A 224,741-nucleotide genomic window follows, 5' to 3' on the forward strand; every position below is an offset into this window, starting at 1 on the left:
CAACACCTTGGTGAGCGCCGTCCGGGCCTGACCCGGTCTTCGATGAGTTCTCCCTGAATCGGTCGCCCACCGGAACTTCTCTGGGCCGCCGCGCGACTACTACAGGGCTCATCCTTGCGCCGCCGACAGCCCGGCGGTTGCTGACATCGCCCGGCGAGGAGTCTCTGGCATGGCGCCATGCGTTTTTGCTCATCGCCCGGTCGCGCCGCCACGCCCGGTGGCGGGTGAGCCGGCATGACCGCGCCGGTCTGGATGGCGCTGGCCCCGGAGGTCCACTCCACGCTGCTGAGCAGCGGACCGGGCCCGGCCGGCCTGTTGGCGTCGGCCGCATCGTGGAGTTCGTTGAGCGAGACGTATGCGTCGGCCGCCGACGAGCTCAGCGCGACGCTGGCGGCGGCCCAGACGGGGGCGTGGCAGGGCCCCACCGCCGAGCGGTACGTGGCCGCCCACCTGCCCTACCTGGCGTGGCTGGAGCGGGCCAGCGCCAACAGCGCGGCCATGGCCGCCGAGCAGGAGACCGCGGCCACCGCCTACACGACGGCGCTGGCCGCGATGCCGACCCTGCCGGAACTGGCCGGCAACCACGCCACGCACGCGGCGCTGATGGCGACCAACTTCTTCGGGGTCAACACCGTGCCCATCGCGGTCAACGAGGCCGACTATGCGCGGATGTGGGTCCAGGCGGCCACCACCATGTCGACCTATCAAGCGGTGGCCGGCACGGCCGTAGCGGCGGCTCCGCAGACCGATCCGGCGCCACCGATCGTGACCGCCAGCGACAGCACCGGCGAAGACAGCGACGATACCGGCATCGTCGACAATGACGGCGGCAACCCGTACCAGCTGAGCTGGTGGGTAAACCGCTTCCTCGAGATTTTCCAGACCCTGGGAAAAGATTTGGCGGAATTTCCCGAGGACCCGGCCGACGCGCTAGAGGATTTACTAGAAGACATCTTCGGGCCCGCCGGACTCATTGCAGACGAGTTCACCCACCTCGGGGAGGCCCTTCAGGCGTTCCCCCAGCTTGCTGCCATTCCGTTCATCGTGCCGGGTGGAGTTGCGGGAGGCATAGCGGGCTTGAGTCTGCTGGCAGGGATCCAGCCAGCCCCAATTCCGGCACCCGCCGCTGTGCCCGCACCGATGCCGGAGGCGCCTAGTGCGCCGGCTGTCAGCAGCGTTCCGGTCGTGAGCGCTGCCCCGGCCGCGGCGCCCGCGCCGTCGTCTACCCCGACGTCGGCCCCGTCACCCGCGCCGGCCTCGGCCCCTGCGCCCGCAACGCCGCCGCCGCCCGTGACCGGTGGCGAGGCCGTCACCTTCCCCTATTTGGTCGGTGGCCCCGGCATCGGCACCGGCGCCGGCCTGGGCAGCGGCGCGCAGCGCAAGGCGCCGGAGCCCGATCGCGCCGCGGCCGCGGCGTCGGCTGCGGCGTCGGCGGCCGAAAGGCAGCGGGCGCGGCGTCGTCGTCGCGCCGCGATGAAAGACCACTACCGCGGCTACGAGTTCATGGATCTGGAACCCGATGCCGCGCCGGAACCCGATCCGGCCTCGCCGGTGGCATCGGATCGGGGCGCGGGGTCGCTCGGCTTTGCCGGAACCACGCCCGTTCAGACCTCCGAGGCCGCGGGGCTAGCCACATTGGCCGGTGACGAGTTCGGCAACGGACCTTCGATGCCGATGTTGCCGGGCAGCTGGGACAGCGCCTAGCGGTGGAACTTTTGCGGCCCGCTGGCCGACTACTGGCTGCGTGATCGTTCCGGCGGCCACGTTCGCGGCGGATATTCCGGGGCGCGCGAGCCGAGTTGATAATGAAAATGATTTTCATTAAGGTGGGGCCTTGCTGTGAGACCGCCCGACGTGGGGTTGTGAGTATGCCGGAAATGCGGATAATCCCTACCGGAAACATCCTCAGCAGCGGTAAAAGAGGGACAGTGCAGTGGTGAGTCGGACAGGCCCAAACGCCTCGACAGTTAGCTTATGCAATGCTAACTTCAGGCAGTTAGGTTAGGGGAGACTACATACATGAAAAGTCGCGGCCGTGGAACTCGGTGACACCGGCATGCTCACAGCTCAGCCCGTCAATTCGCGGGCGGACGCGCGGGTTGACGAGGACGTCGTCAGCCGGTTCGCCACGTGCTGCCGCGCGCTGGGCATCGTCGTGTACCAACGTCAGCGCCCCGCCGATCTGGCCGCCGCGCGCTCCGGTTTCACCGCGCTGACCCGGGTCGCCCACGACCAGTGCGACGCATGGACGGGTCTGGCGGCCGCGGGCGATGTGTCCCTGCGCGTGCTCGAGGCAGTGTCGCGCAACGTCGCCACCGCGGGCACGCTGCAGCGCCTGGTCGACCTGGCGCCCGGCGCGCTGGGCTTCCGCTACGACACCGGGCTGTATTTGCAGTTTCGCGCCGCGACGCCCGACGACTTCCACCTCGCCTACGCGGCCGCGCTGGCAACGGCGGGACGATTTGCTGACGCCGCCGAAATCGTCGCCGGCCTGACCGCCGCCCGCCCGAACTGGCGCGAGGCCCGGTGGGTGTCCGTCGTCATCAACTACCGCGCCGAGCGCTGGTCGGACGTCGTCAAGCTGCTGACCCCGATCGTGAACGACGCGGATCTCGACGAGGCGTTCTCGCACGCCGCCAAGATCGCGCTGGGCACCGCGCTGGCCCGACTGGGCATGTTCGCCCCGTCGCTGTCGTATCTCGAGGAGCCCGACGGTCCCGTCGCGGTGGCCGCCATCGACGGCGCGCTGGCCAAGGCGCTGGTGTTGCGCGCGCATGTCGACGAGGACTCGGCGAGCGAAGTGCTGCAGGATCTGTATGCCGCGCATCCCGAAAACGAACAAGTCGAACAGGCTTTGACCGACACCAGTTTCGGCATCGTGACCACCACGGCGGGCCGCATCGAGGCCCGCACCGATCCCTGGGACCCCGAAACCGAGCCCAGCGCCGAAGATTTCGTCGACCCCGCCGCGCACGAACGCAAGGCAGTGCTGCTGCACGAGGCCGAGCGCCAGCTCGCCGAATTCATCGGACTCGATGAGGTCAAGAACCAGGTGTCGCGGCTGAAGAGTTCGGTCGCCATGGAACTGGTCCGCAAGCAACGCGGCCTGGCGGTCGCGCAGCGCGCCCATCACCTGGTCTTCGCCGGCCCGCCCGGAACCGGTAAGACCACCATCGCCCGCGTGGTCGCCAAGATCTATTGCGGCCTAGGGCTTTTGAAGCGGGAAAACATTCGAGAGGTTCACCGCGCCGACCTCATCGGCCAGCACATCGGCGAGACCGAGGCCAAGACCAACGCGATCATCGACAGCGCGCTCGACGGTGTGCTGTTCCTCGACGAGGCCTACGCGCTGGTTGCCACGGGCGCCAAGAACGACTTCGGCCTGGTGGCCATCGACACCCTGCTGGCACGGATGGAGAACGACCGCGACCGCCTGGTGGTCATCATCGCCGGATACCGCGCCGACCTGGACAAGTTCCTGGATACCAACGAGGGCTTGCGTTCTCGGTTCACCCGCAACATCGACTTTCCTTCCTACGCGCCGGCGGAGCTGGTCGAGATCGCCAACACGATGGCCGAGCAGCGCGACAGCATCTTCGAGCCGGCCGCGCTCGAACACATGGAGGCGTTGTTCACCAAGCTGGCAACCGAGTCGACCCCGGATGCCAACGGAATCTCGCGACGCAACTTGGACATCGCCGGTAACGGTCGATTCGTCCGAAACATCGTCGAACGCTCCGAAGAAGAACGAGAGTTCCGGCTCGACCATTCGGAACACGCCGGAACCGGCGAATTCAGTGACGAGGAGCTGATGACGATCACCGACGACGACGTCGCACGGTCGGTAGAGCCGCTGCTGCGCGGCCTTGGCCTGTCGGTGCCGGCATGACCTCCAACAACGAGTCCGACGAACGCCGTTCGTTCACCTCTCGCACGCCGGTCAACGACAACCCTGACCAGGTCGAGTACCGGCGCGGTTTCGTCACCCGCCACCAGGTCACCGGCTGGCGGTTCGTGATGCGCCGGATCGCCTCCGGTATCGCCTTGCACGACACAAGGATGCTGGTCGACCCGCTGCGCACGCAGTCGCGCGCGGTGGCCATGGGCGCGGTCCTGCTGGTCACCGGCCTGGCGGGTTGCTTCGTGTTCTCGCTGATCCGGCCCAGCGGCACGGCGGGAACCAACGCCGTGCTGGCCGACCGCTCGACGGCCGCGCTGTACGTCCGTGTCGGTGACGACCTGCACCCGGTGCTCAACTTGACCTCAGCCCGGCTGATCACCGGCCACGCTGTCGACCCCACCATGGTGAAAAGCAGTGAGCTGGACCGCTTTCCGCGGGGCAACCTGATCGGCATCCCGGGTGCGCCGGAACGCATGGTGCAAAACCCCTCGCACGACGCGAACTGGACGGTGTGCGACGCCGTCAGCGAGCCGGCCCAGGGTGGGCACGCCGCCCACAGCACCGGCGTCACGGTGATCGCCGGCCGGCCGGACAGCAGCGGTGCGCGCGCGGCGTCGCTCGCGTCGCAGCAGGCGGTCCTCGTCGACCGGGACGGCAGCGCCTGGCTGTTGTGGGATGGCAGGCGTTCGCAGATCAACCTGACCGACCATGCGATCACCAACGCACTCGGCTTGGGGCAGAACAACTCCGAGGTGCCCGCGCCCCGGCCCATCGCGCTGGGCCTGTTCAACGCGATCCCGGAGGGACCGCCGCTGACGGCGCCCGGCATCCCGAACGCCGGCGCCCCGGCCCCGTTCAGCGTGCCCGCTCCGATCGGCGCGGTGGTGGTCTCCTACGCCCTGGAGCAGAGTTCCTCGGGTACGCCGCGCTACTACGCGGTGATGCCCGACGGCCTGCAGCAGATCTCGCCGGTGCTCGCCGCGATCCTGCGCAACACCAATTCCTACGGGCTGGACCAACCGCCGCGGCTCGGTGCTGACGCGGTGGCCAAGCTGCCCGTGTCGCGGATGCTGGACACCGCGCGGTATCCGGACCAGCAGGTCACCCTGGTTGATGCGGCCAAATCGCCTGTCACGTGCGCCTATTGGAGCAAGCCCGAGGGGGCCGCGACCAGCTCGCTGCACCTGATGTCGGGCTCCGCGCTTCCGATCGCCGAATCGATCCGCACCGTCGACCTGGTGGGCGGCGCGACGAATGGTTTAGTGGCCACCCGCGTCGCCCTGGCGCCGGGCACCGGCTACTTCACCCAGACCGTCGGCGGCGGCCCGGACTCGCCGGGCACCGGGTCGTTGTTCTGGGTCTCGGACACCGGTGTGCGCTACGGCATCGACAACGAGGCCGAGCACTCGGCGGCCGGCCACGGTAAAACGGTTGAGGCCCTTGGTCTTAACGGGTCGCCAGTCCCCGTTCCGTGGTCGGTGCTGTCGCTGTTCGCCAATGGTCCGACGTTATCGCGCGCCGACGCGCTGCTGGCACATGACGGGCTGACGCCCGATCAGAAGCCCGGCCGTGTGGCATCTGCCGAGGGAGCCCCCCGATGAGCCGATTGATCTTCGAAGCGCGCCGCCGGCTGGCGCCGCCGGTGACCCGCAAGGGCACCATCGCCATCGAGGCGCCGCCCGAACTGCCCCGGGTGATTCCGCCGTCGTTCCTGCGCCGGGCGATGCCCTACGTGCTGGTGATCCTGATCGTCGGCATGATCGTCGCCCTGTTCGCCACCGGGATGCGGCTGATCTCTCCGCAGACGCTGTTCTTCCCGTTCGTGCTGTTGCTCGCCGCGACCGCCATGTATCGCGGCAACGACAGCAAGACACGCACCGAGGAGGTCGACGCCGAACGCGCCGACTACCTGCGCTACCTGTCGGTGGTCCGGGACAACATCCGCACCCAGGCCACCGCGCAGCGCGCCGCGGCGCAGTGGTCCCACCCGGAGCCGTCCGCGCTGGCGACCGTGCCGGGATCGCGCCGCCAGTGGGAGCGTGACCCGCACGACCCCGACTTCCTGGTGCTGCGGGCCGGTCGCCACCAAGTGCCCTTGGCCACCGCCCTGCGGGTCAACGACACCGCGGACGAAATCGACCTGGAGCCGGTGTCGCACAGCGCGTTACGCAGCCTGCTCGACACCCATCGCATGGTGCGCGACGTGCCGACCGGCATCGACCTGACCAAGGTCTCCCGGATCACCGTGCTGGGCGCGGAAGACCAGGTGCGGGCGGCGCTGCGCGCCTGGGTCGCTCAGGCAGTCACCTGGCACGACCCGACCGTGCTCGGGGTCGCGCTGGTGACCCCGAATCTGGAGAGCCCGGACTGGTCCTGGCTGAAGTGGTTGCCGCACATCGACGTTCCGGGTGAGCTTGACGGGGTCGGGCCGGCGCGCTTCATGTCGACCAACGCCGACGATCTGGTCGCCCGCCTGGGTTCGGCACTCGTCGACCGTCCGGCGTTCACTGGCGAGCCCGCCGATGCGTTGCGCCATCTGCTGATCGTCATCGATGACCCCGACTACGACCTCAACGCGTCGGCCCTGGCGCTGGGCCGGGCGGGGGTCACCGTGGTGCAGCGCAGCGCCACGGCGCCGAACCGTGAACAGTATTCGGATCCGGAAAAGCCGATCCTGCGCGTGTCCGGGCGGGACGGCGCGGGCGGCCGAGCGGTCGCGATCGAGCGCTGGCAGACCGGCGGCTGGCAGCCCTACATCGACAACGCCGACCAATTCGGCGCCGACGAGGCCGCACACCTGGCGCGCCAGTTGTCGCGCTGGGACTCCAACCCGACCCACACCGGGCTGCGCTCCGCGGCCACCCGCGGTGCCACATTCACCACGATGCTGGGCATTTCGGATGCCTCCCAACTGGACGTGCCCACGCTGTGGGCGCCGCGCCGCCGCGAGGACGAGCTGCGCGTTCCGATCGGCGTCACCGCGACCGGTGAGCCGCTGATGTTCGACCTCAAGGACGAAGCCGAGGGCGGCATGGGCCCGCACGGGCTGATGATCGGTATGACGGGTTCGGGTAAGTCCCAGACCCTGATGTCGATCCTGTTGTCGCTGTTGACGACTCATTCGGCCGATCGCCTGATCGTCATCTACGCCGACTTCAAGGGTGAGGCGGGCGCCGACAGCTTCCGTAACTTCCCGCAAGTCGTCGCCGTCATCTCCAACATGGCCGAGAAGAAGTCGCTGGCCGACCGCTTCGCCGACACGCTGCGCGGCGAGGTGGCCCGCCGGGAGACGCTGCTGCGGGAAGCGGGCCGCCAGGTCCAGGGCAGCGCGTTCAACTCGGTGGTGGAGTACGAGGCCGCCATCGCCGCCGGACACGACCTGCCGCCGATCCCGACGCTGTTCGTGGTCGCCGACGAGTTCACCCTGATGCTGGCCGACTACCCGGAATACGCGGAGCTGTTCGATTACGTTGCGCGTAAGGGCCGCTCGTTCCGTATCCACATCCTGTTCGCGTCGCAGACGCTGGACGTCGGCAAGATCAAGGACATCGACAAGAACACCTCCTACCGCATCGGTCTGAAGGTGGCCAGCCCCAGCGTTTCCCGGCAGATCATCGGTGTGGAGGACGCCTACCACATCGAGTCCGGCAAGGAGCACAAGGGCGTGGGCTTCTTGGTGCCCGCCCCGGGTGCGGCGCCGATCAAGTTCCGCAGCACCTACGTCGACGGCATCTACGATCCGCCGCAAAAGGCCAAATCCTTTGTCGTGCCCTCTATCCCGGAGCCGAAGCTGTTCACCGCCGGGCGCGTCGAACCGGATCAGGACACCGTGGTCACCGCCCCCGAGGAAGACGAATTCGCCGGGCCGCCGCGCAAGCTGATCGCCACCATCGGCGACCAGCTGGCCGGCTATGGTCCGCGGGCGCCGCAGCTTTGGCTGCCGCCGCTGGACGAACCGATCCCGTTGACCGCCATGCTGGCCCGCGCCGGCGTGCCGCCCCGGCAGTGGCAGTGGCCGCTCGGTGAGATCGACAAGCCGTTCGAGATGCGCCGCGATCCGCTGGTGTTTGACGCCGCCTCGTCGGCTGGAAACGTGGTCATCCACGGTGGCCCGAAATCGGGCAAGTCGACGGCGTTGCAGACGTTCATCCTGTCCGCGGCCAACCTGCACTCGCCGCGCGAGGTCACCTTCTATTGCCTGGACTACGGCGGTGGCAAGCTGCGGGCGCTCGAAGACCTGGCGCACGTCGGCAGTGTGGCCTCGGCGCTCGAGCCCGAACGCATCCGGCGCACCTTCGGCGAACTCGAACAGCTGCTGCTGTCGCGGCAGCGCCGAGAGGCGTTCCGGGACAAGCATGGCGCGGCCCCCGACGACGGGTTCGGCGAGGTGTTCCTGGTCATCGACAACCTCTACGCGTTCGGCCGGGATAACACCGACCAGTTCAACACCCGTAACCCGTTGCTGGCCAGGGTCAGCGAGCTGGTCAACATCGGTCTTGCGTACGGCATCCACGTCGTCATCACCACCCCCAGCTGGCTGGAGGTTCCGTTGGCCATGCGCGACGGCCTCGGATTGCGGCTCGAGCTCAAGCTGCACGACCCGCGGGACAGCAACGTCCGGGCGGTCGGCGCCTTGCGTCGCCCCGCCGAAGCGGTGCCGCACGACCAGCCGGGACGCGGATTGACCATGGCGGCAGAGCATTTCCTGTTCGCAGCCCCCGAGCTGGACCAGGTCGCCGCGCTCAATGCCCGCTACCCGGGCGTCACCGCACCGCCGGTGCGGCTGCTGCCGGCCAACCTGGTGCCGGAAGCGATCGGATCGCTGTATCGCGGGCCGGAGCAGGTCGTCATCGGCCAGCGCGAGGAGGACCTGGCACCGGTGGTGGTCAACTTCGCCGAGAACCCGCTGCTGATGGTGTTCGGCGACAGCAAGTCCGGGAAGACCACGCTGCTGCGCCATCTCATCCGCACGGTGCGGGAACACTCCACGCCCGATCAAGTGGCCTTCACGGTGCTGGATCGGCGGCTGCACCTCGTCGACGAGCCGCTGTTCGCGGACAACGAGTACACCGCCAACATCGACCGCGTCATCCCGGCGATGCTGGGACTGGCCAATCTCATCGAATCGCGCCGGCCGCCGGCCGGCCTGTCACCCGGCGAGCTGGCCCACTGGCGTTACGCGGGCCACACGCACTATCTGATCATCGACGACGTCGACCAGATACCGGATTCGCCGGCGATGAGCGGCCCCTACGTGGGGCAGCGGCCGTGGACCGCGCTGATCGGATTGCTCTCGCAGGCAGCCGATCTGGGCCTGCGGGTGATCGTCACCGCGCGCGCCACCGGGTCCGGGCACGCCCTGATGACCAACCCGCTGCTGCGCCGGTTCAACGATCTGCAGGCGACCACGCTGATGCTGGCGGGTAACCCGCAGGACAGCGGCAAGATCCGCGGTCAGCGCTTCGGCCGGTTGCCTGCCGGGCGGGCGATCCTGCTGGGCGACAGCGACGCCCCGACGTACGTGCAGTTGGTCAACCCGTTGGTCGGGGAGTCCGTGATCGAGGGCGCTACCGACGGTTTCGCCCACTGATGTTTATCCAAGTCCGAAGAGAAGGACCAGGAAAGGAGTAACCATGACCCTACGAGTGGTTCCCGAAGGTCTGGCCGCGACCAGTGCGGCGGTGGAGGCCCTGACGGCACGGCTGGCGGCCGCGCATGCGGCGGCGGCTCCGGCGATCACCGCGGTGGTGCCGCCGGCGGTCGATCCGGTATCGCTGCAAACCGCCGTCGGATTCAGCGCTCAGGGCCAGGAGCACTCCGCCATGGCCGCACAGGGCGTCGAAGAGCTCGGCCGCGCCGGCGTCGGCGTCGGGCAGGCCGGCGCAAGCTATCTCGCGGGCGACACCGCGGCCGCGGCGACGTTCGGAATCGCGGGCGCCTGACGATGACAGCCCCCCTCGGCCCCATCTGGATGGCTTCGCCACCCGAGGTGCATTCGGCGTTGCTCAGCGCCGGTCCAGGCCCCGGGCCGCTGTTGGCGGCCGCCGGGGCGTGGACCTCGTTGAGCACCCAATATGCCTCGGCGGCAGCCGAACTCAGCGGGCTGTTGGGGGAGACCCAGGCTGGGGCGTGGGAGGGGCCAAGCGCCGAGCAGTACGTGGCGGCCCACCTGCCGTACCTGGCGTGGCTGCAGCAGGCCAGTGTCGACAGCGCGGCTGCCGCCGCGCAGCAGGAGGTCGCGGCGACGGCGTACGCGGCCGCACTGGCGGCCATGCCGACGCTGGCTGAACTGGCCACCAACCACACCGTGCACGCGGTGTTGGTGGGGACGAATTTCTTTGGCATCAATACCATTCCGATCGCGGTCAACGAGGCCGACTACGCGCGGATGTGGGTCCAGGCCGCCACCACCATGGGCACCTACCAGGCCGTGTCGGGCTCGGCCCTGGCCGCGGCGCCGCGCACCATGGCGGCGCCCGCCATCGTGAATCCCGGCGGCCAGATCAACAATCTCGCGTCCAACGCCACGCAGAACAACCCTGGGGATTGGTGGCAGAACTTCATCCAGCAGCTGTCCAAGTTCTTCCAGGACTTCTTCCAGAACATCCAGCAGATGATGCAGAACTTCTTCTCGAATCTGCCGGCATTTCTGGCCGCCAACGGGCCGCTGCTGTTCTTCGTTGCCTACCAGGTGTTCTTCAACGCCGTCGGCTGGCCGACCTGGGGTGCGCTCCTGACCGCACCGCTCCTGATTCCGCTGCTACTGGGCATCGGGCTCAGTTCCCTGCTCACCCCGCCCGTCGAGGCCGCGCCGGACGCCGCCCCCGCCGTCGTGGCTCCCGTGCTGACGTCGAACAAGCCGCCGTCCATGCTGCCGGCGGTCGCGCTGGCCCCCACGGTGGCGACTCCGGCCGGGGCCCCGGCCAGCACGGTCGCCGCAGGTTCCAGTGCGCCCGCCGCGCCGGCGCCGGCGGCAGCGGCCGGCAACTTCGCCTACCTGATCGCCGTGGGCGGTGACCCGGACGCAGGCGTCGGACCCACGCTGGGCGGCCGCGGCGGGGCAAAGGCTCCCGCGGCGACCATTCCGGCGGCCGGTGCCGCGGCGGCGAGCCGGGCCGAGTCCCGGGCCCGGCGCCGACGGCGGGCCGCACTGCACGACCACGCCGACGAGTTCGCGGACATGGACTCCGATTTCGGTGTCCCCCCGGCCGCGGCCGTCGCGTCCGGCCAGGGCGCCGGGCCGCTGGGGTTCGCCGGAACCGCGCAGCGACAGAAGACATTTCAGGCGGCCGGATTGACCAAGCTGGCCGACGACGACTTCGGCGGCGGTCCACGCATGCCAATGGTGCCCGGCACGTGGGAGCACGAAGCCGATAACGAAACGGGCCCAACGGAGCCGGGGAAAGGGGGGTAAGGCACTCAGCCAAATGACCGTGAATTACCGAAACCCCAACGGACGCAACAGAAAGGAATCAACATGAGTATGTTGGACGCTCACATTCCGCAGTTGGTAGCCGCACAGTCGGCCTTCAGCGCCAAGGCGGCGTTGATGCGCAGCACGATCAGTCAGGCCGAGCAGGAAGCGATGTCGGCGCAGGCGTTCCACCAGGGCGAGTCCTCGGCCGCCTTCCAGGCCGCGCACGCACGGTTCGTCGAGGTCGCCGCACGGGTCAACACCCTGCTGGACATCGCCCAGGCCAACCTCGGGGACGCCGCCGGGACCTACGTGGCCGCGGACGCCGCCGCCGCATCCGGCTACACCGCGTTCTGATCTCACCGCTAGCAACCGCGAAAGGACTTGTCATGTCGCAGATCATGTACAACTACCCGGCGATGTTGAGCCACGCCGCCGACATGTCCGGCTACGCCGGCACCATGCAGGGGCTGGGTTCCGATATCGCCAGCGAGCAGGCCACGTTGTCCAACGCCTGGCAGGGTGACACCGGTATGACCTACCAGGTGTGGCAGGCCCAGTGGAACCAGGCGATGGAAAGCCTGGTGCGCGCCTACCAGTCGATGGCCAGCACCCACGAGGCGAACACCATGTCGATGCTGGCGCGCGACCAGGCCGAAGCCGCCAAATGGGGCGGTTAGTTCTCAGCTGAATGAACGCATCACCCAACGCCGTCGAACTGACGGTCGATCACGCTTGGTTCATCGCGGAAACGACTGGGGCGGGGAGCTTTCCCTGGGTATTGGCGATCACCTCGCCCTATCGTGATGCCGCGGAACGCAACGCGTTCCTCGACCGTCAGAAGGCTGAGCTGACCGAACTGGGTCTGGTCTCAGAAGGCGGACTCGTCAACCCCGCGGTCGCCGAGTGGATCAAAGTGGTGTGTTTCCCCCATCGGTGGCTGGACCTGCGCTATGTCGGCCCCGCCAAGGACACCGGTGAGGGCGGCGGCGCCGAGTTGCTGCGCGGCGTCGTCGCGCAGCGCACCGGTGTGGCCGGCAAGCCGTCGCTCACGGTCGTCGCGTTGCGCAGCGCGCAGCTGATCACGTTCACCGCGATGGACATCGACGATCCACGTGCGCTGGTCCCGGTGCTCACCGTCGGCCTGGCGCAGCGCCCGCCCGCCCGGTTCGACGAGTTCAGCCTGCCGACCCGGGTCGGTGCACGAGCCGACGAACGATTGCGTTCGGGCGCTCCGCTCGCCGAAGTCCTTGACTACCTAGGCATTCCGCAATCGGCACGAAGGGTGGTGGAATCGGTGTTCACCGGACCGCGCAGCTACGTCGAGATCGTCGCCGGCTGCCACCGCGACGGCCGGCACTCCACCAGCGAGGTGGGGATGAGCATCGTCGACGCACGCGAGGGTCGGGTACTGGTCAGTCCGTCCCGCGCCTTCGACGGCGAGTGGGTGTCGACCTTCGCGCCCGGAACACCATTCGCGATCGCCGTCGCGATTGAACGACTCACCGCCTTACTGCCAGACGCCGGGTGGTTCTCCGAACACCGGTTAGCCCGAGACTTTTCCCCTTCAACACCGTCCGTCCAACATAGTAAAAGAGAAGAGAGCACGATGTTCGAGCAACGGCCACAACACTTTTCGAGGGTCCGGTGACGTCCGGAACCGTCATGCCTATCGTCCGCGTGGCAATTCTCGCAGACAGCAGGTTGACGGAAATGGCCTTGCCCGCGGAGCTGCCGCTGCGCGAAATCCTGCCCGCCGTCCAGCGTCTGGTGGTTCCCGCCGCGACCAACGGTGACTCGGAGGACGGCGCAGCCGGACGCGGTTCCGCCGAGATCGGCGCGGCGACCCGGCTGAGCCTGGCCCCCATCGGTGGTGCGCCGTTCAGCCTGGACGCCAGCCTGGACACGGTCGGAGTCGTCGACGGCGACCTGCTCGCGCTGCAAGCGCTACCGGTCGGCCCGGCCGCGCCAGGCATCGTCGAGGACATCGCCGACGCGGCCATGATCTTCTCGACCTCCCGGCTCAAGCCTTGGGGCACAACGCATATCCAGCGTGGCGCCCTGGCCGCGGTCATCGCGGTGGCGTTCCTGGCCACCGGTCTGTCGGTCACCTACCGGGTGGCCTCCGGCGCACTGCTGGGTCTGGTCGCCGTCAGCGCGGTCGCGGCGTTGACCGCGACCGTCGGCCTGTTGGTCACCGCGCGTTCGGCGCGCACCGGAATGGCGCTCTCGATCGCCGCGCTGGCTCCCATCGCCGCCGCACTCGCGCTGGCCGTTCCGGGCGAATTCGGCCCTGCACAGTTGACGCTGGCCGCCGCCGGTGTCACCGCATGGTCGCTGATCGCCTTGATGGCGCCCAGCGCCGAACGTGAACGCATCGCCGGCTTCTTCACCACGACCGCGGTGGTGGGTGCCGGCGTGTTGCTGGCCGCCGGCGCGGAATTACTCTGGCACCTCAAGCCGGTCGCCATCGGCTGCGGGCTGATCGTGGCGGCGCTGCTGGTCACCATCGAGGCGGCCCAACTGTCGGCACTGTGGGCGCGCTTCCCGTTGCCGGTCATCCCGGCGCCCGGGGACCCCACCCCGTCGGCGCCGTCACTGCAAGTGCTCGAAGACCTGCCGCGCCGGGTCCGGATCAGCGACGCGCATCAGAGCGGATTCATCGCCGCCGCGGTGCTACTCAGCGTCCTGGGGTCGGTCGCGATCGCGCTGCGGCCCGAGCCGCTCAGCGGTGCGGGCTGGTACGTGGTGGCGGCCACCGCCGCGACCTCCGTGCTGCGCGCCCGGGTGTGGGACTCGGCCGCGTGCAAGGCGTGGCTGCTCGCCCAGCCCTTCCTGGCCGCCGGCGTGCTGCTCGTGCTCTACACCTCGACCGGACGCTACGCCGCTGCCCTGGGCGCGGTGCTGGTGCTGCTGGTGCTCGTGGCGGTGTGGATCGTGGTGGCGCTGAACCCGGGTATCGCTGCGCCGGAGAGCTATTCGCTGCCGGTTCGCCGGCTGGTCGGCTTCGTCGGGACCGGACTCGACGCGTCGCTGATCCCCGTCATGGCGTTCGTGGTCGGCCTTTTCAGCTGGGTGCTCAATCGATGATTCGGCCGGCATCAGCCTGCTGCGCGGCGGTATTGGCCTTGCTGCCCGCCGCCGCGACGTGGACGAGTCCGCCGGCATCCGCGATCAACCCGCCGACGGTCGATCCCGGCGCCGCACCCCCCAGCGGGGCGCCGGGGCCCGGGCAGCCGATGGAGCAGCGCGGACCCTGTAGCACGTCCGGCGTCGTTCCCGGCAGCGATCCGGGGGCCATCACGCCCAGCCAGTCGATGCTGAATCTGCCTGCGGCGTGGCAATTCTCGCGGGGTGAGGGCCAGCTGGTGGCGGTGCTCGACACCGGGGTACGGCCGGGCCCGCGGCTGCCCAACGTCGAACCGGGCGGTGATTTCGTCGAGACCACCGACGGGCTGACCGACTGCGACGGGCACGGAACGCTGCTGGCCGGTGTCATCGCCGGCCAGCCCTCGCCCGACGACGGGTTCTCCGGCGTGGCGCCCGCGGCGCGGGTGGTGTCGGTCAGGACGGCGTCGGCCAAGTTCTCACCGCGGACGCCGGGTGGCGATCCGCTGATGGCGCGGGTGTCGGCCGAGGTGTCGACGCTCGCCCGGGCGATCGTGCACGCCGCCGACCTGGGTGCCCGGGTGATCGACATCGGCTCGGCCACCTGCATGCCCGTGGACCGGCCCGTCGACCAGGCCGCCCTCGGCGCCGCCGTCCGTTATGCGGCGGTGGACAAGGACGCGGTGATCGTGGCCGGCGCCGGGAACAGCGGGCCGACCGGAGCGGGCGGCGGCGGAACCTCGTGTGAGTCCAATCCGCTCACCGACCTGAGCCGCCCGAACGATCCACGGAATTGGGCCGGCGTCACCTCGGTGTCCATCCCGTCTTGGTGGCAGCCGTACGTGTTGTCGGTCGCATCGCTGACCCCGGACGGCCAGCCGTCGAAATTCACCGTGGCGGGCCCGTGGGTGGAAGTCGCGGCGCCCGGCGAACGCATCGTGTCGATCGGCAACGCCGACGGCGGCGGGCTGGCCAATGGCCTGCCCGACGAGCACCAGCAGCTCGCCGCCCTCAGCGGAACAGGTTACGCGGCCGGCTACGTCGCCGGTGTCGCGGCGCTGGTCCGCAGCAAGTATCCCGAACTGAACGCCACCGCGGTGCTGCATCGCATCACCGCAACCGCGCACAACGGCGCCCGCGAACCGTCGAACGTGGTCGGCACCGGCAGCGTGGATCCGGTGGCGGCCCTGACCTGGCAACTGCCCGCCGGTAACCAGCCCGGCGCGGCATCGGTGAAGCCGGTGGCAGTGCCGCCGGCCCCGGCGCCCAAGGACACCAAACCGCGCACCGTCGCGGTGGCCGGCACCGCCGCCCTGGCCGTGCTGGTCGCGGTGGCCGGAGCCGTCACCGCAATCGCCGCACGCCGACGAAAGGACCCCAACCCGTGAGCAAGCATCGGATACCGACTCCCGGGAGCGGTCGAATCGCGTTGGCGCTGCTGGCCATTGTGCCCGCGGTGATGGCCTACCCATGGCGAACGTCCCGCGACTACTGGCTGCTGGGGATCGCGGCTGCCGTCGTGATCGCGTTGTTCGGCTGGTGGGGCGGTCTGTACCTGACCACCGTCCTGCGCCGCCGCCTGGCGATGATCGGTCGCGGCAACGCCGTCCCCGCGGCCACCTCTGATGCGGCGGCAACCGCCCTGATTCGTCTCGGCGCACCGGAGGACGACTCCGATGTGCTGCCGCTCCCGCTGATCGCGAGCTACCTGGACCGCTACGGCATCCGCGCGGACAAGATCCGAATCACCAGCCGCGACAACGCCGCCGACGCGTCACGCCGCGAAACCTGGATCGGGCTCACCGTATCGGCGCCCGACAATCTGGCTGCGCTGCAGGCCCGCTCGCCGCGAATCCCGTTGCACGAGACGGCTCAGGTGGCGGCCCGCCGGTTGGCCGACCATCTGCGGGAGATCGGTTGGGAAGCCACCACCGTCGCAGCCGACGATGTTCCCCGGCTGCTGACGTCCAACCCCCGCGAGAGGTGGCGGGGAGTGCAGCGTGGTGCCTCGGATTACCTTGCGGCATACCAGATTCAGGTGGACGATGCGCTGCCGGAGACCTTGGCGGCGATCCGGGCGTATACCGCGCGCGAAACCTGCACCGCGCTGGAGGTTGCCGGTGACAAAGGCCGGCCCACCGTCGCGGTGGCCTGTGCGTTCCAGACCGAGACCGCCCCCGACGGCAAGTCACCGGTGGACGGGCTGACCCCGCAACGCGGAAACCACCTGCCCGCCTTGACCGCACTGGACCTGTTGTCCACGTATCGATTGGACGGACACACCGCCGCGCCGGAGGACCTGCTCTCGCAGCTGCACTGGCCCACCCTGGCCGGCGCGGCCCATCGGGCTCCGCTTGGCGAAACCGGCTACGGCGCCGAGAGCGCCGGCACCGTCGAGGTGCTCAGAACATGACCTCCTGCAGGAACGCGGTCATCCGGCGCAGGTAGTCCAGCTGGCTCACGTGCAGCACGTGGCTGCCCGGAAACCAGTGCAGCGCACAGCGATCCCAGTGCTCCCATAGCTTGACGGCATGGTCGGGCGGCGCCATCCGGTCGCCGAGCCCGGTGATGATCATCCGGCGGTCCAGGGGCACTAGCGGCCGGTAGTTCAGCGGGCAGTGGTATGCCAGCCCGGCCGCCAAGTCGTCGTGGCTGATGTCGGAGAGGCGCAGGCCCAGCCGCACCAGCTTGTTGGCCGGGAACCATTCGTCGAACAACGTCGACGGGGTGACCACCGGGCAATTGGGGATCACGGCCTCCAGCCGATCGTCGGCCGAGGCCACCAGCGCCGCGGTGTAACCGCCAAGCGAGATGCCGGTGAGCGCGATGCGGTCGACCCCGGTGTGGCGCAAATAGTCGATGATGGAACGAAAGTCGTGCACGGCCTGGGCCATGGCCTCGGCGAAACCGCTGAGCCCGCCGGCGAAGTAGCCGAAACCGCTGAACGGCGAATACTTTTCGGCCCGCTTGCCGTGAAAGGGCAGTGTGTACATCAGCACGTCGTAGCCGGCCCGGTAGTACCAGGGCAACGAAAAGAACCGCCCGTTGGCCAGGTACGACGATCCCATGAAGCCGTGGATCACGCACAGCGTGGGGCGGGGCCCGTCGTCGTGGCGCCAGTGCTGCGCGCGCACGGTGTTGTTGAATCCCCAGGCGCCCCACCGCGTGCGCATGGCGGGGTTGATGGCGGTGAAGCTGCTCGGGAACGCGATGTTGTCGACCGTGCCGCGCGCGATCCACTCCGCCAGCGGGCTGGCCCGCCGCGACGCCACCCGGGGCAGCTCGGTGGGTTGCGGAAAGGACCGCGCCGGGTCTTGCGCCGCCCCCAGCTCCGCGTAGAAGTCGAGGTTGCCGCGCTCGGTGGCGGAATCGGATTGCCGCAGTGTGCCGGCTACCACGAACGGCGCCACCGTGGTGGTGAGCAGCGAGGCCACCCAGGTGCGCAGGGCCAGATCGCCGAGGGCCGATGCCTCGACTACCATTCGCTGGCGGGGCGACAACGCCGAGTGGGGGGGCAATCCGCCGGCGCCGGCCGGTAGATCGGCGCCGGGCACGTCCGGGACGGGGATGGGCGGGTCGATCGGATCTGAGTCGGGCGCCACGAACGCCGATGGTAGCCCGCCGGGCGCGCGTCTCCTGGGCGTTTCGACCGGTTTGGATCGTCGCGGCGTTATCCCGGGTCCCTCCGGGCCGCGTCGGCGCACCATAGGAGTTATACGGTTTGCTATCGACGGGCTAGCGGCGGCGCGAGGAACGGGAGGATCGACATGTGGGATCCGGACGTCTACCTGGCCTTCGCCGACCATCGCGGCCGCCCCTTCTACGACCTGCTGTCGCGGGTGGGTGCCGATCGGGCTCGTCGCGTCGTCGACCTCGGTTGCGGCCCCGGTCACCTGACGAAATACCTGGCCCGGCGCTGGCCCGACGCGGTGATCGAGGCGTTGGACAGCTCGCCGGAGATGGTGGCCGCCGCCAAGGAGCGCGGCATCGACGCCGCCACCGGCGACCTGCGCGACTGGAAGCCTAAACCCGACACCGACGTGGTGGTCAGCAACGCGGCCCTGCACTGGGTGCCCGAGCATGCCGACCTACTGCTCCGGTGGGCGGGGCAGCTGGCGCCCGGATCGTGGATCGGCGTCCAGATGCCGGGCAACTTCGAATCGCCGTCCTACGCCGCCGTGCGGGCCCTGGCCCGCCGGGAGCCGTACGCAAAGTTGCTGCGCGACATACCGTTTCGGGTCGGCGCGGTGGTTCAGCCGCCGGCACACTATGCCAACCTGCTGCTCGACGCGGGATGCAAGGTCGACGTCTGGGAGACCACCTATCTGCACCAGCTGGCCGGCGAGCATCCGGTGCTGGAATGGATCACCGGCACGGCGCTGGTGCCGGTGCGCGAACGGCTCGACGACGAGACGTGGGAGCAGTTCCGCGAGGAGCTGATCCCGCTGCTGCAGGACGCCTACCCGCCCCGGTCCGACGGCACGACGATCTTCCCGTTCCGCCGGGTGTTCGTCGTCGCCGAGGTGGGGGGCGCGAGCCGCTCAGCTGGGTAGCCGCGCTCCCGATCGCCACTAGCGTTGCGTGGGCTTGCCTTCTTCGATGCCGCGGTCGGCGGCGATGGCCGAGCGGGGGGTCGGCTTGGCCCGATGGATCTGCAGATACGTTTCGGTGTACCGCGCGGAGATGCGGGTACCGGCGAACTCCGATGGGATGACGTCGCCGGTGCGCTGACGCCAATCATGCAGTCGCACAGCAAGGTTGGCCGCGACCTCGTCCGCATCGGTCCCGTCCCCGGCCAGCAGGTTGGTGGTCTCGGTGGGGTCGGTGCGCAGATCGTAGAGTTCGCGCTCGGGGCGCGGCGACTTGACGAACGGCGCGACGGCCGCCCCGGACGGGCTTTCCTCGATGTCCAGCGGCAGATCCAGCAGCGGCCGTGGCACGTAATTCTCGATGTAGCTGTAGTCCTTGGTGCGAATCGCGCGGATCGGATCGAACGAGTCGTGGTAGGTCTTCATGGTGTAGACGTGATCGCGCACCGGCGCGGTCGGCGGATCGGGCTCCAGCAGAGCGGGTGCGTGGGAGAGACCGTCGACGTCGGCCGGGGTGTCAATTCCCAACAGCCCCAACAATGTCGGGACCAGGTCGACGGCGCTGAACAGCTCGTCGTACACCCGGGGGGCCACGGCCCGGTTGGCGGGCGGCCGGATGATCAAGCCGATGCCCGTACCGGCGTCGTACAGCGTGGATTTCGCCCGCGGGAACGCCGGGCCGTGGTCGGTGAAGAACACCACCCAGGTGTCGTCGTCCAAACCGGTGTCGGCCAGCGCGTCCAGCAGCCGCCCCACCGCGGCATCGGCGGTGCTGATGGCCCCGTAGAAGTCGGCGAGGTCGCCGCGCACCTCGGGGGTGTCGGGCAGGTAATCGGGCGGGTCCACCTCGGCGGTGTCGGCCGGCGTGTAGCGGTCCCGCGGATAGGGCCGGTGGGTCTCGAAGAAGCCGGCAGTCAACAAAAACGGCTGTCCGACAAGTCCTTCGGCGCTTTGCCGCAGCCACTCGTCGGTCCTCTCGGCCACGTAGTCGCAGTAGGAGTTCGACACGTCGAACTCGTCGAAGCCCAACCGCTTGGGGTATGAGGTCTCGTGCTGCATGCCGAACAGCGCCGAGTACCAGCCCGATTCGGACAATATTTGGGGCAGCGTGCGGATCCCGTCACGGTATTCCCAGCCGTGGTGGGCCAGGCCGATGAGGCCGTTGTTCTGCGGGTAGCGGCCGGTGAACAGCGATCCGCGCGACGGCGAGCACAGCGGCGCGGTGGCGTGCGCGCGGGTGAACAGGATGCCCTCGGCCGCAAGGCGGTCCAGTCGCGGGCTTGACACGTCGGTGTGGCCGTAGGCGCCGAGATAGCGGCCCAGGTCGTGCCAATGCACGATCAGCACGTTGTCTTTGTGGCCCGGTTTCCGTTGTCGGTCCGCTATGTCGCCCGGCGTCAATGGCGTCACCTCTCACATTTCCTTGCGACCGGCGACGTTACCGCAACTAACCCTGGTGTTTCCTGAGTGCCGACGCGTCAGGGCGCCGGCAGTTGACCCCATCGGTTCTCGCAGACAAACTCCGACAACGGGCGCGCAACCGCCCACCCGTCCAGTTCCAGTGCCGGGCGGTCGGGGAATTCGGGCACCGGGCCAAGGCACAGGATCGCCACCGGTTCGGCGCCGTTCGGCATCTCCAGCAGCGCCGCCAGCCGGTCAGGATCGAACAGCGACACCCAGCCCATGCCGAGGCCCTCGGACCGGGCCGCCAGCCACAGGTTCTGGATCGCGCAGGACACCGACGCCAGGTCCATGTGCGGGAGGGTCCGCCGGCCGAACACGTGCGCGTCGCGGCCGTCGCCCAGCGCCACCACGAACAGCTCCGCGCACTCGAGAATGCCCTCGACCTTGAGCGCCAGGAATTCGTCGGCCCGCTCGCCCAGGGCTGCCGCGGTGCGCGGACGTTCCTCGTCGACCAGGGCATGAATGCGCCGCCGCAGCGCGGCGTCGGTGATGCGGATGAAGCGCCACGGTTGCATCAACCCGACGCTGGGCGCCGCGTGCGCGGCCTGCAGCAAGCGCGCCAGCACGGCCTCGTCTACCACCGCGCCGGGAACGAACCTGCGCATGTCACGGCGTTCGTAGATGACGCGATAGACGGCCCGCCGCTCTTGCGGGCTGAATGCCTCACCGGTCACGTCAGCCATCGTAGGAAATCCGCGTTAGCGTGGAGCCTGCCAAGGCCTGAGCGCCTGGTGAACCCCAGGAAGGGAGTGGTTTTCCGTGAAGCCTTCCGATGTACTCGATCAGCTGGGCGTCGATGCCGCCGTGGGCCGCGGTTACGGCGAGCCCTATCAGACCCCGGACGGCACCACCGTCATCGTGGTCACCAAACCGCTGGGCGTGTTCACCATCCGCGACGGGCAGGCCTCCTGGACGCCCGCCGTGGACCAGGGCCGGATCGCGCTGATCGGGGTGACCACCGGCCTGCTGGCCGCGGTGATCGGCACCCTGGCGGTGCTGCGGCAGCCGCCCTGGCCGCGCATCACGATCAGGGACTATAGGTAACTCCGACCGCGCGGAACACGAAGTCCGGCGGCATGTCGAACGCCAACGACCGCCGGGGCAGGCCGTTGAGCACATCGTCGGGAATGGCGACCTTGTAGTGCAGCGACAGCTCACCGCTGAACTTCTCGTCGACCCTGGATACGTCGACGTCGACCTGCAGTCCGGCCGGCGAGATCTCCACCTGCGCCGCGCCGGTCTGCGGCGCGTTCCACCGCACGTTGACGGTCGGGCCGGCCAGCCGGGGCAGCATCGACAGCGTCGCGAGCACCCGCTCCGAGGTGAACACCAGCGAACCGGTGTAGCTGGCGACGCTGTGCGGCAACCGGACGCCGGGGATGGTGCCGCTGAATCGCCGGGTCACGGCGACGTAGTCGGCGAGGTAGGTGAGGCCCTCCGACTCGAGCTGCGCGTGCAGCTCGTCGGGCAGCTTGCCGATGCCGAACAACCTACGGACGAAGACGGCCATATCGACAGTATGACCGCGCGAGCGCCTCCGTGTGCGGGTCGCCCGCATGACACCTGCGGCACCGCTGGTATCGATTGGTTATGACTCGCCCGAGGATGCCGGTGGCCGCGTGGATCGCAGTACTGGCCGCGACGATGTACGCGGTGCTGTGGGTGGGTTACTGCCGGCACTGGGCTTGGCTGCACCGGATGGATTGGTGGTTGCTGAACGCGGCCCGCGACATCGCGCTCAAACACCCGCTGTGGCTGCGGTTTTGGGAGGGTGTGTCGTATGCGCTGGGTCCGATCCCGATGTCCGCGCTCGGCATCGCGATGACGGTATTGGCCCTGGTGATGCGTAATCTGCGGGCCGCGCTGGTGCTGGTCCTGGCGTGTGGGCCGCTCAATGAATTTGTGACCGCCGCGGCCAAGGCCCTGGTCAACCGGCCGCGTCCGGCGACCATGCTGGTCGCCGCGCCGTCCACCTCGTTCCCGTCCGGGCATGCGCTGGAGGCGATGGCGGCCCTGCTCGCCGTGTTGTGCTTTTTCTTTCCGATGATGAACCGGTTGATCCGTCGCATCGCGGTCGCGGTGGTAGCGGCCTCGCTGCTGACCGTCGGCGTCTCCCGGGTGGCGCTGAACGTGCACTACCCGTCGGACGTGCTGGCCGGCTGGTCGCTGGGCTACCTGTATTTCCTGTTGTGCCTCTTGGTTTTTCGCCCCTCGATCAGGCCATCCGCCAGTCCGCGGGGCGCATCCGAAACCGTCACTGTGCCCTAACAATGCTGTCCCGGTGGACATTTGGTCACGGCGTGGTGACCGAACCGGAGCTAAAGCTTTACTTGACCCGGAAGATGTGCCCGTTCGACGATGGAGGGCATGCACCGACTGCTCACTTCGCTGTGCGCCGCGGCGTGCGTAATTTTCGCCTCGGTGGTGCTGGCGCCGATCGGTGCCGCAGCCGGCGCGCCCTGGTTCGCGAACGCGGTTGGCAATGCGACCCAGGTGGTTTCGGTGGTGAGCACCGGCGGTTCCAACGCCACCATGGAGATCTTCCAGCACACCGGCACCGGCTGGCAGTCGCTGCGGTCCAACATTCCCACCCACGTCGGTTCGGCGGGCATGGCGCCGCAGGCCAAGAGCGGCGTCCCGGCCACCCCGATGGGCGTGTACAGCCTGGACTCCGCGTTCGGTACCGCGCCGAACCCGGGTACCGGGCTGCCCTACACCCAGGTCTCCGGTGCCAACTACTGGTGGAGCGGCGACGACCACAGTCCCACGTTCAACTCCATGCAGGTGTGCCAGAAGGCGCAGTGCCCGTTCAACACCGGCGACAGCGAGAACCTGCAGATCCCCCAGTACAAGCACGCCGTGGTGATGGGCGTCAACAAGAACAAGACCCCGGGCGGGGGAGCCGCGTTCTTCTTCCACACCACCGACGGGAAACCCACCGAGGGCTGCGTGGCGGTGGACGACGCTCAGCTGGTTTCGATCATGAAATGGCTGCGGCCCGGCGCGGTCATCGCCATCACCAAGTAGCGCCTCAGTCGGCGGCGATGGCGCGGCCGGGTTTGAGGGTGAAGTTCAGGCCCTCCAAAGACATTGTGGCGTCGTAGGTTCGGTCGTATCCGGTGCCGCTGATCTTCCAGCCTGCATCGGTGCGACGATAGGTGTCACGGTAGAAGGCCGCGCCGATCAACATGAAGTTGAAGTCGGCGACCATGACCCGGTCCTGCAGATACCAACTGCCGGTGGCGGTGTCGCCGTCGACGGTGATATCCGGATGCGTCACCCGGTGTTCGGTGATGACGTTCGCGGGCAGCGACGTCCGCATGTACTCCACCAGGTCGGCCCGATTGGTGAAGTGCAGCTCGTTGCCGATCGACGGCCCGTAGTCGGCCTTGATGTCCTCGGCCAGGGTGTTGGTGAAGTCGTCCCAATGCTTGGTGTCCAGCGCGCGCAGATACCGGTATTTGACTTGCTTGATCGCTTCGATATCGGCGAGATCGTCGAGGGTCATCAGGTCATTGCAGCACACGGGTGACCATGTCGACGAGGGCACGTCGTTCCAGGCTCCAATCGATGGCGGCACCGGTGACCATCTGCGCCAGCACCACACCGCGCAGCGTGGCCCAAATGACCTCGGCCACACCGGCATGCGCGGGGTCGGTGGTGATCAGTCGCCCCAGCTGGCCGACCGCGGCGTTCATGTCGAGCAGGTGTCGCCGCGAGGACGGGTCCTGGCCGCCGCGGGTCTCGCGCAGGATTTCGAAGGCGGCCATCGACGTCGGGCTGCTGTAGCAACTCCAGGCGGTGTCGACGACGACCTCGATGCGCTCGCGCAGCGGCAGTTCGCTGACGTCGGCCGACGACAGGCTGTCCACCAGCCGGGCCACCCCGTCGTCCACCACGGCCATCAGCAGGCCGTTGCGATCCCCGAAGTGGTACTGGATGACCCCCCAGGTGACGCCGGCGCGTTCGGCCACGTGCTTGGCGGTGGCGGCGGAGAATCCCTCTTCCACGATGCAGCGGACCGTCTCGTCGATGATTTTCACCCGGGTGTCATCGCCGCGCTTGCGTGGCGCGGTGGTTCGCCGGGTTGGGCCAACCGGGCGATCGGGGGTCTGGCCAGCGACGATGGACATTATTGACTTTATAACATAGTCGAGTCTATTTTTGGGGCGTGAGCAGCCCTTCGCGATACGCGCAATTGTCCCGTGACGAACTCGTGGTCCTGGTTCCCGAACTGCTGCTGATCGGGCAGCTGATCGACCGATCCGGGATGGCTTGGTGCATCTCCTCTTTCGGCCGCGACGAGATGGTGCAGATCGCCATCGAGGAGTGGGCGGGCTCCAGCCCGATCTACACCCGGCGCATGCAGAAAGCGCTGAACTATCAGGGCAACGACGTGGTGACGATCTTCAAGGGCCTGCAGCTCGACATCGGTGCCCCACCGCAATTCATGGATTTCCGGTACACCGTGCACGACCGCTGGCACGGCGAATTCCGCCTCGATCATTGCGGCGCCCTGCTCGACGTCGAGCCGATGGGCGAGCAGTACGTGTTCGGCATGTGCCACACCATCGAGGACCCGACCTTCGACGCCACCGCGATCGCGACCAACCCGCGCGCCCAGGTGCGCCCCATTCATCGCCCGCCGCGGACGCCGGCGGACCGGCATCCGCACTGTGCGTGGACCGTCATCATCGACGAGTCCTATCCCGAGGCGCAGAGCATTCCTGCCCTGGACATCGTGAGTCGAACTCGTGCTGCGACATGGGAACTCGACCCCATCGACCCCTCGGATGAGGGGCAGGCGGATTACTCCGGCCCGTTGCTGTCCGATTTCGACTTCGCCGCCTTCTCGCATTCGGCTCTGGTCCGGATGGCCGACGAGGTGTGTCTGCAGATGCACCTGCTGTACCTGTCGTTCGCGATCGCGGTAGCCGCGCGTGCCGCCAACGACGATGAGGCGGTCGGCGTGTGCACCCGCGGCCTGATCGGCATCGCAGGCATGGCCGCCGAGCGCATTCACCGCGCACTGAAACTGCCGGGCGGCACCGAAGGGGTGCTGCGGGTCCTCGAGCTGCACCCGCTGCTCAACCCGGCGGGCTACGTTGTGGCCGAGACGGAATCGAACCGGCTGCACGTACACCCGTCGCCGGCCCACGACGACAAATCCTGGATCTCGCTGTGCTCGCCGGAATCCGTGCAGCCGCTCCAGGCCATCGCCACCGCGGTGGAACCGCGCATCGAGGTTCGAGTTAGCGGTACGGCGGCCGACTGGACGGCCGAACTTGTCGAAACCGACACTGCGACCGAGGAACTGCCAGAGGTTTCGGTGGTCAGAGTCAGTGGGGGAGCGACCTTCCAGTTCGAGCCCAGGCGTTCGCTACCGCTGACGGTGTTGTAACACAAGGCTTTTGTCAAGGGGTTTTCGGTACCGCTTCGGTGACGCAAGCGCATCGAGCGAATACCAATGACATTGCGAAGCATCGGCTTTCCGCGTGTCCGCGGCTATCGTTAACGCTGGCCACCGACCCCTATGGACGAAGGTTTTCGCTCTATGTACGACCCACTCGGGTTGTCGATCGGGACCACGAACCTGGTCGCTGCGCGCAATGGAAGCCCACCGGTTAGCCGCCGGTCCGTGCTTACCCTTTATCCGCACTGTGCACCGAAAATCGGTGCACCCGAAGAGAACCCGCCTCTAGCCGAGCCTGGCGTACCGATGAAGGGCTTTATCGAGCGCATCGGTGATTCCGTCGCGCTGGTGTCACCCGACGGTTCCGCGCACGATCCGGAACTGCTGACGGTGGAGGCGCTGGACGCGATGGTGCTTGCCGCCGGTGCGGATGCGGCGTGCTCGGAGATTTCCATCGCCGTGCCGGCGCACTGGAAACCCGCGACGGTGCAGGCGTTGCGGGACGCCCTGCGAACGCATGTGGGCTTCGTGCGTAGCGGGATGGCGCCGCGGCTGGTCAGCGACGCGATCGCGTCGCTGACCGCGGTACGCGCCGAGCTCGGTCTGCCCGACGAGGGCGTGGTGGGGTTGCTCGACTTCGGCGGCAGCGGCACGTCGGCCACCTTGGTCAATGTCGCGGGGGACTTTGAACTGGTCAGCGCGACATTGCGTTACGCGGCGCTGTCCGGTGACGAGATCGACCAGGAGTTGCAGCTGCGCGCCTTCGACGAGCTGGGCCACGGCAGCGGCCTCGACCCGGCCAGCACCGCCGGTGTCGGACAGCTCGTCGAACTCAGGGAGCAATGCCGCGCGGGCAAGGAGCGGCTCTCGACCGACATGGCCACCGACATCACCGCTGTGCTGGGCGGGCGCAGTTGCAGCCTGACGTTGACCCAGGACGACCTCGAAGAGCTGATCCAGGACCGGCTGACCGGTTTCATCTACGCCTTCGACGACATGCTGGTGCGCTACCGCAAGAGCTGGTCGGACCTTGCCGCCGTGGTCACGGTCGGTGGGGGCGCGCGCATTCCGCTTGTCACCGAACGGCTTTCGATGCACGGTCGCGCGCCGATCCTGACTCCGTCGCAACCGGCCCTGGCCGCGGCCAGTGGGGCGCTGATCCTGGCTTCGCGTGGCGACGAGCTGGATCTGCGCACGCGGACGTCGATAGGGCTGCTCGCTTCGGCCGACGCGAGCGGTGATGTCGTCGACCTGGGCGCCGGCGATGTGCTGGTGATCGACGACGAGGCGCTGACCGATCGCGAATTGGCTTGGTCGCAGACCGAATACCCCGGCGACCTGCGGATGCGGTTCGGTGGGGAGACCTACGACGAGGACGGTCCGGCCGGATGGTCGATGCGGCTCAACGTCATCCAACCGCCGCGGGAACGCCAGCCCTGGCTGCGCCTTCGGTTCTCCCAGTTGATCATCGGCATGTCGGCCGTGGTCGCGATGACGGCGATCGGCGGGGTGGCCTACACGTTGACCGGGATTGAAAACCGTCCGGCCCCGCCACCGCCCTCCGTCGCGCCGCTGCCGGCGCCGCCGGCCAACTCCGTGGCGCCGCGTCCGGTGGCCCCGCCTCCGCCCACCGCGGTACCGCCGCCGCCCCCGCCCCCCAGCGCGCAACCCGTCCCCAGCCCGGCGCCGCCACCGCCACCGCCACCCCCGCCGTCGCCGCCACCACCGCCGCCCCCGGTGGTGGTCACCACCGCACCGCCGGCGCCCGTCTACACCCCAAGGCACACGGCGCCGCCGACAACCGCGCCGCCGCAACCGACGATCACCACAACGGTTCCGCCGCCACCGATGGAAACCACCACGCCACCACCACCACCGCCGCCGCCGACCACCACCAGCACGACGGTGCCGATGACGACGGAGTGGATCCGCGTTCCGCTGCTGCCGATACCGATTCCGGTGCCGGTTCCCCAGCAGCAGGCCCCTGCGACCCCGCAATACCCGCAATATCAGCCGTATCCGGGGAATCAGTATCCGCAGTATCCGCAGTATCCGGGCAACTCGCAGAATCCGTTCCTCGGGCCGGGTTATTAGCGTCGTTCCTGCGTACGCACACCGCCTGCGCGCCTAGCCGCACGCGCGTAACGTTTATGTCACCAAGTTCCGGCGGGTTCATCCCGTCATGCCCTCGCGAAGGGCGTTGAAAAGACCTTGGAGGCGTTACGTGGACATCGTGCTTGGGGTGTCGATGGCTCCCAGGACAGTCCGCCTGGTAGCGATCGAAGGCCAAAATGCTGACGGCGTGACCGTCGAACAAGAAGAGTTCGCGGTCGGGGCCGCAGGGAATTCGGGCGCCGGCGCGGTCGATCAGGTGATCGACGCGATCATCGGCAGCCGCGAAGGCGTGTTAGAGGGCGGCCACCGGTTGACCTCGACAGGGGTCACCTGGAGTGACCCCGCCGGTGTCGGCGCGCTACGGGAGGCTATCGCCACCCACGAGCTGGGCGGCGTGATGTTGGTCGCACCGTTGCTCGCCGCGGCCGCGCTGGCACAGACCGTCGGCTACGCGCTGGGCTACGAGCGCCTCGCGATGCTGTTCGTCGAGCCGGTGAACGCGACGCTGGCCGTGGTCGACGTCGCGGACGGCTCCATCGTCGACCTGCACCGGCGCCAGACCGGCGACGGCCGCGCGGGAGGCCTGGCCGCGGAACTGGCGACGATGGTCTCCGGTCTGGACGCGCGCGGGTCCCGGGCCGACGGTGTGTTCCTGATCGGCTGCGGAACCGACATCGTGGCGCTGAAGCCCACGCTCGAGGCGGCAACCACACTTCCGGTCACCGGTCCCGAGGAGCCGGACATGGCTCTGGCCCGCGGAGCGGCGCTGGCGTCGGCGAACGCCCCGCTGTTCGCGTCGTCGACGGCGGCCCTGGCCTACGCGCTGGACCCGGGCACCGGCGAGCTGAGCCCGCCCGCGATCAGCCCGACCTACCTGGACGTGTGGGACAACGCCGACTTCGGCACCGGCGCCCGGGCCTATAGCGCCGTTCCGGACGAGGACGAGAACCCCCCGCGCCGGCCCTGGTTCATGCTGCTGGCCGGTAGCGCCCTGGCCGCCATCGTCGCCGCGATCGCCGGGGTGGTGCTGGTGACGTTGGCGTCGGATCGCCCAGGGTCGGACGTCCGGCACCATTCGGGCGTCAGCGTCGCCACGCCGAGAGTCCAGCTGCCCGCGCCGCCGCCGAGCAACCCGCCGCAGGCCGAGCTGCCGGCTCCGAGCCCCGCGCCGCCACCCGCACCCAGCCCGTCCGAGGTGGCCGCCCCGGCCCCCGCCCCGTCGCCGGTGCAGCAGCCCGCTCCGCAGACCCCGGTCACTCCGCCGCCCGCGGCCCCGGTGTATCGCGCCCCGACCCGGCAGGCGCCGCAATACGTGCCGCCGCCGGTCCGACAGGCGCCCCCACCGGTCCAAGAGGCGGCGCCCCCGCCGGCCGCGGCACCCGCGCCGCCGCCGGCCGCACCTGCGCCCGCGCCCCCGCCGGCCGCACCGCAGCTGCCGCAGCAACCACCGGTGACGATGTACCTGCACTTCCCGTTCGTCACGGTGCCGATCCCGATCAACCCGCCACCACCGCCCGGCCCGTAAGCACGTGGCAAACGCTGCCGACTGAGCGCACACTGGCGGTTACGGCACGAGCGCCAAGGAGGTCGCGTGGGCGAGCACAGTGGATTCGGGTTCGACCCCGACGAGTTCGATCGAATGATCCGGGAGGGCAGCGAAGGGCTGCGCGACGTGTTCGAGCGGGTCAGCAAGTTCGTGGCCGCTCCCGGTGGCCGGGCGGGCTGGTCCGCCGTTTTCGAAGACCTGTCGCGACGCCCGCGCAGTGCTCCGGAAACCGCCGGCGAAGCCGGTGAGGGTGTATGGGCCATCTATACGGTGGACGCCAGCGGTAGCGCGCGCGTCGAACAGGTCTATGCGACCGAACTCGACGCACTGCGGGCGAACAAGGCGAACGTCGATCCCAAACGCAAGGTGCGTTTCCTGCCCTATGGCATTGCCGTCAGCGTCCTCGACGACGACGCCGAAGAGCCCGCGTAGCAAACGTTTTCGGCTCAGCCCTGCTGCACCACGTTCGAGCCGCCGGAGTTGCTGATCTTCGGCGCGCCGGAGTGGTAGGTGACCTTGTTGTCGAAGCCGGAGGCCTCGATGGTGTCGACGGCCTCGACGGTGATCGAATTGTGCACGCCGGACACCGACAGGCTGGTGCAATACCCGGTGATCGTCACGGTGTTGGAAACCCCACTGACGCTGACGATGTTCTCGTCGCACGCGATGGTCCGGTTCTCGTTGATGCCGGCCACGCTGAGCTCCGTGCCCGGCGGTGCGGCGGGTGAGGTCGACGGCGAGGGTGACCTCCTGCGCGAGGTGGACGGGCCGGGGTTCGTCGAAATGCTCGGTGGGCTGAACGTTTTGGAGATGGTCGGCGGCGAGGCGATGATCGACTTCACGCCGGAAAGTTGGTGTGCGGCAAAGGCCGCGATGCCACCCGCGAGGGCCAATATGCCGATCACGACGAGCGTGCCGAGGATCCACCAGACGCGGTTACCCGACGGGCGTTGCTGGGGTGGCCCGGGGGTGGGGCCGCCGTAGGTCCACGGAGCGGGGAGCGGGGCCGGGGCGCCAACCGGGCCGGGCGGATAATTTTGGCCGGCGGGCTGCGAGCTGCCCTGTTCTGACGCCCGTGCCGTCTCGGCGAGTGGGCGCTCGAGTTCCCGGATCCGGTCTTCCGGGTCTTCGTTTGCTGCCATGCACTGAATATGCCATTCGCTTCTGCGTTTCCGGCCCGTTCGGTAGTTTTTAGGGTCGTGCCCGACTTGCCGAATCGCCAGGTCCTCCTTCGCCGCCGCCCGTCGGGGCTTGTCGAGCCGGATGACACGGAAATGGTCACCACGCCCGCGCCCGAACCCGCCGACGGTGAGGCGCTGTTGCGGACCACGTACGTCGGCATCGACGCCGCCGCCCGCACCTGGCTGGACGACCAGCCCAGCTATCTCCCGCCGGTGCAGCTGGGGGAGGTTATCCGGGCGGCCGGGATCGGCGAGGTGGTCGCGTCGCGGTGCGGCGCCTATGCCGTCGGCGACGTCGTCACCACGCTGACCGGATTCCAGGAATACGCGCTCATCCGCGACGACCTGTTCAGCACGCCGATCCCTGGCGAGGACGACCAGCTGGCCATCATGTCCGTCTACGGGCCGACCGGCGCCACCGCCTATTTCGGGATGACCGACATCGGCCGGCCGCAGCCCGGGGAGACGGTGGTGGTGTCGGCGGCAGCGGGTGCCACCGGCTCGGTCGCCGGGCAGATCGCCAAGATCGCCGGCGCCCGGGTGGTGGGCATCGCGGGCGGTCCGGAGAAATGCCGGGCGGTGGTGGAGGACTTCGGGTTCGACGCCTGCATCGACTACAAGAACGAGGACATCGCGGCGGCGCTGAAAAAGCATTGCCCGCAACGGGTCGACGTCTATTTCGACAACGTCGGCGGCCCCATCCTCAACGCCGTGCTGGGCCGCCTGGCCGCCCGCGCGCGCGTCGTCCTGTGCGGCGTCATCTCGAGCTACCTCACCGGGGAGCACCCCGGGCCGGCCAACTACGTGAACCTGCTGTCCAAGACCGCACTGATGCAGGGGTTCAACGCGCTCGATCAGTGGGGGCGCTTCGACGAAGCCTTCGCCGCGCTACGCCAGTGGGAGGCCGAAGGCCGACTTCACCACCGGCAGACCATCTTTGAGGGCATCGAGTCCTGTGTCGATGCCCTCAACGGCCTATTCACCGGCGTCAACGTCGGCAAGACCCTGGTCAGGCTCAGCGAGCCCAGCCCCCGCTAGGCCTCGCCGAGAACCCGGTGCAGCGCCTTGCGCGCATCGGTCAGCGCCTCGAGCACCTTGATCCGGGTCTCGGCGAGCTGCTGCTTCTGCTCGTCGGTGCCCGTCCATGCGATGGTGCGGGCCAACCCGGCGATCTCGAAGAACTCCTTGCGGATCTTGAGAACGTCGCCGAACTTGGCCGCCCGGCCCAGGAAGGCGTGCGCGGTCTCGCTGCTGATTCCGCGCCAGGCCAACAGGTTTCGGCCGAGCTCGGTCAGCGTCGCCACCCCGCCGTCGACGGTGACCACGCCGCGGCCGGCGAGAATGCCGATCGCCAGCTCGGCCACGTCCTGCGGAGGGGTGAACGCGCCGCCGGTCGCGTCGGACACCCGCTGCACCACCTGCGCGGCGTCGGCCGGCCCGTCCAGCAGCAATGCCGCGGTAACGAACGCCGCGCGCTTGAGGCCGTGACGACCCTTCTTGCCGAAGGGTGCGAAGCCGGGACCGCCCGCCCCCGGGCCGCCGAAGCCCGGACCACCAAAGCCCGGACCACCAAAGCCCGGACCACCAAAGCCCGGACCGCCGAAGCCAGGACCACCAAAGCCGGGACCGCCGAAGCCGGGACCGCCGAAGCCAGGACCACCAAAGCCGGGTCCACCGAAGAATCCATGAGACATGGTTGTTTTTCCTTTCTCAAACCATCAATCTCCTTGATACCAGCGAAGCGCGGGATGTCAACGTGGTTGATGGTTGGTGCGGGAAATCCCAGGAAGTTGGCGCCGCGGCTGCTATCGTCGCTTACTTATGCCAGGGGGATGGCTGCGACGGACCGGCGCGCGGGTGGCGACCGGGTATGCCGCGCGCGGATCGCGGCGGCAGGATGCGGGCCACCCCACCGCGTGGTTTCATAACACCGTTTGCGAGAGTTGCCTGGGGAGATCGCGCCGAGCTTGACCAGCCGGCTTTGAACGATTGGTGGTTTAGATGGATCGTCGCAGCATGATGCTGATGTCGGGCCTCGGCATGATCGGGGCTGCGATGCGCTTGCCGGGTGCTTGGGCCACCCCGTCGGCGCCCGAAGCGCCGCCGTCGGCCGGGGGCGGGCCCTTCATCTTCGCCGACGAGTTCGACGGCCCGGCGGGTTCGGCTCCCGATCCTGGGAAATGGACCGTCCAGACCTGGCAGGACGACGTGTTCCCGCCGGTCGCCGGGATATACCGCGACGACCGCCGAAACGTGTTCCAGGACGGCAATTCCAACCTCGTCTTGCGCGCCACCCGAGAAGGGGACACCTACTACGGCGCCAAACTGCGGGGCAACTTCCGCAGCATGATCAACCAGACTTGGGAAGCGCGGATCAAGCTGGACTGCTTGGAGCCGGGCCTCTGGTCGGCGTTCTGGGGTGTCAACGAGGATCCGCTGCCGGATGGCGAGGTTGACCTTTTCGAGTGGTACGGCAACGGCTCGTGGCCTCCGGGAACGACGGTGCACGCCGCGTCGAACGGCAAAACCTGGGAGGGCAAGTCCATCCCCGGCATGGTCGACGGCAACTGGCACACCTGGCGAATGCATTGGGGCGAGGAAGGATTTCAATTCGCCCGCGACGGGGCGCAGTACTTCAGCGTTCCGAACAAACCCATCCACGTCCACGGGGGTGCCCCCGACGACTTCCGCTGGCCGTTCAACAATCCCGGCTACTGGATGACACCCATGTTCACCCTGGCGGTCGGTGGGGTCGGCGCCGGAGATCCCGCCGCTGCCGGCCTGCCGGCGGACATGCTCGTCGACTGGATCCACATCTGGTGACTATCGCTGCGCTTTGAGCACCTGGACCAGGTTGAACTGCCAGCGCTCCACCAAACGGAAACCCAGGTCGTGCGGCACCGCGAAGGCAGTGCTCGCCCAATAGACAGGGCCGGGCGGCAGCGCCGGACCCTGCTCGTGCGACGGCTGCGACGGGTCGGCCTGGGTGATGATCCAGACGACGCCGCACTGGCTCAACGGCCGGGCCACCACCTCGGGGATGAGATTAGTGTCGAACACGTCGTTGCGGTCGGTCGCCTTCTGCCACAGCGTGAGATCGATCAGCTTGCGGTAGGCAGCCGGGCGGGCCGCCAGCAGCGGGCGCATCGGCGCCGGCATGAACGTCACCGTGTCGTTGACCAGTAGGCAATCGCCCGGCGCGGCCTTCGCGGTGATCAGGTCGGCGACCTGACTGTAGTCCATGCCGTACTTGGCATATGGGTTACGTTGTACCCGAACATAATTGGGCGCGGCGGCCACGGCGAACAGGCCGACGACCGCCGTCGTCACCCATGGTTTGGCGGCCACCGCGCCGCAGCAGACACCCAGGATCAGCGCCAGTGCCGGGGCGGTGAAACACAGGTAGCGCGGCGTGTAGATCGGATGAACCAGCGCCGAATACGTCACGATCGCCGCCGTCGGCGCCACGAGCCACCCCGCCGCGAGCACCAGCAGCTGGCGCTGCGACTCCGCCAGGCGCGCTGACCCGCTGAGCCACAACACGATTGCCGCGCCGATCAGCAACGCCGACAGCACGGCGAACGGCGGGCACCGTTCGAAATACTGCTGCATCAGTACGTCTTCGATGGTGCGGTGGCCGATGGGTGCGACCCAGCTGATCTGGTGCGCCTGCCCGGCGACCGTCATCAGGAACGGCACCAGCGCGCCCACGGCCACGGCCGATGCAATCACGAAGCCCGGCAACGCCGTTCGGCTCCGGTGGAAGACGCCGACGAACACGGCGTACGCCGCCAGCAGCAGCGCGAGGTAGGCGTCCAGCACGATCGAGCAGGCCAACGCGACGGCATAGGACAGCCATAGCCAACCGGTGTCCCGGCGCGCGGCATAGACCAGCAGGACGGTCAGCCACACGGCGGCCATCATCGACATTGCGTAGGGGCGGGCCTCGATGCCCGCCCACGTGGTCCGCGGCAGGATCGCGCAGAACGCTCCGGAGGCCACCGCGACGGTGCGGGACGAGAACTGCTTGCCCAGCACGACGACGCCCGCGGCGGCGCCGCCCACCGCCAAGGTGCTGGGCGCGCGCGACCAGAACTCGGTGGGCGGGAAAACCTGGAACCAGCCGCGCATGAGCAGGTAGTACAAGCCGTGGACGGCGTCGACGTTGCCCAGCATGTGCCACATCTGGGCCAGCGACCGGCTGTAGGCGGCCGAGATGGTCGCGGCCTCGTCGTACCAGAAGGAGGGCCGGGCGGCGCCGGCCATGCTCACCGCGGCGGCCACGATCGCGACGATCAGCGGGTCCAGCGCGGCCGGTACCGCCGGTCGGCGACCGCCCAGCACGCCGCGCCGACGCCGCGCCGCCTCGGTGGTTCCGACGCTCACCGAACCGCCCGGGACGTCGCGGTTTGGCTGAACACACCGCTATGTTGCCAGAAGCAAACCGGGCCGATCCGGGGGCTCAACCGGCCACCCATTCGAACGTATGATCGATCAATGGGTCCGCTCGCGTCGATCGGGTACAACGGCCAGCCGGTCCGCAGCCCGTTTCGGGTGGTGCGTCCCGCGGTCGCGGTGCTGGTCGACCTGACCGTGCTCTTCCCGCGCGAGCCGCACCGCTCGGGGCGGTATCAGCCCAACGGCCTGCAGCTGCACAAGGTCGTCGAGGGGTGGCTGAGCTGCTGGGCCCTGTGCGAGCAGGGCGACTGGTGGGGGCTGGTGACCTATCCCGTCGCGTACGGGTCCAAGCGCAAAACCGTCACGCACTGGGTGCCCGCGTGGACCCTGCGCCGCAAAGGCTGACCGGAGCGATCGACCCGCTGCGTGGAGTGCCCCGCCAATGCGATGATTGCTGCCCGTGGACGCAAGTTGGGCCTCGGTGCTGAGCAAACTCATCGCGTTGGCGGCGGTCATCGCGCTGTCACCGATCACGGTCATCCCCGCCGTGCTGGTGCTGCACGCGCCCCGGCCGCGCCCGGCCAGCCTCTCCTTTCTGGGCGGCTGGCTGCTGGGCCTCGTCGCCCTCACCGCCGTCTTCGTCAGCGGCTCGGAGTTGCTCAGTGGCTTCCACGCGACCCCACCGAAATGGGCGGGCTGGGTGCGGCTCGCGTTCGGCGTGGCGCTCCTCGCGCTGGCGGCCTACCACTGGTTCACCCGGCATCGGCAGCGCAGCATGCCGCGCTGGATGCGCTCGTTCTCCACCCTCTCGCCGGTGCGCGCCGGGGTGATGGGGGCCGTGCTGGTGCCAGTGCGGCCCGAGGTGCTGATCCTGTGCGCCGCCGCCGGCCTGGCCGTCGGCAACAGCACCCTTGGCGCCGGCAGTCAGGTGATCGCGGCCGCGATCTTCGTCGTGCTCGCCGCGTCGACGGTCGCGATCCCGATCTTGGCCTACGTCGGCGCCGGGGACCGCCTCGACGACGCCCTGGAACGTCTCAAGGCCTGGATGGAGGCGAACCACGACGCGATGATGGCCGTCATCCTGTTCCTGATCGGGTTGATAGTGCTCTACAACGGAATTCGCACGCTGGCCTGACCCGGTTCGGCGCGTATCGGCATCGCAACGCCCGCGGCAATGGAAGGATGCCGCCCATGGCAGGAAGCTGGGGGACGGTGCTGACCGGGCTCGTTCCGCTTGGACTGGTCATCTCCCTCTCACCGCTCACCGTTATCCCGGCGGTGCTGGTGCTACAGGCGCCGCGCCCGCGGCCGAGCAGCCTCGCGTTTCTGGGCGGCTGGCTGCTGAGCCTGGCCGCGCTGACGGCGATCGCCGTCGCGGCCTCCGGCCTGCTGGGCGGCCTGGACAAGGCGCCCCCGCGGTGGTCGTCGTGGCTGCGGGTGGTGCTGGGATCGGCGCTGATCGTGTACGGCATCTACCGCTGGCTCAACCGGCACGGCGAGGCCGAATCCCCGGCTTGGATGCGCTCGTTCGCCAGCATCACCCCCGCGCGGGCGGGGGTCACCGGGGCCGCGCTGGCCGTGGTGCGGCCGGACGTGGCACTCATCTGCGTCCCCGCGGGACTGGGCATCGGCACCAGCGGACTCGGCCTCGCCGGCGACTGGGTGGCGGCCGCATTCTTCGTGGCCATCGCCGCCTCCAGCGTCGCGATCCCGATATTGGCCTACGTGGCGGCCGGTAGCCGCCTCGACGACACCCTGGCCAGACTCAAGGACTGGATGGACCGCAACAACGGCGCCCTGCTCGCGGCGGTCTTCGTGGTGATCGGTGCGATGGTGCTCTACCACGGGATTCACGCTCTATAGCCGCCGTCGGCGAGGCCCGCGTCCTCTTCGAGCCTGTTCACCGCACCAAAGACCAACTCGCGGAACAACTCCCGGCCGTAGCCCGCCAGCATGCCCCAATAGCCCCGATCTGCCCATTGCGCGGCGTGCCGCTCTTCGTGGTGCAACACCCGGTCCAGGTCGAGCCGGCTCGCACGGGGCGTGCCGCTGCCGTCGAGAAACCAGGCATGCCCGGACGAGACGATCTGGTGAAGCTGCTCGCCGGGGTCGGCGGCCCGGCCCGTGTTAACCATGAAGAGGTCACCCCAGGTGGTGCCGCCGCGCTGGCTGAACAGCCGTTGGACCCAGTTGCCGCCCAGGCCCATGAGCATGCCGTTGGGGGTGGTGACCAGCCGCCCCCCGTTGCGGTGCACGAAGGCGACGCCACGGGCGTAGCTCCAGCGGTTTGCGTTCTGGCGGGCCATGATTCGCGTGACCTCGGCGGCGCCGTACGGGGTGACCGGAAAGTCGGTGGCCCGTCTGCCCGGCTTGCCGTAGCCGGTGCCCGCGTTGAAGACGTAGGTCATCAGCGCGGCGGCCCGGGCCCGCGTGCCGTCGGCGTAGGGCGGGATCAGGAAGAACGATTTGCCGTGCGGGTCCTTGAGCTCGGCCATGTCGGCGAGGACCCCGAAGCGTGCGGCGGTGACGTCGTGCCGGCGCGTGATCTCGGCGACGACGCGCGCGGGCACGCCGCGGCGTTCGGCGTTCTCCCGCCACCTCATGCAATAGCCCTGTGCGTCCATGTCTTCGGACCAATTTAGGGTGTAGCGAATGAGCAGGGGGCCCTGGCAACGCGCGCGCGGCATCAAACAGATCACCCGGGGACTGGGCACGCTGGATCGAGAACTGTTCGATGCCATCGCCGAGACGGACACCCCACTACTGGACACGGTGATGCCGCCGCTGACCCGGGCGGCCGACCATTCCAAGCTGTGGGTGGGCATCTGCGCGGCGCTGCTGGCCACGGGCCGGCAGAGCGCGCAGCGCGGCGCGACGCGCGGGCTGGTGACGCTGGCCGTCACCAGCCTGGTCACCAATCAGGTCGCCAAGCGGATCCGCCGGCGGCCGCGCCCCGGCTACGACCTGGTGCCGTTGGTCCGCCAGGTCCGCCGCCGCCCGACGTCGAACTCGCTGCCGTCGGGACACTCCGCCAGCGCGGCCGCGTTCGCCGTCGGGGTGGGGCTGGAGAACCCGTCCCTGGGTTTCGGGCTGGCGCTACTGGCCGGGCTGGTGGGTCTGTCGCGGGTGGCGACAGGCGCGCACTACCCCGGCGACGTCATCGCGGGATTCGGCATCGGCTCGGGGCTGGCGGTGCTGGGCGGCCGGCTCGTCCCGCCGATCGTCGAAACCGCCCTTCCGCGAGCGGAACAGCTCCGCGTCGCGGCGCCGCAGCGTCCCGACGGCGCCGGCGTGGTGCTGGTCATCAACCCGGAGTCGGGCAGCGGCACCGGCGCCCGGGTCGTCGATGAGGTGCGCGCCGAGCTGCCGAGGGTGGACATCCGCGAACTGGGCCCCGACGACGACCCGGTGCAGGTGCTGCGCGGCGCGGCCGAACGCGCCGAGGTGCTGGCCGTGGGCGGCGGTGACGGCACGGTCGCGGCCGCCGCGGGGGTGGCCATCGACGCCGGGCTGCCCCTGGCGGTCTTTCCCGCCGGGACGTTCAACCATTTCGCCAAGGACATCGGGTGTGACACCGTGGCCAAAACGGTCGACGCGATCCGGCGCGGCCACGTCGCATGCGTGGACCTGGTGTGCCTCAACGATTCTCAGATGGTCCTCAACACCGCCAGCATCGGCGCCTACCCGGCGTTCGTGCGGCGGCGCGAAAAGCTGGAGAAACGCATCGGCAAGCCGCTGGCCGGCCTGTACGCCATGCTGCGCACGCTGCGCAAGGAGCAGCCCGTGCGCATCCGTTACGACAACAAGACGCTGCTGACATCGCTGTTCTTCCTGGGCAATTCGGTGTACCTGCCGTCCGGTTTCGCGCCCGCGCGGCGGTTCCGGATGGACGATGGCCTGATCGATGTGCGCATCCTCGAGGCCGGCCGCCCCTGGGCGAGGACCAGGATCCTGGTTGCGCTCGCTTTAGGGCGCCTGGAGCGCAGCCCGCTCTATCACGAGCTGCAGGTGCCCGAATTCAGTTTCAGCGCCGTCGACGGACCCACGGTGGTCGCCTGCGACGGCGAGGTCGGCGGCAAACACGACAAGGCCAGCTTCAGCGCGAAATACCGGATACTGCCGGTGTTTCGGCCGCTTCCCGGTGACTAAGTGGCTCCCTCGGTGAGGTCGCGTACCCGCGCGTAGCGCGCCGGCACCTCGGGTGCGGGGTCGGCGGTGTATTCGTCTGTCGGCGGCGGATTCCACGCGGGCGGTCGGGGCGATCCACTCAACGCCCACGCCGCCTGCCGCGCCGCGCCCAGCGCGACGTACTGCGCCGGCGTGGGCGCCAGCACCGGCACGCCGAATACCGTGGGCGCGATCGCTCGCAGCGCCCGGGATTGCGCGCCGCCGCCGACCAGCAGGATGCGCCGCGCGACGACGCCGTGCGCGGCCAGGTGCGCGACACCGTCGGCGAGCGAGCACAGCAGTCCCTCCACGGCGGCGCGGGCCAGGTTGGCCGGGGTCGCATTGGCGACGTGCAGGCCGTGCAGCGCACCGGTTGCGTTGGGCCGGTTGGGAGTTCGTTCACCCTCCAGGTAGGGAACCAGCACCAGCCCCGCGCTGCCCGCCGGCGCCGACAGCGCGAGCCGGGACAGCTCGTCCTGGTCGACTTGCAGCATCGCGGCGGCCGCCTCCAGCACCCGCGCACCGTTGAGCGTGCACACCAGCGGGAGATAGCGGCCGGTGCCATCGGCGAATCCGGCGACGAATCCCGCGTCGTCGCGGACCGGATCCGCGGTGACGGCGGCGACCACCCCTGAGGTGCCGATCGAGACGATCACGTCGCCTTCTTCGGCGCCCAGGCCCAGCGCCGCGGCGGCGTTGTCCCCGAGCCCAGCACCGAAAGCTGTTGTACCACTCTCGGTTCGGTCGGACGGGCCCAGCACGGTCGGCAGTCGAGGACGACGGCCGCGCAGCGCCAGCTCCAGCAGATCGACACGGTAGGCGCCCGTCGCGGCGTCGTAGTAGCCGGTGCCGCTGGCGTCGCTGCGGTCGGTGGTCAGCGCCGTGACGTCCGACTCGCCGCGCAGCCGCCACGTCAGCCAATCGTGCGGCAGGCCGACCGCCGCGGTGCGGTCGGCGTGCCGTGGCTCGTGGTCGGCCAGCCACCGCAACTTCGCCACCGTGATCGCCGCCAGCGGCACCACGCCGACGCCCCGGGCCCAGGCCCGCGCGCCACCCAGCTCGTCGACGAGTTCGCGCGCCGCGTCGGCCGATCGCACGTCGTTCCACAGCAACGCGGGGCGCACCACCTGTCCGGCCGCGTCCAGGCACACCATGCCGTGCTGCTGTGCGCCGACGGCGATCGCGTCGACACCGTCCAGCCCACCCGCCTTCGAGATCGCTTCTCGGGCGGCGGTTTCCCATGCCGCCGGGTCGATTTCGGTGCCTGCCGGGTGACCGGCATGGCCCCGGCGGACCACCCGGCCGGTGGCGGCATCGCACACCAGCACCTTGCAGGACTGCGTCGACGAGTCGATGCCGGCGACCAGGGTCATCGTCCGTCGGCCCCGAGCAACGCCCGCAGCGTGGCGCGCGCGCCGTGCCGGTGCAGCGAGTCCAGCGCGCACAGGTAGGCCTCGCGGAAACGCTCGTGGTCGACGAGGTCGCCGAATACCGAACGGTTGGCCAGGAATGCGACCGGGTCGTCGCGTTGCGAGCGGGCGATCGGGACCAGGGTGTCGGCGAGCCGGTCCACCACCTGGATCGGTTGGCCCTCCTCGTCGGCGCCCTCGGCGTAGCGTGCCCAGCTCGCGACGATCGCCGCGGAGAGCCGCACCGGGCCGCCGGAGCGCAGGTTGTCGCGCACCACGGGCAGCAACCACTTCGGGATGCGGTCCGAGGATTCGGCGCACAACCTGGCCACGGTGTCGCGGATGTAGGAGTTGGCGAAGCGGGGCAGCAGTCCGCCCTTGAATTCGTCCAGTCCCGGGACGCGCTCCAGCGTTGGCGTGGCCTCCGAATCCATATAGCGGGCAAGGAAATCGGCAATCATCGGATCGCGGGCGGCGTCGTGCACCAGCCGGTACCCGCAGAGGTATGCGAAATAGCACAGGCCCTGATGCCCGGCGTTGAGCAACCGCAACTTCATCGCTTCGTATGGCGCCACGTCGTCGACGAGTTGCACCCCGGCTTGCTCCAGCGGTGGTCGCCCGTCGGCGAAGTCGTCCTCGAGCACCCACATGGCGAAGGGTTCCGCGATGACGGGCCAGGCGTCGTCCACCCCGAATTCGGCATCCAGCCGAGTAAGCACGTCGGGCGTGGTGACCGGTGTGATCCGGTCGACCATCGAATTGGGAAAGGTGGTCTTCTCGCGCATCCATTGCGCGAGTTCGGGATTGAGGCGCTCGGCGTACGACGTGAAGACGCGTCGTGCCACGTCTCCGTTCCCGGCGATGTTGTCGCAGGAGACGATCGTGGGGGAGGGCAGGGCGCGCTCGCGCCGCCGGTCGCACGCCTGGGCCACCAACCCGAACACCGGGCTCAGCGGTGGCTGATAACCGCCCTCGGTGATGGTGAGCGAGATGATCCGGGTGGCCGGATCGGCCAGCAGCTCGATCACCGATTCGGGATCCTCAGGCGCATAACGGTAGTCGACGATGGAGCCGATCACTCGCGGTTGCCGGGTGCCGTCGGGGTGTTCGAGGATCAGCGTGTACAGGTGGTCCTGCCCGCGCAGCGCGTCGCGCATGCGCTCATCGTCGGGCAGCACACCGATCCCGCAGATACCGAAGTCGCGGGCGAGCCCGTCGCTGAGCAGCCGGTCGATGTACATGGCCTGATGCGATCGGTGGAAGCCACCGACGCCGAAATGCGCTATGCCGATGCCGATTTGGCTGCGGTCATACGTCGGGACCGGGATCTTGAGGCCGGCCAGGGTCCGTGCGTTCAGCTTCACTCGAGTGTCACCTTAGCGCGGACCGTGCAGCGCGGGGGTGAATCCGCCGTCAGGCGTTGGGGCACAGATCGCGCAGGGCGAAGATCACCACATCGGCGGCTTGCCGGCCGTTGATCCCGCCGGTGCCCTGGTCGGCGTCCGAGCGTTGCAGCGCCAAACCCTCGAGCTGTTGCGGTGAAGCGCCCCACGAAAGCTGCTGACACAGATCCGCGCCCATCTGCAACAGCTCCGGGTCGCCGCCGTTGACGGCGTGGATCCCGGCGTTGTGCAGGTCGTTGATGAAGGCGGCCTGGTCGGCCCGCGCCGGGCCGGCGCAGAGGACCCCGGCGAGCAGAAGTGGGCCGCTCGCCAGCGCCGCGCCTATGAACCGGCCATATAGCCTGCGTGCCGCCATCCAACCTTCTCCTTATGTCTATGCCCGATGCGGATGATGCACTTTTACACAAAAGTGCGGCGACCCGCTGCGCAAACAATTCCGGAGAGTGAATAGTCGGCGAAGAACGGTCGGCGGACGGGCCGTCACCTGCGTACCGGCGCGCGGCCAACCCGGACCGCGCTGTCAGAGCCGCGAACTACGAAGGGTCAGATTGTCGCTAGGCGCCCGGGCAGAGATCACGCTCGGCATAGCCGACGATGTCGTTCGCCTGCTGGGGAGAGAGCCCACCGGCACCCTGCCTGTCGTCGGAGCGTTGCAGCGCCAAACCCTCGAGCTGGGATTCGGGAGCGCCCCACGACAGTTGCTGGCAGACGTTCAGTCCGGCCTGAAGCAGCGCCGCATCGCCACCGGTGACGGCGTGGACCCCGTCCCTGTGCATGTCGTTGAGGAAACCGGCCGCGTCGGCCTGCGCCGGGCCGGCCCAGACAAGGCTGGCGAGAAGCGGGCCGCCGAGCAGAGCAGAACCGATGAATCCGGCGGCGAGACGACGTGGTGACATAGCCCCTTCTCCCCTTGACGTCAACAGTTCTAATCTCGATGTTAACTTCCGCGTAACCTTGAGAACAGTAGCTGTTCACCAACAGATTCCTGTGAACGACCTGCGGAAAAATAAAGTCCGTGAGAGCGAAAGTCGGTTCCGGTGACGGTGGGCGCGCTACCCGTAGTGGCATCGTGGGCGCCGGCGTCACGATCGACGACGGCATGGTCCCCACGCTGTAATCGGCCTTCGCCCGCGTGGCCTCGCGCACAAATCGCTCAGTAAGCCCTCGGGCGCAAGCGCATTCGTGCAGGTCGATCGGTATCCGCCGGCCGCATTCTGATTCGTGACACCGTTGTGACGTCACCATTTGGAAACGGCGCGGTGCGGCGTGGCGCGTGTCGCGCGTCGCCTGCTGAACAATTGGCGCGGTCGTGAAAGCGGCTCGGTACGGCTAGGCGGGCCTGCTGCACCAATGGGAAATAGCTGAGCGTGAATAAAGGAGAGTTGGCGCTGATGGCGATCGTCGATCGGTTCAACATCAAAGTAGTTGCCGGCGCCGGGTTGTGCGGAGCTGCTATCGCGTTGAGCCCCGACGCGGCGGCCGCCCCGCTGATTACCGGCGGCCACGCGTGCATCGAGGGGCAGTCGGGCGAGGTGGCGCCCGCCGCGGGCGGACCGGGTGCTGCCGCAGGCACGGTTGCCGCGGGCGCGCCGGCCGCCGGGGGCATGTGCGCGGCGCCCATGACTGATATGTCCGGTGTGCCGATGGCTGTGCCGGGGCCGCTGCCGATCGGTGCGCCGCTGCCGATCGTGCCGCCGTTGCCCCTCGCGCCACCGGTGCCGATAGTGCCTCCGGTGCCGGTGGTTCCCGCGGGTGCGCCGCTGATCGCGCTCGGCGGGCCGGCGGCTGCCGGTGCGCCCTTGGAGGCGGCCGCTCCGATCATCGACATGTCCGGAGTGAAGGACGCGCCGACCGGTCCGGCGCCCACTGGTGGGCCGGTGGCCGGTCAGCCGGTTCGCCCCGGTCCCTCGGGCGCCAGCTGAGGCCGAATCGGTCTTCGGAGTGAACGGGCCGGGCCCGCTGGTTTATCACCAGCGGGCCCGTTCCGTTGTTAACCGGCGCCCGGTCAACCGCTGGGCATCGGCGCAAACCTGCGGCGCCGGGTCGCTGAGAGATCCACGTCGACAAGACAATTGAAGCTCCGCACCCGGCTTGCGCCTGGGTGCGGAGCTTCGTGGAATGCTGGACTATTCCTGGACGATCACCGGGTCGCCGACGTGGACGTGGTCGTAATACCACTCGGCGTCATCGGGGCTCAGGCTGATGCAGCCGTGGCTGACGTTCTCCAGCCCCAGGGAGGGGACGGCCCACGGGGCCGAATGCACGAACAGCCCGCGGCTGGTGATACGGACGGCGTGATTGACGGTCAGCAGGTAACCGTTGGGGTCGTCGACCGGGATACCGACGCTGCTCGAATCCATGGTCACCGCTTCCTCTTTGGACAGGACGGTGTACGAGCCGACGGGCGTCGGGTATTCCGGCCTACCCATCGACGCGGGCATCACGCCCTGCTCGCCGAAGTGCGGCCGGTGGTGCGGTGCCGGCAGTGAGGTCGGCGGTCCCGCTTCCGCGCCGTCGATGCTCACGGTGAAGGTGTGTTCGGAGATGCTTGCCACACCGATCACGGCAGGACCCGTTTTGATCTCCGCGGACGCGCCGCCCACCGTCAACGCAATTGTGCTGTGCGCCGGCCAGTATCGGTCCGGAACCCACTGGACAACCTTGTTGTCGAGCCATTCGAACTTGCCGGTCATCGCGGGTGTCGATTTGACGTCGACCGCCCGCTCGGCCGCCCGCCGGTCGGCCGGGTTGGTAATGGGCGCAGTGAATTTCACCTGGATGGGGTGCGCCACCCCGACCACCTCGTCGCGGCCCGGCGAAATCGCCGCTATCGCGAATCCATGCGACTGGTTCGCCGCCGCCAGGCTCACGCCGGGCGGCGTCACGACAACACTCGCAGCGGCTCCGATCACCGCAAGAACACACCGAACATCCGTCCGCATGGCTTCAATTCCTTTTAACTGACATAGTTGTAATACGGATGATAAATGTGCGCTGACCTGCGGAAGCGTAAGGGCGCGTTGATATTTGGCCACGCGGCGGTAACGGTTTGATCAAGGGAGGTATAGTCCGCGGTCCCGATGGTGGCGCCGTGACCAGGCGCGCAGCACCCCCGATGAATGCACCAGTGTGACGGGCCGGCTGCAGTGAATCGCGATCGTGTTGTGACCGTGCCGTGACGCGCGCGCCGGCGTCGAACCCCGCTCTGACGCACACGCAATCGCCCAGCAAATGCGATCGCGGGCGGCGGACCAATATGGCGAAACCGCTGGAGTTTGCTGACGCCGGGTCGAATACTGAGTGGATGAGCAGGCCCGCACCGCCCGTGCTGACAGTCCAATCCAACTGGTCACGGCGCAGTTTTGCCGCCGGCAACGACGTCGTCGTGGGCAGTGACCTGCGTGCCGACATGCGCGTAGCCCATCCGCTGATCTCCCGCTCGCACCTGCTGCTGCGTTTCGACCGGGGCAAATGGATGGCGATCGACAACGGATCGCCGACGGGGATATTCGTCAACGGCGGCCGGGTCGGCGTCGTCGACATCCGCGACGGCCAGAGCATCAACGTCGGCAGCCCCGACGGGCCGCGGTTGAGCTTCCTGATCGGACGTGACGACCGGGCGGTCGGCCAGCTACCGCCGACGGTCGAGGGGATGCAGGCCATCGCTCGCCCCGGCGCACAGCGGCCGTCGCGTCCGGAGCACCCACAGCAGGGCGGCTCGCCGCCCCGCATCGCGCGACCGCAACCCACGCCGCTGCATTACACCCACGCCGGCCCGCCGCCGCCACCGCAGCAGGTCGGCGGCCCGCGCCGCGCCGTCGGCTATCCGAGCCCATCGGCGCCGCCCCGCCGTCCCCAACCGTCGCCGCCGCCCGAAATGCCCGCCAGGTCGGCGGCAAAAGGCCAGCTGACCGAGATCGGCGCCGAGGCACTCGAAGCCGCGCAGTTCGACAGCACCAACCTGCGGCGCGCGGTGCAGCAGTCTCGGTCGAAGCTCGCGGCGCCACCCACGGGAGCCGCCGTGATCGGTCGCGCCGAGGACAGCGACGTCGTCATCTCCGACGTCTTGGCCTCGCGCCATCACGCCTACCTGGTTCCCGGCCCGACCGGCATGGAGATCCACGACGCGCACAGCATCAACGGGACTTTCGTCAACGGCACGCGAATCTTGTCGGCGCCGCTGAACGAGGGTGACGTGGTCACGATCGGCAACGTCGACCTGGTGTTCAACGGGGAAATCCTGCTTCGCCGTGCCGAAGCCGCAACCCGCACCGGCGGCCTGGAGGTGCGCGAGGTCGACTTCGAAATCGACAGCAAACGGCTGATCCAGAAGGTCTCGCTGACCGCCAGACCGGGCACGCTGACCGCTCTGATCGGTGGGTCCGGCGCCGGGAAAAGCACGCTGTCCCGCTTGATCGCCGGGGCGACCTGTCCCACCACCGGCTCAATCACCTTCGAGGGACATGACATTCACGCCAGCTTCGCCTCGCTGCGTAGCCGGATCGGGATGGTGCCACAGGACGACGTCGTGCACCGCCAGCTGACGGTGAGCCAGGCGCTGAGCTATGCCGCCGAGCTGCGGCTGCCGCCCGATACCAGCAAACAAGACCGCGCGCAGGTCGTCGCGCAGGTGATCGAGGAACTCGGGTTGACCAAGCACGCCGACACCCGGGTGGACAAGCTGTCCGGTGGGCAGCGCAAGCGTGCGTCGGTGGCGCTCGAGTTGCTCACCGGACCATCGCTGCTGATCCTCGACGAGCCGACTTCGGGCCTGGATCCGGCGCTGGACCTACAGGTCATGACGATGCTGCGGCAGCTGGCCGACGCCGGGCGCGTGGTGCTGGTGGTAACGCACTCGCTGAGCTACCTCGATCTCTGCGACCAGGTGCTGCTGATGGCACCCGGCGGCAAGACGGCCTACTGCGGCCCGCCCGGTGAAATCGAAGCGACCATGGGAACCACCAACTGGGCCAAGATCTTTGGCATGGTGGGTGCGGACCCCGACGAAGCCAACCGCCGGTTCCTGGCCCAGCTCAAACCACCGCCGGCCGGACCCGAGGCGGAGAAACCGGCCGATCTGGGCGCTCCGGCGCGCTCCAGCACGCGACGCCAGTTCGCCACGATCGCGCGCCGCCAGGTTCGGCTGATCGTGGCCGACCGTGCCTACTTCATCTTCCTGGCGCTGCTGCCGTTCGTGATGGGCGCGCTGTCGCTGACCGTGCCCGGCTCGACGGGATTCCATGTCGCCGATCCCGGCGGCGACGGCTCTGACGAACCCGGCTCGGTCTTGATGTTGCTTACCATGGCCGCCGTCTTCATGGGTACCGCGCTGACGATCCGCGACCTCATCGGCGAGCGCCCGATCTTCCGCCGGGAACAGGCGGTCGGCCTGTCCACCAAGGCGTATCTACTCGCGAAGATGGCGGTGTTCTTCGTCTTCGCCGTCGTTCAGTCGGCGATCGCGACGACCATCACGATTCTGGGGAAGGGAGCGCCGACGCGGCCGCCGCTGCTGCTGGGCAGCGCCACGCTCGAGCTGTACGTGGCCACCGCCGCGATGTGCGTCGCCGCGGCGATGGTCGGCCTGGTGCTGTCCTCCCTCGCCCGCTCCAACGAGCAGATCATGCCGTTGCTGGTGGTTTCCCTCATGCTGCAGTTGGTGCTCTGCGGCGGAATGGTCCCCGTCACCAACCGGATCGGTCTCGATCAGATGTCGTGGCTGGTGCCCTCGCGCTGGGGTTATGCGGCGCAGGCCTCGACGGTCGACCTGTGGGCGATCGAGCCCGGGCCGCTGGCCCCGAAGGACAGCCACTTCAAGCACACGGCGGGAACCTGGTTGTTCGATGTGGGCATGCTGGCGTTGTTGACGGTCGTGTACGCGGGATTCGTGGGCTGGCGCAGCCGGCTCAAGCGCCATTGATCCGCTAGATGAAGTCCAAGGCCTCCACCGTGGCGACGGGGCCTTCGTGGGTGGGGCGGTTCGCGCCGCCGATGCAGTAGACGGTGTTGCCCACCGCCGCGACCACCTCGGCGTGGCGCGGGGTTGGCATGGGACGCAACGTGGTCCAGGTTCCGTCGGCGATGTCGTACATCTCGGCCACTCCCACCACCTGCGTCGGTTCCTCGCCGCCGACCGCCACGATTCGGCCGTCGATGAACGCGGCGCCGTAGCTGCCGCGAGGGGTCGGCATGTCGACCAACTTCGTCCACGTCCCGGACTGTGGGTCGAACCGTTCGAACGCCGCGGAGTTCTTGTCGGCCGACAGGAATCTCCCGCCGAGCGCGTACACGTAGCGGCCGTCGGACACCGCGGCCAGATGTTCACGCGGAGTTGGCATGTCGGCCGCGTCGTGCCAGGAGTTGCCGTCGAACACCTCGGTCTGGCCGACGAGCTGCTTAGCGTTCTGCCCGCCGACGACGACGAGTTTGTCACCGACCACCGCGGCCGCCAGCGCCGCGCGGGCGTGGGTGAGGATGGGCAACTCGACCCACTTGCCGCCGCGCAACGCGAACACCTTGGCCGACGCCTGAGTGAGGTCGCCGCTGGTGCCGCCGAGCACCACCACCTCGCCGCGATAGGTCGCCGCCGCGGCGTGGTGCAGCGGGATCGGCAAGGCGGGTTGCGCTTGCCAGGCGCCGGTGCGCGGGTCATAGCTTTCGACCGTCTGCAGCGCGGCTCCGTCGCGCAGGCCGCCCATGATCCAGATCTTGTCGTCGAGCACGGTCCACGCCGTCATCAACCGCGCCGTCGGCGCGTCCGGCAGGGAACGCCACTGTGCGGCCGGCTGCATTCGGCGCGGCGGTAGTTGCAGCGCCTCCGCCGACGCGGTCGCCTGGCCGTCGCCGATATCGCTCGACCCGCCTATCGAGTACACGGCCTGGCCTACCGCGTCGACCGCCATGCCGTGTCGCGCTATCGCCATGTCCGGCAAGCCCGCCCACGTGTTCGTCGTCAGATCGAGCACCGACACGCTCTTGAGGACCTGTCCCGCCGACTGCCCCCCGACGGCGACCAGGCGACGGTCGGCCAGTGCCACGCCGAGGTCGCCGCGCGGTTGGGGAAGGTCGGGCAATCGCGTCCAGCTTTTCGCGGCCGGGTCATACGCCTCGACCGTCGCCAGGTCGGCGGTCCCGTTGTTGCCGCCCACCGTGTACATCACCTTCTCGTCCGACGCCGCGGCCAGCATCTGCCGGGGGGTCGGTATCGGGGTGCCGAGGGTCCAGGAATTGCCGTCGAAGATCTCGACGGTGTTCAGCAGCGCGCCGTTCGAGTCGACGCCGCCCGCGACGATGATGCGGCCGCCCACCACTGCCGCCGACGCCGCCGCGCGGGGCTGCAGCAGATGGGGCAGCTCGACCCAGTGGCTGTTGACTACGCGCCAAACCTGGTCGCTGGCAACCTTTTGCGGGCCCGCGGCGCGCCAGCCCCCGAGCACGATCGGGTTCCCCTGCCACGTCACCGCCATCGCGTGCTGAACCGGAACCGGGAGGTCGTCGCCGCTTTTCCAACTGTCGATGATCGGGTCGTAACCCTCGTGGTTTGCCACGAGTGCGCGGTTGCTTCCCATCCCGCCGAAGATCCAGATGGTGCCGTCGGCTTGCGTGGTTGCCGCCGCTTGGCGGGCGATGCGCGCGTTGGTGATCGGCTGCCACCTCACCGTTGCCTGGCCGTTGGTTTGATTCGCGGAGGCGCTGCGGTGCCTGCTGCCCTGCGTCAGCAGTACGTAGACACCGCTGCCCAACACCAGCACGGCCACCACGATCGCCACCGCGATCAACGCCGCCGTGACGCGGTTGCGCTTCTTCCCCGACGAGCCCAACCAGGCCACCGCTCCGGTGGCCGGCCCGCGGCGCGCGGCAGCAGGCGAGTCGGGAGGGCCCGACGGTGCGATCGCGTCCGTGAGGCTGGTGTGCTCGGCGATCGCCGCTGTCGGCTCAGATGTGTTGGGGGCGGCTGGAATTGGGCCGCGTTGGCCGGAGTTTCGTGAACCGGCGGGCCGGGACGGCGGCGGCATCGTTCGGCGATCGTTCAGCGGATTGATCAGCGAGGTGGCGCTGTCCGAGTCGGCGCCGCGTGGGACCGGTTTGGCGATCCTGGGTGGTCTCGGAGTCGCTGCGCCCATCGTGCCGCCACGTGCGCCCGGCGACAGGGTCCGCGCCTTCGACAAGCCCGCCGAATTGCCCACCGGGCGACCCGAACCGGCCCCGACGGCGGTGATCGCCATCGCGTCCGCTTTCAAACCGTTGCGGCGCTGACTTTCCTGCAACCCGCGACCGAAATCCGCAGCGGACGCCGGCCGTTCACTCGCGTCGGGTGCCATCGCCATCTCGATCGCCGAGCACACCGCGTCCGGGATGCCGCTCTGGCGCAAGTCGGGGACCCGCGTGCTGTTAATCCGCTTGTAGTGCGCCAGCAGGTCGTCGCTGCCACGGCGCTCATACGCGGCGTTACCGGCGATGAGCGCGTAGATCGTGGCGCCTAGCGAATAGACGTCGCTGGCGACCGTCGCGGGATCGCCGGCCATCACCTCCGGTGCCAGGTAATCGATTGTGCCGGAGAACAATCCGGCTGCCGTCTCGTACCCGCCGGCAACGTGCGCGGTCCCGAAATCGGTCAGTTGCGGTTCGCCGTAGTCGTTGACGAGCACATTCGCGGGCTTGATGTCGCGGTGCAGGGTGCCACTCAGGTGGGCGGTTTCCAGGGCCCCGCACAACTTCACGCCGATCCGCACGGCTTCCGGCCAGGCGATCGGGCCCTCGCGCTGCACCCGTAGCCCCAGCGAACCCGCCGGGCAGTACGACATGGCGATGTACGGCCGGCCGCCCGCGGTCAGGCCGACCCGCAGGATGTTGACGATGTTCGGATGCCCCGACAGGCCGCCCATCGCGTAGCCCTCGCGGAGAAAGCGTTCCCGGCCCGCGTCGTCGATGAAGGTCGGCAGCACCTTGATCGCCACGTTTCGTCCCAAGGCGGTCTCGCGACAGCAATAAACCACCCCGGCGCCGCCGCGAGCGATCTGGCGCGCGTTATCGAATCCGGCAGCGGCTAACTCCGCCACGATCTCGCTCGGTCCCGGCGCCCCGCCGCGAGCCTTGGGTCTTTCAGCCATTACCTGGCCCCAACTTCCCAGGCGACGTATCAATCGGGGTCAAGCGTAGCGAACATCGGCTCGCCGTCAGTACGGTTCAGAACACCTCATTTAATGGCGCGACGTGCCGCCCGCGGGCGCCGCTTCTCGGCCAGCGTCAATGGATGCGCGCGCTGCCGCCGAGGCCGATCTCGAGCACGCTTCCGGTGATGACCCCGGGGTCGGTGACCAGATACAGCACCCCGCGGCTGACGTCCTCGGGCTGCAGCCAGGGCTGGGGTATCGGGTTGGCCTTCGTCATCCGCCGCACCAGGTCGTCGGGGATGTCGTCGTCGCCGGTGGGCTGCACCATCGGTGTCTGGGTTGTCGTCGGGCAGACGACGTTGATCGTGATGCCCTCCTTGGCGACTTCCAGGGCGGCCGACTTCGCCAGGCCGATGACACCCCACTTGGTGGCGTTGTACGCGGCCAGCTCGGGGATGCCCATTCGGCCGCCCATCGAGGAGGTCACCACGATCCTGCCGAACCGCTGTTGCCGCATCACCGGTATGGCGGCCCGCAGGACGTGAAACGCGCCGGTCAGGTTGGTGTCGATCAGCTGCTGCCACACCACGTCGCTGACGTCTTGCAGCAGTCCGGTGCTGACGATTCCGGCGTTTGCCACCACGATGTCGAGGCTGCCCATGTCGGCGACGGTCTGCTCGATCGCGGCGTTGACCGCGGCGGAATCACGCACGTCCAGGGTGAGCGGTAGGCAACGCCGGCCCAGCTCTTCGACCAGCTTGGTCGTTTCCCGTAGGTCGTCCTCGGTGCCCAGCGGATAGGTCAGGTCGGTCATCGGTTGCGGCGCATCGGCGGCGACGATGTCGGCTCCTTCGCCCGCCAGCGCCAGCGCGTGCGCGCGGCCCTGCCCTCGAGCCCCGCCGGTGATAAAGGCCACGCGTCCATCCAAGGCACCCATGGGGTAAAGCTACCAGCGGACACCGCGTTTGCAGGTGACCGGGTGCTGCAGTGAAATCGATTGCTGTGGGCGAGGTTTCGGCGCTACGCCCGCGTGAGTCGTGCAGCCGATGACGGGAATCGAACCCGCGTATTCAGCTTGGGAAGCCCGTGCGGACGCGCCTGTGTGAGAGGAACCGAGGACTAGAAGTTACCGGGCATCCGTTGTCGACAGCGGTTGTCGTTCGACGGGGCGCCCGAGGACGACCTTCGCTGTGATGACGCCCAACTTGAGCATGCCCAAGTACGTCGACGGGTTGAACATCGTCGGCCAAACCGTGCGGGTTTTGTGCTTGTTTACCGGCCGGTCCCCGAATCGATCGCGCAGCCACCTCAGCGTCATGGGCGCCGACAGCGGATGCAACAGCAGATGACCACAGAACCGGTCGCGGTGATAGGTGACCGCGGCACCAATGCGTTCGTACTCGGCGACCAATGCATCGACATCGTCGACGCTGATGATTCCGTCGTGCACCGCCTGTATGACCAGCACGGGAGGCTTGGGCTTGGACTTGCCGAGCTTGGTCTCGTCGAAGATGTGGCGCACTTGTGGGAGGTCCCACAGCTCGTCGGCCGTCATGTCGACGTAGGACCCGATGTCGACGTTGCGGAACTGCCATACCGCCTGGGCCGTGGTCATCGTCTGCAATTCGTCGAGCAGCGCCTTGCCCTCGTCAGTCGCGTGCTCGTCGACGACGTTCTGCGCGCCGGGGAAAACTTGCGTCAACGCGGAAATCATCAGCGCGGCGAGACCGGCGAAGAAGCTGCCGTTGAGGCGGCGTGCCACACTCCCCGGGTCGCCGACGGGCGAGCCCAAAGCGGCGCCAACGATATTGAGCTCCGGTGCATATCGCTCACACAGTTCGGCCGCCCACGCCGACGCCAAGCCTCCCCCTGAGTAGCCCCACAGACCTAACGGTGCAGATGGCGACAATTTCAAGCGCTCGCACCGCATCGCGGCCCGCAGCCCGTCCAGAATCCGGTAGCCGGGCTCGACGGGAGCGCCCCACATGCCGTGGCAGCCTTCGTGGTCGGGTACGCAAACCGCCCAGCCTTCGGCCAGCGCGGCGGTCACCAACAAGTACTCGGCTTGGACGAATGCACCGATCGGTCGCGCGCCGCGCCGCATAGCGAACGAGGGGAAACAGCGCGACGCCACGGCATCGATCGCGCATTGATAAGAAAGGACCGGATAAGCGACGTCTGACTCGCGCTGCGCCGGGATGAGCACAGTGGTCACGGCGACTTCCGGGTCTTCGTGCAGATTAGTGGTGCGGTACAGCAACTGAGTGGCTTGCACCCGTTGGCTGATAAGACCGAGAAATCCGATCTCCACGTCGCGCGAGCGCAACACCGTGCCCGGTTCCGCGTGCTCATAGCCTTGTGGCGCTCGATAGAAGGGGTCGTCGTCGGGTGAGATCGGCCGTTCGACGCGGCGCAGTTCGTCGTGCGGGACGCTTGCGACTGTCACTGGCGTGGCGGAATAGCTATCCATTGGTGTGGCAACCCCCTGGGCGTAACGCGGACGGGGCGCGCTCACGGCGCCCAGGCTTTGCATTACCCGCGGTACCGGTTTTCAACCCTGCGTCACCTTGCGCGATGACGGAATCGAACCCGGGTATTCAGCTTGGAAATGCGGTTCGGTCGCGTTAGGGGTACCGACGGGGTATTTGCTGAGCAATAAATTCGTCGGGCCGAGCAAGCCGAACACCGGATTGGACAACACATTGTCAGTAAATCCGTAATATCGCGTCATGAGGCTTGCCGCGTTGACACCAGGCGCGCACCGTGTCCTCAGCATGGCCGCCGCCGCCCTGCTTGCCGCGGTGTTGGTGGTTGCGCCGGCAGCGATGCCGTTTCCGATAGCGTCGCTGATTCCGCAGGCATCGGCGGATTGCCCCGGTGTCGAAGTTTCCTTCGCTCGCGGCCGGGAGGAACCACCAGGCTTGGGCGCGGTCGGCGACGCGCTGGTCAATTCGCTGCGCGGCAAGACGCGCATGTCGGTCGGCGCCTATGGGGTCAACTACCCCGCCAACATAACCACCATCAGCGGCGCTAACGATATGAGCGGCCACGCGCAATTTATGGCCAAAAATTGCCCCAACACCCGCCAGGTGCTCGGCGGCTATTCGCTGGGCGCCGAGGTCGTCGACCGGGTGAGCTACGGCGGACTGCCTCCGGGTGTGGATCAGCACGTCGCGGCCGTCGCAGTGTTCGGTAATGGCACCGGGGTAGGCCCCGCCTTCGCCGGTAAGACGATCGAGCAGTGCGCTGCCGGCGACCCCATCTGCGGGAGAGGCAGGAATTGGCCGTCGCATCTGCAGCCCTCGTACATCGATTCCGGACTGGTGGATCAGGCCGGCGGCTTCGTCGCCGGCAAGCTCTAGGTGCGAAGGAGATCGTGCGTGATTCAGAAAGTGTGGTCACGAGCGGCGCGACCTTGTGCTGACCGGGGCTAGGGTCGGCTGCGTGCGCAGGACCATCGACTGGGACGGCGACGCGGTCACAATCATTGACCAGACCGCGTTGCCGACTGAGTACCGCGTCGTCAGTTTGCGCACCGTCGACGATCTGATCGACGCGATCCGCCGCCTGGCCGTGCGCGGCGCCCCGGCGCTCGGCGCGGCGGGGGCTCTTGGCGTTGTGCTGGCAACCCACGAAGGTGGCGACGTCCGGGCATCGGCCGAACGGGTCGCGAAGGCACGACCGACCGCTGTCAACCTCAGCTGGGGGGTCGCGCGCGCTCTCGAGAAACTCGATGGGGGCGCCGAGGCCGTGCTCGCCGAAGCATTGGAAATCCTCGACGAGGACGAACGCCTGAACCGCGTCGCGTCCGCCCACGCCGCCGAGATCGTGCTCGCACTATGCGATCGTCGCCCGCTGCGGCTGCTCAGCCATTGCAACGCCGGTCACCTCGCCACCGTGGCGTGGGGCAGTGCGCTCGGCGTGGTCTGGCACCTTCATCAGCGCGGACTGGTCGAGTCGGTGCTGGTCGATGAGACACGTCCACTGCTGCAGGGTGCCCGGCTCACGGCGTGGGAGCTGGCGCAGGCGGGCGTGCGCTACCGGGTGCAGCCGGACGGCGCCGCGGCGGCGGCGATGGCACGCGGCCTCGTCGACTGTGTACTCGTAGGTGCCGATCGCATCGCGGCTAACGGCGACGTTGCCAACAAGATCGGCACCTACGGCCTGGCCATCGCGGCGCATCATCACAATGTGCCGCTCGTCGTGGTCGCGCCTTCGTCCACAATCGATAGGTCGCTTGCCACCGGCGCCGAGATCGCCATCGAGGAACGCGCGCCCGACGAAATCAGGACTTTCAGCGGCACCGCGATCACCCCGCCGGACGCGGACGTTTTCAACCCCGCCTTCGACGTGACCCCGGCCGAGCTGATCACCGCCGTCGTCACCGAGCACGGCCGCTTCTGAGTGGGAGCCGATGACGGGAATCGAACCCGCGTATTCAGCTTGGGAAGCTGATGTTCTGCCATTGAACTACATCGGCACTGTCGCCAAGGAAGGCTAGCACCCGACAGCAGCCGTACAGGTCAGGACGGCTCGTCGACCGGGGTGCTGCGGCGGCTGTGCGCCGTCGCGCCGACTCAGAGTTATTCCTTTCACAAATTGACATACTCATGTTTATTATTTCGTTATTGCACCGTAATGTGCACCGGGTGGGTCGACACGAATTAGCCAGGAAGCGACGTAAACCGTCGGCGGCCCTGGCAGCGGTACTCGCCCCCGCGGCGGTGTTCTTCGCGGCGTCCGCCGACGTCCACCCTGCTGCGCCCCGCACCGAAGCCAAACCCGTTATCAGCGACATCGCTCCGTGCTGCGTTCAAATCGTGACCGCGGCGTCGCACCGGCTCATTAAGGGATCCCCTGACGTCGAGCCCGCCGCGGCGTCGCGGTATCACACCCGGGCCCGATTCCTGACCGCCGACGTCGCCCCGGAACGGGGCATGCAGATCCGGACGGTCCTGGTCGCGCGCAGCATCACCGCCGACTTCCCGCAGATCCACGAGATGGGGGGAGTGCGCCCGGATCCGTTGCCGTGGCACCCGCTCGGTCTCGCGGTCGACGTGATGATTCCCGACCCGGAGTCCGACGAGGGCATCGCGCTGGGCAATGCGATCGTCGCGTACGTGCTGCAGAACGCCAACCGGTTCGGCATCCAGGACGCGATCTGGCGGGGCGTCTACTACACGCCCAACGGAGCCCAGGCGAGCCGGCTGGGCCATTACGACCACGTGCACGTCACGACCACCGGGGGCGGCTATCCCAGCGGCAGCGAGGTCTACCTCCGCTGAACATGTAGAGCAGCCAGCTAGGCTCGTCGCGTGCTGCTCTCCGATCGCGACCTGAGGTCCGAAATCACCGCCGGGCGGCTGGGCATCGAGCCCTTCGAAGCCGGCTTGGTGCAGCCGTCCAGCATCGACGTGCGGCTTGACTGCATGTTCAGGGTGTTCAACAACACCCGTTACACCCACATCGACCCGGCCAAGCAACAGGACGAGCTGACCACCCTGGTCGAACCGGATGCCGGCGAGCCGTTCGTGCTGCATCCCGGCGAGTTCGTGCTCGGTTCGACGCTGGAACTCATCACCCTGCCCGACGACCTCGCCGGGCGCCTGGAGGGCAAGTCGTCGCTGGGCCGGCTCGGCCTGCTGACGCACTCCACCGCCGGGTTCATCGATCCCGGCTTCAGCGGTCACATCACGCTGGAGCTGTCCAACGTCGCCAACCTGCCGATCACCCTGTGGCCGGGCATGAAGATCGGTCAGCTGTGCATTCTGCGGCTGACCAGTCCCGCCGAACACCCTTACGGCAGTACGCAAGTAGGTTCGAAGTATCAGGGCCAGCGAGGACCGACCCCGTCGCGCTCCTATCAGAACTTCATACGGACTACATAGGTTCTGAGGGGCTCTGACGCTCCCCTTGTGCGCGATACTTAGTTAGCCGTGGTTTTTCCTCCGCCTGGCCATGGTTCATCGTGCAATACCTTTGGAGGGGTTTGTATTGGATATCGTGCTCGGGGTGTCGATGGCACCGTCATCGATCCAAATGGTCGTCCTGGAAGGCGAATACGCCGACGGCGCCACGGTTGAAGAGGACACGTTCGACGTCGCCGACGTCGACGACGCGGCCACCGCGACCGGGCCCGACCAGGTGATCTCGGCCATCCTGGGCACCCGCGAGGGCGCCGCCGACGCGGGTCTCGAGCTGTCATCGATCGGCGTGACGTGGACGGATCAGCTCGAAGCCGCGGCGCTGCGCGACGCGCTGACCGCCCACCGGATCGACAACGTGATGCTGGTCTCGGCCTTCTTGGCCGCGGCGGCGCTGGCGCAAAATGTCGGCGGGGCAATGGGTTACGAGCGCACCGCGGTGCTGCTGGTCGAGCCCGACACCGCGACGCTGGCGGTCGTCGAGACCTCCGACGGTTCCATCCCGGACGTCTACAAACAACAGATTCACGCCGAGTCCTACGGCGATGCCGCCGAGCAGCTCAGCGCGATGGTCGCCGGGATGGAGAAGCTGGAACTCGTGCCGGGCGGCCTGTTGTTGGTCGGCTCGGGCATCGACGTCGCTCCGCTGAAGTCGGTGTTGCAGGCGACAACGGTCCTCGACGTGAGTGTGGCCGAGGAGCCGGAGACGGCGCTGGCCCGCGGGGCTGCACTGGCGTCGGCGAATGCGCCGCTGTTTGCCTCGTCGACCGCTGCGCTGGCCTATGCGCAAGACCCGGGCACCGGCGCGGTCGATCAGTACTCCCTTCCCGAATACCTCTATGTCCCGTTCGGGCAGGAACCCGTCGACGACGAACTCGCCTACAGCGCGGTGGGTGACGACGACGCCGAATCACCGACCGTCGTCATCGAGAAGCTGTTCCTCCCCGAAGAGAGCCAGCCCAAGCGGCACCCGGTCCTGCTGGTCGGCAGCGGGCTGGCGGTGGTCGGCATCAGCGCGGTGCTGGCGCTCGAGATCGCGTTGGCGATCGGCATCCGCACCACGGGAACCGTTGCCTTGCAGCCCACCCCGGGCCAGCACCTCATCGTCCCCGAACAGGCCCCGGCGCCGGCGCCGGTGCAGGCGTCCGAACCGCTGTCGAAGATCAGCCTGCCCGCCCCCGCGTCCGCACCCCAGCCGCTGAGCCCGCCGGTCGCTGCGCCGCTGCCCGCGGTTCCGGCGCCGCCGGCTGCGCCTCCGCCGCTGCCCGCCGCGCCGATTGTTCCGGTGCCCGTCGTGGTTCCCCCGGTACCGGTTCCGGTGCCCGTGCGTATTCCGGTTCCCGACCCGGTGGACCCCCCGATGCTGGCGGTCCCGCCGCATCTCTCCATCCCGCAACCGGTGCAGCCGCAACCTCCGGTGCACCTGCCCCAGCCCCCGCAGGTCACCGTGCCGCAGTCACCGCCGCACCAGACGCCCCCCGGCGAAGGCACCCAGCCCAAGCCGAGTGGCCCCGGTAACTACGGCGGCGGCCACTCTCCAACGCCCGGTGAGAACGGCCCGGGCGGTCCCGGCGGGCACATTCCGACGCCGGGTTCGGGTAGTCCGGGTGGACACGTTCCCACGCCTGGGTCGGGCGGCACGGGTGGCTCGGGTGGCGGCCACGTCCCCACGCCGGGATCCGGTGGTCCCGGCGGTCACGTTCCGACGCCTGGGTCGGGCGGCACGGGTGGCTCGGGTGGCGGCCACGTCCCCACGCCGGGATCCGGTGGTCCCGGCGGGCACGTCCCGACGCCGGGTTCGGGCGGGCCGGGCGGCCTGGGCGGCGGCCACGTTCCCACACCCCCCGCGGGCGGCCCCGGCGGCGGTGGTCTCGGCGGCTTCGGTGGCGGTCACGCCCCGGCTCCTAGTGGCGGTGGCGGCGGTTTCGGCGGCGGTCACGCGCCAGCTCCCGGCGGCGGCGGTGGTCTCGGCGGCTTCGGCGGCGGTCACAGCGGCGGCGGGGGCGGTTTCGGCGGCGGGCACCACTAAACCGGTTTGCCACAACCCACAGCAATTCACGCTCACTCCCTGCGAAATCACACGGGTAGGGTCGGGGTATTGAGGCTGGCCAGAAGACGCCGCCTCACCCGCCAGAATTTCATCAGCCCAGCAACATAAGCGGGCACGCGGCCCTTCCTCTGCTGTGGCAGGAAATTCCTGGTGATCGATAAATAGTGGCGTTGCCGACGGGGGCGTCGAGCAACGCAGCAAATTGGGCAGGGGGAACGTAAGCGGTGGTGGGCATCGTGCTTGGCGTCTCGATGACGCCGACGAAAGTGCGCATGGTGCTGGTCGAAGGCGAGAGTGCCGACGGGGTCACCGTCGACGAGGACGACTTTGACGTCGACACCCAGCGCACCGCCAGGCCCGGCGGCGCCCCCCATGAAGTGATCTCGGCGATCCTCGGCACCCGGGAAGGCGCCACCGATGGCGGCTACCAACTGCTGTCGACGGGTGTGACGTGGACCGATCACGTCGAAGCGGCGATGCTGCGCGATGCCCTGATTTCCCACAAGGTCGAAAACGTCATGCTTGTCTCGGCCTTCATGGCCGCGGCCGCGCTGACGCAGGCCGTCGGCGACGCCACCAAGTACGCACGCACCGCGCTGCTCTTCGTCGAGCCCTACAGCGCAACCTTGGCCGTCGTCGACACCGCTGACGGCTCGGTCTCGGAGGTGCGCCGCAAAGTCCTTCCGGACGACGAGGACCAAGCGGTGGCCGAACTCGTCGACATGGCCTCCGGTGCCGAGGCGCTCGAAACGCACCCCGAAGGACTGGTTCTGGTCGGTTCCGGCGTCGACATCCCGCTGATCAAGCCGGTGTTGGCCGCCGCGACCTCGCTCGAGTTGTCCGTGCCCGACGAGCCGGAGATGGCCCTGGCGCGAGGGGCCGCGCTGGCGTCGGCGAATGCGCCGCTGTTCGCGTCGTCGACGGCCGCGCTGGCCTACGCGCTGGATCCGGGCACCGGCGAGGTCGACCCGCTCGTCCTGGCCGGACAGCATCCCGGGCTGGTGCCCGCTTATCAGCCCGAATACCGCAGCCACATCGCGGCCCTGGCCGCTGATGCCGACAAGGGCAAGACCAACGTCGCCTACAGCGCCGTGGCGGACGATGACGCCGACGCCAAAACCCTCATCGGTCTCGACGAACGCGCGCGTCGGCGCAAGTCTTTCCTGCTGGTCAGCAGCTCGCTGGCGGTGATCTTCATCGCCGCGGTGGTGGCGCTGGAAATCGCGCTTGCCATCAGCATTCGCCCGACCGTGGCGTTGCGGCCCAGTCCCAACGAAAACATCGTCGCCCCGGCTCCCACGCCGGCCCCGCCGAGTCCCGGGCCGACGGTGCAGGCTCAGCCAAAGATCGCGCCGCCGCAGCCGCTGGCCGCGCCGCGCCCCGTCGCGCCGCCGCCTCCGGCCGCCCCGGCCCTACCGGTCCTGCCGCCGCCCGTGTTCGTTCCGCCGCCCCGGCTGCCGGTGCCCGGGCTGGGCGGTGGCCACGGGCCCTTAGGCGGCCACGGGCCCTTAGGTGGCCGCGGTCCATTCGGTGGCGGACACGGGCCGTTTGGCGGGGGCCATGGTTTTGGCGGCGGCCACGGCTTCGGTGGGGGCCATGGTTTTGGCGGCGGCCATGGGTTCGGCGGGCACGGCTTCGGCGGTGGACACGGCCACCGGTAGCGTGTCGCGCCTCACACGCCTGTCTGACCGGGCGCGCTAGTCTGGCGGATTGGGGATGTCGCCGAGGCCAGAACTCTTCGTACGTCCGGCTGACTCTCGAATCGCGAGCCCCCGAGGTGGTGGCTCCGCAGCTGTCCTGGCATGGCGCAGCAACCAATTGGACAATTTGGAGGAGCGATGGACGTCGTACTCGGCGTGTCTATGGCACCTGCGACGGTCCGCATGGTGCTTATCGAAGGTGAGGCGGCCGGCGGGGTGACTGTCGATCAGGACGGTTTCGACGTCGCCGGCGACGAAACCCCCACCGCCGCAGCGAATCACGTGGTCGCAGCCATCCTCGGCACCCGCGACAGCGCAGCCCAGGGCGGCTATCGGCTCCGATCCAGCGGAGTGAGCTGGACCGACCCCGTCAAGGCGGCGGCGCTGCGAGACGCGTTGGCGGCCCGCAAGATCGAGAACGTGATGCTGGTCTCGGCGGTCATGGCCGCCGCGGCGCTGGCGCAGGCCATGGGCAGCGCCACCAACTGGGCGCGCACCGCGTTGCTGCTCGTCGAGCCGGGCAGCGCAACCCTGGCGGTCGTCGACACCTCGAACGGGACTGTCACCGACGTACGCCGGCACCCGCTGCCCGGGAGCGACGACGCCGCACTGGCGAAGCTGACGTCGATGGTGTCGGGCGCCGAGTCGATGAGCGCGCGGCCCGACGGGGTGTTTCTGGTGGGCTCGGAGGTGGACATCCCGTCGATCAAGCCGACGCTCGAGGCCGCGACCGCGCTGTCGGTGACCACGCCCGAGGAACCCGAGATGGCGCTGGCGCGGGGCGCTTCGTTAGCCGCGGCGAACGCGACGTTGGGGGCGCCCCGCACTGTCTCGATGCCGCCCGCACAGACTTCGTCGGCCGCTGCGATCGACCTCGCCTACAGCGCCCTGGACGACCCAGCCTCCGACGCCCACCCGGCTGCCGACGTGCGGCAGCGGCGCAGCCGCAAGTCGATCGTGACGATCGCCGCGGTGACCGCGGTCTTCGTCGGCGGCATCGTGGCATTGGCGCTGGCACTGACGTTCGGCATCGGCCCGCACCCAGACCAGCAGCCCGACGTCAGCACCAACGTCGTCGCCCCGCAGAATCCCGCGCCGGGCCCGCCCCCGGCGTCGGAGGCGCCGGCGGCCCCGCCGCAGGCCCCGGCGTCGGAAGCGCCTGCCGCCCCGCCGCCGTCGCCGCAGCCCTCGCCGCATTCCGGCGACCATCAACACTGGGATGACTGGCTGCACCGCCACCTGGGCCCACAAATTCCGTCCCCGTAGCCCGGTCGCAGGCCCGTCCCGGGCCACCACCCGAGCGCCGAACGAGCGTAAAATCGGGTCGTTAGGGGAATACCGGTGGGGACTCAGCGATGTCTCGTGCCACCACTTCGTGTGACGAGCCCGCCCCCGCCGTGATTGGCTAGCAACCGACTATTGGAGGAGCTTTGGACACCGTACTTGGTGTGTCGATGGCCCCGACGGCAGTCCGGATGGTGCTGGTCGAGGGGGAAAACGGCGACGGCGCGACCGTCGATGAGGACAATTTCGACGTCGCCGCGGCCGCTGATGCAGCAACGGTAACCGCCTCGGACCAGGTAGTTTCGGCCATCTTGGGGACGCGTCAGGGCGCAGCAGAGGGCGGCTACCAACTAGCGTCGACCGGGGTCACGTTCACCGACCCCCTCGAGGCTGCCGCACTGCGGGACAAGCTGGCCGCCCACAAAGTCGAAAATGTGATGCTCGTCTCGGCCTTCCTGGCCGCGGCGGCGCTGGCCCAGGCGGTCGGCCACCAGACCAACTACGCGCAGACCGCGCTGCTCTACATCGAGCCCGACACCGCGACGCTGGCGGTGGTCGACAGCGCGGACGGATCCATTGCCGACGTTCAGCGGCAGGCCCTGCCCGACGATGACGAGGCGGCGGTCGCCCAGCTGGCCGCGATGGTGTCCAACGCCGAGAACCTGCAGACGCGCCCGGACGCCGTGTTCGTCGTCGGCTCCGGCGTCGACATCCCACTGATCAAGCCCGCCCTCGAGGCGGCGACCACCCTGCCGCTGACCGCGCCCGAGGAACCGGACACGGCCCTGGCCCGCGGCGCGGCCCTGGCGTCGGCACACGCACCGCTGTTCTCGTCGTCCACCGCGGCCCTGGCCTACGCGCAGGATCCCGGCACCGGCGCGATCAACCCGCTGGCCGTGGCGCCGGGCTATTTCGACAGCCCGGGTGAGGTCGGCGCGGACGGACTCGCGTACAGCGCCGTGCCCGACGACCCAGACGAGTTCTTCACCGGTTCGCAGACCGCCGCGACGGCGCTGGTCGGCGCGGACTACCACGAGCGCGGCTCCTTCCGGCTGGTGGGAAGCGTGGTGGCGGGAATCTTCGTCATCGGCGTCGTGGCACTGGTGGTGTCGTTGGCCATCGCCATCCGGCCGACGGCCAACGTCCGGCCGAGCCCGAACCAGAACGTCGTTGTCGCGCCCACCCGGCCGGCTCCTGCTCCCGCGGCGCCCGCCCCCGTGCAGGCACCCGCTCCGGCGGCGCCCGCCCCGGCTCCCGAGGCGCCGGCTCCCGAGGCCGCTCCGCAGGCACCCGCTCCGGCGCCCGCGGCTCCCGCCCCGATTCAGGTGCCGGAGGCCCCCGCACCGGCGCCGGTGGCTCCGCCGCCGCCTCCGCCGGCGGTGGCGCCGATCCCGGTGCCCATTCCGCTGCCGATCCCGGGCCTTGGTGGGCCGGGCTTCGGTGGACCCCCGGGAGGCGGGCACGGTGGCGGTGACGGAGGGCCGCACGGTGGCGGTGGCGGTGGCGGCTTCCCCGGCTTCCCCGGCGGCGGTGGTGGCCATGGCGGTGGCGGCTTCCCCGGCTTCGGCGGAGGGCACGGCGGCTTCGGTCGCCACTAGCAGGTAATTCCGTCGCACTGGCCGGCAACGCGGTGACCTGTCATCTTCCGTTTGCCTCCCGCTCAACCCTGCGATGCAATTAGCTCATGGCGACCACCTACACCGGTTGTATGCGATGCACGGTGTTTGGCACGGGTTACCTCGGCGCCACCCATGCGGTTGGGATGGCAGAACTCGGACACGACGTGCTCGGGGTCGATATCGATCCGGGTAAGGTCGCCAAGCTCGCCGGGGGCGACATCCCCTTCTACGAGCCCGGCCTGCGAAAGCTGTTGAGGGAGAACCTGGCTGCCGGTCGGCTGCGGTTCACCACCGATTACGACATGGCGGCCGACTTTGCCGACGTCCATTTCCTCGGGGTGGGCACACCGCAGAAGAAGGGCGAGTACGGTGCGGATCTGCGCCATGTCTACGCCGTCATCGACGCGCTGGTGCCGCGGCTGACGACGTCGGCTGTGCTGGTTGGCAAGTCGACCGTGCCGGTGGGCACCGCGGCCGAGTTGAACCAACGAGCGGCCGCGCTGGCGCCGGCTGGCGTGGACGTCGAAATCGCCTGGAACCCAGAGTTTCTGCGCGAGGGCTACGCCGTGCAGGACACCCTCCACCCGGACCGGATCGTGCTGGGGGTCAAACAGGATTCGGTGCGTGCCGAGGCCGCCGTGCGCGAGCTGTACGGACCGCTGCTCGACGCCGGGGTGCCGTTCCTGGTGACGGATCTGCAGACCGCGGAACTGGCCAAGGTGTCCGCCAATGCCTTTCTGGCGACCAAGATTTCATTCATCAACGCCATTTCCGAGGTATGCGAGGCCGCGGGCGCCGACGTCAGCCTGCTGGCCGACGCGCTCGGCTACGACCCCCGGATCGGACGCCAATTCCTCAATGCCGGTTTGGGTTTCGGCGGCGGCTGCCTGCCCAAGGACATCCGCGCCTTTATGGCGCGCGCCGGCGAGCTGGGCGCCGACCAGGCGCTGACGTTTTTGCGCGAGGTGGACAGCATCAACATGCGCCGCCGCACCCGGATGGTGGAACTGGCCAGCGCCGCCTGCGGTGGATCGCTGCTTGGCGCCAACATCGCCGTGCTCGGTGCGGCGTTCAAGCCCGAATCCGACGATGTGCGTGACTCACCCGCGCTCAACGTCGCGGGCCAGCTGCAGCTCAACGGTGCCGCGGTCAACGTTTATGACCCCAAGGCCCTGGACAACGCGCAGCGGCTGTTCCCGACGCTGAACTACGCCGTCTCGGTCGAAGAGGCCTGCGAACGAGCGGATGCGGTGCTGGTGCTCACCGAGTGGCGCCAGTTCGTCGACATGGACCCCGACGACCTGGCCGACCGGGTGCGCGCCCGCGTCATCGTGGACGGCCGCAATTGCCTGGACGTCGCCCGCTGGCAGCAGGCGGGCTGGCGGGTCTACCGCCTGGGTGCGCCGCGACCCTAGCGTCAAGCCTAAAACCGCTCGCAATCAACAGCATTCGGCATCATCGAAGCGGGTTACCCACCCGGGCGCACAGCACGGCGCGCTGGTACTCGCCGCCGTCGTCGGAAACCTGGACGTCAACGTCGTCGAATCCGGCTGACCGCAGCGAGTCGACAACCGGTGCGGGGTCGGGGATCTCGCGGAAGGGCAGGCTGGCCGCCACGTCCTCGGCGTAGTGATGTCCCGCCACATGTGGGTTCAGCGAAACGTCGGCGATCAACAGCCCACCCGGGGCCAGCACCCTGCGCCATTCCGCGAAGGCCCGCTCCGGTTCGAGCACTGTCCAGATGAAATGCCGGGCCGTCACGGCGTCGAAACTTGCGTCGGCGAACGGCAGCTGCTCGGTGACGCCCTCCACGAACGTGACGGCCACCCCGCCCTCGGCGGCCTTGGCGCGCGCACGCGCCAGCATCGCCTCGGACGCGTCGACGCCGGTCACCTGGTGGCCGAGCTCAGTCAGCAACAGCGCCACAAAGCCGGTACCCGTGGCGACATCGAGCACCCGCGACGCCGGGGGGATCGGGCTCAGGGCGTCCGCCCACCGTCGGCGTTCGGGCTCCGAGGAGATGCCGTGCGCGGTGCGCTGGTCGTACTCGGACCCCTCACGCTCCCAGAACTCGCGGATCGCCGTGCGGGCGACCGGAAGGTTCGCATTGTCATCGGGCATGAGCACCTTTCGGGGACAAGGGCATTCGGCGACCAGGGCGGCCGGCGTGCCTCGACGCGCCTGGCGTCGACGACAAGTCTGCAGTGCGCGCAATCGTCATCGCAAGGCACACGGGAGCGGAGGTCAAGCGTCCCGGCGGGTAACCTGACCCGGGTGGACTATGCCGGAGCATTCCTCGACGAGAACCGGGCCTTCGCGGAGCTTTTTCAGGATGCCGACGAGGCCACGCCGGTACCCACCTGCCCGGGCTGGACTCTGCGGCAACTGTTCCGCCACGTCGGGCGAGGCGACCGCTGGGCGGCACAGATAGTGCGCGACAAACTCGACCGCTACCTCGACCCCCGCACGGTGGAGGGCGGCAAGCCGCCGCCCGACCCAGCCGGCGCGATCGCCTGGCTGCACGGCGGCGCCCAGCGGCTGATCGACGCCGTCGAGCTGACCGGGGTGGAGACGCCGGTCTGGACGTTCCTCGGGCCCCGCCCGGCGAACTGGTGGGTCCGGCGCCGGTTGCACGAGGTCGCGGTGCATCGGGCCGACGCGGCGATCGCGCTGGGCAGCGAGTTCACCCTGGAACCGGGCGTGGCGGCCGACGGCATCACCGAATGGCTGGAGCGGATCGCGATTCAGGCGGGCGACCAGGGCGCGCCCCTTCCGCTCGAGGAGGGCGACACCCTGCACCTGCACGCCACCGATCCCGGCCTGGGTGAAGCCGGCGAATGGACGATCGCCGTCGAGGAGGGCCGGATCGCCTGGTCACACCAGCACGGCAAGGGCAGCGCCGCGCTGCGCGGCGGTGCGACCGAGCTGCTGCTGGCGATCCTGCGCCGGCGGCCGCTGGCCGACACGGGCGTCGAGCTGTTCGGCGAGGACGCCGTGTGGGAGCGCTGGTTGGACCGTACGCCTCTCTAGCCGCGGGCCCGCACGGTAACTTGCACACCATGACCACATCGGAGATCGCCACCGTTCTGGCATGGCACGACGCCCTCGACACCGGCGACATCGACACATTGACGGCGTTATCCAGCGACGACATCGAGATCGGCGACGCGCACGGCGCCGCGCAGGGCCACGAGGCGCTGCGCAACTGGGCCTCGTCGCACCGGGCGGCCACGCAGCTCGGTCAGATGTACGTGCACGACGGCGTCGTCGTCGTCGAACAAAAACTGGGCAGCACCGACGGGCCGGGGGAGGCCACCAACGCGCTGGCATTCCGTGTTGTCCGTGACCACGTCACCTCGGTGTTCCGGCACGACAGCTTGGCGTGGGCGCTGGCGGCCACCGAGCTCACCGAGTCCGACGCCGTCGAATAGGGTCATCAAGGCATTAGGAGCTGTCCATGCGCGGAATCATCCTGGCCGGCGGGTCGGGCACCCGCCTGCATCCGATCACCACGGGCATCAGTAAGCAGCTGCTGCCGGTCTACGACAAACCGATGGTCTACTACCCGCTGTCCACCCTGATGATGGCCGGAATCCGCGACATCCTGGTGATCACCACCCCGCACGACGCGGCCGGATTCCAGCGGCTGCTGGCCGACGGCTCGCAGTTCGGCGTCAACATCACCTACGTGACGCAGGAAAAGCCCGACGGTCTGGCCCAGGCCTTCGTGCTTGGCGCCGACCACATCGGCAACGAGCCGGTGGCTTTGGTGTTGGGAGACAACATCTTCTACGGCCCGGGGCTGGGCACCAGCCTGAGCCGCTTCCAATCCATCAGCGGGGGAGCGGTTTTCGCGTACTGGGTGGCCAACCCGTCGGACTACGGTGTCGTCGAGTTCAGCGACGACGGTAGGGCGCTGTCGCTGGAGGAGAAGCCCAAGACGCCGAAATCCAATTACGCGGTGCCGGGTTTGTACTTCTACGACAACGATGTGATCGAAATCGCCAAGGGCCTCAAGAAGTCGGCGCGCGGCGAGTACGAGATCACCGAGGTCAACCAGATCTACCTGAACCGGGGTCGGCTCTCGGTCGAGGTGATGGCCCGCGGCACGGCCTGGCTGGACACCGGGACGTTCGACTCGCTGCTGGACGCCAGCGATTTCGTGCGCACCCTGGAACGGCGCCAAGGCCTGAAGGTCAGCGTCCCCGAGGAAGTGGCGTGGCGGCGGGGCTGGATCACCGACGATGAGTTGGCCGAGCGCGCACACAACCTGCTCAAGTCCGGCTACGGCGGCTATCTGCTGGATCTGTTGGAGCGCAGCCGATTTCACTAGGTTTGGCCAGCACCGCGGCGATCGCCGTCGTCAGCGGCACCGACAGCGCCAACGCCATGCCGCCCACCGCCGAGCGGGCGATCTCGATGGCCACGCTCTCGCTGGTCAACACGTCGGTCAACGAGCGGTTGGCGACGCTGAACAGCAACAGCAACGGCAGCGAACTACCGGCGTAAGCCAGTACCAGCGTGTAGACCGTGCTGGCGATGTGATCGCGGCCCACCCGGATGGCGCCCAGAAAGATCGCCCGCCGCGAGCCGCCGAGGTGGGCGAGCTCGAACACCGTCGAGGCCTGCGTCACCGTCACGTCGTTGAGCACACCCAGCGACCCGATGATGAACCCGGCGAGCAGCAGGCCGCCGATCGACACATTGCCCAGATAGGCGCTGACGGTGCTGTTCTGTTCGTCCGACAGCCCGGTCAGCTGCGCCAGCTGTATTGCCGCCCAGGACAATCCGGCGGCCAGCAGCAGCGCCGACAGGGTGCCCAGCAGCGCGGCGCTGGTCCGCAGGTTGACCCCGTGCGCGAGGTAGATGACCGCGTACAGGATGGCCGCCGACGCCACCAGCGCCACCGGAATCGCGGGTGCGCCGTCGCGCAGCGCCGGCAGCAGGAACATCACCAGCACCAAGAACGCGACCACGATGCCCACCAGCGCGAGCAGCCCGCGCCACCGTGCCACCGCCACGATGACCACCGCGAACGCGATCGCCAAACCGGTTAGCGCCCAGCCACGTTCGAAGTCGTAGAACGCGTAGCTGGTGGCGCCCTGGTCGTCGACTTGGCGGACGAGCCGAATGTGGTCGCCCACCGCGAATTTCGGCTGGCCGGGGCCGGGGGAGGACTCCAGCAGCGTCTGGGCCCCGGCGTTGGGGCCGGAATCGATCGAGACCTGGGTCAACACGCAGCGTCCCGCGCCGGGCGTGGCCTGCTGCGGCGCGCCGGTGAGCACCTGACTGACCGACGGGCTGCCGCAGTCGCCCGTCCCGCTGGACAGCACGTGCCCGGCCTGCGTGCTCACCGCACCGCCGGCCGCGTTCTGCAGCGGCATCGGGATGTCGACGTGCTGTCGGCTGGGCCAGAGCACGATGGCGCCGACGGCCACCGCCACGCCGATCGCGACCAGTAACCCGACGACGATCCTTGCGGGCAACGGATCAACGGCGGACGGGCCCGACGGCAAGCTGTGCGAGTGGGAGTGCGTCACCCGCTCCACCGTAGAGGCGGCCGCGCGGGTGCCTACGGTCGATAGCCGACGAGGAAGTTGCCCAACCGCTCGATCGCGGCCGCCAGGTCGCGGGCCCACGGCAACGTCACGATGCGCAGGTGATCCGGCGCCGGCCAATTGAAGCCGGTGCCCTGGGTGACCAGGATCTTCTCCTGCAGCAGCAGGTCGAGGACGAGCTGTTCGTCGTCTTCGATGTCGTAGACCTCGGGGTCCAGCCGGGGGAACGCGTACAGGGCACCGTCCGGCTTGACGCAGGACACCCCCGGGATCTCGTTGAGTTTGGTCCACGCGACGTCGCGCTGTTCGAGCAGCCGGCCGCCCGGCAGGACCAGGTCGTCGATGCTCTGGTGGCCGCCCAGGGCCACCTGGATCGCGTGCTGCGCCGGAACGTTGGGGCACAGCCGCATGTTCGCCAGCAGGTTGATGCCCTCGATGAAACTGCCGGCGTGATCCTTGGGCCCGGTGATCGCCAGCCAGCCGGCCCGATAGCCCGCCACCCGGTACGCCTTGGACAGGCCGTTGAAGGTCAGGCACAACATGTCCGGCGCCAGCGTGGCCAGGTTGATGTGCTTGGCGTCGTCGTAAAGGATCTTGTCGTAGATCTCGTCGGCGAGCAGCAGCAGCTCGTGCTTGCGCGCGAGATCGACGATCTGGGTGAGGACTTCGCTGGTGTAGACGGCGCCGGTCGGGTTGTTGGGGTTGATCACGACCAGCGCCTTGGTGCGGTCGGTGATCTTGGACTCCATGTCGGCGATGTCCGGCTGCCAGCCCTGGGTCTCGTCGCACAGGTAATGCACGGGCGTGCCGCCCGCCAGCGAGGTCGACGCCGTCCACAGCGGGTAGTCCGGCGACGGGATCAGCACCTCGTCGCCGTTGTCGAGCAGCGCCTGCAGCGTCATGGTGATCAGCTCGGACACCCCGTTGCCTAGATAGACGTCGTCGACGTCGAACCGGGGGAAGCCGTCGACCAGCTCGTAACGAGTCACCACTGCCCGGCGGGCGGGCAGGATGCCCTGCGAGTCGGAATATCCCTGGGCGTACGGCAGGGCCTGGATCATGTCCCGCATGATCACGTCGGGCGCCTCGAAGCCGAACGGCGCGGGGTTGCCGATGTTGAGCTTGAGGATGCGGTGCCCCTCGGCCTCCAGCCGCGCAGCCTGCGCGTGCACGGGCCCGCGGATCTCGTACAGGACGTCCTGGAGCTTCGACGACTGTGCGAAATTCCGCTGCGGCCGGTGATGAGCCGACGTGTGCAGGGGCAGGTGATGGGTGGTCACACCATTAATGGTGCCATCACTGTCCACTGAAATTTGCTGTCAAGCGTGAAAGACGCAGGTCAGCGCTTGCCCGGGGGACGCGCCCCACGGGCAATGCCCAGGCCTTTGACCGGTGGCTGCGGCGGCGCGTCGTCGCCGTCGGTCTGCTTTGCCGGCTCCGCTTTCGGCGCCGGCCCGGCTTCGGCATTGGGCGTCTCGGCCGGTTCGGCGGGCGCAGCCTCGGCCTTGGGGGCCTCGGCTTTCGGCGCCGCCTTCTTGGCGCCGGGCCGCTTGGCGCCTGCCGCGATGCCCAGTCCCTTGACCGGCGCCGCGGGTGCCTTGGCTTCTTCCTTGGCCTCGGTCTCGGCGGCGGGGGCCGCCTCCGCGGTCGCCTCGGCCTTGGGGGCCTCGGCCGCCGGTGCGGCCTTCTTGGCGCCGGGTCGCTTCGCGCCGGCGGCCAGACCCAAACCCTTCACCGGCGCGGCGGGTGCCTTGGCTTCGCCGCCGGCCTCGGCCGGTGCCTCGGCCTTGGCGGCCGCCTGCGCCGTGGCCTCCCCGGCCGGTTCGGCCGCAGCCTTCTTCGCGCCGGGCTTCTTGGCGCCGCCGGCGATGCCCAGCCCCTTGACGGGGGCGGCCGCCTGCGCCGTGGCCTCGCCGGCCGGTTCGGCCGCAGCCTTCTTCGCGCCGGGCTTCTTGGCGCCGCCGGCGATGCCCAGCCCCTTGGCCGGAGCAGCAGCGGCGGCCTCGGACTTCGGGGCCGCCTCGGCCTTGGCGGGTGCCTCCTCGGCCGGCGCCTCGGCGGGTGCGGTCGCCGTGGCGGTCGAGGCCTTGGGCGCCTCAGCCGCCCGCTTCTCGGCTTCCTTGGCGGCCGTGCCCTTCTCCGGCAGCGTGGCCTTGTCGTACTCGAGGGACCCGAGCAGGATCTGCGCGACGTCAAGCACCTCGACACCGCTGCGGCCGGCCTCTTCCTGACGGTCGTTGACACCGTCGGTGACCATCACCCGGCAGAACGGGCAGCCGGTGGCGATGGTGGCGGCCCCGGTGGCCAGCGCCTCGTCGACGCGCTCGTGGTTGATCCGCTTCCCGATGTGCTCTTCCATCCACATCCGCGCGCCGCCGGCGCCGCAGCAGAAGCTGCGTTCGGCGTGGCGCGGCATCTCGGTCAGGGTCGCCCCCGCTGCCCCGATCAGCTCGCGTGGCGCCTCGTAGACCTTGTTGTGCCGGCCCAGGTAGCAGGGGTCGTGGTAGGTGATGTCCTGCGACACCGGGGTGACCGGCACCAGCTTGTTGTCCCGGATCAGCCGGTTGAGCAGCTGGGTGTGGTGCAGCACCGAGTAGTTCGCGCCGAGCTGGCGGTACTCGCGGCCCAGGGTGTTGAAGCAGTGCGGGCAGGTGACGACGATCTTGCGGTCGACGGTCTCGGTGCCCTCGAACAGCCCGTCCAGGGTCTCGACGGCCTGGGCGGCCAGCTGCTGGAACAGGAACTCGTTGCCCGAGCGGCGCGCGGAGTCGCCGTTGCAGGACTCGCCGGTGCCGAGCACCAGGTACTTCACGCCGGCGATGGCCAGCAGTTCCGCGACGGCTTTGGTGGTCTTCTTGGCCTTGTCGTCGTATGCGCCGGCGCAACCCACCCAGAACAGGTACTCGAACCCGTCGAAGCTGTCGACGTCCTCGCCATAGACCGGCACGTCGAAGTCGACCTCGTCGATCCAGCTGGTGCGGTCCGACGCGTTCTGGCCCCACGGGTTGCCCTTGGTTTCCAGGTTCTTGAACAGCACCGACAGTTCGGAGGGGAACTCCGACTCCATCATCACCTGGTAGCGGCGCATATCGATGATGTGATCGACGTGCTCGATGTCCACCGGGCACTGCTCGACGCAGGCGCCGCAGGACACGCAGGACCACAGCACGTCGGGGTCGATGACGCCGCCCTGTTCCTCGGTGCCGACCAGCGGCCGGTTGGCCTGCTCGGGGCCGGATCCCATGACGCGGCCGAAGCCGGACTCCGGAACGTGGTGGGCCTCGGCGTGCTTCTCGCCGGACAACTCCTCGCCGACCCCGCCCTCCGGCGTGCTCTCGAGGGGGCTTTCCTTGTCGCCCAGGATGTAGGGCGCCTTGGCCATCCAGTGGTCGCGGAGGTCCATGATGACGAGCTTGGGCGAGAGCGGCTTGCCGGTGTTCCACGCCGGGCACTGCGACTGGCAGCGCCCGCACTCGGTACAGGTGGCGAAGTCCAGCATGCCCTTCCAGCTGAAGTCCTCGATCTTGCCGCGACCGAATTGGGCGTCGTCGGGCGGGTTTTCGAAGTCGATCGGCTTGCCGTCGTACTCCAGCGGCAGCAGCGGGCCGAGCCCGTCGGGCAGCCGCTTGAAGATGACGTTGATCGGCGCCGTGAAGATGTGCATGTGCTTGGAGTGCAGCACGATGATGAGGAACGCCAGCATGACCAAGATGTGCAGCAGCAGCGCAGTCGTTTCGATGATCTCGTTGGCGGGCTCACCCAGTGGTCGCAGGATGGTGCCGAACAGCTGCGACAGGAAGGCGCCGTTGCCGTAGGGCAGCGTGCCGTTGTTGACCGCGGCTCCGCGCACGAACACGTAGGTGAAGACGACGTTGAAGATCATGAACAGCACCAGCCAGGCGCCGCCGGTGTGCGAACCGTAGAACCGTGACGAGCGTCCGATCTCGCGTGGGCTGCGCATCAAACGGATGATCGCGAAGGTGACGATGCCGAGGAAGACTGCGGTCGCGAAGAAGTCCTGCAGGAAGCCCAGCACGTCCCAGCGCCCGATGATCGGGATGTGGAAGTTGTCCTGGAACAGCAGACCGTAGGCCTCGATGTAGACCGTCAGCAGGATGAAGAAGCCCCACATGGTGAAGAAGTGCGCCAGACCGGGGATGGACCACTTCAACAGCTTGCGTTGACCGAAGACCTCGGAGACCTCGGCCCAGACGCGTTTGCCGGGTTCGTCGGTGTGCCCGGGCGCCGGCCTGCCGGACGTGATCAGCTTGAACAGCCACAGGACACGCCGTGCGGCGAGTGCGGCCACGACCAGCGTCATGCCCATGCCCACGATCAGCCTGATGAGCATCTGCGTTGTCACGGAAGGTCTCCCCAATGCATAGAAATTCGGCCTGTGCTTATTTGCCTGCTAAGCCCCGCTCATAGTTACATCTTCGCGGCTTTCAGCGCGAGAAAGGCTGCCCTAAGTTGAGTTCGCCGGCGCCTCTGGCCTGCTGGTTAATACCCACTAACCGGATGTGACGTTTGTCGGAGTGATGAGCGCCACCAAATTTCGTTGAATGACCCTTTGCCGGAGCCGTTTGGCCGGGGTAATTCGACCCGTCAGCGCCCGAACGGCGGTTGAAAGATGGGCGGCAGGGGCCGCGCGCGCGTGGTCGTCGGCGCCGCGGTGGTGGTCGCCTGCGACGTCGTGGTGGGCGCCGCGGTGGTGGTCGTCGTGCTCGGCGGCGGCGCCGTCGTGGTCGTGGTCGACGGCTCCGGCGGGGGCGCCGTGGTGGTGGGGGCCGGCGCCTCGCTGGACGGTGGCGGCGGCGCGGGGATCACGGTGACGGTGGTGCTGTCGTTCGGTCCGGTGATGGTCACCGTCTGCGGCGGTTGGCTGGGCGGCGACGTGGGGCTGACCGGGGTGGACTTGGTGAGCAGCAGGTTGATCGCCAATATCAGGGCCACCAGCACCGCCGCGCCCGCCCCGGCCACGCTCAACACCAGCGCCGTGCGTTTGTACCAGGGCAGTTTCGCCTGGCCGGCGGCGTAGCGGCTGCCGGTCGCGTCGTCGAGCTCCCTTGCCTCGTCGGCGTACTCGCCGGTGGCGTCGCGGCCGGTGTAGGGCACGGGCTCGGCGTTGTCCGCGTCCTGCGACCAGGCCAGAGCGTCATCCACGTCGGTGGCCTGGGCCGCCCACGCGGCCTGGGTCATGTCGAGCCCGGTGGTGCCGACCACCTCCGTCGGTGTCTCCACGGCGGCGGCTGCGGCGGTCGGGGCTGCCCCCGACGCGTAATGCGGGCCGAGCACCGCCGCACCCAGGGCGGCGCTGAGCGCCGGCTGGGCGGTGCGGTGCACCGGCACCCCGAAGCGCTGCCCCAACCGCGCCTTGAGCAGGGGGATGTTCGCGCCACCGCCGGCGATCGCCACGGCGCTCAGCCTGGCGTTCGGAATTGCGTTGCGCCGCAACGACTCGTCCACCGACGACAGGAACCGGTCCAGCGGTGCGGAGATGAGCTGCTCGAATTCGGTGCGGGACAGCTGGGCACCATCGCCGGATGCGCCGGCGATGGTGCCTACCGTGGCCGTCGACAGCTGCTCCTTGGCGCGCCGGCAGGCGCCGAGCAGGCGGGCCTGCGACCCGACCCGTGCGGTGCCGCCGAGCATGGCGGTGCTGACCTCGGAGGCCAGCAGGTGATCCAGGACGAGCTGATCGATCGCGTCGCCGGAGAATTCGGTGTATCGCGTGGCATGCCCGACGGGCGCAAAGCCGGCCTTGGCGTCGATCAATGTGACGGTGGTGCCGCCGGCGCCGAAGTCGCACAGCGCGATAACGCCGTCGGCCCCGAATCCCGGCGTGCCGCGCAGCGCCGCGAGCGCGGCCGTGGCGTCGGACACCAGCATCGGCGCCACCCCGCCGCGCGCCAGGTCGGACTGGGCGAAAAACTCCTCGCGCAGCGCCGCGAACTGGCCGTCGGACCAATATGCGGGCACCGCGATGGTGATCGGTGAGCCATACCCGACCGCGCGGGCCATGGCCTCGATCGCCTCGACCGTCAGCGCCGCACCGGCGTACTTGGTGCCGTCGGCCGCCACCAACGGCGCGCGGTCGCCGACGCGTTCGACGAACCCGCGCAGCACCAGGCCGGGTTCGGTCAGGTTCGGATTCTCTTCTGGCAGGCCAACTTCGGTGGGCCGGTGTTCGAACAGGGTCAGCACGGAGCTGCGGGTTACCGGAGGGCTGCCCGCGCGGGCGGCAACCAGGTTGGCCACCCCGATCGATAGCCCGAGCGACTCGCTCATCTGCTACACCCCTGTGTCAGTCGTCCCGTTGCTGTCCCACGCTGATCCTCACCGTAGCGACCGTGGATTGCAGCGAGTGTAGGGCTTCGCCGGCGCCGCGCGGTGGAACCGTGATGGGGTTTGCCACCGACTCGCTAACGCAGACCCGGCGGCACCGTGACCGGATTCGGCACGCCGGGAATGGTGATCACCGACGGCAGCTGCGGCACATGGTGGTGATGCGTCGGCTGCTGCGTCTGTCCCCCGGTGGGCTGTTGCTGCGTCGGCTGCTGCGCCGGCGGCTGTTCGGCACTGGTGCTGGGCGAGGACGTGGTGGTCGTGGTGGTCGTCGGGGTCGTCGTCGTGGTGGTTGTCGTCGTGCTCGGCGTCGTCTTCGGGACGTGGCTGACGGTCTGACCGTGAATGAGCTCGATGATGCCGAACACGATCAACGCGATCAGGATGACGACGGAGACCAGCCAGGCGATGAGCATCCCGGGCTTGCGATACCACGGGGTCGGCTCGGGCTCCTGGTCGAACGGGTCGACGTCGCCGGACTGCTCGAACCCCTCGGGCGGGTTCGGCGGGAAACCAACCGGCGGAATCTCGCCGGTCGGCGGCTGTTCGCTCGCACCGAAGTCGCCGTGCTGCGTCGGCTGGTTGTGGAAGTCGTCGCGTGGGCCATTGGATGCCACGGCACTGATGGTACTGATCGCACCTGCCAATCTGCTGATGCCAACCCGGCGCGACGTGTTGGTGGTTAGGTCAAGGTCGTGGATTCCCTGGTGAAGCTGTTGCGGGATACGGCCGCGGTCCGGATATCGGTCTGCGTGGCCCTCGGAGTCGTCGTCGCTGTCGTGGTGGGCAACACGGTCGGTTGGCGTTATGCGCTGGCCGGCTGGATCGCCACCGCCGGAATGTATGCGGTGTGGACGCACCTCAGCCTGCTCCGCATGGACGCCGAGCAGACGTGTCGATGGGCAACGCGGGAGGATCCGACCCGGTGGGTCGCCGACGCGGTCATCCTGTCGGCGAGCGTGGCGAGCCTGGGCGGTGTCGGCTACGTGGTGGCCGCGGGTTCACGCGCGGGCCATGAGGCCTTGGCGGCCGCCGTCGTCGGCGTCCTGACCGTCGCGGCGTCCTGGGTGGCCGTGCACACGCTGTACTCGGTGCACTACGCGCGGCTCTACTACTCGGATGACCCGGGCGGCATCAACTTTCACGATCCGGAGCCGCCCCGCTTCCGGGATTTCGCCTATCTCGCCTTCACCGTCGGGATGACCTACCAGGTGTCGGACACCGAGATCGGCTTGGCGTCGATCAGGGCGACGGTCTTGCGCCACGCGCTGGTGTCCTACCTGCTGGGAGCGGTGGTCCTGGCGGTGACGATCAATCTGATCGCGGGGCTAGGCTCCAAGCTCTGATCGTCTCGGTCACACGCCGGCCGTTGAACGGCCTCGAAGAATCCCTTCGATCCGATCTAGCAGCTCGCTGGGGTCGTCGCGGGCGCCGTCCCTCCAGGCGACGATTGCGTTGAGGAGGTTGACCGGCGGAACGCTCAGTCGCAGGCCGAGCATCACGGTCTTGGCGGTGTCACCGCCGGCATCCAGGGGGCGGTAAGCGATTGCGACTTGCAGCGAGCGCCCGCCCCGCAGCCGCGGGATGAGCTTGGGCTCGATCGACTCGACCAGCTCACGCCGGATCTCGGTCAACTCGCTCTTGCGCTCGACCAGCCGCACGGTCAACGCCGACCGGGTAATGCAGAGAAGACAGCGACGCCACATCCGAACGATGCCGTACCCGGTCAGCGGGGTCACACCCAAGATGATGATGCCGATGAAACGAAGCCACGGTGGATTGCCGGGCGCATACCCCGCCGCAACAGAGGCGACTCCCAGCAGCGGGACCAGCACCAGCGCGATATACGCGTTGCCCTCGTACCAGGGAACGTAGCGGCAGATGATCTCGTCGCTCGTCCGGCTGACGGCGGCACGAAAAATCCGGCGCTGCCCCCCGACCAGGACGATGCCGCCGGTCGCGGCGACGCCGAGCGGCAGATACCACGCCGATCCGACCAGCACGTTGATGGCCGCCACCAGGCACAGGAAACCGCCGAAGGAGTAGCGCAGCACCCGCCCCCAACGGTCTTTCGCACCGCCACCGGCCATCAGCGACCGTCTCGCGTAGCGATTGCCGGGGCGCGGTGCCGGCCGGCGGGCGCTGGATTTGCCGCCGGGCCCGGGCGGGCGGTCAGCCAGGCAGGTGTCCGATCCACGGGCGAATCGTGCAGCGTGGTCACCGTTAGTTGCGCAATCAGAGTCTCCTGTTCGGCCGTGATGATCCTCGATCGTGACACGCTGTCGACGATGCCGAGTTCATGCGCGATCTGCATTGCGAGCAGCCCCACGATCCCGGTGCCCTCGGTGGCTGCACCGAGTTCGCGGTGCACCTCACGACAGTTCGGCACCGACTGCAACTGCTGCTCGACCAGCATCGCGAAAACCTCGCCGGGGTCCAGCGGTGCCTCGACGCGATGCATCGTCAACACCGCGTTAGCGCAGAACACGTCGATGCACGGATCGTCGCGACAGACCCACACCCGGGCCCCGACCGCCGAGTCGAAAGGTTCCCAGCCCCGCGGCACGCCCACCTCCACCACAAACCCGGCAAACCGATCGACCGGCGACACCGCGACGCCGGACTCCTGCACAACCTCATCGAATCGCACCGAACGTGCCCCCTACCCGAAACCGAAGATCGATTCCACGCCGTGCACCGCACTCCCGACCGCATCCGAGACGGGCTGCCAGGCTGCTTCGACGCCCTTGGACGCCAAGTAACTGGTAACCGCTCCGGCACCGGCGCCGACGACCAGACCAACCGCAGTCCCTGCCCCCGGAACGACCGAACCGATCGCCGCGCCGACCTCCGCGCCGGCCCACAGCCCGGCGGCGACACCCACAGTCTCCCGGGTGACGGCCTCTGGCACCGAGTTGCCGTCATGGACGTCGGACATGACGGCGGGTATCGCGCTGGCCGCGGCAACCACCCCGCCGACACGGGAGAATCCCGTGAGTTCGACGCCACCGATCTTTGGATCCTCCAGCCACTTCAGCAAGGCCGGATCAGCCCTTCCCGGACCCGTACCGGGCGACTCGGCGATCAAGTTGGTCGTCGCCTGGAGCACACCGTCGGCGGTGCCACCGGCGACCGCGCCCGCACCCGCGATCGCCGCGTCCCCGGGCGTCGGGGTCAACTTGGGGCCTCCACCGGGTTGGTTCGCCGGTGCCGGACCGGGTCCCGCCGGGGCGGGCCCCGCCTGGGGCCCGACAGTGTCATATCCGTCTGCGTGCAAGGTCCCCATCGCGTCCTGAAACGACTTCGAGTAGCCGTCGCGTGTCGCTTGCAGCTGGGTCAGGGCGGCTTTGGTATCAGCAACCGCGTCGTCTTCGCATTCGGCGATAAACGCCTCGAGCGCATCGAAGTCGGCCTGGCTGAGGTCGTCGTCGTCTTCTATCGCGTCGGCTTCGCCGATCAGAGTGTCGAGGTTCTGCAGCTTTGTTTCCAGCGACGCGATCTGCCCGGCCGCGGCTTGCTGCGCCTCGGCCAACGTGGCGGCGATGTTCTCCAGGTCCGCACCGATCTTGGGTATCTGCAAAGATTGCGCCCCAAGGGCGTTCGTCACCCGCTGCACCTCGTCGGAGCCGGTGATCGGATGATCGCCATTCTGGTGGTTCCAGGCGGCCTCGAAGCGGGTGCGGGCCTGCTCGAACGCGTCGTTGGCCTCCTTCGTGCATCGGCCGGCGCGCCGAAACGCCTCGGCCAGGTTGGAAATCTGCAACGGGCTGCCCGCCTGCAGGCTCGCATTGATCGCCCAGGGGTTGCCGCCGGCCACGCCGATCAGGGCCGGGACGCTCAGGTATTGCAGTTGCATGGACTCGTCAGCTGCTCGCCCGACTGCTGATCAACCCGGTTCGCATTGCCACCCCTCCCGAGTTCAATGCGCAAGATTACTGAAACCGGCTTGGTAATCAATTCACCTCGCACTCTCGGGTCGCAAGCCGGGCAAGCTGTCCTCATGGAGCGGGTGTTGCTGACCGTGGGGCACGGGGCGGCCCGCCGCGAGCGGCTGACGGAGTTGCTCGCCGGGGCGGGGGTTGCGCTGGTGGTGGACGTGCGGCGATACCCGTCCAGTCGGACCAATCCGGACGTGCGGCGGGAGGCGCTGGAATGCTGGCTGCCGCAATCCGGCATCGACTATCGGTGGGAGCCCCGCCTCGGCGGGCGGCGGCATATCGCGGCCGGACAGCCGGAGCCGGACAGCTGGTGGACGGTGGCCGCCTTCCGGGCGTACGCCGCATACACCCGGACACCGGAATTCGACGCGGCGCTGGACGACGTCCTGGCCGATGCGGCCCGGCGCACCACGGCGGTGATGTGCAGCGAAAGCGTCTGGTGGCGCTGCCACCGGCGGCTGATCGCCGACGTGGCGGCGCTTGGGCGCGGGGCGCCCGTGCGGCACCTCATGCCCGACGGCCGGCTCAGTCCGCACCGCCCCGCACAGGGTGCCCGCCGGCGTCCCGACGGCCACCTGGTCTGGGACGGTTGACGTTTCAGGCCCTCAGAACGTGTTGACCTTCTCGACGCTGACGAACATGCCGTGCTTGGTCTGGTCGTTCGTGAAGCGGGTGCCGTCGGCGTTGGCGATGATCGTCCAGCCCTGCGCCGCGTAGGTCTTGTAGTCGATGGTGACGGTCGGGATGGCCCCCAGGTTGCCCAGCACCCACTGCACCTTGCCGCCGCTGTTGATGCTGACGCCGTTGGCGTGCTCACCGTCCTGCAGCGGGGAGTCGGTGAACGGTGCCTCGCAGCCGACGGTCTCCTTGTTGATCTGGCAGCGCGTCACGCCGGATTTGGTCTCGATGAAGACGTAGCCGTTCTGGTCGGGCGGCAGCGGGATGGCGCCCGCCGGGTTCGTCGGGTTACTCGGCGCCGCGGACGGGCCCGGCGCCGGAGCGGCGGTGGCCGACGGCGGTGTGGACGACCTGGGGGTGGGGAAAGAAGGTTCGGTGGGTCCCGCTCCGGGGGAGGCCACCGGCCGGCCCCCGATGATTGAGCTGCAGCCGGACACCAACTCCGACCCGCCCACCAGGGCTACGAGCAGCAGCGAACCACCGGCCAGGCTCCGCCGCGCATTCTCCGAAAACCGCACCCGCCGCTCCCCAGACGATTCGAATAGCGGCACTCAGGTTACGCAACGAGAGGCGAAAGTCGCTGCCCCGGCGCAGCTATCGATACCGAGCCGATGACGCGGGTTTATCACCGCGTGACCGACCGGGCTCGGGAGCGCTACAGCCCCAACAGTTTTTCGGCGTTGCGGTGGCTGATCGCGGCCCGCTCGTCGTCGGACAGCGGCAAGCCGTCGAGGAAGGCGCGGGCCTCGACCATCGACCCGAATGGGTAATCGGCGGAGAAGGCCACTCGCTCGATCCCCACCTGCGCAACCAGGTTCGCGTACGTCGCGTGGTCGTTGAAGTTGGCGAACGTGTAGTGAAAGTTCTCCCGCAGATAGGAACTCACGGGGTACTGCAGACCGGTCAGATCCGGTTTCAGGGTGGCGTCGAATCGCGGCAGCATGAACGACGTCGCCTCGCCCATGTGCCCGATGATCATCTGCAACGACGGGTGCCGGTCGAACACGCCGCCCAGGATCATGCGCAGCGCGTGGGTGGCGGTGTTGATGTGCCACCCCCAGCCCACGGTGGCCAGCGCGAACGTGACGGGCTCGGCGAAGCCGGCGTAGCTGGATTCGATGACGCTCGCCGGCGGGATGGTCGGATGCAGGTAGATCGGTGCCCGCAGCTCGGCCGCTCGGGCCAGGACGGGCTCGAAGAACGGGTCGTCCAGGTAGCGGCCCCGGCTGTGCCCGTTGATCACCGCGCCGGGAAAGCCGAGCCCGCGCACCGCCCGCTCGAGTTCCTCGGCCGCCTGGTCGGGCGCGCTGGTGGGCAGCGTGGCGAAGCCCGCCAACCGATCCGGGTAGCGCTGCACCGCCGCGGCGAGCTGGTCGTTGCAGTCGCGGGCAAGCCGCACTGCCTCCTCAGGCTCGAGTTGCTCCACCCCGGGCGCGGCCAGCGACAGCACGGCCAGGTCCACCCCGGCCTCGTCCATCGCGGCGATGCGGCCTTCGCCGAGGTCGCTGGCCGGTTCCACGATCCCGGGCCGCGACGCCAGCCAGGTGCCCGGACCTTGTAGGAATTCCGTTGTGGCGTAATGCTCTTCGAGAGCGATGACACGCATCTGACTTATCCTTCGAGGACTCGGGTGGCCGCGTTCCAATACGGCAGCGCGTCGCGGTCGGCGGCCAGGCGGATGGTTTTGGTGTAGCCGTATTCGGCCAGCGTCTCCTGGGCGTGCTCGCGGCCGAAGCCGCTGTGGCCGACGCCGCCGAATCCGCTGCCGATGGCCACCCGGGCGTAATTGTTGACGAAGACGGCCCCGGCTCGGATCTGCCGGCTCACCCGCAGCGCCCGGTCGCCGTCGGCGGTGAACACGGCGGCGACCAGTCCGTACGGCGTGCCGTTGGCGACGCGCACCGCCTCGGCCTCGTCGCTGAACCGGATCAGGGCGACCACCGGGCCGAAGATCTCCTCCTGGGCCACCCGCATGCCCGGCGTGACGCCGGTCAGCACCGTCGGTGCGACGTAGAAGCCGTCCGCGAGCCGGGGATCCCGCGGTAGCGGCGCCTGGGCGGCGATGCGGGCGCCTTCGGCCACCCCGATGTCGAGATAGTCCAACACCTGTTTCTGCTGTGCCCGGGTGACCAGCGGCCCCACGTCGGTGGCGGGGTCGGCGCCGTCGCCCACCCGCAGCCGCCGCACCGCGGCGCACAGCTTCTCTTCGAACTCCGCATAGATGTTGTCCTGCACCAGGATTCGCGACGCGGCGGTGCACGCCTCGCCCTGATTGAAAAAGCCGCCGTCCACGGCGGCCAGCAGCGCCTCGTGCAGAACGGCATCGTCGAAAACCAGCAGCGGGTTCTTCCCGCCCAGCTCCATCAGCGCCGGCGTGAGGTTGCCGGCCGCGGTGCGCAGCACCGCCGAACCGGTGAGTGGCGATCCGGTGAAGGAGATCTTTCCCACCAGTTGGTGCTCGGCCAGCGCGGCGCCCACCTCGCCGCCGCCCGGCACGGCGTGCACCACCGGATCGGGCAGCACCGACTGGATCAGTTCGACCAGTCGCAGCACCACCGAGGGCGTCTGCTCCGGCGGTTTCAGCACGACGGCGTTGCCGACGGCAAGTGCGGGCGCGACTTTCCCGGCGGTGTGGATCGGCGGCCAGTTGAAGGGCACGATGCCGGCGATCACGCCGTAGGGCTCCAGTGTGGTCACGTCGAAGACCGGGCCGTAGTCGCGGGCCTGGCTCGGTAGCACCTCGACCATCCCGGCGAAGTATTCGAAGATCCCGATCGCGGCTTCGACATCGAAGCCGCGCGCCTGGCTGAGCGGCTTGCCCATTTCCCGCGACTCGAGAGCGGCGATCTCATCGGCGTGCGCGCGAATCACATCGGCGATCTGCCGCAGGTAGCGGCCGCGCTCGCGGGCCGGGCGTTGCTTCCAGGTCAGGTGCGCGGCGTGCGCCGCTCGCACGGCCTGGTCGACCTGCTCGGTACCGGCACCTTGCACGACGGTGACGACCTGACCGGTGGCGGGGTTTTGCACGACGAACCTGTCGTCGGCGGACGCCGACGACCAGGGGGTGCTGATGTCGGTGGGGGCATGCTGATCCATGGGCACTGTCACGCTATGCCCGGCGGTGTGATCAGCACCAACGATATCTTCTGATGGTTGCCATCTTTGGCGGTGATAATCGCAGGTGTGGAGCTTCGCCATCTCGAGTACTTTCTGACCGTTGCGGACAGCCGAAGCTTCACAGCGGCGGCCAAGCGCCTGCACGTGGTGCAGTCCGGGGTGTCGGCCACCATCAAGGCGCTCGAACGCGAACTGGGCACCGAGCTGTTCGTCCGGGGCGCGGCCGGCGTAGCACTGAGCCCCGCCGGCGAAGCGTTGCGACCCCACGCGCGGGCCACCCTCGACGCCGCCCGCGCGGCCAAGGATGCGGTCGGTGCCGCGCGGGGCACCGTGCGCGGGACCGTCACGGTCGGGACGCTGACGTCGGTCAGCGTCATTGACGTGCCGACCGTGCTCGCCGAGCTGCACGCCCGCCATCCCGAAGTCGTGGTTCACCTACGCGCGGCCAGCGCTGGGTCGGCGGGCCTGGCCGGTCAGCTGCGCGACGGCGACCTCGACGTCGCCTTCCTGGTCTTCACCGGTCCGCCGCCGGCTGATTTGCACACCCGGCTGGTCGCCTCGGTGCCCCTGCTGCTGGTCGTCCCCGCCGGGCACCCGCTGGCCCGGCGCAAGGCGGTTTCGCTGGCCGACCTGGCCGGCATGTCCTTCGTCGACGGGCCGCCGGGATACGGCAACCGCGCCGTGGTCGACAATGCGTTCGCGGCCGCGGGTGTCGAGCGGACGGTCGCGGTGGAGGTTGCCGACATCGGCACCGCGGCGACCTGCATCCGCAAGGGGCTGGGGATCGGTTTTCTGAGCTGGTCCATCCTGGAGGGAATCGACAGCTCGGGCTTGGTCAGCGTCCGGATCACCGGGCACGACCTGCAGTGGCGGCTCTACGTTGCGACCTCGGCGACCCGGCAGGCCGGCGCGGTCACCCGGGCGCTGCTCGCGCTGATCGAGGAAGTTTGCGGGCGAGGCCGCGAAAATTCAGCCACCCCGGGAACAAGGCGGGACCAACCGCCGTTAACATAATCGACAAGTTGAGCGAACCACACTCAATACTGGGTTGACAGCCCACCGGCCCAAGGGGCAGGCTTGAGCCTGGTTCACTCAGCATAGTGGCACCAATCAAGCTCTACATATTCAGGAGGAATCACTATGGCTCGTGCGGTCGGTATCGACCTCGGGACCACCAACTCCGTCGTCGCAGTCCTCGAGGGCGGTGACCCGGTCGTCGTCGCCAACTCCGAGGGTTCGCGGACCACGCCGTCCATCGTCGCGTTCGCGCGCAACGGCGAAGTGCTCGTCGGCCAGCCCGCCAAGAACCAGGCGGTCACCAACGTCGATCGCACCATCCGTTCGGTCAAGCGGCACATGGGCACGGACTGGTCCGTCGAGATCGATGACAAGAAATACACCGCTCAGGAGATCAGCGCCCGCGTGCTGATGAAGCTGAAGCGCGACGCCGAGGCATACCTGGGCGAGGACGTCACGGACGCCGTCGTCACCGTGCCGGCGTACTTCAACGACGCCCAGCGTCAGGCGACCAAGGAAGCCGGCCAGATCGCCGGCCTCAACGTGCTGCGCATCGTCAACGAGCCGACCGCGGCCGCGCTGGCCTACGGATTGGACAAGGGCGAGAAGGAACAGACCATCCTGGTCTTCGACCTCGGTGGCGGTACGTTCGACGTGTCGCTGCTCGAGATCGGCGAGGGTGTGGTCGAGGTCCGCGCCACCAGTGGTGACAACCACCTCGGTGGGGACGACTGGGATGACCGCGTCGTCGAGTGGCTGGTCGACAAGTTCAAGGGCACCAGCGGAATCGACCTGACCAAGGACAAGATGGCGATGCAGCGGCTGCGTGAGGCCGCCGAGAAGGCCAAGATCGAGCTCTCGAGTTCGCAGAGCACCTCGATCAACCTGCCCTACATCACCGTCGACGCGGACAAGAACCCGCTGTTCCTCGACGAGCAGCTGACCCGCGCCGAATTCCAGCGCATCACACAGGATCTGCTGGACCGCACGCGCAAGCCCTTCCAGTCCGTGATCAAGGACGCCGGTATCTCCGTCTCCGAAATCGACCACGTGGTTTTGGTGGGTGGTTCCACCCGCATGCCCGCGGTGACCGAACTGGTCAAGGAGCTCACCGGAGGCAAGGAGCCCAACAAGGGCGTCAACCCCGATGAAGTTGTGGCCGTCGGTGCCGCGCTGCAGGCCGGTGTCCTCAAGGGCGAGGTGAAAGATGTTCTGCTGCTTGACGTTACGCCGCTGAGCCTGGGTATCGAGACCAAGGGTGGCGTGATGACCAAGCTCATCGAGCGCAACACCACCATCCCCACCAAGCGGTCGGAGACCTTCACCACGGCCGACGACAACCAGCCGTCGGTGCAGATCCAGGTCTTCCAGGGTGAGCGCGAAATCGCTTCGCACAACAAGCTGCTCGGCTCCTTCGAGCTGACCGGCATCCCGCCGGCTCCGCGCGGCGTCCCGCAGATCGAGGTCACCTTCGACATCGACGCCAACGGCATCGTGCACGTCACGGCCAAGGACAAGGGCACCGGCAAGGAGAACACGATCAAAATCCAGGAGGGCTCCGGCCTGTCCAAGGAGGAGATCGACCGGATGATCAAGGACGCCGAGGCGCACGCCGAGGAGGACCGTCAGCGTCGCGAAGAGGCCGACGTCCGCAACCAGGCCGAATCGCTGGTCTACCAGACGGAGAAGTTCGTCGCTGAACAACGGGGCGCAGCGTCCGAGTCCGGCGGCTCGAAGGTCCCCGAGGACACGCTGTCCAAGGTCGACACCGCGATCGCCGAGGCCAAGACGGCCCTGGGCGGCACCGACATCAACGCCATCAAGGCGGCGATGGAGAAGCTGGGCCAGGAGTCCCAGGCGCTCGGACAGGCGATCTACGAGGCCACTCAGGCCGCCGGTGAGCAGGGCGGTGACGGCGCGGCCGGCGGCCCGGGTGGGTCCGCTGACGACGTCGTGGACGCGGAGGTGGTCGACGACGACCGGGAGTCCAAGTGACGGAAAGCAATCCACAGGAACAGGTGACGGTCACCGACAAGCGGCGCATCGATCCTGAGACCGGTGAAGTACGGCAGGTCCCCCCTCCCGGCGGTACGCCGGGAGGGGCGCCGGCCGGCGAGACGGCGGGCCAGCCCGAGGGCAAAGTCGCCGAGCTCACCGCCGATCTGCAACGGGTGCAGGCCGACTTCGCCAACTACCGCAAGCGGGCGCTGCGCGACCAGCAGGCCGCGGCGGACCGGGCCAAGGCCGGCGTCGTCAACCAATTGCTGGGCGTGCTCGACGATCTCGACCGGGCACGCAAGCACGGTGATCTGGAATCCGGACCGCTCAAGTCGGTGGCCGACAAGCTGGAGACCGCGCTGACCGGCCTGGGCCTGACGGCGTTCGGCGAGGAGGGCGAGGACTTCGACCCGGTGCTGCACGAAGCCGTTCAGCACGAAGGCGATGGCTCCCGACCGGTGATCGGCACCGTCATGCGGCAGGGCTACAAACTGGGTGACCAGGTGTTGCGCCACGCTCTGGTCGGCGTCGTCGACACGGTCGACGACGACGGCGACGCGGCGGCAGCCACCGGTGAGTCCGCCGCGGCGGCTGGGGAAAGAGAGCCGGCCGAATCGGACGATAACGCCGGCACATCCGGTGACTAGACCACACAATCAGCACATTGGAAGAGAGACCAAAAGAAAGTGGTGAGGGGGTGACGCGGCATGGCCCAGCGTGAATGGGTCGAAAAGGACTTCTATAAGGAGCTGGGCGTCTCCTCTGACGCCAGTCCCGAAGAGATCAAACGCGCCTACCGCAAGTTGGCGCGCGATCTGCACCCGGACGCCAACCCCGACAACCCCGCCGCCGGTGAACGATTCAAAGCGGTCTCCGAGGCGCACAACGTCTTGTCGGATCCGGCCAAGCGCAAGGAATACGACGAAACCCGAAGGCTGTTCGCCGGCGGTGGTTTTGGCGGGCGCCGGTTCGACAACGGCGGGTTCGGGGGCTTCAACGTCGGCGGTGACGGCGCCGAGTTCAACCTCAACGATTTGTTCGATGCCGCCGGCCGAAGCGGCGGCACCAACATCGGTGACCTGTTCGGCGGCTTGTTCGGGCGCGGTTCGGGCGCCCGGCCCAGCCGGCCGCGCCGCGGCAACGACCTCGAGACCGAAACCCAGCTGGATTTCGTCGAGGCCGCCAAGGGCGTGGCGATGCCGCTGCGGCTGACCAGTCCGGCGCCGTGCACCAACTGCCATGGCAGTGGCGCGCGGCCGGGCACCAGCCCGAAGGTGTGTCCAACCTGCAACGGCTCCGGCGTGATCAACCGCAACCAGGGCGCATTCGGCTTCTCCGAACCGTGCACCGATTGCCGGGGCAGCGGCTCGATCATCGAGCACCCCTGCGACGAGTGCAAGGGCACCGGCGTCACCACCCGCACCCGCACCATCAACGTGCGGATCCCGCCGGGCGTCGAGGACGGACAGCGCATCCGGCTGCCCGGCCAGGGCGAGGCTGGGTTGCGCGGTGCGCCGTCGGGTGACCTGTACGTGACGGTGCATGTGCGCCCGGACAAGGTGTTCGGGCGCGACGGAGACGACCTCACCGTGACCGTTCCGGTCAGCTTCACCGAGTTGGCCTTGGGCTCAACCATTTCGGTGCCCACGCTGGACGGCAAGGTCGGTGTGCGGGTGCCCAAGGGCACCGCCGACGGTCGCATCCTGCGGGTGCGTGGGCGTGGCGTTCCCAAGCGCAGCGGCGGCAACGGTGACCTGCTGGTGACCGTAAAGGTCGCCGTGCCACCCAATTTGGAGGGTGCGGCTCAGGAGGCGCTGGAGGCGTACGCCGCCGCCGAGCGGTCCAGCGGTTTCGACCCGCGGGCGGGATGGGCAGGTAATCGGTGATGGCCAAGGGCTCGAGCAATTCAAGAAAAGAGGATGCCCACACCTTCTTGATCTCGGTGGCCGCCGAGCTGGCCGGCATGCACGCCCAGACGCTGCGCACCTACGACCGGCTCGGCCTGGTCAGCCCGCGCCGGACCTCCGGTGGGGGACGGCGGTATTCGGAGCACGACGTCGACCTGCTGCGTGAGGTGCAACGGCTCTCGCAGGACGAGGGGGTAAACCTCGCCGGCATCAAGCGCATCATCGAGCTGACCAATCAGGTCGAGGCGCTGCAGGCCCGGGTCAAGGAGTTGACCGAGGAGCTGGCGCAGACCCGGGCCAGCCAGCGCCGCGACGTGGCGGTGGTGCCCAAGAGCACCGCGCTGGTGGTGTGGCAGCCGCGTCGGGGACGCTGATCACACCCGAAGAGAAAACCGCGTGACCGCCGGCTCGCCCGGTAGCGCGCAGCGGTAGCCGCCCCGGCGCAGGGCGTCGGTCGGTGCGGTCATAGGCTCGAAGCACACAATCGCCTTGGCGGGATCGTCGACCGGCGGGGCGAAAATCTGCGCCGCCGGATAGCCGTGTTCGAAATGCACCTCGATGCGGCGCCCGCCGCCGGACACGGCGAACACCGAACCTTCGGCCACCTGGTCGTAGGCGTCGTCGAAAGCCTTGTCGCACAACGCCTCTTCGCGCGCGGGTTGCGGCTCGGAGTCGCCCGTCGGCAGCCCCTTGTCGTCGAGGCCCAGATGCCGCAACGGCGGTGTCTCGATTACCCAGTCGGCCCGCGGCGCATCGGGCAGCTGCAGATAGGGATGGAACCCGAAGCACAGCGGCACCGCCCGGTCGCCGGTCGCGGTGACCGTGGTCCGGACCGTCAGCGTCCGGTCGGCCAGCTCCGCCGTCACCGTCAGCACGTGCGGATACGGGAAGCTGGCCAGCAATCGGGGATCGGCCCCGAAGTCCAGTTCGGCGGTCAGCTCGTTGGCGGTCTCGGCCGTCACCCGCCACCCGGGGTAGGCGGCCAGGACGCCGTGGATGGGCAGCCCGTTGGGGTCGGCGCGCACGCCGTTTTCTCCCGGCGTCAGGGTCACGGTGACGTCCTGCGCGGTATAAATGTTCTCGCCCAAGCGATTTGCCCACGGGTACAGAATCGGGATGCCCATCGTCTTGCCGTCCGAGATGTAGGCGTCCAGGCCGCGCCGCTGGCCCAGCAGCTCGACACCGGCGTCGCGCAGCGACGTGCCGATCATCCCCGCCTCCGGGACGAACTGCGCAACCACCGGCGACGACGGATCCTGCAGTGTGACGACGTGCATGGCTACCTCCATAGCGGGTCATGCTGAATGTGTTCGGGCGGAGCCCCTTTGGCGATCAGCGCGGCCTTGGTGGCGCTGACCATCGCCGGGCCGCCGCAGACCAGGATCTGCCGATCGCCCCAGCCGCCGTACTTGGTCACCACGTCGGGCAGCCGCCCGATCTGGTGCACGTGCAGGCCGCGCGGTGGGGTGACGTCGGGATAGTTTGTGGCCCAAGAGGGATCGCTGTTGTATTCCGAGACGGGCGAGACGGACAGCCACGGATTGTGGGAGGCGACCTGCCACAGGGTCGGCAGATCGTAGAGTTCGCAGCGGTAGCGGGCGCCGAAGAAAAGATGTATCCGCGGGTTCACCGCGAACCGCGACAGGTCCATGATCAGCGCCCGCAGCGGCGCCAGGCCCGTGCTGCCGGCAACCATCAGCACGTCGCCGGCCTCGCGGTCGACCCGTAGGCCGCCGTGCGGGCTGGACAGCCGCCACCGGTCGCCGGTGCGGGTTTCGTCGACGATCGCCGGGCTGACCAGGCCGCCGGGAACCAGGCGGACGTGAAACTCGATCCCGCCGCCGGGGTCGGCCGGAATCGCGGGACTCAAATACCGCCAGCGGTGCGGGCATTGGGGCACGTGCACGTTGACGTATTGGCCGGGGTGGTAGTCCATCGGCTGATCGAGCTGCAGCCGGACCACCGCCAGATCCCGCGACACCCGGAGGTGCTCGACGACGGTGCCGTCCCACCAGGCGGGCCCCTCCTCGGCGTCCGCGGCGCCGCTCATCACCCCGGTGATCAGGTTAAGCGACTGGTTGGCCGCCTCGTCGACGGCGTCGGTCCAGGCGGCACCCAGTTGAGCACGCAGCGTCGCCAACAACGCGCTCCGCAGGGTGTCGTAATGCGCCGGCAGCACACCGTATTTACGGTGATCGCGGCCGAGCTGGGCCAGGAACGCCACCGGCTCCTGCGCGCGGCGCGCGACCAGCTCGCCGTACACCCAGTGCAGCGCGCGACCGAAAGCGAGCCGCTGGGCCGCCATTTCGGGCGGGAACAGATCGCGCACCGAGCCGTCGAGGGCGAACCAATGGGTGTAGAAGCGGTGGACGAGCTCGCCGGGATCGCCGACGGAGGCCGACCCGCCCGGTGCGAAGGCATCGCGCAGCACCCGCAGCGCGTCGACGTCCTCCAGGCTCACGGGCCCCGATTGTAGGCTTGGCCGCCGGTGACTCAGCCCTGTCGGACGATGTTGGCGGTCCCGACGTTGTCGACCTTGGGCGAACCCCAGTGATAGAGAACGACGTTGCCGGTCCCCGACGCGCTGACCGCATCGGTGCTGTCGACCGCGACGTGGTTGCCGTTGCCGGAAACGCTGACGCTGGTGCAATGCCCGGTGAGGGTGATGGCGTTCTGCTTCCCGCTCACCGACAGGTAGCCGGCGTGACAGGGGATCGTCTTCGTCATACCGGTCCCGCTGACCTGCAGCGTGCCGGACTGCGGCACCGTCGTCGAGGGGTTGCCGCCGGCGAGATCGGTGTGCAACCCGACCGCGACAAGCCCGGTGAGAGCCAGTGCGGCGGCCACGGCGGCGAGCACGAGGGTCAGGGGAACGCGGCGCGGGGTTCCGGCGAACTCGGCGTCGGCCTGATCGGGGTGCTCCGTCGTCTGTGTCATCAGAACAGGGGTACCCCGTACGTCGTATTGCCCAAAACTCGATAGAGTTGAGCGGAACAGACTCAACCTTGACGGCGTTGCATAACCAGACAAGCATTTTTGCAAACCTTTTTGTACCCGAACGGAGCTCGTCGTGGACTCTTTCAACCCGACCACCAAGACCCAAGCGGCGCTGACTTCCGCGCTGCAGGCGGCCTCGGCCGCCGGTAATCCCGAGATCCGGCCCGCACACCTGCTGATGGCCCTGCTGACGCAGGCGGACGGCATCGCCGCGCCGCTGCTGGAGGCCGTCGGCGTCGACCCGGCCGCCATCCGCGCCGAAACCGAGCGGGTGCTGGAGCGGCTGCCGCAGATCAGCGGCGCCAGCTCGCAACCGCAGTTGTCGCGCGAGTCGCTGGCCGCCGTTACCACCGCCCAGCAGCTGGCCACCGAGATGAACGACGAGTACGTCTCGACGGAGCACCTGCTGGTCGGCCTGGCCACCGGCGACTCCGACGTCGCCAAGCTGTTGACCGGCCACGGCGCCTCGCCCCAGGCGCTGCGCGACGGGTTCGTCAAGGTGCGGGGCAGCGGCCGGGTCACCAGCCCGGAACCGGAGGCGACCTATCAGGCGCTGGAGAAGTACTCGACCGACCTGACCGAGCGGGCCCGCGAAGGCAAACTCGACCCGGTCATCGGGCGGGACAACGAGATTCGCCGCGTCGTGCAGGTGCTGTCTCGGCGCACCAAGAACAACCCGGTGCTGATCGGTGAGCCCGGCGTCGGCAAGACCGCGATCGTCGAGGGCCTTGCCCAGCGCATCGTGGCCGGCGACGTGCCGGAGAGCCTGCGCGACAAGACCGTCATCAGCCTGGACCTGGGATCGATGGTGGCCGGCGCGAAGTACCGCGGCGAGTTCGAGGAGCGCCTCAAGGCCGTCCTCGACGACATCAAGAACTCCGCCGGGCAGATCATCACCTTCATCGACGAGCTGCACACCATCGTCGGGGCCGGCGCGACCGGCGAGGGCGCGATGGACGCCGGCAACATGATCAAGCCGATGCTGGCCCGCGGCGAGCTGCGGCTGGTCGGCGCCACCACGCTCGACGAGTACCGCAAGTACATCGAGAAGGACGCCGCGCTGGAGCGCCGCTTCCAGCAGGTGTTCGTCGGCGAGCCGTCGGTGGAGGACACCGTCGGCATCCTGCGCGGCCTGAAGGACCGCTACGAGGTGCACCACGGGGTGCGCATCACCGACTCCGCGCTGGTCGCCGCGGCGACGCTGTCCGACCGCTACATCACCGCGCGCTTCCTGCCGGACAAGGCCATCGACCTGGTCGACGAGGCTGCCAGCCGGCTCAAGATGGAGATCGACTCGCGGCCGGTCGAGATCGACGAGGTCGAGCGCCTGGTGCGCCGCCTCGAGATCGAGGAGATGGCGCTCGAGAAGGAAGAAGACGAGGCGTCCAAGGAGCGGCTGGAGAAGCTGCGCTCGGAGCTGGCCGACCAGAAGGAGAAGCTGTCCGAGCTCACCACGCGCTGGCAGAACGAGAAGAACGCCATCGACGTCGTGCGCGAACTCAAGGAACAGCTGGAAGCGCTGCGCGGGGAGTCCGAGCGCGCCGAGCGCGACGGCGACCTGGCCAAGGCCGCCGAGCTGCGTTACGGGCGCATCCCCGAGGTGGAGAAGAAGCTCGACGCCGCGCTGCCGCAGGCCGAGGCCCGCGAGAACGTGATGCTCAAGGAGGAGGTCGGTCCCGACGACATCGCCGAGGTGGTCTCCGCGTGGACCGGAATCCCGGCCGGGCGGATGCTCGAGGGCGAGACCGCCAAGCTGCTGCGCATGGAAGACGAGCTGGGCAGGCGCGTCATCGGGCAGAGGAAGGCCGTGACGGCCGTCTCGGACGCCGTTCGGCGGTCCCGCGCCGGCGTCGCCGACCCCAACCGGCCCACCGGTTCGTTCATGTTCCTCGGGCCGACCGGCGTCGGGAAGACCGAGCTGGCCAAGGCGCTGGCCGAGTTCCTGTTCGACGACGAACGCGCGATGGTCCGCATCGACATGAGCGAATACGGCGAGAAGCACTCGGTGGCCCGGCTGGTCGGCGCCCCGCCCGGATACATCGGCTACGACCAGGGCGGGCAGCTGACCGAGGCGGTGCGGCGGCGTCCGTACACGGTGATCCTGTTCGACGAGATCGAAAAGGCGCACCCGGACGTGTTCGACGTGCTGCTGCAGGTGCTCGACGAGGGCCGGCTGACCGACGGGCAGGGCCGCACGGTCGACTTCCGCAACACCATCCTGATCCTGACGTCCAACCTGGGGTCGGGTGGCAGCGAGGAGCAGGTGATGGCCGCGGTGCGCTCGGCGTTCAAGCCGGAGTTCATCAACCGGCTCGACGACGTGATCATCTTCCACGGCCTCGAGCCCGGTGAGCTGGTGCAGATCGTCGACATCCAGCTGGCCCAGCTGCAGAAGCGGCTGGCCCAGCGCCGCCTCACGCTGGAGGTGTCGCTGCCGGCCAAGCAGTGGCTGGCCCACCGCGGGTTCGACCCGGTCTACGGGGCGCGGCCGTTGCGCCGCCTGGTGCAGCAGGCCATCGGCGACCAGCTGGCCAAGCTGTTGTTGGCCGGCGACGTGCACGACGGCGACACGGTTCCGGTGAACGTCAGCCCGGATGGCGACTCGCTGATCCTGGGCTGACCGCTGGGGGGGACCATCGGCGGTCCGGCGACACGCAGCTATCTCCAGCTGTGATTGGGTTGTGACCTGGTCGCCTTCTGTGTTCCGGGCCAATAGCAGATACCCTGTTTTGGATGGTCCCCCTCTGGTTCACGCTCTCCGCGCTGTGCTTTGTCGGCGCGGGGGTGCTGCTGTACGTCGACATCGATCGGCGACGCGGGCGCAGCAGGCGCCGCAAGTCGTGGGCGCGGTCGCACGGGTTCGACTACGAGCGTGAATCAGCCGACATCCTCAAGCGCTGGAAGCGCGGGGTGATGTCGACGGTGGGCGACGTGGCCGCCCAGAACGTGGTGCTGGGTCAGATCCGCGGCGAGGCCGTGTACATCTTCGACCTGGAAGAGGTCGCCACCGTCATCGCGCTGCACCGCAAGGTGGGCACCAACGTCGTGGTCGACCTGCGGCTCAAGGGACTCAAAGAGCCACGGGAAAGCGACATTTGGCTGTTGGGCGCCATCGGGCCGCGGATGGTCTACTCCACCAATCTCGATGCCGCCCGCCGGGCCTGCGACCGCCGCATGGTCACCTTCGCGCACACCGCACCGGACAGCGCCGAGATCATGTGGAACGAGCAGAACTGGACGCTGGTTGCCCTGCCGATCACCAGTGCCCGCACCGAGTGGGACGAGGGCCTGCGCACCGTGCGCCAGTTCAACGACCTGTTGCGGGTGCTGCCGCCGCTGCCCGAAGAGACCCCGCAGGAGACCGGGGCGCCGTCGGGCCCGCGCAACGCCTCACCGAGCCGGCCGCTGGCCCCGGCGGGCCGCGCCGAGCTGCCGCCCCGGCGCGCGCAGCAGGACGTGGCTGGGCTGCTCGGCCCCGATCTTGCGCCCGGTCGTCGCGCCGCCGAACCGGTGCGCCGCGACCAGCCTCGATCCGACGGGCGTGCGGAAACCCTCCGCCGCCCACCCCCCTCCGGGCGCAACGGCCACCAGGCCAGCAACTATCAGCGCTGACGGCGGGGCGGCGGCCGGTGATGGCGCCGTCATTAGGATGTCGCTCATGCCCCGCCCCGTAGCCCTGATCACCGGAAGTGGCCGTGGCCGGACCTGACCTCAAAGAGTTGGCGGAGCTGGTGTCGCGCCTGTCGGTGGTGCACGGGCGGGTCACGCTGTCCTCCGGCAAGGAAGCCGACTACTACGTCGACCTGCGCCGGGCCACGTTGCACCACCGCGCCTCGGCGTTGATCGGCACGCTCATGCGCGAACTGACCAGCGACTGGGACTACGACCTTGTCGGCGGGCTGACCCTGGGCGCCGACCCGGTGGCCACCGCCGTCATGCACGCATCGGGGCGCCCGATCGACGCCTTCGTCGTGCGTAAATCGGCGAAAACCCATGGGCTGCAACGCCTTATCGAAGGTTCAGAGGTTTCCGGCAAGCGGGTCCTGGTCGTCGAGGACACCAGCACCACCGGCAACTCGGCGCTGACCGCGGTGCGCGCCGTCCAGGAGGCCGGCGGCGAAGTGGTGGGGGTGGCCACCGTGGTGGACCGCGCCACCGGGGCCGCCGAGGCCATCGAGGCCGAGGGGTTGCCCTACCGAAGCGTGCTCGGCCTCGCCGATCTGGGGCTGAGCTAGGCCGGCTTCACCGTGCGCACATTCCTCGCGATAGCGGCCTGCTTGGCGCTGTGTCTGGCCGGCTGCTCGTCCTCCAGCCAACCCGTGCGTCCCTACGGCGCCCAGGGGGCGCGACTCGGCGAATCGCTGGCCCTGCTGGGCTGGAACATGTCGGTGTCGAATCTGCGCTGGGACGGTGACTACGTGCTGGTCGACGTCGACGCCAGCCCGGCCTCGGCCAAGGATCCGCACGCCAAACCCGAGGACATCCGCTTCGGGCTCTACGGCGCGCTGGCGCACCCGATGGAGACCGCCGGCCTGGGCAGCTGCGACAACGCGAAGACCGGCGTGCATGACGTCCCCGCGCCGCTCTCGGCACCTCGCGACCGGCTCACCGGCACGGTTTGCCTCGGCCCGCTGAAGGATCGGAGCCAGGTGCGCGGTGTCTACGGTTACTCGCCGCGCGACCGGATCCCGGACAGCTCGTCGGCGTACCCGGTCGCCTTCCCGGTCGGGCTGCTGCCGACCAACCCCAACGACAGCGGCGGCCTGGCGGTCAAGACCGCCAGCCTGTCGGCATGGCGCGCGGACGGCACCCCGATGACCAAGATGCAGCTGGGCGACCCGGGGGCGTTCACCGGCAACGGCTACATGCTGCTGGGGCTGGAGGCCACCGCCATCGCGGCGCGCTATCGCGACGAGTCCGTCAAGCGCGGCGGCCCGATGATGCTGCTGGCATCCCCGACCCTGCCGTCGCCGGGGTTGAACCCGGCCTGCGCGACGTACGGGTCGTCGGTGCTGATCCTGCCCGACGCGTCCTTGGACGCGGTGCACGTGAACGCGTCGCTGTGCACCCAGGGCGAGATCAACGACGCGTTGCTGTACGCGACGTTGGCCATCGACGGCACGCACGCCGGTGTGTGGACGCAGCGATGAGCGAACCACCCGGGCCGACCGAATGGGCGGCGACACCGCCCGCCGGCGTCGGCCCGTGGCCGGGTGAGCCGCCCGACGACCCCCGGTATGACCCAGTCCTGTTGCGTGAGGGCGACACTCGCAACGTCGTCGACGCCTACCGGTACTGGACCCGGGAAGCGATCATCGCCGACATCGACCGGCGCCGCCATCCCCTGCACGTGGCCATCGAGAACTTCGGTCACGACGCCAACATCGGTTCGGTGGTGCGCACCGCCAACGCCTTCGCGGTGCACACCGTGCACATCGTGGGGCGACGGCGGTGGAATCGCCGCGGCGCCATGGTGACTGACCGCTATCAGCGGTTGTGTCACCACGACAGCACCGCCGAACTGCTGGCCTTCGCGGCCGATGCCGGGCTGACCGTGGTCGCGGTGGACAACGTGCCGGGCGCGGCGCGCCTGGAGGAGGCCGCCCTGCCGCGCAAGTGCCTGCTGGTGTTCGGTCAGGAGGGGCCGGGGATCACCGACGACACCCGCACGGGCGCGGGGCTGACGGTGTCGATCGCGCAGTTCGGCTCGACGCGCAGCATCAACGCCGGCGTCGCCGCCGGGATCGCCATGCACGCCTGGGTCGAGCAGCACGCCGACCTGACCCGCGCCTGGTGAGCCCCCGACGCCCTACACACCCGCTCACCGCGTGGGGCAGGATCGACAGGTATGGATCAGCTCTGGGCCAACCGCGCGGCCAGCAGCGAAGCCGCTGTCACCCAACGACACCTGAAACGGCTGTGGGGGCTGCCCGCCACCCAGCTGGGGGTGGTGGCCTGGCCGGCGGCGCGGCGCGACCGCTGGTTCGGCACCTGGCACTACTGGTGGCAGGCGCATCTGCTCGATTGCCTGGTCGACGCCCAGCAGCGCGATCCGCGGCCGCACCGGTACACCGAGATCAACCGGCAGGTCCGCTCGCACCGGTTGCGCAACAACTTCTCCTGGATCAACAGCTACTACGACGACATGGCCTGGCTGGCACTGGCGCTCGAACGCGCCGCCCGGATCGCCGGCGTCGAGCGCCGGCGGGCGCTGCCCAAGCTCGCCGGCCAGTTCGTCAAGGCGTGGGCGCCCGAGGACGGCGGCGGCATCCCGTGGCGCAAGTCCGACCAGTTCTTCAACGCCCCGGCCAACGGCCCGGCCGGAATCTTCCTCGCCCGCTACGGGGACCATCTGAAACGTGCTGAGCAGATGGGCAATTGGATTGACCAGACGCTGATCGACCCGGAGACGCACCTGGTGTTCGACGGCATCAAAGCCGGTTCGCTGGTGCGCGCGCAGTACACCTACTGCCAGGGCGTGGTGCTCGGGCTGGAGACCGAGCTGGCCGCCCGCACCGCCGTTGAGATCAGGCAGCGACACGCCGCCCGGGTGCACCGGCTGGTCGCGGCCGTGCACGAACACATGGCGCCGGCGGGCGTGCTGGCCGGCGCCGGCGGCGGCGACGGCGGCCTGTTCGCCGGGGTGACGGCCCGCTACCTGGCGCTGGTGGCCACCACGCTGCCGGGGGAGGAGGCCGACGACGTGCTGGCCCGCGACACCGCCCGGCAGATCGTGCTGGCCAGTGCGAAGTCGGCGTGGGACAACCGGCAAACGGTGGACGGATTGCCGGTGTTCGGCCCGTTCTGGGACCGCGACGCCCAGTCGCCAACGGCGGGCGGCAAACAGGCGGAGTTCGTCGAGGGCGCGGTGATGGCGTCCGAGGTGGCCGAGCGGGATCTGTCGGTGCAGCTGTCGGGGTGGATGCTCATGGAGGCCGCCTGTAACGTCTCCGCCGAGTCGAAGAACAGGAGCACCCGGTGAGCAACAAGGTCCACCACGACGCGGAGTCGGCCCTGCACGGCCTGCTGAAGGACGGCATCACCATCGCCGCGGGCGGCTTCGGTCTGTGCGGCATCCCCGAGAAGCTGATCCAGGCTCTGGTCGACAGCGGCATCAAGGACCTCACCATCGTCGGAAACAACGCCGGCGTAGACGATTTCGGCATGGGACTGCTGCTCAAGGGCCGGCAGGTGAAAAGGGTGATCGCCTCCTACGTCGGCGAGAACAAGGAGTTCGAACGCCAGGTGCTGTCCGGCGAGCTGGACCTGGTGCTGACGCCGCAGGGCACGCTCGCGGAGAAGCTGCGCGCCGGCGGCGCCGGCATCCCCGGCTTCTACACCCGCACGGCCTTCGGCACCAACCTCGCCGAGGGCAAGGACACCAGGGTCTTCGACGGCACCGAATACGTTCTGGAAGAAGGAATTCGGGCCGACGTGGCGATCGTTAAGGCGTGGAAGGGCGACACCGCCGGCAACCTCGTCTACCGCAAGACGGCGCGCAACTTCAACCCGATGATCGCCACCTGCGGCGCAATCACCGTCGCCGAGGTGGAGGAGCTGGTCGAGGTCGGCGAGCTGGACCCCGACCTGATCCACACCCCGGGCATCTACGTCGACCGCATCATCGAGGGCACCGGCTACGAGAAGCGCATCGAGTTCCGCACCACCAGCGGCGGCGCCGCGCTGAAGAACGACAGCCCCGTCCGCGAGCGGATGGCCCAGCGCGCCGCCCAGGAATTGCGCGACGGCTTCTACGTGAACCTGGGCATCGGCATTCCAACGTTGGTGGCCAACTTCATTCCCGACGGCATCAAGGTCACCCTGCAATCGGAGAACGGCCTGCTCGGCATCGGCGCCTACCCGAGCGAGGACACCGTCGACCCCGATCTCATCAACGCGGGCAAGCAGACCATCACCAGCCTGCCCGGGTCGAGCTTCTTCAGCAGCGCCGATTCCTTCGCGATGATCCGCGGCGGCCACATCGACCTGTCCATCCTGGGCGCCCTGGAGGTCGCCGAGAACGGGGACCTGGCCAACTGGATGGTGCCGGGCAAGATGGTCAAAGGCCCAGGCGGCGCAATGGATTTGGTGTCCGGCGTCAAGCGCGTGATCGTGCTGATGGATCACACCGCGAAAGACGGCAGCCCCAAGGTGCTCAGCCAGTGCTCGCTGCCACTGACCGGCAAGAACGTCGTCGACATGATCATCACCAACCTGTGCGTCTTCGACGTCGAGCCGGGACACGGGTTGGTGCTCACCGAGCTGCAGCCCGGCGTCACGGTCGAGGAAGTTCGCGCCAAGACGGGCTGCGACTTCAAAGTCGCGGTCTGAGCGCGGCCGGCTACTCGGCCGCCGGCAGCCGCTCCGATTCCCGGTCGTCGGTGCTGGGCGCGTGCTTGCGTCCCCGGTAGCTTCGCCAGGCGGCGATGAACGCCGGCATCAGCGAGACGAGCAGGATCACGAGCAGGATCTTCTGCAGGTTGTGGTGCACGAACGGCACGTTGCCCATGAAGTAGCCCGCCAGCGTCACACCGCCGCCCCAGAGGATACCGCCGACGATGTCGAAGCCCAGGAACACCGGGTAGCGCATGTAGGACACCCCGGCGACCGGCGGGACGAACGTCCGCACGAACGGCGCGAACCGGGCCAGGATGATCGCCCAGGGCCCGTACTTCTCGAAGAAGGCGTGTGACTCGGTCACGTAGTGCTTCTTGAAGAACCGGGAGTCTTCCTTCTTGAACAGCGCCGGGCCGATCCGCCGGCCGATCCAATACCCGGTCTGATCGCCCAATATCGCCACCGTGGCGACTGCGGGGGCCAGCACCCAGATGCTGGCCGGTGGGTTCGGGTGCGCGGCCAGCAGGCCGCCGGTGAACAGCAGCGACTCGCCGGGCAGCAGCGGAAACAGCAGCCCGGTTTCGATGAAGACGATCACCAGGATGCCGGGCAGCACCGCGGACCCGAAGACGCCGTCGGCGCCCAACCAATACATCGGGTCGAAGATGTGGGGCAGGGCCGTCACGGCGGTGCTCATGATCCCTCAACATACCGGCGAAACGACCCTGGCCCGCACAAAGGCTGGACTAACCCGCGCGTCGGGCCGCCGGGTAGCTGCGACCACGCATCCGTGGTTGGGTAGGAGCAGCCGTCAGGAGGTGTCTGATGCCCATCGCCACACCCGAGGTCTACGCCGAGATGCTGCGACGCGCCAAGGACGGCTCGTATGCCTTCCCGGCGATCAACTGCACCTCGTCGGAGACCGTGAACGCGGCCATCAAGGGCTTCGCCGATGCGGGCAGCGACGGGATCATCCAGTTCTCCACCGGCGGTGCCGAATTCGCGTCCGGGCTCGGCGTCAAGGACATGGTGGCCGGCGCGGTGGCGCTGGCCGAGTTCACCCGTTCGATCGCGGGCAGATACCCGATCAACGTTGCGCTGCACACCGACCATTGCCCCAAGGACAAGCTGGACACCTATGTCCGCCCGCTGCTGGCGATCTCGGCCGAACGGGTGGCCGCGGGCCACGATCCGCTGTTCGGGTCGCACATGTGGGACGGGTCGGCCGTGCCGATCGACGAGAACCTGACGATCGCGCGGGAGCTGCTCACGGAGGCCGCGGCCGCCAAGATCATCCTCGAGATCGAGATCGGCGTGGTGGGCGGCGAAGAGGACGGCGTCGCCCACGAGATCAACGACAAGCTCTACACCACGCCGGACGACTTCGAGAAAACCATCGACGCACTGGGGCACGGCGAGCACGGCACGTACCTGCTCGCCGCCACCTTCGGCAACGTCCACGGCGTCTACAAGCCCGGCAACGTCAAGCTGCGTCCCGACATCCTGTCCCTGGGCCAAAAGGTGGCGGCGGCCAAGCTGGGGCTGCCCGAGGAGGCCAAGCCGTTCGACTTCGTCTTCCACGGCGGTTCCGGCTCCCTGACGTCGGAGATCGAGGAGTCGCTGCGCTACGGCGTGGTGAAGATGAACGTGGACACCGACACCCAGTACGCGTTTACCCGCCCCATCGCCGGTCACATGTTCGCCAACTACGACGGCGTGCTGAAGGTAGACGGCGAGGTCGGCGTCAAGAAGGTCTACGACCCGCGCAGCTACCTCAAGAAGGCCGAGGCGTCGATGTCCGAGCGGGTGGTCCAGGCCTGCACCGACCTGCACTGCGCCGGAAAGTCACTCGGTGCGGGCTAGCCGCTGGCGGACTGGCAGACCTTCCACTGGTCGTCGCGGTACTGCAGATCCATGCTGCGGGTGGAGCGCAGCTGCGGGTCGTAGGCCATGAACGTGGTGACGTTCGCCTCGGCGTGCTGGCCGTTGACCACCACCTGATCGATGCTGGCGATCACCGGATACTGCTTGGCCGCCGACACCCGCCGGTAGGTCTCGTCCCAGGCATGCTCGTCGTAGTCGGCATAGCCGTCGCGGGTGGTGCCGCACGTGATGGTGCGCAGCGTGGTCAGATCACCCCGCTGGATCGCGACGTCGAAGTTCTGGATGGTGTGCCGAACCTGGTCTTCCTGCGACACGTTGGTGTGTTTGCCCCGGGTCAGCAGCACCGTGCCCAGGATCGCGATCGCCGCCAGCGCCAGCACGATCACCACCAGCGCCAGGACCCAGCCCCAGTTGATCTGCCGGGAGGTGCGCAACTTTCCGCCGAGCCGGGGCGGGATCGATTGCGGGACAGCGGGTTTCGGTGGGACTCCGAACTGTGCGGTGCCGTCCTGTCCCGGCGATGTCGCGAAGACCTCGGTGGCAGGCTCCGGCGTGGTGGAGATGATCGCGGTTTCTTTGGCGTCGAAGCCCGGCGCGGTGAAGCGACGTTCGCGCTGCGGCCCGTCCGGTGATTCCTGCGGGCCGCTGTGCGGGTCGGGTCTGTTGATCACCACGGTCTCGGTCTCGGAGTCGGTGGGGACCATGGGGACGCTCTCGGTGGCGTCCTGTCCGCTGTCGAAGCCGGACTCGGCCCCCCACTCGTCGCTCGGTTCGTTGCGAGACTCGCGTGGGTCGAACCCGGGCCGTTTCGGCGTGCCGCCGCGGTCGGGTTCGGATGGGTTGGGCATGAGTACTACTGTCCTCCCGCTTCGTGGGGTAGTTGCAGAGCTTAGCGATCGAGGACCCGCCTCGGGGCGATGGCCGAGGTGCGTCACGCGGGCAAAACGAGCGAGCTGCAGAATAGAGCCATGACGCCTATGGGAGATCTTCTAGGGCCCGACCCGATCCTGCTGCCCGGAGATACCGATGCCGAGGCGGAACTGCTGGCCGGTGAGAAGGCCGGCATCGTCGCGGCCGCGCATCCGACGGCGTCGGTGGCCTGGGCGGCGCTGGCCGAGCAGTCCCTGGCCGACGACGAGGCCATCACCGCCTACGCCTACGCCCGGACCGGCTATCACCGCGGCCTGGACAAGCTGCGCCGGAACGGCTGGAAGGGCTTCGGCCCGGTCCCGTATTCGCACGAACCCAACCGCGGCTTCCTGCGGTGTGTGGCAGCACTGGCCCGCGCCGCCGACACGATCGGCGAAGCCGACGAGTACTCGCGCTGCCTGGACCTGCTCGACGATTGCGACCCCGAGGCGCGCAAAGCGCTGGGGCTGTGACGCTAGAAGCTGTCCGAGCAATCGGTGTCGTCGGGGCAGTCGATCTGAACGGTGGCGTGCTCCAGCCCGCGCTCCGATAACACTCCGCGCGCGTCGTGCAGCACCCGCGCGGAGTCACCGGCGCTGATCAGGTGTGCGGTGCACATGTCCTTGCCTGGTGACAGGGTCCACACGTGCAGGTCGTGCACGTCGATCACCCCGTCGACGGCTCCGAGCGCGGCGCGCAGCTCCTCGACGTCGATGTGGGTCGGCGACGATTCGGACAGGATCCGCAGCGCGTCGCGGGCCAGCGCGACGGCCCGGGGCAGCACCCAGAGCGCGACCAGCACCGCCACCACCACGTCGGCGTAGGGCCAGTGCGTCGTCACGGTGACCACTCCGGCGATCAGCACGCCCAGGCTGCCCACGGTGTCGGCGACGACCTCCATGTAGGCGCCCTTGACCGCCAGGCTGCCCGACGAGTGGGAACGCAACAACAACGCGACGACGAAGTTCGCGGCCAGCCCGGCCAGCGCGACCACGATCATCGGCACGCCGGGGACGGCGGGAGCTTCCCTGAGGCGCTGGACGGCCTCGTAGAGGATGAACAGCGCCACGCCGATCAGCAGCCCGGCGTTGGCGACGGCGGTGAACACCTCGGCGCGATGCCAGCCGTAGGTCCGGGCGGGCGACGCGCTGCCGCGGCGGGCCAGCGTCACGGCGGCGAGCCCCATGAAGACCGCGACCACGTCGGTCAGCATGTGGCCGGCGTCGGCCAGCAGGGCGATCGAGTTGATCAGCAGCGAGGTGACCAGTTCCACCACGAAGAACGCCGCCAGAATCGCCGCGGCCATGATCATGCGCGGGATCAGGCGAGCGTCGTCCGTCTCGGCGGGGGTGTGGTTGTGGCCTGCGCCCATGGCGCGAAATATATGCGCAATAGCGCATATATGGCAAGGGTCAGAACCAGCGGCTCCAGAAGCGGGTCAGCGCGTTGCCCCAACCCACCAGGACGTCCGGCACGCCGGACACGTCGAACAACGACAACACGACCCCGAAGAACCATTGGTTGAGCACGGGTGCCAGGAGCAAGAACAGCAGGATGACGAATCCCCACTGCTTGGCCGGCGCCAGCGCGCGCTGGGTTTCGCGACTCAGATGCGGTTCCAGGGCGTCGTATCCGTCCAGGCCCGGAAGGGGCAGCAGGTTCAGCAACACGGCGGTGAGCTGTAGGAACGCGAGGAACGCCACCCCCGACCACAGCACCACGTGCGCCGGGTCGAAGAACAACCGCGTCGCCGCCAGCAGCAGCACCGCCAGCACCAGGTTGGCCGCCGGGCCCGCCAGGCTGACCATGGTGCGGCGGGCGGGCGTCATGAACCAGGTGCGCACGTAGACCGCCGCGCCGGGCAGGCCGATACCGCCCAGCAGGATGACCACCATCGGCAGCACCAGCGAGAGCGCGGGATGGGCGTAGCGGCGCGGGTCCAGGGTCAGGTACCCGCGCACGGCGTCATCGTGATCGCCGAACCGCCAGGCGGTCACCGCATGCCCGAATTCGTGCAGGCACAGCGACACCAGCCAGCCGGCGATCACGAAGACGAACACTCCTGCATAAGCCAGTGGCCGCGTGCTGATCCCGGCCGACCAGGCCAGCGCGGCGCCGACACCCGTCAGCGCGATCAGGCCCAGGAAGATCGGGCTGGGCCGTACTGATTTGTGCCGGGAGGAGGGGAAGCTCACCGATCGAAACTAGCCGACCAGCAGCCAGCCTTCGATGTTGCGGTAGAACGCCGAGCGGCGCGCGGCGCGCGGCACCGCCACGCCGTCACGCACCACGGCGGCGCCCGTGCTGCCCAGCTGGGCGGCGCGGCCGGTGACCCAGCGGGGCCACAGACGGCCCGCGACCGCTGCCCGCAGGCCCGGCGCCGCCGGCATCGGCTCGATCCACACGCGTTCGACGTCACCGTCGAACAACGTGGTGTCGTCGACCACCGCCTCGCCGTGGATCGACCGCGCGCCATCCGCCGGCACCCAGCCCGCCCGCCCCACGATCACCGACCCGGTCTCGTCGCGGATCAGCGTCACCCGGCGCGCCCCAGCCCGCCGGGCGCGCCGTGCCGCCCGGAATCCGGCCGGCAGGCGGTAGATCCGGGTGGCCCGGGTGCGGCGGCGCGGCACGTACGCCACCTCGATGTCGAGCCGCTCGGCACGCAGCAGCCGGGCCAGCACCGTGGCCAACTCGGCGTCGCCGCCCAGCACCACCAGCCGCCGGTATGGGCCGATCGCGGCGTCGATATCCGTTTCACCGACGACTCGGTGGGTTGGCATGCCCCGCAACGGTCGGTAGGTGCGCCGTTGGCCGAACAGAAGAACCGCGGCGGCTCGATCTCCTTGCGTCACAGTCTATCCAATCAAGAAGCATCCAATGCCTTTGTCTCCCAACATCTCTGGCCGGAAATGAGCTGCGACGTCGAAAGATCCCGCCATAACGACACAGTCACAACATGGTTTCGGACTGCGAAAGTTGTTGCAACGCTGCCGGGAAACAACCGGATACTTTACTCCTGCCACAGGGCCTACGTTGCGCGGAATCCCGCCACGAGTGGTTAAGGGAACGGAGAACTACCATTCGCCGACTTACCACCATCCTGTCAAGGGCGCGAACCGCATTGCTCGGGTCAGGTGCCGGCCCCACGCGCGTCCGGTGCTGACGAAGCCGCTGTGCCGCTTTGGCGCCGTGCTGCTTTCGATTGTCCTGCTGTGCAGTGGATCTGCGACGGCGTGGGCGGACGAATCGATCGTGATCGATTTGGTGCGACACGGGCAGTCGACAGCCAATGCGGCGAGTCTGATCGACACGGCGCCGCCCGGAGCCTCGCTCACCGCGCTCGGTCAGCAACAGGCGCAGACCGTCGCCGGCGTGCTCGCGGCCAAGGGCCCGGTCGCCGCGATCTTTGCGTCGCAGCTGATCAGGACCCAGCGGACCGCGGCGCCGCTGGCTGCCGCGTTGGGCATGAACGCGCAGGTGTTGCCGGGGCTCAACGAGATCGACGCCGGCGCTTTCAACGGCCAGCCGCAGGTCAGCCTCGGCGGACTCGCGTACCTGCTGGCCCCGATCGCGTGGATGCTCGGGCTACGGATCGTGCCGATGCTGGCTCCCGGCTCCACTGATTCCAACGGGTACGAGTTCCGCAGGCGTTTCGACGGCGCGCTGCAAACCGTGTACGGCAATGCCGCGGCCAACGTCGGACGCTTTAGCGACGTGCTCCAGACGATGTATGGCAGCGCCCTTGCCAACCCGGTCCGCGCCTCGAACGGCAGGATCACCGAGGTGGCGTTCTCCAGCGAATTCGCCATCGGCGTCGGAACGATGATGAGCGTCAAAAATCCCGATCCGTTGCTGCTGCTTTTCGACCCGCTGCCCAACACGGGCATCGTCGTGATCCAGGGCAGCCCCCACGATGGCTGGACGCTGATCAGCTGGAACGGGAAACCGGTGCATCCGGGTTGGTCTGGTCTGAAGAACGGCCGTGGCGCCAACGGCCTGTGCCTGATGTTGGACGCGTCCACCAGGACCGGCGTGTGCGCGGCCAAGCCGCCGGCGGCAAGCGCTCCGGTCGCGGCGCCCTACGGGTGAGGTCGCCGCACCCGGCGGCCGCCTTTACCGGCTCTGTCACGCCGGTCTCGCCAGGTCCTGGCTTAAGCTGATTTGCCCGGCTCCTCAGCTGGCCATCGGCGGCCCGCATGGTCGCCCGGCTAGGGTGGGTCACCGGCTGGACCACAATACGCAGGCGAGATCAGGTTGGAGCGTGTCATGCCGGCAATCGTCCTCATCGGCGCCCAATGGGGCGACGAGGGCAAAGGTAAGGCCACCGATTTGCTCGGTGGGCGCGTTCAGTGGGTGGTGCGCTACCAGGGCGGCAACAACGCCGGGCACACCGTCGTCTTGCCCAGCGGGGAGAACTTCGCGCTGCACCTGATCCCGTCGGGGGTGCTCACGCCCGGCGTCACCAATGTGATCGGCAACGGTGTGGTGGTGGACCCGGGCGTGCTGCTGGACGAGCTCAAGGGCCTCGAAGACCGCGGCGTGGACACCTCCAAGCTGCTCATCTCCGCCGATGCGCACCTGCTGTTGCCCTACCACGTGGCCATCGACAAGGTCACCGAGCGCTACATGGGGAACAAGAAGATCGGCACCACCGGCCGCGGCATCGGCCCCTGCTATCAGGACAAGATCGCGCGGATTGGCATCCGGGTCGCCGATGTGCTGGATCGGGAAGTGTTGACGCACAAGGTCGAAGCCGCGCTGGAGCTGAAGAACCAGATCCTGGTCAAGATCTACAACCGCAAGGCGCTGGATCCCCATCAGGTGGTCGAGGCCCTGCTGGAGCAGGCCGAGGGCTTCAGGCACCGCATCGCCGACTCCCGGCTGCTGCTCAACCAGGCGCTCGAGGCCGGCGAGGCCGTGCTGCTGGAGGGCTCGCAAGGCACCCTGCTCGACGTCGACCACGGCACGTATCCCTATGTGACGTCGTCGAATCCAACGGCGGGCGGCGCGGCCGTGGGTTCGGGTATCGGCCCCACCCGGATCACCGCGGTGCTGGGAATCCTCAAGGCCTACACCACCCGCGTCGGCTCGGGCCCGTTCCCCACCGAGCTGTTCGACGAGAACGGCGAATACCTGTCCAAGACGGGCGGCGAATTCGGTGTCACCACTGGCCGGCGCCGGCGCTGCGGCTGGTTCGATGCCGTCATCGCCCGCTATGCCACCCGGGTCAACGGCATCACCGACTTCTTCCTGACCAAGCTCGACGTGCTGTCCAGCCTGGACACGGTTCCGGTGTGCGTGGGCTACCAGATCGACGGCGCGCGCATCCACGAGATGCCGATGACGCAGAGCGATTTGGCGCGCGCCGAACCGATCTACGAGGAACTGCCCGGCTGGTGGGAGGACATCTCGGACGCCCGGGAATTCGACGACCTGCCCGCCAAGGCGCGCGACTACGTGCTGCGGCTGGAAGAGCTTGCCGGAGCGTATATTTCGTGCATCGGCGTGGGGCCCGGGCGTGAACAGACCATCGTGCGCCGCGATGTCTTGGCGGCCCGTCCGTGACGGATGCCGCCCAGGACCCCAAAGACCTCGACCCCGAATACGAACATCACGGCGGCTTTCCCGAATACGGGGTGGCCGACCCCGGGCCCGGCTTCGGGCGGTTCGTGGCGGCCATGCGCCGGCTGCAGGACCTCGCCGTGTCGGCCGACCCCGACGACGCCGTGTGGGACGAGGCGGCCGACCGGGTCGCGGCGCTGACGGAGCTGCTGGGCCCGTTTCAGGCCGCCGTGGAGGGCCGGGCACCGGCCGGGCGGACGCCGGGCCTGCCCGGCATGGGCAGTCTGCTGCTGCCGCCGTGGACATTGACGCGCTACGAGCCCGACGGCTGCGAAATGCAGGGCCGTTTCACCCGATTCCACGTCGGAGGCAACCACGCGGTGCACGGCGGCGTGCTTCCGCTGTTGTTCGACCACATGTTCGGGATGGTGTCGCACGCGTCGAACCGGCCCATCAGCCGCACGGCCTTCCTGCACGTCGACTACCGCAAGATCACCCCGATCGACGCGCCGTTGGCGGTGCGCGGACGGGTCACCAGCACCGAGGGGCGCAAGGCGTTCGTGTCCGCGGAACTGGTCGACGGTGACGGCGCGCTGCTGGCCGAGGCCAACGGCCTGATGGTGCAGTTACTCCCAGGCCAGCCCTGAGCGCGGCCTGGCACATGCGGATCCGACCTATCCTTGAGCCGTGACTGACGGCGTGACCGACGGACGGGACGACGAAACGACGGCGCTCGTCGTGCCCCAGCAACCTCCCGCGCGCGCCGAAGCCCAGCCGGACACCCCCGCCGACGGCAGGCCGACGGTGGTGCTGCTGGGTTCCGGCGAGATCAGCCGGGAGCTGGCGATCGACCTGGGCCGCCTCGGGGCCCGGGTGGTCGCCGTCGACGCGCACCCGCACGCACCCGCGCACGGGGTGGCCGACCAGGCCATGGTGCTCCCGCTGACCGAGGCCGCCGAGCTGTCCGCGGCGCTGCAGCGGTTGCAACCCGATTTCGTGGTGACCGCCTCGGACGCCGTCGCCGCCGGCGCCCTGGACGCCCTGGCCACCGGATCCGGCGGCAATCACACCGAGCTGGTGCCCAGCGCCCGTGCCGTGCGGCTCAGCGCCGACCGCGAGGGCCTGCGCCGGCTGGCCGCCGACGAGTTGGGGCTGCCCACCGCGCCGTTCTGGTTCGCCGGGTCGCCGGGCGAACTCGAGGCGGTGGGCGCGCACGCCGGATACCCGCTGTTGGTCAAGCCGGTGTCCGGGCCCACCGGGCCGGCGCAGTCGGTGGTCGCGCGGCGCGAAGACCTCGGGCCGGCGTGGCAACGCGCGGTCGGTGCCCACGCGGGCCCAGGGCAGCCGCGGGTGCTCGCCGAAACCGTGGTCGAGGTCGAGTTCTACGTGACGCTGCTGGCGGTGCGCAGCGACGGCCCGGCCGGTCCGGCGATCGAATTCTGTTCGCCCATCGGTCATCGCGGCTCCGCCGGGCAGGTACTGGAATCCTGGCAGCCCCAGAACATGAGCGCGGCGGCGACGGATGCCGCGAAGTCGATCGCCGCGCGGATCGTCAAGGCGCTGGGCGGGCGCGGCGTCTTCGCGGTCGAATTGATGGTCAACGGCGACGAGGTCTACTTCACCGACGTCACCTCACGCCCGACCGACAGCGCCTGGGTGACGCTGCGCAGCCAGCGGCTCTCGGCGTTCGAACTGCAGGCCCGCACCATCCTGGGCCTGCCGGTGGACACCATGATGGTGTCGCCGGCCGCCGCCCGCGCGATCGACCAGGTCGACTGCCATGACCCCGTCGCGCTGACCGGGGCGCTCAGCGTGCCCGAAAGCGACCTGCGGGTGCTCGGGCGCGGCTACCGGGCGTTGGCGACCGCACCGGAGGTGGCGGCCGCCCGCGAGCGCGCCGGCCAGGTCGCCGGCCGGCTGGCCGCGCCGGAGTCACACGGCTGAACCCGCGCCCTTTCGCGCGAATCCACCCGCCCCCAGCGGGCCCCGGCGACGGCCTCGATACGATCGCAAGTCAGGTATCGCTGCGGGTACGGGGGCAATCCGGCCGGGGCTTGACCGCTCAGGCGCGGATAGTGTGGCTGACAACGAGCAACGAGGGAATACGAGCATGAACACAGAGCGCGCACACTCCTACGCCGGGGACATCTCTCCCTTGGAGGCATGGAAGCTGCTGAGCGACAACCCCAACGCCGTGCTGGTGGACGTGCGGACCGACGCCGAATGGCGATTCGTCGGTGTGCCCGATCTGTCCAGCCTTGGCCGTGAGGTGTTGTTCCTGGAGTGGAACTCGTCCGACGGACGGCACAACGCGAACTTCGGCGAGCAGCTGCGCGAGCAGGTTGCGCCGGCCGAAGCCGGTGCGCAGCGGCCGGTGCTGTTCCTGTGCCGCTCCGGCAACCGTTCCATCGGCGCCGCCGAGGTCGCGACCGAGCTCGGCATCACGCCGGCCTACAACATCCTGGACGGCTTCGAGGGCCAGCTCGATGCCAACGGCCACCGGGGCGAGACGGGCTGGCGCGCAATCGGATTGCCCTGGAAACAGGGCTGAACCGGCGATGACTCCGGCCGACGACGACTCCGTTCGCACGCCCGCGGCGCTACCTGAGGGAATCAGCCAGGCGACCATCGGCGTGCGCGGCGGGCTGTTGCGTTCGGGATTCGACGAGACCGCCGAGGCGATGTATCTGACGTCGGGCTACGTCTACGAGTCGGCGGCGATCGCGGAGCAGTCGTTCACCGGCGAGGTGGACCACTTCGTCTACTCGCGGTACGGCAACCCGACCGTGACGATGTTCGAGGAGCGGTTGCGCCTGCTCGAAGGGGCGCCCGCGGCCTTCGCCACCGCGAGCGGCATGGCCGCGGTGTTCACCTCGCTGGGGGCGCTGCTGGGCGCGGGGGACCGGCTGGTCGCCTCGCGCAGCCTGTTCGGCTCGTGCTTCGTGGTGTGCAACGAGATCCTGCCGCGCTGGGGGGTCGAAACCGTCTTCGTCGACGGCGACGACCTGGCCCAGTGGGAGCAGGCGTTGTCGGTGCCCACCACGGCGGTCTTCTTCGAGACACCGTCGAATCCGATGCAGTCGCTGGTTGACATCGCCGCGGTGTGCGAGCTTTCCCGCAGCGCAGGCGCAAAAGTGGTGTTGGACAACGTTTTTGCTACACCGCTGCTGCAGCAGGGCATTCCGCTCGGGGTCGACGTGGTGGTGTACTCCGGCACCAAGCACATCGACGGCCAGGGCCGGGTGCTCGGCGGGGCCATCCTGGGCGACAAGGAGTACATCGACGGTCCCGTGCAGAAGCTGATGCGGCACACCGGCCCGGCGATGAGCGCGTTCAATGCCTGGGTGCTGGTGAAAGGGCTTGAGACGCTGGCGGTCCGGGTGGAGCACAGCAATTCCTCAGCCTACCGGATCGCCGAATTCCTGGAGGACCATCCGGCGGTGAGCTGGGTCCGCTATCCGTATCTGTCCTCACACCCGCAATACGACCTGGCCAAGCGCCAGATGTCCGGCGGGGGAACGGTGATCACCTTCGCGCTCGACTGCCCCGACTATAAAGCCAAGCGGCGCGCCTTCGAGGTGCTGGACAAACTGCAGCTGATCGACATCTCGAACAATCTCGGCGACGCCAAATCCCTTGTCACGCATCCGGCGACCACCACGCACCGGGCGATGGGCCCGGACGGTCGCGCGGCGATCGGGCTCGGTGACGGCGTGGTGCGCATCTCCGTCGGGCTGGAAGGCACCGACGATCTGATCGCCGACATCGATCGGGCGTTGAGCTAGCCGGCCTGTTTCTCGGCCGAGTCGACATGCTCGGCCGCCGCAAGGCTGCCGTCCTGCGCCTGCCGTTCCAGCCAGTCGACGACCGGGCGGGCGTAGATCATCTGGCTGGTGATGGCCATCTGGCCGCGGGTGCGGCCCAGGAACGAGATGCCCCAGGCGAACATGGCGGCGATGCGGTTGCGGTGGCCGACCAGGTAGTACAGGTGCAGCAGCAGCCACGCCAGCCAGGCGACGAATCCGGCGAACTCCACCTTGCCGACCTGCGCGACGGCGCTGTAGCGGGAGATCAGCGCCATGCTGCCCTTGTTGACGTACCTGAACGGTTTGCGGTCGGCCGGATTGTCGTTGCCCTTGGCGGCCCGCTTGATGATGGTGGCCGCGTATTTGGCGCCCTGGATCGCGCCCTGCGCCATGCCGGGGACGCCGGGCACCGACATCAGGTCGCCCACCACGAAGACGTACGGGTGTCCCTTGACGGTGAGGTCGGGTTCGACGATCACCCTTCCGGCGCGGTCGGTTTCGGTGCCGTCGGACTGCTCGGCGATCATCGCGCCCAGCGAGCTGGCCTGCACCCCGGCCGCCCACACCTTGCACGCGCATTCGATGCGGCGTTCGCCGCCGTCCTCCTCCTTGATCGTGATGCCCATGTAGTCGACGGCGGACACCATCGCGTTGAGCTGGACCTCGACGTCCATCTTCTCCAGCCGCCGCTGCGCCTTGAGGCCGAGCTTGGGACCCATCGGCGGTAGCACCGCGGACGCCGCGTCGAGCAGGATGACGCGGCATTCGCTCGGGGTGATCGTCCGGAATGCCCCGGCCAGCGTGCGTTCGGCCAGCTGGACGATCTCGCCCGCCAGCTCGACGCCGGTGGGCCCCGCCCCGACCACCACGAAGGTCAGGCGGCGTTTACGCTCGACCGGATCGGTGGCGACCTCGGCGGCCTCGAATGCGCCGAGGATGCGGCCCCGCAACTCCAGGGCGTCGTCGATGCTCTTCATCCCGGGCGCGAAGGCGGCGTACTCGTCGTGGCCGAAGTAAGACTGCTGGGCGCCGGCGGCAAGGATGAGGCTGTCGTAGGGCGTCACCGTCTCCATGCCCATCAGCTGTGACGTGACCGTCTTCGCGGTGAGATCGATGGCCGAGACTTCGCCCCACAGCACCCGCACGTTCTGCTGGCGGCGCAGGATCAGTCGGGTGGTCGGCGCGATGTCGCCCTCGGACAGGATTCCGGTGGCCACCTGATACAGCAGCGGCTGGAACAGGTGCGTGGTCGTTTTCGAGATCACCGTGATGTCGACGTCAGCGCGCTTGAGCGCCTTGGCCGCGGACAGTCCGCCGAAGCCGCTTCCGATGATGACGACACGATGGCGCGACATGCCTGTCCCTTCTTCACGCGTGGGCCTGGGTGTCAATCTTCCCAGCGCATGTCCACCGTACGACGCCACCCGGGAGAAAGGCGAGGCATCCTCCGAATACCGGAGCGCCGCGCGCGGCAACCACAATTGGCCGAAGGGACGTCACGGGCGAAAGCCGTTGTAAGGACTCGGGTTTCGGCACATTTCGGATGTGCACGCGCACCAAGGCACCGGACGGCCATCGACCCAGGCCTGTGCATGGGCTGACGGCCACCCGAAATGCCTTGTGTGTTGCAGGATCCCGGCCGGAGTCGCGCTGGATCAGCGATCCTTGTCGCGGCTCCGGCCGGTCACCTCTGGAACTTCGCGAAACGCGAAGGTATATCCGAACGAAAAGCCGCAAATTACTTCGCGGCCCGTTCGGTTACTGCACTGCTATCCGGTGCAGGTCAACCCGGGTCCGCAATCGATAACGAGCGGAACCGTGCAAGCCGAGGTCATTGGTGCTGCGAGAGCGAGGACCAAGGCGAGGACAATTTTGCCGGTACGACGCGACATAAAGAACCCCCTTCGTCTGGGAGACGATTGTCTGATGCCCGACGCGGGTCAGCTTACGTGCTCAATGACTCGTAGATAAGGGATTTCGCGAATATCGGCGCTCGATTCGTCGAACGGATGAGTCGAGATCGCCTGCCGGATGCGGCCGACTCGGCGCGAATGGAATTTCAGCAAAATCGACCGCCGGGAAGAAATGGAAATATCCTGCGCGGTCACATCGGCACGGCTATATTGGGACGCTAATCCCGCTGCTCGGCCGCGGTGTGCGCTAGCCGGATATGAATTCAACTCGGCAACCAAATCGGCGGCGGCCACGCCGCGGCGAAACCGTCAAGCCGGCAACCGGTTTCACCGGCCCTTCGGTGGCACCTCACCTCGGCCTAGAACGGCCACGCGTTGGCGTCGCTCTTGTACTTGGCGTTGAGGTCGCTGCAGAAGTCGGCGGCGGTGCCGGCGAGCAGGATGTAATAGGTCTCGCCACGGCGGCTTTCGTAGGAGGTGGGGGTGGTCCAGCCGTTGTCGCACATCGCGGCTTCGCCACCGGCCGCCGTCCTGCGCCAGTTGGTCTTGGCGCAGGCGACCAGGCTGTCGACGTTCGGGATAGCGCTCTTGGCGGCGACCAACATCGCGCCTCCCCACTGTCCGTCGTTGCGCCGATAGGCGCGGGCGCCGAATCCGGCGTTGTTGGTCTGGCAGGTCAACGCCCGGCGTAGCAGCGAGAACGGACCCGCGAGCTGCTGGTTGGCGGCCCCGGCCGCGGCCGTGATGAATTGCGCCGCGTCCGAGCCGTCCACCTCCTGGACCAGGTTAGGGTTGCCAAAGCTGAAGAGCTGCTGCGAGATTCCCTGCCCGGCGGTCGAGCCGCCGCCGATGATCGGCCCGGCACCGCTGGAGGTCATCGCGGGAAGTGCTCCGCTGGGATCGGCGCCCGCCGCGGGCATCCCGGCGGCGGCACCCAGGACCAGCAGCGCGAGCATGCTGCGAATCGGGCGGATGGTCATTCTCATGACCCTTATTTCAGCACGTGCGCGTAGCCGGCGCGGCGGTCGTCGGCGATCAACCCGGTCAGCAGGTGGCGGGTCTGTAGCGCGATGTACTGATCGATGTTGTAGATCGGCCCGAAGTGCCAGTGCTTGAGCGCCCAGCCGTGGGCGAGCAGCATGATGTCGAACACGGTGAGGTCGACGTCGACGCGGCGAAAGACGCCCTGGGCGATGCCCGCCTCGATCACCGCGCGCAGCGGTGCGGCGGTGGCGATTTCGAGGTCCTTGATCTGGGTGCGACCCGGCGCCCCGAGGGTGCGGCTCTCCCGGTAGGTCAGCACCACGCCGTCGAGGTTCTCGTCGACGATCTCGATATAGCGGCGCACGCCGGCTGTCAACTGGTCGACGACGTCGTCACCGGCGGCCGCGATGACCGGTGCCAGCTGATCGCGGAACACGTCCAGGATCCGCACGATCGTCGCGAGCAGCAGGTCCTCCTTGCCGCCGAAGTACTTGTAGATCAGACCGACACTGACCTTGGCCTCGGTGGCCAGATCCTGCATGGACATCTGATGAAACCCGGTGCGGCCCATCACCTTGACCGCGGCGTCGAGCACCTGCCGGCGCCGCGAGCCGGCCCGGGCCGCGCGTACCGCCTCCTCGACGGGCAGCTCGCTGTAATCGGTGACCATCACAACCTCAGATGCCGAGGTCCTTGGCGATGATCGTCTTCATGATCTCGTTGGTGCCGCCGTAGATGGTCTGAATCCGGGCGTCGACGAAGGCGCGCGCCACGCCGTATTCGCGCATGTAGCCGTACCCGCCGTGCAGCTGCAGGCAGCGGTCGGCGGTGCGCACCTGCAGGTCGGTGGTCCACCACTTCAGCCGGGCGGCGCGCGCGGCGGTCAGCTCACCCTCCAGGTGTTGGGCCAGGCAGTCGTCGAGATAGGTACGCGCGATGTCGATTTCGGTCGCCAGCTCGGCGAGCACGAATTGGCTGTTCTGAAAGCTGGCGATCGGTGAGCCGAACGCCGTGCGGTCACGCACGTAGTCGAGGGTTTCGGCCAGGATGCCTTCGGCGGCGGCCACCGCCCCAACCCCGAGCGCGAGCCGCTCCTGGGGCAGGTTTTTCATCAGCTGGTAGAAGCCCTTGCCCTCTTCCCCGAGCAGATCGGCCTTCGGCACCCGCATATCGGTGAAGGTGAGCTCGCTGGTGTCCTGGGCGTGCAGGCCGATCTTCTCCAGGTTGCGGCCGCGGGAGAATCCCGGCGTGGCGGGGTCGACGACCAGTAGCGACAGCCCGTGGTGGCGGTCCGGTGAGGTGCGCACCGCGATGACGAAGAGGTCGCCGACCTGTCCGTTGGAGATGAACGTCTTGGCGCCGTTGACGACGTAGTCGTCACCGTCCGGCACCGCCGTCGTGCGGATTCCGGCCAGATCGCTGCCGGTGCCGGGCTCGGTCATCGCGATGGCGAGCACCGTCTCGCCGGTGACCACGCCGGGCAACCAGCGCTGTTGCTGCTCCGGCGTGGTCAGATCGGTGAGATAGGGCAGTACCACGTCGTTTTGCAGCGTGAAGGCGATGGCCTCGGCGGCCGCACCCGCACGCTGCAACTCGTCGATCACGATCGCGTTGTAGCGGAAGTCGCACACGCCCGGGCCGCCGAGCTGCTCGGGCACCGAGAAGCCCAGCAGCCCGAGTTTGCCCGCCTCGACGAACAGCGAGCGATCCCACTGGCCGTCCCGTTCCCAAATCTCGTGATTAGGCACGACCGTCTGCTGTACGAAATCGCGTACCAGGTCCCGGAACTGATGATGCTCGGGCGTGTACTGCAGGCGTGCGGCCATCGATGCTCCTGTCAGCGGAAGGCGTCGCTGCCGGTGAACGCCTGGCCGAGGACGAGCTGATGCATCTCCGGCGTGCCCTCGTACGTCAGCACCGATTCGAGGTTAACCATATGCCGTATGACGGGGTATTCCAGCGATATTCCGTTGCCGCCCAGTATGGTTCGCGCGGTGCGGCAGATCTTGATCGCCTCACGGGTGTTGTTGAGCTTGCCGAAGCTGACCTGCTCGGGACGCAGCCCGACGCTGTCCTTGAGGCGGCCCAGGTGCAGCGAAAGCAGCTGACCCTTGTGCAGCTCGACCGCCATGTCCACGAGCTTGGCCTGGGTCAGCTGGAAGCCGGCGATCGGGCGGCCGAACTGGGTGCGTTGCGTGGAGTAATCCAGCGCGGCCTGCCAGGCCGAGCGGGCGGCTCCCATGGAGCCCCAGATGATTCCGTAGCGGGCCTCGGACAGGCAGGACAGCGGCCCGCGCAGCCCCTTGGCCTCGGGCAGCATCGCGTCGGCAGGCACCCGCACGTCGTCGAGCACCAGCTCACTGGTGATCGAGGCGCGCAGCGACAGCTTGTGGTGAATCGTGTTGGCGGAAAACCCCGGTGTCTTGGTGGGCACTAGGAATCCCCGAATGCCTTGGATGTCCCCGTCGTCGGTGGCGGCCCAGACCACCGCGACGTCGGCGACCGAGCCGTTGGTGATCCACAACTTGCGGCCGTTGAGCACCCAGTCCGAACCATCCTGGCGCGCGCGGGTTTTCATCGCCGCCGGATCGGAGCCGACGTCGGGTTCGGTCAGCCCGAAGCAGCCGAGCAACTCACCGGTGGCCATGCCGGGCAGCCATTCCTGCTTCTGCTCCTCGGACCCGAAATTCCAGATCGCGAACATCGCCAGCGACCCCTGCACCGAGACCATCGATCGCAGGCCGGAGTCGGCCGCCTCCAGCTCCACGCAGGCCAGCCCATAATGCACGGCGGAGGCGCCGCCGCAGCCGTACCCGTCCAGGTGCATGCCCAGCAGGCCGAGCTGACCGAATCCCTTGGCCAGTTCGCGGACCGGCAGGTCACCGATTTCGAACCACTCCGCGACGTGCGGCAGGACGTGCTCGGCGCAGAATTCCCGGACGGTGTCGCGCACCGCGAGCTCGTCGCTGGATAGCGAGGCGTCGAGGCCGAGCGGGTCGTCACGGTCGAAGGCGGGTGGCGTCTTTGTGCTCATGGGATCAGCCTGCCATCGTCGGGCCGCCGGTCACCACCGCCGGCCCGGCGGAGTGAATGGGTGTTCATTTCAGACGAATCTAGGTTCACCGCGGCTGCGCGGTCAAGGATCGCGCGGCGTCCCGGTAGTCTGCCTGCATGCTTAGGCTCCAGCGGCCGGCCTGGCTCGCGGTGGACGTCATTGGGGTGCTGGTGTTCTGCGCCGTGGGGCGCCGCAGCCACGACGAAGGCCTCAACGTCACCGGCATCGCCGTGACGGCGTGGCCGTTCCTCACCGGCACCGTGGTCGGCTGGCTGATCTCCCGCGGGTGGCGCCGGCCGACCGCCGTGGTGCCGACCGGGGTCGTCGTGTGGTTGTCCACCGTGGTGGTCGGCATGCTGTTGCGCAAGGCGAGCTCCGCGGGTGTGGCGGCGAGTTTCGTGGTGGTGGCGACGACGGTCACCGCGCTGTTGTTGCTGGGCTGGCGGGTGGCCGCCGGGCTGGCCCTGCGGCGTCGCTCCGGCGTCTGAGGCGACCATGGCGCAGACGGCCGACGTGGCGGTGACCGCAACCTTCGGGGCGGCCGCGCGGGCGGTGGCCACCGGCAAGGGGCTGCTGAACGATCCGTTCGCCGAGCCGCTGCTGTGCGCGGTCGGGATCGACTACCTCACCCGGGCGATCAAGGATCACGTGTTCGCCGAGGACGACGGCGACGACCCGGCCATGACGGCGTTGATGGACGCGCTGGCGGCCCACACCCGGTTCGTCGACGAATTCCTGGCCGAGGCCGGCCGCGCGGGCATCCGGCAGGTGGTGATCCTGGCGTCGGGTCTGGACACCCGGCCGTACCGGCTGTGGTGGCCGCGGGGGACCACGGTCTATGAGATCGATCAACCGCAGGTGCTCGACTTCAAATCCGAAGTGCTGCACGGGCTCGACGCCGAATTGGCCACCAACCGGTGTGCGATCGGCGTTGACCTGCAACAGGATTGGCCTGCGGCGCTGCGCCGGGTCGGGTTCGACGCCGCCCAGCCCACGGCCTGGGTCGCCGAGCAGCTGCTCGTCGGATATCTACCGCCCGCCGAGCACAGTCAGTTGCTGAACGGCGTCACCGCCGCGAGCGCGGCGGGCAGCCGGTTCACCGCCGATCACATGCCCACCTGGAATCCGTTGCAGCTCGGGGCCGAGCGAGCCTTCGTCGACGGCTGGCGACAGCGCGGCCTGGACGTCGACCTGGCCAGCCTGACCTATCCCGGTGAATACCATTACGTGCCGGAGTATTTGGCGTCGAATGGCTGGGAGACGGTTGGGCGCACCATTACCGAGCTGCTGGGCGCGATGGGCCTGGGCGGGCGGCGACGGACCGGCCCCGGCGACTCGGAGTTCATCCCGGAATACGTCACCGCGACACGCGTTTGAGTGTTGGTGATGCCGTATTCAACCCCGTCGCACGGCCAATTGCGGTTCGTGTCGGCCACTCACGACGACCCGCTGGCGCAACCGCTGCTGGCCGAACTGGCCGTCGAGTATGCGCAGCGATACGGCGGCACTCCGAGCACCCACCTGACCTGGCTGCCCGTGCCGCAGGCGGAGCTGGCGCCGCCGGACGGCGGCCTGCTGATCGGCGTGGTGGACGGCGTGCCGGTGACCGGCGGCGCATTTCGCCGCTACGACGCCGACACCGCGGAACTCAAGCGGATCTGGACCGACGCCGCCCACCGGCGCCGCGGCTACGCCAGGGAACTGCTGGCGGCGCTGGAGGCCGAGACCCGGGCGCGTGGGTATCGGCGGCTCTACCTGATCACCGGCAATCGGCAGCCCGAGGCCGAGGCGCTCTATGACGCGACGGGGTATACCCGGATAGCGCCGGACCCGCTGCCGTCGTGGGGTCCGTTCCTGCCGATCGCGTTCGAGAAGTGGCTCACTTGACTTGAGTGCCGCCCCAACGTCTTTCAAGGGGCACGTTTGAGAGTCACACAATAGGAACTTCGGCGGTGCCACTGCGGTCACTGAGCCAGCGCGATGGCGCGTGCGGTCGCCTCCCGGATGGGGCCGCGCCACACGTCGCCGTGCCCGGGCAACAAGACGTCGGTGTCCAGCAGGGCCAGCGCGTCCAGGCTGCGCAGCGAATTCTGTTGGCTGTGGCTGAACACCGCCGGCAGCAGCTGCGGCCCGCCGCGGCGCAGCAGCGGGTGCCCGGTGATCAGCGCGTCGCCGCTGACCAGCACGCCGTCGACCACGTACGAGCAGTGCCCGCTGGTGTGCCCGGGGGTGAACACCGCGCTGGGGTGGCCCGGCAGGCTCGCGGCCACCTCGGCGGTTAGCGGCCGGGTGGACGGGATGCCGTCGCGAATCAGGCCGCCGCTGCGCAGCACGTGCAACCCCCAGGCGGCCCAGCGTGGTCGCCAAATACGCAGGGCGACATCGAAAACCGACGCCTGTTCCAGGTACTCCCGCTTGGCGTGCCCCACCTCGTCGGCATGGCAGTACACGTCGGTGCCGTATTCGTGGGCCAGCCAGATCGCCGAACCGAGGTGGTCGATGTGGGCGTGGGTGAGCAGGACGGCGCGCACGTCACCGGGCCCATAGCTCAGCTCCCGCAGCGACGACACCACGTCCTCGCGGTCGCCGGGATATCCCGCGTCGATCAGCAGCACGCCGGTGCCGTCGACGACCAGCGTCCAGTTAACGGCCTCGCCCCGGGCGAGGTACACCGTGTCGGTCACTTGAACGAGAGTCGGCGCCGATCCCATGCCCGCGAGTGTAGGGGCGCTGCGAGGAGCGATCGCAAGCGCGGCGCAGCCGGGCGCGAGGGATCGCGACCGCCACGACAGGAGTAGAAAGAACAGGTGGCTGAACTGAAACTCGGATACAAAGCGTCCGCTGAACAATTTGCACCGCGCGAGCTCGTCGAACTCGCTGTCGCCGCCGAAGGGCACGGCATGGACAGCGCAACCGTCAGTGACCACTTCCAGCCGTGGCGGCACGAGGGCGGACACGCCCCGTTCTCGCTCGCCTGGATGACCGCCGTCGGGGAGCGCACCAAGAGGCTGGTGCTGGGCACCTCGGTGCTCACCCCGACCTTCCGCTACAACCCCGCCGTCATCGCGCAGGCGTTCGCGACGATGGGCTGCCTGTACCCGGACCGCATCTTCCTCGGTGTCGGCACCGGCGAATCGCTCAACGAGATTGCCACCGGTTACGAGGGCGAATGGCCGGAGTTCAAGGAACGCTATGCCCGGCTGCGCGAATCGGTGCGGCTGATGCGTGAACTGTGGCTCGGCGACCGGGTCGACTTCGAGGGCGAGTTCTACCACACCAAGGGCGCCTCCATCTACGACGTGCCCGAGGGCGGCATCCCGATCTACATCGCCGCGGGCGGTCCGCAGGTGGCCAAGTACGCGGGCCGCGCCGGCGACGGCTTCATCTGCACCTCCGGCAAGGGCGAGGAGCTGTACAAGGACAAGCTGATGCCCGCCATGAAGGAGGGCGCGGAGGCGGCCGGCAAGAATCCCGACGACATCGATCGGATGATCGAAATCAAGATCTCCTACGACACCGACCCGGACAAGGCGTTGGAGAACACCCGGTTCTGGGCGCCGCTGTCGCTGACGGCCGAGCAGAAGACCAGCATTCACGACCCGCTGGAGATGGAGAAGGCCGCCGACGAGCTGCCCATCGAGCAGGTCGCGAAGCGCTGGATCGTGGCGTCCGACCCCGACGAGGCGGTCGAAAAGGTCGGCCAGTACGTGAAGTGGGGCCTCAACCACCTGGTGTTCCACGCGCCCGGCCACGACCAACGCCGGTTCCTGGAGCTCTTCGAAAAGGACCTGGCGCCGCGGCTGCGGCGGCTGGCCTGAGAGGCGGGCGAATGGTCTCCGGCGCTGTATCAGTTCAGTGACCGCGATCTACATCGCCGCCCCCGAGCCGGAGACCGGCAAGTCGACCATCGCGCTCGGGCTGCTGCACCGATTGACCGCGACGGTCGCAAAAGTCGGTGTGTTCCGGCCCATTACGCGCTCCGACGGCGACGAGCGCGACTACATTCTGGAACTGCTCCTGACGCGGACCACCGCGGGTCTGTCGTACGAGCAGTGCGTCGGCGTCACCTATCAGCAGCTGCACGCCGACGGTGACGCCGCCCTCGCCGGCATCGTCGACGCCTATCACGCGGTGGCGCAGGCGTGCGACGTCGTGGTGATCGTTGGCAGCGACTACACGGACGTGGCCCGGCCCGCGGAACTCTCCACCAACGCGCGCATCGCGGTCAACCTGGGTGCGCCTTTGCTGCTGACGGTCAGCGGCCAGGGGCGCACGGCCGCCGAGATCGCCAGCGTCATCGACGTCTGCCTGGCCGAGCTGGACGCCCAGCATGCCCATACCGCGGCGGTGGTGGTCAACCGCTGTGATCCGGCCGGGCTGACCGACATCGCGGCAGCCCTGCGCAAATTCGCCCAGCGCAGCTACGTGCTGCCCGACGAGCCGCTGCTGTCGGCACCGACGGTGGCCGAACTGGAAAAGGCGGTCGGCGGTACGCCGGTCAGCGGCGAGGAGCCGCTGCGCGAACGCGAGGTCACCGGCGTACTGGTCGCCGGGATGACCGCCGACCACGTCCTGGAGCGGCTGCGTGACGGCATCGCCGTCATCACGCCCGGAGACCGCTCGGACGTGGTGCTCGCCGTCGCCAGTGCCCATGCTGCGGAAGGCTTTCCGTCGCTGTCGTGCATCGTGCTCAACGGCGGCTTCGCGCTGCATCCGTCCATCGCCGCCCTGGTCGCCGGGCTTCGGCTGCGGCTGCCGATCGTCGCGACCGCACTGGGCACCTACGACACCGCCAGCGCGGCGGCGGCGGCGCGGGGCCGGGTCACCGCGACATCGCAGCGCAAGATCGACACCGCGCTGGAGTTGATGGACAGCCACGTCGACATCACGGATCTGCTTGCACAGCTTTCCATTCCGATCCCCACCGTCACCACACCGCAGATGTTCATTCACCAGCTGACGCTGCAGGCACGTTCGGATCGCAAGCACATCGTGCTTCCCGAAGGCGATGACGACCGGATCCTGCGGTCCGCCGGACGGGTGCTGCAGCGCCGCGTCGCCGACCTGACCATCCTGGGCGACGAGGCCCGAATCCGCCAGCGTGCGGGAGAACTCGGCGTGGACCTGGGTGATGCCACGGTGATCGACCCGCGCGGTAGCCGGCTGCGCGACGAGTTCGCCGAGCAGTACGCCGAGTTGCGCAAGGCGAAGGGCGTCACCGTCGAGCAGGCCCGCGAGGCCATGCGCGACAGCACGTATTTCGGCACCATGCTGGTGCACAACTCCCATGTCGACGGCATGGTGTCCGGCGCCGCGCACACCACCGCCCACACCGTTCGGCCCGCGTTCGAGATCATCAAGACGGTCCCGGACGTCTCGACCGTGTCCAGCATCTTCCTGATGTGTCTGCCCGATCGGGTGCTGGCGTACGGCGACTGCGCGATCATCCCGAACCCGACACCCGAGCAGCTGGCCGACATCGCGATCTCGTCGGCGCGCACCGCCGCGCAGTTCGGCATCGAACCGCGGGTGGCGATGCTGTCGTACTCCACCGGCGACTCGGGTACCGGCGCGGACGTCGACAAGGTAAGGACGGCAACCGAATTGGTGCGGAAACGCAATCCCGACCTGCCGGTGGAGGGACCCATCCAGTACGACGCCGCGATCGAACCATCGGTCGCGGCCACCAAATTGCGCGACTCGCCGGTGGCCGGCCGCGCCACGGTGCTGATCTTCCCCGACCTCAACACCGGCAACAACACCTACAAGGCGGTGCAGCGCAGCGCCGGCGCACTTGCCATCGGGCCCGTGCTGCAGGGCCTCCGCAAGCCGGTGAACGACCTGTCCAGGGGTGCACTGGTCGAAGACATCGTCAACACCGTGGCCATCACGGCGATTCAGGCGCAGGGGTAGCGGTGGCGGACAGCAGCGACACGCGCCTGGTGCTGGTGATCAATTCCGGCTCGTCATCTTTGAAATACCAAGTGGTCGATCCCGATTCGGGTGCCGCCCGGGCGACGGGCCTGGTCGAGCGGATCGGAGAGGAATCGTCGTCGGTTCCCGACCACGACGCCGCGCTGCGCCGCGCGTTCGACGCGCTGGCCGACGACGGCATCGACCTGAAGGCGAGCGGCATCGTCGCGGTGGGTCATCGGGTGGTGCACGGCGGCAACACTTTTAATCAACCCACGCTGCTGGACGACGCGGTGATCGGCAGACTCGGCGAACTGTCGGAGCTGGCCCCGCTGCACAATCCGCCCGCCCTCAAGGGCATCGAGGTCGCGCGCAAACTGTTGCCCGACATCGCCCACATCGCGGTGTTCGACACCGGCTTCTTTCACGACCTGCCGCCCGCGGCGGCCACCTACGCCATCGATCGCGACCTGGCGCAGAGGTATCAGATCCGCCGGTACGGGTTTCACGGAACGTCGCACCGCTACGTCAGCGAGCAGGCCGCGGCGTTCCTGAACCGATCGGTCGGCGACCTGAAACAGATTGTGCTGCACCTGGGTAACGGCTGCTCCGCGTCGGCCATCGCCGGTACCCGGCCGCTGGACACGTCGATGGGCTTGACGCCGTTGGAAGGTCTGGTGATGGGCACCCGCAGCGGCGACATCGACCCCAGCGTCGTCGGCTACCTCTCGCACGCGGCCAAGATGGGAGTCGACGACGTCGAGTCCATGCTCAACCAGCGCTCCGGGGTGTTGGGTCTGTCCGGTGAGCGTGACTTCCGCCGGCTGCGTACGATGATCGAATCCGGCGACAACGCAGCGCAATTGGCTTACAGCGTGTTCACGCACCGGCTGCGCAAATACATCGGAGCCTACCTGGCGGTACTGGGGCACACCGATGTCATCAGCTTCACCGCGGGGATCGGCGAGAACGACCCGGCGGTGCGCCGCGACGCGGTGGCCGGGATGGAGGAGCTTGGCATCGTGCTCGATCAGCGCCGCAACCTGGGCGGCGGCCAGGGCGCGCGCCAGATCTCCGCCGACGATTCACCGGTCGCCGTCCTGGTGGTCCCGACGAACGAAGAGCTGGCCATCGCCCGTGACTGCGTGAACGTGCTAGGCGGATAGGAAGCCGAGGCTGTTGCGTCTAGAACGTGCTGGTGGGGCGCACCCGGTTCGCCATGTCGACCAGTGCGTAGCGGTGCCGCTGGGTCGGGGCGACGCGGGCCAGGTTGCGCAGCGCTGCCTCGACGCCGAGGCGCAAACCGTGCTCGGTGAACGGGAACCCCAGGATGTGGTTGGTGCTGGCCTTGTTGTCTTCCAGCCAGTCCATCGCACAGCCCAGCACCAGCGCGCGGATCTGCAACACCCGGGGTTCGGTGGGTGGCAGCGCCTCCACCCGCCGGGCCGCGTCGCGGATGTCCTCTTCGGTGATTTCGGTCTTGGTCCGGCCGGACAACAGCGTCACCGCGCTGGTCAGGCGCGCGGTAGTGAAGTGGCGAGAAGTAGCCGGCACCTCGTCCAGCGTGCGCACCGCGGCGGCCCGATCACCCGCGGTGGAAAGCCATCTGGCCAACCCGAAAGCCGCCGAGATCACTCCGTCGTTGGTCTTCCATACCGTTTGGTAGTACTTCTGCACGTCGACGTCCCCGGCCAGCTCGGCGGTGGCGGCCAACGCCAGCTTGGGCGCCAGTTCGCCCGGGAACGTGTCCAGCACTTCGGTGAAATGTGTTGTGGCCGAATCGTAGTCGCCGGTGAGCAGTTCGGCGACGGCCTTGTACCACACCAATCGCCATTGCCAGCCCACCCGCTCGGCCAGGTCGTCGAGCTTGCGGGTGGCCTTGGCGACGTCGCCGAGATCCAGTAGCGCGCGGACCTCCATCAGCGGCAGTTCCACCGACTCGGACACCTCGACACCCTCGGCGTCCAGCGTCCCGTGCCGGGCCGCGCGCAACGAGTCCAGCGTTTGCACCGGCTGGGACAACACGGTCGCCTGCAGGACGGGAGCGGCGACGTCGGCCGGATCGACCAGCGGAACCTGCAGTGCGGTAACGATTTCGCGGGCGGTCAGCTTCTCCGAGTGGACCTGACCGTCCAGGTACACGTCGGTGTGGGCGACCAGCAGGTCCACCCCGAACGTCGAGCGGCTGGGGCTGAAGATGGTCGACAGGCCGGGCCGCGGCACCCCGGTGTCGTAGGCGACCACCTCGCGCAGCACACCCATCATCTGGGCGGACATCTCCTCGGTGCTGCTGAACCGGCGCCGCGGGTCGGGGTCGGTGGCGCGGCGCAACAACCGGCGGAAGGAGTCGTAGGTGGTCAACACCGGGTCGTCTTCGGGCAGGCCGTCGACGTAGCGGCCGTTGCGGGTTTGCAGGTTCAGCGTGAGCGCGGCCAGCGTGCGGCCCACCGTGTAAATGTCGGTGGCGACCGTGGGGCCGGTCCGCACGATCTCGGGTGCCTGGAAACCCGGTGTGCCATACAGGTATCCGAACGAATTGATCCGCGACACCGCGCCCAGGTCGATCAACTTGAGCTGTTCCTCGGTGAGCATGATGTTCTCCGGCTTCAGGTCGTTGTAGACCAGGCCGATGGAGTGCAGATAGCTCAGCGCGGGCAGGATTTCCAGCAGGTAGGCGATGGCCTCGGCGACGGGGAGCTTCTCGCCCCTCCCGTGCCGCAGCGGCTGACCGCCGACGTACTCCATGACGATGAGGCCGACCGGATTCCCGTGCTGGTCGGTGTGCTCGACGAAGTTGAAGATCTGCACGATCTGCGGGTGGACCACCTCGGCCAAAAACTGTCGCTCGGCCATCGCGATCGCCTGCGCCTCCGCGTCGCCGGAGTGCACCAAGCCCTTCAGCACCACCGGCCGGTCGTTGACGTTGTGGTCGACCGCCAGATACACCCAGCCCAGCCCGCCGTGCGCGATGCAACCCTTGACCTCGTACTGGTTGGCGACGATATCGCCCGGATTAAGCTGCGGCAGAAACGAATACGGGCTGCCGCAGGACGGGCACCAGCCCTCCGACGTGCCCTTGACCTTCTTGCTGGACCGGCCGACAGGCTTTCCGCAGTTCCAGCAGAAGCGCTTGGACTCCGGCACCACCGGACTGGTCATCAGGGCCTCGCGCGGATCGATGTCCCGTCCGCGCGGGATCTCGACCAAGCCACCGCCGAGCTGTCGGACCGCCGGCAGCGATCGCGTCGCCACCGTCATGCGGTCCTGCGGATCGGTGTCCAGGGTGCCCAGCGAGATGTGCGGAAAGTCGTCGTCATCGTCGTCGTCGAAGTCGGGACGGAACAGTGCTTGGGTGGCCTGCAGCCTTCCCGTCGCCGCGGCGCCGGTCTGGACGTCGGGCGGCTGGGTGCCCGGGCCCACCTCCGCAACGTCTTCCGGGCCGGAGTCCGGCTGCTCGGATTGCTTGTCCGGCTCGGCCATCAGTCCAGATACCTCGGTATGGGCGGGGCCGGCGCGGGTCCCAGCACCGTTAACCACTTGCGGTACAACGTGTTCCACGTTCCGTCGCGGCGGATCCGTTCCAGGGTTCCGTTGACGAACCGCACCAGTCCGGTGTTGTTCAGATTGACCCCGATGCCGTACGGCTGGGTGGCCATGTTCGGCCCGACGATGTGCAGGTAGGGGTCCTCTTCGACCAGGCCTGCCAGGATCGAATCGTCCGTGCTGACCGCGTCGACTTCGCGCTGCTGCATCGCCACCAGGCAGTCGGCCCAGTTGACCACCGAGACCACCACCGGTGGCGGGTCGATCTGCTGAATGCGGTGCAGCGACGTGGTGCCCTTGGCCACGCAGACCCGCTTGCCGGACAGGTCGGCGACCTTGACGATCGGCGAGTCGCGCGGGGCGAGGATGCGCTGGTTGGCGTCGAGGTAGACGGTCGAGAAGTTCACCTGCTTGCGCCGGTCGCAGGTGATGGTCATGGTCTTGACCACGACGTCGACCTCGGAGCGCTGCAGCGCGGTGACCCGTTCGTCGGACGCGAGGATCCGGTACTCGACGTGCGACGGGGCCCCGAAGATGTCCCGCGCGATCTCGCCCGCGATGTCGACGTCGAAACCGCTGATCTCACCGGTGATCGGGTCGCGGAAGCTGAACAGGTTGCTGCCGATGTCGAGCCCGACGATCAGCCGTCCCCGGGCGCGGATGTCGGCGACCGCGGCGTCCGCCTCCGCCTTGCTGGCGAACGGCCGCAGGCTGGCCGTCAGGTCGCAGTTCTGGTTCGGGCCGTCGGGCGGCAGCGGCGGCTGCGGCGGCAACTGCTCCATGCCGACCGGTGTCGGCGGCGGCAACGTCGGCACGCTGGCCACCCGTAGCGATTCCGTGTGTCCGCAACCCGCCAGCACCACCGCGGCGGCAGCCACGGTGCACGCCCGGCGAAGCAGGGGCAGGCGGATCATTATCGATACTCTTTCAGCCTCGGCCACAGGCCCAGCGCCACCGCGATGGCGGCGCCGAGGCTGAGCACCACGCCGCCGACCTGGGCGCCGGACAGCCCGCTGCGAGCGTTGATGACGTCGTTGCGCAGGGTGATGCGGCCCTGGTCCATGGCCTTGACCAGCTCCTCGTCCAGCTTGTCGAACGCCGGGGTGGAGTCCTCTTCGCTGCTGCCCAGCGCCACCTGGGTGGCGGCCCGGTAGTTGCCCACCGAGATGTAGGAGGTGATCCGGTCGTTGGCCTGCCGCCAGCGCAGCAGCAGCTGGTCGGCCCCTTCCAGGTCCGGCTTGTCCACGGCGTCGCTGCGGGACATGTACTGGTCGAGCTGGCGGTGCATCGAATCGAGGCGCTGATAGAACGACTGCTTGCGCTTCTCCTCGTCGCCGCGACGGATCAGCGACAGCGTCTCGTCGGCGCGCGCCTGCTGGGCGGTGATCGCGACGTTGGTGACGGTCTTGAGGGATTCCGCGGCAGTGTCCTTCGCGCTACGACTGGCCGTCGTAGAAATGGTCAACGCAGTTCCAACCCAAACCACCATGACGAGAATAGCGAGCGCGCCCACCACCAGGCCGGGGTTGATTCGGCGCCGCGTGCGGCGCGCCAGCCAGCGGTGCGAGAACGCGCCGAAGACCACGGTGGCGCCGACCACCGTGATGACCGGCGCCGGGATCTGCGTCGACGCGGTGGTTTCGGCGTCCACCCGCTCCGACGTCGCCTGATACAGCTTCGCCGCGTCCGGCAGGATCGTCGTTTGCATCAGCCCCGATGCTTCCGACAGGTACGACGACCCGACGGGATTGCCCTCCCGGTTGTTCGTTCGGGCGATCTCGATCAGTCCGGTGTAGACGCCCAGCTCGGCGTTGATCCGGCCGAGCAGCTGCACCAGCGGCTCGTCGGTGAGGCCGCTCGAGGCCCGGGTCACCGCGACGGACGCGTCGGTGATGGCCTGCTCGTAGCGCTGGCGCACGGGCTGCGGCTCGGCCTCGGCGATGAACGCGGTGGCCGCCGCGGCGTCGGCCACCGACAGGGTGGTGTAGAGCCGCCCGGCGGCGAACGACAGCGGCTCGGTGTGGTTGAGCACCGTGGTGAGCACCTGTTGCCGGTGGTTGATGGTGGTCGAGGTGGCGAAGGCGCTGATCCCGCCGAGCGCGGCCAGCACGATCCCGATGGTCAAGATGCGGCCCGGCGTCGTCGAGATGAACCACCAGCGTGGATGAGCCGGTTCGGCCGGTGACCGCGATCCCTGCGGCTCGGTCGACGGGTGCGCCAGCTCAACCGTCACGTGTTATCAGCCCTCATCTCTCGGCCATTTCGTTTCGCTGCAGGGACCTCTATAAGCGAAGTCTAAGAGCATGTTCGGGTGGATGGGTGGAGGCGGACGCAATTGACGACGCCCAAACCAAGTCTGCATATCCTGAATCCGTGCAGGGCGACGGTGACGGTTGGGTGATCTCCGACAGCGGCGCCCATTACTGGGGCCGGTTCGGAGCGGCGGGTTTGCTACTGCGGGCCCCGCAACCCGACGGCACCCCCGCGGTGCTGTTGCAGCATCGCGCGGTGTGGAGCCATCAGGGCGGGACGTGGGGGCTGCCCGGCGGCGCGCGGGACAGCCACGAAACGCCGGAGGAGACCGCGGTCCGCGAAGCGAACGAGGAGGCCGGGCTGGTCGGTGAGCTGCTCGCCGTGCGCGCGACCGTGGTCACGGCCGAGGTCGCCGGCATCGCCGGCACGCACTGGAGCTACACCACCGTCGTCGCCGACGCCGATGAGTTGTTGCACACCGTGCCCAACCGGGAAAGCGCCGAGATGCGCTGGGTCGCCGAATCGGAGGTGGCCGACCTGCCGCTGCATCCGGGTTTCGCGGCCAGTTGGCAGCAGCTGCGCACCGCGCCGGCGGTGTTGCCGCTGGACCACGGCGACGAGCGACGGCGATACCTGCCGCGCACGATCGAGATCGAGGCCGGCGTCTTCGTGTGGTGCACGCCCGGTGACGCGGGCCGAGAGCCCTCGCAGCTGACCCGCCGGATCAGCTCGCTGCTGCCAGCGCCGAACTGAGCCGCTGCGCCGCGGCCCGCGGGTCGGCGGCCGCGGTGATCGCCCGCACCACCACGATGCGGCGGGCGCCGGCGTCGAGCACGTCGGGCAGCCGCTGCTCGTCGATGCCGCCGATCGCGAACCACGGCTTGTCGGTTCCGAACTCGGCGGCGGCCCGCACCAGTCCCAGGCCCGGCGCCTGGCGGCCCGGCTTGGTGGGCGTGGGCCAGCACGGTCCGACGCAGAAGTAGTCCGCTTCGCCGCGCGCCGCCGCGGCGGCCTGCTCGCGGTCGTGACTGGACAGCCCGAGCAGCACGTCCGGGCCGGCGATGTCGCGGGCGACGGCCGGCGGTAGGTCGCCCTGCCCGAGGTGTAGCACGTCGGCGCCGGCCGCGCGGGCGATGTCGGCGCGGTCGTTGACCGCGAACAAGGCGCCGTGCCGGCGGGCCGCGTCGGCCAGGACCCGGCACGCCGCCAGCTCCTCGCGCGCCTCGAGCGGGCCGAACCGTTGCTCACCGGCCGACCCCTTGTCGCGCAGCTGGATGATGTCCACCCCGCCGGCCAGGGCGGCGTCGGCGAACTCGGCCAAATCGCCGCGCTCACGGCGCGCGTCGGTGCACAGATACAACCGCGCGGCGGCCAGAACGGAAAGTCGTCTATCAAAGGGACGCTGCACACCGAGACGCTAGCGCGCTAGCGTGGAGCCGAAGAGAACCACCAGACACGGGAGTCCCGGGTAGTCGAGTGACTGCGGGGCTGAGAGTGGGCACAGCCGGATCCATCCGGACCTGCCCTTACCGTCACACCTGATCCGGGTCATGCCGGCGAAGGGAGGCTCGACAATGACCGGGATGCCCTCGGGACCCCCGCTGGGGTCGCTGGCCGTCATCGGCGGCGGCGTCATCGGGCTCGCGGTGGCGCGCCGCGCCGCGCAGGCCGGGTGGTCGGTTCGGGTGCACCGCAGCGACCACCCGGGCGCATCCTGGGTCGCCGGCGGCATGCTGGCGCCGCACAGCGAAGGCTGGCCCGGCGAAGAGCGGTTGCTGCGTCTGGGCCTGGAGTCGCTGCGGTTGTGGCGCGAGGGTGGCTTCCTGGACGGGCTGCCGGCCGAGGTGGTCACCGCGCGCGAGTCGCTGGTGGTGGCCTTCGACCGCGCCGACGTCGCGGACCTGCGCACCGTCGCGGAGTGGTTGTCCGCCCAGGGGCATCCGGTGATCTGGGAGTCGGCCGCCCGCGACGTCGAACCGCTGCTGGCGCAGGGCATCCGGCACGGCTTCCGGGCGCCCACCGAACTGGCGGTGGACAACCGCGCGGTGGTGGAGGCGCTCCGCGCGGAGTGCGAGCGCCTCGGGGTGGCGTGGGCGCCGCCGGTGCGCGACCTGTCGGGCGTCGAGGGCGACGCCGTGGTGATCGCCAACGGCATCGACGCGCCGGCGCTGTGGCCCGGCCTGCCGGTGCGGCCGGTCAAGGGCGAAGTGTTGCGCCTGCGCTGGCGCAAGGGCTGTATGCCGTTGCCGCAGCGGGTTGTTCGCGCCCGAGTGCACGGACGTCAGGTGTACCTGGTGCCACGCGCCGACGGGGTGGTGGTCGGGGCCACCCAATACGAACACGGGCGCGACACCGCTCCGGTCGTGTCGGGGGTGCGTGACCTGCTCGACGACGCGTGCGCGGTGCTGCCGGCGCTGGGTGAATACGAGCTGGCCGAGTGCGCCGCCGGGCTGCGCCCGATGACACCCGATAATCTGCCGCTGGTGCATCGCCTGGACGCGCGGACGCTGGTCGCCGCCGGCCACGGCCGGTCGGGATTCCTGTTGGCGCCCTGGACGGCAGAGCAGATCGTTTCCGAACTGGCCCCGGTGGGAGCACACCAATGATCCGCGCTGCGACGATGCTTGCGCGAAGCGATGAGGAGGAGCGGCGCTAATGGTCGTCGTGGTCAACGAACAAAAGGTCGACGTCGACGCGCACACCACGGTCGCCACGCTCCTGGATTCCCTGGGTTTTCCGGACCGCGGCGTCGCGGTCGCCATGGACGACGCGGTGATACCGCGATCCCGCTGGGCCACAGAACTTTTCGACGGTGCCAGGCTCGAGATAGTGACGGCGGTTCAAGGTGGCTGACTCAAAACTGACCATTGGCGACCGTAGCTTCGCGTCGCGGCTCATCATGGGGACCGGGGGAGCGAGCAACCTCGCGGTGCTCGAGGAGGCGCTGGTGGCCTCGGGCACCGAACTGACCACCGTCGCCATCCGCCGGGTCGACGCCGAGGGCGGCACCGGGCTGCTCGATCTGCTCAACCGGCTGGGCATCACGCCGTTGCCCAACACCGCGGGATGCCGCGGCGCGGCCGAGGCGGTGCTTACCGCCCAGTTGGCGCGAGAGGCGCTGGACACCAACTGGATCAAGCTCGAGGTGATCGCCGACGAACGCACGCTGCTGCCCGACGCCGTCGAATTGTTGCGAGCCGCAGAACAATTGGTCGATGACGGGTTCGTCGTGCTGCCTTACACCAACGATGATCCGGTGCTGGCGCGCCGGCTCGAGGACGCGGGATGCGCGGCGGTCATGCCGCTGGGGTCGCCGATCGGCACCGGCCTCGGCATCACCAATTCACACAACATCGAGATGATCGTCGCCAGGGCCGGCGTCCCGGTGGTGCTCGACGCCGGCATCGGAACCGCCAGCGATGCCGCGCTGGCGATGGAATTGGGTTGCGACGCCGTGCTGTTGGCCACCGCAGTGACCAGGGCCGCCGATCCGGCCGGGATGGCCGCCGCGATGGCCGCCGCCGTCACCGCCGGGTATCTGGCCCGGCGCGCCGGACGGATCCCGAAGCGGTTCTGGGCGCAGGCGTCGAGCCCACAACGATGAGTCGTTATGTCGCGCTGGGCAGTTCGATGGCCGCAGGTCCGGGCATCCGGCCCCGCGCGGCGGGGGCTCCGCGGTGGTCGGGCCGATCAGCACGCAATTACGCGCACCTGATCGCGCGGCGATACCAGCATGACTTGGTCGACGTCACCTTCTCCGGGGCGACGACCGCGAACGTGCTCGCCGAGCGCCAGCGCAGCGCACCGCCGCAGATCGCCGCGCTGGACGGCACCGAGAGCCTGGTCACGGTGACCATCGGCGGCAACGACGTCGGCTACGTTCCGCTGTTGGTGGCCGCGTCACTGCCGCGCCCGCTGCGTCATGTGCCGCTGCTGGGGAATCGCATCGCCGAACTGCTGGACCGCGACGCGCGAGATCGCGCCCTGGACGCGGTGTTTGAATCGCTGTGCGCGGTCGGCCGTGCGATGCGCCAGCGATCCACCCGGGCACGGATCTTCTTCGTCGACTACTTGACTATGCTGCCACCGCCGGGCGTGCCGGCGGCGCCGCTGTCGCCCGCCGATGCCGACCTGGGCCGGCACGTGGCCGCCACGCTGGAGGCGATGACGGCCGACGCCGCCGCGGTGACCGGTTGCGAAATCATCCGTGCCGGCGCGGCGGGTCGCGAACATCACGCATGGTCGGCTGAGCCCTGGACGACGCTGCCGGCCCGCTTCGGTGTCCCGCTGCCGGGACGTCCCGCCCCGTTACACCCGAACGCGGCCGGGATGCGTGCGGTAGCGGATCTGATCGCGGCTCAGCTGTAGACGTCAGCCGTTGGTGCGCCACCACTGGTAGAGCGCGCTGACGTCGGAATTGGATGCGGTCAGGTGACCCAACACGTTCTTGGCGTCGGTGGTCCACGTCAACGTCGCGTAGTTCTTATAGGTGCCACACGCGATCTGGCCGCCCGTCTGGCCGTTCTGCTTCCAGGTTCCCGGCGACGCCCCGGCGTCCCCACACGCGGCCAGGGACACGTCTTTGATGGTGGAACTGAACGCGGAGCCCAGATTGGTGCTGTTGGAGAAGAGCGCGTAGACGCCGGATCCCGGCCCGTTGGAGTCGGGGCTTTGCCCGCAAAGGAGTTCGGCCAGTTCACCGGTTTCGGTCAGCTCCTGCGGCTTGCAGTTGTTCAGGCCATAGCCCTTGGACAGCGAGGCGGCCAGCGTGTTCATGTCCGACGCGTTACCGGTGTTCGGTTCGGCGGATGCGATGGCGCTGGTCGCGAAAGCCAAACCGCCGGTGAAAGCCGCGGCACTCATGACGCGCAGCGCGGTGTTGAGATGTGACATTTTGACTCCTTGTGTGTTGATGGAAATAGAGAGGGGCGAACGTGTCTCGGTTATCGGTTCACGGAATCGGTTGCCGCACAGCGGGAGCCTCACCCGTTGGCGCGCCACCACTGGTAGAGCGCCGCAACGTCGGTGTTGGAGGCGCGCAGGTAACTCAGCGTGTTGTTGGCATCCGTGGTCCAGATGATCTCCGCGCCGTTCTGGTAAGTGCCGCAGGCCGCCTGCCCGGCGCTGGCGGGCGAACCGTCCTTGTGCCAGTTGGACGGAGACTGGCCGGCGTCCCCGCACGGGGTCAGGACGTCCTCTTTGATGGTGGCCTTGAACGAGGTGGCCAGATTGTCGGCATTGGTGAACAGGACGTACTTGGCCTGGACCGGGCCGCGCGGGTCGGGGCTCTGCCCGCAGGTGAGCACCGCGAGTTGGGTGCTGCGGTCGATGTTCTGGGCGGTGCAGTTGTTCAGGCCGTAGCCCTTCGACAGCGAGGCCGCAAGTGTGTTGATATCCGAAGCGTTCCCGGTGGTGCCCGGATCCGCGCTCGCCGGGCCACCGCCCGCTAAGGCCAAACCGCCGGTGAGCGCCGTTGCCGTCGCCGCCCTCAGCACGTTGCTGAAATCAGACATGAATGGCTCCTTAACGGCCGCTTCTAAACACGGATAGTAGGGCTAAGTCGTGGTAAAGCAATACATTCCGCAGGAAATTGTCTGTGTGGGCATCCTTCCTCGGCTCGGCTTGCAGAGACCCAGGAAAATGGTAGTGGCAAGCCGGTCGTCGCGCAGGATCACGAACTATGTTGAGGCGCCGCCATAATTCCGACTTTCGGCGAACGAGGTGGGGACACAGGCCCGTTCCTACCGGGGCGGCCAAACCACGATTTCTTCATTGCTAGTGCCGATCTGAGTCCGCTCGGGTATGGTTAGCACCGCTTTACGCCAGCTAACTTCTCTTGACTGGAGAGTCCATGACGCAACCCCCTCCGCCGCCGTCCGATTATCCGCCGCCGCCTCCGCCCGGTTATCCGCCGCAGCAGCCGGCCGGCCAAGCGCCGAATAACTATCTGGTGTGGTCGATCCTGGCGACTCTCTTCTGCTGTCTGCCCTTCGGGATCGTGGCGATCGTCAAGTCGAGCCAGGTCAATGGGTTGTGGGCGCAGGGCCGCTACGCCGAGGCGCAGGCGTCCGCCGAAAGCGCCAAGAAGTGGGTGATCTGGTCGGTGGCCATCGGCGTCGTCGTCGGCGTTATCTACGGCATCCTGATGGCGGTGGGTGCCCTGAACACGAACACCAACGCGGCGCTCGCCGCGATGTTCTAAAACCCGATCATGGTGACCCGCTGGGGGGCGGCGCACGCGAATCTGGGTGCACCACTTGTGGTGGCCGCATCCACGACGTTGATGTGCGCCGCCATCTGGGCGGGTGACCCGACCACCCCGCACGGCCCGCTTCCGGTATGCCCCACCAAGGCGTTGTTGGGGATCGACTGTCCCGGATGCGGCAGCTTACGCATGGTGTATTCGCTCATGCACGGCAATATGTTGGCGGCCGCCAGGTTCAACGCTCTGGGCCTGGCGGCTGTCGTGCTGTTGGTGTGGACGTACTTCTCCTGGACCTACGGGCGCCTGGTGGGCCGGCGGATCCGCGGCTGGCAGCACCGGCGCTGGACTGCCGTCGTGACACTGACGTTGGTGCTGGCCTGGTTCGTGATGCGCAACATCCCCGTCGCGCCCTTCACCGCGCTGTATGTCTGATACCGCCGTGTCCTGAACCGGGCCGCTCAGGCCGCGGTCTAACCTGGGGCGCGATGGTGAACAAATCCACGACGATTCCGGCGTTGGTCGCCGTGCTTGCCCTGACCGCATCCTCAACCGGGTGCTTCCATCGGTCGTCTGGCACGCAGCAAACACCCGCCGCGGGCGAATTTGCCTCGGCGTTGCGCGACAAGGTCACGACCGACGCGATGATGGCGCACCTGTCGAAGCTGCAGGACATCGCCAATGCCAACAACGGCACCCGGGCGGTGGGCACACCCGGATACGAGGCCAGCGTCGACTACGTGGTAAACGTCTTGCGCGGCAGTGGGTTTGACGTGCAAACTCCCGAATTCTCGGCGCGGGTGTTCCACGCCGAGAAGCCGGTGCTCACCGTCGGCGGGACGACGGTGGAGGCGCACGCACTGGACTTCAGCCTGGGCACCGGGCCGGACGGGGTGAGCGGGCCGCTGGTCGCCGCACCGTCGAACAACCTGGGCTGCGCGGCCTCCGACTATGCGAACCTGCCGCTGCAGGGCGCGGTGGTGCTGGTCGACCGCGGCACCTGCCCGTTCGCTCAGAAGGAAGACGCCGCGGCACAGCGCGGTGCCACGGCGATGATCATCGCCGACAACGTCGACGAACAAGAGATGGGCGGCACGCTCGGGCCGGCCACCGATGTGAAGATTCCGGTGCTGAGCGTGACCAAGTCGGTGGGCGTGCAGCTGCGCGGACAGCCGGGGCCCACCACGATCAAGCTCAACGCCAGCGCCCAAAGTTTCCGGGCCCGCAACGTGATTGCGCAGACCAAGACCGGCTCGGCGACCGACGTGGTGATGGCGGGGGCGCACCTGGACAGCGTGCCCGCCGGGCCGGGCATCAACGATAACGGCTCGGGTGTGGCTGCGGTTCTGGAAACCGCCGTGCGGCTGGGGAGTTCGCCTTCGGTGCACAACGCCCTGCGGTTCGGCTTCTGGGGCGCCGAGGAACTCGGGCTGATCGGATCGCGCAACTACGTCGAGTCGCTGGACCTGACGGCGCTGAAAAACATTGCGCTGTACCTGAACTTCGACATGCTCGCATCACCGAACCCCGGGTACTTCACCTACGACGGCGACCAGTCGCTGCCCGCGGACGCTCGCGGCCAGCCGGTGGTACCCGAGGGTTCGGCCGGCATCGAGCGGACACTGGTCGCCTACCTGAAGTCGGCCGGAAAGACCGCGCAGGACACCTCGTTCGACGGGCGGTCCGACTACGACGGATTCACCCTGGCGGGGATCCCCGCCGGCGGCCTGTTCTCGGGCGCCGAAGGCAAGATGTCCGCCGACCAGGCCAAGTTGTGGGGCGGGACCGCCGACCAACCGTTCGACCCCAACTATCACCAGAAAACCGACACGCTCGACCACGTCGACCGCACCGCGCTGGGAATCAACGGTGGCGGCGTGGCTTATGCGATCGGTGTCTACGCACAAGACATCGGCGGCCATAACGGCGTCCCCGCCATGGCCGACCGCACCCGGCACGTGCTCAACAAGTCATGATCTCCCGGCTGGGCGCGACGCTGCTGTTGATCGCCGTGGTGGCCGGTTGTTCGGCGACGCGGCCGGGGGTGCCGGCGGCGACGCCGGACCTTGGCCACAGCTTGGCCAACAAAGTGAACGTCGAGGGCATGCTGACGCACCTGCGTGCTCTGCAGAACATCGCCAACGCCAATGGCGGCAACCGTGCGGACGGGACGCCGGGTTTCAACGCCAGCGTGGATTACGTTGCTAAAGCCCTGCGCGACAAGGGTTTCGACGTACAGACACCGCAGTTCGACCGGCTCTATACCGTGTCCTTGGGTAAGCCCGCGGTGACCATCGCGGGCCGCAGCTATCCCGTCGACCAGGCCTCGCTACTGGTTCAGACACCGCCCGGCGGACTGACCGGCCAGCCGATCCGGCCGACGCGGCCGTCGGGTTGCGCCCCGAACGACTACCCGGCCGTCGTGCCCAAGGGCGCGATCGCCGTCGTCGACGACGCCCAGTGTTCGGTGGTCGACAAACAGAACAGCGCGGTGGCCAAGGGCGCGAGCGCGGTGATCGTGCTCAGTTCGCCCACCGGGCGGGGCGCCCCACCCACGCTGTTCACCACCGGCTACTTCAAGCAGCTGACCGTGCCGGTCGCCGTGCTGGGTTCCTCCGGCGCCGCCGCGCTGACGGGCTCCGCCGCGCCGATACGTCTGGTACTGGATGCGCAGAATGTCAAGATCACCTCGCGAAACGTCGTGGCGCAGACCAAGACCGGGTCGGCCCACGACGTCGTCGTGGTGGGCGCGCACCTGGACGGCTCGCGCGCCGGACCCGGGATCAACGACGACGGCTCAGGGGTGGCCGCCGTCCTGGAGGCGGCGCTGCAACTGGGCCCGCTCGCTCCGGTGAGCAACGCGGTGCGGTTCGTCTTCTGGGGCGCCGAAGAGGACGGCCGCAACGGCGTCCTGGACTACGTGTTCGGCATGGATCGCGACCAACTCAACGACATCGCGCTGTACTTGAACTTCACCATGCTGGGTTCGCCCAACGCCGGCTTCTTCACCGACGACGGCGATCAGTCCGGCCCGCCCGGGCCCGGTGTCTCGCCCGCGGATGTGCCCGAAGGCTCGGCCGGCATCGAACGCACGCTGTCCGGTTATCTGAATCTCGCCGGCAAGCGACCCGCGGACATGCCGTTGGACACCAGGGCCGACTACCACCCCTTCATGATTGCGGGCGTGCCCGTCGGCGGCATGACCACCGGATCCTCGCAGCCGAAAACCCCTGTGCAGGCCCGGCTGTGGGGCGGTCAGGCCGGCGTGCCGTTCGACCCGAACTTCCAGAGCCCACGCGACACCATCGACAACATCAACCGGGAAGCGTTGGCAGTCATGGGATCTGGCGTCGGATTCGCCGTCGGCAGCTACGCGGAATCCATCGATGGGGTCAACGGTGTGCCGCCACACAACAAGAGGCATCGCACTCGGGTTCCGTAACGTGTCGGACCCCGGTGGCATGATCGAACATATGTTCGATGCAGCGCGAAGGGTCCAGGCGATCGCTCGTCTTGAGGAGTTGTTCGAGCGGCATTATCCGTCGGCGACGCCAAAATCCGGCGCTCTGTTGGAGCGGATTGCTCTGTTCTCGCGAGTGGAGAATCGTGCGGCGGCTGAGCAGTTGGCGGCGATAGGGGAGTTGTTTGCGTATCGGTTGTCGCGCTGTTCGGAGCGCGAGGAGTGGGCGGTCGACACCGAGGCGGCGGTGAGCGCGGAGGTCGCCGCGGAGCTGCGGATCAGTCAGGGGCTGGCCGCCAGTCGAATACGGTATGCCCGCGCGGTGCGCGAACGGCTGCCCAAGGTCGGTGAGGTCTTTCGGGCCGGCTACATCGACTTCCGGCTGTTTCCACGATCGTCTATCGCACCGATCTGATTACGGACCATGACGTGCTGGCGGCGGTCGACGCCGAGCTGGCCATCAAGGTGGCGCGCTGGCCGTCGATGACGCAGGGGCGGCTTGCCGCGCAGGTGGACAAGATCGTGGCCCGCGCCGACGCCGATGCGGTGCGCCGGCGCAAGGAGCGCATGGCCGGTCGCGAGGTGTGGATCGCCGAGTGTGGAGATGGCTTGTCGCATATCGAAGGCAGCCTGTTGAGCCCGGACGCGCACGCGCTGGATCGGCGGTTGGATGCGTTGGCGGGCACGGTCTGCGAGCACGACCCGCGCAGCCGCGAGCAGCGCCGGGCCGATGCGTTGGGGGCGTTGGCGGCCGGTGCGGACCGGTTGGCATGCCGGTGCGGGCGCTGCGACTGCGCGGCCGGGGAACGGCCCGCGAACGGACCGGTGATAATCCATGTGATCGCAGAGACGGCCACGTTGCATGGCGGCCAGGTGCCGGGCGTCGAGGTGGGCGCTGACGGGTTGATCCCGCCGGAACTGATACGAGAGTTGGCTGCCTCCGCCAAACTTGCGCCGCTGGTGCACCCTCTTGACGCCGCTCCCGAGCCCGGTTACGTGCCGTCGAAGGCGCTGGCTGATTTCGTGCGCTGCCGGGATCTGACCTGCCGCTGGCCCGGCTGCGACCGCCCGGCCACCGACTGCGATCTCGACCATACGATTCCGTACAGCGAGGTGGGCCCACCCACGCGTCGAACCTCAAACGTTATTGCCGCACACACCATTTGGTGAAAACCTTTTGGAGCTGGAAGGAACAGCAGTTGCCCGACGCGACGCTGATCCTGACCTCACCAACCGGGCGTACATACGTCACCACCCCGGGCAGCGCCCTGCTGTTCCCCAGTCTCTGCGCCCCCACGGCTGATGCGCCCGCGCCCGCCCCAGCCCGACCCGAACCCTGCGCCGAGCGCACCGCCATGATGCCCAAACGCCGCAGCACCCGCGCCCACAACCGCGCCGCCCGCGTCGCCACCGAACGCCGACACAACCGCGACACACGGTTGGCCGCCCAAGTACGACACGCCGACCGGCCGCCCGAAGGTGACGGCGAGCCACCGCCTTTCTAGTACCTCGTGACCTGCGTTTGCTGGGTCCCTCGATTCCTGCTGCCGGGTAGGGTCAATGGCTCTAGACTGAGTTCCCTTGATGCTGCCCTGTAGCCGGTCGGGATGAGGTTGGTCATTGAATAGCGCTGCGCTCAGGTCAGCGATCGTCTGGGTAGCGACGGTACTTGTGGTGGCCGGTTGCACGACGTTCGTCGACGGGCGCGCACTGTCGATGCTCAACGACCCCTTTCTGGTCGGGGGACTGCCCGCGACCAACGGGCCCAGCGGAATCCGTTCGAACGCACCGAGTGCCACCGGCAAGGTGCTCAACACCGACAACGGGCCGATCGACAACCTGGCGCTGTTGTCGATCAACGACATCGAGGACTACTGGCAGTCGGTATACGACCAGTCGCTGCAGGGCAAGTTCGTTCCGCTCGGCAAGATGGTGTCCTACAACTCCAGCGACCCGCGCAGCCCGATCGTGTGCCACAACGAGACCTACAAGCTCGTGAACGCCTTCTACACCGGCAAGTGCAACCTGATCGCCTGGGACCGCGGCGTATTCATGCCGATGGCGCAGAAGTACTTCGGTGACATGTCCGTCACCGGTGTGCTGGCGCATGAATTCGGCCATGCGCTGCAGCAGATGGCGAAGCTGGTGACCAGACGGGACGCCACCATCGTTCGCGAGCAGCAGGCCGACTGCTTCGCGGGCGTCTATCTGTACTGGGTCGCCGACGGCAAGTCGCCGCGTTTCACGTTGAGCACCGCCGACGGGCTCGACCACGTGCTGGCGGGAATCATCACCACCCGTGATCCGGTGATGGACAGCGAGACCGAAAACGACGACGCGCACGGGTCGGCCATGGATCGCATCAGCGCCTTCCAGATGGGCTTCCTCAACGGCGCCTCGGCCTGTGCGGCGATCAACCGCCACGAAATCGAGCAGCGGCGCGGCGATCTGCCAAACGCCTTGCGGGTGGACAACTCCGGGGCGCCAGAGACCGGTGAGGTGCCGATCAACCAGGACACCATGTCGAATCTGATGGAGTTGCTGGGAAAGATCTTCGCCCCGGCCAACCCGCCGGCCCTGTCCTACCAGGCGGCCGATTGCCCGGACGCAAAGGCCACCCCACCGGCGTCCTACTGCCCGGCCACCAACACCATCGTGATCGACCTGCCCGGGCTCGCAGCCATGGGCGCGGTCGCCGACGAAAAGCAGCAGACCCTGCCACAAGGCGACGACACCGCGCTGTCCGTCGTCATGTCGAGATATGCGCTGGCGGTGCAGCACGACCGCGGCCTGCCTATGCAGAGCCCATGGACCGCGCTGCGGACCGCATGCCTGACCGGCGTGGCGCATCGCAAGATGGCCGAGCCGATCGACCTGCCCTCGCACAACCAATTGTTGCTGACTGCTGGTGATCTCGACGAGGCGGTGGCCGGCCTGCTCACCAACCATCTGGTGGCCAGTGACGCGGACGGCACCAGCGTGCCGGCCGGTTTCACCCGGATCGCGGCGTTCCGCGGTGGCGTGACCGGCAACGCGGACGCCTGTTACTCCCGTTATCCGTGGTAACGAATCCCCAACGAAATCAACCTATTTCGGCGAGCCGGGGAATCACCTCGTCGCCCAGGCGCCGGACGAAGCCGACGGGGTCGGGATTGCCGGGCATCGGACCGATATTGATCATGTCGACACCCAGCGCGGCGTAGCGTTCGACCGTCTTCAGGAATCCGTCGGTATCGGCGAAGGGGTCGGCGCCGGCCAGGCCGCCCGACGTCTTGCGGACCTCACCCGGGTCCCTGCCCACCGCGTCGCAGTGCCGGTTCAGCACCTCGATCTTGTGCTCGAGCTCCCCGACGCCGTTCGACATGCTGTTCCAGATGTCGGCGTACTGCGCGACCAGGCGCAGCGTCTTCTTCTCACCGTCCCCGCCGATCAGGATCGGGGGTCGCCGAATCGGTTGCGGCGCACAGATCGTCTCGTTCAGCTGGTAGTGCGTGCCGGTGTAGGGTCCGTCGTCCGCACTCCACATCTGCCGGCAGATCTGCAGCGTCTCTTCCAGCATTTCGAAGCGGGTGCTCAGTGGCGGATACGGAATGCCCAGCGCGGTGTGTTCGCGTTCGTACCAGGCCGCACCCAAGCCCAACATCGATCGGCCCTGCGACAGCACGTCCAGGGTGGTGACCGCCTTGGCCAACAAACCGGGATAGCGATAGGTGACGCCGGTTACCAGCAGGGCCAGGTCGATCGTGGTCGTCTGGGCGGCCAAGAAGCCCAGCGATGTGTAGCCTTCGAGGAACGGATTCTGCGCGGGCGCAAGCTCTTCCATCTGGAAGAGGTGGTCGGCCAGGGTGAACAGTGTGGCGCCGCCTTGCTCGGCGGCCTTGGCCGCGTCGGCCAGCGTGGGACCCAGCCTGGCCGGGTCTCCTGGTAGAAAGTCGATGAAGTGCAGTCCTACTTCCATTGTGGCACCTGTCCTTTCATTGTTCGGTCAAGCGCTCGAGCAGCGATAGCGCGTCGACGATGACCCGCCGCTCGGGCTCGGTGTAGCGCTCCTGGATGGTGCGGGCCAGCCACTCCTCGCGGGCGCGCCGGTCGCTTTCGGCACGTCGTTTGCCCGCCGGGGTCAGCGAGACCACTTGGCGCCGACCGTCATTCGGGTCCGGTGCGCGCTCGATGAGCCCGCGTTGGCCCAGAGCGGCCAGGATGGTGGCCATCGACTGGGGGCGGACCTGTTCCGCTCCGGCCAATGCACTGGCCGACGACGGCCCGTCTTTCCACAACCGGGTGAGCACCGCAGTCTGCGACGGCGTCAAACCGTCGACCGCGATGTCCTTCAGTCGGCGCCGTAGCCGGCTGAAGATCACCCGGATATCGCGGGCCGCCGCCACCGCGGAGTCGCTGATGCCATCCACGCCACCATCCTAAATTAGTCAGTTAAAGCTGTCCAGTTGTAACTGACTAATTTCGTCCGAGCAGCTGTAGAGCCGCATCGACGGCCAACGCAGGCACGTTCAACGTCTTGGACCGCAGATCGTGACGGGCACTGGCGATCTCGACGACGGCGGTCGTTCCGGTGATCAATGCGGCGGCGGCGCGCAGTTCGTCGGGCGTGCCGAACGGATCCGACGTGCCGTGCGTGAACACGGTCGGCACCGTGATGTCGGGCAGGTGTTCGGTGCGGGTGCGTTCGGGTTTGCCCGGCGGATGCACCGGATAGGAGAACAGCGTCAGCACGTCCACCGCGGCCTCCCCGGCCGCAACCACCATGGACGTCTGCCGCCCCCCATAGGAATGTCCACCGGCGATCAGCGGGCCGTCGGCAAGGCTGCGGCACAGCGTGATGGCCTCGACGATGCCGGCCCGGTCGGCGGCGGCCGAACCGGAGGGCGGACCGTTGGGCCGGCGGCGGCGGTATGGCAGGTTGTAGCGCACCGCGAGCCAGCCGCGCTGCGCCCATTCGTCGCAAACCTGTTGCAACAGAACAGCATCCCGGTTGCCACCGGCGCCGTGGGTCAGCACCACCACGCCTTCGGGTGCACCGTCCGGTTCGTGCGCGATGCCCGCGATCTGATCGAGGTTCATGCGATCATGACAGCCGAAACAGTGGGGAGACGGGGCCGTGGCCACGGCCCAGCGGGTAGGCGGCACGCAGACATTCGGTTACCCATCGCTTGCCGAATTCGACCGCCTCCGGCACGGTGAAGTCGTGCGCCAGCGCGCACGCCACCGCGCTGGCGAGCGTGTCACCACCGCCGTGGTCGTTGCCGGTGGCGACCCGCTCCGCGTCGAACTCGTGGAAATCGGCGCCGTCATAGAGCAGGTCGCAGCTGCGATCCGATGTCCGCAGGTGACCACCCTTGACCAGGACCCACTGCGGGCCGAGCGCATGCAGCGCCTTGGCCGCTGCCCGCTGCGACGCCGGGTCCACCACGTCGATGTCGACCAGCAGCCGCACCTCGTCCAGGTTCGGTGTAACCAGCGTCGCCAACGGAAACAGTTGGTCGCGAAGCGAATCCAGGGCGGCGGGCGCCATCAGCGCGTCGCCGTGCATGGATGCCGCCACCGGGTCGACGACGAGCGGAACCGTCAACCCGAGCTGGCGCCAGGTGGTGGCCACGGTGTCGATGATGCGCGGCGACGCCAGCATCCCGGTCTTGGCGGACTGGATGCCGATGTCGCCGGCCACGGCTTCGATCTGGCCGGCGACGACATCACCGGGCACCTCGTGAAAACTCTGCACGCCCAACGTGTTCTGCACGGTCACCGCGGTGACCGCGACGCACGCGTGCACCCCCAGCAGCGCCATCGTGCGCATGTCGGCTTCGATGCCCGCGCCGCCGCCGGAATCCGATCCGGCGATGGACAGCACCCGCCGCGGCGTCGTGCCCGGGGCAGGCAGCGGCAGGTAATTCACTGCGTGATCGGCAGATACACCCGGTTGCCCTGCTCCGCGAACTCGCGCGACTTCTCCGCCATGCCCTCGGACATGGCCGCCTCGATCGCTTCCTCGCTGTCCAGGCCGTGTTTGGCGGCGTAGTCGCGGACATCCTGGGTGATGCGCATCGAGCAGAACTTCGGTCCGCACATCGAGCAGAAGTGCGCAGTCTTGGCGGGTTCGGCCGGCAGCGTCTCGTCGTGATACTCCCGCGCGGTGTCCGGGTCGAGCGACAGCGCGAACTGGTCGTTCCACCGGAATTCGAACCGCGCCGTCGACAGGGCGTCGTCGCGCTCCTGAGCGTGCGGGTGTCCCTTGGCCAGATCGCCCGCGTGCGCGGCGATCTTGTAGGCGATCACCCCGTCCTTGACGTCCTTACGATCCGGCAGCCCCAGGTGTTCCTTGGGCGTCACGTAGCAGAGCATCGCGGTGCCGGCCTGGGCGATGATGGCCGCACCGATCGCCGAGGTGATGTGGTCGTAGGCCGGCGCGATGTCGGTGGCCAGCGGGCCCAACGTGTAGAACGGGGCCTCCTCGCACCACTCCTCTTCCAGCCGCACGTTCTCGACGATCTTGTGCATCGGGACGTGCCCCGGGCCCTCGATCATCACCTGCACGCCATGGGATTTCGCGATCTTGGTCAGCTCGCCCAGGGTGCGCAGCTCGGCGAACTGCGCGGCGTCGTTGGCGTCGGCGATCGAGCCCGGCCGCAGTCCGTCGCCGAGGGAGAAGGTGACGTCGTAGCGGGCGAAGATCTCGCAAAGCTCGTCAAAGTTGGTGTACAGGAACGACTCCCGGTGATGCGCCAGGCACCAGGCCGCCATGATCGAGCCGCCGCGGGACACGATGCCGGTGACCCGCTTGGCGGTCAGCGGCACGTAGCGCAGCAGCACGCCGGCGTGCACCGTCATGTAGTCCACACCCTGCTCGCACTGCTCGATCACGGTGTCGCGGTAGAGCTCCCAGGTCAGCTCTGTCGGGTCGCCCTTGGTCTTTTCCAGCGCCTGATAGATCGGTACGGTCCCGACCGGAACCGGCGAGTTGCGCAGGATCCACTCGCGGGTTTCGTGGATGTTCTTGCCGGTGGACAGGTCCATGATGGTGTCGGCGCCCCACCGGGTGGCCCACACCATCTTGTCGACCTCCTCGGCGATCGAAGACGTCACCGCCGAGTTGCCGATGTTTGCGTTCACCTTGGTCGCAAATGCCTTGCCGATGATCATCGGCTCGATCTCGGGGTGGTTGTGGTTCGCCGGGATCACCGCGCGGCCCCGCGCGACCTCGTCGCGCACCAGCTCGGCGGGCATGCCCTCGCGGGCGGCGATGTAGGCCATCTCGGCGGTGATCTCGCCGGCGCGGGCGCGCTGCAGCTGGGTGCCGCGATCGCGGACCACGCCGGGCCGCGCCGGCAGTCCGGCGCTCAGATCGATCGTCGCGCCCGGATCGGTGTAGGGCCCCGAGGTGTCGTACAGGTCGAAGTCGTCGCCGGTGGACAGGTGCACGCGCCGCAGCGGCACCCGCAGGGTCAACCCGTCCGGGCCCTCGATCTCGCGGTAGGCCTTGCTGCTGCCCGCGATCGGGCCGGTGGTGACGGCCGGCCCAACGCTGTGCGAAGCGGCGCCCGGCACAGTTCCGGAAAGGACATCAGTCATTTTTCATCTCCCTACGCCGGCATTACCCGGTCAGGTTCGTACGGTCGACGGCCCCGAGCCGTCCTCTCAGCGCACTCGGCGTGCGCTCCCGCGTCGTATGGATGGGTCCGCACGTGACGTTACCCCCACGCTCGACCGCATGGCAGGGTGACGGGCTTTTCCCCTGGGGCAGTAGCCGAGGGCGTTGTCTTAGTGGAAAATGCAAACGTGCAACAGCGCGGGCGAACAGGGGAATCGCCATCCGATCGGAATGGCGTGCGATTTTCCGAGCCGATCGAGCCGGCCCCCGGATATCTGAACATCGGCGCGTTCCGGTTCTGGTTCGTCGGGCAACGTTGGGAATGGTCCGACGAGGTGGCCAGGATGCACGGCTACGAACCGGGGGAGGTCATGCCGACGACCGAACTGCTGATCTCCCACAAACATCCCGACGACCGCGCCCATGTGCAGGAGGTGCTCGACCACGCCCTGCAGTCCGAAGAGTCGTTCTCGAGCCGGCACCGGTTCATCGACACCGCGGGTGCCGTGCACGACGCGATCGTCGTCGCCGACCGCATGCTGGACGACTCGGGCGCCGTGCTGGGCACCGAGGGTTACTACATCGACCTCACCGATACCTTCGACGAGACCCGCCAAGAGGTACTCGACGCGGCGCTGCCCGACCTGTTCGAGAGCCGCGCGGCCATCGAACAGGCCAAGGGCGTGCTGATGTACGTCTACCGCGTCAGCGCCGAGCAGGCGTTTCGGGTGCTGCAGTGGCGCTCGCAAGAGACCAATGTGAAACTGCGGGCGCTGGCCAAGCAGTTGCTCGTCGAAATGGCCGCCCTGCCGGTACCGGCGGCCGCTCTGCAGAGTCAGTTCGATCATTTGCTGCTGACTGCGCACGAGAGGATTCCGGCCGAGCCCGCCGGGTAACCGGCGAATCGGCAAACGGTCAGTTCGGGTGGCGGTTACGCTGGAATGGTCTGCGATGCGCGACCGCGCATCCGCGCCGCGTCGTCGGGCTCAGCGGCTGCAGATCGGAACCGTTGCTGCGGCGAAAGGCATGAAGTTTGTTGGCGGTCGAACAGGAGGCTCACGACGACGCAGTGATCGTGAGCGTCAAAGGCGATGTCGACTCCAGTAACGTCGGGGAGCTTTCCGCTCAACTGACCACCGCGCTCGGGCTCGCCTCGACGCAGCCGGTACGCGCGGTGGTGATCGACTTGCTGGCCGTTGAGTTCTTCGGTAGCGCGGCGTTGAACGCGGTGCTCGATTGTCATGAGGGCGCCAAAGCCGCCGGAAGCGGGGTTCGACTTGTCGCCGACCATGACCAAGTGCTCAGGCCTATCCAGGTTACCGAGTTGGACCGGGTCTTCGACATTTACCCGACCCGGTCCGCGGCATTGCAGCGAAGACGGTGATGAACTCGCGACTGCCGGCTGATCTGGCCGCTGCCGTTTCCTTGGGCGGTGAGATGGGCCGGCGGTTCGCCGAATACGACTGGGACGCTCATCCGCTGGGTCCGCCGCGGGACTGGCCGGGCGAGATGCGGGCGGCGGTCGCCACGACCCTTGCGTCGCGGTTCCCGCTCGTGCTGTGGCTGGGCACCGACGATCTGTTCGTCGTGTACAACGACGCCTACATCGAGATCCTCGGTGACAAGCATCCGCACTCCCTGGGGCAGCCCGGCCGCCAGGTGTGGTGGGACATCTGGGATTCGATCGCCCCGATGCTTTCCGGCGTCGTCGCGACCGGTGAGGCGACCTGGTCGCGGGACCTGATGCTGCCGATGGTGACCGCCGGCCGGCGCGTCGAGCGGTTCTTCACCTTCACCTACAGCCCGCTGATCGGCGCCGACGGAAAACCCATCGGAATCTTCTGTCCCTCCTACGAGACCACCGAGCGGGTGCTGAGCGAGCGCCGCCTGCATCTGCTCAACACGGTCGCCTCCGCGATAGTCGAAAGCCGCGGCATCGACGACGCGGTCGGCGTCGCGGTCAGGATCTGCGCCGGCCAGTCCGCCGACCTGTCGTTCATCGCCGTGTACGTCGCGGCCGGCGAGACTGGGGGCGTCACGCTGCGCGGGGCGACGCCCTCGGCGCTGGCGCTGCTGCCAAGCGAACTGAGGCAGTTGACGGACTGGGATGCGGCCACCCGATCCCGGGCCGAGGCGCAGGTCATCGGCGACGTGGCGGTCGCGATCCCCGGGATCGAAGAAGCGCTGGGCGCCGACTGTCCGCAGGAAGCTCTGGTCTTGCCGCTGGGGGAAGCCTCGACCGCGGGGGCGCTGGTGGTCGGCGCCAACCCGCGACGCCCGTTGGACACGCAATTCCGCGGTTTCTGCCAGCTGCTGGCCGACCAGTTGACGTCGACATTCGCCTCGATCGTCTCCTACGAGCAGCAACGGCACCGAGCCGATGCGCTAGCCGAACTGGACCGGGCTAAGACCGCATTTCTGACCAACGTGAGCCACGAGTTCCGCACCCCGCTGACCCTGCTGCTCGGACCGCTGGACGACGCACTGTCCGACGCGGCGCCGGAAAGCGTTCTCGCGGAGCGGCTTACCACCGCGGGACGCAACGCGCGGCGGTTGCAGCGCCTGGTCGACTCTCTGCTCGACTTCTCCCGCATCGAGGCCGGCCGGGCCAACGCGAAGCTGGTGTGCACTGACGTCGGCGCGCTCACCGCCCAGATCGCGTCGTCGTTCACCGAGCTGTGTCACCGTGCCGGGCTCGAGCTAGAGCTGGACTGTGCGCCGGCCCTGGCCGACGTCGACCCGGCCATGTGGGAGACGATCGTTCTCAACCTGCTGTCCAATGCGGTCAAATACACGCTGCAGGGCACGATTTCGGTGCGGGTGCGAGCCGAATCGGGGGACTGCGTGATCGCCGTGCGCGACACCGGCGTCGGGATCGGCGCCGAGGATCTGAACCTGCTGTTCGAGCGTTTCTACCGGGCCGACAACGTTCGCGGCCGCAGCGTCGAAGGCACCGGGATCGGGTTGTCGCTGGTCCGCGGGCTGGTCGACTTGCACCGGGGCACGGTGGCGATCGACAGCGAACTGGACCATGGCACAACCGTGACCATCCGGGTGCCGCGATCGGTCTCGGGCGCGGTCGTCGACTCGTCGCCCGCCGGGCCGGACGAGACCAATCCCTATGTCGCCGAGGCCAGTCAGTGGGTGATGTCGGCCGCCGAACCCGTTGCTGCCGCGCCCGAGACGGCCCGCCAGCTGGTACTGATCGCCGATGACAACGCCGACATGCGGGCACACCTGGACCGGGTCTTGTCGACCCACTGGGAGACGGTCCTGGTCGGCGACGGCGAGTCGGCGTTGGCCGCGACCCGCAACCTACGCCCCGACGCGATCGTGACCGACGTGATGATGCCCGGGCTCGACGGCTTCGGATTCGTGGCCGCCGTTCGCGCGGACCCGGACTTGGCGGCGACGCCAATCCTGATGCTGTCCGCCCGGGCCGGTGCGGAGGCGGTCAACGAGGGCTACGCCGGCGGCGCCGACGACTACCTGCCCAAGCCCTTCCGATCGCAGGAGCTGATCGACCGGGTGACATCGAGGTTGTCCGCGGTGAGCCGGGAGCGTGAGCGGCAGCGTCGCGAGGCGCAGTCTCGCCTGGCCTCGGAGCTGGTGCACCTCGACTCCGCGCTGCAGGGCACCAAGTCGGTCGCGGGAATCTTGGATGCACTGCTGGGTTCCTCGTTCGGCTCGGGCGACGCCGGCGCCGTCGCGATCGGCGAACTCGACGGGGAGCAATACCTGCGGTTCGAATACGCGGGCGATCTGCCGACGGAGTTTCGCGACCGCTATCACGTCGTTGCACTCGATGCGCCGTTGATCGGCGCAAACGTCGCGCGCACGGGCGAGTCGATGATCGTTTCCGACACGTTCGACCTGCCGCCGCGCTACGAGCACGCGGTCCAGGACAGTGCGGCGAGCATCCGCGCCTGCGTGACCCATCCGCTGCGGGACAGCTCAGGTCGCATTCTGGGGGTGCTGGCGTTGTTGTGGCCCGCACCGCGGCAATTCGACGCCGCCGACCTCGACACCTTCGGCCGCATGGCCGAGCTGACGTCGTCGGCCGTGGAACGGGTGCGTCTGATGGCCCGCGAACACGAGATCGCCATTGACTTTCAAGAGCACCTGCTCGATCTGGATCGCGGCTCCACCGCAGCGGTCGTCGCGGCCGTGTACCAGCCGGCGGGGGAGGCGATGCGAGTCGGCGGTGACTGGTATTCGGTTACCCCGCTGGACCACCCGGGCAGGATCGCGATATCGGTCGGCGACGTGGTGGGCCACGGGCTGGCCGCGGCGATCGTGATGAGCAGGCTGCGTGCCGCGGTGGCGGCGTCCGCGCTCACCGCGGGTGAGCCGGACGCGGTGCTGGGTTCGCTGGACCGGTACGGCGCCAGCGTCGACGGTGCGCGCTGCGCGACGGTGGCCTATGCGCTGATCGACACCGCAAGCCAGGGGGGCGGTGCCACCGTCAGCTACAGCTGCGCCGGGCACCCGTATCCGCTGCTGGTGCTGCCCGACGGGCAGGCCACCTATCTGGAATCGGGCCGGCGCGCCCCGGTGTCGGTGACGGGAAACGGGGCCCACGGCGCCGCGGACAAACCGACCGGCGACACCGCGACGGCGGAACTGCCGCCGGGCGGTCTGATCCTGCTCTACACCGACGGACTCATCGAACGGCCGGGCGAAACGCTCGACGACGGCTTCGCCCGCCTGCAAGAGGCGGCGGCGCAGTGCGCCGACCTGCCGGTGGAATCGGTCTGTGCGGAGCTGCTGGCCCGGCTGGCCCCGCCGTCCGGCTACCGCGATGACGTCGTGGTGCTCGCCCTGCGGCCAAGCCACCTTGCCGCCGGCAGCTTCGCGACGGTAGCGCCGGCCGCGCCCGCGCAGATTCCCGTCGCGCGCGAACAGCTGCGGGACTGGTTGAAGACCATCGGCGTCGAGCCGCCTCGCGAAACGGACATCCTGCTGGCAACCGGTGAAGCGGTCACCAACGCGATCGAACACGGCAGCGGCAATGAGCCACGCCAGACGGTGTCCATCGAGGCGTTCCTGCGTCAGGACACCGTCAGCATCACCGTCAGCGATACCGGCCAGTGGATCGGTGATTCGTCCGCCAGCCTGCGCAACCGGCGCCGCGGGCGGGGACTCACGCTGATGAGCGGACTGGCCGATGACGTCGACACGCTGCGCACCCCGGCCGGCACTCGGGTCACCCTGCGATTCGACCGCGCGATCGCGGGAAGATCAGCGACGAGCTGACCGGTCAGGCCTCCTCCATCGCCTCGCCGAGTTCCTCCAGAAGCTTGTTGTGGTGGTTGCTTGCCAGGAAGTGTCCGGCGGCGATGACCAGGGCCACCGGCCAGTCGATGAGTTCGAGTGCCGCCAGGGCCGCCAGGCCACCGAAGTAGGCCAACTGCTCTGGCCTGGGGATTTCCACCTGGCCGATCGCCGGGAGGTTCACCGCGAAGGTCTCACCCTCGCGGATCTTCTCCACCGCCTCGCGCTGGGGTGTGCCGCGCCGCGACTTCTTTTCCGCCATCATTTGCCTTTCGGTAACGAAGGGTTTCCCATCTCGCTGGGTCGCGCGTCCACCGTCGGACCTATGTCGACGATGACCGACACCGGGGGCGATCCTTTAGTTTCATCGTTTGCTTCGGTGCTGAGGGTGCCGCTACTCGAACTCTATGCGCTGTTGTGGCGCGTCGGAGTTGTCGAGATCCGGCACAGCGATCGGTCGCCTCGTCGCGGCGCGAACGCGCGGCCCCGGGTGGTTCGGGGCCCGATCTGTCCGGATCCGTCCGCCCACGCAAAAGATCCCGTGGTGCGCCGACCGTTGCCGCGACTGGCTTCGGCGGTGTACAAGCAAGCGACCGGTTGATCAGCAGCCGGTTCGCCTAATTGGTGCTGCGCAACCCCGTGGAGCCCGCCCGGCGTCCGGCCGTCTTCTTGGCCGTGGACTTGCTCGGGGTTTTCGCGGGGGCCGACTTCTGCGGCGCCGACTCCGCCGGCACCGCCGTGAGGTTCGCCTTGACCGCGCGTGGCTCGGCCTCCTGCTTGCGGCTGAGCTTCTGCAACAGCAGGGCGCTGCCGCCGACCGCCAGCAGCAGCGGCCACTCCACCAATCCGGCGACGCCCAGCGCGCCGAAGGCCAGCGCGGCCGCGGGCGTCGAGTGGCTGCCGCTGTTCATCCCGCGCTTGACGCCCTCCGCGGCGCCGGTGACGCCGCCGATGACTCCGTTGACCGCCGCGCCACCCACGGCACCGGCGGCCGCGGTCGTCGCGGTCGCCGCGCGGTTCACCGCCTGACTCACGCCTCGGACTGCTCCGCCGATGACACTCATGATGACTCCCTGCTCTTGCTACTAATTTGTAAAGCCTGCCACCAAGCCATCGCGCAGACAACGAGAAGCCGCACCAAATTTGCCTGAGCAAAATGTGACGCCCGGCCGTGACGGGCGTGGCTAGTCACGCCTTACATCGATGAGCACCGGCGCGTGATCGCTGGCCGCCTTGCCCTTGCGTTCTTCACGGACGATCTGCGCGTCGATCACGCGGCCCGCCAAAGCCGGTGAGCCCAAGATGAAATCGATGCGCATGCCTTGTCGCTTGGGGAACCTCAGCTGGGTGTAGTCCCAGTACGTGTAGACCCCGGGACCCGGCGCGAAAGGGCGCACCACGTCGGCGAATTGCGCCTCGACGATGGCCTCGAACGCGCGGCGCTCCGGCTCCGAGACATGCGTGGCGCCGGCAAAGAACTCCATACTCCAGACGTCGTCGTCTTGCGGGGCGATATTCCAGTCGCCGGCCAGCGCGATTGCGGCGGTGGGATCCTCGCGCAGCCAACCTTCCGCCGAATCACGTAGTGCGGCAAGCCATTCGAGCTTATACGTGTAGTGCGGGTCGCCCAGGGCGCGGCCGTTGGGGATGTAGAGGCTCCACATCCGGACGCCGCCGCACGTGGCGGCCAGGGCGCGCGCCTCCGCGGCGGCGGCGACTTCGGGCTTGCTGCTCCAGCTGGGCTGGCCGTCGAAGCCGATCTGCACATCGTCGAGGCCGACCCGCGACGCGATCGCCACACCGTTCCACTGATTGAAACCGACGTGGGCCACCTCGTAGCCGAGTTCGAAGAACGGCAGCGTGGGGAACTGGCCGTCGGAGCATTTGGTCTCCTGCATCGCCAATACGTCGACCTCGGCGCGGGCCAGCCAGTCGATGACGCGGGGCAGCCGGGAGCGAATCGAGTTGACGTTCCAGGTGGCCAGCCGCAGCGGCGGGTCGCCGCCATCAATCGTCCCGTCGGGCATGGCTAGACGCTATCCCAGCCGCCCGGGCGCACCGATATGTAGCGGCGGCGGTGGTGCAGCCGGAATCCGAGCGCCGCGGCAAGCGTCGTCGCGCCGGTCTCGGGCACCCGCAGGTAGCCGCGCGTCGCGCCGCGCCCGGCGCCCCACGCCAGCAACGCCTCGCACAAGTCCGCCGCCGTCCGCTCGTCGGCGGAGCGCACGCACGAGATGCCAACCCAGCGCGCGCCATCCGGTGCGCCGGTTACCGCTGCGCGCGCGACCGCTGCGTCGCCCTGCCTTGCGAACGCGAGCTCACCGCCGAGGACGGCTGTGAGCACGTCAACCGGAATGTCGCCGCCGGACATGCGCAGCCATGCGTCGTCGGGGCGCGCCGACAGGGTGGGGGACGGGCCGGCATCGCCGGCGGCCATGTCGGAAAGATCGCGCACCACAACCAGTTCCGCGCGTTCGCTGGTCAGCCCGGGCTGCGGCTGCAGCACCCGATCGGGCAGGGCCAGTCGTGGCGTCAGGCCGCGGCGTTCATACCAGTCGACGATCGCCGGCACGGTGCTCAGCTGGGCCGAAAGGTCCAGCGGCACTGCGGAGTTGGCGGCGAACCCGACGCCGTTGCCGGCCCGCAGCAGCCAGCCGTCCAGCCAGCAATTCTCCGCGCCCGGCCAGGCCGCGGCGGCGGCATGCTCGAGCGCGCGGATCTGCGAGGTGCGGATGGGGGTATCGGTGAGCACCCGCAGCGCGATCGCGTCGGAGGGTGCGAACTCGACAACCGCGCCGGTCTTCGTCTGCACCCGCACCATCGGCTCGACCGCCAGCAGGTGGCCGACCGCGTCGGTCAACGGCGGCACCGAACCGACCGGGCGGCGATAGCGAACCGTCACCCGGGTTCCCGGGTCGGGCCACGAAACCATCAGTGACCGAAGGGGTCCGGTCCCTCGCCGGGCATCCAGGAGAGGCCGGGCACACCCCAGTTGTGGGATTTGACGGCGCGTTTCGCGCTGCGGGCGTGCCGGCCGATCAGGCGGTCCAGATAGAGGAAGCCGTCCAGGTGCCCGGTCTCGTGCTGCAGCATCCGCGCGAACAGGTCCTTGCCTTCGATGGAGACCGGCTGGCCCTCGGCGTCGAGTCCGGTGACGCGGGCCCACTTGGCGCGGCCGGTCGGGAAGGATTCGCCGGGCACCGACAGGCAGCCCTCGTCGTCGTTCTCCGGATCGGGCATGGTCTCGGGTATCTCGGAGGTTTCCAGGACGGGGTTGACGACGACACCGCGGCGGCGCTCCGTGCGGCCCCGGTCGTCGGCGCAGTCGTAGACGAAGACCCGCAGGCCGACCCCGATCTGGTTGGCCGCCAGCCCCACCCCGTGCGCGGCGTCCATCGTGTCGTACAAATCCGCGACCAGCTCGGCCAGATCCGCCGGCAGTGAACCGTCGGCAGCGACCGGCACCGGCTGTGTCGGGGTATGCAGGACGGGATCTCCCACGATGCGGATCGGAACGACTGCCATGGTCGGCTAAGCTACCGCACGTCCGCGGGCCGCTCAGCCTGCGATCGGAGTCTGGGCAATCTTGGCCAATCGGCCGACTCGCGGGTCTGGATGACGGCTTGAGGGTTTGGCGCGTGTTTCAATATTCGCCGAAAGACGCCCATAGCTAAGTCAAGTCATTCGAGCAGTTCGGAATTCGCCGGAAGGGTCCAGGGGAAGCTATATGGACAGCGCCATGGCGCGGGCAAATCGATCGGGGGACGACTCTGAGATCGCAGATGGGCTGACCCGCCGCGAGCACGACATCCTGGCCTTCGAGCGACAGTGGTGGAAGTTCGCCGGTGTGAAGGAAGACGCCATCAAGGAGTTGTTCTCGATGTCGGCGACGCGTTACTACCAAGTGCTGAACGCGCTCGTCGATCGGCCTGAGGCCCTGGCCGCCGACCCGATGCTGGTGAAACGGCTGCGGCGGCTGCGCGCAAGCAGGCAGAAGGCACGTGCGGCGCGGCGCCTCGGCTTCGAGGTGACCTGACTCGTTACAGTAGGGCTCGATGAAAGAACGAGTTCCCGACTCCACCGGGCTGCCCCTGCGGGCCATGGTGATGGTGCTGTTGTTCCTCGGCGTCATTTTCCTGCTGCTCGGTTGGCAGGCCCTGGGTTCGTCCGGGAGCTCTGACGACGATTCGGCGTCCGCGGTGTCCAGCGCGAGTGCCACCAGCTCGGCGTCGGCGTCGCCCACCAACAAGCCGGCCAGCACCCAGGCCGACGTGCAGATCTACAACATCTCCGCGAAAGAGGGTGTCGGCGCGCGCACCAAGGACCAGCTGACGTCCGCCGGGTTCAAAGTCACCAAGGTGGACAACCTGGCGGTGCCCGACGTCTCGGCCACCACGGTCTACTACACCGACGCCGGCGACGAGCACGCCACCGCCGATGCGGTGGGCAAGAATCTGGGCGCGCCCGTCGAACCGCGAATTCCCGCACTCAGCGGCGAGCCGCCGGGTGTCATCGTCCTTGTCGCGGGCTAGGTAGGCGATAGGCTGCTGGCTATGCGTAAGCTGCCTCTGGTTCTGGCCGGTGGCGTCGCGCTGCTGGGTGCCTGCTCGTCGCCCGAGCACGTGTCGTCCGTTCCGGGTACCACTCCCGCGATTTGGACCGGTTCACCGTCACCCTCGGCCGCAAAAGCTGCGGAGTCCGGGCCCGCGACGGCGCCGAGCATCATCACGCACTTGAAGGCGCCGGACGGCACCCAGGTGGCCACCGCCACGTTCGAATTCAACAACGGCTACGCCACCGTCACCATCGAGACGACCGCCAACGGTGTGCTCACGCCCGGCTTCCACGATATGCACATCCACAAGGTCGGTAAGTGCGAGCCCAACTCGGTGGCCCCGACCGGCGGCGCGCCCGGCGACTTCCTGTCCGCCGGTGACCACTTCCAGGCGCCCGGGCACACCGGCGAGCCGGCCAGCGGAGCCCTGCCCTCCTTGCAGGTGCGCCAGGACGGCTCCGGAACGCTGATGACCACCACGGACGCATTCGCCATGCAGGATCTGCTCACCGGGCAGAAGACCGCGATCATCATTCACGCCGGTGCGGCCAGCTCCGCCAACGCCCCATCGGGGAGCAACAACCAGACCAATCCGGGCCCCAACGACATGACGATGAGTACCGGTGACCCCGGCAAGCGGGTGGCGTGCGGTGTCATCGGTGCCGGCTAATAGGGCCACCACTCACATCGACTTCGCCCGTTCGCCACGGCCGACCCTCGGGGTCGAGTGGGAGTTCGCCCTCGTCGACGCGCACACCCGCGACCTGAGCAACGAGGCCACCGCGGTGATCGCCGAGATCGGCGAAAACCCGCGCGTACACAAGGAATTACTGCGCAACACCGTCGAGGTGGTCACCGGAATCTGCCACTCCGCGGGCGAGGCCATGGAGGATCTGCGGCAGACCATTGCTCCAGCGCGCCGCGTCGTGCGGGAGCGGGGCATGGAGCTGTTCTGCGCCGGCGCACACCCGTTCGCGCAGTGGACTTCTCAGAAGCTGACCGACGCGCCGCGCTACGCAGAGTTGATCAAGCGCACCCAATGGTGGGGGCGGCAGATGCTGATCTGGGGTGTGCACGTGCACGTCGGCATCTCCTCGCCGAACAAGGTGATGCCGATCATGACGTCGCTGCTGAACTACTACCCGCACCTGCTGGCGCTGTCGGCGTCGTCGCCGTGGTGGACGGGTGTGGACACCGGGTACGCCAGCAACCGGGCGATGATGTTTCAGCAACTGCCCACCGCGGGGCTGCCGTTCCAATTCCAGACGTGGGCGGAATTCGAACGCTTCGTCTACGACCAGAAGAAGACCGGCATCATCGACCATGTCGACGAAGTGCGTTGGGACATCAGGCCTTCCCCGCACCTGGGCACGATCGAAATGCGGATCTGCGACGGCGTGTCCAACCTGCGCGAGCTGGGCGCGCTGGTCGCACTGACGCACTGCCTGGTGGTCGACCTGGATCGCCGGCTGGAAGCCGACGAGTCGCTGCCGAGCATGCCGCCCTGGCACAACCAGGAGAACAAGTGGCGCGCCGCCCGCTACGGCCTGGACGCGGTGATCATCCTGGACGCCGACAGCAACGAGCGCTTGGTCACCGAGGATCTCGACGACGTGCTGAACCGGCTGGAGCCGGTGGCCAGGAAGTTGAACTGCGTCGACGAGCTGGCCGCGGTGGCCGACATCCCCCGGCAGGGTGCCTCCTACCAGCGGCAGCGCCGGGTGGCCGAGGAACACGACGGCGACCTGCGTGCGGTCGTCGACGCACTGGTGGCCGAACTGGAAATCTGATGACGGAACCCCTTGAGCTGGCGATGTTTCCGCTGGAGACGGCGCTGCTGCCCGACCAGGACCTGCCGTTGCGGATCTTCGAGCCGCGCTATGGCGCGCTGGCGCGGCACTGCATGGACACCGGCGATCCGTTCGGGGTGGTACTGATCTCGCGCGGGCGTGAGGTCGGTGGCGGCGATGCGCGCTGTGACGTCGGTGTCCTGTCCCGGATCACCGAATGCGTCGACCAAGGCGCCGGGCGTTACGCGCTGAATTGCCGTACCGGGGACCGCATCCGGGTGTCGGAGTGGCTGCCCGACGACCCGTACCCCCGGGCGACGGTCACGCCGTGGCCCGACGAGCCCGGCGCTGCGGTGTCGGACGATCAGCTGCTCGACGTCGAAGACCGGGCGATGGCGCTGTTCGAGCGGATCGCGCAGGCGCGCGACATCAAGCTCCCCGGCCGCGAGGTGATCCTGGGTGACGACCGCAGCGGTCCGGCGGGAAAGCGCCTGCTCGAGTTGGCATCTCGCATCCCGATCGGCACGGCCGACCGCTATTCGGTGCTGGCGGCGCCGACGGCGGCCGACCGCCTCGTGGCGCTGCGCGAGGCCGTGGACGCGGTTGCCGAGGTGGTGGAGTTTCAGCTTTCCGAATGACCGGCGTGTTAAGGACGGGTGCATGAAGGTACAGCTTCAGGTCAGCGGTTCACCGGCGCAGGCGGCGGCGAGTGCCGCCGAGATCGTCGCGACGGGCGCGGACGGGTTGTTCACCTTCGAAGGCCAGCACGACGTGTTCTTCCCGCTGCTGATCGCCGCCGGAACGACAGGGCTGGGCCTGATGACCAATGTGGCGATCGCCCCGCCGCGCAGCCCGTTGCACATGGCGCACTCCGCCTACGACCTGCAGCTCTACAGCGGCGGCCGGTTCCGGCTCGGCCTCGGCTCCCAGATCAAGGTGCACATCGAGAAGCGTTATGGCAGCAGCTGGGACAGGCCGGCGCCGCGGATGGCCGAAGCCATCGGCGCGATCAAGGCGATCTTCGCGTCGTGGGAAGGCAAGGCCCGCTTGGACTTCCGCGGCGAGTTCTACACGCACACCATCATGGCGCCCAACTTCAACCCCGGCCCCAACCCGTTCGGACCGCCGCCGGTGCTGCTGGGTGCGCTGGGACCGGTGATGACACGCACCGCCGCCGAGGTTGCCGACGGCCTGCTGGTGATGCCGTTCAACAGTTCCCGTCACTTCGCCGAGCGCACCCTGCCCGCCATAGTTGAAGGGCTGCGCCGCTCGGGGCGGACGTTGAGCGAGTTTCAGATCATCGCCCAGGCCATGGTTGCCGTCGGCCGCGACGAGGCCGACCTGGCGTCCGCGATCAACGGGGTGGCCTCGCTCATCGCGTTTTACGGCTCCACCCCGGCGTACCTGCCCGTGCTGCAGGTCGAGGGCTGGGACGCCGTGCAGCCGGAACTCAACGCGCTGTCCAAGCGGGGCCGCTTCGCCGAGATGCGCGGGCTGATCACCGACGAGATGGTGGCCCGAATCGGCATCGTGGGAACACCCGAGCAGTGTGCTGAGCAGATCGCCACCCGGTTCGGCGAGCACGCCGACGAGGTGTGCTGTTACTTCCCGGGCTACACCCCGCGCCCGGCGGAGGTCGCCGACATGATCGGCGCCCTGCACCGCGTGCCCGCGCTGTCATGAGCACCGATCTGACCGTCGAAATCGATTCGGGCGTCGCGGTACTCACGCTCAATCGGCCCGAGCATCTCAACGCCTACACCGCCGAGATGGGTGAGCTGCTGGGCCGCGCGTACCGGGAATGCGACGCCGACGACGACGTCCGGGCCATCGTACTGACAGGCGCCGGGCGCGCCTTTTGCGCCGGGGCCGACTTCTCCGGCGACGCAAGCCCGTTCGACGCACCCGCGAACGACGGCACGTTCTCGGCCTCGCCGATCACCCCCGCGGCGTTCGAATTGCGCAAACCGGTGATCGCCGCGGTCAACGGCCACGCCGTCGGCATCGGGCTGACCATCGCACTGCAGGCCGACATCCGCATCGTCGCCGAGGACGCGAAATACGGTGTGGTGCAGGTACGCCGGGGTGTGCTGCCCGACTGCATGTCGCACTGGACACTGACCCAGCTGACCAACCTGGGGGTGGCCGCCGACATCCTGCTCACCGGGCGCACGTTCGGCGGTGCGGAGGCCGCCGCGCTCGGGGTAGCCAACCGCGCGTTGCCCGCCGAGCAGGTGCTCGACCATGCGCTGACCGTGGCCCGCGACATCGCGGTGAACGTGGCGCCGATGGCGGCGGCGCTGTGCAAACGCCTACTGTGGGACAGCGCAATCAATCGCTACACGCCGCGACAGGTCGCCGCGCTGGAAACCCTGCTGCACGAACGGGTGATGGGCGGCGCCGATGCCGCCGAGGGCGTCGCCGCGTTCCTCGATCGTCGTGCGCCGCGCTTCACCGCAGAGCTGTCCCGAGACTGGACGCCGCTTCCCGAGCCATGACTGGTCAGTTTGCGGCACAAAGCCTTTCGGAGAGGTTCCACAGTGCGTGTTCGGTCATGCCGACTAACTTATCCCCGCCAGCGCACCTCAACGGCGAGCGCTGCGCTGCATCAGCCGTGGCGCCACGACGCGATGCAGTGGGCCGATCAACGCCCAGACCGCCCGGGCGGTGACCCGGCGCCGATAGTGCAGTCTGGTGGTCAGGACGGCACGTTGACCGTCGCGTCGGCGCAGCGTCAGCTCGCCGCGCATCAGCGGACCGCCCGTCGCCAACACCAGCTCGTCGGGATCCGAACGGACGATCGGCCAGCCGATGAGGTGACCGGAGGAGCGGGCCGGGCCCAGCTTCAACCGCAGCACGTTGCGGTGGATCCACAACACGAGCTTGCCGCCCGCGCCCGGCCTGTCGCCGAGGCCGTCACGGAAGCACTGTTCGGCCGTGCGTGCGTCGCCGGCGGCGATCGGCACTTCGAAGACGTCCACGTAGTCGGCCGCGGTCTCACCCGTCCGTGCCCGCTCGTCGAGCACCGCTGCGGCAACACGTTTGAGGGTCCGCCGCACGACGATGCGGTGCCCGCCGGTGCCGATCACCAGCGCCCGATAGGCCTTGCCGTGGATACCGGGGAAGTCCGCCCAGGTGGCCGCCCGCAGCCGGGTGCCGGCGAAGTCGTCGAGCGCGTCCAGCTCGAAGACCCATCGGTAGACGGCGAACCAGTGGCGGCCCTTGAGCGCGAATCGCGCCGGTGGTCGGGCCTCGTCCAGGGCGAAGCCGAAGGGCACGGTCGACGGGTCGTGCGGGTCGCGACACATCACCCGCAGCAGCGCCGCCCACGTGTCTGCGGGGTTGGCGTCGATGGTTATGGCATGCTCATCGATATAGGGTAATCGTTCCATATAGAAGGAATGTACTAGATCGTGGCACCTCCGCGGAAGCATGAAACCGATGTGATTCTCAACGCAGCCCGGGCGCTGGTGCTCGACGGCGGGCCGCGCGCGGCCAGCGTGGCCGCCATCGCGAAAGCCAGTGGTGCGCCGGCGGGCACGTTGTATCACCGGTTCGGCAACCGCGACGGCATCCTGACGGCGGCGTGGCTGCGCGCGCTGGAGCGCTTCCAGGCGCGGGCGCTCGCGGCCGAGGGTGATACCCCTACGGCCACCGCCGTGGCGATGGCCGTGGCCGCCGTCGGCTTCGCGCGCGCCCTGCCCGACGATGCGCGGCTGTTGTTGACGATCCGGCCCGGCGACCTGCTCGACGACGAGCCCGACGCGGCATTCCAGCGGACGCTCGCCGCGATGAACGCCCCACTGACGCGGCGCGTCGCGGCGCTGGCCCGCCAACTGTATGGCAACTCCCAGGCGCGCTCCGTCGACGCCGTCGCGCGAGCGGTAGCCGACCTGCCCTACGCCGTGGTGCGGCGGCACGCGCACGACGACCCGATGCCAAGCTGGCTCGAAAAGGACGTGGCGGCCTCTGCCCTGGCCGTGCTACAGAGCTTTGGCGAACGCCCTTAGCGCCGCGACCTGCGTGGGATCCAAAGAGGGACGGACGTTTTCGTGCGCCGCCGCGAGGTCGGCGGCCGTCACATCGGTGGCGTCGATGGATCGGCGCATGGCGTTCAGCGCGGCCTCCCGCAGCAGCGCCACGCAGTCGGCGGCGCTGTAACCGTCGAGACCGGCCGCCACCTCGTCCAGATCGACGTCGTCGCTCAGCGGAATGGATTTGCCTGACGTGCGCAGGATTTCGCCGCGTGCCGCGGCGTCCGGCGGCTCGACGAAAACCAGCCGCTCCAGCCGGCCCGGGCGCAGCAGCGCGGGGTCGATGAGGTCCGGCCGGTTGGTGGCGCCCAGCACGACCACGTCGCGCAGCGGGTCGACACCGTCGAGCTCGGTCAGCAACGCGGCCACCACCCGATCGGTCACGCCCGAATCGAAGCTCTGACCGCGCCGCGGCGCCAGCGCGTCCACCTCGTCGAGAAAGACCAGCGACGGCGCCGAGTCCCGGGCGCGCCGAAATAGTTCGCGCACAGCCTTTTCCGAACTGCCGACCCATTTGTCCATCAGTTCGGAGCCCTTGACGGCGTGCACGGACAGCTGCCCGGTGCTGGCCAGCGCCCGCACGATGAAGGTCTTGCCGCAGCCGGGCGGCCCGTACAACAGCACCCCGCGCGGCGGCTCGACACCCAGCCGGGCGAACGTGTCTGGATGCTGCAACGGCCACAACACCGCCTCGGTCAGCGCCTGTCTGGCCTCGGCCATGTCGCCGACGTCGTTGAGGGTGATGTTGCCCACGCTGACTTCCTCGCTGGCCGAACGGGACAGCGGCCGGATGACGGTCAGCGCACCGACCAGGTCCTCCTGTTTAAGTTCCGGCGGCAGGCCGTCGGAACTGGCCCGCGACGCCGCCCGCAGCGCCGCCTCGCGCACCAGAGCGGCCAGGTCGGCGACAACGAAACCCGGTGTACGCGAGGCGATCTCGTCGAGGTCGAGCTCGCCGGTGGGCGCGTTGCGCAGCAGCGACTCCAACAGGGCTTTGCGAGTGCCGCCGTCGGGAAGCGGCAGGCCCAGCTCGCGGTCGCACAGGTCGGGCGCCCGCAACCGGGCGTCGAGTTGGTCGGGTCGCGCGGAGGTGGCGATCAGGGCGACGCCCTCGCTGGCCACCGCGTTACGCAGCTCGCCCAGGATCAGCGAGGCCACCGGTTCGGCGGTGGCCGGCAGCAGGGCATCGACATCGGTGATCAGCAGCACGCCGCCGCCGTCGCGGACGGTCTGCACCGCCGACGCCACGGCCTTGAGCCGGTCCTCGGCGCCCAGCGCGCCGACCTCCGGGCCGTCCAGCGTGACCAGCCTGCGGTCGCCGCACACCGCGCGCACCAGCGTCACCTTGCCCACGCCGGCCGGACCTGACACCAGCACGCCGAGGTTGGCGCCGGCGCCCAATGTCTTGAGCAGGTGCGGTTCGTCGAGTGCCAGCTTGAGCCATTCGACGAGCTTGGCCGCCTGCGGCTGAGTGCCTTTCAGTTCCTCGACGACCATCTCCGGCCTGGCGACTTCGACCGAAATCCGCGGCGCGGCCCCGGCACCGGACGGAACGCCGGTGCCCCAGGTGACCAGTGTGTTGGGCTGAACGCTCACCGGCCCCCGGGGGTCGACGCCGGTGACCGTGAGCAGCTCTGAGGTCCAGCTGATGCCGACCGCGGTGGCCAGCGCCCGGGTGGCCTCCGACGTCGAGGTGCCCGGGCCCAGGTCGCGGGGCAGCAGCGACACGGCGTCACCGACGGTGATCACCTTGCCCAGCAAGGCTTGTCGCAGCGTGACCGGCGTGACCGACTGGGTGGCCAGCGCCGAGCCGGACAGCGTCACCGACCGCGCGCCGTAGACGGTGACCGTGCCGACGACCACCGCGGTGCCCTCGCGCAGTCCCGCGTTGGACAGCGTCACGTCGTCCAGCAGCACGGTGCTGACCGGCGTGTCCGGGCCGGCGAGGCCCGCGACGGCCGCGGTGGTACGCGACCCGATCAGCGACACCGCATCCCATTCCCGAATGCCCAGTGCGGCAATGGCATTCGGATGCAGTCGAACGACGCCGCGGCGGGAGTCGACCGCGGAGGTGTTGAGCCGGGCGGTCAGCGTGAGCTGACGGGCCGAGCCGGCGCGGTGTACATCGTCGCCGGAGCGACTCACGGCAAGCGCCTGCCCGGCTTGCGCAGGCCCAGCCGCGCCACCGACCGGCGGTTGGGCTGTGCCCGGCGGATCGCCCGCCGCGTGGCGCGGCGTTGCTTGGGTTCGTCGTCCCACGCCTCGGGGTGCGCGGCCAGCCAACGCGAGTTGCGGATGGCGAACGGTATGTGGCACAGGTAGGCGACGATGATCACCCAGATCAACACGTAGGGCGCCAGCACCGCCGCGGCCGCGCAGATCGCCAGGACCGCCAGCAGGGGCGCGGCCCAACTCGGCGGCACCGCGACCGCGTGCATCTTGCGCATCGGGATCTTGCTGACCATCAGGATCGAGGTCCCGGTGATCCAGATGCACAGGAACAGCGGCGACGTCCACCAGCCGTCACCGAACTGCAGTTTGAGTCCGATCAGGCCGATCATCGAGATCGCGCCGGCCGGCGCGGGCATGCCGACGAAGAACTCGTGCGCGTAGGACGGCTGACTGCCGTCGTCCTGCAAGGCATTGAATCGTGCCAGCCGCAACACCACACAGACCGCGTAGAGCAGGATCACCACCCAGCCGGCAGGCGACGTGGTCAGCAGCGTCACGTACAGCACGATCGCCGGGGTCACGCCGAAGTTCACCGCGTCGGCCAGCGAGTCGATCTCCTCGCCCATCCGCGACTGGGCGTCCAGGATGCGGGCCACCCGCCCGTCGAGGCCGTCCAGAATGGCGGCCGCGGCGATCAGCGCCATCGCCGCCTTGGGCTGGTGTTCGAGGGCGAACCGGATCGAGGTCAGCCCCGCGCACACGGAGAGCACCGTCATCGCGCTCGGCAGGATCTGCAGGTTGACCGCCGGCCGGCTGCGAGGCTTGCTGATCATGGCAGCTCGGCCAAGACGGTCTCGCCGGCGATCGCGCGCTGGCCCACCTTCACCAACGGCTCGGAGCCCGGCGACAGATAGGTGTCCAGCCGGGAGCCGAACCGGATCAGGCCGTAGGTGTCACCGATCGACAGCTTGTCCCCGACGTGTGCGTCGCAGATGATGCGCCGGGCCAGCAGCCCGGCGACCTGGACCGCGATGACGTCCGCGCCGCTGGCGGTGCGCAGGTGCAGGCTGGTGCGTTCGTTCTCGGTGCTCGCCGCGGCCAGGTCGGCCGAGCCGAATCGGCCCGGCCGGTGCTGCACGGCGATCACCTCGCCGCTGACCGGCGCGCGCTGCACGTGGGCGTCCAGCAGCGACAGGAAGATGCTGACGCGCGGCAGCGGCGCGTCGCCCATGCCCAGTTCGGCGGGCGGGGCGGCGAAGTCGATCACGCAGATCTCGCCGTCGGCGGGCGCGACGATCACGCCGGGCCGGGTGGGGGGCACCCGCGGCGGATGACGGAAGAACCCCGCGCAGGCGCCTGCGGCCAGCAGGCCCGCCCGCCGCACCCATCGGTGCCTGCGGCCGACCAGCGCCAGCGCCAGCCCGGCGCCGATGAACGGCCGCCCAGCAGGATGCACCGGTGGGACGGCCGAGCGCACCAACTCCAGCGCGTGTTGCGGGCTGAAGCCCGGGTCCTGAGCAGAAGGGCCGATACTGCGGGGGCGTCGTGCCACGCGGCCATCTTACGGAGCGCGCCGCTGATTCGTAGACGCCCACAGAGGGAACGCCCACCTTCGATGCAATCGCACAGCACCGATCGGCGGGCGACACAGTTGCGCCGGGCGAAAGCCACGGTCACCGCCGTATTCGTCGCACACGGCCTGGTGTTCTCGTCCTGGGCCGCCCACATTCCCCACGTCAAGGCCGAGCTCGGCCTGTCCGACGCGGCGCTCGGCACGGCGCTGTTCGGCGCGCCGCTGGGATCGGTGGTGGCCACGCTGCTCAGCCACTGGGCGCTGCCCCGCTGGGGCAGCCACCGGCTGATCCCGGTCACGGTGGCCGGCTATGTCGCGGCCGGAGCGGTGGTGGGCCTGTCCAGATCCGCGGCCGCGCTGTTCGGTGCGCTGGCGTTGTGGGGGCTGTTCCAGGGGGCGCTGGACGTCGCGATGAACACCCAGGCCGGCACGGTCGAACGGGTCGCCAGGGCTCCGATCATGGCGCGGTTCCACGGCATGTGGAGCGTCGGGACGCTGGTGGGTGCCCTGATCGGTGCGGCGTGCGTCGGCGTGGGTGTCGGCCTGACCGGCCAGCTGACGGTGCTGGGGCTGGTCGTCCTGATCGTGGTGGAACCGCTGACCCGATACCTGATGCCCGACGCGGCCGATTCCGTTGCGGCGTCGCCGGATCCGGACCAGGGCAAGCGGGCCTGGATGACGTCGGCGGTGGCGATCCTGGGGGCCGTGTCGTTCGCGTCGTTTCTGTGTGAGGGCGCCGCCACCGACTGGTCGGCCAACTACCTGCGCAACGTGATCGGCGCCGGCCCGAGCGTCGCCGCGCTGAGCTACGCCGCCTACACCCTGACCATGGTGATCACCCGGTTCGGCGCGCCCCGGCTGCACGCCCGGGTGTCCAGTCGCCGGCTGCTCCCGGCGCTGGCGCTGGTGGCGGTCGCGGGCATGAGCGTGACGCTGGTGGCCGCCAGCGCCTGGGTCAGCGTGCTCGGTTTCGCCGCGCTGGGCGTCGGTGTGGCGCTGCTGGTCCCCACCGCCTTCAGCGCGGCCTACGGCGCGAGCGGCGCCGGCTCGGCGATCGCCATCGTGGCCGCGACCGGTTGGCTGGGCTACCTGCTGGGCCCGCCCCTGATCGGCCACCTGTCCAGCCGGGTGGGACTGTCGGCGGCGCTGGTCACCATTCCGGTGATGATGGCGATCGTCGGCATCGCCATCCGCTGCTCCCCGGCCTTCGACAGGGCCGACGACTTCCATCGGGAGTGGCCACGCCCGCGGCCTAGTGAGCCCGCTAACGCAGATCCCACACCTGAAGCGGGGTCCCCTCAAGCACCTCGATGACGTCCTCGGGGATGTCCAGCAGCCCGTTCGCCGACGCCAGCCAGCGCAGGTGATGCGACGCCGGCGGCCCGTAACTGGTGACCGTGCTGGCGTCGTCGCCCAGCACCGCGCGCCGGAACTGGCGCTTGCCCCGCGGCGACGTCAGTGACTCGGCGAGGACCGCGGTGCGGTGCGGGCGGTCCGGGTCCGGCAGGCCCATCGCCCTGCGCAGCGCGGGGCGGATGAACACCTCGAAGGACACCAGCGCGCTGACCGGGTTGCCGGGCAGCGTGACGATCGTCGCGCCGGCCACCCGTCCCACGCCCTGCGGCATGCCCGGCTGCATGGCGACCTTGACGAACTCCACGCCCTGGTCGCCCTCGCGTCCGAACGCGTCCTTGACCACCTCGTAGGCGCCGGCGCTGACGCCGCCGCTGGTGATGATCAGGTCGACTCGGTTTTCGGAGCCGGCGTATCGGTCGATGATCGAACTGAATTGGGCCACTTCGTCTTCCGCGGTCGCGACGGCGACCAGCTCAGCGCCCGCGTCCCGGACGGCCCCGGCAAGCATGATCGAGTTGGACTCGTAGATCTGCCCCGGCCGCAGCGCGGTGCCCGGTGTCACCAGCTCCGAGCCGGTCGAGATCACCAGCACCCGCTGGCGCGGGATCACCGGCAACTCGGGGATTCCCAGCGCCGCCGCCAGGCCGAGCACGGCCGGCGTCACGACCTGACCCCGGCGCAGCACGGTGGTGCCGGGGGAGACGTCCTCACCGGTTCGGCGGATGTGCCTGCCGGCATCCCGGGGCGCGTGGATGGACACGACGTCCACGCCGCCGTCGGTGTCCTCCACCGGAACGACGGCCGTCGCCCCGGCCGGCAGCGGCGCGCCCGTCATGATCCGGTGCGCCGTCCCGGGCCGTAGCGTCAGTTCGTCGGTGCGCCCGGCCGGAATGTCCTCGGCGACCGGCAACACCACCGGGCGTTCGGGCGTGGCGCCCGACGTGTCCTCTGCGCGCACCGCGTAGCCGTCCATCGCGGAGTTGTCGAAGACCGGCAAAGCCAGCTGCGCCACCACGTCCTCGGCCAGGACCAGGCCCTGGGCTTCGCTCAGCGGGACCGCAAGCGGCGGCCGCGCGCGAATCAACTCGGTGACGACCCGCTGATGTTCGGCGACTGAGCGCATCGGAGCCATTATCCGCGCGTCAGACTGGGAAGCTGACGCCGGTGAGCTCTTCGGAGACGGTCCAGAGCCGACGCTGCAATTCCTCATCGTGGGACTGCGCGCTGGACTTGACCAGCTTCGGGCGGCCACGCTGCTCGAGGAAGCCGGCCGGGCCGTAGTACTGCCCGCCCTGCACGGCCGGATCGGTGGCGGCCCGCAGCGTCGGCAGCGCGCCCATGGCCGGGCTCTGGAACAGCACCGGCCCCAGCACGGCCTTCACCGGCCGGAAGAGGCCGGGCAAGTTGCGGGTCAGCTCGGTGTTGGAGCCGCCTGGGTGCGCCGCAACCGCAATGGTCTTCGCGTCGGCCTTGGCGGCCAGCCGGCGCTGCAGCTCGTAGGTGAACAGCAGGTTGGCCAGCTTGGATTGTCCGTAGGCGGCGATCCGGTCGTAGCTGTGTTCCCACTGCAGGTCGTCGAAGTGGATCGCGGCCCGCAGCCGGTGGCCGAGGCTGCTGACCGTCACCACGCGCGAGTCCCGCACCATCAGCAGGCTGTCGAGTAGCAGCCCGGTCAGCGCGAAGTGGCCCAGATGATTGGTGCCGAACTGCAATTCGAAGCCGTCCGCGGTGACCTGCTTGGGCGTCCACATCACCCCGGCGTTGTTGATCAGCAGGTCGATGCGTGGGTAGGCCGCGCGCAGCGCGCCCGCGGCCGAGCGGACCGAGTCCAGGGAGGTCAGATCCAGCTGCTGCAGCGTGACATCCGCGCGCGGGCAGGCGGCGACGATGCGCGCCAGCGCCGCGTTGCCCTTCTCCAGGTTGCGCACCGCCAGCACGACGTGGGCGCCGCGGTAGGCCAGCACGGCGGCCGCCTCGTAGCCGATGCCGGTGTTGGCGCCGGTGACGACGACGACGCGGCCGCTCTGATCCGGAACGTCACCCTCCGACCAATTGCGGTTCTCTGTGTCGTTGGAAGGCATGGCCCAAAACATACTCATCCGGTTCTACCGCCGCCGGATGGGCGGGTGGGCCCCACGACGTAAGGTGAGAACGTGATCACCGGTTTGGCTCACACAGGGGTGTGCGTTCCGGATTGCGACGCTGCGGTGGCGTTCTACCGCGATGTGCTGGGCCTGCGTGTCCTCTCGCCGCCATATGTCATGTCTGGCAACGCCATTCGTGACGACATGGGTGAATTGGTGGCCGATCCCAGCATGAAAGCGGCGATCCTCGGATTCGAAGACGACGGTGACGGGGTGCTCGAGGTGATCGAATACCTCGGAGCCGAAAGCGGGCCTCCCGATGACGGCCGAACGCTGACCGACCCCGGGCTCTCGCACGTCGGACTGATCTGTGCGGACATCGACGCGACCCGCGCTGAACTGGAGTCCAAGGGGGTGCGCTTCCTGGTCAGCGGAATCGCGGACGTGGCGCGGGTTCGTACCACCTGGTTCGTCGATCCATGGGGCGTGGTGTTCATCCTGGTGGAAAAGAGCCGGCCCGGGCGACCGTACTTCGCGCAATGGGCGTAGTGGCCCTCAAGCCCTCGGTCGGAATCATCGGCGCCGGCGCGGGCGGCATCGCGATGGGGATCCAGCTCGCCGACGCGGGTTACGATTTCACGATCTTCGACCGAGCCGACGGATTCGGCGGGACCTGGCGCCACAACACTTTTCCGGGCGCGGCCTGCGACGTCCCGTCGCACCTCTACTCGTATTCCTTTGCACCCAACCCTCGTTGGAGCAAGACCTATGCCAACCAGCCCGAGATCCTCGCCTATCTCGAGAGGGTGGCGGCCGAGCACAAGCTCGCCAAGCACCTGCGGGCCAACACCGCCGTCACCACCGCTCGCTGGTCGGACTCGCGGCGCCGCTGGACGCTGACCAGTGATGACGGCCGACAGCACGACTTCGACGTGGTGGTCAGCGCTGTCGGGATGCTCGATGTGCCGTACATCCCGGACATTTTGGACGCGAAGCGGTTTCGCGGGCGCCGGTTTCATTCCTCGCGCTGGGACCACAGCAAGCCGACGGACGGAGAGCGCGTCGCTTCCATCGGCACCGGCGCCAGCGCAATCCAATATGTGCCTGCCATAGCGCGAAAGACCGCACACCTGACCGTGTTTCAGCGGACCCCGATATGGATCGCGCCACGATTCGACTTCCCGTTCACCCCCGATCAGCACGAGCTGTTCGAACGCGAACCGGCCACCGCGCAGAAGCTGCGCGACGAGGCCTTCGATGCCTACGAGTCGGCCAGCTTCGACGTCGACCACCCACAGACCCTCGAAGCGACCGAGCTTGCCCGCAGTTACCTGGCCCGCAAGGTGGCCGACCCCGAGTTGCGGGCCAAGCTGACACCGAACTATCCCGCCGGATGCAAGCGGCCGCTGATGTCGCGCGAGTGGTACCCCACGTTCACACTGCCTAACGTCAGCCTGGAAACGACTCCGATCGCCGAACTGACCGAACGCGGCGTGCGTACGGTTGACGGCGTCGAACACCGCGTCGACACCATCATTTACGGCACCGGGTTCACCGCCGCCGACTATCTGGCCAGCATCGACGTGTACGGAGCCGGCGGCCGCCACCTTCGCGATGACTGGAGTGACGGTGCGGAGGCATACCTGGGCACGTTGGTGACCGGGTATCCGAATTTCTTTGTGCTGTATGGTCCCAACACCAACGGCGTCAACTCGATCATCTATATCCACGAGGCGCAGACGACCTTCATCCGGCACATTCTCGACGTGATGGGCGGTCGCGGAGCGCGCACCGTCGAGGTGACGGCCGAGGCGCAGCGCCGCTACAACGACGAGATCCAGGCCGCGATGGCGGGCAAGGTCTGGCTGGCCTGTACCAACTACTTTCGGCATCCCAGCGGGAAGGTCGTCACCCAATTGCCCTATAGCGGCCGGACATTCTTCGAGCGCACTCGCAGCATGGTCGCCGAGGACTATCTGCTACGTCCGTAACCCGCGCCCTTAGCCGCAACGGCAGCATAACGTCGACGATGACCCGACGCGCGGGGCCGCCGCGTCATCGCGGGCGGTGCGAGGGACAGGCGGGCCCGGGCCCGATCGCGGTACCCCCGCCCGCCCCGCTGATAGCCGCTCACCCGGGCGCTGCCGCGTTCCGGCACGGCGACCGGCGCCGAAGGGCGCGGCCGAAAGTCCGGTGTGCTCCGGGGTTTTGGGCGTTTGATCCGCAGGCTGATCATCACCGGGGCGCTCATCGACCAATCGATTCTTTGCCGCATCCAGGCCGCAGCCCGCTTCGACGGCTTTCTCGTCCGCACGGGCACACCCTACGCCCACGATTCCGGCTGCCGGCGCAAACAGTAGAAACGTTACAGCGGAACAAATTTCGGGTTAATGCAAGGGTTTACTGCACCCAGAAATTATCGTGCCGGACGAACCACTCCCGCCGCTCGTCGTCGGTCATATCGGCCAGCGCCGCAAAGCCTTCGAAGTAAGCCTCGCGTGGTGCGCCGGGCGCGAACAACATCAGGATCGATGCCGGCTCGTCCGCCTCGTTGCGGAAACCGTGCACACCCCCGGGCGGCACGTAGAGGAAGTCACCCTGGTGGCCGTCCGCCCACTGCGTGCCGTCGTAGAGCTTCATCGTCCCGGACAGGACGAAGAACGCCTCGGACATGGCACGGTGGAAATGCGCCGGGGGGCCGCCGCCGGCCGGGGCGATGTCGACGCGGTAGAGGCCGTAGTCGCCGCCGGTGTCCTGTTGGTTGGCCAGGTAGTGGTACTTGACTCCGGACGTCTCATAGTCGGGCGGCTGCTCGGCCCGCTTGAGCCAGGCACTGATCTCCGGTTCGTCTTTGGTGTATCGGGCTGGCGGATAAGGCGGCACGAAGAGGGACATGGTTCCAGTGTGCGCATAGCATCGCCGGTGTGGACCGATCGACCGCCGAAGATGTTCGCGTGCAACGGCTGCTGGACGCCGAGCACAAAGCCACGCAACTGTTCGACGAGATCGAGAAGCGGGCGATGATCCGCCCCGGGCTGGCCGAGAAGGAGCTCTCCGACCAGATCCACGACCTGGCCGGCGAGATGTTCGGGGTGACGCGGCACTGGCACCGGCGGATCGTGCGGGCCGGGGAGAACACGCTGCAGCCGTTTCACGAGCGCCCGCCGGATCGAACGATCGCCGAAGACGACATCGTCTTCCTGGACCTGGGTCCCATCTTCGAGGAGTGGGAGGCCGATTTCGGGCGGACATTCGTGCTCGGCGACGACCCGCACAAGACGGCCCTTCGTGATGCGCTGCCACGGGTGTGGGAGGCCGGCCGCGACCACTTTGCCGGCCATCCCGAGATCACCGGCGCCGAGTTGTTCGACTACGTCGTCGGGGTGGCCCGTTCGGAGGGCTTCGAGTGGGGCAGCCGGATCGCGGGCCATCTGATCGGCGAGTTTCCGCACAAGAAGATCGCCGGCCCCGGCGTCGAGTGGATCATCATGCCCGGATCGAACAAACCGATGCGCCGCACAGATCCGCGCGGCCGCATCTGTCACTGGATCCTCGAGATCCACCTCGTCGATCGCCCGCGCCGCTTCGGCGGCTTTTACGAACAGCTGCTCGACCTGGGCTAGTGCCGATCGCAAGCGCGGCGCATGCGCCGGGCGCAGCGGGTCGGCACCATCGGGCTAATCGAGAGGCCTAGTCGAGGGGATAGACCACCCCGGTGAGTTCCTCGGAAATCGCCCACAGCCGGCGCTGCCGGTCGGCGTCGTGCGACTTCTTGCTGGAGCCGACGACCGTCGGATAGCCGCGCGTCTGGCCGAGGCCGTCGGGACCGTAGTACTGGCCGCCGAGCACCGCCGGGTCGGTGGCCGCGCGCAGGGTGGGTAGGGCACCCATGGCCGGGTTCTGGGCGACGAGCGGGGCGATCCGCTCGAAGGCGACGAACAGCGGGCCGGGCATGTTGCGCATCAACTCGGTGTCCGACATGCCGGGGTGCGCGGCGGCGGCGATCGTCGTGCCGTGCGGGGCTAGCCGTCGTTGGAGTTCGTAGGTGAACAGCAGGTTGGCGAGCTTGGCCTGCCCGTAAGCGGCGACCCGGTTGTAGCGGCGCTCCCACTGCAGATCGTCGAAGTGGATGTCGGCGAGGATGCGGTGGCCGACGCTGCTGACCGTGACGATCCGCGAGCCGGTGACCGGCAGCAGCCGGTCCAGCAGCAGGCCGGTGAAGGCGAAGTGGCCCAGGTGGTTCGTGCCGAACTGCAGCTCGAAGCCGTCCTTGGTGTTCGACTTCGGCGTGTACATCACCCCGGCGTTGTTGATCAGCAGGTCGATGCGGTCGTGGGTGGCGCGCAGCTGTTCCGCGGCGGCCCGCACGGACGCCAGCGACGTCAGGTCGAGCTCGGCCAACGCGACATCGGCGCGCGGGCTCTGGGCGGTGATCCGGGCCGCCGCGTCCTTGCCCTTGTCGAGGTTGCGCACCGCCAACACCACGTGGGCGCCGTGGTCGGCCAGCGCAAGGGCGGTCTCGTAGCCCAGGCCCGTGTTGGCTCCGGTGATGACGGCGACCCGGCCGGTCTGGTCGGGAATGTCCGCGGTGGTCCACTTGGCCATGAGAGGCTCCTTGAACTCGTAGAGTAACGGGGCGAGCGCTCCGGTTGAGTGTCCACTATACGGAACGCGCGCCCCGCTTTGCAATTGGGCTTGAGGAGTGACTAGATGGCGCAGCCCGAACGCCGGTTGCGCGCCGACGCGGCGCGCAACCGTGCGCGCGTGCTGGAGGTCGCCTACGAAATCTTTGCGGCCGAGGGCCTCTCGGTGCCCATCGACGAGGTCGCGCGCCGGGCCGGCGTCGGGGCCGGCACCGTCTACCGGCACTTCCCGACCAAGGAGGCGCTGTTCCAGGCGGTCATCGAGGACCGGATGCAGCGGCTGGTCGACGACGGGCGGGCCCTGCTGGAATCGGTCGGACCCGGCGAGGCGCTCTTCGCTCTGCTGCGATCGATGGTGCTGCATTGGGGCGCGGCGGATCGCGGCCTGGTCGACGCGCTGGCCGGATTCGGGATCGACATCGCCACCGCCGCGCCCGACGCCGAGGACGCGTTCCTGGCGATGCTCGACGAGCTGCTGCGTGCCGCGCAGCGGGCCGGCACCGCCCGCCGCGACATCGGGGTGCGCGAGGTGAAGGCGATCATGGTCGGGTGCCAGGCGGCGGAGGCCTACAACCCGGACCTGGCCGAGCGGGTCACCGACGTCGTCGTCGACGGTTTACGCGCTGGGCGATAGGGCTGACCTCTTCTTGCACTCGACATAGGCGAGTGCTAAGAATGACTTGGCACTCGCGACCAGCGAGTGCTAGGTCGGGACGGTGAGACCTAGCCAGAAGACAGCTGCGGTCGTCCGTCGCGGGCACTGCACCCGGCCAGAACGTGTCATCCCCAATCCGGAGGAATCACTTCGCAATGGCCAAGACAATTGCGTACGACGAAGAGGCCCGTCGCGGCCTCGAGCGGGGACTCAACGCCCTCGCCGACGCGGTAAAGGTGACGCTGGGCCCCAAGGGCCGCAACGTCGTCCTGGAGAAGAAGTGGGGTGCCCCCACGATCACCAACGATGGTGTGTCCATCGCCAAGGAGATCGAGCTGGAGGACCCCTACGAGAAGATCGGCGCCGAGCTGGTCAAGGAAGTCGCCAAGAAGACCGACGACGTTGCCGGTGACGGCACGACGACGGCCACGGTTCTGGCCCAGGCGTTGGTCCGCGAGGGCCTGCGCAACGTCGCGGCCGGCGCCAACCCGCTGGGTCTGAAGCGCGGCATCGAGAAGGCCGTCGAGAAGGTCACCGAGACCCTGCTCAAGTCGGCCAAAGAGGTCGAGACCAAGGACCAGATCGCTGCCACCGCGGCCATCTCCGCGGGCGACCAGTCGATCGGCGACCTGATCGCCGAGGCGATGGACAAGGTCGGCAACGAGGGCGTCATCACCGTCGAGGAGTCCAACACCTTCGGCCTGCAGCTCGAGCTCACCGAGGGCATGCGGTTCGACAAGGGTTACATCTCGGGCTACTTCGTCACCGACGCCGAGCGTCAGGAAGCCGTCCTCGAGGACCCCTTCATCCTGCTGGTCAGCTCCAAGGTTTCGACCGTCAAGGACCTGCTGCCCCTGCTGGAGAAGGTCATTCAGGCCGGTAAGCCGCTGCTGATCATCGCCGAGGACGTCGAGGGCGAGGCGCTGTCCACCCTGGTCGTCAACAAGATCCGTGGCACCTTCAAGTCGGTGGCCGTCAAGGCCCCCGGCTTCGGTGACCGCCGCAAGGCGATGCTGCAGGACATGGCCATCCTCACCGGTGGTCAGGTCATCAGCGAAGAGGTCGGCCTGTCGCTGGAGAGCGCCGACGTCGCCCTGCTGGGTAAGGCCCGCAAGGTCGTCGTCACCAAGGACGAGACCACCATCGTCGAGGGCGCCGGTGACTCCGACGCCATCGCCGGCCGGGTGGCCCAGATCCGCAGCGAGATCGAGAACAGCGACTCCGACTACGACCGCGAGAAGCTGCAGGAACGCCTGGCCAAGCTGGCCGGCGGTGTTGCGGTGATCAAGGCCGGGGCCGCGACCGAGGTCGAGCTCAAGGAGCGCAAGCACCGCATCGAAGATGCGGTCCGCAACGCCAAGGCCGCCGTCGAGGAGGGCATCGTCGCCGGTGGTGGCGTGGCCCTGCTGCACGCGACCCCGTCGCTGGACGAGCTGAAGCTCACCGGTGACGAGGCGACCGGTGCGAACATCGTCCGCGTTGCGCTCGAGGCTCCGCTGAAGCAGATCGCCTTCAACGGTGGTCTGGAGCCCGGCGTTGTGGCCGAGAAGGTCCGCAACTCGCCCCCCGGTACCGGCCTGAACGCCGCCACCGGTGAGTACGAGGACCTGCTCAAGGCCGGCGTTGCCGACCCGGTGAAGGTGACCCGCTCGGCGCTGCAGAACGCTGCGTCCATCGCGGGCCTGTTCCTCACCACCGAGGCCGTCGTCGCCGACAAGCCGGAGAAGGCGGCCGCACCCGCGGGCGACCCGACCGGTGGCATGGGCGGTATGGACTTCTAAGTCCACGATTCGAGTACGGGAAAGCCCGGCCCTCGCAAGGGCCGGGCTTTTTCGTATCTGCGGTGCCCGCGCATCCCAGTCGCCCGCGTCGCACCGCGGGACCCTTGTAGGTTCAACCCGTGGCCCTTCCGACTCCCGCACCCACCAGCACCGCCGTCGTGACCGGCGCATCGTCGGGCATCGGCGCCGACATCGCCCGCGAATTGGTCGACCGCGGCCACGGTGTCACGCTGGTCGCCCGCCGCGAAGAACGTCTGCGCGAGCTGGCCGACGAACTCGCCGGCCGCGTGCGCGTCGAGGTGATCGCCTGCGACGTCGCGGATCCCGCCGCCCGCGCCGGCCTTCTCGACGAGGTCGAGCGTCGCGGGCTGACCACCGACATCCTGGTCAACAACGCCGGCATCGGCACCATGGGTTCGGTGACCAAAATGCCGGTCGCCGAAGAAATCTCGCAGGTGCGGGTCAATGTCGAGGCCGTCGTCGACCTGACCACCCGCGCGGTCCAGCAGATGGTGCCGCGCGGACGCGGCGCGATCCTCAACATCGGATCCACCGCGGGCTACCAACCCTTTCCGGGGCAGGTCGGTTACGCGGCCACCAAGGCGTTCGTCAACAACTACACACAAGGGCTGCGCGGTGAACTCGCCGGCACCGGCGTCACCGTCGCGCTGCTGTGCCCGGGCCCGGTGCGTACCGAGTTCGTCAAGAGCGCGGGTATGGACGAGCGAGATTTCGCGAACGCGTTCCCGAAGTTCCTCTGGAAGCCGTCGCGTGAGGTGGCGCGCGCCGGAGTCGACGCGCTCGAACACGACCGCGGAACGGTGATACCGGGACTGCCGAGCCAGATCACCACCCGCCTGTTCCAGTTCATGCCGCGGCGGGTGCTGTTGCCGCTAGTGAAGAACCAGCATCCGGCGCTGCGCAGGGACCGCTCAGCAAGCTGACCCGGGCCAGGGCCGCATCCAGCCCTCCACCGGAAGCGCGAGCGCGTTGCACAGCGTGCAGATCGTGCGGTACCACCCCACGGCCGTGAGCAATTCGATCCGCTGCTCGTCGTCCAGGTCGCGGCCCAGCGCGACCCACGTCGCCTCCGACCACGAGCCGGTGCGCTCGAGTTCGTCCACCGCCTCGATCAGCGTCCGCTCGGCCGGGCTCCACCGCGGATCGTCGGGGCCGCCGGTGACCAGCGCGTCGCACTCGTCGTCGCTGACGCCCGCGATCGGGCCCCAGAACGCCGCCTGCCCGCCCCACTCGTATTCACAGCCGACCAGCGCGCAGATCCGAAGGATGGCGATGGTCCGTGTCCGGCCCGGCAAAAGCGCTGAGACATAAAGGGATTCGCCGAGCTTGCGCAGGCGGGAGGCCAGCGCCGGGTGGCGCTGCAGGCAACGCACCAGCAGCAGCGGCTCGTAGGTGCGGTCGGGGTGACCCCAGCTGTTGATGCCAGTGGCATCCTCTTCGCTCCACGGCGGAGCAAGCGGGGCGACGCGGCTCACGGATGTGACTGTACGACGTCAGGCCGGCAGCGAGAACACCACGCAGTCGTGCAGGCAGCCCTTCGCGGCGTCGGGGGAGTCGGCGTCGCGGTGCAACAGCGCGCGGGTGGGCATCACGGTCAGGCGGGCGGTCTCGGCGCCGGCCTCGGTCACTTCGGCGGTGCCGTCGACGATTAATGAGTAGCCGCCGGGTTCGGCCGGCGGCCACAGCAGGGTCACGTCGGCGCGCTGGGCGAGGTTGTTGCGGGTCCGCCCGCCGATCAGCCCGACGTCCAGGGCGGCCTCACGCAGCTGCGGCTCGACCGTCACGGTGTGCACCCGGTATCCGTCGTCGACCGTGATCAAGTACGCATACGGGTAGTCGGCCAGCGCGTCGGCCAGCGCCTTGAGATCGACCTTCTTCTTGGTGCGCATGATCTCCCAGGATAGGCGCGGGATCCCCGGGCTACTGCGGCGCCGAGGGCCGCAGGAACCCGGCGATGCGCGACGTGTAACCGCGGGCGACGGCGCCGGAGCTGGCCGGGCGCGTGACGGCGGTGCTGGTGTTGGAGAAGCCGAGGTTCTGCAGCACCTGGTTCCAGGGCGGCAGCTTGGCGACGGCCGCCGACGCGTCGGCGTGGTAGCCGAACATCGCCGCGACGTCCGAGGCCCACATCTGCTCGTAGGCCGCCTCGATGTCGGCGATGGCCGGGGTGTTCTGACCCAGGTGATTGTTTGCCGCCAAAGCAGACACCAGGGCGCGGTTGGCTGCCACCACGGCCGGCTGCACGGTGGCGGCAAGCGCAACCTCGAACGCGGTCGCGATGGCCGAAGCCTGGTGTGACACCTCTTCGGCTTGCGCGGCGGCCGCGCTGAGCCAGCTCACATACTGGCTGGCAACGGACATCATGGCCGCCGACGACGCGCCCTGCCAGGACCCGCTCGCGAGATCTGTCGTCACAGAGGAAAATGACGATGCCGACGATGCCAACTCTTCGGCCAGGCCGTCCCACGCCGCCGCGGCAGCAAGCAGCGGCCCGGGACCAGGACCGGAGAATATTAGTGCCGAGTTGACTTCTGGCGGCAACCACGCAAAATGCGGGTTCGTCACGGACCCAACTTAGCTGGTATACGCCACTTTTGGTGGCGTTATCGCGAGGCTGCGGGCACGGGCTGGCGACCACGCACCAACTTGCCTGGACGGGCGTCGGTGGGAACGCCGTTCTCGGCGATGACTTCCCCGGCCACGATCGTGGCGACATAGCCCTCGGCGGTCTGGTCCAGGCGCCGCCCGCCGGCCGGCAGGTCGTAGCTGATCATGGGCTTGTGCAGCCGCAACGCGGCGTGGTCGATGACGTTGAGATCGGCCTTGTAGCCGGCCGCGATCCGACCGCGATCGGCCAGCCCGGCGATGCGGGCCGGCACCGAAGTGAGTTCGCGAACCGCCTCGGACACGGTGAACCGCCCGGCCTTGCGGTCCCGCGCCCAGTGCGTCAGGAAGTAGGTCGAGTAGCTGGCGTCGCAGATCATCCCGTAGTGCGCACCGCCGTCGCCGAGGCCCAGCACCACGTCCTCGCGGTGCAACAGCTCCCCGACGGTGTCCAGCGAGTTGTTCTGCAGGTTGCTGGTCGCGACCAACAGCATGGCCCGGCCCTCGTCGTCGAGCAGCCGGTCGTAGGCCTCCTCCATCGGATTCACACCGCGGGCGCGGGCCCGGGCCCCGATGCTGGTCGACGGGTCGGGCTCGTAGTCGGGGGTGTCGCCCAGCGGGAAGATCCAGTCCCACATCTGGGCTACGTACAGGATCGGATGCCCCTGGCCGGGCTTGTCGGCCAGGATGCGGGCACGCACCTCGGGCTTGCGCATCTCGGCGACCCGCTCGGCCAGCGGCAGGTGCGCGATCTCGCGGTAGCTGGGGTAGAGCACGAACGGGTTGGCCGTCAGCTGCAGCCCGATGATCAACCCGATCGGGCGCGGCAAAAGCTGCGCGGTGACGTCACCACCGGCGGCGTTGGCCTTCTCGATCATGGTGATGGCATCCGGCCAGGACGGGTCGCCAGAGTTGGCGACGACGAGGGTGAAGGTGACCGGCAGCCCCACGTCCTCGGCGACGTCGAACACCGTCTGCAGCACCGGCTGGTAGCCGCCGGCCGGGATGTCGGGAACGAACTGCAGCAGGCCGCCACCGCCATCCACCACACCCCTGGCGATCTCCTCGATCTCCTCGCGGGCGGCCTCGTAACTCGGGATGGGCGAACCGCTTTCGGTCTTGTGGATGGTCAGCCGCGACGACGCGAAGCCGAGCGCGCCGACCTCGATCGCCTCCTTGGCCAGCTCCCGCATCTTGGCCAGGTCGTCGTCGGTGGCCGGCTCGCGGTCGGCGCCGCGCTGGCCCATCACGTACACCCGCAGCGGCGAGTGCGGCAGGTACGCGGCCACGTCGATGTCGCGCTTGCCCGACTCGAGCGCGTCCAGGTATTCGGGAAACGTCTCCCACGTCCAGGGCAGGCCGTCTGTCATCACGACGCCCGGGATGTCCTCGACCCCGGCCATGACGTCGACGAGCACATCGTGATCGGACTGGCGGCAGGGCGCGAAGCCGACTCCGCAGTTACCCATCACCACCGTCGTCACCCCGTGCGCTGACGACGGGGTCAACCGCTCCGACCAGATGGACTGGCCGTCGTAGTGGGTGTGCAGGTCGACGAAGCCCGGCGTGACCAGCAGCCCGGTGGCGTCGATCTCCCGCTCGGCGGCCGCGCCGTTGACTGCGCCGACCGCTTGGATGCGGCCGTCTTTCACGGCCACGTCACCGACGTACGGCTCACCCCCAAGCCCGTCGACGATGGTGCCATTACGGATGGTGAGGTCGTAAGTCATTCAAACAATCTACGACCGTTGCGGTGGGTCGTGCCAGGATCTTCTCCGTGAGCGACCACGTGGGAATCAACTGCGCCGACTACGCCAAATCGAAGCGGTCTTCCACGGGATCCTCCCGTAGTGTCGCGAGTATGGCCAGCACCGACGATGCCGCCGTTCTCCAGGAGCTCCTGCGCGACGCGTTCACCCGGTTGATCGAGCACGTCGACCAGATCACCGAGGGGTTGACCGACGAGGTGTCCGGTTACCGGCCGGCCCCGAACGCCAACAGCATCGCCTGGCTGCTCTGGCACAGCGCGCGGGTGCAGGACATCCAGCTGGCCGACGTCGCAGGCGTCGAGCAGGTGTGGTTCCGCGACGGCTGGGTGGACCGGTTCGGACTGGACCTGCCGCGCGACGACACCGGTTACGGGCACGGGCCCGACGACGTGGCCAAGGTGCAGGCGCCCGCGGACCTGCTGTCCGGCTACTACCACGCGGTGCACAAGCTCACCCTCGAATACGTCGCCGGGGTCACCGCCGAGGAGCTGGCCCGCGTCGTGGACACCAACTGGGATCCGCCGGTGACGGCCAGCGCACGGCTGGTGAGCATCATCGACGACTGCGCCCAGCACCTCGGGCAGGCCGCATACGTGCGGGGGATTGCGTAGATTCGCAGGCGTGCGATTCGCGGCGACCGTGCTGTTGTGGCTCATCACCACGCTCGCGCTGGCGGTCGCGATTCCCGCGGCGTGGACGCAGCTGCACGTCGTTGATGGCGACGGCTACGCCGCGCTGGCGCGGGGCGCGGCGACCGACCCGGCTCTGCAGTCGGCCATGGCATCCGAATTGACCACCCGGGCAATGACTCTCATCGCCGAGCATGGCGGCGGCCGCGATCCGGTCGACAGTTCCGAGGTGCACGACGCCGCCGGCGCCTTCACCGCCGGCCCGGCGTTTCCGCCGCTGTTCGCCCAGGCGAACCGGGCGGCGCATGGCTGGCTGTTCGGCGACCCGGGGGCCGGCGACAACGGCAACCAGTGGGCGGTCGACGTGGCGCCGATGCTCAACGACGGCGCGATTCAGCCGCTGCTCAGCCGCCACAACGTCACCGTCCCCACGAAACTCACTGTCCCGCTGACAGTTTCGGTCCCGCGATCGATGCGGCAGGGACGGCTGAGCCGGCTGTCCACCTGGGGCCCGTGGGTGAGTGTGGCCGCGGCGGCGCTGTGCGGTGTCTGCGCGCTGCTGACGGTGGCCGCCGCGCGCCGCCGTGGCAAGGCGCTGAGCAGCCTGGGCGTCTCGGCGCTGCTCGTCGGCGCGGCGGGCTGGGCGGGCATCGAGGTCGCCGGGCGCTACGTCAACGATGCGCTCAACCGCACCGCCGGCAACGTCCGCAGTGTCGCCGAGGTGATGGTCGGACACGCCGAAGCCGGTCTGCACCAATGGCTCAACGTCACGTTGCTGACCGGCGCCGGCCTGGTCGCACTCGGCGTGGTGGTCGCGATGCTGGGCAGCCTCGCGAAGAAGTCGTGAGCCGGGCGACTAGCCGAACGTGAACGAAAACACCTGCAGGCCCTTGCTTGCCTGCATGTCCAGCTGATCGCGGTGTGCGGAGTCGTCGGCGACGATCCGGTGCAATGTGGGCGCTCCGCCGATCGGCGTCGTAGTGGTCTTGCCGTCGCGGGTCACGGTGAGCGTGCCGGTGCCACCGACGACGGCGTAGACGTCCTTCGCGGTGTAGTTCAGCCGGACGACGGAGTCGTCGCCGTCGGCCGTGGCCCCCTGATCGTCCAGGGTCCAGCGGCCGCGCAGGGCGAATTTGTCGTCGGCCAGGCTCGGCGGGAAGCTCAGCGTGGCTGCGCCGTCTTTGTAATCCCCACTGCCGCCGTAGTTTCCGGACTTGCCGACGCCCAGATACGTCTCCGGCGTGAGGCGGGTCTGCGGAGTCATGTCGGCCGAGTTCGTCGGCGGGGGCAGCTGAATGCCGGGATGGGCGTCGGTCAGCAGCCTGCGGATCAGCTTTTCGGTGCCGTCGTAGTCGCCCTCGCCGAAGTTGGTATGCCGCACTTGCCCATTCGCGTCGATCAGGTACTCGGCCGGCCAGTACAGGTTCTGAAAGTTGTTCCACGTCGCGTAGTCGTTGTCCAGTGCGATGGGATAGGTGATGTGCAGGTCGGCGGCGCCGCTGGCCACATTGGTGGGCACCCGCTCGAAGGCGTACTCGGGGGTGTGCACCCCGATGACGAGAAACCCGCTGTCGCGATACCGGTTGTACCAATCGATCACGTGCGGGATCGCGCGCTGACAGTTGATGCACGAGTAGGCCCAGAAGTCGATCAGGATCACCTTGCCGCGCACCGATGTCGGGTCCAGCGGCTTGCCGTCCGGGGTGTTGAGCCACCCGGTGACACCTGTGAGGGCGGGAGCGGGTCCGCACTGTTGCAGCTCGGTGGAGCCGCTGGAGCAATCGCTGAGCGCACCGTCGACGATGGTGCCGGTCCGGCTCAGCTGCAGCCCGCTGCCCTGGTTGGGCTGCTGCGCAGGGGTCGAACCCAGGCTGCGCTCGATGTCGTTGGCCCCCAGCTTGTTCTGCATCGCCGTCGTGTAGTCGGGCACGGCGCGTTGCAGCATCGCCGGCAAGTTGAACACCAGCGCCACGGCGAGCACGATCATCGCGATACCGCCGGCGATCTGAATTACGCGCTGTCGGCGGCGGAACGCGGCCACTCGTTCGGCGACGCGCCGCCCGGCCAGTGCGAAGGCCAGCAGCGGCAACGCGTTGCCGATGGCGAACGTCGCGGTCAACACCAGCGCACCGGGCCCGATCGACGACGTCCCACCGGCCACCACGATGGCGGCCAGCACCGGACCCGCGCACGGCACATACAGGGCGCCCAGCGTCAGACCCAGGCCGAAACCATCTGTCCCAGCGCCGATTTGGCGTTGGGGAAAATACGCGAACGGCTGCTCGAGCAGGTGCTGCACCGGCGGGAAGATCAAACCCAGGCCGATCAGGATCAACACAACCAGTGCAGCCCAACGGATCGCGTCCTGCGGCAGGTGTAGCGCCGTCAGCAGCGCGGAACCGATCAACGTGGCCAGGCTGAAACTGCACACCAGGCCGGCGATCACCAGGTATGGCCGCGTCGCGGACTTCACGCTGCGGGCGCCGGCGCGGCCGCTGTCCATGCCGGACAGCAGAAGCACCGGGAGCACCGGCAAAATGCACGGCGAGATACCGGTGATCAGCCCACCGAGAAACCCGATCAGGGCGATGGTCTGCACGCGCTACTCGGAGGGACTCGACGGGCGCGGCACGATCAGCATGGTTACACCTTTACCTGTTTTGCCGCCGCCGAGTGACCCGGCCACAAATCACGCGACGTGCGTTATACAAATCACGCGACGTGCGTTACGCTCGGCCGGTGGCGCAACTCACATTTCAGCGCGCCCGCACGGAGGAAAAGAAGCGCCAACGTGCGGAGGCCCTCGTGGAAGCCGCGCGCTCGCTGGCGATGGAAACGGGCGTCGCGTCGGTCACCCTGACCGCAGTGGCCAGCCGCGCCGGAATTCACTATTCGGCGGTGCGCCGCTACTTCACCTCGCACAAGGAGGTTCTGCTGCACCTGTCCGCCGAGGGCTGGGTGCGGTGGTCGAACACGGTGTCGGACAAGCTGGCCGAGCCCGGCGCGAAGTCGCCGTCGCGCATCGCCGAGACGCTGGCCGAGGCCCTGGCCGACGACCCGCTGTTCTGCGACCTGCTGGCCAACCTGCACCTGCACCTCGAACACGAGGTGGACGCGGAACGGGTCATCGAGGTCAGGCGGATCAGCACCGCGGCCACCCTCACGCTGGCCGATGCGATCGGCAGCTCGCTGCCGGAACTCGGACGGTCGGGCTCGCTCGACATCCTGCTGGCCGCGTACTCGCTGGCGGCCACGCTGTGGCAGGTCGCCAACCCGCCGGAGCAGCTGACCGACGTCTATGCTGAGGAGCCCGAAGTCGTTCCGCCCGAGTGGAATCTGGATTTCGCGTCCGCGCTCACCCGCTTGCTGACGGCCACGTGCATCGGGCTCATCGCGGAGGCCTCATGAGCTCAGAAAGGGGGCCGGAGCGCTGTGGTTTGGCGAACTGCAACCGGTGAACACGGGGAAGGACTTGGAGCGCTCATGACGACGACTGAGCCGAGGACCGAGCCGCTGAAGAAGCAGGGCTCCGCCGGCAGGGAGGGCGAAAAGGTGGCTCCGCAGCGCGCTGGGAAAAAGGGGATTTTGGCCCGTTTCTGGCTGGTGCTCACGATCGCAGCCGTTGTCGCGCTGTCGGGATTCGTCGTGTACCGATTGCACGGCGTCTTCGGCGTTCACAAGGGTTCGTTCGGTGGTGGCACCTCGGGCGAGGTCCTCGACGAGTTCAACGCCAAGACGATCACGCTCGAGGTCTGGGGCCCACCGGGCAGCACCGCAACCATCAACTACCTCGACGAAAACTCCCATCCGCAGCAGGCGCTCAACGTGCCCTTGCCCTGGAGCAAAGTATTGAGTTCAACGAAGCCCGGCATTCCGGCAAACCTGGTGGCGCAAGGAGACGGCAGTTGGATCGCTTGCCAATTCGTCGTGAACAAGCACGACGGGAGCGGTGACGTCATCAAGACTCCGAATCGCTCAGATCCCAACCAAACCGTGAACGCCTTCGTCTACTGCCTGGACAAGTCCGCATGAGCGAGCCAGGCCAGGCTCCGCCGCGCGTCGACCAGCCGCTGATCCCGCCGTTCCTGCCGCGGATGATCCATCGGCTGGCCCTGCCGATCGTCCTGGTGTGGTTGGGCATCGTCTTCGTCACCAACACAGTGGCCCCGCAGCTGGAGGTCGTCGCCAAAACCCACTCGGTGTCGATGAGTCCTACTGACGCGGCATCCTTTCAATCGATGATGCGGGTCGGATCGACGTTCAAAGAGTTCAACTCCGACAACTCGGCCATGATCTTGCTGGAGGGCGAAAAGCCGCTCGGGGCCGAAGCGCACCGCTACTACGACGAGATCGTCAGGCGCATCGAGCAAGACAAGAAACACGTTCAGCACGTTCAGGATTTCTGGAGTGATCCGCTGACGGCGGCGGGTTCCCAGAGCCACGATCAAAAGGCCGCGTACGTCCAGGTTTATCTCGCCGGCAACATGGGCGGCGGGCTGGCGAACGAGTCTGCCGCGGCCGTCCGCAAGATCGTGGACTCGGTGCCCGCGCCGCCGGGAATCAAGGCATACGTCACCGGCGCGGGTCCGCTGTTCGCTGATCAGTCCCACGCGGGCGAGAAGGGCGTAGCGAAGGTCACGCTCGTCACTTTTGTGGTGATCATCGTGATGCTGCTGTTCGTCTACCGGTCGGTGAGCATCGTTCTGATCATGCTGGCCATGGTGTTCATCGAGCTGGCAGCGGCCCGCGGTGTCGTCGCGACGCTCGGTAATTACGGCGTCATGGGGCTTTCGACGTTTGCCAACAACATGCTGGTGCTGATGGCGATCGCCGCCGGGACGGATTACGCGATCTTCGTGGTCGGCCGCTATCACGAGGCTCGTGGTCTGGGCGAGACCCGCGAACAAGCGTTCTACACCATGTTCCACAGCACCGCGCATGTCGTGCTGGGATCGGGCCTGACCATCGCCGGCGCGATGTACTGCTTGAGCTTCTGCCGGCTGCCGTATTTCCAGTCGCTGGGGGTGCCTTGTGCGGTCGGCATGCTGGTCGCGGTGCTCGCGGCTTTGACGCTGGCTCCGGCGATACTGACGGTGGCGTCGTTCTTCAAACTCATGGATCCGAAGCGCCTTCTGCAGACCCGGGGCTGGCGTCGCATGGGCACCGCGGTCGTCCGCTGGCCCGCACCGGTTCTCGCGGTGACCATCGGGATTGCTTTGGTTGGTCTGCTCGCCCTGCCCGGTTACAAGACGGACTACGACAACCGCCACTTCCTGCCGGCGGACACCCCGGCCAATGTCGGTTATGCCGCCGCGGACCGGCACTTCGACCAGGCTCGGCTCAATCCTGAGCTGTTGATGATCGAGACCGATCACGACCTGCGTAATCCGGCCGACTTCATCGTCCTGGACAAGGTCGCCAAGGCGGTCTTCCACATCCCCGGTATCGGCCGGGTGCAGACCATCACCCGGCCGTTGGGCACCCCCCTCGACCACAGCACCCTCGGTTTCCAGATGGGTGCGCAAGCCGCAGGGCGGATTCAGACCCAGCACTATCAGGACGAGCAGGCGGCAAACCTGCTCAAGCAGGCAGACGAGCTGCACAAGACGATGGCGACCCTGCATGAGCAGATGCAGGTGACCCAGGATCTGAGCAACACGACACACGAAACCACCAGGCTGACCAAAGAAACGGTGAAGATCACCGAGGCGTTGCGCGACGACATCGCCAACTTCGACGACTTCCTCCGGCCGATCCGCAGCTACTTCTACTGGGAGAAGCACTGCTACGACATTCCGGTGTGCTGGGCACTCCGGTCGGTGTTCAATGCACTCGACGGCATCGACCAGGTGGCTGAGAACATCGTGAACCTCAGCGCGAACCTGGACAAGCTGGATCGGATCCAGCCGAAGTTGGTGGCGCTGATACCGCCGCAGATCGAGAGCCAGCAGCGCAATCTCGACACCATCATGTCGAACTACGCGACCACCATGGGTCTGAACGAACAGGCGAGAGCGCAGTCCGACAACGCCACCGCCCAGGGCGATGCCTTCGACAAAGCGAAGAACGACGACACGTTCTACCTTCCGCCGGAGGCGTTCAAGAGCCCGGATTTCGCCCGGGGTCTTAAACAGTTCATCTCGCCGAACGGGCATGCCGTCCGGCTGATCATCTCCCATGAAGGCGACCCTGCGACTCCCGAAGGCATCAACCACATCGAACCGATCAAGCAGGCCGTGCACGAGGCGATCAAGGGCACCCCCTGGGAGGGCGCCAAGGTCTACCTCGGCGGCACCGCCGCGACGTACAAGGACATGCACGACGGCTCCAACATCGACCTGATGATCGCCGGAATCGCCGCAGCCACACTCATTTTCATCATCATGCTGGTGATCACCCGAAGCGCCGTGGCGGCCGTCGTGATCGTCGGTACGGTGTTGCTGTCACTGGGCGCCTCATTCGGACTATCCGTGCTCTTATGGCAGTACATCCTGGGCATGAAGTTGCACTGGATGGTGCTGGCGATGGCGGTCATCCTGCTGCTGGCGGTCGGCTCCGACTACAACCTGCTGCTGATATCGCGGTTCAAAGAGGAAATCCACGCCGGCCTCAAAACCGGGACGATCCGCGCGATGGCCGGTTCGGGCTCGGTGGTTACCTCCGCCGGTCTGGTGTTCGCCGCCACCATGGCCACGTTCATGTTCAGCCCGCTGCTGGTGATGGCTCAGGTGGGTACGACCATCGCGCTGGGTCTGCTGTTCGACACCTTGATCGTGCGGTCGTTCATGACACCGTCGCTGGCCACCTTGCTCGGGCGCTGGTTCTGGTGGCCGCAGCACGTGCGTCCACGGCCGGCCAGCACCATGCTGCGACCGTACGGACCGCGTCCCGCCGTGCGCGAGCTGATCCTCAACGACGTCGACCAGCACCCGGCGGGCGGAGTGGTACAACCGCGCTGACCTTCATGTCACGTGAGTGTCGAAGATCCGTGCCGGCGTGAAGAGCTGCGACTCGGCCTCGGGGCGTGGTAGGAAAACTTCGCGGTGAGAAGTGAACCGCAGCCCTGGCCCACAACAGCTGCTGCGGCCCTACAAACCTAGGTCGTGGGTTCGTGCGCTGATACAGCCCCGAGGGGACGACGCGTCGGACAACGAGTTCCGGGCGCCGTCACCGCGTTACGCGACCCTAGCCTTGCGGGGGGTCGACCCTGCCCTTGACAGGCCCTGGCCACCCAGGCGGACCAGTCGGCTCGGCCCAGTCCCAGACCGACATGTCGCCGGGTGGGTACTGGTTGCAGATGTCGGTGGCCTTGGCCACGACGCCCTTGTTGTTCCAGAAGATCTTCATGTGGTTGGGCCAGGCCACCCACAGCGGATCGGACACGGGCGCATAGAAGTTCTCGGAGTAGTTCCGGCGGTCCTCCGGCGACAGCGAGTAGAACCAGTGCGCCTTGTCGATGGTCGCCTGCTGGACGTTCGGGTGGTTGTCGAAGTCGATCATGTAGCGCTGGTAGTACACCGGGCTGGTGTCCCGGGAGGCCGCCAGGATCTGCTCGGCGTCGCACGTGGTGTTGATCATCCGGCGGGGGATCGGGAAGTCCTCCGTGGAGTCGGCCACCGCGGTCGACGGAAAGATCGCAGCGGTAACACCCAGAGCAAGGAACGCGGCGCCTGCACGCAGGCCGGTACTCAGCCGAGACATAGCAAATACGGTAACACTTTTTGACCCGTCGGGGACAGTTCCCAGGTCACTGCCAGGATTTGGCTAGCGCATCTCAGTATCAGTCGCGATCAGGGACGATGATGTGCGTCGGGTCGGGTCGCAGCTCCGGCGGAGCCTGGCTGTAGTCGCCGAACGGGCCGTCGCGGCGCTCGATCGCGGCCCGCACGCCCTGGGCCTGGGCGGTCTTGATGAAGGCCAGCGCGTCGGGGGTGTTGCGCATCAGGCCGTCGAGGATTCCGCCCAGCGTCTGGGTTGAGGCCAGCCCCATGTTCTCGTAGGCCTGGTTGACGATCAGCTTCTGCGCCTGCAGCTGCGACAAGGGGATCTGCGCCAGCTCGGCCGCGATCTCGGCGACCCGCGCCTCCAGCCTCTCGAACGGCACCGCCTCGTTGATCAACTCGATGTCGGCGGCCTGCACGCCGGTCAGCGGTCGGCCGGTCAGCGAGTGCCACTTCGCCTTGGACAGGCTCAGCCGGTAGAGCCACATCCCGGTCAGATACGCCCCCCACATCCTGCTGTAGGGCGTGCCGATCACTGCGTCTTCGCTGGCGACGATGATGTCGGCGCACAGCGCGTAGTCGCTGGCCCCGCCCACGCACCAGCCGTGCACCTGCGCGATCACCGGCTTGGACGCCCGCCAGATGGCCATGAACTTACTTGTCGGCCCGGTCTCGCGGGAGCTGACCATCGCGAAGTCCTTGCCGGGATCCCATTTCCCGTCGGTCATCATGGACTCGCCCCAGTGCTGGAACCCGCCGCCGAAGTCGTACCCGCCCGAGAAGGATCGGCCCGCACCGCGCAGCACGATGACCTTGATCGCCTGGTCGCGCTCCGCCAGGCCGATGGCGGCCTCGATCTCGTCGGGCATCGGCGGCACGATGGTGTTGAGCTGCTCCGGACGGTTCAGCGTGATGGTGGCAACCGGGCCGGCCGTCCTGTACAGCAGCGTCTGGAAGTCGCTGGTCGGCATAGCTTCCTTAGGGGTCGGGCTGACGGTTCTCCGGCGAGGACGCATATATTCGCCCGCCGATCTTCAGATACGGCGTGGTGAGGTAAGCCGAGAACGCGATGATGGCGGAGAAGACCGCCGCCGCGAGGACGCCGTTCGGCCAGAGCTGGCCCGTCCCGAACGCGAAGCAGACGATGCCGATGATCGCGGTCGCCCAGTAGAACCGCCGGCCGGCGCGGCGGTGTTTGACGAAGCGATAGCGCGCCTGGGCCGCCGAGGCCAGGATGAAGATCAATCCCGTGGCGAGCAGGGTGAGTTCGATGCGTTGGATCGCGGACACGTCGACGATCCTATGGCCGCCCGAGCATCTGCCATAGGAACGAGTAGGTTAGCGCCGACTTGAACGCCACCTGCTCGTTGTCCGCCGCGCCGGCGTGCCCGCCCTCGATGTTCTCGTAATAGAAGACCGGGTGACCGGCGGCCTCGAGCGCGGCCGTCATCTTGCGGGCGTGACCCGGATGCACCCGGTCGTCGCGGGTGGAGGTGGTCATCAGCACCGGCGGGTACTGCCGTGTCGCCGAAATATTTTGGTAGGGCGAGTATTCGGAGATGAACGCCCAGTCATCGGGGTTGTCCGGGTCGCCGTATTCGGCGACCCACGAGGCGCCGGCCAGCAGCAGGTGATAGCGCTTCATGTCGAGCAGGGGAACGCTGCACACCAGCGCGCCGAACCGCTCCGGGTACCGGGTCAACATGATGCCCATCAGCAGGCCGCCGTTGCTGCCGCCCTGAGCCCCGAGCTGCTTGACCGTGGTAATGCCGCGATCCACCAGATCGGTTGCCACGGCGGCGAAGTCCTCGGCTACCTTGTGCCGCCCCTCACGCATCGCCTGGGTGTGCCAGCCGGGGCCGTATTCGCCGCCGCCGCGAATGTTGGCCAGCACGTACGTGCCGCCGCGGGCCAGCCAGAGCCGGCCCAGCACGCCGCTGTAACCCGGTGTGTTCGACGATTCGAAGCCGCCGTAGCCGTAGAGCAGGGTGGGTGCCGGCCCGTCGGAAGCCGGCGGGCCGCCGGGCCGCACCACAAAGTAGGGGATCGAGGTGCCGTCCTTCGACGCGACGAAATTCTGTGTCACCGAGATGTTTTCGGCATCGAAGAATTCGGGGGCGGACTTGATCTGTTCGAGTTGCCCGTCGTCGGTGCCGCGCATCAGCCGCGAAGGCGAGTCGAATCCGCTGGAATCGAGGAAGAACTCGTCGCCGGTGTCGTCGGCGGAAACGATCACGGTGTTGGTCGCGGCGGGAATGCCGGCCAACGGCTCGCGCCGCCAGTCACCGGGCGTGACGATCTCCACGCGGCTGGCCACATCCGCCAGTGAGACGATCAGCAGCCGATCCTTGGTCCACGCGTAGTGGTTGAGGGCGGTGTGCTCGTCGGGTTCGAAGACCACCTGCAATCGCGCTGTGCCGGCGAGGAATTCGTCGTAATTCGCGGCCAGCAGCGACCCGGCGGCGTAGGTGGCCTCGCCCAACGACCAGTCGCTGCGCAGCTCGATCAACAGCCAATCGCGGTGCAGGCTCACGCTGGCATCGGTGGGCGCGTCGATGCGGATGAGTTCCGACCCGCGCAACTCGTAGACCTCTTCGTTCCAGAAGTCCAGCGCGCGGCCGATCAGGGTGCGCTCGTAGCCGGGGATCCGGCTGGCGCTCGCCACCACGTTGACGTCGGAACGCGCCCCCTCGAACACCGTCTCCGCTTCGGCGAGGGGGGTGCCGCGTCGCCAGCGTTTGACCACCCGCGGATAGCCGGAATCGGTCAGCGAATCGGGGCCGAAGTCGGTGCCGACCAGCACGGTGTCCGGATCGGCCCAGCTGACCTGCGATTTGGCCTCCGGAAGCGCGAACCCGTCGTCGACGAATTGTCGTGTCAGCATGTCGAATTCACGCACGATGGAGGCGTCCGAGCCGCCGCGGGACAGGCTGACCAGCGCGCGGGTGTATTCGGGGTAGATGACGCCGGCGCCGGCCCACACCCATTTCTCGCCGTCGGCCCGGCCCAGCTCGTCGACGTCGATCAGCACGTCCCACTCGGGGGACTCGGTGCGGTAGCTGTCCAGCGTGGTGCGCCGCCAAAGGCCCCGCGGGTTGGCCGCGTCACGCCAGAAGTTGTAGAGGTGCTCGCCGCGGCGGACCACGTAGGGGATGCGGGCGTCGGTGTCGAGCACCTCGAGCGCCTCGGTGCGCATCCGTTCGAAGTTCTCGTCGCGAAAGCGCGCCAGCGTCGGCTCGTTCCGCGCTCGCACCCAATCCAGCGCCTCGTCACCGGTGACGTCCTCGAGCCACAGGTACGGATCTTGGTTGTCTTCGGGGGCGGCGTGAGCTTGCGACGTCATGGAAGCCATTGTGGCGCCAGCGGTAGTGTGAGGTGAATTACACAGCTGAGCGAGGGGTGAGGGCAGATGACTGTTTTCGCACGTCCAGGTTCTGCCGGGGCATTGATGTCGTATGAATCCCGCTACCAGAACTTCATCGGCGGGCAGTGGGTCGCCCCGGTGAAGGGGCGCTACTTCGAGAACCCGACACCGGTCACCGGCCAGACGTTCTGCGAGGTGGCCCGCTCCGACGAGGCCGACGTCGACAAGGCGCTCGACGCCGCGCACGCGGCGGCTCCGGCGTGGGGCAAGACGGCACCGGCCGAGCGGGCCGCGATCCTGAACAAGATCGCCGACCGCATCGAGGAGCACACCGCCGCGCTGGCGGTGGCCGAGGTCTGGGACAACGGCAAGCCGATCCGCGAGGCGCTGGCCGCCGACATTCCGTTGGCCGCCGACCACTTCCGGTATTTCGCCGGGGCGCTGCGCGCGCAGGAGGGCTCGCTGTCGCAGATCGACGAGGACACCGTGGCCTACCACTTCCACGAGCCGCTCGGCGTGGTCGGGCAGATCATCCCGTGGAACTTCCCCATCCTGATGGGCGCCTGGAAACTGGCGCCCGCGCTGGCGGCCGGCAACGCGGTGGTGCTCAAACCCGCAGAGCAGACACCGGTTTCGATCCTCTACCTGATGTCGCTGATCGGTGACCTGTTGCCGCCCGGGGTGATCAACGTCGTCAACGGCTTCGGCGCCGAGGCCGGCAAGCCGCTGGCGTCGAGCAACCGGATTGCCAAGATCGCGTTCACCGGTGAGACCACCACCGGGCGGCTGATCATGCAGTACGCCTCGCAGAACCTGATTCCGGTCACCCTGGAACTCGGAGGCAAGAGCCCCAACATCTTCTTCTCCGACGTGATGGCCAAGGCCGACGATTACCAGGACAAGGCGCTGGAGGGCTTCACCATGTTCGCCCTCAACCAGGGCGAGGTGTGCACCTGCCCGTCGCGCAGCCTGGTCCAGGCCGACATCTACGACGAGTTCCTCGAGCTGGCCGCGATCCGCACCAAGGCGGTCCGCCAGGGTGATCCGCTGGACAGCGAGACCATGCTGGGGTCGCAGGCATCCAACGATCAGCTGGAAAAGGTGTTGTCCTACATCGAGATCGGCAAGGACGAGGGTGCCAAGGTGATCACCGGCGGCGAACGCGCCGAGCTCGGCGGCGACCTGTCCGGCGGCTTCTACATGCAGCCCACCATCTTCGGCGGCAACAACAAGATGCGGGTGTTCCAGGAGGAGATCTTCGGGCCGGTGGTGACGGTGACGTCGTTCACCGATTACGACGACGCCATCTCGATCGCCAACGACACCCTTTACGGCCTGGGCGCCGGGGTGTGGAGTCGCGACGGCAACACCGCGTACCGGGCCGGTCGTGACATCCAGGCCGGCCGGGTGTGGGTGAACTGCTACCACGTCTATCCCGCCCACGCGGCGTTCGGCGGCTACAAGCAGTCCGGCATCGGCCGGGAGAATCACAAGATGATGCTCGACCACTATCAGCAGACAAAGAACATGCTGGTGTCCTACTCCGAGAAGGCGCAGGGGTTCTTCTGATGGTCCCGCCCGCTGGGGCGGCGATCACCGCCCCGGCCGCCGAGGTGCTGACGCGGCTGCAGGCAACCCATGGACCGGTGATGTTCCACCAGTCCGGCGGCTGCTGCGACGGCTCGTCGCCGATGTGTTACCCGCTCGGCGACTTCCTGGTCGGTGACCGCGACGTGCTGCTCGGCGTGCTCGACGTCGGGACGGACGGCGTGCCGGTGTGGATTTCGGGCCCGCAGTACGCGGCCCACTATCGCGACAAGCACACCCAGCTGGTCATCGACGTGGTGCCGGGCCGCGGCGGCGGGTTCAGCTTGGAGGCACCCGACGGGGTGCGGTTCCTGTCCCGCGGCCGCGTCTTCACCGACGAAGAGCAGGCGTCGCTGGCCACCGCGAAGGTGATCACCGGCGCCGACTACGAGCGCGGTGAACGCCCCGGGGCGCGGGGCCCGGTGGTGGCTGACGCGGCCGCGGCGACGTGCCCCCCGCGCCGGTAGCCGCAGTACAGTCGGGAAAGTGATCCCTCTTCCGCGCCCCTGGTTGTTGGCCAGCGCCATGCTGATCGGCAGTGCGGTCGGACTTTTGGCGGGTGTGGCGTGCACCGTGGCGGTCCACGCCAGCGCCCGCCCGGGCATCGCGATCGCGTGCGTGGTCGGCATCCTCAGCGTCGTCGGGCTGACGACGATCCTGTTTTCCGGACGCCGTTGGGTCACCATGCTGGGCGCGTTCCTGCTGTCGGTGGCGCCCGGCTGGTTCGGCGTCCTGGTCGCGTTGCGGGTGACCGCCGGTGCCTGACGAGAAGGAAGCCTCGAACCCGGGCACCGAGGCTTTCGTGCCGGACTTCTCGGATGACGAGGACGACGCCGAGCACACCGGCACCCAGTCGTGGGTCCCCGATTTCGATGACGACACCGGCGAGCACGCCGCCGTTAAAGAGCCCGAGCGTGCGTCCGTCGAAGACGCGGCGACGCCCGCGCCGGAGGCCGGCGAGCACGAGTCGGCCGAGCCGGAGTCGGCCGAACCCGTCGGCCCGGTGCAGCCGGTCAACGTGCCCGGCCGGTATCTCTACCTCAAGTGGTGGAAGCTGGCCCTGGTGTTGTTGGGCGTGTGGGCCGCGGCGGCCGTGGTCGGCCTGGCGCTGTTCTATTGGTGGTACCACTCGGCCGACAAGACCGCGGCACTGTTCGTGGTCCTGGTCTATGTGGTGGTCTGCATCGTCGGCGGGGTGATGCTGGCGATGACCCAGGGCAGGCCGCTGATCTCGGCGCTCTCGGTGGCGCTGATGTCCGGGCCGTTCGCCGCGCTGGTCGCCGCGGCGCCCCTGTACGGCTATTACCACTGCGAGCGGGTGGGGCACTGTCTCGTCGGCGTCATTCCGTTTTGACGGTTCGCCCGGGCGGCCGCCGAGGGTCGTGGCCAACTAGGGTGGGCTCGTGACTTCTCACTATGACGTCGTCGTCCTCGGGGCCGGTCCCGGCGGATATGTCGCAGCCATCCGCGCCGCACAGCTGGGCCTGTCCACCGCGGTGGTCGAACCGAAGTACTGGGGTGGAGTCTGCCTCAATGTCGGCTGCATCCCGTCCAAGGCGTTGCTGCGCAACGCCGAACTCGCCCACATCTTCACCAAAGAGGCCAAGACGTTCGGCATCAGCGGCGAGGCGACCTTCGACTACGGCGTCGCGTTCGACCGCAGCCGCAAAGTGGCCGAGGGCCGCGTCGCCGGCGTGCACTTCCTGATGAAGAAGAACAAGATCACCGAAATCCATGGCTACGGCCGCTTTACCGACGCCAACACGATCTCGGTCGAGCTCAACGAGGGCGGCACCGAGACGGTTACTTTCGACAACGCCATCATCGCCACCGGCAGTAGCACCCGCCTGGTCCCCGGCACGTCGCTGTCGGCCAACGTGGTCACCTACGAGGAACTGATCCTGTCCCGGGAGTTGCCGGAGTCGATCATCATCGCCGGTTGCGGAGCGATCGGGATGGAGTTCGGCTATGTGCTGAAGAACTACGGCGTCGACGTCACCGTCGTCGAGTTCTTGGCGCGCGCCCTGCCCAACGAGGACGCCGAGGTCTCCAAGGAGCTCGAGAGGCAGTTCAAGAAGATGGGCGTCAAGATCCTCACCGGAACGAAGGTCGAGTCCATCTCCGACAACGGCTCGGAGGTGACCGTCGCCGTCAGCAAGGACGGCAACTCCCAAGAACTCAAGGCCGCGAAGGTGTTGCAGGCCATCGGTTTTGCGCCCAACGTCGAGGGCTTCGGTCTGGAGGCGGCCGGCGTCGCGTTGACCGATAGCAAGGCCATCGGGATCACCGACTACATGCGCACCAACATCGAGCACATCTACGCAATCGGTGACGTCACCGGCAAGCTGCAGCTGGCCCACGTCGCCGAGGCCCAGGGCGTGGTGGCAGCCGAAACCATCGCCGGTGCAGAGACTTTGGCGCTCGGCGATTACCGGATGATGCCGCGCGCGACGTTCTGTCAGCCCAACGTCGCCAGCTTCGGGCTCACCGAGGAGCAGGCCCGCGACGAAGGCCACGACGTTGTGGTGGCGAAGTTCCCGTTCACCGCCAACGGAAAGGCCCACGGTGTCGGTGACCCCAGCGGGTTCGTCAAGCTGATCGCCGACGCCAAATACGGTGAGCTGCTGGGCGGACACCTGGTGGGCCACGACGTCTCCGAACTTCTTCCGGAGCTGACGCTGGCCCAGAAGTGGGATTTGACCGCCACCGAGTTGGCCCGCAACGTGCACACCCACCCGACCATGTCCGAGGCGCTGCAGGAATGCTTCCACGGCCTGACCGGGCACATGATCAATTTCTGAGCCAAGAGATGATGCGCACCGTCACCCCCCAGGCCATCGCGGGTTCCGTCGGCGGCCTGGTGACCGGATATGTCCTGTGGCTGCTGGCCATTTCGAACGGCGACAACGCGACGGCCGGCCAGTGGGCCCCGCTGGTGCTGCTGGCCTCGGTGGTGCTGGGGATCGGCGCCGCGCTGTGGGGCTTGCGGCAGCGCCGACGCGGCAAGCAGGCGTGGGCGGTGTTCGCCCTCGCGCTGCCGGTGCTTCCGGTGATATTGACGCTGGCCATCCTCGCCGACGTCTACCTGTAGCTAGCGCGGATGGTCCAGCGGGATGTCGAGCGCCGACATGGTCGCGGCAAGACCGTCGTATTGGCTTGCGAGTAAACAGAATTCGATCAGCTGGCGCCGATCCAAATGGATCGCCAGCTGCCGCCAGGTGTCGGCAGTGACGGTCCGATCTGTGACGAACTCGTCCGTGGCCGCCAGCAGCGCCTGCTGACGCACGGTCAGGCGGGCATCGACCGGGTCCAACTTCTCGGGCCACGCGAAGATGGCGGCCTGCAGGTCCGCGTCCAGCCCGGCCGCCCGCGCCATCCGGCGATGATGCTGCAGCTCGTATTCGCACGCGCGCAGATGCGCGACCCGCAGGATCACCAGTTCGGTGTCGATGGTGGGAAGCTTCCCCCGCAGCAGCCGGCCCCCGTAGGCCAGCCACGTCCAGAACAGCAACCGGCGCTGACCCAGCGTGGTGAACAGATGCATCTCGGGGGCGGCCACGGTGCGCGCACCCAGCTTCGCGATCACCCAATTGATCGGTCCCAGTTCGCGCAACCGCCCCGGCGGGATCCGGCCGTCCGGCGAGTTCACGGTTGGGTCACCAGATAGGGAGACACCGTGCTGCGGTGCTCGTCGAGATCGAGTGCGCGTCCGAGCGCCGGGAAGGCGCGCTGCGGGCAATTGTCGCGTTCGCAGACCCGGCAGCCCGCGCCGATCGGTGTGGCCACTGTCCCTGGTTCCCCCGAAACGTCGAGTCCTTCGGAGTAGACGAGCCGGTGAGCGTGGCGAAGCTCGCAGCCCAACCCGATCGCGAAGGTTTTACCCGGCTGACCATACCGGGCCGCGCGACGTTCCACGGTGCGGGCCACCCACATGTAATTGCGCCCGTCGGGCATCTGCGCGATCTGCACCAGGATCTTGCCCGGATTGGCGAACGTCTCGTAGACGTTCCACAGCGGGCAGGTGCCTCCGCTGGATGAGAAGTGAAAGCCGGTGGCGGACTGACGTTTTGACATGTTCCCGGCCCGGTCGACGCGGACGAACGAGAACGGCACGCCGCGCATCGACGGGCGCTGCAACGTCGAAAGCCGGTGCGCGATGGTTTCATAACTGATCGAGTAGAACGACGACAGCCGCTCGACGTCGTAGCGGAAGTTCTCCGCGACGTCGTGAAACTGGCGGTAGGGGAGAACGGCGGCGGCGGCGAAGTAGTTGGCCAGCCCGAGCCGGGCCAGCGTGTGCGACTCGTCGCTGGTGAACTTGCCCGCCTCGACCAAAGTGTCGATCAGATCGCCGAATTCGAGGTAGGCCAGTTCGGCGGCCATCTTGAAAACCTGCTGCCCCAACGACAGGTGATTGCTGAATTCCAGCGTCTTGGTCTTGGGGTCGTAGCGGTGCAGCACGCTGTCGCCCAGGTCGATCCGACGGTTGATGTGCACCCCGTGCACCTCGGTGAGCCGGCGGGTGAGCTCGCGCGCCAGATCGCCGTGGTGCAATCGCATCTTGATGGTGAGATCCTCGGCGGCGGTGTCCAGCTCGTGCAGGTAGTTCTGCCGTTGGTAGAAGTAGTCGCGCACTTCCTCGTGCGGCATGGTGATGGAGCCGCTGCCGCTGCCGTCGGAGAATCGCTCCTCGGTGGCCGCCGCGAGCTGCGCCGTGGTGATCCGGTAGCGCCGGTGCAGGTTGACCACCGCGCGGGCCAACCCGGGATGGGCGCTGACCATCTCGGCGACCTCGGTCGGGTCGACGTCGATGTCCAGGTCCCGGTCCATGGTGACCTCGCGCAACTCGGCGACCAGCCGGGTGTCGTCCTGTGAGGAGAAGAAGGTCGCATCCACCCCGAACACCTCGGTGATGCGCAGCAGTACCGCGACCGTCAGCGGGCGGACGTCGTGCTCGATCTGATTGAGGTAGCTCGGCGAGATCTCCAGCATCTGGGCCAGCGCGGCCTGGGAGAATCCGCGTTCGTTGCGCAGCTGGCGAACGCGGGAGCCGACGAACGTCTTGGACACTTCACCGAGGTTACCGGCCATGTGAAGATCTGGTTCGCAGACTTGGCATCGCGGACGGTCCTGTCGAAATTGGTATTCGGCGCACCTCGTTGGCATGATTCGACCGGGGCCACAGGCCTAACCTGGGGTAACCACGAGGAGGAATCGGGGAGCGACGCCGTGAGCCTGGATAAACAACTGATGCCGGTGCCCGACGGTCACCCTGACGTTTTCGATCGCCAGTGGCCGTTGCGGGTCGGCGACATCGACCGCACGGGCCGGTTGCGGCTGGATGCGTCCGCGCGCCACATCCAGGACATCGGCCAGGACCAGCTGCGCGAGATGGGCTTCGAGGAGACCCACCCGCTGTGGATCGTCCGGCGCACCATGCTCGACCTGGTCCGGCCAATCGAGTTCAACGACATGCTGCGCCTACGCAGATGGTGTTCGGGCACCTCCAACCGCTGGTGTGAGATGCGGGTTCGTATCGATGGGAAGCGCGGTGAAGGGCTCATCGAGTCAGAGGCATTCTGGATCAACATCAACCGCGAGACCCAGATGCCCTCGCGCATCGCCGACGACTTCCTGGCCGGCCTGCACAAGACGACCTCCGTCGACCGGCTGCGATGGAAGTCCTATCTGAAGCCGGGGAGTCGCGACGACGCGGTCGAGATCCACGAGTTCCCGGTCCGGGTCACCGACATCGACCTGTTCGACCACATGAACAACTCGGTGTACTGGAGCGTGATCGAGGACTACCTGGCGTCGCACCCCGAACTGATGCGGCCGCCACTGCGCATCACGATCGAGCACGAGGCGCCGGTGGCGCTGGGCGACAAGCTGGAGATCATCTCGCATGTTCACCCGGCCGGATCCACCGAACAATTCGGCCCCGAGCTGGCCGATCGCACTGTTACAACGCTCACATACGCCGTTGGCGACGAGGCGAAAGCCGTCGCCGCGATCTTTGCTCGCTAAACCGGACAAGCGTCCCGTTAACCGCCGTTGACCTGCGCATTTTTGTTACCGGCGGGTAGCTTCTGAAACGGTTAAGTTAGTTAGCAACTTAGCAAGCTTCGCAAATTAGGGCGTTCCCGTTGCTTAAATTGGCAACTGAAACGGGTGGACCGCCCCCTATGAGCTGTGTCATCTTCGAGTTAGCACACCAGTGAAGTTGAGCCGCTAGCTACCGCCGGTGAGGCGTCCAGCAACTCAGTAGTGAAGATCGTGAAGGAGCATGCCCAATGTCTGTCGTTGGCACCCCCAAGAGCGCCGAACAGATCCAGAAGGACTGGGACACCAACCCGCGGTGGAAGGATGTCACCCGGACCTACACCGCCAAGGACGTCGTCGCCCTGCAGGGCAGCGTCGTCGAGGAGGCCACCCTGGCCCGCCGCGGCGCCGAGGTGCTGTGGGAGCAGCTCCACGACCTGGAGTACATCAACGCGCTCGGCGCCCTGACCGGCAACATGGCCGTGCAGCAGGTGCGCGCCGGCCTGAAGGCCATCTACCTGTCCGGGTGGCAGGTCGCCGGTGACGCCAACCTGTCCGGTCACACCTACCCCGACCAGAGCCTGTACCCGGCCAACTCGGTGCCGCAGGTGGTGCGGCGCATCAACAACGCGTTGCTGCGGGCCGACGAGATCGCGGCGGTCGAGGGTGACACCTCGGTGAAGAACTGGCTGGCGCCGATCGTCGCCGACGGTGAGGCCGGCTTCGGTGGCGCGCTCAACGTGTACGAGCTGCAGAAGGCCATGATCGCCGCCGGCGTCGCGGGATCGCACTGGGAGGACCAGCTGGCCTCGGAGAAGAAGTGTGGTCACCTGGGTGGCAAGGTGCTGATCCCGACCCAGCAGCACATCCGCACCCTGACCTCCGCCCGCCTGGCCGCCGACGTGTGCGACGTTCCGACCGTCGTCATCGCCCGGACCGACGCCGAGGCCGCCACGCTGATCACCTCCGACGTCGACGAGCGTGACCAGCCGTTCATCACCGGTGAGCGCACCAAGGAGGGCTTCTACCGGGTCCGCAACGGCCTCGAGCCCTGTATCGCCCGCGCCAAGGCCTACGCGCCGTTCTCCGACCTGATCTGGATGGAGACCGGCACTCCGGACCTCGAGCTCGCCGCCAAGTTCGCCGAGGGTGTCAAGTCCGAGTTCCCCGACCAGATGCTGGCCTACAACTGCTCGCCGTCGTTCAACTGGCGCAAGCACCTGGACGACTCCACCATCGCGAAGTTCCAAAAGGAGCTCGCGGCAATGGGATTCAAGTTCCAGTTCATCACGCTGGCCGGCTTCCACGCGCTGAACTACTCGATGTTCGATCTGGCCTACGGCTACGCCCGCAACCAGATGAGCGCTTACGTCGAGTTGCAGGAGCGCGAGTTCGCCGCCGAGGAGCGTGGCTACACCGCCACCAAGCACCAGCGCGAGGTGGGTGCCGGTTACTTCGACCGCATCGCCACCACCGTGGACCCGACCTCGTCGACCACCGCGCTGACCGGCTCGACCGAAGAGGGCCAGTTTCACTGAGGACGAGCGGGCTTTGGCCCGCGAGGACGAGGTGAACCGAAGGCTTGAGTCACTGAGCCCGCGGCGCACGCCGCGCCCACAAATTGAGATGAAGTAGCGTAGGCCCCGCCCAGCTAAACCTGGGCGGGGCCTATTGCGGTGCAAGACGATACGACACCGGAGAGAAATCAGTGAGTGACGCAACGATCCAGCGGGTAGGAGTCGTCGGGGCCGGCCAGATGGGGTCCGGCATCGCCGAGGTCTCGGTCCGCGCCGGCGTCGACGTGACCGTGTTCGAGACCACCGAGGCCCTCATCACGGCCGGACGCAACCGCATCGTGAAGTCGCTGGAGCGCGGCGTCAGCGCCGGCAAGGTCACCGAGCGGGAACGCGACCGCGCGCTGAGCAAGCTCACCTTCACCACCGACCTGAAGGACCTCGCCGACCGCCAACTGGTCATCGAGGCGATCATCGAAGACGACGCCGTCAAGGCGCAGGTCTTCGCCGAACTCGACCGGGTCATCACCGACCCGGACGCGGTTCTCGCGTCCAACACCTCCAGCATCCCCATCATGAAGATCGCCGCGGCCACCAAGAACCCGCAACGGGTGCTGGGTCTGCACTTCTTCAACCCCGTGCCGGTGCTGCCGCTCGTCGAGCTGGTCAGCACGCTGGTCACTGACGACGCCGCCGCCGCACGCACGGAGGAATTCGCCGGCGCCGTGCTGGGCAAGCAGGTCGTGCGCTGCTCGGACCGGTCCGGTTTCGTGGTGAACGCGCTGCTGGTGCCCTACCTGCTGTCGGCCATCCGCATGGTGGAGGCCGGTTTCGCCACCGTCGAGGACGTCGACAAGGCCGTGGTCGCCGGGCTGTCGCACCCGATGGGTCCGTTGCGGCTGTCCGACCTGGTCGGTCTGGATACCTTGAAGCTGATCGCGGACAAGATGTTCGAGGAGTTCAAGGAACCGCAGTACGGCCCGCCGCCGCTGCTGCTGCGCATGGTGGAGGCCGGCCGGCTGGGTAAGAAGACGGGCCAGGGCTTTTATACCTACTGAGTAACTACTGATGACGCACCGGCCCGGATACCGGCCACTGTCGCGTCGGTTAGTATGCTCGCGTTAATAGGACGAAAGGTTTGTGCCGAAAAAATGACAAATTTGGAACCGTACTACGAGGAATCGCAGTCGATCTACGACGTCTCGGATGAATTTTTCGCACTATTTCTAGACGACACGATGGGCTACACGTGCGCGTATTTCGAGCGCGATGACATGACCCTCGAAGAGGCCCAAATTGCGAAGTTCGATCTGGCGTTGGGCAAGCTGAACTTGGAGCCCGGTATGACGCTGCTGGACATCGGCTGCGGCTGGGGCGGTGCGCTGAAGCGGGCGGTTGAAAAGTACGACGTCAACGTCATCGGAATTACGCTGAGCCGCAATCAGTTCGAGTACAGCAAGAACAAGCTGGCCGGGTTGCCGACGGACCGCAACATCGAGGTGCGCCTGCAGGGCTGGGAAGAGTTCGAAGACAAGGTCGATCGGATTGTGACAATCGGCGCCTTCGAGGCGTTCAAGATGGAGCGCTATCCCGCATTTTTCGAACGCGCCTATGAGATCCTTCCCGATGACGGCAGGATGCTTTTACACACGATTCTGATGTATCACTGGCAGGACTATCCCGCACTCGGCGTCACATTGACGATGAACGATATCCGATTCGCGCGATTTATTGGCCAGGAAATCTTCCCCGGCGGACAACTCCCGGCGCAGGAAGATATTTTCAAGTTCGGTGAGGCCGCTGGATTCTCGATCGAGCGGGTGCAGCTGCTGCAGAAGCACTACGAGCGCACCCTCAACATTTGGGCGGCCAATCTGGAAGCCAATAAGGACCGGGCGATCGCGATCCAGTCCCAAGAGGTCTACGACCGTTACATGCACTATCTGACGGGGTGCGAGAACTTCTTCCGCAAGGGCATCAGCAATGTGGGGCAATTCACGATGGTGAAGTAGGACACATCAAGTCAGCCCCGAACGGTGATTCGTTCGGGGCTGATCGCTTTTAGCGAGCCGGTTACTTCTCCAGCGTGAATTGATTGACGTCGGTGTAGCCCTGGCGGAACAGCTTCGCGCAGCCGGTGAGGTACTTCATGTACCGGTCGTAGACCTCTTGGGACTGGATGGCCAGGGCCTGCTCGCGATTGGCCTCGAGTGCCTCGGCCCACAGGTCCAGCGTCCTGGCGTAGTGCAGCTGCAGCGACTGGACGCGGGTCAACTCGAAGCCCGCCGTGACCCCGTACTCGCCGACGGTCTGGGGCGTCGGCAGCCACCCGCCGGGGAAAATCTCGGCCAGGATGAACTGCGAGAACTGGACGATTTCGTGGGTCAGCGTCATGCCCTTGGCCCGGGCATCCTTGAATGAGGGCCGAACGATGGTGTGCAGCAACATCACTCCGCCCGGCGGCAGCGCGTTGTAGGCCATCATGAAGAAGCGCCCGTAGCGCTGGCGGCCGAAGTGCTCGAACGCGCCGATCGACACGATGCGGTCCACCGGCTCGTGGAACTTTTCCCAACCCTCCAGCAGCACCCGCCTGGTGCGGGCGGTGTCCATCTGGTCGAAGGACTTCTGCACGTGCTCGGCCTGGTTCTCCGACAGCGTCAGGCCGACGACGTTGACGTCGTATTTCTCGATGGCGCGCCGCAGGGTGGCGCCCCAGCCGCAACCGATGTCCAGCAGCGTCATCCCGGGCTCGAGCTTCAGCTTGCCCAGCGCCAGGTCGATCTTGGCGATCTGCGCCTCCTCGAGGGTCATGTCATCACGCTCGAAGTAGGCGCAGCTGTAGGTCTGAGTGGGATCCAGGAACAGCCGGAAGAAGTCGTCGGACAAGTCATAATGCGCTTGCACGTTCCCGAAATGCGGCGTGAGCTGCACAGACATGACGATACGAGCCTTTCTATTTGCGGGGACAGGGGTAAACGGCCGAACGGCAACCCCGCTACATCCCCCGATACCCTAGTACTTGCGACGACTGAGTCGCCCTCCCAAGGCGCGTCCCACCCTCACACGCGGCGCGCGTAATTCCCAAAACGGCGCAGCGGGACGAGCCCGTTTTAGGCTCCGAAATCGTCCTGATCCTCGCGGGGCGGCACGATCGGTGGAGGATGCGGCTCCCCGCGGAATTTCTCCAGCGACCCGCCGACCTCAACGATTCCCTTGAGGGCATTCCAGCTCAGCATGGTCAGGTAGTCGATCAATTCATCGCGGCTCATTCGCGGGTATGACATCCAGGAGTGGGTGGCCAGCTGCACGCCGCCGACGATCAGATACGCCCACGGTTCCGCGCCACCGGTGTCCATTCCGGCGTGTTGCATGCGTCGGCGCATCAGCACCGCCAGCATGCGCGCGATGATCCGCTCGGAATCGGCGATGACTTTGCTTTTGCTGGCCGAGCTGTTGGACATCACGAACCGGTATGGCTCGGGCTCGTTTGCGACGGTCTCGACGTACACGCGGATGACCTCGCGGGTCAGGTCGAAGCCGTCGAGGTTAGAGGTAAGCGCCCCAGCCATATTGGGAATCAGGGTGGTTTGAGTGAATCGCATCATCACGGCCGTCGTCAGGTCGTTCTTGTCGACGAAATAGCGGTACAGCACCGTCTTGGAGACCCCGATCTCGGCGGCGATCTCGTCCATGCTCAGTGCGCCACCCAGTCGGCGAATCGCGTCGATTGTGCCGTCGACCAACTCGTTACGACGCTCCACTTTGTGTTGATGCCAACGCCGCTTGCGCCCATCCATTTTGACGCTCACAGCCGTGATTTGCTCTGCCACAGTCGCCGATTTCCCATTCCCTAGACGCCCTTGATCTTACGGCGTGAGGGTGTCGGATTCGTGTGCTGCCCGGGCGTGGACGAGACGGCGCGAACAGTGTCGTCGCACTAATTCGCGGGAAAGATAGATGATGGAGTGGTGGCACATCGAGCCTCGGTGAGAGGCGACGCGTCGGGCCCGCCGGGGGCGAGGCCCGATTCGGCGTCGCCAGCGGCCGCCCCCCGACCTGCTCGCACGTCTTTTGCCGAATCCTTCGCCGGCGCCGATCCCGAGGCCGACGCACAGCGCCGGGCGGCGCTGCGCCGGATGAAGATGGTGGCGCTGAGTTTTCTGATCGGTGCCACCGGCGTGTTCCTCGCCTGCCAGTGGGCCCAGGCGCACGCCAACCTGGGGGCCTGGGTGGGGTATGTCGGCGCGGCCGCGGAGGCCGGGATGGTGGGCGCACTGGCGGACTGGTTCGCCGTGACCGCCCTCTTCAGGCATCCGCTCGGCATTCCCATCCCGCACACCGCGATCATCAAGCGCAAGAAAGACCAGCTGGGCGAGGGTCTGGGCACGTTCGTCCGGGAGAACTTCCTGTCGCCGGAGGTCGTCGAAACCAAGCTGCGCGACGCCCAGGTGTCCGGCCGGCTCGGCAAGTGGCTGTCGGAGACCGTCCATGCCGAGCGGGTGGCGAGCGAGACGGCCACGGTGTTGCGGGTGCTGGTCGAACTCCTGCGCGACGAGGACGTCCAGCAGGTCATCGACCGGATGATCGTGCGCCGAATCGCCGAACCGCAGTGGGGCCCGCCGGTCGGGCGGGTGCTGGCCACCTTGCTGGCCGAGCACCGGCAGGAAGCGCTGATCCAATTGCTGGCCGACCGGGCCTTTCAGTGGTCGCTGAAGGCCGGCGAGGTCATTCAGCGGGTGGTCGAACGTGACTCGCCGACCTGGTCGCCGCGCTTCGTCGACCATCTGGTCGGCGACCGCATCCACCGCGAGCTGATGGATTTCACCGACAAGGTGCGGCGCAATCCGGACCACGAACTGCGCCGGTCGGCCACCCGCTTCCTGTTCGACTTCGCCGACGACCTGCAGCACGACCCGGACACCATCGCGCGAGCCGACGCGATCAAGGAGCAGCTGATGGCGCGCGACGAGATCGCCAACGCCGCGGCGACGGCGTGGAAGACACTGAAACGGCTGGTGCTCGAGGGCGTGGACGATCCGTCCAGCACCCTGCGCACCCGGATCGCCGACACCGTCGTCCGGATCGGGGAATCGCTGCGCGACGACGCCGACCTGCGGGACAAGGTGGACAACTGGCTGGTCCGGGCGGCTCAGCACCTGGTCTCGCAATATGGGGTGGAGATCACAGCGATCATCACCGACACGATCGAGCGCTGGGACGCCGAGGAGGCCAGCCGGCGCATCGAATTGCACGTGGGCCGTGACCTGCAATTTATCCGGATCAACGGGACCGTGGTCGGTTCGCTGGCGGGCCTGGTGATCTACGCCGTCGCGCAGTTGCTGGTCTAGCGCATTTTCTAGCAGTGCTAACAAGTGCTTGCAATAGCAAGCACTTGTAGTAGTCTGGGCGCGTCCAGAACAGCCGCCGACCAGGAGCACGCCATGACGCCCGAGGAGAAGCTCTCCGCCAAGGTGTCCAACGCTGCCTCCGAAGTGGCCTCTGACATCGGCAGTTTCATCCGTAGCCAGCGTGAACTCGCGCAGGTGTCGGTGCGCCAACTCGCCGAAAAGTCCGGGGTCAGCAATCCATATCTGAGCCAGGTGGAGCGTGGATTGCGTAAGCCCTCCGCCGATGTCTTGAACCAGATCGCGAAGGCCCTGCGGGTCTCCGCCGAGGTTCTCTATGTGCGCGCCGGGATCCTCGAGCCCAGTGACAAGAGCCAGGTGCAGGACGCCATCGTCACCGACACTGCGATCACCGAGCGCCAAAAGCAAATCCTGCTCGACATCTACTCATCGTTCACCCAGCAAAATGAATCGATCGAAGAGGAGTGTCCGACCGAATCCGATAGCGAGTGATCGGCCCGTTTTGCCCACACCGTACCCGTCTGTGCTGGGACTTTGCACCATCAAGCGGGCTTGCCACATCGCGGTAGCGAGTTGGTGATGTATAGACGACCGGCCGTCGCGGTTACCCAACGGGGAGGACCTACCCGGTTCCAGCTGAATTGCTGAACAAACAACCCCGGCACTGGCGGCCCCAGTTGCGAAGGAGACGTTTGCACCTAACTTCTCGACCAGACAGCTAATTACACCGAATAACGCCGATAGCGAAAGCAATGAAAGGAAACACCATGGCGGAAAACACGAACATCGAAGACCTGCGGGCCCCGCTGCTCGCGGCGCTGGGCGCGGCCGACCTGGCCCTGGCCACCGTCAACGACCTGATCGCCGGCCTGCGGGAGCGTGCCGAAGAGACTCGCGTCGAGACCCGCACCCGGGTCGGGGAGCGCCGCGCTCGCCTGACCAAGCTGCAGGAGGACCTGCCCGAGCAGTTCACCGAGCTGCGCGACAAGTTCACCACCGATGAGCTGCGCAAGGCGGCCGAGGGCTACCTGGAGGCGGCGACCAGCCGGTACAACGAGCTCGTCGAGCGCGGCGAGGCGGCCCTGCAGCGGCTGCGCAACCAGACCGCCTTCGAGGACGCTTCCGCGCGCGCCGAGGGCTACGTCGACCAGGCCGTCGAGCTGACTCAGGAAGCTCTCGGCACCGTCGCGTCGCAGACCCGCGCGGTCGGCGAGCGCGCCGCCAAGCTGGTCGGCATCGAGCTGCCCGGCAAGACCGAAGCGACCACCAAGAAGGCCCAGAAGGCCGTGAGCGCTCCGGCCAAGAAGGCTCCGGCCAAGAAGGCTCCCGCCAAGAAGGCCCCCGCCAAGAAGGCCGCAGCCAAGAAGGTCACTCAGAAGTAAGCACGACCCAGCACGACGTTCGGCTCCGAGTCGCCTTCGGGTGGCTCGGAGTCGACGTTTTGGAGGGTGCCCGCATACCCTTAAGGCGTGAACCACCTCGTGGGAACCGTCATGCTGGTCTTGCAGATCGCCGTCTTGGTCACGGCCATCTACGCGTTCGTGCATGCCGCGCTGCAACGACCCGACGCCTACACCGCCGCCGAGAAGCTGACCAAGCCGGTGTGGTTGCTGATCCTGGGAGGGGCGGTCGCGCTGACATCCATCTTGGGTTTCGTCTTCGGCGTGCTCGGAATGGCGATAGCGGCCTGTGCCGCCGGCGTGTATCTGGTCGACGTGCGGCCCAAACTGCTTGAGATTCAAGGTAAGTCGCGCTAGCGGAATGAAGGCCCTGCTGACGGCGCCGGTCGTGGCGCTCGTCGCCTTGTCCTGCCCCCTACCGCACGCCGTCGCCGCCCCCGACCCGGGCGGTGTGGCGGATCCGCCCGCCCCGCCGTACATCGAGCACACCCAGTGGGCACAATGGCAGGGCCGAAGCAGCCTGCGGATCTTCCCGTCGCCGGCCGGCCGGGCCGCCTCGAGAATCCCCGCGAGCACGGCGCCGGCCGACGAGGCCTGGGCCGAGGTGCTCGCCTTGTCGCCGGACGCCGACTCCGCCGGCATGCGCGCGCAGTTCCTCTGCCACTGGCAGTTCGCCGAACTCGCACAGCCCGGCAAGGTCAGCTGGAACCTGGAGCCCTGGCGACCGGTCGTCGACGACACCGAAATGGTCGCCTCCGGCTGCAATCCCGGCGGTCCGGAAGAATCCTTCTAATGGCAACCCAACCCAGCCGAGCGCAGTTGGCGGCGTTCGTCGACCACACCCTGCTCAAACCCGAAGCGACCGACGCCGACGTGGCCGCGCTGGTCGCCGAAGCGGCCGAGCTGGGCGTCTACGCGGTGTGCGTCTCGCCTTCGATGGTCCCCGTCGCGGTACGGGCCGGCGCCGGCGTGCGGGTGGCCAGCGTCGCGGGCTTCCCGTCCGGCAAGCACGTCCCGGCGGTGAAGGCGCACGAAGCGGCCCTGGCCGTCGCGTCGGGCGCCTGCGAGATCGACATGGTCATCGATGTCGGGGCGGCGCTTTCCGGTGACCTCGACGCAGTGCGCTCCGACGTGCACGCCGTGCGCTGCGCGATCGGCGGCGCCGTGCTGAAGGTGATCGTGGAATCGGCCGTGCTGCTCGCGCTGGCCGACGAGCCCACGCTGGCGCAGGTGTGCCGGGCGGCCGAAGACGCCGGTGCCGACTTCGTCAAGACGTCGACCGGGTTTCATCCGGCCGGCGGCGCATCCGTGCGCGCGGTCGCGCTGATGGCCGAGGCCGTGGGTGGGCGCCTCGGGGTGAAGGCCAGCGGCGGCATCCGCAGCGCCGAGGACGCGCTCGCGATGCTGGACGCCGGCGCCACCCGGCTGGGGCTGTCGGGCACCCGGGGAGTGCTCGACGGCCTCGGTTGACGGACTAGCTGCTCGCCGTCAGAGGTTGGCGAAGCAGGGGTCGTTGTCGTTGCCGGCCGGAATGGTGGCGTTCCGCGTCGAAAAGTGGCTTGTCACACCCTTATCCGTGACCTGCACGCTGTCGGCGTGGATACCCAGCGGGTAGTTCTTGGTCAGGTTCGAGGTGAAGTCGTCCAGCGTCGACTGCACGGACTCCTTGGGCATGGTGAACCCGAGCGCGTTGAAGCTGACGATCTGCAGCTGTAACCCGGTTCCCGACACCACCGGCTTGGCGGTGATGTTGTCCAACATGCCCTTCAACTCGATGGTGCCGTCGGCGGGATGCGTGGTCACGGTATTGGTGACGAACGGACCCAGCACCGGGATCGCGTTCTGCACCGACTCCTTGATGCCGTCAGTGGTCCAGTCGATCGTGGCGTCCAGCGAGCCGAGGGTGCCCTTCGAGTTGCCGGTGTCCTTGAGCCGGACATCGTTGATGTTGATCGAGAGCTTCATGCCCTTGGCGTCGCGGATGTTGTTGCCGGCCGTCTGCACCGAGATGTTGGTGTAGTGCTTGGTCGCCAGCTGCCACAGCATCAGGGGCGTCACCCCGAAGGAGGCGGTGGCCTGGTCCTTGACCTCGCACGCCACCGCCTGGGCGACCTTGCTGTCCGCGAGGTGGCGGACATACAGCTCGGCGCCGATGAGCCCGGCGATGATCAGCGCGAACACGATGATGAAGATCAGCAAGACGGACACCGGGTCACGGCCGAAGCGCCGCTTCTTTTTCCCGGACGTCGCGTCGTCACCGGGTTGAGCGGCCAGCCGCTCCGTCGGACCCGCGGGCGGCGTCGGCGGCGGCGGGTAGCCGGGCTGCTGCATGTTCGGCTGGGGCGTCCCGAATCGCTCGGTCTGCCCCGGCGGGGGGCCCTGGGCGGGCGGCGGCGGCGGGGCTACGTGACCCGGGCCGCCGGTGCTGATCCGCTCGGTCGGCCGCTCGGTGGGCGGCCGGCCGAAGGGTCCCTGGTTGGAGGGACGGCCCCACTGCGACGGGTCCGGGTTGGGTGGTCCTTGTGGGTTCGTCACCCGAACGATTCTGCCCTATCAACCTGAGCAAAGTCCGAGTGGTTGCTAAGGACAGCGATGCTCTTGCGGGCCTCGGCGACCCGGTCGACGTCGATATCGGCCACCACGAGCTGCGGTTGCGAGCCGGCCGCCGCGACGACCTCGCCCAGCGGCGAGACCACCAGGCTGCCCCCGACCCCGGTCGGCGCCCCCGAGGCGGATCCGTGCGCGTCACCGGGATCGGCCTGACCGGCCGCCGCGACGTAGCTCATCGAATCGAGCGCGCGGGCGCGGGCCAACAGCGTCCACTGATCGAGTTTGCCGGGACCCGAACCCCACGACGCGCACACCGCGATCACCTGGGCGCCGCGGCGGGCCAGCTCGGTGTAGAGCGCCGGAAAACGAATGTCATAGCAAACGGTCAGCCCCACCCGGACGCCGTCGACCGTGATCACCACCGGGTCGTGTCCCGGCGCGACCGTGCGCGATTCGGTGAAGCCGAATGCGTCGTAGAGGTGGATCTTGTCGTAGTGCGCGTCCGGCTGGCCTGCATGGTCTGGACCGGCCGCGATCAGTGTGTTCTTCACCCGCCCGTCGCCGGACGGGGTGAACATGCCGGCGACGACGGTGATGTCGGCGTCGGCCGCGATGCGGCGCACCCCGTCGGCCCAGGGCCCGTCGACCGGCTCGGCGACCGGGCCAAGCGGCACCCCGAACCGGCACATGGTCGCCTCGGGGAACACCACCAGCTTCGCGCCCGCGTCGGCGGCCTGGCGGCTGTAGTCATCCACCAGCCGCAGGTTTGCTGCCGGGTCGGTGCCGCTGAGGATCTGCGCCAAGGCGATTCGCATGAGCGCCAGCTTAGGCCCGGCGACGATGCGCGCCGCTATGGCGGCGGGCGAAGGAGCTGGGCAATGCAGCTTAAGCCCGGCGACGTCGAAAGCCTCAGGCCGTTTTGGCGATCCACTCCGTGGTGAAGCGCTGTTCGGCGGCGACCAGTTCGGCCAGCCGCGCGCCGATGATGTTCTCCAACTTGCCGCCGAGGATCGGGACGCGCACCTGAACGGTGGCGCGGAACGTCAGCCGGGCACCGCCGGTTTCTTCGATGGGCTCCAGGACGGCGGTGCCGGTCAGGCTCACCGGCGCATCCACGATCGAACCCGCCACCGATCCCGAAGCGGCGCCGGCGGTGACCGGCCCCCACGCCTCCTCGCGCCGGATGCGCAGGTCGCCCCTGTGTAGCTGGGTGACCATTCCCGGCAGCTTGTCACTGCGGATCACCTGCAACGTGACGACCTCGACGGTGTCGTCGTCACCGGACTCGCCGCCGACCCGCATCGATTCCAGCCTGGCGACGTCGACGCCGGACCCGGCCAGGCGGGCCCGCCAGTAGTTTGCATCGGTGAAGGCGCGATGCACCTCGTCAACACTGCCGTCGTAGTCGGCCGACAAGTCGAATGAACGCGGCATAGCAGGTCAGGCTACCGTTACGGGCCATGAATTCCAGCGGAGCCGGTTCGGAGTTCGCCGGTGCGCCGGTGGCCGACGCGGCGCCACTGGCGCCACTGACCACGCTGCGGGTCGGACCGACCGCGCGGCGCCTGATCACCTGCACCACCAGCGAACAGGTGATCGCGACCCTGCGCCGGCTGGACGCCGAAACACCTGGCGCGCAACGTGACTCGGTGCTGGTCTTCGCCGGCGGCTCCAACCTGGTGATCTCCGACGCCCTGACCGGCCTGACCGCGGTGCGGCTGGCCAATGACGGCATCAGCGTCGACGGCAACCTGCTCCGCGCCCAGGCGGGCGCGGTATGGGACGACGTCGTGGTGACCGCCATCGAGCACGGGCTCGGCGGACTGGAATGCCTGTCCGGCATCCCGGGCTCGGCCGGGGCCACCCCGGTGCAGAACGTCGGGGCATACGGCGCCGAGGTCTCCGACACCATCACCCGGGTGCGGGTGCTCGATCGCGGCAGCGGCGAGGTGCGCTGGGTGCCCGGCAGCGAGCTGGACTTCGGTTACCGCACCAGCGTGTTCAAACGCCGCGGCGCCGGTGGACTCGAAATCCCTTCTGTCGTTTTGGAAGTGGAGTTCGCGCTGGACGCGTCCGGGCGCAGCGCGCCGCTGCGCTACGGAGAGCTGGCGGCCGCGCTGAACGTGGCCGTCGGCGAGCGCGCCGACCCGCAAGCCGTCCGCGACGCCGTGCTGGCCCTGCGGGCGCGCAAGGGCATGGTGCTCGACCCGGCCGACCACGACACCTGGAGCGTGGGCTCGTTCTTCACCAACCCGGTGGTAACCCCGGACGCCTACGAGCGGCTGGCCGCATCCGTCGACGGACCGGTCCCGAACTATCCGGCGCCCGACGGGATCAAGCTGGCCGCCGGCTGGCTGGTGGAGCGGGCCGGCTTCGGCAAGGGTTATCCGGACGACGCGACCGCCCGGTGCCGGCTTTCCACCAAGCACGCGCTGGCGCTGACCAACCGCGGAGGCGCCGGCTCCGAAGACGTGATTGCGCTGGCCCGCACGGTCCGCGACGGCGTCCGGGATGTGTTTGCCATCACACTGGTCCCCGAGCCCGTCCTGCTCGGCTGCAGGTTGTAGCCGCAGAATTTGGCGACGCGCGCCCGGCCCCGATTTGTGATGGCCGGGCCGCCCGATTTTCCCCGGTATCTTTGATTTTCGTGACCCCGTCCAACGCCCCGCGGCCGTTTAACCGGCGTGCGGCTTTGACGACCCTGGGAATGGGTGTGTTCGCCCCCAGCGTGCTGGCCGCCTGCGGCGGCACGACCGCGAAGCAGGCCGAGAAGAAAGAGCAGTCCGCACCGCAGCTCAAGTACCAGCCCGCCAATGCGACCGACAACGTGGTGCCGATCGCCCCGGTCAGCGTAGAGGTCAACGACGGCTGGTTCCAGCGCGTCACGCTGTCGAACTCGTCGGGCAAGGCCGTCGCGGGTGCCTTCAATCAGGACCGCACCGTCTACACGACCTCCGAGCCGCTGGGCTACGACCAGACCTATACCTGGAGCGGCTCGGCCGTCGGGCACGACGGCAAGGCGGTCCCGGTGGCGGGCAAATTCACCACGGTCTCGCCCACCAAGAAGATCGGCGGCTCATTCCAGCTCGCCGACGGCCAGACCGTCGGGATCGCGGCGCCGATCATCATCCAGTTCGACGCGCCGATCAGCGATAAGGCCGCCGTCGAGAAGGCGCTCACCGTCACCACGAATCCGCCGGTCGAGGGCAGCTGGGCTTGGTTGCCCGACGAGGCGGCCGGGGCGCGGGCGCACTGGCGCACTCGCGAGTACTACCCGGCCGGCACCACGGTCAACGTCGAGGCCAAGCTCTACGGCCTGCCGTTCGGCGACAGCGCCTACGGTGCCGACGACATCTCGCTGAACATCCAGATCGGTCGCCGGCAGGTGGTCAAGGCCGAGGTCTCGTCGCACCGAATCCAGGTGATCCGCGACGAGGGCGTCATCATGGACTTCCCGTGCAGCTACGGCGAGGCCGACAAGGCGCGCAACGTCACCCGCAACGGCATCCACGTGGTCAGCGAGAAATACGCCGACTTCTACATGTCCAACCCGGCCGCCGGCTACAGCCACATCCACGAACGCTGGGCGGTCCGGATCTCCAACAACGGCGAGTTCATCCACGCCAACCCGGCGAGCTCCGGCGCGCAGGGCAACACCAACGTCACCAACGGGTGTATCAATCTGTCGACGGGCGACGCCGAGCAGTACTTCCAATCGGCGATATACGGCGACCCGGTCGAGGTGACCGGCAGCTCGATCCAGCTGTCCTACTCCGACGGCGATCTCTGGGACTGGGCCGTCGACTGGGACACCTGGGTGGCCATGTCCGCGCTGCCGCCCCCGACTGCGCGCCCGCCGTCAACGCAGATCCCGGTCACCGCGCCGGTCACGCCGTCCAACGCGCCGACCCTGTCGGGCACCCCGACCACGTCGACGACACCGGCCAGCACCGGCCCTGCTACCCCTGGCGGTTAAACCGCGAGGTCGTGGCCTGGTCGCGCGGCTTCATCACGATCAAGTCGAGATCGACGTGCGACGGCCGCGACGCGACGAACCCGATCACCTCGGCCACATCGTCGGCCACCAGCGGCGTGATGCCCGTGTAGACCGCGTCCGCGCGCTGTTGGTCGCCGTCGAAGCGGACCAACGAGAACTCCGTTTCGACCGCGCCCGGGGCGATCTCGGTGAGCCGGACCGGCTTGCCCAGTAGCTCGCCGCGCAGTGTGCGGTGCATCGCGCCCTGGGCGTGTTTGGCCGCCGTGTAACCGGCGCCGCCGTCGTAAACCTCAAGTGCCGCAACGGAAGTAACAGTGACGATCAGCCCGTCGCCGGAGTCGATCAGCTTGGGCAGCAATGCGCGGGTGACCCGCAGCGTGCCGATCACGTTGGTCTCCCACATCCACTGCCAGTGCTCGAGTTCGGCCTCGGCGACCGGCGCCAGGCCTCGGGCTCCGCCGGCGTTGTTGACCAGCACATCGACGCGGTCCAATTTGCTCACCATTGTTTCGACCGATGCCTGATCTGTGACATCGGCCACAATCGCGGTACCCCCGATTTCACTGGCCAGGGCCTCAATCCGGTCCGCCCGGCGCGCCACCGCGACGACATGAAAGCCCTGCGCAGCCAGGTTGCGGGCGGTTGCTGCGCCGATCCCCGAGCTGGCCCCGGTGATTACTGCGACTCGTTTATTCCTGCCAGTTTTAACCATCGAAACAACCTTAATGAACGTGCTAGATTTTGCGTGTGCTCCTTAGCGCCCTGTCCAACACCACCACCGCCGCGTGTCTCTGCGCGGCGGGTGCGTGTTGTTGCTGCGCACTTTGCCGCTCCTGACCCCAGCCAGGTGTGGCCAAGACGGCCAGCAAAAATCGGACAAAAGGACGCTCGTGCGCACGAATACCCTCACCCATACCCATCATTCGCCCAGCCGTGCCGTCGGGCACCTGCCCGGTCAAAAGGGCCCTCGCTCGGTGCGCCGGCAAATCGTGCCGCCGGCGCTGAACATCCCCGACTCGGCGGCCGCCTCCGTCTTCCGGGCCGTCCGGCTGCGCGGCCCCGTCGGCCGTGACGTCATCGCCGGCGTCACCTCGCTGAGCATCGCCACGGTCAACCGCCAGGTCATCGCGCTGCTGGAAGCAGGGCTGCTGCGGGAACGCGCCGATTTGGCCGTCTCCGGCGCCATCGGCCGCCCGCGCGTGCCGGTGGAGGTCAACCACGAACCGTTCGTGACGCTGGGCATCCACATCGGCGCGCGAACCACCAGCATCGTCGCTACCGACCTGTTCGGCCGCACCCTCGACACGGTCGAGACCCCGACCCCGCGCAACCCGGCCGGCCCCGCCCTGGCGACGCTGGCCGACAGCGCCCGCCGCTACCTTCGGCGTTGGCATCGGCGGCGGCCGCTGTGGGTGGGGGTCGCCATCGGTGGCACCGTCGACGGCACCACCGGCCAGGTGGACCACCCGCGGCTGGGCTGGCGCCAGGCGCCGGTCGGGCAGGTGCTTGCCGACGCGCTGGGCCTGCCCGTCTCGGTGGCCTCGCACGTCGACGCCATGGCCGGCGCCGAGCTGCTGCTGGGCATGCGGCGCTTCCTGCCCAGCTCGCCGACCAGCTTGTACGTCTACGCCCGCGAGACCGTGGGCTATGCGCTGGTGATCGGCGGGCGGGTGCACGTCCCGGCCAGCGGACCGGGCACCATCGCGACCCTGCCGGCCCACTCCGAGCTGCTCGGCGGCACCGGCCAGCTCGAGTCCACCGTCAGTGACGAGGCCGTCGTGGCCGTCGCCCGCCAGCAACGCATCCTGCCGTTCGCCCCGGCGAACCGCCCGAACGGCTCCGCCACCGGCATCTCCGATCTGCTGCGGGTGGCGCGCGCCGGCAACCAGCAGGCCAAGGACCTGCTCGCCGAGCGGGGCCGGGTGCTCGGCGAGGCGGTGGCGCTGCTGCGCGACATGCTCAACCCCGACGAGCTGGTGGTCGGCGGCCAGGCTTTCACCGAGTATCCCGAGGCGATGGAGCAGGTGGAGGCGGCCTTCGTCGAACGCTCCGTGCTGGGGCCCCGCGACATCCGCCTCACCGCCTTCGGCAACCGGGTGCAGGAGGCCGGCGCGGGAACCGTCTCGCTGTCCGGGCTGTACGCCGACCCGCTGGGTGCGATGCGGCGCGCCGGGGCGCTGGATGCCCGGGTGCACGACGTGGCTCGCGACGAGTCGTCCGCCTGACGCGACTTTGTGTCCGGCGTGCTTCGGCTGGCCGGGAAACCATCCTGTAAAGATGACAGGGTGCGCCACGATGAGGTTTTCCGGCTGAATGAACCGCGCCGGGTTGCCGTGTTGGCGGTCCACACCTCACCACTGGCCCAGCCCGGCACCGGCGACGCGGGCGGCATGAACGTCTATGTGCTGCAGACCGCGTTGCACCTGGCGCGGCGCGGCATCGAGGTGGAGATCTTCACGCGCGCGACCGCCTCGGCCGACCCGCCGGTCGCGCGGGTGGCGCCCGGGGTGCTGGTCCGCAACGTCGTGGCGGGCCCTTTCGAGGGCCTGGACAAATACGACCTGCCCACCCAGCTGTGCGCGTTCGCCGCCGGGGTGTTGCGCGCCGAGGCATCACACGAGCCCGGCTACTACGACATCGTGCACTCGCACTACTGGTTGTCCGGGCAGGTCGGTTGGCTGGCGCGGGATCGCTGGGCGGTGCCGCTGGTGCACACCGCCCACACGCTCGCCGCGGTCAAGAACGCGGCGCTGGCGGAGGGGGATTCGCCCGAGCCGCCGCTGCGCACGGTCGGCGAGCAGCAGGTCGTCGACGAGGCGGACCGGCTGATCGTCAACACCGACGACGAAGCCAGGCAACTGATCTCGATCCACCACGCCGACCCGGCGCGGATCGATGTCGTGCACCCCGGAGTGGATCTCGACGTTTTCCGGCCCGGCGACCGCAGGGCCGCCCGCGCCGCACTGGGGCTGCCGCTCGACGAAGACATCGTGGCGTTCGTCGGCCGGATCCAGCCGCTGAAGGCGCCCGACATCGTGTTGCGCGCCGCCGCGCAGCTGCCCGGCGTGCGCATTGTGGTGGCCGGCGGGCCCTCGGGCAGCGGCCTGGCCTCCCCGGACGGATTGGTGCGGCTGGCCGACGAACTCGGTATCGCCGAGCGCGTGACGTTCCTGCCCCCGCAGTCGCGCCCGAATCTGGCCACGCTGTTCCAGGCGGCCAATCTGGTTGCGGTGCCCAGCTATTCGGAGTCCTTCGGTCTGGTCGCCCTCGAGGCGCAGGCGTGCGGGACGCCGGTGGCCGCGGCCGCGGTCGGCGGGCTGCCGGTGGCCGTGCGGGACGGGGTGACCGGCACGCTGGTCGCCGGGCACGACGTCGGGCACTGGGCGGACGCGCTGGGCCGGCTGCTGCGGTTGCCTGCGCCGCAAGCCGAGGAGATGGGCCGCGCGGCCGCCGCGCACGCCGCCACGTTCTCCTGGGACCACACCACCGACGCGCTGTTGGCCAGCTACCGGCGCGCGATCCGCGAATACACCGCCGAGCGCCGGGGCGTGGGCGCATGAGCGCCTCCACGGTGGAGCGAGTGATCGAGGATGCCCTGCAGGCCAGCGGGCTGAACTACTCGAAACACGCTGGCGCACATGGTGGTCTGTCGGGACTGGTGGTGGAACTGCCCGGCGAGCGCAAGCTCAAGACCAACACCATCCTGAACATCGGCGAGCATTCGGTGCGGGTGGAGGCGTTCGTGTGCCGCAAGCCCGACGAGAACCACGAAGGCGTCTACCGCTTCCTGCTCAAGCGCAACCGCCGCCTCTACGGCGTGGCCTACACGCTGGACAAGGTCGGAGACATCTATCTGGTGGGCCGCATGTCGCTGGCCTCGGTGGACGCCGACGAACTCGATCGGGTGCTCGGGCAGGTGCTCGAAGCGGTGGATTCGGACTTCAATACGTTGCTGGAGTTGGGTTTTCGTTCGTCGATCCAGAAAGAGTGGGAGTGGCGGGTGTCTCGCGGTGAGTCGCTGAAGAACCTGGAGGCCTTCGCTCACCTGATCGACGACGACGACGATGAAGACGCTGACGACCGCTGAATGAGTGCGTGAGAGACTGACCGGCATGGGTGACACCGCCACGCTGGTACTGCTTCGCCACGGCGAAAGCGAATGGAACTCGCTGAACCTCTTCACCGGTTGGGTCGACGTCGGCCTCACCGAGAAGGGCCGGACCGAGGCCGTGCGCAGCGGTGAGTTGCTGACCGAGAACAACCTGCTGCCCGACATCCTCTACACCTCGCTGCTGCGCCGGGCCATCTCCACCGCGCACCTTGCGCTGGACGCCGCCGACCGGCTGTGGATTCCGGTGCGGCGCACCTGGCGGCTCAACGAGCGTCATTACGGGGCGCTGCAGGGGCTGGACAAGGCCGAGACCAAGGCCCGCTACGGCGAGGACCAGTTCATGGCCTGGCGACGCAGCTACGACACGCCGCCCCCGCCCATCGAGAAGGGCAGCACCTACAGCCAGGACGCCGATCCCCGGTACGCCGACATCGGCGGCGGCCCGCTGACCGAGTGCCTGGCCGACGTGGTCGTGCGTTTCCTGCCGTATTTCACCGACGTCATCGTCCCGGACCTGCGCAGCGGCAAGACGGTGCTGATCGTGGCGCACGGCAACTCGCTGCGGGCCCTGGTCAAGCACCTCGACCAGGTGTCCGACGACGAGATCGCCGGATTGAACATCCCGACCGGCATCCCGTTGCGCTACGACCTGGGCGCTGACCTGCGGCCCGTGGTGCCCGGCGGCATCTATCTGGACCCGGAGGCGGCCGCCGCGGGCGCCGCGGCGGTCGCCAGCCAGGGGCGCGGCTGACGCCGGCGCGCCCGTCCCGTTTCGCGAGATAAAGGCCATTTAGCCAAACATCGCATGAACGGGAGCGGAACACCTGAGGCGCAAGATGTGACTTGTCCGATTTTGGCCTCGTTCCGCTAGGGCAGCGTTCAGGAAGATTTGTAGGATTTGCTATGTGACTGTGTTCTCGGCGCTGTTGCTGGCCGGGGTTTTGTCCGCGCTGGCGCTGGCCGCAGGTGTACTGGTCGGAATACGGCTGTCACCGCGGGCGGTGCAGCGCCGCCAGCGGGTCGAGTGGACCGGGATCACCGTCGCGCAGATGCTGCAACGCATCGTGGCGCTGATGCCGCTGGGCGCGGCGGTGGTGGACGCCCATCGCGACGTCGTCTATCTCAATGACCGGGCCAAGGAGTTGGGTCTGGTGCGCGACCGTCAGCTCGACGATCAGGCCTGGCAGGCGGCGCAGCAGGCCCTGACCGGCGTCGACGTCGAATTCGACCTACAGCCGGCGAAACGGTCGGGCGGCCGGTCCGGGCTCTCGGTGCACGGGCACGCCCGGTTGCTCAGCGAAGAAGACCGCCGGTTCGCCGTGGTCTTCGCCCACGATCAATCCGACTACGCGCGGATGGAAGCGACCCGGCGCGACTTCGTGGCCAACGTCAGCCACGAGCTCAAGACCCCGGTCGGTGCCATGGCGTTGCTCGCCGAGGCCCTGCTGGCCTCGTCCGACGACTCCGAAACCGTGCGGCGGTTCGCCGAGAAGGTGCTCGTGGAAGCCAACCGGCTGGGCGACATGGTCGCCGAGCTGATCGAGCTGTCCCGGCTACAGGGTGCCGAACGCCTGCCCACCGTCATCGAGGTCGACGTCGACAAGGTTGTGGGCGAAGCGATTTCGCGTCACAAGGTGGCAGCCGACAACGCCGATATCGCGGTGCGCACCGACGCGCCCAGCGGTTTGCGGGTGTTGGGCGACGAGACGCTGCTGGTCACCGCCCTGGCCAACCTGGTGTCCAACGCCATCGCCTACTCGCCGCCGGGTTCGCCGGTGTCGATCAGCCGCCGCCGCCGCGGCGAGAACATCGAGATCGCGGTGACCGACCGCGGCATCGGAATCGCTCTGGAAGACCAGGAGCGGGTTTTCGAGCGGTTCTTCCGCGGGGACAAGGCGCGCTCACGCGCCACCGGCGGCAGCGGGCTGGGCCTGGCCATCGTCAAGCACGTCGCGGCCAACCACAACGGCAGCATCGGCGTGTGGAGCAAACCCGGAACCGGATCGACATTCACCCTTTCCATTCCGGCGACCGAGGCGTCTGATCAAGACCAGGACGAATCCGAGCAAGCACCGGGTCGCGAGGTGCGGCCCAACCGCTCACAACGAGAGGAAGAACTAAGTCGATGACCAGTGTGCTGATCGTGGAGGACGAGGAGTCGCTGGCCGATCCGCTGGCCTTCCTGCTCCGCAAGGAAGGTTTCGAGGCCACCGTGGTGACCGACGGTTCGGCCGCGCTGGCCGAGTTTGACCGGGGCGGCGCCGACATCGTGCTGCTCGACCTGATGCTGCCCGGAATGTCCGGCACCGACGTCTGCAAGCAGCTGCGTGCGCGGTCCAGCGTGCCGGTGATCATGGTCACGGCCCGGGACAGCGAGATCGACAAGGTCGTGGGCCTCGAACTCGGCGCCGACGACTATGTGACCAAGCCGTATTCGGCGCGTGAGTTGATCGCGCGGATCCGGGCGGTGTTGCGCCGCGGCGGTGACGACGATTCCGAAATCAGCGATGGTGTGCTCGAATCCGGCCCCGTGCGGATGGACGTGGAACGTCACGTCGTGTCGGTCAATGGTGACACGATCACCTTGCCGCTCAAGGAGTTTGACCTTCTCGAGTATCTGATGCGCAACAGCGGCCGGGTGTTGACCCGCGGCCAGCTGATCGACCGGGTCTGGGGTGCCGACTATGTCGGCGACACCAAGACACTGGACGTGCACGTCAAGCGGCTGCGGTCCAAGATCGAAGCCGACCCGGCCAACCCGGTGCACCTGGTGACGGTGCGGGGGCTGGGTTACAAGCTCGAAGGCTAGCCCGACGGCTGCACCGGCGGGCCGGTGACGTCGAAGACACTCCGGTCATCGTCGTTGGCGCTCAACGTGATGCGCCGAACCGTGTCGGCCCCGCCGTTCTTGACACACCAGGGGGTGCGCCCGGATCGAGAAGAGGCTCACCCCGGGAGTCTTTCGTTGGTCTCGGGCGCTTCGGTCCCGCGCAGGCCCACCTCGGCGTGCCCGAGCACCGACCAACGCCGCTGACCGATCTCGATGTGGACGTCGGCCTGTTCGGTATTGGTGCACACCGCGGCGCCGCCGTCGGGATCGGTGTAGCCCAGACTCACGCATCGGTCCGGGGGCTGGTCGACCCGGATGAGCACCCGGCGACCGCCGATGCGTCCCGCCAGCTGCCAGTGCCGCGGGTCGAGCCTGGTGCGCATCCGCAGCGATGGCAAAGTGCTTGTGGGCCAATCCTTTCCGTCGAGCCGGAAGCGCACGAAAGCCATCGGTGCGAGCCGCCGCAGTCCCGGCTTGTGTGACACGGCGGTGACCACCTCGAGGACGTCGCCGCCTCCGAGGTCGGCGTGGATCCATCCCCAGCGTCTGGCGTTGCCGTGCCCGTAGATGTGGGCGACGGCGCCGCGCCATCCCGAAATGGGCGTGGCGGTGCCTTCGTCGGTCGATGAGCCGGTGAAGTCGGCGGTGGGGGCGAGGACGACCTGCGCGCCGGGCAACAACTCGCGCTCCCACATCGGGCGGGGGAATGTCCACAGCGGGCGGCCGGCGTCCGTCCAGGCCAGGTCCCAGGCCAGCGATCCGGCCCGGCCGGCCAGGCGCCCATCGGCCACTCGGACCCCGGCGGCGTCAAACCAGTCGGCGCCGGCCGCGGGCCGGGTGGGCTCGGGGCCGAACCGTTCGGTGCGGGGTGACCCGTCGGCCGGAAACCGGGTGACCCAGCCGTGGGCGTAGGGAGCGCCCTGCGCGGGAGCCACCGTCTCGCAATGGATCCACAACCCCGCGCCTGTCCGCGGGTCGGACAGGGTGGCGTACCAGACTTCGAGGCGCCCTGCCGTGCCGCGCCACCGTGGGGCGGCAGCTGATCGTTTTTCGTCGTCCATCGCCTGCTCCCGTCGCCGACCGTGGTGCGCGGCTTACCGGGTACGTCGGCAAGTATGCGGCTACTCGGCGATGCGAGTCGCCGGGTGCACCGCGATAAGCCCTAACTTGCTGCGGCGCTTGCACATTGCCGCCAGTTCCGAATACGCCTTTGCACCCAGCAGCTCGGTGAGTTCGTCGGCCAGGCTTTCCCACACCTGCTTGGCGCCGACATGGGCGGCCGGATCGCCGGTGCAGTACCAGTGCAGGTCGGCGCCGCCGGAACCCCAACCGCGGCGGTCGTATTCGGTGACCCAGGTCTTGAGGATCTCGGTGCCGTCGGGCCGCGTCACCCACTCCTGGCTGCGCCGGATCGGCAACTGCCAGCAGACATCCGGCTTCATGGTCAGCGGCGGAACGCCCAGCTTGAGGGCCTTGCTGTGCAGCGCGCAGCCGACGCCGCCGGCGAAGCCCGGCCGGTTAAGGAAGATACACGCATCTTTGTGCTTGCGGGTGCGGTACTGCGGTTGGCCGTCATGCTCGTCGAGCTCCAGATAACCCTTGCGGCCCAACCCTTTTTCGCGAAATTGCCAGTCGGCGTCCGACAGCTTTTTCACCGCGTCGTCCAGGCGGGCGCGGTCGTCGTCGTCGGACAGGAAGGCACCGTGCGAGCAGCACCCGTCGTCCGGTCGGCCCGCCACCGTGCCCCGGCAGGCCGGAGTGCCGAACACGCAAGTCCACCGGGAGAGCAGCCAGGTCAGGTCCGCCGCGATCAGGTGCTCGGGGTTGTCGGGGTCGTAGAACTCCACCCATTCGCGGGCGAAGTCCAGCTCGACCTCTTGACCCGGTTCCGGGTGCGAATTCGCCACGTGATCCACGTTAGACCACGGTTCGGCCCATCGGAGCCGCTGACACTCGGGGCCCGTATGGCGGCGATCACGGCGGGTTAACCGGGTCGCGCAAAGCACCGCCCATGAGGCTTCGTTAGGTTGTTTACGTGCGATTGGGCGTTCTCGACGTGGGCAGCAACACGGTGCATCTGCTGGTGGTCGATGCCCACCGCGGGGGTCATCCGACGCCGATGAGTTCGACGAAAGCCACGCTGCGTCTGGCCGAGGCCACTGACAGCGCCGGCAAGATCACCAAACGCGGTGCCGAGAAGCTGATCTCCACGATCGACGAATTCGCCAAGATCGCCGACAGTTCGGGCTGCGCGGAGATGATGGCCTTCGCCACATCCGCGGTCCGCGATGCCGGCAACTCCGAGGACGTGCTGAGCCGGGTCCGCAAGGAGACCGGCGTGGAACTGCGGGTGCTGACCGGCGTCGACGAGTCGCGGCTGACCTTCCTGGCGGTGCGCCGGTGGTACGGGTGGAGCGCGGGCCGCATCATCAACCTGGACATCGGTGGCGGCTCGCTGGAGATGTCCAGCGGCGTTGACGAGGAGCCCGAGGTCGCGTTGTCACTGCCGCTTGGCGCCGGACGGCTCACCCGTGAATGG

The 224,741-nt window shown here is 68.3% G+C and carries 215 protein-coding genes, 1 tRNA gene, 2 pseudogenes and 1 riboswitch (2 of these 219 running past the window's edge); of the genes and pseudogenes, 129 read left to right on the forward strand and 89 right to left on the reverse strand.

The window, feature by feature from the left end:
• The 13 genes from ACZYVJ_RS16915 to eccE form a co-directional block, all read left to right on the forward strand.
• Positions 1-31: the 3' portion of a class I SAM-dependent methyltransferase gene (locus ACZYVJ_RS16915; RefSeq protein ID WP_463833031.1), read on the forward strand. It extends 875 nt beyond the left edge of the window; only the last 31 of its 906 coding nucleotides appear in the window; its start codon lies off the left edge, out of view; it ends in the stop codon at positions 29-31.
• A 203-nt stretch (positions 32-234) separates the two neighbouring features.
• Positions 235-1,704, forward strand: a complete 1,470-nt coding sequence (locus tag ACZYVJ_RS16920; RefSeq protein ID WP_463832076.1) for a PPE domain-containing protein — start codon at positions 235-237, stop codon at positions 1,702-1,704.
• Positions 1,705-2,035: 331 nt separating this feature from the next.
• Positions 2,036-3,889 carry a type VII secretion system ESX-3 AAA family ATPase EccA3 gene (gene eccA3 / locus ACZYVJ_RS16925; RefSeq protein ID WP_463832077.1) on the forward strand — a complete coding sequence of 618 codons (1,854 nt, stop codon included), beginning with the start codon at positions 2,036-2,038 and terminating at the stop codon, positions 3,887-3,889.
• Positions 3,886-5,502 carry a type VII secretion protein EccB gene (eccB, locus tag ACZYVJ_RS16930; protein ID WP_463832078.1) on the forward strand — a complete coding sequence of 539 codons (1,617 nt, stop codon included), beginning with the start codon at positions 3,886-3,888 and terminating at the stop codon, positions 5,500-5,502. The genes eccA3 and eccB overlap by 4 nt, the downstream gene beginning before the upstream one ends.
• Positions 5,499-9,491 carry a type VII secretion protein EccCa gene (eccCa, locus tag ACZYVJ_RS16935; RefSeq protein ID WP_463832079.1) on the forward strand — a complete coding sequence of 1,331 codons (3,993 nt, stop codon included), beginning with the start codon at positions 5,499-5,501 and terminating at the stop codon, positions 9,489-9,491. The genes eccB and eccCa overlap by 4 nt, the downstream gene beginning before the upstream one ends.
• Before the next feature lie 43 nt (positions 9,492-9,534).
• A complete protein-coding gene (locus ACZYVJ_RS16940; protein ID WP_065027779.1) occupies positions 9,535-9,843 on the forward strand; it encodes a PE family protein in 309 nt (102 codons plus the stop codon).
• Between the two features lie 2 nt (positions 9,844-9,845).
• Positions 9,846-11,315, forward strand: coding sequence for a PPE domain-containing protein (locus tag ACZYVJ_RS16945; RefSeq protein WP_463832080.1), 1,470 nt, complete (start codon positions 9,846-9,848; stop codon positions 11,313-11,315).
• Between the two features lie 63 nt (positions 11,316-11,378).
• Complete coding sequence (esxG, locus tag ACZYVJ_RS16950) at positions 11,379-11,672, forward strand: type VII secretion system protein EsxG (protein ID WP_007768837.1); 294 nt, start codon at positions 11,379-11,381, stop codon at positions 11,670-11,672.
• A 32-nt stretch (positions 11,673-11,704) separates the two neighbouring features.
• The gene (locus ACZYVJ_RS16955; protein WP_007768835.1) at positions 11,705-11,995 is read left to right on the forward strand and encodes a WXG100 family type VII secretion target; all 291 of its coding nucleotides are present in this window, start codon (positions 11,705-11,707) and stop codon (positions 11,993-11,995) included.
• An 11-nt stretch (positions 11,996-12,006) separates the two neighbouring features.
• Positions 12,007-12,966 carry an ESX secretion-associated protein EspG gene (locus ACZYVJ_RS16960; RefSeq protein WP_463832081.1) on the forward strand — a complete coding sequence of 320 codons (960 nt, stop codon included), beginning with the start codon at positions 12,007-12,009 and terminating at the stop codon, positions 12,964-12,966.
• 14 nt (positions 12,967-12,980) lie between these two features.
• Positions 12,981-14,405, forward strand: a complete 1,425-nt coding sequence (gene eccD, locus ACZYVJ_RS16965; protein ID WP_463832082.1) for a type VII secretion integral membrane protein EccD — start codon at positions 12,981-12,983, stop codon at positions 14,403-14,405.
• Complete coding sequence (gene mycP / locus ACZYVJ_RS16970) at positions 14,402-15,811, forward strand: type VII secretion-associated serine protease mycosin (RefSeq protein WP_463832083.1); 1,410 nt, start codon at positions 14,402-14,404, stop codon at positions 15,809-15,811. Before eccD ends, mycP begins: the two co-directional genes overlap by 4 nt.
• The gene (eccE, locus tag ACZYVJ_RS16975; RefSeq protein ID WP_463832084.1) at positions 15,808-16,836 is read left to right on the forward strand and encodes a type VII secretion protein EccE; all 1,029 of its coding nucleotides are present in this window, start codon (positions 15,808-15,810) and stop codon (positions 16,834-16,836) included. The genes mycP and eccE overlap by 4 nt, the downstream gene beginning before the upstream one ends.
• Here the strand turns inward: eccE and ACZYVJ_RS16980 are convergent.
• On the reverse strand, positions 16,826-18,025 hold the full coding sequence (locus tag ACZYVJ_RS16980) for an alpha/beta hydrolase family protein (protein WP_463832085.1): 1,200 nt from the start codon (positions 18,023-18,025) through the stop codon (positions 16,826-16,828). The two genes, eccE and ACZYVJ_RS16980, sit on opposite strands and share 11 nt — an antisense overlap.
• A 165-nt stretch (positions 18,026-18,190) precedes the next feature.
• Between ACZYVJ_RS16980 and ACZYVJ_RS16985 the strand changes: the two genes are divergently transcribed.
• Positions 18,191-18,976, forward strand: a complete 786-nt coding sequence (locus ACZYVJ_RS16985) for a trans-aconitate 2-methyltransferase (RefSeq protein WP_463832086.1) — start codon at positions 18,191-18,193, stop codon at positions 18,974-18,976.
• Positions 18,977-18,994: 18 nt separating this feature from the next.
• On the opposite strand, the gene ACZYVJ_RS16990 is transcribed toward ACZYVJ_RS16985, so the two are convergent.
• Positions 18,995-20,422: a sulfatase family protein gene (locus ACZYVJ_RS16990; protein ID WP_463832087.1), complete on the reverse strand. Its 1,428-nt coding sequence runs from the start codon at positions 20,420-20,422 to the stop codon at positions 18,995-18,997.
• A gap of 68 nt (positions 20,423-20,490) precedes the next feature.
• On the reverse strand, positions 20,491-21,159 hold the full coding sequence (gene bluB / locus ACZYVJ_RS16995) for a 5,6-dimethylbenzimidazole synthase (protein WP_463832088.1): 669 nt from the start codon (positions 21,157-21,159) through the stop codon (positions 20,491-20,493).
• Positions 21,160-21,235: 76 nt separating this feature from the next.
• On the opposite strand from bluB, the gene ACZYVJ_RS17000 reads away from it, so the two are divergent.
• Positions 21,236-21,520 (forward strand): hypothetical protein, encoded by a 285-nt coding sequence (locus tag ACZYVJ_RS17000; RefSeq protein WP_463832089.1) that lies wholly within the window; start codon positions 21,236-21,238, stop codon positions 21,518-21,520.
• Here the strand turns inward: ACZYVJ_RS17000 and ACZYVJ_RS17005 are convergent.
• A complete protein-coding gene (locus ACZYVJ_RS17005; protein ID WP_463832090.1) occupies positions 21,504-21,986 on the reverse strand; it encodes a hypothetical protein in 483 nt (160 codons plus the stop codon). The two genes, ACZYVJ_RS17000 and ACZYVJ_RS17005, sit on opposite strands and share 17 nt — an antisense overlap.
• An 80-nt stretch (positions 21,987-22,066) precedes the next feature.
• Here ACZYVJ_RS17005 and ACZYVJ_RS17010 point away from each other — a divergent pair, with 80 nt between their 5' ends.
• Positions 22,067-22,744, forward strand: coding sequence for a phosphatase PAP2 family protein (locus tag ACZYVJ_RS17010; RefSeq protein WP_463832091.1), 678 nt, complete (start codon positions 22,067-22,069; stop codon positions 22,742-22,744).
• 99 nt (positions 22,745-22,843) lie between these two features.
• A complete protein-coding gene (locus tag ACZYVJ_RS17015; RefSeq protein ID WP_463832092.1) occupies positions 22,844-23,503 on the forward strand; it encodes a L,D-transpeptidase family protein in 660 nt (219 codons plus the stop codon).
• A gap of 4 nt (positions 23,504-23,507) precedes the next feature.
• On the opposite strand, the gene ACZYVJ_RS17020 is transcribed toward ACZYVJ_RS17015, so the two are convergent.
• Both ACZYVJ_RS17020 and ACZYVJ_RS17025 read right to left on the reverse strand, forming a co-directional pair.
• On the reverse strand, positions 23,508-23,984 hold the full coding sequence (locus tag ACZYVJ_RS17020) for a nuclear transport factor 2 family protein (protein WP_463832093.1): 477 nt from the start codon (positions 23,982-23,984) through the stop codon (positions 23,508-23,510).
• A gap of 4 nt (positions 23,985-23,988) precedes the next feature.
• Complete coding sequence (locus ACZYVJ_RS17025; protein ID WP_463832094.1) at positions 23,989-24,609, reverse strand: TetR/AcrR family transcriptional regulator; 621 nt, start codon at positions 24,607-24,609, stop codon at positions 23,989-23,991.
• 38 nt (positions 24,610-24,647) lie between these two features.
• Here ACZYVJ_RS17025 and ACZYVJ_RS17030 point away from each other — a divergent pair, with 38 nt between their 5' ends.
• The 4 genes from ACZYVJ_RS17030 to ACZYVJ_RS17045 all read left to right on the forward strand — a co-directional run bounded on the left by ACZYVJ_RS17030 (position 24,648) and on the right by ACZYVJ_RS17045 (position 29,982).
• Positions 24,648-25,877, forward strand: a complete 1,230-nt coding sequence (locus ACZYVJ_RS17030; protein WP_463832095.1) for a hypothetical protein — start codon at positions 24,648-24,650, stop codon at positions 25,875-25,877.
• A gap of 153 nt (positions 25,878-26,030) precedes the next feature.
• Positions 26,031-27,983 carry an Hsp70 family protein gene (locus tag ACZYVJ_RS17035; RefSeq protein ID WP_463832096.1) on the forward strand — a complete coding sequence of 651 codons (1,953 nt, stop codon included), beginning with the start codon at positions 26,031-26,033 and terminating at the stop codon, positions 27,981-27,983.
• A 130-nt stretch (positions 27,984-28,113) separates the two neighbouring features.
• Complete coding sequence (locus ACZYVJ_RS17040; RefSeq protein ID WP_463832097.1) at positions 28,114-29,529, forward strand: DUF7159 family protein; 1,416 nt, start codon at positions 28,114-28,116, stop codon at positions 29,527-29,529.
• 114 nt (positions 29,530-29,643) lie between these two features.
• A complete protein-coding gene (locus tag ACZYVJ_RS17045; RefSeq protein ID WP_463833032.1) occupies positions 29,644-29,982 on the forward strand; it encodes a hypothetical protein in 339 nt (112 codons plus the stop codon).
• A 14-nt stretch (positions 29,983-29,996) separates the two neighbouring features.
• On the opposite strand, the gene ACZYVJ_RS17050 is transcribed toward ACZYVJ_RS17045, so the two are convergent.
• Complete coding sequence (locus ACZYVJ_RS17050) at positions 29,997-30,692, reverse strand: DUF3060 domain-containing protein (protein WP_463832098.1); 696 nt, start codon at positions 30,690-30,692, stop codon at positions 29,997-29,999.
• A gap of 57 nt (positions 30,693-30,749) precedes the next feature.
• Between ACZYVJ_RS17050 and ACZYVJ_RS17055 the strand changes: the two genes are divergently transcribed.
• Complete coding sequence (locus ACZYVJ_RS17055; protein WP_463832099.1) at positions 30,750-31,769, forward strand: NADP-dependent oxidoreductase; 1,020 nt, start codon at positions 30,750-30,752, stop codon at positions 31,767-31,769.
• Here the strand turns inward: ACZYVJ_RS17055 and ACZYVJ_RS17060 are convergent.
• Entirely contained in the window at positions 31,766-32,425 is a 660-nt protein-coding gene (locus tag ACZYVJ_RS17060; RefSeq protein ID WP_463832100.1) for a hypothetical protein, read from the reverse strand. The genes ACZYVJ_RS17055 and ACZYVJ_RS17060 overlap by 4 nt on opposite strands.
• Before the next feature lie 307 nt (positions 32,426-32,732).
• Between ACZYVJ_RS17060 and ACZYVJ_RS17065 the strand changes: the two genes are divergently transcribed.
• Entirely contained in the window at positions 32,733-33,554 is an 822-nt protein-coding gene (locus tag ACZYVJ_RS17065) for a glycoside hydrolase family 16 protein (RefSeq protein ID WP_463832101.1), read from the forward strand.
• On the opposite strand, the gene ACZYVJ_RS17070 is transcribed toward ACZYVJ_RS17065, so the two are convergent.
• Positions 33,555-34,997, reverse strand: coding sequence for a glycosyltransferase family 39 protein (locus ACZYVJ_RS17070; protein ID WP_463833033.1), 1,443 nt, complete (start codon positions 34,995-34,997; stop codon positions 33,555-33,557).
• A 231-nt stretch (positions 34,998-35,228) separates the two neighbouring features.
• Here ACZYVJ_RS17070 and ACZYVJ_RS17075 point away from each other — a divergent pair, with 231 nt between their 5' ends.
• The 3 genes from ACZYVJ_RS17075 to ACZYVJ_RS17085 all read left to right on the forward strand — a co-directional run bounded on the left by ACZYVJ_RS17075 (position 35,229) and on the right by ACZYVJ_RS17085 (position 36,992).
• Positions 35,229-35,534, forward strand: a complete 306-nt coding sequence (locus tag ACZYVJ_RS17075; RefSeq protein ID WP_463832102.1) for a hypothetical protein — start codon at positions 35,229-35,231, stop codon at positions 35,532-35,534.
• 76 nt (positions 35,535-35,610) lie between these two features.
• Positions 35,611-36,264 carry a GAP family protein gene (locus ACZYVJ_RS17080; RefSeq protein ID WP_463833034.1) on the forward strand — a complete coding sequence of 218 codons (654 nt, stop codon included), beginning with the start codon at positions 35,611-35,613 and terminating at the stop codon, positions 36,262-36,264.
• 56 nt (positions 36,265-36,320) lie between these two features.
• Complete coding sequence (locus ACZYVJ_RS17085) at positions 36,321-36,992, forward strand: GAP family protein (protein ID WP_463832103.1); 672 nt, start codon at positions 36,321-36,323, stop codon at positions 36,990-36,992.
• On the opposite strand, the gene ACZYVJ_RS17090 is transcribed toward ACZYVJ_RS17085, so the two are convergent.
• Positions 36,980-37,753, reverse strand: a complete 774-nt coding sequence (locus ACZYVJ_RS17090; RefSeq protein WP_463832104.1) for a hypothetical protein — start codon at positions 37,751-37,753, stop codon at positions 36,980-36,982. The genes ACZYVJ_RS17085 and ACZYVJ_RS17090 overlap by 13 nt on opposite strands.
• 28 nt (positions 37,754-37,781) lie before the next feature.
• On the opposite strand from ACZYVJ_RS17090, the gene ACZYVJ_RS17095 reads away from it, so the two are divergent.
• A complete protein-coding gene (locus ACZYVJ_RS17095) occupies positions 37,782-39,278 on the forward strand; it encodes a diacylglycerol kinase family protein (RefSeq protein ID WP_463832105.1) in 1,497 nt (498 codons plus the stop codon).
• Here the strand turns inward: ACZYVJ_RS17095 and ACZYVJ_RS17100 are convergent.
• The 4 genes from ACZYVJ_RS17100 to ACZYVJ_RS17115 all read right to left on the reverse strand — a co-directional run bounded on the left by ACZYVJ_RS17100 (position 39,275) and on the right by ACZYVJ_RS17115 (position 43,004).
• The gene (locus ACZYVJ_RS17100) at positions 39,275-40,669 is read right to left on the reverse strand and encodes a xylulokinase (RefSeq protein WP_463832106.1); all 1,395 of its coding nucleotides are present in this window, start codon (positions 40,667-40,669) and stop codon (positions 39,275-39,277) included. The genes ACZYVJ_RS17095 and ACZYVJ_RS17100 overlap by 4 nt on opposite strands.
• Positions 40,666-42,069 (reverse strand): mannitol dehydrogenase family protein, encoded by a 1,404-nt coding sequence (locus ACZYVJ_RS17105; RefSeq protein ID WP_463832107.1) that lies wholly within the window; start codon positions 42,067-42,069, stop codon positions 40,666-40,668. The genes ACZYVJ_RS17100 and ACZYVJ_RS17105 overlap by 4 nt, the downstream gene beginning before the upstream one ends.
• A gap of 49 nt (positions 42,070-42,118) precedes the next feature.
• Positions 42,119-42,463: a DUF732 domain-containing protein gene (locus ACZYVJ_RS17110; protein ID WP_463832108.1), complete on the reverse strand. Its 345-nt coding sequence runs from the start codon at positions 42,461-42,463 to the stop codon at positions 42,119-42,121.
• Positions 42,464-42,662: 199 nt separating this feature from the next.
• On the reverse strand, positions 42,663-43,004 hold the full coding sequence (locus ACZYVJ_RS17115; protein WP_463832109.1) for a DUF732 domain-containing protein: 342 nt from the start codon (positions 43,002-43,004) through the stop codon (positions 42,663-42,665).
• Between the two features lie 486 nt (positions 43,005-43,490).
• On the opposite strand from ACZYVJ_RS17115, the gene ACZYVJ_RS17120 reads away from it, so the two are divergent.
• Positions 43,491-44,030: a hypothetical protein gene (locus tag ACZYVJ_RS17120; protein ID WP_463833035.1), complete on the forward strand. Its 540-nt coding sequence runs from the start codon at positions 43,491-43,493 to the stop codon at positions 44,028-44,030.
• A 204-nt stretch (positions 44,031-44,234) separates the two neighbouring features.
• Here ACZYVJ_RS17120 and ACZYVJ_RS17125 read toward each other — a convergent pair whose 3' ends face one another.
• Positions 44,235-45,050 carry a L,D-transpeptidase gene (locus ACZYVJ_RS17125; protein ID WP_463832110.1) on the reverse strand — a complete coding sequence of 272 codons (816 nt, stop codon included), beginning with the start codon at positions 45,048-45,050 and terminating at the stop codon, positions 44,235-44,237.
• Positions 45,051-45,412: 362 nt separating this feature from the next.
• On the opposite strand from ACZYVJ_RS17125, the gene ACZYVJ_RS17130 reads away from it, so the two are divergent.
• Positions 45,413-48,028 (forward strand): ATP-binding cassette domain-containing protein, encoded by a 2,616-nt coding sequence (locus ACZYVJ_RS17130; RefSeq protein WP_463832111.1) that lies wholly within the window; start codon positions 45,413-45,415, stop codon positions 48,026-48,028.
• Positions 48,029-48,032: 4 nt separating this feature from the next.
• Here the strand turns inward: ACZYVJ_RS17130 and ACZYVJ_RS17135 are convergent, their stop codons facing one another.
• From ACZYVJ_RS17135 to ACZYVJ_RS17145, 3 genes are all read right to left on the reverse strand, one after another.
• Positions 48,033-51,218, reverse strand: a complete 3,186-nt coding sequence (locus tag ACZYVJ_RS17135) for a Kelch repeat-containing protein (protein WP_463832112.1) — start codon at positions 51,216-51,218, stop codon at positions 48,033-48,035.
• 136 nt (positions 51,219-51,354) lie between these two features.
• Complete coding sequence (locus tag ACZYVJ_RS17140; protein ID WP_463832113.1) at positions 51,355-52,158, reverse strand: mycofactocin-coupled SDR family oxidoreductase; 804 nt, start codon at positions 52,156-52,158, stop codon at positions 51,355-51,357.
• A 189-nt stretch (positions 52,159-52,347) separates the two neighbouring features.
• Complete coding sequence (locus ACZYVJ_RS17145) at positions 52,348-53,691, reverse strand: lipase family protein (protein WP_463832114.1); 1,344 nt, start codon at positions 53,689-53,691, stop codon at positions 52,348-52,350.
• Between the two features lie 259 nt (positions 53,692-53,950).
• Between ACZYVJ_RS17145 and ACZYVJ_RS17150 the strand changes: the two genes are divergently transcribed.
• Positions 53,951-54,583 (forward strand): cutinase family protein, encoded by a 633-nt coding sequence (locus ACZYVJ_RS17150; protein WP_463832115.1) that lies wholly within the window; start codon positions 53,951-53,953, stop codon positions 54,581-54,583.
• A gap of 82 nt (positions 54,584-54,665) precedes the next feature.
• The gene (gene mtnA, locus ACZYVJ_RS17155) at positions 54,666-55,625 is read left to right on the forward strand and encodes an S-methyl-5-thioribose-1-phosphate isomerase (protein ID WP_463832116.1); all 960 of its coding nucleotides are present in this window, start codon (positions 54,666-54,668) and stop codon (positions 55,623-55,625) included.
• A 5-nt stretch (positions 55,626-55,630) separates the two neighbouring features.
• On the opposite strand, the gene ACZYVJ_RS17160 is transcribed toward mtnA, so the two are convergent.
• Positions 55,631-55,701, reverse strand: a tRNA-Gly gene (locus ACZYVJ_RS17160).
• Positions 55,702-55,870: 169 nt separating this feature from the next.
• Between ACZYVJ_RS17160 and ACZYVJ_RS17165 the strand changes: the two genes are divergently transcribed.
• The 7 genes from ACZYVJ_RS17165 (at position 55,871) to ACZYVJ_RS17195 (ending at position 65,213) form a co-directional block, all read left to right on the forward strand.
• Positions 55,871-56,506 carry a hypothetical protein gene (locus ACZYVJ_RS17165; protein WP_463832117.1) on the forward strand — a complete coding sequence of 212 codons (636 nt, stop codon included), beginning with the start codon at positions 55,871-55,873 and terminating at the stop codon, positions 56,504-56,506.
• Between the two features lie 30 nt (positions 56,507-56,536).
• A complete protein-coding gene (dcd, locus tag ACZYVJ_RS17170; RefSeq protein ID WP_007768717.1) occupies positions 56,537-57,109 on the forward strand; it encodes a dCTP deaminase in 573 nt (190 codons plus the stop codon).
• Between the two features lie 130 nt (positions 57,110-57,239).
• Complete coding sequence (locus ACZYVJ_RS17175) at positions 57,240-59,174, forward strand: DUF7159 family protein (protein WP_463833036.1); 1,935 nt, start codon at positions 57,240-57,242, stop codon at positions 59,172-59,174.
• A gap of 245 nt (positions 59,175-59,419) precedes the next feature.
• On the forward strand, positions 59,420-60,856 hold the full coding sequence (locus ACZYVJ_RS17180) for a DUF7159 family protein (RefSeq protein WP_463832118.1): 1,437 nt from the start codon (positions 59,420-59,422) through the stop codon (positions 60,854-60,856).
• 177 nt (positions 60,857-61,033) lie between these two features.
• Positions 61,034-62,161, forward strand: coding sequence for a DUF7159 family protein (locus tag ACZYVJ_RS17185; protein ID WP_463832119.1), 1,128 nt, complete (start codon positions 61,034-61,036; stop codon positions 62,159-62,161).
• A gap of 164 nt (positions 62,162-62,325) precedes the next feature.
• Positions 62,326-63,777, forward strand: a complete 1,452-nt coding sequence (locus tag ACZYVJ_RS17190; RefSeq protein ID WP_463832120.1) for a DUF7159 family protein — start codon at positions 62,326-62,328, stop codon at positions 63,775-63,777.
• A gap of 110 nt (positions 63,778-63,887) precedes the next feature.
• The gene (locus ACZYVJ_RS17195; protein WP_463833037.1) at positions 63,888-65,213 is read left to right on the forward strand and encodes a UDP-glucose dehydrogenase family protein; all 1,326 of its coding nucleotides are present in this window, start codon (positions 63,888-63,890) and stop codon (positions 65,211-65,213) included.
• 40 nt (positions 65,214-65,253) lie between these two features.
• Here the strand turns inward: ACZYVJ_RS17195 and ACZYVJ_RS17200 are convergent, their stop codons facing one another.
• Complete coding sequence (locus ACZYVJ_RS17200; RefSeq protein WP_463832121.1) at positions 65,254-65,919, reverse strand: class I SAM-dependent methyltransferase; 666 nt, start codon at positions 65,917-65,919, stop codon at positions 65,254-65,256.
• A 153-nt stretch (positions 65,920-66,072) separates the two neighbouring features.
• Between ACZYVJ_RS17200 and ACZYVJ_RS17205 the strand changes: the two genes are divergently transcribed.
• The 3 genes from ACZYVJ_RS17205 to rfbA are packed head-to-tail and all read left to right on the forward strand — an operon-like array spanning position 66,073 to position 68,131.
• Positions 66,073-66,828: a maleylpyruvate isomerase family mycothiol-dependent enzyme gene (locus tag ACZYVJ_RS17205; RefSeq protein ID WP_463832122.1), complete on the forward strand. Its 756-nt coding sequence runs from the start codon at positions 66,073-66,075 to the stop codon at positions 66,826-66,828.
• Between the two features lie 29 nt (positions 66,829-66,857).
• Positions 66,858-67,229: a nuclear transport factor 2 family protein gene (locus tag ACZYVJ_RS17210; RefSeq protein ID WP_463832123.1), complete on the forward strand. Its 372-nt coding sequence runs from the start codon at positions 66,858-66,860 to the stop codon at positions 67,227-67,229.
• Between the two features lie 26 nt (positions 67,230-67,255).
• Positions 67,256-68,131: a glucose-1-phosphate thymidylyltransferase RfbA gene (gene rfbA / locus ACZYVJ_RS17215; RefSeq protein WP_463832124.1), complete on the forward strand. Its 876-nt coding sequence runs from the start codon at positions 67,256-67,258 to the stop codon at positions 68,129-68,131.
• Here rfbA and ACZYVJ_RS17220 read toward each other — a convergent pair.
• The 5 genes from ACZYVJ_RS17220 to ACZYVJ_RS17240 form a co-directional block, all read right to left on the reverse strand.
• Positions 68,073-69,338, reverse strand: a complete 1,266-nt coding sequence (locus ACZYVJ_RS17220) for a YibE/F family protein (protein WP_463832125.1) — start codon at positions 69,336-69,338, stop codon at positions 68,073-68,075. The genes rfbA and ACZYVJ_RS17220 overlap by 59 nt on opposite strands.
• A 32-nt stretch (positions 69,339-69,370) precedes the next feature.
• Positions 69,371-70,663, reverse strand: a complete 1,293-nt coding sequence (locus tag ACZYVJ_RS17225; protein WP_463832126.1) for a pyridoxal phosphate-dependent aminotransferase — start codon at positions 70,661-70,663, stop codon at positions 69,371-69,373.
• 32 nt (positions 70,664-70,695) lie between these two features.
• Positions 70,696-73,719 (reverse strand): (Fe-S)-binding protein, encoded by a 3,024-nt coding sequence (locus tag ACZYVJ_RS17230; protein WP_463832127.1) that lies wholly within the window; start codon positions 73,717-73,719, stop codon positions 70,696-70,698.
• Positions 73,720-73,961: 242 nt separating this feature from the next.
• Entirely contained in the window at positions 73,962-75,644 is a 1,683-nt protein-coding gene (locus tag ACZYVJ_RS17235; RefSeq protein ID WP_463832128.1) for an Hsp70 family protein, read from the reverse strand.
• A 134-nt stretch (positions 75,645-75,778) separates the two neighbouring features.
• A complete protein-coding gene (locus tag ACZYVJ_RS17240) occupies positions 75,779-76,318 on the reverse strand; it encodes a hypothetical protein (RefSeq protein ID WP_463832129.1) in 540 nt (179 codons plus the stop codon).
• Between the two features lie 78 nt (positions 76,319-76,396).
• Between ACZYVJ_RS17240 and ACZYVJ_RS17245 the strand changes: the two genes are divergently transcribed.
• Positions 76,397-77,047, forward strand: a complete 651-nt coding sequence (locus tag ACZYVJ_RS17245) for a DUF1345 domain-containing protein (protein WP_463832130.1) — start codon at positions 76,397-76,399, stop codon at positions 77,045-77,047.
• 9 nt (positions 77,048-77,056) lie between these two features.
• On the opposite strand, the gene ACZYVJ_RS17250 is transcribed toward ACZYVJ_RS17245, so the two are convergent.
• From ACZYVJ_RS17250 to ACZYVJ_RS17260, 3 genes are read right to left on the reverse strand one after another with little or no spacing between them, the layout of a single operon-like run.
• Positions 77,057-77,791 (reverse strand): hypothetical protein, encoded by a 735-nt coding sequence (locus tag ACZYVJ_RS17250; protein WP_463832131.1) that lies wholly within the window; start codon positions 77,789-77,791, stop codon positions 77,057-77,059.
• Positions 77,791-78,351 (reverse strand): hypothetical protein, encoded by a 561-nt coding sequence (locus ACZYVJ_RS17255; RefSeq protein ID WP_463832132.1) that lies wholly within the window; start codon positions 78,349-78,351, stop codon positions 77,791-77,793. Before ACZYVJ_RS17255 ends, ACZYVJ_RS17250 begins: the two co-directional genes overlap by 1 nt.
• Before the next feature lie 12 nt (positions 78,352-78,363).
• Entirely contained in the window at positions 78,364-79,557 is a 1,194-nt protein-coding gene (locus tag ACZYVJ_RS17260; protein WP_463832133.1) for a putative alpha/beta hydrolase, read from the reverse strand.
• Between the two features lie 153 nt (positions 79,558-79,710).
• On the opposite strand from ACZYVJ_RS17260, the gene ACZYVJ_RS17265 reads away from it, so the two are divergent.
• Positions 79,711-80,232 (forward strand): DUF488 domain-containing protein, encoded by a 522-nt coding sequence (locus tag ACZYVJ_RS17265; protein ID WP_463833038.1) that lies wholly within the window; start codon positions 79,711-79,713, stop codon positions 80,230-80,232.
• A gap of 12 nt (positions 80,233-80,244) precedes the next feature.
• Here ACZYVJ_RS17265 and ACZYVJ_RS17270 read toward each other — a convergent pair whose 3' ends face one another.
• The 3 genes from ACZYVJ_RS17270 to ACZYVJ_RS17280 form a co-directional block, all read right to left on the reverse strand.
• Positions 80,245-80,835: a hypothetical protein gene (locus tag ACZYVJ_RS17270; protein ID WP_463832134.1), complete on the reverse strand. Its 591-nt coding sequence runs from the start codon at positions 80,833-80,835 to the stop codon at positions 80,245-80,247.
• Between the two features lie 137 nt (positions 80,836-80,972).
• Positions 80,973-81,923, reverse strand: coding sequence for an amidohydrolase family protein (locus ACZYVJ_RS17275; protein WP_463832135.1), 951 nt, complete (start codon positions 81,921-81,923; stop codon positions 80,973-80,975).
• Positions 81,924-81,928: 5 nt separating this feature from the next.
• Positions 81,929-83,413 carry an aldehyde dehydrogenase family protein gene (locus ACZYVJ_RS17280; RefSeq protein ID WP_463832136.1) on the reverse strand — a complete coding sequence of 495 codons (1,485 nt, stop codon included), beginning with the start codon at positions 83,411-83,413 and terminating at the stop codon, positions 81,929-81,931.
• Between the two features lie 87 nt (positions 83,414-83,500).
• Here ACZYVJ_RS17280 and ACZYVJ_RS17285 point away from each other — a divergent pair, with 87 nt between their 5' ends.
• The 5 genes from ACZYVJ_RS17285 to ACZYVJ_RS17305 all read left to right on the forward strand — a co-directional run bounded on the left by ACZYVJ_RS17285 (position 83,501) and on the right by ACZYVJ_RS17305 (position 88,730).
• The gene (locus tag ACZYVJ_RS17285) at positions 83,501-84,448 is read left to right on the forward strand and encodes a LysR family transcriptional regulator (RefSeq protein ID WP_463832137.1); all 948 of its coding nucleotides are present in this window, start codon (positions 83,501-83,503) and stop codon (positions 84,446-84,448) included.
• Positions 84,449-84,574: 126 nt separating this feature from the next.
• A complete protein-coding gene (dnaK, locus tag ACZYVJ_RS17290; RefSeq protein ID WP_463832138.1) occupies positions 84,575-86,446 on the forward strand; it encodes a molecular chaperone DnaK in 1,872 nt (623 codons plus the stop codon).
• Entirely contained in the window at positions 86,443-87,096 is a 654-nt protein-coding gene (gene grpE, locus ACZYVJ_RS17295) for a nucleotide exchange factor GrpE (protein ID WP_463832139.1), read from the forward strand. The genes dnaK and grpE overlap by 4 nt, the downstream gene beginning before the upstream one ends.
• Positions 87,097-87,156: 60 nt before the next feature.
• The gene (gene dnaJ / locus ACZYVJ_RS17300; protein ID WP_463832140.1) at positions 87,157-88,335 is read left to right on the forward strand and encodes a molecular chaperone DnaJ; all 1,179 of its coding nucleotides are present in this window, start codon (positions 87,157-87,159) and stop codon (positions 88,333-88,335) included.
• Positions 88,335-88,730 carry a heat shock protein transcriptional repressor HspR gene (locus ACZYVJ_RS17305; RefSeq protein WP_463832141.1) on the forward strand — a complete coding sequence of 132 codons (396 nt, stop codon included), beginning with the start codon at positions 88,335-88,337 and terminating at the stop codon, positions 88,728-88,730. Before dnaJ ends, ACZYVJ_RS17305 begins: the two co-directional genes overlap by 1 nt.
• Here ACZYVJ_RS17305 and ACZYVJ_RS17310 read toward each other — a convergent pair whose 3' ends face one another.
• Genes ACZYVJ_RS17310 through ACZYVJ_RS17320 form a run of 3 tightly spaced genes read right to left on the reverse strand, consistent with a single transcriptional unit; the run spans position 88,731 to position 91,293 of the window.
• On the reverse strand, positions 88,731-89,633 hold the full coding sequence (locus ACZYVJ_RS17310; RefSeq protein WP_463832142.1) for an aldose epimerase family protein: 903 nt from the start codon (positions 89,631-89,633) through the stop codon (positions 88,731-88,733). It abuts the gene before it with no gap.
• Positions 89,634-89,635: 2 nt separating this feature from the next.
• On the reverse strand, positions 89,636-90,817 hold the full coding sequence (locus ACZYVJ_RS17315) for an FAD-binding oxidoreductase (RefSeq protein ID WP_463832143.1): 1,182 nt from the start codon (positions 90,815-90,817) through the stop codon (positions 89,636-89,638).
• A 32-nt stretch (positions 90,818-90,849) separates the two neighbouring features.
• The gene (locus ACZYVJ_RS17320; protein ID WP_463832144.1) at positions 90,850-91,293 is read right to left on the reverse strand and encodes a DUF3060 domain-containing protein; all 444 of its coding nucleotides are present in this window, start codon (positions 91,291-91,293) and stop codon (positions 90,850-90,852) included.
• Positions 91,294-91,426: 133 nt separating this feature from the next.
• Between ACZYVJ_RS17320 and clpB the strand changes: the two genes are divergently transcribed.
• The 7 genes from clpB to ACZYVJ_RS17355 all read left to right on the forward strand — a co-directional run bounded on the left by clpB (position 91,427) and on the right by ACZYVJ_RS17355 (position 99,684).
• On the forward strand, positions 91,427-93,973 hold the full coding sequence (gene clpB, locus ACZYVJ_RS17325) for an ATP-dependent chaperone ClpB (RefSeq protein ID WP_463832145.1): 2,547 nt from the start codon (positions 91,427-91,429) through the stop codon (positions 93,971-93,973).
• A gap of 113 nt (positions 93,974-94,086) precedes the next feature.
• Positions 94,087-94,965, forward strand: coding sequence for a trehalose monomycolate transport factor TtfA (ttfA, locus tag ACZYVJ_RS17330; RefSeq protein ID WP_463832146.1), 879 nt, complete (start codon positions 94,087-94,089; stop codon positions 94,963-94,965).
• Positions 94,966-95,048: 83 nt separating this feature from the next.
• The gene (pyrE, locus tag ACZYVJ_RS17335; protein ID WP_463832147.1) at positions 95,049-95,588 is read left to right on the forward strand and encodes an orotate phosphoribosyltransferase; all 540 of its coding nucleotides are present in this window, start codon (positions 95,049-95,051) and stop codon (positions 95,586-95,588) included.
• A gap of 12 nt (positions 95,589-95,600) precedes the next feature.
• Positions 95,601-96,503, forward strand: coding sequence for a hypothetical protein (locus tag ACZYVJ_RS17340; protein WP_463832148.1), 903 nt, complete (start codon positions 95,601-95,603; stop codon positions 96,501-96,503).
• Positions 96,500-97,150 (forward strand): TrmH family RNA methyltransferase, encoded by a 651-nt coding sequence (locus ACZYVJ_RS17345; RefSeq protein ID WP_463832149.1) that lies wholly within the window; start codon positions 96,500-96,502, stop codon positions 97,148-97,150. The genes ACZYVJ_RS17340 and ACZYVJ_RS17345 overlap by 4 nt, the downstream gene beginning before the upstream one ends.
• A 51-nt stretch (positions 97,151-97,201) precedes the next feature.
• A complete protein-coding gene (locus ACZYVJ_RS17350; protein WP_463832150.1) occupies positions 97,202-98,335 on the forward strand; it encodes a glycoside hydrolase family 76 protein in 1,134 nt (377 codons plus the stop codon).
• On the forward strand, positions 98,332-99,684 hold the full coding sequence (locus ACZYVJ_RS17355; protein WP_463832151.1) for a 3-oxoacid CoA-transferase: 1,353 nt from the start codon (positions 98,332-98,334) through the stop codon (positions 99,682-99,684). The genes ACZYVJ_RS17350 and ACZYVJ_RS17355 overlap by 4 nt, the downstream gene beginning before the upstream one ends.
• A 10-nt stretch (positions 99,685-99,694) precedes the next feature.
• On the opposite strand, the gene ACZYVJ_RS17360 is transcribed toward ACZYVJ_RS17355, so the two are convergent.
• Positions 99,695-100,387 carry a DedA family protein gene (locus ACZYVJ_RS17360; protein ID WP_463832152.1) on the reverse strand — a complete coding sequence of 231 codons (693 nt, stop codon included), beginning with the start codon at positions 100,385-100,387 and terminating at the stop codon, positions 99,695-99,697.
• 128 nt (positions 100,388-100,515) lie between these two features.
• On the opposite strand from ACZYVJ_RS17360, the gene fbaA reads away from it, so the two are divergent.
• On the forward strand, positions 100,516-101,553 hold the full coding sequence (fbaA, locus tag ACZYVJ_RS17365; protein WP_463832153.1) for a class II fructose-bisphosphate aldolase: 1,038 nt from the start codon (positions 100,516-100,518) through the stop codon (positions 101,551-101,553).
• Here fbaA and ACZYVJ_RS17370 read toward each other — a convergent pair.
• Positions 101,550-102,422, reverse strand: a complete 873-nt coding sequence (locus ACZYVJ_RS17370; RefSeq protein WP_463832154.1) for an Rv0361 family membrane protein — start codon at positions 102,420-102,422, stop codon at positions 101,550-101,552. The genes fbaA and ACZYVJ_RS17370 overlap by 4 nt on opposite strands.
• A gap of 120 nt (positions 102,423-102,542) precedes the next feature.
• On the opposite strand from ACZYVJ_RS17370, the gene ACZYVJ_RS17375 reads away from it, so the two are divergent.
• Complete coding sequence (locus ACZYVJ_RS17375; RefSeq protein ID WP_463832155.1) at positions 102,543-102,956, forward strand: DUF3151 domain-containing protein; 414 nt, start codon at positions 102,543-102,545, stop codon at positions 102,954-102,956.
• 2 nt (positions 102,957-102,958) lie between these two features.
• Here ACZYVJ_RS17375 and ACZYVJ_RS17380 read toward each other — a convergent pair whose 3' ends face one another.
• The 3 genes from ACZYVJ_RS17380 to ACZYVJ_RS17390 are packed head-to-tail and all read right to left on the reverse strand — an operon-like array spanning position 102,959 to position 105,266.
• Positions 102,959-103,855 (reverse strand): cation diffusion facilitator family transporter, encoded by an 897-nt coding sequence (locus tag ACZYVJ_RS17380; RefSeq protein ID WP_463832156.1) that lies wholly within the window; start codon positions 103,853-103,855, stop codon positions 102,959-102,961.
• A 40-nt stretch (positions 103,856-103,895) separates the two neighbouring features.
• Positions 103,896-104,678, reverse strand: a complete 783-nt coding sequence (locus tag ACZYVJ_RS17385; RefSeq protein ID WP_463832157.1) for a site-2 protease family protein — start codon at positions 104,676-104,678, stop codon at positions 103,896-103,898.
• Positions 104,679-104,687: 9 nt separating this feature from the next.
• Positions 104,688-105,266 (reverse strand): peptidase M50, encoded by a 579-nt coding sequence (locus ACZYVJ_RS17390; protein ID WP_463832158.1) that lies wholly within the window; start codon positions 105,264-105,266, stop codon positions 104,688-104,690.
• Positions 105,267-105,642: 376 nt separating this feature from the next.
• Between ACZYVJ_RS17390 and ACZYVJ_RS17395 the strand changes: the two genes are divergently transcribed.
• The 6 genes from ACZYVJ_RS17395 to ACZYVJ_RS17420 all read left to right on the forward strand — a co-directional run bounded on the left by ACZYVJ_RS17395 (position 105,643) and on the right by ACZYVJ_RS17420 (position 111,833).
• The gene (locus tag ACZYVJ_RS17395) at positions 105,643-106,575 is read left to right on the forward strand and encodes a histidine phosphatase family protein (RefSeq protein ID WP_463832159.1); all 933 of its coding nucleotides are present in this window, start codon (positions 105,643-105,645) and stop codon (positions 106,573-106,575) included.
• 177 nt (positions 106,576-106,752) lie between these two features.
• A complete protein-coding gene (locus tag ACZYVJ_RS17400; protein WP_463832160.1) occupies positions 106,753-108,051 on the forward strand; it encodes an adenylosuccinate synthase in 1,299 nt (432 codons plus the stop codon).
• Positions 108,048-108,695, forward strand: coding sequence for a PaaI family thioesterase (locus ACZYVJ_RS17405; protein ID WP_463832161.1), 648 nt, complete (start codon positions 108,048-108,050; stop codon positions 108,693-108,695). The genes ACZYVJ_RS17400 and ACZYVJ_RS17405 overlap by 4 nt, the downstream gene beginning before the upstream one ends.
• A gap of 40 nt (positions 108,696-108,735) precedes the next feature.
• Positions 108,736-109,992, forward strand: a complete 1,257-nt coding sequence (gene purT / locus ACZYVJ_RS17410) for a formate-dependent phosphoribosylglycinamide formyltransferase (protein ID WP_463832162.1) — start codon at positions 108,736-108,738, stop codon at positions 109,990-109,992.
• A 166-nt stretch (positions 109,993-110,158) separates the two neighbouring features.
• On the forward strand, positions 110,159-110,599 hold the full coding sequence (locus tag ACZYVJ_RS17415) for a rhodanese-like domain-containing protein (RefSeq protein ID WP_463832163.1): 441 nt from the start codon (positions 110,159-110,161) through the stop codon (positions 110,597-110,599).
• Between the two features lie 7 nt (positions 110,600-110,606).
• Positions 110,607-111,833, forward strand: a complete 1,227-nt coding sequence (locus ACZYVJ_RS17420) for an O-succinylhomoserine sulfhydrylase (protein ID WP_463832164.1) — start codon at positions 110,607-110,609, stop codon at positions 111,831-111,833.
• Here the strand turns inward: ACZYVJ_RS17420 and ACZYVJ_RS17425 are convergent.
• The 6 genes from ACZYVJ_RS17425 to ACZYVJ_RS17450 form a co-directional block, all read right to left on the reverse strand.
• Positions 111,830-113,209 (reverse strand): NAD(P)/FAD-dependent oxidoreductase, encoded by a 1,380-nt coding sequence (locus tag ACZYVJ_RS17425; protein ID WP_463832165.1) that lies wholly within the window; start codon positions 113,207-113,209, stop codon positions 111,830-111,832. The genes ACZYVJ_RS17420 and ACZYVJ_RS17425 overlap by 4 nt on opposite strands.
• Before the next feature lie 585 nt (positions 113,210-113,794).
• A complete protein-coding gene (locus ACZYVJ_RS17430) occupies positions 113,795-114,061 on the reverse strand; it encodes a hypothetical protein (RefSeq protein WP_463832166.1) in 267 nt (88 codons plus the stop codon).
• A gap of 65 nt (positions 114,062-114,126) precedes the next feature.
• Positions 114,127-114,753: a hypothetical protein gene (locus tag ACZYVJ_RS17435; RefSeq protein WP_463832167.1), complete on the reverse strand. Its 627-nt coding sequence runs from the start codon at positions 114,751-114,753 to the stop codon at positions 114,127-114,129.
• A 5-nt stretch (positions 114,754-114,758) separates the two neighbouring features.
• Entirely contained in the window at positions 114,759-115,421 is a 663-nt protein-coding gene (locus ACZYVJ_RS17440; RefSeq protein WP_463832168.1) for a TetR/AcrR family transcriptional regulator, read from the reverse strand.
• A gap of 7 nt (positions 115,422-115,428) precedes the next feature.
• Complete coding sequence (locus ACZYVJ_RS17445) at positions 115,429-116,577, reverse strand: acyl-CoA dehydrogenase family protein (RefSeq protein ID WP_463832169.1); 1,149 nt, start codon at positions 116,575-116,577, stop codon at positions 115,429-115,431.
• An 11-nt stretch (positions 116,578-116,588) separates the two neighbouring features.
• On the reverse strand, positions 116,589-117,785 hold the full coding sequence (locus ACZYVJ_RS17450) for an acyl-CoA dehydrogenase family protein (RefSeq protein ID WP_463832170.1): 1,197 nt from the start codon (positions 117,783-117,785) through the stop codon (positions 116,589-116,591).
• 137 nt (positions 117,786-117,922) lie between these two features.
• On the opposite strand from ACZYVJ_RS17450, the gene ACZYVJ_RS17455 reads away from it, so the two are divergent.
• From ACZYVJ_RS17455 to ACZYVJ_RS17465, 3 genes are read left to right on the forward strand one after another with little or no spacing between them, the layout of a single operon-like run.
• Complete coding sequence (locus ACZYVJ_RS17455; RefSeq protein ID WP_463832171.1) at positions 117,923-118,294, forward strand: DUF3054 domain-containing protein; 372 nt, start codon at positions 117,923-117,925, stop codon at positions 118,292-118,294.
• Positions 118,295-118,301: 7 nt separating this feature from the next.
• Positions 118,302-119,183, forward strand: coding sequence for a class I SAM-dependent methyltransferase (locus tag ACZYVJ_RS17460; protein WP_463832172.1), 882 nt, complete (start codon positions 118,302-118,304; stop codon positions 119,181-119,183).
• 9 nt (positions 119,184-119,192) lie between these two features.
• Complete coding sequence (locus ACZYVJ_RS17465; protein ID WP_463832173.1) at positions 119,193-119,693, forward strand: GNAT family N-acetyltransferase; 501 nt, start codon at positions 119,193-119,195, stop codon at positions 119,691-119,693.
• 77 nt (positions 119,694-119,770) lie between these two features.
• On the opposite strand, the gene ACZYVJ_RS17470 is transcribed toward ACZYVJ_RS17465, so the two are convergent.
• Complete coding sequence (locus tag ACZYVJ_RS17470; RefSeq protein ID WP_463832174.1) at positions 119,771-120,517, reverse strand: MBL fold metallo-hydrolase; 747 nt, start codon at positions 120,515-120,517, stop codon at positions 119,771-119,773.
• A 96-nt stretch (positions 120,518-120,613) separates the two neighbouring features.
• Between ACZYVJ_RS17470 and fgd the strand changes: the two genes are divergently transcribed.
• Genes fgd through ACZYVJ_RS17485 form a run of 3 tightly spaced genes read left to right on the forward strand, consistent with a single transcriptional unit; the run spans position 120,614 to position 124,885 of the window.
• Entirely contained in the window at positions 120,614-121,624 is a 1,011-nt protein-coding gene (gene fgd, locus ACZYVJ_RS17475; protein WP_463832175.1) for a glucose-6-phosphate dehydrogenase (coenzyme-F420), read from the forward strand.
• 28 nt (positions 121,625-121,652) lie between these two features.
• Positions 121,653-123,719, forward strand: coding sequence for a phosphate acetyltransferase (gene pta, locus ACZYVJ_RS17480; protein WP_463833039.1), 2,067 nt, complete (start codon positions 121,653-121,655; stop codon positions 123,717-123,719).
• A gap of 29 nt (positions 123,720-123,748) precedes the next feature.
• Positions 123,749-124,885, forward strand: coding sequence for an acetate kinase (locus ACZYVJ_RS17485; RefSeq protein ID WP_463833040.1), 1,137 nt, complete (start codon positions 123,749-123,751; stop codon positions 124,883-124,885).
• Positions 124,886-124,904: 19 nt separating this feature from the next.
• Here ACZYVJ_RS17485 and ACZYVJ_RS17490 read toward each other — a convergent pair whose 3' ends face one another.
• Genes ACZYVJ_RS17490 through glnX form a run of 3 tightly spaced genes read right to left on the reverse strand, consistent with a single transcriptional unit; the run spans position 124,905 to position 129,495 of the window.
• Complete coding sequence (locus tag ACZYVJ_RS17490) at positions 124,905-127,199, reverse strand: serine/threonine-protein kinase PknG (RefSeq protein WP_463832176.1); 2,295 nt, start codon at positions 127,197-127,199, stop codon at positions 124,905-124,907.
• Positions 127,199-128,176 (reverse strand): glutamate ABC transporter substrate-binding protein, encoded by a 978-nt coding sequence (locus ACZYVJ_RS17495; RefSeq protein ID WP_463832177.1) that lies wholly within the window; start codon positions 128,174-128,176, stop codon positions 127,199-127,201. Before ACZYVJ_RS17495 ends, ACZYVJ_RS17490 begins: the two co-directional genes overlap by 1 nt.
• The gene (gene glnX, locus ACZYVJ_RS17500) at positions 128,176-129,495 is read right to left on the reverse strand and encodes a protein kinase G-activating protein GlnX (RefSeq protein WP_463832178.1); all 1,320 of its coding nucleotides are present in this window, start codon (positions 129,493-129,495) and stop codon (positions 128,176-128,178) included. The genes ACZYVJ_RS17495 and glnX overlap by 1 nt, the downstream gene beginning before the upstream one ends.
• 140 nt (positions 129,496-129,635) lie before the next feature.
• On the opposite strand from glnX, the gene ACZYVJ_RS17505 reads away from it, so the two are divergent.
• A complete protein-coding gene (locus ACZYVJ_RS17505; RefSeq protein ID WP_463832179.1) occupies positions 129,636-130,268 on the forward strand; it encodes an NUDIX hydrolase in 633 nt (210 codons plus the stop codon).
• On the opposite strand, the gene thiE is transcribed toward ACZYVJ_RS17505, so the two are convergent.
• Positions 130,240-130,923, reverse strand: a complete 684-nt coding sequence (gene thiE / locus ACZYVJ_RS17510) for a thiamine phosphate synthase (RefSeq protein ID WP_463832180.1) — start codon at positions 130,921-130,923, stop codon at positions 130,240-130,242. The genes ACZYVJ_RS17505 and thiE overlap by 29 nt on opposite strands.
• Positions 130,924-131,098: 175 nt before the next feature.
• Here thiE and thiO point away from each other — a divergent pair, with 175 nt between their 5' ends.
• The 4 genes from thiO to ACZYVJ_RS17530 are packed head-to-tail and all read left to right on the forward strand — an operon-like array spanning position 131,099 to position 133,883.
• A complete protein-coding gene (gene thiO, locus ACZYVJ_RS17515) occupies positions 131,099-132,121 on the forward strand; it encodes a glycine oxidase ThiO (protein WP_463832181.1) in 1,023 nt (340 codons plus the stop codon).
• A 49-nt stretch (positions 132,122-132,170) separates the two neighbouring features.
• On the forward strand, positions 132,171-132,368 hold the full coding sequence (thiS, locus tag ACZYVJ_RS17520; protein WP_463832182.1) for a sulfur carrier protein ThiS: 198 nt from the start codon (positions 132,171-132,173) through the stop codon (positions 132,366-132,368).
• Positions 132,361-133,119, forward strand: a complete 759-nt coding sequence (thiG, locus tag ACZYVJ_RS17525) for a thiazole synthase (protein WP_463832183.1) — start codon at positions 132,361-132,363, stop codon at positions 133,117-133,119. Before thiS ends, thiG begins: the two co-directional genes overlap by 8 nt.
• Complete coding sequence (locus ACZYVJ_RS17530; RefSeq protein WP_463832184.1) at positions 133,116-133,883, forward strand: SGNH/GDSL hydrolase family protein; 768 nt, start codon at positions 133,116-133,118, stop codon at positions 133,881-133,883. The genes thiG and ACZYVJ_RS17530 overlap by 4 nt, the downstream gene beginning before the upstream one ends.
• Positions 133,884-133,886: 3 nt before the next feature.
• Here the strand turns inward: ACZYVJ_RS17530 and ACZYVJ_RS17535 are convergent, their stop codons facing one another.
• Both ACZYVJ_RS17535 and ACZYVJ_RS17540 read right to left on the reverse strand, forming a co-directional pair.
• A complete protein-coding gene (locus ACZYVJ_RS17535; RefSeq protein WP_463832185.1) occupies positions 133,887-134,408 on the reverse strand; it encodes a serine/threonine protein kinase in 522 nt (173 codons plus the stop codon).
• 89 nt (positions 134,409-134,497) lie between these two features.
• Complete coding sequence (locus tag ACZYVJ_RS17540; protein WP_463832186.1) at positions 134,498-135,028, reverse strand: serine/threonine protein kinase; 531 nt, start codon at positions 135,026-135,028, stop codon at positions 134,498-134,500.
• Positions 135,029-135,366: 338 nt separating this feature from the next.
• Between ACZYVJ_RS17540 and ACZYVJ_RS17545 the strand changes: the two genes are divergently transcribed.
• The 6 genes and pseudogenes from ACZYVJ_RS17545 to ACZYVJ_RS17570 all read left to right on the forward strand — a co-directional run bounded on the left by ACZYVJ_RS17545 (position 135,367) and on the right by ACZYVJ_RS17570 (position 142,243).
• A complete protein-coding gene (locus tag ACZYVJ_RS17545; RefSeq protein ID WP_463832187.1) occupies positions 135,367-135,717 on the forward strand; it encodes a CD225/dispanin family protein in 351 nt (116 codons plus the stop codon).
• Positions 135,718-135,726: 9 nt separating this feature from the next.
• Positions 135,727-136,152 (forward strand): DUF2752 domain-containing protein, encoded by a 426-nt coding sequence (locus ACZYVJ_RS17550; protein WP_463832188.1) that lies wholly within the window; start codon positions 135,727-135,729, stop codon positions 136,150-136,152.
• Positions 136,153-136,205: 53 nt separating this feature from the next.
• Positions 136,206-137,693: a M28 family metallopeptidase gene (locus ACZYVJ_RS17555; protein ID WP_463832189.1), complete on the forward strand. Its 1,488-nt coding sequence runs from the start codon at positions 136,206-136,208 to the stop codon at positions 137,691-137,693.
• On the forward strand, positions 137,690-139,159 hold the full coding sequence (locus tag ACZYVJ_RS17560; RefSeq protein WP_463832190.1) for a M28 family peptidase: 1,470 nt from the start codon (positions 137,690-137,692) through the stop codon (positions 139,157-139,159). The genes ACZYVJ_RS17555 and ACZYVJ_RS17560 overlap by 4 nt, the downstream gene beginning before the upstream one ends.
• A gap of 31 nt (positions 139,160-139,190) precedes the next feature.
• Positions 139,191-140,682, forward strand: a pseudogene (locus tag ACZYVJ_RS17565) (HNH endonuclease signature motif containing protein).
• A 115-nt stretch (positions 140,683-140,797) separates the two neighbouring features.
• Positions 140,798-142,243, forward strand: coding sequence for a neutral zinc metallopeptidase (locus tag ACZYVJ_RS17570; protein WP_463832191.1), 1,446 nt, complete (start codon positions 140,798-140,800; stop codon positions 142,241-142,243).
• Between the two features lie 16 nt (positions 142,244-142,259).
• On the opposite strand, the gene ACZYVJ_RS17575 is transcribed toward ACZYVJ_RS17570, so the two are convergent.
• The 5 genes from ACZYVJ_RS17575 to thiC form a co-directional block, all read right to left on the reverse strand.
• Positions 142,260-143,135, reverse strand: a complete 876-nt coding sequence (locus ACZYVJ_RS17575; RefSeq protein ID WP_463832192.1) for an LLM class F420-dependent oxidoreductase — start codon at positions 143,133-143,135, stop codon at positions 142,260-142,262.
• Between the two features lie 16 nt (positions 143,136-143,151).
• Positions 143,152-143,586 carry a MarR family winged helix-turn-helix transcriptional regulator gene (locus tag ACZYVJ_RS17580; RefSeq protein ID WP_463832193.1) on the reverse strand — a complete coding sequence of 145 codons (435 nt, stop codon included), beginning with the start codon at positions 143,584-143,586 and terminating at the stop codon, positions 143,152-143,154.
• Between the two features lie 46 nt (positions 143,587-143,632).
• Positions 143,633-144,256 (reverse strand): alpha/beta hydrolase family protein, encoded by a 624-nt coding sequence (locus ACZYVJ_RS17585; RefSeq protein WP_463832194.1) that lies wholly within the window; start codon positions 144,254-144,256, stop codon positions 143,633-143,635.
• Between the two features lie 4 nt (positions 144,257-144,260).
• Positions 144,261-145,088, reverse strand: a complete 828-nt coding sequence (thiD, locus tag ACZYVJ_RS17590; RefSeq protein ID WP_463832195.1) for a bifunctional hydroxymethylpyrimidine kinase/phosphomethylpyrimidine kinase — start codon at positions 145,086-145,088, stop codon at positions 144,261-144,263.
• Positions 145,085-146,761, reverse strand: coding sequence for a phosphomethylpyrimidine synthase ThiC (thiC, locus tag ACZYVJ_RS17595; RefSeq protein WP_463832196.1), 1,677 nt, complete (start codon positions 146,759-146,761; stop codon positions 145,085-145,087). Before thiC ends, thiD begins: the two co-directional genes overlap by 4 nt.
• Positions 146,753-146,863: riboswitch (TPP riboswitch) on the reverse strand. (Overlaps the previous gene by 9 nt.)
• Before the next feature lie 153 nt (positions 146,864-147,016).
• Here thiC and ACZYVJ_RS17600 point away from each other — a divergent pair.
• From ACZYVJ_RS17600 to ACZYVJ_RS17610, 3 genes are all read left to right on the forward strand, one after another.
• The gene (locus tag ACZYVJ_RS17600; RefSeq protein WP_463832197.1) at positions 147,017-147,676 is read left to right on the forward strand and encodes a PAS and ANTAR domain-containing protein; all 660 of its coding nucleotides are present in this window, start codon (positions 147,017-147,019) and stop codon (positions 147,674-147,676) included.
• A gap of 137 nt (positions 147,677-147,813) precedes the next feature.
• Positions 147,814-148,164, forward strand: coding sequence for an STAS domain-containing protein (locus tag ACZYVJ_RS17605; protein ID WP_463832198.1), 351 nt, complete (start codon positions 147,814-147,816; stop codon positions 148,162-148,164).
• Positions 148,164-152,036, forward strand: a complete 3,873-nt coding sequence (locus ACZYVJ_RS17610; RefSeq protein ID WP_463832199.1) for a SpoIIE family protein phosphatase — start codon at positions 148,164-148,166, stop codon at positions 152,034-152,036. The genes ACZYVJ_RS17605 and ACZYVJ_RS17610 overlap by 1 nt, the downstream gene beginning before the upstream one ends.
• Before the next feature lie 4 nt (positions 152,037-152,040).
• Here the strand turns inward: ACZYVJ_RS17610 and ACZYVJ_RS17615 are convergent, their stop codons facing one another.
• Positions 152,041-152,316, reverse strand: a complete 276-nt coding sequence (locus tag ACZYVJ_RS17615) for a hypothetical protein (protein ID WP_463833041.1) — start codon at positions 152,314-152,316, stop codon at positions 152,041-152,043.
• A gap of 72 nt (positions 152,317-152,388) precedes the next feature.
• On the opposite strand from ACZYVJ_RS17615, the gene ACZYVJ_RS17620 reads away from it, so the two are divergent.
• A complete protein-coding gene (locus tag ACZYVJ_RS17620) occupies positions 152,389-152,655 on the forward strand; it encodes an Rv1535 domain-containing protein (RefSeq protein WP_463833042.1) in 267 nt (88 codons plus the stop codon).
• 16 nt (positions 152,656-152,671) lie between these two features.
• On the opposite strand, the gene ACZYVJ_RS17625 is transcribed toward ACZYVJ_RS17620, so the two are convergent.
• The 4 genes from ACZYVJ_RS17625 to ACZYVJ_RS17640 all read right to left on the reverse strand — a co-directional run bounded on the left by ACZYVJ_RS17625 (position 152,672) and on the right by ACZYVJ_RS17640 (position 155,579).
• A complete protein-coding gene (locus ACZYVJ_RS17625) occupies positions 152,672-153,118 on the reverse strand; it encodes a hypothetical protein (RefSeq protein WP_463832200.1) in 447 nt (148 codons plus the stop codon).
• 120 nt (positions 153,119-153,238) lie between these two features.
• Positions 153,239-154,045, reverse strand: a complete 807-nt coding sequence (locus ACZYVJ_RS17630; protein WP_463833043.1) for an exodeoxyribonuclease III — start codon at positions 154,043-154,045, stop codon at positions 153,239-153,241.
• A gap of 38 nt (positions 154,046-154,083) precedes the next feature.
• A complete protein-coding gene (locus ACZYVJ_RS17635; protein WP_463832201.1) occupies positions 154,084-154,986 on the reverse strand; it encodes an N-acetylglutamate synthase, CG3035 family in 903 nt (300 codons plus the stop codon).
• The gene (locus tag ACZYVJ_RS17640; RefSeq protein ID WP_463832202.1) at positions 154,986-155,579 is read right to left on the reverse strand and encodes a peptide deformylase; all 594 of its coding nucleotides are present in this window, start codon (positions 155,577-155,579) and stop codon (positions 154,986-154,988) included. Before ACZYVJ_RS17640 ends, ACZYVJ_RS17635 begins: the two co-directional genes overlap by 1 nt.
• A gap of 202 nt (positions 155,580-155,781) precedes the next feature.
• On the opposite strand from ACZYVJ_RS17640, the gene ACZYVJ_RS17645 reads away from it, so the two are divergent.
• Genes ACZYVJ_RS17645 through ACZYVJ_RS17675 form a run of 7 tightly spaced genes read left to right on the forward strand, consistent with a single transcriptional unit; the run spans position 155,782 to position 160,897 of the window.
• Positions 155,782-156,090: a DUF3263 domain-containing protein gene (locus ACZYVJ_RS17645; RefSeq protein ID WP_007768412.1), complete on the forward strand. Its 309-nt coding sequence runs from the start codon at positions 155,782-155,784 to the stop codon at positions 156,088-156,090.
• Positions 156,091-156,109: 19 nt separating this feature from the next.
• A complete protein-coding gene (locus ACZYVJ_RS17650) occupies positions 156,110-156,586 on the forward strand; it encodes a LytR C-terminal domain-containing protein (RefSeq protein WP_463832203.1) in 477 nt (158 codons plus the stop codon).
• 21 nt (positions 156,587-156,607) lie between these two features.
• The gene (sodC, locus tag ACZYVJ_RS17655) at positions 156,608-157,279 is read left to right on the forward strand and encodes a superoxide dismutase[Cu-Zn] (RefSeq protein WP_463832204.1); all 672 of its coding nucleotides are present in this window, start codon (positions 156,608-156,610) and stop codon (positions 157,277-157,279) included.
• Entirely contained in the window at positions 157,260-158,399 is a 1,140-nt protein-coding gene (locus tag ACZYVJ_RS17660) for a glutamate--cysteine ligase (protein ID WP_463833044.1), read from the forward strand. Before sodC ends, ACZYVJ_RS17660 begins: the two co-directional genes overlap by 20 nt.
• A complete protein-coding gene (locus ACZYVJ_RS17665) occupies positions 158,399-159,037 on the forward strand; it encodes an LON peptidase substrate-binding domain-containing protein (protein WP_463832205.1) in 639 nt (212 codons plus the stop codon). The genes ACZYVJ_RS17660 and ACZYVJ_RS17665 overlap by 1 nt, the downstream gene beginning before the upstream one ends.
• A gap of 22 nt (positions 159,038-159,059) precedes the next feature.
• Positions 159,060-160,082 carry a TIGR03617 family F420-dependent LLM class oxidoreductase gene (locus ACZYVJ_RS17670; protein ID WP_463832206.1) on the forward strand — a complete coding sequence of 341 codons (1,023 nt, stop codon included), beginning with the start codon at positions 159,060-159,062 and terminating at the stop codon, positions 160,080-160,082.
• Positions 160,079-160,897, forward strand: coding sequence for an enoyl-CoA hydratase/isomerase family protein (locus ACZYVJ_RS17675; protein WP_463832207.1), 819 nt, complete (start codon positions 160,079-160,081; stop codon positions 160,895-160,897). Before ACZYVJ_RS17670 ends, ACZYVJ_RS17675 begins: the two co-directional genes overlap by 4 nt.
• Before the next feature lie 87 nt (positions 160,898-160,984).
• Here the strand turns inward: ACZYVJ_RS17675 and ACZYVJ_RS17680 are convergent, their stop codons facing one another.
• Positions 160,985-161,791, reverse strand: a complete 807-nt coding sequence (locus ACZYVJ_RS17680) for a DUF2867 domain-containing protein (RefSeq protein WP_463832208.1) — start codon at positions 161,789-161,791, stop codon at positions 160,985-160,987.
• A 21-nt stretch (positions 161,792-161,812) separates the two neighbouring features.
• On the opposite strand from ACZYVJ_RS17680, the gene ACZYVJ_RS17685 reads away from it, so the two are divergent.
• A complete protein-coding gene (locus ACZYVJ_RS17685; protein WP_463832209.1) occupies positions 161,813-162,409 on the forward strand; it encodes a TetR family transcriptional regulator in 597 nt (198 codons plus the stop codon).
• Here the strand turns inward: ACZYVJ_RS17685 and ACZYVJ_RS17690 are convergent.
• The 3 genes from ACZYVJ_RS17690 to ACZYVJ_RS17700 are packed head-to-tail and all read right to left on the reverse strand — an operon-like array spanning position 162,383 to position 166,157.
• Positions 162,383-164,578, reverse strand: a complete 2,196-nt coding sequence (locus ACZYVJ_RS17690) for an AAA family ATPase (protein WP_463832210.1) — start codon at positions 164,576-164,578, stop codon at positions 162,383-162,385. The genes ACZYVJ_RS17685 and ACZYVJ_RS17690 overlap by 27 nt on opposite strands.
• The gene (gene pssA, locus ACZYVJ_RS17695; protein ID WP_463832211.1) at positions 164,575-165,438 is read right to left on the reverse strand and encodes a CDP-diacylglycerol--serine O-phosphatidyltransferase; all 864 of its coding nucleotides are present in this window, start codon (positions 165,436-165,438) and stop codon (positions 164,575-164,577) included. The genes ACZYVJ_RS17690 and pssA overlap by 4 nt, the downstream gene beginning before the upstream one ends.
• Positions 165,435-166,157, reverse strand: coding sequence for a phosphatidylserine decarboxylase (locus ACZYVJ_RS17700; RefSeq protein ID WP_463832212.1), 723 nt, complete (start codon positions 166,155-166,157; stop codon positions 165,435-165,437). Before ACZYVJ_RS17700 ends, pssA begins: the two co-directional genes overlap by 4 nt.
• 63 nt (positions 166,158-166,220) lie before the next feature.
• On the opposite strand from ACZYVJ_RS17700, the pseudogene ACZYVJ_RS17705 reads away from it, so the two are divergent.
• Positions 166,221-167,434, forward strand: a pseudogene (locus tag ACZYVJ_RS17705) (MFS transporter).
• Between the two features lie 8 nt (positions 167,435-167,442).
• On the opposite strand, the gene moeA reads toward ACZYVJ_RS17705, so the two are convergent.
• Together moeA and ACZYVJ_RS17715 are read right to left on the reverse strand one after the other, a co-directional pair.
• Positions 167,443-168,657, reverse strand: coding sequence for a molybdopterin molybdotransferase MoeA (moeA, locus tag ACZYVJ_RS17710; RefSeq protein WP_463832213.1), 1,215 nt, complete (start codon positions 168,655-168,657; stop codon positions 167,443-167,445).
• A 19-nt stretch (positions 168,658-168,676) separates the two neighbouring features.
• A complete protein-coding gene (locus ACZYVJ_RS17715; protein WP_463832214.1) occupies positions 168,677-169,615 on the reverse strand; it encodes an SDR family NAD(P)-dependent oxidoreductase in 939 nt (312 codons plus the stop codon).
• A 72-nt stretch (positions 169,616-169,687) separates the two neighbouring features.
• Between ACZYVJ_RS17715 and ACZYVJ_RS17720 the strand changes: the two genes are divergently transcribed.
• Both ACZYVJ_RS17720 and ACZYVJ_RS17725 read left to right on the forward strand, forming a co-directional pair.
• Positions 169,688-170,167 carry a VOC family protein gene (locus ACZYVJ_RS17720; protein WP_463832215.1) on the forward strand — a complete coding sequence of 160 codons (480 nt, stop codon included), beginning with the start codon at positions 169,688-169,690 and terminating at the stop codon, positions 170,165-170,167.
• On the forward strand, positions 170,158-171,609 hold the full coding sequence (locus tag ACZYVJ_RS17725; RefSeq protein ID WP_463832216.1) for a flavin-containing monooxygenase: 1,452 nt from the start codon (positions 170,158-170,160) through the stop codon (positions 171,607-171,609). Before ACZYVJ_RS17720 ends, ACZYVJ_RS17725 begins: the two co-directional genes overlap by 10 nt.
• A gap of 409 nt (positions 171,610-172,018) precedes the next feature.
• Here ACZYVJ_RS17725 and ACZYVJ_RS17730 read toward each other — a convergent pair whose 3' ends face one another.
• Complete coding sequence (locus ACZYVJ_RS17730; protein ID WP_463832217.1) at positions 172,019-172,513, reverse strand: cupin domain-containing protein; 495 nt, start codon at positions 172,511-172,513, stop codon at positions 172,019-172,021.
• A 29-nt stretch (positions 172,514-172,542) separates the two neighbouring features.
• Here ACZYVJ_RS17730 and ACZYVJ_RS17735 point away from each other — a divergent pair, with 29 nt between their 5' ends.
• Entirely contained in the window at positions 172,543-173,241 is a 699-nt protein-coding gene (locus ACZYVJ_RS17735) for a M24 family metallopeptidase (protein ID WP_463832218.1), read from the forward strand.
• A gap of 67 nt (positions 173,242-173,308) precedes the next feature.
• On the opposite strand, the gene ACZYVJ_RS17740 is transcribed toward ACZYVJ_RS17735, so the two are convergent.
• Positions 173,309-174,223 (reverse strand): SDR family NAD(P)-dependent oxidoreductase, encoded by a 915-nt coding sequence (locus ACZYVJ_RS17740; protein WP_463832219.1) that lies wholly within the window; start codon positions 174,221-174,223, stop codon positions 173,309-173,311.
• Between the two features lie 105 nt (positions 174,224-174,328).
• Here ACZYVJ_RS17740 and ACZYVJ_RS17745 point away from each other — a divergent pair, with 105 nt between their 5' ends.
• From ACZYVJ_RS17745 to ACZYVJ_RS17755, 3 genes are all read left to right on the forward strand, one after another.
• Entirely contained in the window at positions 174,329-174,895 is a 567-nt protein-coding gene (locus tag ACZYVJ_RS17745) for a TetR/AcrR family transcriptional regulator (protein WP_463832220.1), read from the forward strand.
• A gap of 176 nt (positions 174,896-175,071) precedes the next feature.
• Positions 175,072-176,697: a chaperonin GroEL gene (groL, locus tag ACZYVJ_RS17750; protein ID WP_225328398.1), complete on the forward strand. Its 1,626-nt coding sequence runs from the start codon at positions 175,072-175,074 to the stop codon at positions 176,695-176,697.
• A 119-nt stretch (positions 176,698-176,816) separates the two neighbouring features.
• Positions 176,817-177,641 carry an SDR family NAD(P)-dependent oxidoreductase gene (locus tag ACZYVJ_RS17755; RefSeq protein ID WP_463832221.1) on the forward strand — a complete coding sequence of 275 codons (825 nt, stop codon included), beginning with the start codon at positions 176,817-176,819 and terminating at the stop codon, positions 177,639-177,641.
• Here the strand turns inward: ACZYVJ_RS17755 and ACZYVJ_RS17760 are convergent.
• The 4 genes from ACZYVJ_RS17760 to ACZYVJ_RS17775 are packed head-to-tail and all read right to left on the reverse strand — an operon-like array spanning position 177,630 to position 181,052.
• A complete protein-coding gene (locus tag ACZYVJ_RS17760) occupies positions 177,630-178,193 on the reverse strand; it encodes a carboxymuconolactone decarboxylase family protein (RefSeq protein ID WP_463832222.1) in 564 nt (187 codons plus the stop codon). The genes ACZYVJ_RS17755 and ACZYVJ_RS17760 overlap by 12 nt on opposite strands.
• 18 nt (positions 178,194-178,211) lie before the next feature.
• Positions 178,212-178,607 carry a pyridoxamine 5'-phosphate oxidase family protein gene (locus ACZYVJ_RS17765; protein WP_463832223.1) on the reverse strand — a complete coding sequence of 132 codons (396 nt, stop codon included), beginning with the start codon at positions 178,605-178,607 and terminating at the stop codon, positions 178,212-178,214.
• 31 nt (positions 178,608-178,638) lie between these two features.
• Positions 178,639-179,283, reverse strand: coding sequence for a PPE family protein (locus ACZYVJ_RS17770; protein WP_076052442.1), 645 nt, complete (start codon positions 179,281-179,283; stop codon positions 178,639-178,641).
• Between the two features lie 38 nt (positions 179,284-179,321).
• Positions 179,322-181,052 carry an N-acyl-D-amino-acid deacylase family protein gene (locus ACZYVJ_RS17775; protein ID WP_463832224.1) on the reverse strand — a complete coding sequence of 577 codons (1,731 nt, stop codon included), beginning with the start codon at positions 181,050-181,052 and terminating at the stop codon, positions 179,322-179,324.
• A gap of 131 nt (positions 181,053-181,183) precedes the next feature.
• Between ACZYVJ_RS17775 and ACZYVJ_RS17780 the strand changes: the two genes are divergently transcribed.
• Positions 181,184-181,702 (forward strand): mycothiol transferase, encoded by a 519-nt coding sequence (locus ACZYVJ_RS17780; RefSeq protein ID WP_463832225.1) that lies wholly within the window; start codon positions 181,184-181,186, stop codon positions 181,700-181,702.
• A gap of 10 nt (positions 181,703-181,712) precedes the next feature.
• Positions 181,713-182,567, forward strand: coding sequence for a hypothetical protein (locus ACZYVJ_RS17785; protein WP_463832226.1), 855 nt, complete (start codon positions 181,713-181,715; stop codon positions 182,565-182,567).
• A gap of 9 nt (positions 182,568-182,576) precedes the next feature.
• On the opposite strand, the gene ACZYVJ_RS17790 is transcribed toward ACZYVJ_RS17785, so the two are convergent.
• A complete protein-coding gene (locus tag ACZYVJ_RS17790) occupies positions 182,577-184,319 on the reverse strand; it encodes a cytochrome c biogenesis protein DipZ (RefSeq protein WP_463832227.1) in 1,743 nt (580 codons plus the stop codon).
• Positions 184,320-184,441: 122 nt separating this feature from the next.
• On the opposite strand from ACZYVJ_RS17790, the gene ACZYVJ_RS17795 reads away from it, so the two are divergent.
• From ACZYVJ_RS17795 to ACZYVJ_RS17805, 3 genes are all read left to right on the forward strand, one after another.
• On the forward strand, positions 184,442-185,128 hold the full coding sequence (locus ACZYVJ_RS17795; RefSeq protein ID WP_463832228.1) for a TetR/AcrR family transcriptional regulator: 687 nt from the start codon (positions 184,442-184,444) through the stop codon (positions 185,126-185,128).
• A gap of 75 nt (positions 185,129-185,203) precedes the next feature.
• On the forward strand, positions 185,204-185,752 hold the full coding sequence (locus ACZYVJ_RS17800; protein ID WP_463832229.1) for an MmpS family transport accessory protein: 549 nt from the start codon (positions 185,204-185,206) through the stop codon (positions 185,750-185,752).
• Entirely contained in the window at positions 185,749-188,679 is a 2,931-nt protein-coding gene (locus tag ACZYVJ_RS17805) for an MMPL/RND family transporter (protein ID WP_463832230.1), read from the forward strand. The genes ACZYVJ_RS17800 and ACZYVJ_RS17805 overlap by 4 nt, the downstream gene beginning before the upstream one ends.
• Positions 188,680-188,905: 226 nt before the next feature.
• Here the strand turns inward: ACZYVJ_RS17805 and ACZYVJ_RS17810 are convergent, their stop codons facing one another.
• The 4 genes from ACZYVJ_RS17810 to ACZYVJ_RS17825 form a co-directional block, all read right to left on the reverse strand.
• Positions 188,906-189,421 (reverse strand): DUF5078 domain-containing protein, encoded by a 516-nt coding sequence (locus ACZYVJ_RS17810; RefSeq protein ID WP_463832231.1) that lies wholly within the window; start codon positions 189,419-189,421, stop codon positions 188,906-188,908.
• 79 nt (positions 189,422-189,500) lie between these two features.
• Positions 189,501-190,412 (reverse strand): crotonase/enoyl-CoA hydratase family protein, encoded by a 912-nt coding sequence (locus ACZYVJ_RS17815; protein WP_463832232.1) that lies wholly within the window; start codon positions 190,410-190,412, stop codon positions 189,501-189,503.
• 7 nt (positions 190,413-190,419) lie between these two features.
• Positions 190,420-190,731, reverse strand: a complete 312-nt coding sequence (locus tag ACZYVJ_RS17820; RefSeq protein WP_463832233.1) for a hypothetical protein — start codon at positions 190,729-190,731, stop codon at positions 190,420-190,422.
• Between the two features lie 10 nt (positions 190,732-190,741).
• A complete protein-coding gene (locus tag ACZYVJ_RS17825; RefSeq protein ID WP_463832234.1) occupies positions 190,742-192,784 on the reverse strand; it encodes a prolyl oligopeptidase family serine peptidase in 2,043 nt (680 codons plus the stop codon).
• 66 nt (positions 192,785-192,850) lie between these two features.
• On the opposite strand from ACZYVJ_RS17825, the gene adh reads away from it, so the two are divergent.
• The 6 genes from adh to ACZYVJ_RS17855 are packed head-to-tail and all read left to right on the forward strand — an operon-like array spanning position 192,851 to position 197,483.
• Positions 192,851-194,374, forward strand: a complete 1,524-nt coding sequence (gene adh / locus ACZYVJ_RS17830) for an aldehyde dehydrogenase (RefSeq protein ID WP_463832235.1) — start codon at positions 192,851-192,853, stop codon at positions 194,372-194,374.
• Entirely contained in the window at positions 194,374-194,859 is a 486-nt protein-coding gene (locus tag ACZYVJ_RS17835; RefSeq protein WP_463832236.1) for a DUF779 domain-containing protein, read from the forward strand. The genes adh and ACZYVJ_RS17835 overlap by 1 nt, the downstream gene beginning before the upstream one ends.
• A gap of 19 nt (positions 194,860-194,878) precedes the next feature.
• A complete protein-coding gene (locus ACZYVJ_RS17840) occupies positions 194,879-195,157 on the forward strand; it encodes a putative holin (RefSeq protein WP_463832237.1) in 279 nt (92 codons plus the stop codon).
• The gene (locus ACZYVJ_RS17845) at positions 195,150-195,746 is read left to right on the forward strand and encodes a hypothetical protein (protein WP_463832238.1); all 597 of its coding nucleotides are present in this window, start codon (positions 195,150-195,152) and stop codon (positions 195,744-195,746) included. The genes ACZYVJ_RS17840 and ACZYVJ_RS17845 overlap by 8 nt, the downstream gene beginning before the upstream one ends.
• A 49-nt stretch (positions 195,747-195,795) precedes the next feature.
• On the forward strand, positions 195,796-197,193 hold the full coding sequence (gene lpdA / locus ACZYVJ_RS17850; protein ID WP_463832239.1) for a dihydrolipoyl dehydrogenase: 1,398 nt from the start codon (positions 195,796-195,798) through the stop codon (positions 197,191-197,193).
• A gap of 8 nt (positions 197,194-197,201) precedes the next feature.
• Positions 197,202-197,483, forward strand: a complete 282-nt coding sequence (locus ACZYVJ_RS17855) for a hypothetical protein (protein WP_463832240.1) — start codon at positions 197,202-197,204, stop codon at positions 197,481-197,483.
• Here the strand turns inward: ACZYVJ_RS17855 and ACZYVJ_RS17860 are convergent, their stop codons facing one another.
• Together ACZYVJ_RS17860 and ramB are read right to left on the reverse strand one after the other, a co-directional pair.
• Positions 197,484-198,041, reverse strand: coding sequence for a carboxymuconolactone decarboxylase family protein (locus tag ACZYVJ_RS17860; protein ID WP_463832241.1), 558 nt, complete (start codon positions 198,039-198,041; stop codon positions 197,484-197,486). It lies immediately after the preceding gene.
• A complete protein-coding gene (gene ramB / locus ACZYVJ_RS17865) occupies positions 198,038-199,462 on the reverse strand; it encodes an acetate metabolism transcriptional regulator RamB (protein ID WP_463832242.1) in 1,425 nt (474 codons plus the stop codon). Before ramB ends, ACZYVJ_RS17860 begins: the two co-directional genes overlap by 4 nt.
• A gap of 159 nt (positions 199,463-199,621) precedes the next feature.
• On the opposite strand from ramB, the gene ACZYVJ_RS17870 reads away from it, so the two are divergent.
• The 4 genes from ACZYVJ_RS17870 (at position 199,622) to ACZYVJ_RS17885 (ending at position 203,960) form a co-directional block, all read left to right on the forward strand.
• Complete coding sequence (locus ACZYVJ_RS17870) at positions 199,622-200,419, forward strand: acyl-ACP thioesterase domain-containing protein (RefSeq protein WP_463832243.1); 798 nt, start codon at positions 199,622-199,624, stop codon at positions 200,417-200,419.
• Between the two features lie 266 nt (positions 200,420-200,685).
• Positions 200,686-201,972 carry an isocitrate lyase gene (aceA, locus tag ACZYVJ_RS17875; RefSeq protein WP_463832244.1) on the forward strand — a complete coding sequence of 429 codons (1,287 nt, stop codon included), beginning with the start codon at positions 200,686-200,688 and terminating at the stop codon, positions 201,970-201,972.
• A gap of 170 nt (positions 201,973-202,142) precedes the next feature.
• Positions 202,143-203,006 (forward strand): 3-hydroxybutyryl-CoA dehydrogenase, encoded by an 864-nt coding sequence (locus ACZYVJ_RS17880; protein ID WP_463832245.1) that lies wholly within the window; start codon positions 202,143-202,145, stop codon positions 203,004-203,006.
• 93 nt (positions 203,007-203,099) lie between these two features.
• The gene (locus ACZYVJ_RS17885) at positions 203,100-203,960 is read left to right on the forward strand and encodes a cyclopropane mycolic acid synthase family methyltransferase (RefSeq protein ID WP_463832246.1); all 861 of its coding nucleotides are present in this window, start codon (positions 203,100-203,102) and stop codon (positions 203,958-203,960) included.
• A 61-nt stretch (positions 203,961-204,021) separates the two neighbouring features.
• Here the strand turns inward: ACZYVJ_RS17885 and pcaA are convergent, their stop codons facing one another.
• Both pcaA and ACZYVJ_RS17895 read right to left on the reverse strand, forming a co-directional pair.
• Positions 204,022-204,885 carry a cyclopropane mycolic acid synthase PcaA gene (gene pcaA / locus ACZYVJ_RS17890; protein ID WP_463832247.1) on the reverse strand — a complete coding sequence of 288 codons (864 nt, stop codon included), beginning with the start codon at positions 204,883-204,885 and terminating at the stop codon, positions 204,022-204,024.
• Positions 204,886-205,058: 173 nt separating this feature from the next.
• A complete protein-coding gene (locus ACZYVJ_RS17895) occupies positions 205,059-205,778 on the reverse strand; it encodes a TetR/AcrR family transcriptional regulator (RefSeq protein WP_463832248.1) in 720 nt (239 codons plus the stop codon).
• A 156-nt stretch (positions 205,779-205,934) separates the two neighbouring features.
• Here ACZYVJ_RS17895 and ACZYVJ_RS17900 point away from each other — a divergent pair, with 156 nt between their 5' ends.
• The 6 genes from ACZYVJ_RS17900 (at position 205,935) to deoC (ending at position 210,184) form a co-directional block, all read left to right on the forward strand.
• The gene (locus tag ACZYVJ_RS17900) at positions 205,935-207,296 is read left to right on the forward strand and encodes a DUF445 domain-containing protein (RefSeq protein ID WP_463833045.1); all 1,362 of its coding nucleotides are present in this window, start codon (positions 205,935-205,937) and stop codon (positions 207,294-207,296) included.
• A gap of 93 nt (positions 207,297-207,389) precedes the next feature.
• Positions 207,390-207,806: a helix-turn-helix domain-containing protein gene (locus ACZYVJ_RS17905; RefSeq protein WP_463832249.1), complete on the forward strand. Its 417-nt coding sequence runs from the start codon at positions 207,390-207,392 to the stop codon at positions 207,804-207,806.
• 275 nt (positions 207,807-208,081) lie between these two features.
• On the forward strand, positions 208,082-208,696 hold the full coding sequence (hbhA, locus tag ACZYVJ_RS17910; RefSeq protein ID WP_463832250.1) for a heparin-binding hemagglutinin HbhA: 615 nt from the start codon (positions 208,082-208,084) through the stop codon (positions 208,694-208,696).
• Between the two features lie 87 nt (positions 208,697-208,783).
• On the forward strand, positions 208,784-209,071 hold the full coding sequence (locus ACZYVJ_RS17915) for a DUF2516 family protein (RefSeq protein ID WP_040629303.1): 288 nt from the start codon (positions 208,784-208,786) through the stop codon (positions 209,069-209,071).
• 4 nt (positions 209,072-209,075) lie between these two features.
• Complete coding sequence (locus tag ACZYVJ_RS17920; protein WP_463832251.1) at positions 209,076-209,507, forward strand: DUF2599 domain-containing protein; 432 nt, start codon at positions 209,076-209,078, stop codon at positions 209,505-209,507.
• Positions 209,507-210,184 (forward strand): deoxyribose-phosphate aldolase, encoded by a 678-nt coding sequence (gene deoC, locus ACZYVJ_RS17925; RefSeq protein ID WP_463832252.1) that lies wholly within the window; start codon positions 209,507-209,509, stop codon positions 210,182-210,184. The genes ACZYVJ_RS17920 and deoC overlap by 1 nt, the downstream gene beginning before the upstream one ends.
• A gap of 18 nt (positions 210,185-210,202) precedes the next feature.
• On the opposite strand, the gene ACZYVJ_RS17930 is transcribed toward deoC, so the two are convergent.
• From ACZYVJ_RS17930 to ACZYVJ_RS17940, 3 genes are all read right to left on the reverse strand, one after another.
• Positions 210,203-211,249, reverse strand: a complete 1,047-nt coding sequence (locus ACZYVJ_RS17930) for an LmeA family phospholipid-binding protein (RefSeq protein WP_463832253.1) — start codon at positions 211,247-211,249, stop codon at positions 210,203-210,205.
• Complete coding sequence (locus tag ACZYVJ_RS17935) at positions 211,246-212,079, reverse strand: carbon-nitrogen hydrolase family protein (RefSeq protein WP_463832254.1); 834 nt, start codon at positions 212,077-212,079, stop codon at positions 211,246-211,248. Before ACZYVJ_RS17935 ends, ACZYVJ_RS17930 begins: the two co-directional genes overlap by 4 nt.
• Before the next feature lie 94 nt (positions 212,080-212,173).
• Positions 212,174-212,698 carry a DUF2505 domain-containing protein gene (locus tag ACZYVJ_RS17940; protein WP_463832255.1) on the reverse strand — a complete coding sequence of 175 codons (525 nt, stop codon included), beginning with the start codon at positions 212,696-212,698 and terminating at the stop codon, positions 212,174-212,176.
• Positions 212,699-212,724: 26 nt separating this feature from the next.
• On the opposite strand from ACZYVJ_RS17940, the gene ACZYVJ_RS17945 reads away from it, so the two are divergent.
• On the forward strand, positions 212,725-213,831 hold the full coding sequence (locus tag ACZYVJ_RS17945) for a UDP-N-acetylmuramate dehydrogenase (protein WP_463832256.1): 1,107 nt from the start codon (positions 212,725-212,727) through the stop codon (positions 213,829-213,831).
• Positions 213,832-213,902: 71 nt separating this feature from the next.
• Complete coding sequence (locus ACZYVJ_RS17950) at positions 213,903-215,240, forward strand: L,D-transpeptidase (protein ID WP_463832257.1); 1,338 nt, start codon at positions 213,903-213,905, stop codon at positions 215,238-215,240.
• Here ACZYVJ_RS17950 and ACZYVJ_RS17955 read toward each other — a convergent pair.
• Positions 215,224-215,973 carry an SDR family NAD(P)-dependent oxidoreductase gene (locus ACZYVJ_RS17955; protein ID WP_463832258.1) on the reverse strand — a complete coding sequence of 250 codons (750 nt, stop codon included), beginning with the start codon at positions 215,971-215,973 and terminating at the stop codon, positions 215,224-215,226. The two genes, ACZYVJ_RS17950 and ACZYVJ_RS17955, sit on opposite strands and share 17 nt — an antisense overlap.
• A 235-nt stretch (positions 215,974-216,208) precedes the next feature.
• Between ACZYVJ_RS17955 and ACZYVJ_RS17960 the strand changes: the two genes are divergently transcribed.
• The 6 genes from ACZYVJ_RS17960 to regX all read left to right on the forward strand — a co-directional run bounded on the left by ACZYVJ_RS17960 (position 216,209) and on the right by regX (position 222,181).
• Positions 216,209-217,486 carry an ROK family protein gene (locus ACZYVJ_RS17960; RefSeq protein ID WP_463833046.1) on the forward strand — a complete coding sequence of 426 codons (1,278 nt, stop codon included), beginning with the start codon at positions 216,209-216,211 and terminating at the stop codon, positions 217,484-217,486.
• Between the two features lie 27 nt (positions 217,487-217,513).
• Entirely contained in the window at positions 217,514-218,821 is a 1,308-nt protein-coding gene (gene mshA / locus ACZYVJ_RS17965) for a D-inositol-3-phosphate glycosyltransferase (protein ID WP_463833047.1), read from the forward strand.
• Positions 218,818-219,348 carry a type III secretion system chaperone family protein gene (locus ACZYVJ_RS17970; RefSeq protein ID WP_463832259.1) on the forward strand — a complete coding sequence of 177 codons (531 nt, stop codon included), beginning with the start codon at positions 218,818-218,820 and terminating at the stop codon, positions 219,346-219,348. The genes mshA and ACZYVJ_RS17970 overlap by 4 nt, the downstream gene beginning before the upstream one ends.
• A 25-nt stretch (positions 219,349-219,373) precedes the next feature.
• Positions 219,374-220,123: a phosphoglyceromutase gene (locus tag ACZYVJ_RS17975; RefSeq protein WP_463832260.1), complete on the forward strand. Its 750-nt coding sequence runs from the start codon at positions 219,374-219,376 to the stop codon at positions 220,121-220,123.
• 154 nt (positions 220,124-220,277) lie between these two features.
• Positions 220,278-221,501 (forward strand): sensor histidine kinase, encoded by a 1,224-nt coding sequence (locus ACZYVJ_RS17980; protein ID WP_463832261.1) that lies wholly within the window; start codon positions 220,278-220,280, stop codon positions 221,499-221,501.
• On the forward strand, positions 221,498-222,181 hold the full coding sequence (regX, locus tag ACZYVJ_RS17985) for a two-component sensory transduction protein RegX (protein WP_007768263.1): 684 nt from the start codon (positions 221,498-221,500) through the stop codon (positions 222,179-222,181). The genes ACZYVJ_RS17980 and regX overlap by 4 nt, the downstream gene beginning before the upstream one ends.
• Positions 222,182-222,318: 137 nt before the next feature.
• On the opposite strand, the gene ACZYVJ_RS17990 is transcribed toward regX, so the two are convergent.
• Positions 222,319-223,263 (reverse strand): hypothetical protein, encoded by a 945-nt coding sequence (locus tag ACZYVJ_RS17990; RefSeq protein WP_463832262.1) that lies wholly within the window; start codon positions 223,261-223,263, stop codon positions 222,319-222,321.
• A gap of 60 nt (positions 223,264-223,323) precedes the next feature.
• Positions 223,324-224,118: a DUF3109 family protein gene (locus tag ACZYVJ_RS17995; protein ID WP_463832263.1), complete on the reverse strand. Its 795-nt coding sequence runs from the start codon at positions 224,116-224,118 to the stop codon at positions 223,324-223,326.
• A gap of 119 nt (positions 224,119-224,237) precedes the next feature.
• On the opposite strand from ACZYVJ_RS17995, the gene ACZYVJ_RS18000 reads away from it, so the two are divergent.
• Positions 224,238-224,741, forward strand: partial view of a Ppx/GppA family phosphatase gene (locus tag ACZYVJ_RS18000; protein ID WP_463832264.1) — the 5' portion only. 513 nt of this gene lie beyond the right edge of the window; 504 of the gene's 1,017 nt are visible here — the first part of the coding sequence; it begins with the start codon at positions 224,238-224,240; its stop codon lies beyond the right edge, outside the window.

The organism is Mycobacterium sp. IDUB_3 (assembly GCF_055419585.1).

What these genes read in the sequence shown, in the direction of transcription:
- ACZYVJ_RS16920 (WP_463832076.1), top strand. Translation starts at nt 235, where the DNA reads ATGACCGCGCCGGTCTGGATGGCGCTGGCCCCGGAGGTCCACTCCACG.
- eccB (WP_463832078.1), top strand. Translation starts at nt 3,886, where the DNA reads ATGACCTCCAACAACGAGTCCGACGAACGCCGTTCGTTCACCTCTCGC.
- eccCa (WP_463832079.1), top strand. Translation starts at nt 5,499, where the DNA reads ATGAGCCGATTGATCTTCGAAGCGCGCCGCCGGCTGGCGCCGCCGGTG.
- ACZYVJ_RS16940 (WP_065027779.1), top strand. Translation starts at nt 9,535, where the DNA reads ATGACCCTACGAGTGGTTCCCGAAGGTCTGGCCGCGACCAGTGCGGCG.
- ACZYVJ_RS16945 (WP_463832080.1), top strand. Translation starts at nt 9,846, where the DNA reads ATGACAGCCCCCCTCGGCCCCATCTGGATGGCTTCGCCACCCGAGGTG.
- esxG (WP_007768837.1), top strand. Translation starts at nt 11,379, where the DNA reads ATGAGTATGTTGGACGCTCACATTCCGCAGTTGGTAGCCGCACAGTCG.
- ACZYVJ_RS16955 (WP_007768835.1), top strand. Translation starts at nt 11,705, where the DNA reads ATGTCGCAGATCATGTACAACTACCCGGCGATGTTGAGCCACGCCGCC.
- ACZYVJ_RS16960 (WP_463832081.1), top strand. Translation starts at nt 12,007, where the DNA reads ATGAACGCATCACCCAACGCCGTCGAACTGACGGTCGATCACGCTTGG.
- eccD (WP_463832082.1), top strand. Translation starts at nt 12,981, where the DNA reads ATGCCTATCGTCCGCGTGGCAATTCTCGCAGACAGCAGGTTGACGGAA.
- mycP (WP_463832083.1), top strand. Translation starts at nt 14,402, where the DNA reads ATGATTCGGCCGGCATCAGCCTGCTGCGCGGCGGTATTGGCCTTGCTG.
- ACZYVJ_RS16985 (WP_463832086.1), top strand. Translation starts at nt 18,191, where the DNA reads ATGTGGGATCCGGACGTCTACCTGGCCTTCGCCGACCATCGCGGCCGC.
- bluB (WP_463832088.1), bottom strand. Translation starts at nt 21,159, where the DNA reads ATGGCTGACGTGACCGGTGAGGCATTCAGCCCGCAAGAGCGGCGGGCC.
- ACZYVJ_RS17005 (WP_463832090.1), bottom strand. Translation starts at nt 21,986, where the DNA reads ATGGCCGTCTTCGTCCGTAGGTTGTTCGGCATCGGCAAGCTGCCCGAC.
- ACZYVJ_RS17010 (WP_463832091.1), top strand. Translation starts at nt 22,067, where the DNA reads ATGACTCGCCCGAGGATGCCGGTGGCCGCGTGGATCGCAGTACTGGCC.
- ACZYVJ_RS17015 (WP_463832092.1), top strand. Translation starts at nt 22,844, where the DNA reads ATGCACCGACTGCTCACTTCGCTGTGCGCCGCGGCGTGCGTAATTTTC.
- ACZYVJ_RS17020 (WP_463832093.1), bottom strand. Translation starts at nt 23,984, where the DNA reads ATGACCCTCGACGATCTCGCCGATATCGAAGCGATCAAGCAAGTCAAA.
- ACZYVJ_RS17025 (WP_463832094.1), bottom strand. Translation starts at nt 24,609, where the DNA reads ATGTCCATCGTCGCTGGCCAGACCCCCGATCGCCCGGTTGGCCCAACC.
- ACZYVJ_RS17035 (WP_463832096.1), top strand. Translation starts at nt 26,031, where the DNA reads ATGTACGACCCACTCGGGTTGTCGATCGGGACCACGAACCTGGTCGCT.
- ACZYVJ_RS17045 (WP_463833032.1), top strand. Translation starts at nt 29,644, where the DNA reads ATGATCCGGGAGGGCAGCGAAGGGCTGCGCGACGTGTTCGAGCGGGTC.
- ACZYVJ_RS17050 (WP_463832098.1), bottom strand. Translation starts at nt 30,692, where the DNA reads ATGGCAGCAAACGAAGACCCGGAAGACCGGATCCGGGAACTCGAGCGC.
- ACZYVJ_RS17060 (WP_463832100.1), bottom strand. Translation starts at nt 32,425, where the DNA reads ATGTCTCATGGATTCTTCGGTGGACCCGGCTTTGGTGGTCCTGGCTTC.
- ACZYVJ_RS17065 (WP_463832101.1), top strand. Translation starts at nt 32,733, where the DNA reads ATGGATCGTCGCAGCATGATGCTGATGTCGGGCCTCGGCATGATCGGG.
- ACZYVJ_RS17070 (WP_463833033.1), bottom strand. Translation starts at nt 34,997, where the DNA reads ATGGCCGGCGCCGCCCGGCCCTCCTTCTGGTACGACGAGGCCGCGACC.
- ACZYVJ_RS17075 (WP_463832102.1), top strand. Translation starts at nt 35,229, where the DNA reads ATGGGTCCGCTCGCGTCGATCGGGTACAACGGCCAGCCGGTCCGCAGC.
- ACZYVJ_RS17085 (WP_463832103.1), top strand. Translation starts at nt 36,321, where the DNA reads ATGGCAGGAAGCTGGGGGACGGTGCTGACCGGGCTCGTTCCGCTTGGA.
- ACZYVJ_RS17090 (WP_463832104.1), bottom strand. Translation starts at nt 37,753, where the DNA reads ATGGACGCACAGGGCTATTGCATGAGGTGGCGGGAGAACGCCGAACGC.
- ACZYVJ_RS17095 (WP_463832105.1), top strand. Translation starts at nt 37,782, where the DNA reads ATGAGCAGGGGGCCCTGGCAACGCGCGCGCGGCATCAAACAGATCACC.
- ACZYVJ_RS17100 (WP_463832106.1), bottom strand. Translation starts at nt 40,669, where the DNA reads ATGACCCTGGTCGCCGGCATCGACTCGTCGACGCAGTCCTGCAAGGTG.
- ACZYVJ_RS17110 (WP_463832108.1), bottom strand. Translation starts at nt 42,463, where the DNA reads ATGGCGGCACGCAGGCTATATGGCCGGTTCATAGGCGCGGCGCTGGCG.
- ACZYVJ_RS17115 (WP_463832109.1), bottom strand. Translation starts at nt 43,004, where the DNA reads ATGTCACCACGTCGTCTCGCCGCCGGATTCATCGGTTCTGCTCTGCTC.
- ACZYVJ_RS17125 (WP_463832110.1), bottom strand. Translation starts at nt 45,050, where the DNA reads ATGCGGACGGATGTTCGGTGTGTTCTTGCGGTGATCGGAGCCGCTGCG.
- ACZYVJ_RS17130 (WP_463832111.1), top strand. Translation starts at nt 45,413, where the DNA reads ATGAGCAGGCCCGCACCGCCCGTGCTGACAGTCCAATCCAACTGGTCA.
- ACZYVJ_RS17135 (WP_463832112.1), bottom strand. Translation starts at nt 51,218, where the DNA reads ATGGCTGAAAGACCCAAGGCTCGCGGCGGGGCGCCGGGACCGAGCGAG.
- ACZYVJ_RS17140 (WP_463832113.1), bottom strand. Translation starts at nt 52,158, where the DNA reads ATGGGTGCCTTGGATGGACGCGTGGCCTTTATCACCGGCGGGGCTCGA.
- ACZYVJ_RS17145 (WP_463832114.1), bottom strand. Translation starts at nt 53,691, where the DNA reads ATGGATAGCTATTCCGCCACGCCAGTGACAGTCGCAAGCGTCCCGCAC.
- ACZYVJ_RS17150 (WP_463832115.1), top strand. Translation starts at nt 53,951, where the DNA reads ATGAGGCTTGCCGCGTTGACACCAGGCGCGCACCGTGTCCTCAGCATG.
- ACZYVJ_RS17175 (WP_463833036.1), top strand. Translation starts at nt 57,240, where the DNA reads ATGGCACCGTCATCGATCCAAATGGTCGTCCTGGAAGGCGAATACGCC.
- ACZYVJ_RS17185 (WP_463832119.1), top strand. Translation starts at nt 61,034, where the DNA reads ATGGACGTCGTACTCGGCGTGTCTATGGCACCTGCGACGGTCCGCATG.
- ACZYVJ_RS17195 (WP_463833037.1), top strand. Translation starts at nt 63,888, where the DNA reads ATGCGATGCACGGTGTTTGGCACGGGTTACCTCGGCGCCACCCATGCG.
- ACZYVJ_RS17200 (WP_463832121.1), bottom strand. Translation starts at nt 65,919, where the DNA reads ATGCCCGATGACAATGCGAACCTTCCGGTCGCCCGCACGGCGATCCGC.
- ACZYVJ_RS17210 (WP_463832123.1), top strand. Translation starts at nt 66,858, where the DNA reads ATGACCACATCGGAGATCGCCACCGTTCTGGCATGGCACGACGCCCTC.
- rfbA (WP_463832124.1), top strand. Translation starts at nt 67,256, where the DNA reads ATGCGCGGAATCATCCTGGCCGGCGGGTCGGGCACCCGCCTGCATCCG.
- ACZYVJ_RS17235 (WP_463832128.1), bottom strand. Translation starts at nt 75,644, where the DNA reads ATGAGCGAGTCGCTCGGGCTATCGATCGGGGTGGCCAACCTGGTTGCC.
- ACZYVJ_RS17250 (WP_463832131.1), bottom strand. Translation starts at nt 77,791, where the DNA reads ATGGCCGGTGGCGGTGCGAAAGACCGTTGGGGGCGGGTGCTGCGCTAC.
- ACZYVJ_RS17260 (WP_463832133.1), bottom strand. Translation starts at nt 79,557, where the DNA reads ATGCAACTGCAATACCTGAGCGTCCCGGCCCTGATCGGCGTGGCCGGC.
- ACZYVJ_RS17275 (WP_463832135.1), bottom strand. Translation starts at nt 81,923, where the DNA reads ATGCGTGTCATCGCTCTCGAAGAGCATTACGCCACAACGGAATTCCTA.
- ACZYVJ_RS17280 (WP_463832136.1), bottom strand. Translation starts at nt 83,413, where the DNA reads ATGGATCAGCATGCCCCCACCGACATCAGCACCCCCTGGTCGTCGGCG.
- dnaK (WP_463832138.1), top strand. Translation starts at nt 84,575, where the DNA reads ATGGCTCGTGCGGTCGGTATCGACCTCGGGACCACCAACTCCGTCGTC.
- dnaJ (WP_463832140.1), top strand. Translation starts at nt 87,157, where the DNA reads ATGGCCCAGCGTGAATGGGTCGAAAAGGACTTCTATAAGGAGCTGGGC.
- ACZYVJ_RS17305 (WP_463832141.1), top strand. Translation starts at nt 88,335, where the DNA reads ATGGCCAAGGGCTCGAGCAATTCAAGAAAAGAGGATGCCCACACCTTC.
- ACZYVJ_RS17310 (WP_463832142.1), bottom strand. Translation starts at nt 89,633, where the DNA reads ATGCACGTCGTCACACTGCAGGATCCGTCGTCGCCGGTGGTTGCGCAG.
- ACZYVJ_RS17320 (WP_463832144.1), bottom strand. Translation starts at nt 91,293, where the DNA reads ATGACACAGACGACGGAGCACCCCGATCAGGCCGACGCCGAGTTCGCC.
- ttfA (WP_463832146.1), top strand. Translation starts at nt 94,087, where the DNA reads ATGGTCCCCCTCTGGTTCACGCTCTCCGCGCTGTGCTTTGTCGGCGCG.
- ACZYVJ_RS17345 (WP_463832149.1), top strand. Translation starts at nt 96,500, where the DNA reads ATGAGCGAACCACCCGGGCCGACCGAATGGGCGGCGACACCGCCCGCC.
- ACZYVJ_RS17350 (WP_463832150.1), top strand. Translation starts at nt 97,202, where the DNA reads ATGGATCAGCTCTGGGCCAACCGCGCGGCCAGCAGCGAAGCCGCTGTC.
- ACZYVJ_RS17360 (WP_463832152.1), bottom strand. Translation starts at nt 100,387, where the DNA reads ATGAGCACCGCCGTGACGGCCCTGCCCCACATCTTCGACCCGATGTAT.
- fbaA (WP_463832153.1), top strand. Translation starts at nt 100,516, where the DNA reads ATGCCCATCGCCACACCCGAGGTCTACGCCGAGATGCTGCGACGCGCC.
- ACZYVJ_RS17370 (WP_463832154.1), bottom strand. Translation starts at nt 102,422, where the DNA reads ATGCCCAACCCATCCGAACCCGACCGCGGCGGCACGCCGAAACGGCCC.
- ACZYVJ_RS17375 (WP_463832155.1), top strand. Translation starts at nt 102,543, where the DNA reads ATGACGCCTATGGGAGATCTTCTAGGGCCCGACCCGATCCTGCTGCCC.
- ACZYVJ_RS17380 (WP_463832156.1), bottom strand. Translation starts at nt 103,855, where the DNA reads ATGGGCGCAGGCCACAACCACACCCCCGCCGAGACGGACGACGCTCGC.
- ACZYVJ_RS17390 (WP_463832158.1), bottom strand. Translation starts at nt 105,266, where the DNA reads ATGCCAACCCACCGAGTCGTCGGTGAAACGGATATCGACGCCGCGATC.
- ACZYVJ_RS17400 (WP_463832160.1), top strand. Translation starts at nt 106,753, where the DNA reads ATGCCGGCAATCGTCCTCATCGGCGCCCAATGGGGCGACGAGGGCAAA.
- ACZYVJ_RS17415 (WP_463832163.1), top strand. Translation starts at nt 110,159, where the DNA reads ATGAACACAGAGCGCGCACACTCCTACGCCGGGGACATCTCTCCCTTG.
- ACZYVJ_RS17420 (WP_463832164.1), top strand. Translation starts at nt 110,607, where the DNA reads ATGACTCCGGCCGACGACGACTCCGTTCGCACGCCCGCGGCGCTACCT.
- ACZYVJ_RS17425 (WP_463832165.1), bottom strand. Translation starts at nt 113,209, where the DNA reads ATGTCGCGCCATCGTGTCGTCATCATCGGAAGCGGCTTCGGCGGACTG.
- ACZYVJ_RS17435 (WP_463832167.1), bottom strand. Translation starts at nt 114,753, where the DNA reads ATGAGAATGACCATCCGCCCGATTCGCAGCATGCTCGCGCTGCTGGTC.
- ACZYVJ_RS17440 (WP_463832168.1), bottom strand. Translation starts at nt 115,421, where the DNA reads ATGGTCACCGATTACAGCGAGCTGCCCGTCGAGGAGGCGGTACGCGCG.
- ACZYVJ_RS17445 (WP_463832169.1), bottom strand. Translation starts at nt 116,577, where the DNA reads ATGGCCGCACGCCTGCAGTACACGCCCGAGCATCATCAGTTCCGGGAC.
- ACZYVJ_RS17450 (WP_463832170.1), bottom strand. Translation starts at nt 117,785, where the DNA reads ATGAGCACAAAGACGCCACCCGCCTTCGACCGTGACGACCCGCTCGGC.
- ACZYVJ_RS17455 (WP_463832171.1), top strand. Translation starts at nt 117,923, where the DNA reads ATGCTTAGGCTCCAGCGGCCGGCCTGGCTCGCGGTGGACGTCATTGGG.
- ACZYVJ_RS17460 (WP_463832172.1), top strand. Translation starts at nt 118,302, where the DNA reads ATGGCGCAGACGGCCGACGTGGCGGTGACCGCAACCTTCGGGGCGGCC.
- ACZYVJ_RS17465 (WP_463832173.1), top strand. Translation starts at nt 119,193, where the DNA reads ATGCCGTATTCAACCCCGTCGCACGGCCAATTGCGGTTCGTGTCGGCC.
- ACZYVJ_RS17470 (WP_463832174.1), bottom strand. Translation starts at nt 120,517, where the DNA reads ATGGGATCGGCGCCGACTCTCGTTCAAGTGACCGACACGGTGTACCTC.
- ACZYVJ_RS17490 (WP_463832176.1), bottom strand. Translation starts at nt 127,199, where the DNA reads ATGGCCGAGCCGGACAAGCAATCCGAGCAGCCGGACTCCGGCCCGGAA.
- ACZYVJ_RS17495 (WP_463832177.1), bottom strand. Translation starts at nt 128,176, where the DNA reads ATGATCCGCCTGCCCCTGCTTCGCCGGGCGTGCACCGTGGCTGCCGCC.
- thiO (WP_463832181.1), top strand. Translation starts at nt 131,099, where the DNA reads ATGCCCTCGGGACCCCCGCTGGGGTCGCTGGCCGTCATCGGCGGCGGC.
- thiS (WP_463832182.1), top strand. Translation starts at nt 132,171, where the DNA reads ATGGTCGTCGTGGTCAACGAACAAAAGGTCGACGTCGACGCGCACACC.
- ACZYVJ_RS17530 (WP_463832184.1), top strand. Translation starts at nt 133,116, where the DNA reads ATGAGTCGTTATGTCGCGCTGGGCAGTTCGATGGCCGCAGGTCCGGGC.
- ACZYVJ_RS17535 (WP_463832185.1), bottom strand. Translation starts at nt 134,408, where the DNA reads ATGTCACATCTCAACACCGCGCTGCGCGTCATGAGTGCCGCGGCTTTC.
- ACZYVJ_RS17540 (WP_463832186.1), bottom strand. Translation starts at nt 135,028, where the DNA reads ATGTCTGATTTCAGCAACGTGCTGAGGGCGGCGACGGCAACGGCGCTC.
- ACZYVJ_RS17545 (WP_463832187.1), top strand. Translation starts at nt 135,367, where the DNA reads ATGACGCAACCCCCTCCGCCGCCGTCCGATTATCCGCCGCCGCCTCCG.
- ACZYVJ_RS17550 (WP_463832188.1), top strand. Translation starts at nt 135,727, where the DNA reads ATGGTGACCCGCTGGGGGGCGGCGCACGCGAATCTGGGTGCACCACTT.
- ACZYVJ_RS17555 (WP_463832189.1), top strand. Translation starts at nt 136,206, where the DNA reads ATGGTGAACAAATCCACGACGATTCCGGCGTTGGTCGCCGTGCTTGCC.
- ACZYVJ_RS17560 (WP_463832190.1), top strand. Translation starts at nt 137,690, where the DNA reads ATGATCTCCCGGCTGGGCGCGACGCTGCTGTTGATCGCCGTGGTGGCC.
- ACZYVJ_RS17575 (WP_463832192.1), bottom strand. Translation starts at nt 143,135, where the DNA reads ATGGAAGTAGGACTGCACTTCATCGACTTTCTACCAGGAGACCCGGCC.
- ACZYVJ_RS17585 (WP_463832194.1), bottom strand. Translation starts at nt 144,256, where the DNA reads ATGAACCTCGATCAGATCGCGGGCATCGCGCACGAACCGGACGGTGCA.
- thiC (WP_463832196.1), bottom strand. Translation starts at nt 146,761, where the DNA reads ATGACTGATGTCCTTTCCGGAACTGTGCCGGGCGCCGCTTCGCACAGC.
- ACZYVJ_RS17610 (WP_463832199.1), top strand. Translation starts at nt 148,164, where the DNA reads ATGAACTCGCGACTGCCGGCTGATCTGGCCGCTGCCGTTTCCTTGGGC.
- ACZYVJ_RS17615 (WP_463833041.1), bottom strand. Translation starts at nt 152,316, where the DNA reads ATGGCGGAAAAGAAGTCGCGGCGCGGCACACCCCAGCGCGAGGCGGTG.
- ACZYVJ_RS17620 (WP_463833042.1), top strand. Translation starts at nt 152,389, where the DNA reads ATGACCGACACCGGGGGCGATCCTTTAGTTTCATCGTTTGCTTCGGTG.
- ACZYVJ_RS17625 (WP_463832200.1), bottom strand. Translation starts at nt 153,118, where the DNA reads ATGAGTGTCATCGGCGGAGCAGTCCGAGGCGTGAGTCAGGCGGTGAAC.
- ACZYVJ_RS17635 (WP_463832201.1), bottom strand. Translation starts at nt 154,986, where the DNA reads ATGGTTTCGTGGCCCGACCCGGGAACCCGGGTGACGGTTCGCTATCGC.
- ACZYVJ_RS17640 (WP_463832202.1), bottom strand. Translation starts at nt 155,579, where the DNA reads ATGGCAGTCGTTCCGATCCGCATCGTGGGAGATCCCGTCCTGCATACC.
- ACZYVJ_RS17645 (WP_007768412.1), top strand. Translation starts at nt 155,782, where the DNA reads ATGGACAGCGCCATGGCGCGGGCAAATCGATCGGGGGACGACTCTGAG.
- ACZYVJ_RS17650 (WP_463832203.1), top strand. Translation starts at nt 156,110, where the DNA reads ATGAAAGAACGAGTTCCCGACTCCACCGGGCTGCCCCTGCGGGCCATG.
- sodC (WP_463832204.1), top strand. Translation starts at nt 156,608, where the DNA reads ATGCGTAAGCTGCCTCTGGTTCTGGCCGGTGGCGTCGCGCTGCTGGGT.
- ACZYVJ_RS17665 (WP_463832205.1), top strand. Translation starts at nt 158,399, where the DNA reads ATGACGGAACCCCTTGAGCTGGCGATGTTTCCGCTGGAGACGGCGCTG.
- ACZYVJ_RS17670 (WP_463832206.1), top strand. Translation starts at nt 159,060, where the DNA reads ATGAAGGTACAGCTTCAGGTCAGCGGTTCACCGGCGCAGGCGGCGGCG.
- ACZYVJ_RS17675 (WP_463832207.1), top strand. Translation starts at nt 160,079, where the DNA reads ATGAGCACCGATCTGACCGTCGAAATCGATTCGGGCGTCGCGGTACTC.
- ACZYVJ_RS17680 (WP_463832208.1), bottom strand. Translation starts at nt 161,791, where the DNA reads ATGGAACGATTACCCTATATCGATGAGCATGCCATAACCATCGACGCC.
- pssA (WP_463832211.1), bottom strand. Translation starts at nt 165,438, where the DNA reads ATGATCAGCAAGCCTCGCAGCCGGCCGGCGGTCAACCTGCAGATCCTG.
- moeA (WP_463832213.1), bottom strand. Translation starts at nt 168,657, where the DNA reads ATGCGCTCAGTCGCCGAACATCAGCGGGTCGTCACCGAGTTGATTCGC.
- ACZYVJ_RS17715 (WP_463832214.1), bottom strand. Translation starts at nt 169,615, where the DNA reads ATGCCTTCCAACGACACAGAGAACCGCAATTGGTCGGAGGGTGACGTT.
- ACZYVJ_RS17725 (WP_463832216.1), top strand. Translation starts at nt 170,158, where the DNA reads ATGGGCGTAGTGGCCCTCAAGCCCTCGGTCGGAATCATCGGCGCCGGC.
- ACZYVJ_RS17730 (WP_463832217.1), bottom strand. Translation starts at nt 172,513, where the DNA reads ATGTCCCTCTTCGTGCCGCCTTATCCGCCAGCCCGATACACCAAAGAC.
- ACZYVJ_RS17740 (WP_463832219.1), bottom strand. Translation starts at nt 174,223, where the DNA reads ATGGCCAAGTGGACCACCGCGGACATTCCCGACCAGACCGGCCGGGTC.
- ACZYVJ_RS17745 (WP_463832220.1), top strand. Translation starts at nt 174,329, where the DNA reads ATGGCGCAGCCCGAACGCCGGTTGCGCGCCGACGCGGCGCGCAACCGT.
- groL (WP_225328398.1), top strand. Translation starts at nt 175,072, where the DNA reads ATGGCCAAGACAATTGCGTACGACGAAGAGGCCCGTCGCGGCCTCGAG.
- ACZYVJ_RS17765 (WP_463832223.1), bottom strand. Translation starts at nt 178,607, where the DNA reads ATGCGCACCAAGAAGAAGGTCGATCTCAAGGCGCTGGCCGACGCGCTG.
- ACZYVJ_RS17775 (WP_463832224.1), bottom strand. Translation starts at nt 181,052, where the DNA reads ATGACTTACGACCTCACCATCCGTAATGGCACCATCGTCGACGGGCTT.
- ACZYVJ_RS17780 (WP_463832225.1), top strand. Translation starts at nt 181,184, where the DNA reads ATGGCCAGCACCGACGATGCCGCCGTTCTCCAGGAGCTCCTGCGCGAC.
- ACZYVJ_RS17800 (WP_463832229.1), top strand. Translation starts at nt 185,204, where the DNA reads ATGACGACGACTGAGCCGAGGACCGAGCCGCTGAAGAAGCAGGGCTCC.
- ACZYVJ_RS17805 (WP_463832230.1), top strand. Translation starts at nt 185,749, where the DNA reads ATGAGCGAGCCAGGCCAGGCTCCGCCGCGCGTCGACCAGCCGCTGATC.
- ACZYVJ_RS17810 (WP_463832231.1), bottom strand. Translation starts at nt 189,421, where the DNA reads ATGTCTCGGCTGAGTACCGGCCTGCGTGCAGGCGCCGCGTTCCTTGCT.
- ACZYVJ_RS17815 (WP_463832232.1), bottom strand. Translation starts at nt 190,412, where the DNA reads ATGCCGACCAGCGACTTCCAGACGCTGCTGTACAGGACGGCCGGCCCG.
- ACZYVJ_RS17825 (WP_463832234.1), bottom strand. Translation starts at nt 192,784, where the DNA reads ATGACGTCGCAAGCTCACGCCGCCCCCGAAGACAACCAAGATCCGTAC.
- adh (WP_463832235.1), top strand. Translation starts at nt 192,851, where the DNA reads ATGACTGTTTTCGCACGTCCAGGTTCTGCCGGGGCATTGATGTCGTAT.
- ACZYVJ_RS17835 (WP_463832236.1), top strand. Translation starts at nt 194,374, where the DNA reads ATGGTCCCGCCCGCTGGGGCGGCGATCACCGCCCCGGCCGCCGAGGTG.
- ACZYVJ_RS17855 (WP_463832240.1), top strand. Translation starts at nt 197,202, where the DNA reads ATGATGCGCACCGTCACCCCCCAGGCCATCGCGGGTTCCGTCGGCGGC.
- aceA (WP_463832244.1), top strand. Translation starts at nt 200,686, where the DNA reads ATGTCTGTCGTTGGCACCCCCAAGAGCGCCGAACAGATCCAGAAGGAC.
- ACZYVJ_RS17885 (WP_463832246.1), top strand. Translation starts at nt 203,100, where the DNA reads ATGACAAATTTGGAACCGTACTACGAGGAATCGCAGTCGATCTACGAC.
- pcaA (WP_463832247.1), bottom strand. Translation starts at nt 204,885, where the DNA reads ATGTCTGTGCAGCTCACGCCGCATTTCGGGAACGTGCAAGCGCATTAT.
- ACZYVJ_RS17905 (WP_463832249.1), top strand. Translation starts at nt 207,390, where the DNA reads ATGACGCCCGAGGAGAAGCTCTCCGCCAAGGTGTCCAACGCTGCCTCC.
- hbhA (WP_463832250.1), top strand. Translation starts at nt 208,082, where the DNA reads ATGGCGGAAAACACGAACATCGAAGACCTGCGGGCCCCGCTGCTCGCG.
- ACZYVJ_RS17920 (WP_463832251.1), top strand. Translation starts at nt 209,076, where the DNA reads ATGAAGGCCCTGCTGACGGCGCCGGTCGTGGCGCTCGTCGCCTTGTCC.
- deoC (WP_463832252.1), top strand. Translation starts at nt 209,507, where the DNA reads ATGGCAACCCAACCCAGCCGAGCGCAGTTGGCGGCGTTCGTCGACCAC.
- ACZYVJ_RS17935 (WP_463832254.1), bottom strand. Translation starts at nt 212,079, where the DNA reads ATGCGAATCGCCTTGGCGCAGATCCTCAGCGGCACCGACCCGGCAGCA.
- ACZYVJ_RS17940 (WP_463832255.1), bottom strand. Translation starts at nt 212,698, where the DNA reads ATGCCGCGTTCATTCGACTTGTCGGCCGACTACGACGGCAGTGTTGAC.
- ACZYVJ_RS17945 (WP_463832256.1), top strand. Translation starts at nt 212,725, where the DNA reads ATGAATTCCAGCGGAGCCGGTTCGGAGTTCGCCGGTGCGCCGGTGGCC.
- ACZYVJ_RS17955 (WP_463832258.1), bottom strand. Translation starts at nt 215,973, where the DNA reads ATGGTTAAAACTGGCAGGAATAAACGAGTCGCAGTAATCACCGGGGCC.
- ACZYVJ_RS17970 (WP_463832259.1), top strand. Translation starts at nt 218,818, where the DNA reads ATGAGCGCCTCCACGGTGGAGCGAGTGATCGAGGATGCCCTGCAGGCC.
- ACZYVJ_RS17975 (WP_463832260.1), top strand. Translation starts at nt 219,374, where the DNA reads ATGGGTGACACCGCCACGCTGGTACTGCTTCGCCACGGCGAAAGCGAA.
- regX (WP_007768263.1), top strand. Translation starts at nt 221,498, where the DNA reads ATGACCAGTGTGCTGATCGTGGAGGACGAGGAGTCGCTGGCCGATCCG.
- ACZYVJ_RS17990 (WP_463832262.1), bottom strand. Translation starts at nt 223,263, where the DNA reads ATGGACGACGAAAAACGATCAGCTGCCGCCCCACGGTGGCGCGGCACG.